This window comes from Streptomyces sp. NPDC018693 (genome assembly GCF_044391385.1).
Lineage (GTDB): Bacteria > Actinomycetota > Actinomycetes > Streptomycetales > Streptomycetaceae > Streptomyces.
On record NZ_JBIRZZ010000015.1, the window covers coordinates 1 to 166,694 of the forward strand.

Genomic DNA, 166,694 nt, shown 5'->3' on the forward strand with positions numbered 1-166,694 from the left:
CTCCAGGGTGGACTGCTGGCGGTTCAGCTCGGCGTCGACCGCCGCGGCGACCTCCGGGTCGAGCTCGTGCAGGGGCGTGTTCAGGACGGACATACCTCTCCTCAGCCGGCGTTGGACACGTACGCGTGACGGTGCTTCAGCGGAACACCACGGTGTGGTGGCCGTTGAGCAGGATGCGGCTCTCGCTGTGCCACTGCACGGCCCGCGCGAGGACCCGAGCCTCGACGTCCCGGCCCATGGTGACCAGCTCGTCAGGGTCGTGGGAGTGGTCCACGCGCAGGACGTCCTGCTCGATGATGGGCCCCTCGTCCAGGTCAGGGGTGACGTAGTGGGCCGTGGCCCCGACCAGCTTGACTCCCCGCTGATGGGCCTGGAGGTAGGGGCGGGCCCCCTTGAAGCTGGGCAGGAAGGAGTGGTGGATGTTGATGGCCCTGCCCTCCAGCCGCTTGCACAGGTCGTCCGAGAGGATCTGCATGTAGCGGGCGAGGACCACGAGGTCGATCTCGTACTGCTCCACCAGCTCCAGCAGTCGCGCCTCCGCCTCCGCCTTGGTCTGCGGGGTCACGGGGATGTGGTGGAAGGCGATGCCGTGGCTGTGTGCGAGCGGCTCGAAGTCCCGGTGGTTGGAGACGATCAGCGGGACCTCGACGTTGAGGGCGCCGGTGCTCTTGCGGAACAGCAGGTCGTTCAGGCAGTGGCCGTACTTGGAGACCATGATCAGCGTGCGGGTGGGCACGGCCGCGTCGTACAGCCTCCAGTCGATCCGATAGGTCCCGGCCAGCGGGGCGAAGTCGGCTCGCAGACGGGCGAGTGACGTCTCAGGGTCGGAGACGTCGAAGTGCACGCGCATGAAGAAGCGGCCTTGCAGGCGGTCGTCGAACTGCTGGCTCTCCAGGATGTTGCCCGAGTGCCCGACGAGGAAGCCGCTGACGGCGTGGACCAGTCCGGCCTGATCGGGACAGGAGAGCGTGAGGACGAACTCGCGGCCGGGGCGCGGGCGAGGGGGCACGGCATCCTCCAGTGGTGCGTATTGAGCAACAGAGCGAGCAATACGCAACATGGTCCAAGGGGGAGGGGGTCCGGTCAAGGGTGTGTCCCGACGGAAATCCGGCCGGCGGACTTCCAGGATCATGTTGTGTAATGAGAAATGCGCAGCGTAATGAGCAACTGCGACGGGCATCCGTACGACGCGGAGCGCCGTGGATGACCCACAAAGTCCGTGTGCTCCCCGGCTTCGAGGACTTCAACGCCCGGTGCGGCAGCCGCGCGGCTTCGCCCTGCCCCACCCGCCCCGCGACGAGCGCCGCTTCATCGGACTATCGGGGCTGGGTCGCGATCTGGATCAGGTTGCCGCAGGTGTCGTCGAAGACGGCGGCGGTGACGGAGCCCATCTCCAGTGGCTCCTGGGTGAAGCGGACTCCCAGGCCGCGCAGGCGGTCGTACTCCGCCTGTACGTCGTCGACGGCGAACTGGGCGAGCGGGATGCCGTCCTCGACGAGCGCGTCGCGGTAGGTCCGGGCGGCCGGGTGGCCGACGGGCTCCAGGAGGAGTTCCGGGCCGCCGGGCTCGTCCGGCGAGACGACGGTCAGCCACCGGTCCTTCTCGCCCAACGGGACGTCGTGCTTCTTCACGAAGCCGAGGACCTCCGTGTAGAAGCGCTCGGCCTTGGCCTGGTCGTCGACGAAGACGCTGGTCAGATGGATCTTCACGAGGTGCTCTCTTCCGGTCCGGATGCCTCGGGGAACCTGGTGCTTCATGCTCGGCGCGTGTGCTCAGCGCCGGCCGGAGACGAGGGCCGAGCCGGTCGGCACGGTGACGTACGCGGACAGCCCGCCCTCCAGCCGGACCGCGTTCCAGCCCCGGGCGTACGCCGGCGGGCGGACGGTGTCACCGGTGAGGAACACGACCGGCACCTGCCGCGAGGTCCGCACGAGCGCGCCCGCGGTGGTGTTGGTGTCGTGGCCGCGGGTGTGGGCCGAGGCGCAGCCGGCGTAGAAGGCGACCGGCACGGTCGGTGCCTTGGTGGCGTGGCCGGTGAGCACGCACGGCGGCCGCACGCCGTGCCGGTTCAGGTCCGCCGCCACCCGCGCCCAGTGGTCGTGCTGTGCGGTCGTGCGCTGCGCGGTGCGCCACAGCACCGCGGCCTGCACCGCGAGATGCCCCGCCAGCCCGACCACCACCGCGGTCACCACGAGCGGCCGCCGGGCCGGGCGCGCGGCGCCCAGGAGATGGGCGAGGGCGTCGGCGACGGGGATGGCGAGCAGCGCGTAGGCCGGGAGCAGGAAGCGCGGGGCGGCGTAGCCGATGAGGAACAGGTACGGCACGGCCGCCGTCGTGGCGCACGCCAGGGGCAGCAGGGTGGGCGCCGGCCGCCGCTCCCGCAGGGCGGGGACCAGGGCGAGCAGGGTGAGCAGTGGCAGGGCGAACCACCACATCATGATCGGGGCGTCCGGCAGCGGTCCCTCGCACGGGCGGCACAGGCTCCGTCCGACGAGGCTGCGCAGCTGGTCGTCGACGGCGAAGTTCCAGCCGAGTCCGCCCTGGATGCGGGAGGCGTCGGACAGTCGCTGGGCCAGACCGCCATAGGCGGTGTACGCCTCGACCACCCAGGGCGCCGCACCGGCCGCGAGCCCGCCGAGCAGTGCGATCAGCAGCCGAACAGACCGCCACCGTGGCACGGCGATCAGCGCCACCACCAGCGGAACGCCCACATAGAGCGCGTCACCCGGCCGCATCAGCGCCATCAGCGCCGTGCTGGCGGCGAGCCCCCACACGGGGCCGCGCCGGCCGGGGTCGCGCTGCGCGCGCAGGAGGCAGCCGACGCCGGCGAGCGCGCCGACGGCCACCCAGAGGTTGGGCATGGCCTGCGGGCCGTAGTACACCGTCACCCACAGCGAGGCGAACAGCGCGCCGCCCGCCGCCACCACCCGCGCCGGGAACAGACCGCGCCAGGCGCGCAGCGCGAGGAACAACGCGACTGAGGACAGCAGGGCCAGGTACACCCGCAGCAGCGGTGTGGAGGACGACCAGGAGGCGATCGGCGCCACCAGTACCGGTACGCCGCGGGCGCGCGGTGCGCTGAAGAACGCGGCCGGGGCCTGTTCGCCGACCTGGCTGACGTAGACCGACTCGTCCCAGCCGAGCCCCATGTCCGGCGGTACCAGGAGCAGTTGGGCGAGGGCGAACGCGCCCGCCACCGCCCCCGTCCAGGCGTCACCGCCACGGCCCCACGGGAAGGCGCGGGCGAAGCCCGGCCGCACGGTCTCCGGCATCGGCAGGTGTCCCCCGGGTGGGTTGGTCGGTCTCCCCGCGCCGCAGATGACGGCGCCTGCACCGAGGGTGCGCGCCAGGGCGCACGCGCCAGGGCGCATTCTGGGACGGGCACGCCCAAGCTAACGCTCACCCGGGGCGCACGCAGCGCGGCACGCGCCGGTCGCGGTCGATCCCCGGCGCTCGGCGCAGCGACACTCACCCGTGCGGGCGCGGTCCGGTGCTCGCGGCCTGCTCGGCGATCCGGCGCTTGGCGTCCGACCAGTCGATCGGCAACTCGGACGCCGGGGCCTGCCAGAAGGTGAAGACGGAGTCCTTCATCGTCGGCCGCAGGCCGATCATGATCGACCTGTGCGGCTCCGTGCGCGCGTACGCGTGGAGCGCCTCCTGGTCCTGCCAGGCCGACAGGGTCCAGAAGGTGCGCTTGAGCGGCTGGGCGATCAGCGAGGCGCCGTACGCGCCCGGCGCGCCGGAGACCTGCTTCCAGGCGGCGAGCGACTTGAGGAAGAAACGCGGTACGTCGGTGAGGGAGCGCACCTCGAAACGGGACGCCATGACGAACGCCTCGGCATCCGGGGCGGGGGTGTTGATCCTGGTCCAGGGCAGGGTGGGCATGTGTGGCCCTTCGTCGTCGTAATTGGATACCTTCACTATCTATGTTAGACAGTAGAGGTATCCATTTGCCAGGGGTTTGGGAGCGAGGCAGAACCGATGCGCATCTCCGAACTGAGCCGCCGCAGCGGTGTGTCGGTCACGACGATCAAGTACTACCTGCGGGAGGGCCTCCTTCCGCCCGGCCGCCAGACCGCCGCCACCCAGGCCGAGTACGACGACCAGCACCTGCGCGGACTCCGGCTGATCCGCGCCCTCACCGGTGTGCGCGGCCTGTCCGTGAGCACCACCCGCGAGGTACTGCACGCCCTGAACGAGCACGGCGACGACACCCACTCCGTCCTCGGCCTCGCCCTCGGCGCCATCCGGGTCGGCGGCGACACCGCCGCACAGGACGCGGACACCGGCGAAGTCGACGCCCTGGTCAAGGAGCTGGGATGGCAGGTGCACCAGGACGCCCCGGCCCGCGCCGTGCTCGCCGAGGCCCTCGCCTCCCTGCGCTCCCTCGACGTCCCCGTCGACGCACACACCCTGCTGCCCTACGCCCGCCTCACCGAACGCGTCGCCGCCCTCGACCTCGACCAGCTGGACGGCCTCGACGACCCCCTGGAGGCCGCCGAACGGGCCCTCCTGCTGACCGTCCTCCTGGAACCCGCCCTCATGGCACTGCGCCGCATGGCCCAGGAGAACGAGTCGGCCCGCCGTCACCGCGACTGAGGGCAGTCAGGGTCTGTGAGAAGCAGGTCTACGACGACGAGGACGCCCCGTGACCACCCGGTGCCGTGAATGATCCGCCGCCCGCCGGGTACGCGGCCCCCGACCAGCCTCGGACGGACGCTCAGGGTCCGGCCCGCAGCACCGCACACCAGGGAAGCCGCCATGGACACACCCGCCCACGACCACACCACCCCCGCCCGGCGGGCGCTGGACGCGCTGGCCCGGGACGCCGAGGACACGGCCGCACTGGACACCCTCGCCCACAGCGAGGTGCTCGTGCCGGTGCCCGACGACACCTCCGACGAGGAGGCGTCCGACCCGACCGCGGTCGCGCTGCCCGTGCTGGAGCAGCCCGGGGGCACACCGGTGGTGCCCGTGTTCACCTCCGAGCTGGAGATGTCCGAGCTGCTGCCCTACATATCCCGCTACCGCCTGGTCCCGCTGGGCGCGCTCGCCGAGCAGTGGCCCACCGCCGACCTGTCACTGACCATCGACGCGGCCGGCGACCACGGTCTGACCCTCACCTCCGAGGGGGTACGCACCCTCCTCGTCCGGTGACGCGCCGCCTCACTCGGCGCGGCCGTCCAGCATCCGCTCCAGCACCCCGCGCTGGAGCGGCAGCACCTCGGCGTGCAGGTCGCGGCCCCTGCGGGTGAGGGTGACCCAGACGCCACGCCGGTCGTCCGCGCACACCGAGCGCTCGACCAGGCCCTCCTTCTCCAGGCGGCCGATGAGCCGGGACAACGCGCTCTGGCTGAGATGCACCCGTCCGACGAGGTTCTGGACACGGCAGTGCTCGCCCTCGCCGGGCGTCTCGGAGGCGAGGATGTCGAGCACCTCGAAGTCGCTCGCCCCCAGGCCGTGCGGGTGCAGCACACGGTCGATCTCGCACGTCGTGCGCGCGTGCACCGACAGGATGTCCCGCCACCGCTGCTCCAGGCCCGCCCCGGCCGTCCTCGCTGCCATACCCCCGAAGGTAACACCGTTCCGGTCACTCGTTGACTGTGCAACTAGTGCGGGCGCATCGAGAGCGGCGTGGGCGTCAGGCGGCCGGATCCTGCAGCAGCCCCACCAGATTGCCGTCCGCGTCCTTCACCGACGCGATCAGCCGGCCGCCCCCCACGTCCTTCGCGTCCTGCAGCAACTCGGCACCCGCCTCCAGCAGGGCCGCGAGCCGCGTCCGCAGATCGGTGACATGCCAGTAGGGCACCGGCCCGGTCATCCCCTTGGCGTGCCCGTTCGGGTCCAGCCCGACGTCCTGCCCGGCCGCCTTGAACCCGACGTAGTACGGCTCGTCCGCGTAGGGCTCCACATCCAGCAACGTACGGAACAGCACCTTGGCGCCGTCGAGGTCCTTCACGGGGTAGATGATCGTCTGCAGTCCGGCGGCCATGGCGTACTCCTGAGCGAAGCGGATCGGTCGGTCGTGTCCGCCTCCCACGCTAGGCAGACCGTCCCCACCGCGCTTCTCCTGCTCTGACCGCTTGCTCCATCCGCTCGACCTCACGTCGAGTCGCGCTTCACCAGTTCCGTCGGCAGGATCACCGCGGCCGGGTCCTCGCCGCCTATCTGGGCGAGGAGGACGCGGACCATCTCGGAGCTGATCCGGTCCCAGGGCTGGCGGATGGTGGTGAGGGCCGGGGTGGCCGCCGTGGCCGCGGGGGAGTCGTCGAAGCCGCCGACCGCGACGTCCTGCGGGACTCGCCGGCCCGCGCGCTGCAGCGCGGCCAGCACCCCCTGGGCCATCAGGTCGGACGCGACGAACACCGCGTCCAGGTCCGGCACCCGCGCCAGCAGCCGCTCGGCCCCCGCCTCACCGCTCGCCCGGCTGTAGTCACCGGAGACGACGAGCCGCTCGTCGAAGTCGATCCCGGCCTCGGCGAGCACCTCCTTGTAGCCTGCGAGCCGCTCCACACCACCCGGCGTGTCCAGCGGCCCGCTCACGACCCCCACCCGCCGCCGCCCCAGCGACAGCAGATGCCGCACCATGTCCCGCGCGCCGTCACGGTCGTCGGCTGCCACATAGCTCACCTTCGACCCGATGCCGATCGGCTTGCCGCACGCGACCAGGGGCACGCCCGCCTCACGCAGCTCCTGGGCGATCGGGTCGCCGGAGTGGCTGGAGACCAGCAGCACCCCGTCGACGTGCCCGGCGGTGATGTACCGCGTGATGCGCCGCCGTTCGTCCTCGGTCCCGGCGAGCATCAGCAGCAGCGGGACGTCGTGCGCGGCCAGCGCCTGGGTGCAACCACGCAGCAGGACATTGAAGTTGGGGTCCTCGAAGAACCGCTCCTGAGGCTCCGTCAGCAGAAATCCCACCGAGTCGGAACGGCCGGTGATCAGCGAGCGGGCGTGCCGGTTGACGACGTAACCCGTCTTGCGGATCGCCGCGTTGACCGCTTCCTGGGCGGCGGGACTGACGTAGTGACCGCCGTTGAGGACACGCGAGACGGTGCCGCGGGAGACCCCCGCCTCCCGCGCCACATCGTGAATCGTCGGCGGTCTGCGCCGGCCCCCCGAAGTGCTCATGGTCATGACTTTACGGCCCCGGACAGGAGATCCAGGCTCCAGAATCGCTGAATGACAAGGAACAGCGCCACCAGCGGAATCACCGCCAGGAAGGCCCCGGTGATCACCAGCGTGTACAGCGCCGGGGTGTTGGCGCCCTGCTCCAGGAGCGTGTGCAGACCGAGCGTGATCGGGAACTTCTCGTCGTCGCTGAGCATGATGTACGGCAGCAGGAAGTTGTTCCACACCGCCACGAACTGGAAGAGGAACACCGTGACCAGTCCGGGGACCATCATCGGCAGCGCGATCCTGGTGAAGATCCGCCACTCGCTCGCCCCGTCCATCCGCCCGGCCTCCACCACGTCCGCGGGGACGGCGGCGGCCGCGTAGATCCGGGACAGGTACACGCCGTACGGGGAGAGGATCTGCGGCAGCAGCACGGACCAGTAGGAGTCCGTGATGTTCGCCTCCGCCATCAGCAGGTACTGCGGGATCGCGAGGATGATCGGCGGCATCAGCACGCCCGCGAGCAGGATGTTGAACAGCGTCTCGCGGCCGCGGAAGCGGTATATCGCCAGCGCGTAGCCGCTGAACGCGGACACGCACGTCGACAGCAGGGCGCCGACCCCGGCGTAGAGCGCCGAGTTGCCCATCCACGTCCAGTAGACGCCGTCCCGGTAGGCGTTGAGGTCCTTGATGTTGTCGGCGAAGCCCGATCCGGGGAGGAAGGTGAAGGTCGAGAACAGCTCCCGGCCGGACTTGGTGGACGCGATCACCACCCAGGCCACCGGCAGCAGACAGTAGACCGCGCCGAGCAGCAGCGTCACCGTCGGGACCAGGGCGACCCGGCGGCGCAGCGGGGGGCGGCCCTGGGCGGTGCCGGCGGCGCCGGTCGCGGAGGGGGCCTTCTGGACGGCAAGAGAGCTCATCGGGATGCCTCCTGCTTGTTGCGGCGGTTCGCGGCGCGCAGGAACCCGAAGGACAGCACCAGCGTGACGACGGCGATGATCACGGCCTCGGCGGCCGCCGCGTGGATGTCACCCGAGCCGAACGCGTCCCGGTACACCTTCATCAGCGGACTCCAGGTCGTGGACACGGAGTTGGTGAGCGGCTTCAGCGTGGTCGGCTCGCTGAACACCTGGAGCGTGGCGATGATCGAGAAGAAGAAGGTCAGCACCAGCGAGGGCGCCACCATCGGGATCTTGATCTTCAGGGCGATCTGCAGCGGGGTGGCGCCGTCCAGCTTCGCCGCCTCGTACACCTCGGCCGGGATGGACTGCAGCGAGGTGTAGATGACGATCATGTTGAAGCCGGTGCCGCCCCAGATCGCGATGTTCGACAGGGCGAGGTAGAGCGGACCGCCGTCCAGCAGGTCCGGCTGCGGCAGGCCCAGCTTGTCGAGCACGAAGTAGAAGGGGCTGACGTCGGGCAGGTACAGAAAGCCCCACAGCAGCGCGGCCACCACGCCCGGGATGGCGTACGGCAGGAAGATCGCCAGCCGCGTGAAGGGGGCGAGCCGCACCTTGTCGGAGTCGAGCATCAGCGCGAACAACAGGGCGAGGCCCAGCATCACCGGGACGACGATGCAGCCGTAGCCCAGCACCCGCAGCGCGCCGTCGATCAGCTCGCTGTCGGTGAGGGCGTCGGTGTAGTTCTCCAGGCCGGCCCAGACCTCCTTACGGGCGCCGGAGCCCAGGCCGAGGCCCGAGACCTGCACCTTGTGGAAGCTGAGCCAGAGCGCGTAGCCGATGGGCAGCGCGAAGAACAGTGCGAAGAGGATGGTGCCGGGGATGAGGAAGGCGTACGGGGCCCCCTTGACCCCGTACGCCTTCCGGCGTGCGGTTTTCACTCGGAGACCTCGAAGCCCTGCTTCTTCATGTCGGCGACCGTGTCGGCCTGCATCTTGTCCAGGGCGGCACCGAAGTCCGACTTGTCCTTCGCGGCGGCGCCGAACGCGTCCTTGAAGGAGGTGTAGGCGACGTTGACGTTCGGGCCCCAGGCCGACGGCGCCGTGGTCTTCGCGATCTTGGCGGCGGTGGTGTAGAAGTCCGCCTGGTTGGAGAAGAAGTCCGGCGGCGTGGTGAAGGCGCCGCTGAGCTGGGCGGAGGTGGAGGCCGGGTAGATGCCGCCCTCCTTGGCCAGCGCGTTGAGGGCGTCACCGTCGGTGTTCAGCCAGGCGGCGAACTTGGCGGCGGCCTCCTTGTGCTTGGAGTCCGTCGTCACGGCCGTGGAGGAACCGCCCCAGCTGCCGGTGACGTTGTCGGTGTTGGACCACTGGGGGAGCGGGGCCATGGCCCACTTGCCCTTGGTGGACGGCGCGGCCGTGGTCAGGGTGCCCGGCGCCCACACGGCGGAGACCCAGGCGATCTGCTTGCCGGTGTCGAGCGCCTTGTTCCAGGCCGGGGTGTACATCGGCTGGTTGTCGATGGCGCCCTCCTTGACGAGGCCGCCCCAGAAGTCGGCGACCTTCTGGGTCGCCGCGTCATTGATGCCGACCTTCCACTTGGTGCCCTGGGTGGTCCACCACTGGGCGCCGGCCTGCTGGGCGAGGCCCGCGAAGAGACCGGAGTCGTTGGCGGAGAACGTGGTCAGGTCGATGTCCGGCGCCTTCTTCTTCAGCGCGCGGGCGGTCTCGGCGAACTCGTCCCAGGTCGTCGGGACCGTCAGGCCGTACTGCTCGAACAGGTCCTCGCGGTAGTAGAACATCATCGGGCCGATGTCCTGCGGCACCGCGTAGACCGCGTCCGTGCCCAGCGTGGTCTGCTGCCACACACCGTCGGCGAACTTGCTCTTCGCGTCGCCCACGTTCTTGGCGATGTCCGCCAGCGCGTCATTGCTGACCAGCGTCGGCAGCGCCTGGTACTCGGCCTGGACCAGGTCGGGCGCCTTGCCGGCCTTGTGCGCGGTGAGGATCTTGGTGACCAGCGTGTCGCCGGACGCCTGCTTCTTCACCGTGACGGTGATCTGCTGCTCCTTGCCGGGACCCTTGTTCCACAGGTCGACGACCTTGTCCATGCCCGGCGTCCACGTCCAGTACGTGAGCGAGACGGGACCGGAGTCGGCCGAGCTGTCCTCGTCGGACGAGCCGCACGCGGCGAGGGCGGTGGCGCCGAGCGCGGCGGCGACGGTGGTGGCAGCGACCTTGAACAGTCCCCGGCGCTTGGTGTTGGGCATGGATCTCTCCCCTGACCTGGGTCCCCGCCTGCTGCGAGGACCTGCCATGCTTCTGTGAGCGTTCACAGTAGAGAAACATCCCGGACACTTGTCAATGGTTGTTGCTGTGCGGTTATGTTGGGCTCGCAGCCAAGCCGCTGTGTGTGCACGTTCCCAAATGATCGACCAAACGGGAGAGATCCATGCCGGAGACCACCCCCAGGGGCCTCACCAGGCTCGCCTTCGGTGGGGACTACAACCCCGAGCAATGGCCGGAAAGCGTCTGGTGCGAGGACGTCCGGCTGATGCGGGAGGCCGGCGTCACCATGGTGAGTGTCGGCATCTTCTCCTGGGCGCTCCTGGAGCCCGCGCGCGGGGTGTACGACTTCGGCTGGCTCGACCGGATCATCGACCTGCTCCACGAGAACGGCATCCGGGTCGACCTGGGCACCCCCACCGTGGCCCCGCCGGTCTGGTTCTACCGCGAGCACCCGGAGGCGATGCCCGTCACCGCGGACGGCGTGCGCTACGAGTTCGGCTCCCGCGCCGCGATCTGCCACAGCAACGCCGACTACCGCGCCGCCGCCGAGAACATCACCACCCGGCTCGCCGAGCGCTACGGCCAGCACCCGGCGCTCGCCATGTGGCATGTGCACAATGAGTACGGCGTCCCCGTCTCGGCCTGCTACTGCGACTCCTGCGCCGCCCACTTCCGCCGCTGGCTGGAGACGACCTACGGCACGGTCGACGCGGTCAACGCGGCCTGGGGCACCGCCTTCTGGGGACAGCGATACACCGACTTCGCGCAGATCAACCCGCCCCGTCAGACCCCGACGGTCGGCAACCCGGGCCAGGCGCTGGACTACAAGCGGTTCGCCGACGCCACCATGCGCGAGAACTTCGTGATGGAGCGGGACATCCTGCACCGCCTCTCGCCCGGCGTCCCGGTCACGACGAACTTCATGACCGCCCTCAGCCAGTGCGACTCGGTCGACTACTGGGCCTGGGGCCGCGAGGTCGACATCGTCACCAACGACCACTACCTGATCACCGACGGCCGCCGCACCCACGTCAACCTCGCCATGGCCGCCGACCTCACCCGCTCGGTCGCCGGGGGAGCCCCCTGGATCCTCCTGGAGCACTCCACCTCGGGCATCAACTGGCAGCCGCGCAACCCCGCCAAGGCCCCCGGCCAGATGGCCCGCAACTCCCTCGGGCACGTCGCCCGCGGCTCCGAGGGCGCCATGTTCTTCCAGTGGCGGCAGTCCCGGCGCGGCGCCGAGAAGTTCCACTCGGCGATGGTCCCGCACGGCGGCACCGACACGCGCGTGTGGCGTGAGGTCGTCGAGCTCGGCGCCGCCCTCGACTCGCTCGGCACGGTCCGCGGCACCCGCACCGAGGCCGACGTCGCGGTCCTGTGGGACTGGCACTCCTGGTGGGCGCAGAACCTCGCCTGGCGCCCCAGCGAGGACGCCGACCCGCGCGAGCGCGCCGACGCGTTCTACGAGGCCCTCTACGACCGCCACCTCACCGTCGACTTCGCCCACCCGGAGGCGGACCTCTCCCGGTACCCGCTGGTCGTGGTCCCCGCCCTGTACCTGATGACGGAGGCGGCCGGGCGCAACCTCAAGGAGTACGTCGAGAACGGCGGCACCCTGGTCGTGTCCTACTTCTCCGGCATCGTCGACGAGCACGACGCCGTCCACGAGGGCGCCTACCCGGGCCCGCTGCGCGACGTCCTGGGCCTGACCGTCGAGGAGTTCTCGCCGCTGCTGCCGGGGCAGAGCGTGCGTGTCGCAGGCCCGGAGGGCTCCGAGCTGAGCGGCGACGTGTGGACCGAGTTCGTCGTGCCGCGCGGCGCCGAGACCGTCTGGAGGTACGCCGACGGACTGACCGCCGGCCACCCGGCGATCACCCGGCACCGCCTCGGCGAGGGCACCGCCTGGTACGTCTCCACCCGCCTCGGCCACGAGGGCCTCGACGCGCTGCTCGGCCGGGCCGCCGAGGACGCGCGCCTCGCCCCGCGCGCGGAGCTGCCGTACGACGTGGAGGTCGTGCGCCGCAGCGGCGACACCGGCAGCTACCTCTTCGCCCTCAACCACAGCGGCACCGACGCGAAGGTGCCGCTCGACACGCCCGGCACCGAGCTGCTGACGGGCGAACGCGCCGCCGGCCGCCTCGCGGTCCCGGCGGGAGCCGTCCGGGTCGTCCGACTCGACGGCTGAGCCGACTCCCCTCCGCCCGTGGAGCCGCGAGCCGCGGGCGGAGGGGATCCCTCCCCCCGAGGGAAACCACCCGGCTTCCTCACCTCGAAGGAAACCCACCCGGGCTTCCGTCACTCCGAGGAAGACCGACGAGGCTCCTTCTGCCCGATGGAGACCGACCGGGCTTCCTCGGTCCGAGGGGGAGGCCGACCCGGCTTCCTCTGTCCGACGGAGACCGACTGGCTCCCTCGGTCCGAGGGGAGGCCGGCCAGGCTCCCTCACTCCGAGGGAGGCCACCCGGGCCCCTCATCCCCCGAAGGGCCCCTCACCCGGGCTTTCTCACTCCGAGAAAGACGCCCCGGACCCCCACCCCCGAGGGGACCCCATCCCCTCACGTCGAAGGGACGACGGACGACGATGTTCCATCCCAGACGCACTCTCAAGGCCCTGCTGCTGCCGCTCGCCGCGGGCCTCGCCCTCACCGCCCTGCCGGCGCAGACCGCCGTGGCCGCGTCCACGCTCACCAACGGCGGCTTCGAGTCCGACGGCACCGGCACCGCCACCCCGTCCGGCTGGTCGACCTACTCGGCCGCCGGCCAGAACTCCGCCTCGTTCACGGAGGCCGGCGGGCGCAGTGGCGGCTACCGCCTGAGCCACTGGTCGTCCTCCGCGTACAAGGTGGAGACGTACCAGTACCTGTCCGGGCTGACCAACGGCAACTACAGGCTGACGGCCTGGGTCCGCTCCGGCGGCGGCCAGAACGCCGCCTACATAGCGCTGAAGAACTGCGGCGGCACCGAGCAGCGCACCAACCTCCCCGTCTCGACGAGCGGATGGATCCGTATCGTCGTGCCGGTCAATGTGACCAACAACCAGTGCACCATCAGCATCAACAGTGACGCGAACGCCGGCAACTGGATCAATGTCGACGACCTGACCTTCGGGTCCGGCACCTCCGGCACGTCGATCCACGGCGCCGACATCTCCTCCCTCGCCAAGAGCGAGGCCAAGGGCGGCGTCTACCGGACCGGCTCCGGCACCATCGGCGACCCGGTCGCCATCCTCAGGTCCGCCGGCATGAACTACGCGCGCCTGAAGGTCTGGGTGAACCCCGCCGACGGCTACAACACCAAGACCCAGGTCCTGGCCATGGCCAAGCGCATCAAGGCGCAGGGCATGAAGCTGCTGGTCGACTTCCACTACTCCGACTACTGGTGCGACCCGGGCCAGCAGAACAAGCCGTCCGCCTGGGCCGGGCACTCGTACACCCAGCTCAGGACCGACGTCTACAACCACACCTACGACGTGCTCAACGCCCTGAAGGCGCAGGGCACCACCGCCGACATGGTCCAGGTCGGCAACGAGATCAACGGCGGCATGCTGTGGAACGAGGGCTCCACCGCCAACTGGTCACAGCTCGCCGGGCTGCTCAACAGTGGATACGACGCGGTCAAGGCGGTCAACTCCTCCACCACCGTGGCGCTGCACCTCGCAGAGGGCGGTGACCTGGCGGGCACCCGCTCGTGGTTCGACCGCGCGGTGGCCAACGGTGTGAAGTTCGACGCCATCGGCCTGTCCTTCTACGGCTACTGGCACGGCTCCCTCCACGACTTCCAGACCACCCTGGACGACGCGGCCTCCCGGTACGGCAAGCCCGTCTTCGTCGCGGAGACGGCCTACCCGTTCCGACTGGGCAGCGAGGACTCGCACGAGGACGTCATCGACCTCGCCGGTGAACTCGTCTCCGGCTACCCGGCGACCGTCTCCGGCCAGACCCGGTGGATGAACGACATCGCGAGCATCGTGGAGGCCGTCCCCAACGGCCGCGGCCTCGGCGTCTTCTACTGGGAGGCCACCTGGACCGCCGTCAACGGCAACGGCTGGGACCCCACCAACGCCTCGTCCGGCAACGCCTGGGAGAACCAGGCGCTGTTCGGCTACGACGACCGGGCGCTCGCGTCCATGTCGTGGTTCACCCACCGCTGACCCGACGACCGACCTGAACCGAAGGGGCCCGGCCGCACCGCGCGGCCGGGCCCTGCCACTTCTCCAGCGACGCCCCCGGGAGGCGGTGCTGAACCGTTTCCGGAAAAATCCTGCAAAGGCGTGGAAGACGACGCACACCGGAAACAACCGGCTGCGACGATGGCCGCCTGCCGACAGGAAGGCCAGACGCCGATGGACCGTCCGCTCCCGCTCGTCCCGATCCGGTACGTCACTCTTCCCGACCGCGGCCCCGAAGACGTCGTCGCCGATCCCAGAGGACGTGTCCTGACGGGGGTGTCGGACGGACGGATCCTGCGCGTCGACGGCCTGGACGACCCGCCCTCGGCCCGCGTCGAGTGCGTCGGCGAGATCGGCGGCCGCCCGCTCGGCCTCGCACTCCTGCCCGACGGCGACCTGCTGGTCTGCGACGGCCACGGCGGACTGCTGCGCCTCGACCCCGGCAGCGGCCGGGTCCGGGTGCTCGCCGAGGAGGCGGCGGGGGAGCCGCTCGGCCTCTGCAGCAACGCGGTCGCCCTGCCCGACGGCACCGTCTACTTCACCGTCTCCAGCCGCCGCGTCCACTCCTTGCCCGACCGGACGGGCGACCCCGTCGAGCACACCGGCACCGGCCGCCTGCTGCGCCTCGGCCCCGACGACAGGGAACCCGAAGTCGTCCTGGAGGGGCTGCGGTTCGCAGGCGGCCTGGCACCGAGCGCCGACGGCTCGTTCCTGATCGTCGCCGAGACCGGCGCCCGCCGCCTCACCCGCTGCTGGCTCACCGGCCCCCGGGAGGGACACGGCGAACCCCTCGTCGAGAACCTCCCCGGCCACCCGGACAACCTGTGGCGCGGCACACCGGACGGCCCCGTCTGGGTCGCCCTGGCGGGCCCGCGGATCCCCCCGCTCGACCTCCTCCACCGCACGCACCCCGCCGTACGCCGGGCCGCCGCCCGCCTCGCCGCGCGCACCCCGTACCGCCCGTCCGGCACCATCGGCGTGCTCGCGGTCGACGACGAGGGCCGGACCGTCCACCACCTGGCCCGCCGCCACTCCGGCTACCGCATGGTCACCGGCGTCTGCGCGACCGGCGGCCGACTGGTCCTGGGCAGCCTGCGGGAGCGGGGCATCGCGGTCTGCGAGGCGCCGCCGCTCTTATGAGGCGGCGTTACGCTGGTGCCCGGCCGTGATCACCCCGCCGAGGGACGGGGCGGGACGGCGGGGCAGGAGACGTACGCACTCATGACAGCGCAGGAAGCGGAGAGCCCGGTCACCGGCGCCCGGCGGCGCCCGGCCCGGCGGGAACAGCTCCCCGTGGTCGCCGCGGTCGCCCTCGGCGGCGGCCTCGGCGCCACCGCCCGCTACGCGGCCGCCCAGTGGTGGCCCACACCCCCCGACGCCTTCCCCTGGACCACGCTCTGGGTGAACGTCGCCGGCTGCGCGGTGATCGGTGTGTTCCTGGTGCTGATCACCGAGGTGATCTCCGCCCACCGCCTGCTGCGCCCCTTCTTCGGCACCGGTGTGCTCGGCGGTTTCACCACCTTCTCCACGTACGCCGTCGACGCCCAGCGCCTGTTCGACGAGGGCCATCCGGGCACGGCACTGGCCTACCTCGCCGCGACCCTGCTCGCGGCGCTCACGGCGGTGTGGCTCGCGGCCACGGCGACCCGCCGCGTTCTGATCCGGAGGCAGCGATGACCAGGCTGACCGGCCGCGCCCTGCGTGTGACCGTCTTCGTCGGCGAGAACGACACCGTCCACCACCGCCCGCTGTACGCCGAGATCGTGCACCGCGCCCACACGGCCGGCCTGGCGGGCGCCAGCGTCTTCCGCGGCATCGAGGGCTTCGGCGCCTCCTCCCTGGTGCACACCTCCCGGCTGCTCTCCCTCAGCGAGGACCTGCCGGTGGCGATCGTCATCGTCGACACCGAGGACCGCGTCCGCGCCTTCCTGCCCCAGTTGGACGAGCTGGTCACGGAGGGCCTCGTCATCCTCGACGACTGCGAGGTCATCAGGTACGTCGGCCGGGGTGACGAATCCGGCGAACAGGACACGAAGGGTAAGAAGTAGTGGTGAACTGGCTGGTGGTCGTCGCCGGCGGCATGATCGGCGCCCCGCTCCGCTACCTCACCGACCGTGCGGTGCAGACCCGCCACGACTCGGTCTTCCCCTGGGGCACCTTCACCGTCAACGTGGTGGGCTGCCTGGTCCTCGGCCTGCTCGCCGGTGCCGCGCCCGCCAGTGCCGACCTGCGGCTCTTCCTCGGCACCGGGCTGTGCGGGGCGCTGACCACGTACTCGACGTTCTCCTACGAGACCCTGCGCCTGGCGGAGACCGGGGCGGGGCTGCAGGCCGCCGTCAACGCCGTGGCGAGTGTGCTGGCGGGACTCGCGGCCGCCTTCGCGGGTGTGTGGCTGGGTCGGGCGGTGTGGGGTTAGGCCCCGAGCTTGACACCACCCGGGGCTCACCCGGAACATCTCTCCCGTGAACCTGTCAGACAGCCAGACAGGTGGGGGGAGCCCGCGGCGCGTCAGCGCGATGGAAGCGGTCCTCACCCACCTCCGCGGCGCCATCGAGCGCGGTGAGTACGCCGTGGGCGACAAGCTGCCCTCCGAGGCGGAGCTCTGCCGCACCCTCGAGGTCTCCCGCCCCGTCCTGCGCGAGGCCCTGCGCGCCCTGCAGACCATGGGCCTGACGGTCGCCAAGACCGGCAAGGGCACCTTCGTGATAGCGAACGCCGTCGAGGACCCCACCTTCGGCGACTACGCGGCCAGTGACCTGCTGGAGGTCCGCCGCCACATCGAGATCCCGGTCGCGGGCTACGCGGCCCTGCGGCGCACGCAGGAGGACCTCGACCACATCAAGTACCTGCTGGACCGCATGGAGCAGGAGTCCGACACCACCGCGTGGGTGGCCATGGACACCCTGTTCCACCTCGCCGTCGCCGAAGCGTCCCAGAACCCGGTCTTCCGCAAGGTCATCGAGGAGATCCGGGACGCGCTGGCCCGCCAGTCCGCCTTCCTCAACGAGGTGGGCGGCCGCCGTGACCGGGGCCACCGCGAGCACGTGGCGATCTACGAGGCGCTGCTCGACGGCAGCGAGCGGGACGCGGTGGAGGCCATGGCCTTCCACCTCGACGGGGTCGCCACGACCCTCACCACGATCGTGCGCTCCGCGCACAACGAAACCCCCACGGAAGGCGGACCCGAGGCGTGAGCGAGCAGTCCCTGCACAACGGCGTGCAGAAACGTTCCGGCCATGTGGATGCCGGAGACGAGGGCTACAGCAAGTCCCTGAAGTCCCGGCACGTCAACATGATCGCCATCGGCGGTGCCATCGGCACCGGCCTGTTCCTCGGTGCCGGCGGCCGGCTCGCAGACGCCGGCCCCTCCCTCTTCATCGCCTACGCCGTGTGCGGCGCCTTCGCGTTCCTGGTGGTGCGCGCACTCGGCGAACTCGTCCTGTACCGCCCGTCCTCCGGCGCCTTCGTGTCGTACGCCCGGGAGTTCATGGGCGAGAAGGGCGCGTACACGGCCGGCTGGATGTACTTCCTGAACTGGGCCACCACCGGCATCGCCGACATCACCGCGGTCGCCACCTACACCCACTACTGGGGGATGTTCTCCGACGTCCCCCAATGGTTGATCGCATTGATCGCCCTGGCCGTCGTCCTGACGGTCAATCTGATCTCCGTCAAGATCTTCGGTGAACTCGAGTTCTGGTTCGCCATCGTCAAGGTCAGCGCGCTCGTCGTCTTCATGTGCATCGGCATCTTCCTGCTGGTCACCCAGCACCCCGTCGACGGCGCGACCCCCGGCCCCTCCCTGATCACCGACCACGGCGGCCTCTTCCCCAACGGCCTGCTGCCCATGCTGCTGATCATCCAGGGCGTCGTCTTCGCCTACGCCTCCGTCGAACTGGTCGGCGTCGCCGCCGGCGAGACCGAGAACCCCGAGAAGATCATGCCGAAGGCGATCAACTCGATCATGTGGCGCGTCGGTCTCTTCTACGTCGGCTCGGTCGTCCTGCTGTCGATGCTGCTGCCGTGGAACAAGTACACCTCCGGCGAGAGCCCCTTCGTGACGGTGCTGTCCAACATCGGCGTCCCGGCCGCCGGAGGTGTGATGAACCTGGTCGTGCTCACCGCGGCGATGTCCTCGCTCAACTCCGGCCTGTACTCCACCGGCCGCATCCTGCGCTCCATGGCCGTCAACGGCTCCGCCCCGCAGTTCACCGCACGCATGAGCCGCAGCCAGGTCCCCTACGGCGGCATCCTCCTCACCAGCGGTATCTGCGTCCTCGGCGTCGGCCTCAACTTCGTCGTCCCCAAGGACGCCTTCGAGATCGTCCTGAACTTCGCGGCCCTCGGCATCCTCGCGACCTGGGGCATGATCATGATCTGTCACCTGCTCTTCTGGCAGAAGACCCAGAAGGGCGAGCTGACCCGCCCCGGCTACCGACTGCCGGGCTCCCCCTGGACCGAAGCAGTGACGCTGGCCTTCCTCGCCACCGTCCTGGTCCTCATGTACGCCGACGGCGGCGCCGGACGCACCACCGTGCTGTGTCTGCCGCTGATCGTCGCAGCGCTGGTCGCCGGCTGGTACACCATCCGCGGCCGCTTCGCGCGCACCTCCCCCAAGGCCGACGCGTGAACCCCGCGCCGCGCCCCGACAACCCACCAGTGATCCAGGCAGTCATGCACAGCAGCCTCCTCGCGGACGCTCCCGCGATCCGCGAACCCCTCCACGCCCCCGTCGCCCACCTCATACGCGGCGAGGTGATCGAGGGCATCCACTACGGCTCCGTCGTCGTCCTCGGCGCCGACGGCCGGGTCGAGTTCCAGCTCGGCGACATCGAGGCGGCCTTCTACCCGCGCTCGGCCCTCAAGCCCGTGCAGGCCGTCGCCATGGTGCGCGCGGGGCTGCCCCTCGACGGCGAGCTGCTCTCGCTCACCGCCGCGAGCCACTCCGGCGAGGAACGCCACCTCGCCGGGACCCGGCGCATCCTCGAACTGGCCGGCGTCACCGAGGACGAGCTGCGCAATGTGACCGACCTGCCGTTCGACCCCGTCGTGCGCGACGCCTGGGTGCGCGAGGGCCGGCTGCCGAACCGGCTCGCCCAGAACTGCTCCGGCAAGCACGCTGCCATGCTGTACACCTGCCGGCTCAACGACTGGCCCCTCGACGGCTACCTCGACCCCGAGCACCCGCTGCAGAAGGCGATCGCCGAGATCGTCGAGGACCTCACCGGCCAGCGCATCGCCCGGGTCACCGTCGACGGCTGCGGCGCTCCCCTCTTCTCCGTCTCCCTGCACGGCCTCGCCCGCGCGGTCGCCCGCATCACGACCGCGGCGCCCGGCACACCGGAGGCCCGGGTCGCCGACGCCATGCGTGAGCACGCGGAGATGGCCTCCGGCTCCGGCCGTGACGTCGCCGCGCTGATGCGGGCCGTGCCGGGGCTGCTCGCGAAGGACGGCTTCGAGGGGGTCCAGGTCGCGGCGCTGCCCGATGGGCGGGCCGTTGCCGTGAAGATCTCCGACGGGTCGAATCGGGCTCGGGTGCCGGTCGCCGCGGCGGCGCTGGTCCGGGCCGGGGCTGATCCCGCGCTGCTTGCGGAGTTCGCGGGTGAGCCCCTTCTTGGCGGGGGTGAGCCGGTGGGTTCTGTGCGGCCGGTGCGGGCGCTTGACCCCCTTCCGCTGACCGCTTGCGCGTAGCGCTCCGCCGTCCCTGTTGTTCGGCGTCTGCGGGCCGGTTGTGGCTGGTCGCGCCCGCGCGGCGGTAGCCGCATGTCGAAACAGCCCCGCGCCCCTTGGGCGCTGCCACCTCCGTACCTCAGAAAGAGGATCCGTACGTCATGACCGCCGTCACCCGCCGCGAACACGATCTGCTCGGGGAGCGGGACATTCCCGCCGACGCCTACTGGGGTGTGCACACCCTGCGTGCCACCGAGAACTTTCCCATCACGGGCATGCCGATCTCCGCCTACCCGCACCTGATCGAGGCCCTCGCCGCGGTCAAGGAGGCGGCCGCGCTCGCCAACGAGGAGCTCGGGCTGCTGGCGGAGGAGAAGGCCGCCGCGATTGTCGCGGCGTGCCGGGAGATACGGGAGGGGAAGCTGCACGACCAGTTCGTCGTCGACGTCATCCAGGGCGGTGCCGGCACGTCGACGAACATGAACGCCAACGAGGTCGTCGCGAACCGGGCGCTGGAGCTGCTCGGCCACGAGAAGGGGCAGTACCAGTTCCTGCACCCCAATGAGGACGTCAACCTCGGCCAGTCGACCAATGACGTCTACCCGACGGCCGTCAAGACAGCGACGGTCTTCGCGGTGCGTGGACTGCTCAGGGCGATGGCTGTACTGCAGGACGCGTTCGCCCGTAAGGCCGTCGAGTTCCGTGACGTGCTCAAGATGGGCCGTACACAGTTGCAGGACGCGGTCCCCATGACGCTGGGTCAGGAGTTCTCCGCGTTCGCCGTCATGATTGACGAGGACCGCAGCCGTCTTGACGAGGCCGTCGAGCTGATCCATGAGATCAACCTCGGCGCCACGGCCATCGGCACCGGCCTCAACGCCCCCGCCGGCTACGCCGAGGCGGCCCGCCGCCACCTCGCCGACATCACCGGCCTGCCCCTGGTCACGGCCGCCAACCTGGTCGAGGCCACCCAGGACTGCGGCGCGTTCGTCCAGATGTCCGGCGTGCTCAAGCGGATCGCGGTCAAGCTGTCCAAGAGCTGCAACGACCTGCGCCTGCTGTCGTCCGGTCCGCGCGCCGGCCTCGGCGAGATCAACCTGCCGCCCGTGCAGGCCGGTTCGTCGATCATGCCTGGCAAGGTCAACCCGGTCATCCCGGAGGTCGTCAACCAGGTCGCCTTCGAGGTGATCGGCAACGACGTGACGATCACCATGGCCGCCGAGGCGGGCCAGCTCCAGCTGAACGCCTTCGAGCCGGTCATCCTGCACTCCCTGTCGGAGTCGATCACGCATCTGCGGGCCGCTTGCCTGACCCTCGCCGAGCGCTGCGTGGACGGCATCACCGCCAACACCGAGGTGCTGCGCGCGAGCGTCGAGAACTCCATCGGCCTGGTCACCGCGCTCAACCCGCACATCGGCTACGAGGCCGCCACCGGCATCGCCAAGGAGGCCCTCGTCACCGGCCGCGGAGTGGCCGAACTCGTCCTGGAGAAGGGCCTGCTGCCCGCCGACAAGCTCGCCGGCCTGCTCCGCCCCGAGGTCGTCGCCGGCAGCGGCGCACCCCTCGTCTGACCAGCGGTTACGCACCAGGACCGGCCGGAGGCACAATGGTGATCATGGCAACGACGTCGTCCCTGACCTTCCAGCCGGTCCTGGAACGCATCGCCGAGGAGATGGAGCGGACCCCCGGACGGGGCCGCCCCGCCGACTACATCCCGGCACTCGCCGCCCGCGACCCGCGCCGCTTCGGCATGGCGGTCGCGGAACTGGACGGCACGGTCTACGGCGTGGGGGACTGGCGGGAGCCCTTCTCCACGCAGTCCATCACCAAGGTCTTCACGCTCGCCCTCGACCTGGCGCGTGAGGGCGACGTCCTCTGGGAGCACGTGGGCCGGGAGCCCTCCGGCAACCCCTTCAACTCCCTCGTCCAGCTGGAGTACGAGAACGGCATCCCGCGGAATCCCTTCATCAACGCGGGCGCCCTCGTCGTCACCGACCGCCTGCACACCCGTAGCGGCGACGCGGCCGGCGAACTCCTCGCCTTCCTGCGCACCGAGAGCGGCAATCCCTCTCTCGACTTCGACCAGGAGGTCGCCGCCTCGGAGACCGCGCACGGCGACCGCAACGCCGCCCTCGCCCATTTCATGGCGTCCTACGGCAACATCGACAACGACGTGCCGGCCCTGCTGGACCAGTACTTCCGCCAGTGCTCCCTCACGGCCTCCTGCGCCGACCTCGCCCTCGCCACCACCTTCCTCGCCCGGCACGGCATCCGCGCCGACGGCTCCCGGCTGCTCACCCGCAGCCAGGCCAAGCAGATCAACGCGATCATGCTGACCTGCGGCACCTACGACGCGGCCGGCGACTTCGCCTACCGGGTCGGCCTCCCCGGCAAGAGCGGCGTGGGCGGCGGCATCATCGCCGTCGTGCCCGGCCGCTGCACCCTGTGCGTATGGAGCCCGGGCCTGGACGAACGAGGCAACTCGGTGGCGGGAGTGGCGGCACTCGACAGATTCACCACCCTGACCGGCCTGTCGGTCTTCTGACGGCAACAGCAGCCGCAGCCCCGACTGCTACGGCGTGGACGGCCTCCTCGGCTCCCACGCCTGCACGTGGGTCACCTTCGGGCTGCTGCCGTGGCCGCCGGTCGCTCACCGGCCGGCTGAGCGACGGTCCCGCAACCACAGCCCCAGCGCCATGACCGCGGCACCCGCTCCGGCCGTCCCCCCGATCAGCAGGGCCGCCGGCAGCCCCGAGCCCTCGTCGGCCGGGACCCGCGCGGCCGGCGGTACCGCCTCGGGACCGGACCTGGGCTTCGGCCGCAGCGCGTCCAGCGAGCCCACCGGATCCACCCGCCCGGCCGCCGTGAACCCCCAGTCGAGCAGCTCACGCGCCTCCTCGTAGACCGCGAAACCGTCGCCCGCCTGGGGATTCATCACCGTCACCACCAGGGTGCGCCCGTCGCGCCGGGCGGCCGCCACCAGTGTGTTGCCCGCCTCGCTGGTGTAGCCGTTCTTGATACCGATCAGTCCCGGATAGCGGGCGACACCGCTGTCGCCGGTCAGCAGCCGGTTGGTGTTGGCGATCGGATACGACGACCCGCCGTCTCCGGGGAACTCCGCCTCGACGGTGGAGCAGTACCGTGCGAACTCGGGGTTGCGCAGCCCCGCCCGGCCGAACACCGCCAGGTCGTACGCCGACGACACCTGCCCGGGCGCGTCGTACCCGTCGGGCGACAGCACCCGGGTGTCCCGCGCGCCCAGGGCCCGCGCCTTGGCCTCCATGCGCGTGGCCGTCGTACGCCAGTCGCCGCCGCCCAGCGCGGCCAGGACCCGCACGGCGTCGTTGCCGGAGTTGAGGAACACCCCGCGCCACAGGTCGGCGACCGTGTAGGTGTGCCCCGCGGCGACCCCGACGAGGCTGCTGCCCGGGCCGATGTCCGCGAGCTCCTTCTCGGTCACCCGGTGCCGGATGCCGCCGGGCAGGACGGGCAGCACGGTCAGCGCGAACAGGGTCTTGAGGGTGCTCGCCGGCGGCAGCTTGCGGTGCGCGTTCTCTGCGGCGAGCACCTCGCCGGAGTTGGCGTCCGCCACCAGCCACGACAGCGCGGAGACGTCCGGCACGCGCGGTGCTCCGGGGCGGGGGCGGACCTGGGTGCCGGAGCGGTGGAGCAGCGCCGGCGCGGGCATGGTCGCCCGCGGCCCGCCCGGCGCATCCGGGTCCGCACCGGTCGGGGCGGCGACCGCGGCGGGCCCGAGGATCAGAACGCCCGCCACGCAGCACACACGGGCCGACACGGCGGCCCGCGAGGAGAAGACCCGGGAAGAGAATCCGATCGTCATACGAGCAACGTAGAAACGATCAAGCGGTTCCCCGCGCTGACCGTGCCGAGCGGCGCGCCCGTGAGGGCCAACCGTCAGCCGAACAGCGGATGGTCGGGTGCCGGGGCGGCCGCGATGCGCGACGAGTGCCCGTACGGACCCGAGGTGGAACTGCCGAGCATACGCAGGGTGATCTCGTCGCCGTGCGGCAGCCAGGGTGGCAGGGCGAGGAGCGCGGCGGCGCACTCGGGTTCCCCCGAACGGCCCGTCGAGGCGACAGGCGGCGAGGCGGGGCCTTCCATGGAAGACATGTTGCGCCCAGACACCCGGCCTCTTCTCGCCCTGACGGCACTCGCACTGCTGACGGCCCTCGCCGTCGGCTGTACGGGATCCGACGGCGACACCACGGCCGCCGCCGGCCGTGCGATCGCCCAGACGTCGCCGCTGCCCACCGTCCCGCCCGCCCAGCCACCGCCGCAGCTCACCCGGGAGGGGATCGACCGCGCGGTGGACCAGCTGGACGGCGTCGTCGAGGACGCGATGCGCCGGACCGGGGTACCCGGTGTCGCCGTGGGCGTGGTGTATGAGGACGACGTGCTGTATCTGAAGGGCTTCGGCGTGCGGAAGGCGGGCACGAAGGACCGCGTCGGAGCCGACACCGTCTTCCAGCTGGCCTCGGTCTCCAAGCCGCTCGCGTCCACCGTGGTCGCCGCCGCCGTGGGCGAGGAGACCGTCGGCTGGGACGACCCGGTCGTCGAATACAGCCCCGGCTTCGCCCTGAAGGACCCGTGGGTCACGCGCCATGTCACGCTGGCCGACCTGTTCGCGCACCGCAGCGGGCTGCCCGACCACGCCGGAGATCTGCTGGAGGACCTCGGCTATGACCGCTCGTACATCCTGGAGCACCTCCGCTACGAGCCGTTGGAGCCCTTCCGCGCCCACTACGCGTACACCAACTTCGGGCTGACCGAGGCCGCCGTCTCCGTGGCCCGGGCGGAAAACACCAGCTGGGAGAAGCTGTCCGCCGAGAAGCTGTACCGGCCGCTCGGCATGGACTCCACCAGCTCGTCCTTCGCCGACTACGAGAAGGCGAAGAACAAGGCCGCCCCGCATGTGAAGAGCGGTGACACCTGGCGTGCCGAACAGGTGCGCGACGCGGACGCCCAGAGTCCGGCGGGCGGGGCCAGCTCCACGGTCCGGGACATGACGAAGTGGATGCGGCTGCAAATGGACAACGGCAAGTTCGGGGGCCGCCAACTCATCGACGCCGACGCGCTGGAGCAGACCCACCTGCCGCACATCCTCTCCAGCCCACCGCCCGCGCCGGCCGGCCGGGCCGGGTTCTACGGGCTCGGCTGGAACGTGAGCTACGACGACCAGGGCCGGCTCAGGCTCGGCCACTCCGGCGCCTTCAACCTGGGGGCGGCCACCAACGTCACCCTGCTGCCCTCGGAGCGGCTCGGCATCGTCGTCCTCACCAACGGCCGGCCGGTCGGTGTGCCCGAGGCGATCGCCAACACGTTCCTCGACACCGCGCAGACGGGCGGGCCGACCGTGGACTGGCTGACGTTCCTCGGCCCGATCATCCAGAAGTCGACGGAAGGCGATCGCTCACCGGTGGACTACGACAAGCCCCCGCCCTCACCCGCACCCGCCAAGGCCAACAGCTCCTACACCGGAACGTACGCCAACGACTACTACGGTCCGCTGACCGTCAGCGCCCAGGGCGACGACCTCACCATGGAACTCGGGCCGAAGAAGCAACGGTTCCCCCTGCGCCACTACGACGGTGACACCTTCAGCTTCCGCACCACGGGAGAGAACGCCGTCGGACTGTCCGGCGTCACCTTCACCGTCGGGTCCGACGGGCGCGCCGAGAAGGTCCGGGTCGAGAGCCTCGACACGACCGGGCTCGGCACCTTCACGCGGAAGGACTAGGCCGCCGGCAGGGTCGGCTGGACCCGGCGCAGGAAGGTCGCGTTGTCGGGCGTCGCCCGCATCCGCTCCAGCAGGGTCTCCAGACCGCCGTGGCCGTCCCGGTTCCCCAGCGCCCGGCGCAGTCCGCGTACGGCGGTCAACTCGGCGGGGGAGAGCAGGAGTTCCTCGCGTCGCGTGCCGGAGGCGGGCAGGGCGACGGCGGGGAAGACGCGCCGGGAGGCGGGTTCGCGGTCCAGGCGCAGTTCCATGTTGCCGGTGGACTTCAGCTCCTCGAAGAAGAACTCGTCGGCGCGGGAGCCGGTCTCGACGAGGGCGGTGGCGAGGATCGTCAGCGAGCCGCCCTCCTCGGCGGCCCGCGCGGCGCCGAAGAACCGCTTGGGTCCGATCAGCGCGGTCGCGTCGACGCCGCCGCTGAGGGTACGGCCCCCGGCGGCGGCCGCGTGGTTGTGCGCCCGGCACAGCCGGGTCAGGGAGTCCAGCAGGATCACCACGTCCTCGCCCGCCTCGACGAGCCGCTTGGCCCGCTCGACGACGAGTTCGGCGAGGGCGATGTGCTGCCGGGGCGACCGGTCGAAGGTCGAGGCGTACACCTCGCCGCACACCGAGCGGCGCATGTCGGTGACTTCCTCGGGGCGTTCGTCGAGCAGGACGACCATCAGGCGGCACTCGGGGTGGTTGCCCGCGACGGCCGCGGCGATCTGCTGGAGCAGCACCGTCTTGCCGGTCCTGGGCGGGGCGACGACCAGCCCGCGCTGCCCCTTGCCGACGGGCGCGAACAGGTCGGTGACGCGCCCGGCGAGCCCGGCCGCCGGGTGTTCGAGGCGCAGCCGCTCGCTGGGGTGCAGCGGGGTCAGGTCCCGGAAGTGCCGGCGGGCGCCGGGCGTACGGCCCTCGACCGGCGTGACGTCGGTCAGGGCGTTCGTGTTGCCGCGCACGCCTGCCACGAGGTCGCCCTTGCGCAGACCGTGACGGCGGATCAGCGCCGGGGCGACGGACGGGTCGGCGGGGGAGGGCAGCAGGTCGGGGCCGCGCAGCCGGCCCTTTCCGCTGTCGTCGACGTCGAGGACGCCGGTGGCGAGCCGGGTGGACGGCCGCTGGATCGGGGCGTGTTCGAGTGCGGTGGTCATGGGAGGCGGTCCTTTCGAGGACGGCGGAGACGAGGCATGCGGAAGGGAAAGGGAAGACGCCGCGAGGGAGAGCCATGGAGAACCGTGGACAGGGAGGTCCCACGGATGTGCCTGTGAGCGGCGGAAGACGGCCTGCGCGCTTGCCGATTCGGCGAGGCGGAAGGCGAACAGAGATGAGGAATCGCACCGGCGCCCACGACGGGGCGTACACAGATGCGGACGGCACCATACCATATCGAATATGGCTGTGTCCTGATCAGCGGCTATGGATTACTGTCACGGCATGTCCACGCCGCCTCAGCCTCCGCAGCCGCCCGGCCCGCAGCAGCCTCCCGGCCAACCGTCCGGAACCCCGCCCCAGCCGAGCGCCTATCCGTACCCCAACCCGCAGTCGCCGGCGGGCTATCCACCGCCCACCGCCCCGCCGGGCGGGCAGAACTTCTACGCCCAGCCCACCATGGTCGGCCAGCCGGGGCAGCCCCCGGTCGCCCACCCCTACGCCCAGCCGGGGCCGTATCCGGAGGTGCTCGCCTCGCCGGCCGGTGGCGGTGGCAGTGGCGGGAGCGGCGGCGCCGGGCGGGCCGTGCTGTGGGCCGTGCTCGGCGCGGTGGTCGCGTCCGCCGCCTGGGCGGGCGGTGTGTTCCTGCTCGGTGGCGGTGTCACCGGGAGCGCGGACCTGCGCGGTTACTCGGCGCCCGAGAACCTGTGCACCACCATGGACTACTCGTCCTTCAAGGAGGACTACCCCGAGGAGGACGACGATCCGACGGCCCGCGCCGTCAAGGACCCCGCCCTCGACACCAGCCGCTGCAGCCTCAGCCTGACGGCGGACGGTTCGGACTCCAGCGACGGATACCTCTACGCCGACGTGGCCCTGCACAAGGAGACCGATCCCGGACCCGAGTTCACGGCGACGTGGAAGAAGTACGGCGAGATGTACGAGGACTACAAGGTCACCGAGGTCGACGGCATCGGTGACGAGGCGTACCTGGTCTCCGACAGCTCCAGCGAGACCTCCCGGTACTCCACCCTCGCGGTGCGGGACGGCTGGATGACGTACTCGATGAGCTTCAGCAGCTACTCGTACGGCGACGACGACCCGGAGCCGCCGACGCAGGACGAGATAGCCGAGTGGCTGAAGAAGGACACCAAGGCCACGCTGGAGAAACTGAAGTAGTCCTGGTCAGACTGTTCCCATGTCCCTCAAATACGCCGTCCTGGCCGCCCTCCTGGAGGGAGAGGCGTCGGGCTACGAGTTGTCCAAGGTCTTCGACGTCTCGCTGGCGAACTTCTGGCCCGCGACCCCGCAGCAGCTCTACCGCGAGCTGGAGCGGCTGGCGCGGGAGGGTCTGATCGAGGCGCGGATGGTGGAGCAGGAACGGCGGCCGAACAAGCGGATGTTCAGCCTCACCGAGGCCGGCCGCGAGGACCTCCGGGCCTTCGCGGCCGCCCCGCCCCGCAGGCCGACCGCGATCCGCGACGAACTCATGATCAAGATCCAGGCGGGTGACGGAGTCGACCCGGACACGACCCGGGCGCTGATCGAGGAGCGCATGACCTGGGCGCGCGGCAAGCTCGCCCGCTACCAGCGGGTCCGCGAGCGGCTCCTGGAGGGGCGCACGGAGGACGAGTACCTGCGTGAGGCCGAGCGCATCGGCCCGTATCTGACCCTGATGGCGGGCATCGCGTTCGAGGAGGAGAACCTCCGCTGGTGCGCACGCGTTCTGGACGTCGTCACACGGCGTGTTGCCCTAGGCTGAGCCGGATGTTCAGCCCTGAAGGCCCGAGCCTGCGCGAACTCGCCGTCCAGGCCCTGTCGTCCGTCCAGCGCGGCTACGACCTGCTCGCCCCGAAGTTCGACCACACCCCCTTCCGCACGCCGGACTCGGTGCTCGACGCCGTCGCCGCCGCGCTGGCGCGTACGGGGTCGTACGAGGACGGACTGGACCTGTGCTGCGGCACCGGCGCCGGGATGGGGGTGCTCGCCGAGGTGTGCCGGCACAGCGTCACCGGCGTCGACTTCAGCGCCGGGATGCTCGCCGAGGCCACCCGGCGCACCGAGATCTCCGGGCCGCGCGTGTCCTGGGTGCGGGCGGACGCGCGTGCCCTGCCCTTCACGTCCGCCTTCGACCTCGTCGTCAGCTTCGGCGCGTTCGGCCACTTCCTGCCCCGGGAGCTGCCGGGCCTGTTCGCCCAGGTGCACTCCGCGCTGCGACCGGGCGGCACTTTCGCCTTCCCGGTGCTCGCCCCGCCCCGCCCGACCACCCCGGCGTTCTGGATGCTCCTCGGCTTCGACGCCGTGATGCGGGTGCGCAACGCCCTGTGGCGGCCGCCGTTCGTCATGTACTACCGGGCCTTCCGGCTCGGTGACGTACGGCGGGAGCTGGAGCGGGCCGGGTTCCGCGTGGACCTGCAGGCCCTGCCCGAGTTCGGGCGGCGGCGGGACGGCAGCCCACGGGTCCGGATGGTCGAGGCCCGGCGGATCCACTGACCCGGGGGGAGGCTGAGGGTGGTGCGGGCCACGCCGCGCGTGAGCGGCCGAGACCCCGCACCGCCCGGTCACGCGTGCGCGCTCATCCAGCGCAGCTTGGCGGCCTCCTGGTAGGGACCGCCGCCCTCGTGGTCGTTGAAGTCGTACACCTCGATCGTCTTGTCGTCGTGGCCCCAGGCGTTGAAGGCGGCGAACACCGTCGACGGCGGGCAGGTCTGGTCCTCCAGGGCCACCGAGAACAGCGCCGGCGCCGAGCCACGGGCCGCGAAGTGCACACCGTCGAAGTAGGAGAGGGTGCGCAGGGCGTCCTCGGTGCGGCCGCGGTGCGTCTTGAGGAACAGGCCGATCTCCCGGTACGGATCGCGGTCCGTCATGGTCGTCGCGCGCGGGAAGTCGCACAGGAAGGGCACGTCCGGGGCGATCCCCGCCAGGTCGGGCACCAGACCGCCGACGGCGAGGGTGATGCCACCGCCCTGGCTCCCGCCCACGGCCACCGTGCGCGCCGCGTCGGTCAGCGGATGTGAACGGGCCGCCTCCACCGCGCGCACCGCGTCGGTGAACACCCGCCGGTAGTAGTAGTTCTCGGGCGCGTCGAGGCCACGGGTCATGAAACCGGGGTACGCCGGGGCGCCGCCCACCGGGTCCGCCGTACCGCCGCCACCGCCCCAGGCGCTGCCCTGGCCGCGGGTGTCCATGACGAAGTGCGCACGGCCCGAGGAGGCCCACAGCAGGTGCTCGTGCGGGAGCCCGCGTCCGCCGCCGTATCCGACGAACTCCACGACCAGCGGCACCGGCTCGGTGGCCGCCGCGGGCAGCGTCAGCCAGCCCTTGACGGGGTGGCCGCCGAACCCGGCGAACGTCACATCGAACACCTGGACGGTGGTCAGCCCCGTGTCGACCGGCTCGAACCGGGCGTCGAGGTCGTACTCACGCGCCTCCTGAAGGGTCTTGGACCAGAACGCGTCGAAATCCTCCGGCTCGGTCGACTTGCTGCGGTAGTCGCGGAGTTCGTCGAGGGGCAGATCGAACAGGGCCATGCGGGACCGCCTTTTGTTAAGTGCCTGTACGAATGATCACCACCGTACGGGCGAGAGGCGGTGCTTTCCAGACCCCGGGCTGTTTGTCCGTCACGCCTCACGCCGGGTCCACTGCGGCTCGGTGCGCGCCCACTCCCGTTCCCACTCGGCGAGCCGGTGCCGCAGGGACACGTGGCGCACCACCGCGTGCCCGGCCAGCACCAGCGTGCCCGCGCCGATCGCCGCGCAGACGCCGACGGTCAGCGTGTGCTGCCAGATCGTCGTGTCGCTCTGCGGCGCGGCGACACCGCGGCCGCGCCCGTCGACCCAGACGGTCACCCGGTCCCCGGTGCTCGTGCCGGACGGCACCCGCGCCGTCGTCGTCCGCGGCTCCTGGCCCGGGTCGGTCCAGCGGACGGTCACCCGGTACGACTGCTCCCGGTCGCCGTACCCCGTGGGCGGCGAGCCGGGCACCGCGCCGACCACCTCCGCCTGGACCGGGCGCCGCTCGGCCCGCTGCTCCGCCGCGACCGCCCGGGCCTCCCCGTACGCCCAGCCGCCGACCAGCGCCCCCGCCAGCGGCACACCCACCAGCAGCAGGACGGCCACGACCAGCGCCGTCCACGCCTCCACCACGTCCGACCGGCGCCGCAGCGGGTTGCTCCGCCACCGCCAGCCACGCACCCGGGTACGCATGTCGACCTCCTCGCCGCACACGGACGAGTGCCCACGGAGAGGAATTACCCCCTTTCGGGGGCGCTGTGCGCGGCGGAGGGTGCCGCCGGGTCAGCCGAAGCGTTCGACGCGGACGCGGTCCACCGGCTGGCCGGCCGCCACCAGCAGGCGCGACGCGTGTTCGGCGAAGGCGTTCGAACCGCAGACGTACGCCTCCCAGCCGCCGGGCGGCACGTCGGCGAAGAGCGGTGCCAGGTGCGCGGCGGCCAGGCGACCCACCGGCAGGCCCGCCGGTGCGCGCCGTGTGAACACGGGCGTGGTCTCCTCGCCGTACTCCCGCGCGTAGATCAGCTCCTCGGGCCCGCGCGCGGAGACCAGCAGCCGCAGCGGCACGTCCAGGGCGCGCGCCCGGTGGTGGCGGACCATCGACATCAGCGGTACGACGCCGGAGCCCGCGCCGACCAGCAGCGCGGGCCGGTCCCCGGGCCAGGCGAAGAAGCCGCTCACCGGACCGCGCACCTCCACCCGGTCGCCGGGCCGGGCGACGGTGTGGAACCAGCCGGAGACCTCGCCGCCCTCGACGTGGTCCAGGGTCAGCTCGATGTGCCCCGAGTCGTCGGGGGCGGAGGCGATCGAGTAGTGCCGCTGGGCGGTGTAGCCGTCCTCGGCGGTCAGCCGCAGCATCAGGTGCTGCCCCGGCACATGCCCCGGCCAGCCGGGCACCGCCAGCCGGAAGCTGGCCGCGCGTGGCGTCTCACGCCGGATCCCGGCGACCGTCGCGGTCCGCCACACGGCGGCCTCCTGGGCGCCCACGGCGATCCGGCCGGGCACGGCGAACCGGGTCGGGGGAGTGAAGGTCTCAGTCACCGGAGTACCTCTGCTCCTCCCACGGGTTGCCCCGCTCGTGATAGCCGTTGCGCTCCCAGAAGCCGGGCTCGTCGTGGTCGAGGATGCGGATGCCCGCGATCCACTTGGCGCTCTTCCAGAAGTAGAGGTGCGGCACCAGCAGCCGCGCCGGCCCGCCGTGCTCGGGCGCCAGCGGCCGGCCGTCGTACTCGAACGCGATCCACGCCCGCCCGCCGGTGAGGTCCGCCAGCGGCAGGTTCGCGGTGTACCCGGTGTGCGAGTACGCCACGGCGTGTGTCGCGGACGGCTCGGGACCGGCTTCGTCCAGGAACGTGTCCAGGGACACGCCCCCGAACCGCACCCCGAACTTCGACCAGCTGGTCACACAGTGGATGTCCCCCTCGTACACCGACCCCGGCAGCGCCCGCGCCTCGTCCCAGGTCCAGATGCGCGGCCGCGTCACCAGTCCGTCGATCCGGAACGTCCACTCGGCGGCCGTGAGGTCCGGGGTGACCTCGGCGGACAGCACGGGCCAGTCGTCGCCCGCGTCGTACTGACCGGGCGGGAGTCCCGGCCGGTGCACTCGGGGGCGGCCGGTGAAGCCTCGGGTGACCTGCCGTGAGGGTGGTGTCATACGGGGTGCTGCCATACCGGGTGGTGCCTGCCTCGGACGCGGACGAAAAGATTGCGTGGTCAACGGTACGTGCCCGTCGGCCACCGCCCATCCCCCGGTCGTCCGGAACCTCGGCCGCCCCGGGAATATCGTCCGCAGCACGCCTCTTGGCCTGAAGGAGGCCACAGCGGCGTGAACACCAGGGAAGGGAATCGGGCGGATGGGCATGACGACGGCCGGCGGCGAGGACAGCGGGCTCGGACACGGGCACGTACTGGACAATCCGGTCCTGGCCGCCCTCACCGGCCCGCACGCGCGTTTCGCCGAGCGCCGGGGCCGTGCCCTGCGCTACCCCCTCGACGTCACCCCCTGGGTGGCCCTGCCCGACGCGCCGGACGCCGACGACTGGGCCGACCTCGCGGCACTGGCCGGCCCCGGCGCGGAGACACCGCTGCCGTCCTTCGGGTGCGAGGCGCCCGACGACTGGGAGATCACGTTCCGGATGGCCGGAGTGCAGCTCGTCGACGCGGGCGTGGCCGCCGCCCCGGACCCGGAGGCGGTGCGCCTCGGCCCGGCCGACGTCCCCGAGATGCTCGACCTGGTCGACCGCACCCGCCCCGGGCCCTTCCTGCCCCGCAGCATCGAACTGGGCACCTACCTGGGCATACGCCGGGAAGGACGCCTGGTCGCCATGGCGGGCGAACGGCTCCGACCGCCCGGCTGGACGGAGATCAGCGCGGTGTGCACCGACCCGGCGGTCCGCGGCGAGGGGCTGGCCACCCGGCTGATCCTCGCCGTCGCCCACGGCATCCGCGCCCGTGGCGAGACCCCCTTCCTCCACGCCTCCGCCGACAACACCCACGCCCTGCGCCTCTACGAGTCCCTCGGCTTCCGCCTCCGCCGCACCGCGACCTTCCTGGCGGCCCGGGTACCGGAGCGGCAGGAGGCGGGGCGGGAAGCGGCCGAAGTGACCATGGGTGTCCGAGGCGTGGGGTAGGGTGACCAACCGACCGCGGACATGCCGCCGTCGTGTGAGGCCGGGGAGGTGGGACCCATTACCGCAGTGTCAGGTCGGGTGCTCTCACCTTCGGACGGCGTGGACCGTCGGCCGTAGGCCACCACGGGAGCGCCCTTCGCCCTCCGAAAGGCCCTCGGCTGTCATGTCCTCCTCCTCGTCTCCCTTCGCTTCGTCGTTCCCTTCGCCGGGCACCGTTGCGGCCGCGCTGCGCGCCGCCGGGTGTGTCTTCGCCGAGGAGGAGGCGGAGTTGATACTGGCCACGGCGCGTACGGCCGGTGACGTCACCGCCATGGTGGAGCGCCGCGCCGGCGGTCTGCCCCTCGAACAGGTCCTGGGCTGGGCCGAGTTCCACGGGCAGCGCGTCGCCGTCGAGCCGGGTGTCTTCGTGCCTCGCCGCCGTACCGAGTTCCTCGTCGACCAGGCGCTCGCCCACGCCCCGCACGCGCGCGTGGTGGTGGACCTGTGCTGCGGCTCCGGTGCGGTCGGTGCCGCCCTCGCGGCCGCGCTCGGTCCCGCCGAACTCCACGCCGCCGACCTCGACCCGGCCGCCGTGAACTGCGCCCGCCGCAACCTCGCGGCCCACGGTGGGCACGTCCACACCGGCGACCTGTTCGCCGCGCTCCCGGAGCGGCTGCGGGGCCGGATCGACATCCTCGCCGCCAATGTGCCGTACGTCCCCACCGACGAGGTCGCCCTGCTGCCGCCCGAGGCCCGTGACCACGAACCGCGCACCGCCCTCGACGGCGGTGCGGACGGCCTGGACCTGCTGCGCCGGGTCGCCGCCGGTGCGCCGGGGTGGCTGGCGCCCGGCGGCTGCCTGCTGGTCGAGACGAGCGAGGGTCAGGCCCCGCACGCCGTCGAGGTGGTCACCCGCGGCGGCCTGGCGGCGGGACTGGCCGTCGACGACGACCTGTACGCCCATGTCGTGATCGGCACCAGGGTCTGAGGGACGCCCGGTGACGGCACGTCAGGCGCCGGCGCGCGTGGCGTCCTTCTCGCTCCTCCCGCCCTTGTCGCCCTTCTCCGAGGGATCCGGGGAGGCCGTGTCGCCGTTCCCCCAGCGGTGACCGTGCCCGAAGCCGGGGAGGCCGCCGCCACGCCGCTCGCCCCGGGACTTCCCCTCGAAGGTGCCGGAGGCGACCCGGTCGGCGGTCCGGGTGTCCCCCGAGCGGATGCCGGTGACGACGACCGTGTCGTCCTTCTTCAGCGCGTCGGCCCCGGAATCCGAGTCGCCGTCGCGCAGGACGGTGGTGTCGGAGTCCACCGTCCACGTCCACGAGGTGCCGTCCTCGCTCTTGACGGTGACCCGGTCGCCGTCGACCTTCTCGACGGTGCCGCGCTGCCAGACCCGCACGACCCAGTCGTCGGAGTCGGGGTCCCGCACGGTCGCCTCCCCGTGGACGGCGCCGCCCCCGAGGCCGAACCACATGCCGCGGCCGTGCCGGGAGTCGGACGTGCCGTCGGAGGAGGACGGTGACGGCGACGGCGTGCCGCCGCCGGAGTCCTCGGACGTGGCGGCGAAGGCGACGGTGCCGCCCAGCGCCAGCACGCCCACGGTGGCCGCCGCGACGACCGCGCGGCCACGGGCGGAGCGGTGCTGCCACAGTCGGCGCAGCGGGCTCCGCGTGGGTTCCGGACCGCCGGGTCCGGTCAGCAGCTCGGGCTCGGACGTAACTCCGGCCCTGGTCTCCCTGTTGTCGGGGTGGTGCGGTTCCTGCGTCACAGCTCACTCTCCTAGCCCCGGCGGCATGGGCGCACGCCTTGCTGTGATTGTGGGAAAACAGCGGTAAGGCGCCGGTAATAAATCCCTGTGAACCAGGCGGAGTCGGACAGCGGACGCACAGGTTGGGCGGCGCGGCTCAGGCGCGGGCCCGCGCCACCAGCAGCGCCACGTCGTCGTGGTTGTCGGGGTGATGGAGGGTGCGCAGCAGGTAGTCGCACAGGTCCTCCAGCTCCTGCCCGGGCCCGTCGAGCAGCGAGAGCAGGGCGTCCAGCCGCTCGTCCAGGGAGTGGCGGCGGGTCTCGACCAGGCCGTCGGTGTAGAGCACCAGCCGGTCGCCGGGGGCGAAGCCGACGGTCGTGGTGGAGAAGGGCACCCCGCCCACGCCCAGCGGCGCCCCGGTGGGCAGGTCGAGCAGCTCGGGCAGCTGTCCCGCCCGTAGCCGCACCGGCGGCAGATGCCCGGCGTTGGCGATCCGGCACTGCCCCGCCTCCGGGTCGTGGACGACGTACAGGCAGGTCGCGATGGAGTGGTCGAGGCCGTCGGTGATCCGGTCCAGATGCTCCAGGAGCACGGCGGGGTCGAGGCCGAGCGAGGCCAGGGTGGTCGTCGCGGTGCGCAGCCGGCCCATCGTGGCGGCCGCGTCGATGCCGCTGCCCATCACGTCGCCGACGACCAGCGCGGTCCGCCGGCCCTCCAGCGGGATCACGTCGAACCAGTCGCCGCCCACCTCGGTGGTGGCGCCGGCCGGCTGGTAGCGGGAGGCCACCTCCAGGCCGCCGGTCACCGGCGGATGGCTGGGCAGCAGGCTGCGCTGGAGGGTGAGCGCGGTGGTGCGGGCGTTCTGGTACCAGCGGGCGTTGTCTATCTGGATCGCCGCGCGCGCCGCCAGCTCCCGGGCCAGCAGCAGGTCGTCCCGGCCGAACGCCCGCGGATTGCGGGTCCGCTTGAGGTCGAGGGCGCCGAGCACCTCACCGCGCGCGATGAGCGGCACCGCCAGATACGAGTGGACGCCCGCGCGGCCCAGCAGCACCGCCGCCTCGGGGGAGCGGGCGATGCGCCCGAGGTCGTCGTCCCTGACCTCGGTCACCAGGATGGGCCGCCCCGCCCGTACGCACTCGGTGACCAGCCGGTCGGGCCCGTACCGGGCGACCTGTCCCGGCGGGTCGGCCGCCGCCAGCGCGTCCGGCGCGGCGTACGCGCGTACGGCCAGCGCCCGGATCACGGCCGGATCGGCGGGGCTGAGGCTCGCCGGCCGGCCCGCCACCACCGCGTCCAGCAGATCCACGGCGGCGATGTCGGCCAGCTCCGGGACGGCGACATCGGCCAGCTCACGCGCGGTGCGTTCCAGGTCGAGCGTGGTGCCGATCCGGGCCGACGCGTCGGCGATCAGCGCCAGCCGGCGGCGCGCCGCCTCGGCCTCGACGCCCGCCCGGTACTCGTCCGTGACGTCCACCACCGACACCGCGACGCCGAGCACGGTGCCCCGGGCGTCCTCCAGCCGGTACAGCGACACGTCCCAGGCGTGGTCCTCGTCCGGATCGGCCGATGTCCGCCCGACCGTGGACCGGTCGACCAGCGGCACCCCCGTGCGCAGCACGCGGCGCGCCGCCTTCTCCAGCGCCTCCGCGTCCAGCAGGGGCACCACCTCGCGCAGCGTCCGCCCGAGGTGCTCCTCGGCGGGCACGCCGTCGATCCGCTCCAGCGCGGGGTTCACGGACACGTACCGCAGATCGGTGTCCAGCACGGCCAGCCCGACCGGCGACTGGGAGACCAGCCGGGTGGACAGCGCCACGTCCTGCTCCACCCGGCGCAGGGTCGGCCGGTCGGCGCAGAGCCCGAGGGCATAGGTGTCGCCCCGGTCGTCCAGCAGCCGCATGTTGCGGAACTCCACCAGACGGGTCGCCCCGTCCTTGCAGCGGATCGGAAACGCCCCCGCCCAGCTCAGGCCGGTCTCCATGACGTCCGCGAACAGTTTGACCACCAGATCGACGTGCCGTTCGTGCACCATCACCTGCGCCGCGTACCGGCCCAGCGCCTCACGCGCCGAGTAGCCGAAGAGCTCCTCGGCCTGCGGGCTCCACAGCACGATGCGTCCCTCGGCGTCCAGGACCACAGAGGCCACGTTCAGGACGTCGAGCAGGCCACCGGGCCGTATCGGGCCGCCGCCCTCGGCCACCACCGCTTCGGCTGGACTCATGCTGCGCATCGCCTCCGCACCTTGCCGCACGGCACGACGTCCCCCGTGCCGACTCCCCCCGTTCTACCGCGCCCAACCCTCTTCTCCCATGCCTTGCGCGCCTTCGCCTCCGCTTCGTCGGGGCCGTCACCGGTGTGGCGGAGCCGTCCGTTCCCCGGCTGCTCCCCGGCCGCCCATCAAGTTGGTCTGTACATGACTACGGAAGCGGTCCAGACTGTGCGCCGAGCGCGTTCCCCACCCCCCGTCGAGGAGCCTGTCCATGCCCTTGCGCCCTGCCCGCCGCCGTCGTCACACAGTCCGTGCCGCCCTCGTCGCCCTGGCCACCGCCACGGCCGCCGCGCTGGTCGCGGCCCCGCCCGCCGCGGCCGCCGACACCTGGACCGAGGCCGGCTCCGACCGCGCCGACCCGCTGACCGAGAGCCAGGGCCTGACCTCCGTCGAGGTCCCGGCGGGCAGCCCCAACCGCTACACCGGCATCGGCACCATCCCGCTCGGCGCGGCGATGCGGGGCTGGAACCACGTCGGCGACCCCGACGCCTCCTACGACGGCCACTACGTCGAGCCGTACCAGTCGGACTCCAACGGCGCGAAGATGTTCCGCGTGCAGGCACCCGGCGGCGTCTGGTCCGAGTACGTCCACGCGCTCGTCCCCGGCGAGGCCCTCAACAACTCCTGGGTGGCGATCTCCCCGGACGGTCAGTGGATGCTGGCCGGCGAGTGGGGCACCATGACCCGGCTGCTCGTCTTCCCGACCCCCGGCGCCAACCCCGCCACCTCGCCCTCGGCGAACCTGCCGTGGGTCTCCACCGTCCGCCTCGACCGGGCCGTGCGCGACGTCCAGGGCTGCGACTTCTCCGGCCCGACGACCCTGCTGTGCTCCTCCGACGACCCGGCCGGCACCCTGTTCGGCATCACCAAGCCGCTCCTGCAGATCGACCTGTCCGCCCCGCCGAACGGCACCGCCGACGTCTCCGGCCGGGTCACCGCCCTGCGCCAGCTGCCGCTGCGCAGCGGATGCTCGGGCTCCTTCGAGACGGAGGGCGTCGACTACGACCGCCGCACCGGCACCCTGCGCGTGATCGTGCTCTCGCCGGGCTTCTGCGTCCTGACGGACAGCAAGACCTACCGCTTCACCCGCGGCTGAGTGTCTCCCTCGGCCGGGCACCGGTCGTTTCGCTGGTGCCCGGCGGGGAAAGTGGTGCTTTTCTTGGGATTGACACGGTTCGCGGGGCACATCCGCGCCGCCGTGTCACCGCCACGAGAGGAGCGTTCACGATGGACCGCGAGCGACCGCACGAGGAGTCCGTCTCCGTCGAGATCAGCGGATGCAGCAAGGAGGACGCCCGGATCGTCTTCGACGCGCTGTGCGCGTGCTTCGAGTCCGACCGGGCCGCCGACGACGTGCCGCAGCAGCTGCACGAGACGCGCCCGATGGTCTGGCTCGGCACCTTCGAGGTCACCGAGACCCACACGTGCCCGCCGCCCGCGCGACTGTCGTCCACCGTCGAGGCCGACGCGCAGGGCGGCTACTGGGCGATCGACCGCCTCCGTACGACCCTCGACTCCCTGTTCTCCGTGCGCGACATCACCACCGCCTCCGGCGACCAGGAACGCGAGCTGCACGTCCTGCTCGCGAGCCGCTGACGGCCGGCGGGGTGAACGGGCGGCCCGCTCCGGTCGGGCCGCCCCCGAACGCCGTGCGCCCCCGGTGACGATGGCCCCATGACGGAGGGCGGCGCGCCGCTGGGGGCGCGGGAGACGGACGGGCTGCGGACGGCCGCGAAGGGATGGCACGGCGTGCAGCTCGCCGTGCTCGGCTTCGTGGGGCTCTGCGGCATCCTCAAGGGCTCCGGCCCCGACCAGGTGCCGCGCGGCATCCAGATCGCAGCCGCCGTGCTGGCGCTGTCCGCCCTCGCCCTGGCCTGTCTGGCGGTCGTGCTGGTGGGCACGGTCGCCTGGCCGCTGTACGGCGGCCACGCCGCCGGCGCGAGCCGTACTCTCCGGGCCGGCATCGTCCTGACCTTCCTCTCCGTCGTCCTGCTGGCTCTGTCCGCCGCCGCGTCCTGGTGGCCGGTGCCCGAGCGCGGCACCTCCGAGAGCCTGGTCCAGGTCTCCACCGGCACCGTCACCGTCTGCGGGGCACTGCGCCAGGGCGGCGACGGGTTCGTCACCCTGCGCGCCGACGGTCGTACGGCCGCCGTCCCGCTCGACCGGGTCACGGCACTGCGGCCGGTGCGCGGCTGCGGCTGACCAGGACCGACGGTGTGACCGACGTCAAGCCCGAGCCATTGTGCAACTAGTTGCACAATCGGGTGCGGTGCCTTTACAACTACAGGGACGACACCGCGCACGGAGGGCCCGATGAGCCGTTACCCCCACCTGCTGAGCCCGCTCGACCTGGGCTTCACCACACTGCCCAACCGCGTCCTGATGGGCTCGATGCACGTCGGCCTGGAGGAGGCCGAGCGAGGCTTCGAGCGGATGGCGGCCTTCTACGCCGAGCGGGCCCGCGGCGGCGTCGGCCTCATCGTCACCGGCGGCATCGCCCCCAACGACGAGGGGCGGCCCTACGAGGGCGGCGCCAAGCTCACCACCGAGGAGGAGGCGGAGCGGCACACGGTCGTCACCGACGCCGTCCACCGCGAGGGCGGCCGGATCGCCCTCCAGATCCTCCACTTCGGCCGGTACGCCTACCACCGCGACCTCGTCGCCCCCAGCCCCCTCCAGGCGCCGATCAGCCCCTTCCCGCCCCGCGAGCTGACCGACGCCGACGTCGAGCGGACCATCGACGACTACGCCCGCACCGCCCGCCTGGCCCGGCGGGCCGGCTACGACGGCGTGGAGATCATGGGCTCCGAGGGCTACCTCATCAACGAGTTCATCGCCGCGCCGACCAACCACCGCACCGACCGCTGGGGCGGCTCGTACGAGAACCGCATGCGCTTCCCCGTGGAGATCGTGCGCCGGGTGCGTGAGGCGGTCGGCGAGGACTTCATCGTCATCTACCGGCTGTCGATGCTCGACCTGGTCCCCGGCGGCTCCACGCTCGACGAGGTGATCACCCTCGCCAAGGCCGTCGAGCAGGCCGGCGCGACCCTCATCAACACCGGCATCGGCTGGCACGAGGCCCGCATCCCCACCATCGCCACCTCCGTGCCGCGCGGCGCGTACACCTTCGTCACCAAGAAGCTCATGGGCGAGGTGTCGGTCCCGCTGGTCACCACCAACCGCATCAACACCCCGGAAGTCGCCGAGGAACTGCTTGCCGACGGCTGCGCGGACATGGTGTCCATGGCCCGTCCGATGCTCGCCGACCCCGACTTCGTCAACAAGGCCGCGGCCGGCACGCCCGAGGCCATCAACACCTGCATCGGCTGCAACCAGGCGTGCCTCGACCACACCTTCAGCGGGAAGATCACCTCCTGCCTGGTCAACCCGCGCGCCTGCCACGAGACCGAACTGGTCCTCGCCCCCACCCGGCTGAAGAAGCGCGTCGCCGTGGTCGGCGCGGGACCGGCGGGCCTCGCGTGCGCGGTGAGTGCCGCCGAACGCGGGCACCAGGTCACCCTCTTCGACGCCGCGAGCGAGATCGGCGGTCAGCTCAACGTCGCCCGCAAGGTCCCCGGCAAGCAGGAGTTCGACGAGACGCTGCGCTACTTCCGCCACCAGCTCGCCGCGCGGGCGATCGACGTACGCCTCAACACCCGTGTCGAGGCGGGGGACCTGGCCGACTACGACGAGGTCGTCGTCGCCACCGGCGTCACCCCGCGCACCCCCGACATCCCCGGCGTCGACCACCCCAGCGTCCTCGGCTACCTCGACGTCCTGCGCGACGGCGCCCCCGTCGGCGACCGCGTCGCGATCCTCGGCGCCGGCGGCATCGGCTTCGACGTCGCCGAGTACCTCACCGACGGTGGCGACAAGGCGAGCGAGGACCCGGCGACGTACTTCCGCCACTGGGGCGTCGACATGGACTACAAGGCACCCGGCGGCCTCGCCGCCCCCGAGCGGCCGACCCCGCCGCGCACCGTCCACCTGCTCCAGCGCAAGACCACCAAGGTCGGCGCCGGCCTCGGCAAGACCACCGGCTGGATCCACCGCACCGAGCTCAAGCACCGCGGAGTCACCATGGTCCCCGGCGTGCGCTACGACCGGATCGACGACGCCGGGCTGCACATCACCGTCGGTGAGGAGAGCACGGTCCTGGAGGTCGACACCGTCGTGCTGTGCACCGGCCAGGAGCCGCGCCGCGACCTGTACGAGCAGCTGCTCGCCGCCGGGCGCAGCGCCCACCTCGTCGGCGGCGCCGACGTGGCCGCCGAACTGGACGCCAAGCGCGCGATCAAGCAGGGCACCGAGGTCGCGGCCGCCCTCTAGAGGCCGTCCCCAGGACGATCCCGGTCCCTAGGATGACCCCATGTCACTCCCGCACGCGATCCTCACCGCCCTGCTGGAAAAGCCGTCCTCCGGCCTGGAGCTGACCCGCCGGTTCGACCGGTCGATCGGCTACTTCTGGTCGGCGACGCACCAGCAGATCTATCGTGAGCTGGGAAAACTGGAGGCCGACGGCCACATTCGGGCCCTGCCCGGCGAGCAGCCGGCCCGTGGGCAGAAGAAGAGCTACGAGGTCCTGCCCGCGGGCCGCGCCGAACTGGAGCGCTGGACCGCCGCGGCGCAGGACCCCAAGCCGCACCGCGACGCGCTGCTGCTGCGGCTGCGCGCCGCGGCCGTGGTCGGTACGGCCGGCCTGGAGGCCGATCTGCGCCGCCATCTCGATCTGCACCGGCGGCAGCTGGCCGAGTACCAGGAGATCGAGCGGCGCGACTTCCCGCCCGGCCGGGACGCCCCCGAGGACCGGCTGCGCCATCTGGTGCTGCGCGCCGGCATCGACCTCGAGACCTTCTGGACCGGGTGGCTCACGCACGCGCTCGCGGAGTTCGCGGAGTTCGCCGAAGTGGAGGACTGACCCGGATCAGAGCCGGTACGGCTTCGAGCGTCGGCGCAGGAACCAGGCCGCCGCGATGATCCCGATGCCGACCAGCGCGCCGCCCGCCGCCAGGGTCACCGTGCCGAAGTCCTCGATCGAACCGCCCTGGCCGCCCATCACCCCCCGTGAGGGCGAGGCCGTCGGGGAGGGGGTCCGCGTGGCGGGCGCGGACACGATCACGGACTGGCTGCCGGCCGTGGTCGCATTGGAGCACATGACGACCACCGTGTAGGTGCCGGGGCTGACGTTCGACCAGGCGGCGGACTGGCTGACGGTGGTCCCCGACAGCGCCACCTGGCGCCCCTCGGAGAAGTTCGCCTGGCTGCTGGTGAGCAGCGCCGCGGTGCCCCAGCTGCCGTTGATCAGGGTGCAGGCGCTGGTCACCACCGACACCGTGGAGCCGGTCGTGCTCACCGAGATCCCCGATCCCTGGGCGGCTGCCGGTCCGGAGGCCAGGGCGAGGGGAAGCGCGGCGGCGGCTGCCGCGGTCAGTCCCGGACGCAGGAAGGGACGTAGGAACGTACGAGCTTTGGGCATGGGAGCACCTCCGGCGGCACGGTTGGCGGTACATCCCTTGCGCCGCCGAGGGTCGGGTGCGCCCGTGCTGCCTCAGGGGCAGCCAACGCGCCCCGGCCCCGCCCCGCATCCGCGGCGCCGCCGGGCAGGTGACGGATTCCTCCGGACGGCCCATGGCCGGCCCGGTCGGCGGACCCCCGTGGTCACCGTACGTTCCGCCGACAAGGCGCCTTGGGCGGCGTCCGGCAGCCGGGCCCGCAGCCGCACCCGGTACGTGCCCCCGTCCTGCCGCCCGACATGGAAGCTGTACGACGCCCGGTCGAGCGGCGGGCCCCCAGGTGAAGACGTGTGTCGTGGCTCGGCAGCGCAATCGCGCAGCACAACGCCTCGGCGCTTTGCTCCGCCTGGACGTTGGTGATCGCCCCGGTGGGTTACGTATGCTGAAGTTCCTCACGGCCGAACTCCCCGAGAGGGCTGGGGAGTTCGTGCCATGGGCGCGGACCGCTGTCGTCGCTGATCCCGCGCCTGCGGGGCGGCCGGGCGGCCGGTGCCGACACGGACACCGGCCGCCCGGTGCCTGCCAGATCGTCAGAGGCCGTGCACCGTACGGCCCCCTCAGGGTGGCTCCCGCGCGCGACCGGACCCAGATTGGGCTGAGTGCCCGTCAGTCCTCCCCACGAGAGGGTCCCGCTATCGTGTGTGCCCCGTCGCTGACCCTGGCCGCGGCCGGCCTCGCCCTGCTGGCCGCGACCTCGCCGCCCGCACCCCAGGTCTCGCCTGCGGCGCACGAACCGGTGCCGCCGCAGGAGGGCTCCGTGAGCGCCGCCGACCTGCTGGCCCGGGTGCGGGACTGTGTCCCCGTCTCACGCGGCCGCTATCGCACCGACGCGGGCACACCCGCGACCGTGCCGGTCTGCGGCACCCGGGACGCCGTCTTCTGGAAGGCCGACCTGGACATCGACTGCGACGGCCGCCCGACCAAGCGCTGCAACGGCCGCACCGACCCGTACTTCTCCTCCAGCACGGCGTTCGAGCAGTCCGACGGCCGCTACCTGAGCGCCGAGCAGCTCCCCTATATCGTCGTTCCGGCCGCGAGCCGCCTCTGGGACCACCACGAGCACAGGGTGCGGGGCGGCTCGGTCGCCGCGCTGATCTACCGCGACCGGGTCCGCTACGCGGTCGTCGGCGACACCGGTCCCCGCGACGTGATCGGCGAGGCGTCCTACGCCGCCGCCAAGTCCCTCGGCATCCGCCCCGACCCGCACGGCGGCGGCGCCCCGTCCGGCGTCACCTACATCGTCTTCCGAAACACCCAGGTCAAACCGATCGAGGACCACGAGGCGGCGGTGGCGACGGGGGAGCGGCTGGCACGCCTGTTCGTACGGACGGAGGACATTGCGCCATCCACCCCGACGGCGGCTCCGACCGCACGACGCGCATGGACGGGGGCGGCCGGGCGGCCGGGGAACCGGGATGCGCCCGCGGGGTTCGTGGGGCGGGCGGATGCGGGGGACAAACGGACGGGGGCGGTGGGGCGGAAGGAGACGGTGGGGCGGCTGAAGGTGTTGGAGGGGCAGGGGGAGATGGTCGGGCGGTCAAAGGTGCGGGAGCGGCGGGTGGTGGAAACGGGGCAGTCGAAGGGACCGGTGGGGCAGGGGGAGACGGTGGGGCGGCTGAAGGTCCCGGTGGGGCAGGGGGAGATGGTGGGGCGGCTGAAGGTGTTGGAGGGGCAGGGGGAGATGGTCGGGCGGTCCAAGGTGCGGGAGCGGCGGGTGGTGGAAACGGGGCCGTCGAAGGGGCGGGAGGGGCGATCAGATGTGCGGTAGTGCCGTCCGGCGCCACGGCGCCAGGGCGGGGTGGCGGGGTGACGGCGCGCGCCTCCGACGCCGGGTGGGCGCCGGCCCGCGTGCGGCCTGGCTCCGGTCCTGCGACGAGGCAGAACCGGCGCTCGCCTGAGCCCTCGCCGAAGGCGCCGCCCACCCCCCGATCCAGGCCGCGGTGCCGACCGCGGACTCGCGTGTCGCCGCCGAGCACTCCGCCCGGCTCACACCTTCCGGTAGTCGTACGCCTCCCTGGCCGCCGCCTCCACCGCGTCGAGGTCGGCCCCGGCCGCCGCCGTGACCACCGCGGCCACCGCGCCCTCCACGAACGGGGCGTCCACCAGACGGGTGCCGTCCGGCAGTTCGTCGCCCTCGGCGAGCAGTGCCTTGACGGTGAGGACAGCACTGCCCAGATCGGTGAGGACGGCGACCCCGGCGCCACGGTCCACCGAGGCGGCCGCGGCGGCGATCAGCTCGGAACTGGTGCCGAGCCCGCCGCCCTCCGTGCCCCCGGCCGGGGCGACCGGCACCGCCGCGCCGCCGCCCGCGAGGCCGCGCGCCAGCTCGGCCACGGAGGCGGCCACCTCGGCGCTGTGCGAGACCAGCACGATCCCGACCGTCTTGTCGTCACTCATGGGCGCCTCACTCCCCGTTCGCCTCGGCGAGCCCGGCGATCAGCAGCGCCGACGACGTGGCGCCGGGATCCTGGTGCCCGATGCTGCGCTCGCCGAGATAGCTGGCCCGGCCCTTGCGTGCCTGCAACGGAACCGTCGCCTCGGCCCCCCGCTCGGCGGCGGCCCGCGCCGCACCGAACCCGTCGGTCAGCGCGTCGACGGCCGGCACCAGCGCGTCCACCATCGTCTTGTCGCCCGGGGCGGCCCCACCGAGCTGCATCACGGCGTCCACACCCGCGCGCAGCGCCTCCGCCAGCTGCTCCTCGCTCACTTCGGCGGCGTCGCCGAGCGCCTTGCCGGTACGCCGCAGCAGAGTGCCGTAGAGCGGCCCCGAGGCCCCGCCGACGGTGGAGATGAGCTGCCGGCCGGCCAGCACGAGGACCGCGCCGGGGGTCGTGGGCACCTCCTTCTCCAGTACGGCCCTCACCGCGGCGAAGCCGCGCTGGAGGTTGCTGCCGTGGTCGGCGTCCCCGATGGGGGAGTCGAGAGCGGTGAGCCGTTCCGCCTCACGGTCGACGGACGCGGCGGTGACCGTCATCCAGCGGCGGAAGAAGTCGGCGTCGAGCACGGGATCTCCTTGCGTGACAGGTGGGTCGATCACCGGCGTACGCCGTCTCACATGCCCCAGCGCAGGGCCGGCGTACTCACCGGCGCGTCCCACAGCCGCAGCAGCTCCTCGTCGATCTGGCAGACGGTGACCGAGGCGCCGGCCATGTCGAGGGAGGTGACGTAGTTGCCGACGAGCGTGCGGGCGACGGCCACACCGCGCTCGGCCAGCACCCGCTGCACCTCCGCGTTGAAGCCGTACAGCTCCAGCAGCGGCGTCGCACCCATGCCGTTGACGAGCACGAGCACCGGATTGCGCGGGGTCATGTCCTCCAGGATCGCGTGGACGGCGAAGTCGGCGATCTCCCCGGAGGTCATCATCGGCCGCCGCTCACGCCCCGGCTCACCGTGGATACCGATGCCGAGCTCCAGCTCGCCGTCCGGCAGTTCGAAGGTCGGGCTGCCCTTGGCGGGCGTGGTGCAGGCGCTCAGGGCGACACCGAAACTGCGGGCGTTCTCGTTCACCTGCCGGGCGATCGCCTCGACCCGCTCCAGCGGCTGCCCCTCGTCCGCCGCCGCGCCCGCGATCTTCTCGACGAACAGCGTGGCACCGGTGCCGCGCCGTCCGGCGGTGTAGAGGCTGTCGGTCACGGCGACGTCGTCATTGACGGCCACCTTGGCGACCTGGATGCCCTCGTCCTCGGCCAGCTCGGCCGCCATGTCGAAGTTCAGCACGTCACCGGTGTAGTTCTTCACGACGAACAACACCCCGGCCCCGCTGTCCACGGCCGCCGCCGCCCGCACCATCTGATCGGGCACCGGTGAGGTGAACACCTCACCGGGACAGGCCGCCGACAACATCCCCGGCCCCACGAAACCACCGTGCAGCGGCTCATGCCCCGACCCCCCGCCGGAGACCAGCCCCACCTTCCCGGCGACGGGCGCGTCCCGCCGTACGATCACCCGGTTCTCCACATCGACCGTCAACTCGGGGTGCGCGGCCGAGATGCCCCGCAACGCGTCGGCGACCACGGTCTCGGGGACGTTGATGAGCATCCTCATGGATACCTCCTAGTGGGATGTTCGGAGCCCCTTCTGCGGGCAGTATCGACCTTGCGGCAGCGAAGGTCACCTGCCACGGGACGATGGTCGGCAAACGCCGCGCCAAGGCGGTCGTCCCGGAGAGCACCGCGTGGCGGCGGCCGCGCGGCGACACCTCACCGATCCTGGACGCCTTGCACCACCCCTTCCCCGTCGTCTTCGTCGACAGGGCCCGCGTGAGGAGGAAGTGCCGGGCTTTTCCCGGAGCCGGCGGGGTAGGGCCTCCGACAGCACCGTCGTCCACGCCGAACTGCCCGGCGCGCGGAAGCGGTCGTGGACGGCGTCGAAGCCTTCGCCGCCTGGGTCCTGAAAGGAGCGTCCCTCCTGTGACGCATGCTCATGAGGATGAGGAAGAGGTACTGGCGCGGATCGCCAAGGGGCTGGTCTACACCGAGTCGGAAGCCGCCTTCCAGGGGCCCCGGCATCGCACCGAGCAGATCTTCGAGTTCAACCACACACCACCGGGCGACACGAGAAGCGTCGAGCGCTGCTCGTCGCGATCTTCGGCTCGGTCGGGGAACCCCACGGTGCTGCTGCCGCCGTTCCACGCCGCTTTCGGCAGCAACGTGCACATCGGCGACGACTTCTTCGGGAACGTGAACCTCACGTTCGTCGACGACGTGGACATCCGCATAGGCAACGGTGTCATGATCGCGCCCAGCGTCACACTGACCACGACGGGACACCCGGTGCACCCCTCACGGCGCGCCGACTTCGGACGGTTCTCCGAGCCGATCGTGATCGAGGACAACGTGTGGATCGGCAGCAACGCGGTGGTCCTGCCCGGCGTGCGCATCGGATACGGGTCGGTCATCGGCGCCGGCAGCGTCGTCAGCCGCAGCATCCCCCCGATGACCGTCGCGGTCGGAACCCCCTGCCGGGTGCTCCGCCCCATCACGGACGAGGACCTCACCACACGTACCCGGTAGGACAATGGGAAGAAGGGGGTGAGGGCATGTACGACCACACCCTGGCGGCGGAACACGCCGCGGCCGCCGTGGACGCGCGGGGCGTCATAGCCGGGTGGAGCCGGGACGCCCGGCTGCTGCTCGGGTACGAGCCCGGCGAGGCGGTCGGACGTCCGGCGGCCGAGCTTCTCGCCGCCCGCCTTCCGGAGTCGGCGTGGCGGAGCCTGTCACAGCAGGAGCCGTGGTCCGGGCGGGTCGCGCTGCGCGACCGGGACGGCCACACCATCGAGGCCGACGTACGGGCCTACCCGCTGGTAGGTGCCGATGACCATGTCGGCTGGTTCATCCACGCCGCCCCGCAGAAGGCCGACGGCGCGGACCTGGCCCTGCAGCGCCGCCTGCTCCTGTACCACCGGCCCGCCCAGCCCGCGGCGGAGACGGCGATGCGCTACCTGCCCGCCGATCCGCAGGCCGGTGTGGGCGGCGACTGGTTCGACGTCATCCCCCTCTCCGGCGCCCGGGTGGCCCTGGTGGTCGGCGATGTCGTCGGCCACGGCATCAACGCGTCCGCCACCATGGGGCAGCTGCGCAGCGAGATCCGTACGCTGGCCGATGTCGATCTTCCGCCCGACGAGCTGCTGACCCACCTCGACGACCTGATCCTCGAAGAGATCGAAGAGGGCATCGAAGCCGCCGGGGAGGTCGGCGCGACCTGCCTGTACGCGGTCTACGACCCGGTCTCCCGCAACTGCACCCTGGCCAGCGCCGGTCACCCCGCCCCCGCCGTCGTCATGCCGGACGGCTCCGTGGACTTCCTCCGCCTGGCCCCGGGCCCCCCGCTCGGGGTCGGCGGCCTCCCCTTCGAAGCCATCGACGTCCGGCTGCCCGAAGGCAGCCTCCTCGTCCTGTACACGGACGGGCTGGTCGAGACCCACGACCGCGACATCGACACCGGAATGCGGGAACTCGCCCACGCGCTGGCCGAACCCACCCCGTCCCTGGACGCCACCTGCGACCACCTCATCTCGGCACTCCTGCCCGAGCACCCGGACGACGACGTCGCCCTGCTCGTGGCCCGCACCAAGGCCCTGGGCCCCGCGCAGGTGGCCACCTGGGAGCTGCCCTCGGCGCCCGTCGTCGTCGCCGACGCGCGCCGACGGGCCACCGACCAGCTCATGACCTGGGGTCTGCAGGAAGCCGTCCCGACCACCGAGCTGATCGTCAGCGAGCTGGTCACCAACGCCATCCGGTACGCCGAGGCCCCCATCCAGCTGCGGCTCATCCACGACACCGCCCTGATCTGCGAGGTCTCCGACGCCAGCAGCACCGCGCCCCACGCACGCCGCGCCCGCGCCCTGGACGAGGGCGGCCGCGGCCTGTTCCTCGTCGGTCAGCTCGCCGACCGCTGGGGCACCCGCCACACGCCGAACGGCAAGACCATCTGGGCGGAACAGCCCCGCCCGGTCCGCCACGGGCCGTGACCGGGGCGCCGCCGGCGGGTGTGGCGGTGCCGACCACGGGAACCCGGTGACGTACCTGCGGACGTGGGGAGTGCGTCGTGCCCGAGAGCGATGAGGCCCGTATCCGGAGCCAGGCCCTGCCTCTGAACGGTCAGGCGTCGCTGGACCCGCTGATGGAGCGGATCGCAGACGCGCGCCACGTGCTGCTGGGCGAGGCGTCCCACGGCACCGCCGAGTACTACCGGATGCGGGACGTGCTGACGCGTCGGCTCATCGAGGAGAAGGGCTTCTCCTTCGTCGCCGTGGAGGGCGACTGGCCCGACTGCCAGGCGGTGCACTCCTCGGTGACCGCCGCGCCGGGCGCACCCGAGGATCCCCGTGACGTGCTGGCGGGGCTGCGGCGCTGGCCGACGTGGATGTGGGGCAACACGGACGTGGCCGCCTTCACCCGGTGGCTGCGCCGGCACAACGAGGGGCTGCCTCCCGAGCGGCGCGTCGGCTTCTTCGGGCTGGACGTCTACAGCCTGTGGGAGTCGCTGCACGCGGTGCTGGACCACCTGCGCGACCACGACCCCGACCGGGTGGAGCACGCCCTGGAGACGTACCGCTGCTTCGAGCCGTACGCCGAGGACCCGCAGTCGTACGCGGTGGCCACCCGTTACCTGCCCGAGGGCTGTGAGCCGCAGGTGCTCTCCCTGCTCACGGAGTTGCGGCGACGGGCCGCGCGGACGACCGCCCCGGACGGCTCGCTCGCGGAGTTCGCCGCCCGGCAGAACGCCGAGGTGCTCTCCGGCGCCGAGCGCTACTACCGGGCCATGCTGGACAGCGGCCCGGAGTCCTGGAACATCCGCGACCATCACATGGCCGACACCCTGGACCGGCTGATGGAACACCACGGCCCCGACGCCAAAGCGGTGGTCTGGGCGCACAACACGCATATCGGGGACGCCCGCGCCACAGACATGGCCGACGTGGGCATGGTCAACGTCGGCCAGCTGGTGCGTGAGCGCCATATCGGCAAGGGTGTCGTGCTGGTCGGGTTCGGCTCGTACTCCGGCACCGTGATCGCCGCGGACGCGTGGGGCGACGTACCGAAGGTCATGGAGATGCCGCCCGCCCGCACCGGCAGCCTGGAGGACCTGCTGCACAGGGCGCTGCCCGGTCAGCGTGCCCTGTTCGTCTTCCCCCATGTGCAGCTCCAGCGACCGCCCACCTCCGGCCGGGGGGAGTGGTTCCACGAGGAGCACGGCCACCGGGCGGTCGGCGTCGTCTACCGGCCGCGGTACGAACGCGTCGGCAACTACGTCCCCACCGCCCTCGCCCAGCGCTACGACGCCTTCTGCTACCTCGACCACACCCACGCGCTCACACCGCTGCGCCCCCTGGCCGCGGAGAGCCGGGAGGAACAGACCTGGCCGGTGGGTGTGTGACGCCCGCCGCGTGCGGGGTACCCGCCGGTTCCCACAGGTACCGCCGGGGCTCGTCCCGGTCCGCACACACTCGGAGGAGGCCATGGCTCATCAGCATGTGCAGGAGGTCATGACGCGGGATCCGGTGACGGTGACCGAGCGGACGCCGCTCACCGAGGTGGCGCAGCTGATGCGGGAGCGGAACATCGGCGATGTGATCGTCGCCGAGGCGGACGAGGTCCGCGGCCTGGTGACGGATCGCGATCTGGTGGTGCGGGCCATCGCCGACCAGCGGGATCCCGCGTCCACGACCGTCGGTGAGGTGTGCAGCCACGACCTGGTCACCTGTTCCTCGCAGGACGACATCGACGTGGCCGTGCGGCTGATGCGCGAGCACGCCCTGCGGCGGCTGCCGGTCATCGACGACGGACGGCTCGTCGGCGCGCTCAGCCTCGGCGATCTTGCCGTCGAACGCGATCCCCGGTCCGCCCTCGCCGACATCAGCACCGCGGAGCCGAACACGTAGGGCGCTCCCTGCCGCCTTCCCCGCCGGGCGGCGCGCCGCGACAATGAGGGCCGGTGCCCGTGGAAGCGGGCCCGGCAGGGGGTTCGTATGACGTCGCAGCCTGTGCCCCGGCGAGGAGCGGCCGGGGGGTCCGCTCCGGTGGAGCGCCGGTCCGGACCGCTTCCCGTCCCGGGCCGGGCGAGCCGGGTACGCATGCCCTCGTGCACGACGCGGCGGCGCTCGGCTTCGTCGAGCGCGCGGTACGCGGCAAGTACGGCGTCACCGTCGTCGGGATCGAGCGGCCGGGCGAGGACTTCACCCACGCCACCGGGGAGACCGTCATGGAGAAGGGCCACGTCATCATCGTCACCGACAAGATCCAGGCTGTGGAGAGCTTCGCCGAACCGGGCTGACCGAGGACCGGTGGAGGCCGCCGCGCCATCGCGCCGCTCACAGTCGGCCCACACCCCGGGCTATCGCACCTACCAGGGCGAACACCCCGACGGCGGCGAGGACGAAAGCCACATCGGACATCGCGAGCTCCTGCGGGAAGAGGCTGATGAGCGGACTCCTCACTCATAACCCGCCACACCGTGGATCAACCCATTGCTGACACCTTCCTGACGCGGGCATGCCCGCCGGTGGAAGTCGGTGCCTCCTGGGTACTCAGGGGCCATGCGCGAGAGGCTCGTCGACGGGGCGTGCCCGGGGCCGCTCTCCGTGGCGGTGCTGGTGGAACTGTTCAGGACCGGTTCGGCGGGCGGCCACGTCAAGTGCTGGGAGCGTTTCGCCGAGGCGGCGGCCGACGCCGGTGCCGTCGTCGATCTGACCGTGTACGTCCTCGGCGACCGCGAACGCGTCGAGCCGCTCTCGCCCCACGTCCGGTTCGTCAGCCTGCGGCCGGTGCTCAGCACCGCCCCGCTGATGCCGGCGGTCGGCGGCGTCGACGTCGCCGACGTCGCTCCCTGGCATCCCTGGCTGTCCCGGCTGCTGCCGCTCCACGACGTCTGGCACCTCACCCACACCTTCGCCTTCGCCTCGACGGCCGGCCGTCTCGCCCGCCGCGCGGCCCGGTCCGGGGCGCAGCGACCCGGCCTGGTCGGCTCCGTGCACACGGACGTGCCGGCGCTGGCCTCCCTGTATGTGCGGCAGCTGGCCCGCCGGGTGCCCGTTCCGGTGGGCGGGGCGGCGGAGCTGGCCGGTGCGGCCGTACGACGGCGGCGCGACAGGCTGCTGCGGATGTGCGACCGGGTGCTGGTCGGGTCCGGCCAGGACCGGACGGAGATCGACTCGGTGGTGGGCCCCGACCGGGTGTCGCTGCTGCGCCGCGGCCTCGACCACGAGCGGTTCCACCCCGACCCCGCCGCCCGCACCGCGCTCACCCGGGCCCACGGCGTGCCCGCCGACCGGACCCTGGTCCTGTTCGTGGGCCGGGTGGACGAGACCAAGCGGGCCCTGCTGCTCGCCGACGCGGTACGCAGGGCCAGGGCGCGGCAGCCGGTGCATCTGGTGGTGGCGGGCAGCGGCGCCGACCAGGGCCGGATCGCGCGCCTGCTGGGCCCCGATGTGACGCTGCTCGGACATGTGCCCCAGGACCGGCTGGCGGGCGTGTACGCCGGGTGCGACGTGTTCGCCCTGCCGTCCTGGACCGAGACGGTGGGCAACGTGGTCGCCGAGGCGATGGCGTCCGGGCTGCCCGTCGTGCTCCCCGCGGGCGCCCGTACCACCCAGTGGCTCGCCGCGCCGGGCCGGGACGGCCTGGTGGTGCGGGACGACGACGCGGCCGGCTGGGCGGAGGCGCTGTGCCTGCTGGCGGCGCGGCCGGAGCCGCGCCGCTCGATGGGTCGGCGGGCGGCCGCCACCGCCCGGGACCGGCACCCCACCTGGGCACGGGTGCTCGCCGACGACCTGCTGCCGGTCTGGCAGGAGGCGGCGAAGCGCGCGCAGGAGTCGCGGCGCGCCTGAGGTCTCACCGCTGAGTGTCAGGCCCGGCCCGACGTCCGCGTGTCTCCTGCCGGTGCAGCGCGACGACCACCGGCGACGAGTCCAGACGTACGATCCCGAAGAGCGCCAGGGCCACGCCCAGCGCCGTGAACACCGACGTCGGCCAGCCGTGGTGCAGCGTCTCGCCGAACAGGGCCGTGCCGGCGGCGATCGCCACCGCCGGTTCCGTGGTGTCGAACACCGTCATCGACGCGGCCAGCGGCCCCTCCTGGAACGAGCTCTGGATGAGCAGCAGCCCCCAGACGCTCACGAGGACCAGCAGATACGTCTGCCACGCGGTGACGACGGACAGCGGCTCCCGCTCCAGCCGCGACACGGTGACGCCGAGCAGCACCGACTGGAAACCCATGACCACCCCGGCGGCCAGGGCCGTCGACGACGCCCTCCAGGTCCCGCCGGCCCAGCGGCGCACGGCCAGCGCGGCGAGCACGACCACGCCGACCGCGGCCACCGTCCACAGCCACGGGCCGAGCCCCACGGCCGGCCGGACACCGCCGTGCGGCCGCGCCGTGGCCAGGGCGAGCGCCAGACCGCCGGTCACCGCGAGGATGCCGCCCCACTCCCGGGCACCCAGTCGCGTCCGCGCCAGCCGGGCGGACAGCGGGATCGCGAAGACCAGCTCGCTGACGATCAGCGGCTGCACCAGGCTGAGCGGTCCGAAGGCCAGCGCCAGTGACTGGAACCCGTAGGCCAGGACGGCCAGGCCGATGCCGGTCAGCCACAGCGGCTGCCGGGCCAGCTGCCGCAGCAGTCTCCAGGAGAGCGTCTCGCTGTCCGGCCGTCTGCTGGCCGCCCGCTGCTGCAGCACACCGGCCACTGCGAAGCAGGCGCCGGCGGCCAGCGCGGCGAGGACGGCGATCGGCATGGCGGGCCGTGGCTCGGGACCGTGCGGAGCCGGTCAGGCCGACGAGCCGGGGGGCCTGGTGCGTGTGGCGGGCCGGGTGTGCACGTACAGCTCGCGGCGGTCGTCGACGGGGAGGTGCGGCGGCAGCGGGAGTTCGTGGCGGACCGGGCGGAAGTGGTCCGCGTACTGCCGGCGCGGGTTGTAGACCTGGTTGAACTTCCACAGCATGCGGGCGAAGTTGGTCTGGCCGTGCAGGAGGTTGCGGCCCAGGACACGGGCGGCGCCCAGGGCGGTGCTCAGGCCGAGGTGCTTGCGGTTGATGACGGCCTGGGTGCGGACCAGTTCCCGGTAGAACTCGTCCAGGGGCAGCGTGGTGGGGACGACGGCGTGCTGGATGTCGAACAGGCGGTAGTCGCGGGTGGTCAGCCGGCGCGCCTCGGTGTGCCAGATCTCCGTGCCCGGGTAGGGCGTCATCACGGTGAGGTGCACGATCTCCGGCACGGACAGGGCGAACTCGCGGACCACCCGGAACCGCGCGGCGTCCCAGGACGGGTCGACGATCAGGTTGATGGCGACGGCGATGCCGAGCCTGCGGGCCACCTCCAGGGCGCGGAAGTTGTCGTCGGGGTCGACGCGCTTGCGGAACCGGTCGAGTCCCTCGGCGTCCAGGGCCTCCATGCCGAGGAACATGTAGCGCAGGCCGAGCCGGGACCAGCGGGCGAAGACGTCGGTGTTGCGCAGCAGGACGTCGGCGCGGGTCTCCAGGTAGTAGCGCTTGGCGATCTTCCGGCGCTCGATCTGCGCCGCGATGGCGTCGCCGTGCTCCGGGCGGATGAAGGCGACGTCGTCGACGACGAAGACGTTCGGCTCCCGCACGGAGGCCAGCTCGTCGGCGGCGGCCTCCGGCGACGCCTTGCGGTAGCTGCGGCCGTAGAAGGTCCACGCGGAGCAGAAGGAGCAGTCCCAGGGGCAGCCGCGGGTGAACTCGATGGAGGCGCAGGGGTCGAGTTCCCCGATGAAGTACTTGCGGCGCCTGCGCATCAGGTCCCTGGCGGGGCGTGGACCGTCGATGCTGTGGAGCATCCGGGGGGCGGGGCCCCGCCCCGAGGTGGTGATCGCTCCCGGCACGGCGTCCACGCCCCCGTCGCGGACCGCCTCCAGCAGCGGGGCGATCGCGGGTTCGCCCTCGCCGCGGATCACGGCGTCGACGCTGCCCTCGGCCTGCTCCAGGACGTCCTCGGCGACGAAGGAGACGCTGTGGCCGCCGAAGAACACGAAGCATCCGGGTACGGCCGCCTTGGCCCGGTGGGCGATACGGATCGCCTCGGGGATGTTGGCCAGGTAGTTGAGCGAGACACCGACCGCCTGCGGGCGGAAGGACCGGAACTCCTCGTCCAGGTGCCGGTGGGTGAGGACCTGCAGGTCCACCACCCGGACCTCATGACCTGCCTGACGCGCGGCGCCGGCCACCCGTTCGAGGCCGAGGGGCTCCAGACGGAGGAAGATCTCCGAGTACAGCAGGGCGCTGGGGTGGACGAGCAGCAGTCTCATGGATCACCTCGAAGCGATGGCCGCTGTCGCTGGGTATCCGGATCGACGCGCGCCGAAACCGGGCCGGCGGTGGACCCACCCGGACGGTCGAGACACCGCCTCTCAGCCGAACCGGGCGGCGAGTCCGCGGTAGAGCGCCGGGGCGGTGCCGTGCACCCGGGCCGGCAGGCGCAGCCAGCCGGGCACGTACACCTCGTCGCGGCCGCGGTGGACGGCCCGCAGCACGGCGTCCACCACGCGCTCGGGGGACACCGGCCTCGGTCGTCTGCGCAGGTAGGGCGTGCCGCGGTGCTCGAAGAACGGGGTGTCCACCGGACCGGGGACGACCAGCGTCACGCCCACGCCGGTGCCTTTGAGCTCGTAGCGCACGGCCTCGGCGAAGGCGGCGAGTGCCGCCTTGGCGGCGGAGTAGACGGCCTCGCCGCGCACCCCGACGGAACCCGCCACCGATCCGATCAGCACGACCCGGCCCGTGCGGGCCTCGACCATGTGCGGCAGCAGCTGCCGCACCAGCCGCATGGTGGCGAGCAGATCGACGTTGATCACCTCCTCGATGGCGGACTCGGGCATGGCCGTGAAGTCCCCTGCCCAGCCGATCCCGGCGCCCGCCACCACCAGGTCCACCCGGCCGCTGTGGTGGAGCGCGAAGTCGGCCAGCCGCCGGTCCGCCCCGGGATGGGCGAGATCCACAGGGAAGGGCGTGGCGCACGCCTCGGCGGCGACCCGGTTGAGCCGCGTGGTGTCCCGGCCGTTCAGGACGAGCCGCCAGTCCCCCTTGGCCAGCCGGCGGGCCAGGGCCGCCCCGATGCCGGACGAGGCGCCGGTCACCAGGGCGGCCTTCTGCCGTACGGCCCCGTCACCGGGGTGCTGGGTCCGACAGGGTGAGGGTGGTTCGGTGGTCAGCGGGATCGCGGGGACGGGGCGGGGTCCGGGGGCGGCGTGCGACATGGCGGTGACCTCGGTCAGGACGGTGGGCGTCGGGAGGACGGCAGGGGGCTGCCGCTGTCCACGGCTCCGGGCGGACGGGTGAGAGAGGTATCCCGGCCCTCACCGTCCGAAACACGAAGGTCACCGCATGGCCGCTCAGCCGCGCGGCGGCGTCTCGTCGGTCACGGCCCAGCGCTGGTTGGCCCCCGAGGTGGGTGTCCAGGTCGTCACCCGTGAGCCGTCCGCCGTGGCGTGCCCGGAGACGTCGAGGAGCCGGCCGGTGGCGGCGTTGACGAACGTCCAGGTGCCGTCGCCGGTCGTGGACATGATCCACTGGGCCGCCCGGTCGGCCGGCCCGCTGCCCGGCTCCTCCAGCACGGCACTTCCCTCCCGCACCGCGAGCCGCTGGCCCGTGGCGTGGTTGACCAGCGTGTAGCGCTCGCGGTTGGTCTTCCCGGGGGTCACCTTGCACACGGACCACAGCTGGGCCCCGGAGGCGGTGTCGTCGGTGCGGATGACGAGCCCGGTGCCCTCGTCGTTCGGGGCCAGGGACCTGCCGCTCTGCACGCCCTGCAGCCGGTACACATGGCCCGGCTGGACCAGCGCGGCGTCCCGGGCGACCCCGCCGACACCCAGGACGCGGAAGGTGGTCACCGACTTGGCGGGCACGGTGAGCGTGGCGGACCGCCCGGTCACCCGCACCGGCGCGCCCTGCACGAGCGCTCCCTCGGCGCTGGTCACCACCGGTGTGACGGACGCCCACGGGGCGACGTACCCGAAGCGGGACAGGTCCAGGGTCACCGTGCGCGCCGTGGTGCCCTCGTTGACGTGCACCACCGTGGCGCCGGTGCCGGACTTCCGTACGGCGGCGACACTGGACGCGTCGTCGGTCTTGACGAAGCGGTCGCCGGGGCGGATGTGGTGGGTGAAGTTCCGGATGGTGTGGAACTTGCTGTTGGCCCTGATCGGGCAGGTCTCCAGGGTGTCCTCGGCCGTGCAGGTGAACGGGACGTGGATGCTGCCCCAGTTCTTGCCGGCGGCGGCCTGCGGGATCGAGTCCTCGATCGGCTGCCAGAACACCCAGGCGGACGGCTCCAGTTCCCGCAGGTCACCGACCATCCGGGAGGCGATGCCGAGGCCGGGCTCCATGCTGGTGAAGTCGGTGCCGCTGCCCCAGGTGCCCTCGACCTCGCTCATCCACAGCTTCTTGGCCGCGCCCTTGGCGCCGTCACGGGCGCTGGTGCGCATGCCCGTGCCGTACGTGTGCACGTTGAGCTGGTCCACGGCGGCCCGTGCCGTCGCGTCGTACGCGTTCCAGTTGGTGGTGAAGACGGACGGGTTGGTCTCGTCCATCGCGGACACCGTGGCGTGCGTGTCGGCTCCGGCGAGGGCGCGTCGCAGGGCGAGGATCACCTTCTGCTGGAGCGCGGGTCCGGCGTGCGCGCCCTCCTGGCGTCCGCCCGTGGGCCGGCCGTCGGCTCCCAGCTGGGTGCCCCAGTAGGGCGTGTTGGGCTCGTTGAGCGGCGCGATGGTGTCGAACTCGATCCCGTGTTCCTTCTCCAGACGGTCGGTCACCTCCACCAGGTAGGTGGCGAAGTCGTCGACCCGGTCCGCGCGGATCTGGTCGGCGCTCGCGTCGAAGCCGCCGGAGACATAGCCGCTGACGGTCTGGAACCAGGGCGGTGAGTTGCTGAACGCCTCCCAGCGGGTCACCTTGTCCTTGATCTGGTCGATCCACCACCGCTGGCCCGCGTCGGCGGACCAGTTCCAGTGGTCCGGGTTCTGCGGATCCCACCAGTCCATGTCCTCCCGGGTGGTGCCCTCGGGGGCCTTCCAGAAGCCCTCCATGGTGGCGCCGGTCTTCATGTAGTCCTTGCGCACGTCCGGGGCGTTGCCGCCGCCGATGTTGTAGCGTGCGATGTTCAGCCGCAGACCGTCAGGGCCGAACAGCATGTCGACGAGCTGTCTGCGGATGGGCTCCGGGTAGCCGCCGGTGGCGTTGGCGAACCAGACCAGGCTCGTGCCCCACCCCTCGAACTCCTGCTGCTGGTACGACGGATCGATGCGCACCGTGACCGTGCTCGCCACCTCCGCGCCGGCGCCGGGTGCGGTGGCCAGCCCCGCTCCGAGGGCCAGGGGGAGGGCGAGCGCTACGGCTCGGACTGCGCGACGTCTGCTGGGCATGAACATCCCTTCAACGAGACCGAACAAAAACAAGCAGAACCGGTCGAGCTGAAGGGATGCTTGACCACAAGAATGAACACGTCAAGACATGCGGCGGAGTTCGGCGCGATCACGCCGAACTCCGCCGACGGAGGGAGGACGGATCATGAGGCTCCGGCGCCACCGGACGCCAGGTGGTGATCCACCTGCGCGGCCAGTTCCTCCACCGTCCGGGCCGTGAAGACCTCACGCAGGCCGATCGTGATCCGGAACCGGTCACGGATGCCCGCGATCAGACGGGTCGCGGCCAGCGAGTGACCGCCCAGTTCGAAGAAGTCGTCCCGCACACCCACTCGGGACAGGCCCAGCACCTCGCACCACAGCGCGGCGAGCTGTTCCTCCGTGGGGGTGCGCGGCGCCACCTGGGCGGTGTCCGCCACGGGCTGCCGCGGCGCCGGCAGCCGCCGCCGGTCGATCTTGCCGTTGGGGCTGAGCGGCCAGGCGTCCAGCACAACCACCTCGCCGGGCACCATGTGCGCCGGCAGCCGGTCCCGCAGCCAGGCCCGCAGCCCTTCCGCCGACGGCGCCGGCCCGACCGGCGGCCGTGCCGGCGCCGTACGGTCCACCCGCCCGCCGACCAGCGAGTGCACCGGCACATGCCGGTCACCGAGCGCCAGCAGTTCCCGCACCGGCGCGAAGTCCAGCTCCCCGATCGGGCACAGCCCCAGCTCGGTGCCTGCCGCCGCCTCCGTCAGCAACTGGCCCATGCAGCCCGCCTCCAGCAGACACAGATCGCGCGCCAGCGTGCCGTACAGCGGCTCGATCGCGTCGAGGTCGGCCACCAGGAACAGCGTGATGCCCGCCGCCTCCGCCATCGCACGGTTGTGGCCGGCGTGGATCTCCGGGCCCAGCCGCGCGCCCTCCGCCAGCGTCACCAGCTCACCGCCCTGCGGGTCGTAGTAGTACGTGCCCTCCGGCAGCCCGGTCACCGCGCCCGCCCTGACATGCAGATACGCCTGCACCGGATAGAGTCCGCCCGCCGACGGGTACCGGCACCGGGGCAGTCCGTCCTCCTCCCGCTGCCGCAGCCGGGCCAGACACACGGCCAGCGCGGTGAGCGGAACGGGCCCGGGCAGATACGCGCGGTCGCTGCGGCGCGCCCACGGCTCCGGCGGCACGGCGGGCAGCGCCACCCGCGGCCGGCCGGGCTCCCGGCGCAGCCCGTGCCGGGCCAGCTTGAACTCGGCGCGGGCCAGCGGATCGAGCACGGCGATGCCGGCCCTGCGTTCCCGCTCGAACGCGGCGGGCTCCGGCACCCCGCCCGACGGCCGGGCGACGACATAGCCGACCAGGCTGTCGTAACCGGGGCGACCGGCCCGGGAGGTGGCCGTCACCAGCGCCGACGCCACGGCCGGATGGGCGGTCAGCGCCGCCTCGACCTCACCCGGCTCGATGCGCTGACCGCGGATCTTCACCTGGAAGTCGGCCCGGCCCATGAACTCGATGACGCCCTCGGGCCGCCACCGGCCCAGGTCCCCCGTGCGGTACATCCGCTCACCGGTCCCGGGATGACGGACGAAGACCGCGTCGGTGCGCTCCGGGTCGCGCCAGTAACCGTCGGCCAGGCACACCCCGGAGACGTACAGGGTGCCGGTCACCCAGTCCGGGCACTCCCGCAGCCGCTCGTCGAGGATGTGGTAGCGGACATTGGCGAGGGGCGCGCCGTAGGGGATGCTGCGCCAGGACGGGTCGATCTCCCCGACGCGGTACCAGATGTTCCACAGAGTGGTCTCGGTGGGACCGCCGACCGAGACGATCTCCACGCCCGGTGCCGCCGCCTCGGCGAGGCGACGCGGCAGGGGCAGGGGGATCCAGTCGCCGCCGAGGAAGGCCAGCCGCAGCGTGGCCGCCCCCTGGGGGACCGTCTCCAGCAGCATCTCCATCATCGCGGGCACCGAGTTCCACACCGTGACCCGGTGCTCGGACATCAGCGCCGCCCAGTGCGCCGGGTCCCGCCGCCCGTCAGCGGTCGGGAACACCAGGGTGCCGCCCGCGCCGAGGACGCCGAACAGATCGAACGCGGACATGTCGTGGTGAAGCGCCGTCACCGCCAGACAGCGGTCGTCCGGGCCGATCCCGAACGTCTCGATCGTCTCCGTCAGGCAGTTCACCAGGGCCCGGTGAGGGACCATCACCCCCTTGGGCTCGCCGGTCGAGCCGGACGTGAACATCGTGTACACGAGGTCGCCGGGGCTGCCCTCCGCCGGCAGCGGACCGCTCTCCTCGGGCAGCGGCAGGTCCAGGCACAGCCGCCGGGTGCCGGGCGGCCAGTCCCGCGCGCGGTCGAGACGCGACTGGGTGAGCACCAGGTCCGCCTCGCCGCGCTCCAGCAGGTGGCGCAGCCGGGCGTCCGGCAGGTCCGGGTCGACCGGCAGGTACGCGGCGCCGGAGAACAGCACCCCGTAGGCGGCGACGGCCTGTTCCCAGCCCTTGTCCATGACGATCGCGACCAGCCGGCCCGGCCCCGCCCCGCGTGCGCCGAGCCAGCGGGCGGTCCGCCGGGCGGCGTCGGCCAGTTCGGCGTACGTCAGGGTCCGGCCCGGGGCGATGACGGCGGGCGCGTCGGGCCGCAGCGCGACCTGCCGCTCGAAGAGCCGCTGCACCTGGTGCTCGGGCACGGCCCGCACCCGGCCGGCGCTCGCCTCCCGCCGCTCGGCCTGCGCCGCGGGCAGCGCGATCGGCGCGGACTCCGTCCAGGCCCCGTCGTCGGCGGCGAGACGGTGCAGCAGACCGGTGTGGGCGGCGAACATGTCGTCGACGAGGCCGGTGGGGAAGAGGGCGTCGACCGCGTCCCAGTTCAGCAGCAGCGTGCCCTCCTCCTCCCGCACCTGCTCGTCGAGCGACACCTGAGGGGTCTGGGAGACGCTGAACACCGGAGTGAGCAGCCGCTCCAGGGAGTTGTCGGACGCGGCGCTGAAGGTCAGGTTGCTGGTCATGACCACCGGCATCAGCGCCCGGTCGACCCCGCCGCTCAGCCGCATCAGTTCGCGCAGCACCTCGACCCCGCCGACCGCCTGGTGCCGCAGGTCGGCGCGCAGCCGCTCCTGGACCGTCCGGGCCCGCTCCAGGAACGTCCCGGCGTCCCGGTGGTCCACCTCCAGCAGGGTGAACGACGCGAACTGGCCGAACACCTCGCTGTACGCGGGGTCGCCCACCGGCCGGTCGAGGCGCGGCACGTTCAGCGTGAAGTGCCGGCTGCCGCTCCACACGGCCAGCACCTCGGCGTAGGCCGCGAGGAGCAGCCCGGTCGGGGTGAGGCCGGCCCGGGCCGCCCGCTCCTTCAGCGTCCGCCAGGCCCCGGCGGACAACCGGGTCTCACGCCGGGTGAAGTGCGGCCGGTCCACCGCCCTTGCCTGCACGGCCGTCGGCAGCGGGGGCGCCGGAGGCAGCTCGGGCAGCCGCTCCCACCAGTAGGCGCGGGCCCGCCGGTACGCCGGCTCGTGCCTGCGCTCGGCCAGGGCACGGACATGGTCCTGGAAGGACCGGGCGGGCGCGGGCGGCGCCGCCCGCGGGTCGTCGTAGAACCGGGCCAGGTCGTCGAAGAGCAGCCGGCCGGAGGAGAAGTCCGCGATCAGCGAGTCGACGCTGAGGTGGATGCGCAGCCCGTCGTCGAAGCGGGTCGCGGCGACCTCGAAGAGCGGCCAGCGGTCGGCGGGCCGCACCTCGTGCGACAGCCGCTCCCGCACCGCCGCCAGCTCCGCGTCCACCTCCGCCCGCGGGCGGCCGCGCAGATCGGTCACCCGGATCTCGTACGGCGGCACTTCGGGCAGGATCCGCTGCGCGTTGCTCTCCGGCAGCATGACGGCCCGCAGCATCCCGTGCCGGTCGATGACCCGCCGCCAGGCGTGCTCGAACCGGGGCAGATCGAGGTCGGGGGCGTCGAACTCGGCGTACATGTGGGTGGAGACGTTGCCGAGTTCGAAGGAGCCGGTGCGGCCGAGGCTGTACGCCTGCTGGAGATCGGTCTGCGGGAAGGGCGCGTCCGGGTCGTAGGGGCCCGTGGGCGCCGGGGTGCGGTCGTCGGCGCGTGGGGCGAGCGCGAGGACGGCCGCGGCGAGGGAGTCGAGGGTGGCGTCGCCGTCGAGCGCGGCGTCGGAGGCGTCCACGCCCAGCTCGCGTTCGATCAGACCGAGCAGCCGCAGCATGCCCAGCGAGTCCAGGCCGAGGTCGAGCAGCGGACGGTCCCGGTCGACGGGCCGGGCACTCTCGGGTACGACGCTCTCGACGAGGCGGGTCAGCCGCGCCGCCACGTCCTGTGTGCCACCGCGCTCGTCCGGCCAGCTCGCCACCACGGCGAGCGTGCCGTCCAGGAGCGCCTGCCGGGTCGCCCGTCGCCGGATCTTGCCGCTGGACGTCTTCGGCACGGTGGTGGCCCGCACCAGCACCAGACCGTGCAGCCGGACGTCGAGCTCCGCGGCGACCGCCCGGTCCAGGACCCGCGCCACCTCCTCCACCGGGGGCACCTCGGCGCCGCGCCGCACCTCGGCGACGAGCACGATCCGCTCCGTGCCCGCGTCGTCGACGGTGACGGCCGCGGAGGCGTTCGCCCGGAGCGCGGGATGGGCGCGCTCGGCACACCGCTCGATGTCCTGCGGGTACAGGTTCCGGCCGCGCACGATGATCAGGTCCTTGCTGCGACCGGTCACGAACAGCTCGCCGTCACGCAGGAACCCCAGGTCGCCGGTGCGCAGGAAGGGACCCTCACCGGTCGCCGTGGCCGCCGCGAAGGCCGCCGCGCTCTCCTTCGGGCGCCCCCAGTAGCCACGGGCGGTGTTCGGGCCCGACACCCAGATCTCCCCGATCCGGTCCGGCCCGCACTCGGCACCGGTGGCCGGGTCGACGACCAGCAGCCGCTGTCCGTCGACGGACGAGCCGCAGCCGACCAGGGTGCGGGACGGCCCGGACCCGCCCTGCCGCACACGGTGGTGCTCCAGGGCCGCCGCGTCGACCGTGACCGTGGTGGAGCGGGTCAGCTCGTCCCCGCAGGACACCATCAGTGTGGCCTCGGCCAGGCCGAACGCGGGTCGCAGAGCCTCCCTGCGCAATCCCCAGCACGCGAAGTGCGCGGCGAACCGGTCCAGGGTTGCGGCCGGTACCGGCTCGGCGCCGACGACCACGGTCCGCAGGGTGCCGAGGTCCAGCGGTTCGTGCGCGGCGGGGTCGACGCGCTCGACGCACAGGTCCAGGGCGAACGGGGGCGTCGCGGACACCGTGGCGCCGTACCGGGAGACGGCGCGCAGCCACAGCAGCGGGTCGGCGACGAAGGTGCCCGGCGCCATCAGAATGCCCGGGAACCCGCCTACCAGTGGCTGCAGAATGCCCCCGATGAGCCCCATGTCGTGGAACGGCGGCAGCCAGCTGACGAGGACGGACTCGGCCGTGAGCCGGGTCCGGCGGTGCATCTGGGCCGAGTTGTGCAGCAGATTGCCGTGCGAGACCATCACGCCCTTCGGCGTGGCGGTGCTGCCCGAGGTGTACTGCAGGAAGGCGAGGTCGCCGGGCCCGGTGCCGGGGTCGTCCCACGGGCCGGGGTCGGCGGCCAGCGCGCTGCCGGGCAGCCAGACCGGTGCGGCCGGCTCGGGCGAGTCCTTGAGGTGCCGGCGCGCCGACGTCATCGCCCGGTCGCTGGTGAGGACGGCGCTCGGGGCCGCGTCCGCGACGATCGCGCGCAGCCGGTCCAGGGCGCGGGCGTGCGGCGGGTACGACGGCACGGCGACCGTCCCGGCGTACAGGCAGCCGAAGAACGCGCTCAGGTAGTCCAGGCCCGGCGGGTGCAGGATCAGCACCCGGTCACCGGGCCGGCAGACCGGGCGCAGGGTCGCGGCCACCCGTCGGGCGTGGTGGTCCAGCTGGGCGTAGGTGTACTCGGCCTCGGGCTCGCCGTGGCTGTTGAGGAAGACGTACGCCCGCCGGCCGGGGCTCTCCTCGGCCCGGGTGCGCAGGACGTCGACGAGGCTGTGCGACGGCGGGGCGTCCAGGACTGTCGGGAATGGGTTCACGATGCCTTCCTGTCGGTTCGGTCGAGGCCGTGGGTGGGAACCGGCTTGCGCGCGCCGAGCGCCCGGGTGGGGATCCAGGGCCCGCTCCACCACATCCGGGGTCCCACGTCGGTGCGGGTGACGTCGACGGCGCCCGCGGCGAGCAGGGTCCTGCGGTAGTCGGCGGTGTGGAAGAGATCGAGGACGAGGAGCCGGCCGCCCGGCTTGAGGACCCGGTACGCCTCGCGGACGGCCTGCCGGCGTCCCTCCCGGTCGGGGATGTTGTGGATGGCGAGCCCGGACACCACCACGTCGTAGTGCTCGTCGTCGAGCGGGAGCCGGCGCATGTCGGCGGTGACCAGGTCGATCCGGTCGGCGACGCCGGTCCGGCGGGCGTTGTCGAGGGCGGCCCCGGGCCCGTTGCCGGACTGGTCGACCCTGCGCCACAGGTCGACGCCGGTGACCCGGCCCCGGGGAAGGCGGCGGGCCACCGCGGTCAGCAGGGCGCCGCGCCCGCAGCCCAGGTCCAGCGCGCGTTCGTCACCGCGCAGACCGAGGGCGTCCAACTGCTCCTCCCAGACGCGGAACTTGCCCCGCGCGGTGGCGTGCAGGAACAGGCCCGCCGCCACCGCCGGCACGGGCGTGCACCGCAGCAGCCGGCGCGGCCCGCCCGCGGCCACGGCCGCCAGCGGCGCCAGGGCCGCGGCGGTCAGGCCGAGCAGCCAGCCGGGGCCGTCGACGCCGTAGCGGGCGACGTGCCGGGCGTCGTTCCGGGCGCCGCCGTCGGTGCGCGCGCCGCTGCCCGTCGGATCGTTCAGCCTTGGATCGTTCAGCCTCGGATCGTTCATGGGCGGATCGCTCCTTCGGGGGTGCGGACCGGCCGCCTGGCCAGGCCCATGACCGTGGCCAGGACCTGGTCGGCCGCGCTGAACGGGAAGAAGTGGTCGCCGTCGAAGACACGCGTGCTGACGTCGTGGCCCCGGGCCCGCCAGCCCTCGATCTCCGCGGGCGTCGCCGCCGGGTCGTCCCGGCCGCCCAGCGCGATCAGCCGGACGCCGGCTCCCAGGGTGCCGTCGCTGACGTACGTCTCGGCGGCCTCGAAGTCGGCGCGCAGCTGCGGCAGGAAGAGCTCCAGCCATTCGCGGTCGGCGAGCAGCTCGGGCGGGATGCCGCCGAGCACCCGCAGCCCGTCCAGGAACTCCCGGTCCGGCAGCAGATGCATGGCGGGGGTGCGGCGGGACAGATGTGGCGCCACGCTGCCGGAGACCACCACCGCGGCCGGCGGGTGTGCGGAGGTCTGCAGCCGGAGCCCGAGCTCGAAGGCGACCAGGGCTCCCATGCTGTGGCCGAACAGGATGTACGGCAGCCCCTCGGCGCGGCGGGCCACCGGGCCGGCGAGGCGGGCGGCGAGCCGCGGCACGGACCGCTCCGCGGGTTCCGCCAACCGGCTCTCCCGGCCTGGTAGTTGGACGGGTACGACCTCGGTGGCGGGGCCGAGCCGGTGCGGCCAGGACCGGAACACCGAGGTGCCGGCCCCGCCGTGCGGGACGCAGAACAGACGGAGGTCGGGGCGGCGGACGTCCGTGTCCGTCCGGGCGCTCGGGAACCACAGGTGCAGTGCGGTGACACTCATGGGCAGGCTCGTGCTTTCGGTTCGGCGACGGTGAACTTCCGTGCTCGGGCGGCGGGTCGGGTGGCACGGCGGGGCGCACGGCCGGCAGGCCGTGCGGTGGTTCAGGGGGAGGTGCCTGCGCGGTGGCGGCGGTCCAGCAGCAGTGCCGTCAGGGCGGCCAGGGCCAGGGCGCCGTACGGGCCCGGGCCGGACCTGCCGCTGGAGACGACCTCGTTGGACTGGAAGCGCAGGGTGCGGTTGGCGATGTCGGTGGACAGGGCGCGCAGTTGTTCGGCGGCGCCCGCCTGAGCGAGGGTCGTCTCCAGGACGCGCCGGGCGGTCTGGCGTGGTGACGCGGTCTCGCGGATCATGTGCAGGACGATGCGGGGGACCTCGCGCTCGAAGATGTCGACCAGGGTCAGCTCGGGTGCGAGGCAGCGCACCGATCCTTCGAGGTTGGCGAAGGACTTGCCCAGCAGGGAGACCGCGGGGCAGGAGGCGATGCCCCGGCGGGTGGCCTTCTCCAGCACGCTGGTCAGGGCGACCCCGAAGTTCAGCTCCTCCAGGGATGCGGTGGCGATCTTCGGGACCAGGGCGGCCATGTCCTGGGAGAAACCGGGGATGTCGGACCAGGGGGTGGTGCGGCCCATCTCCACCCACGCCTTGGCGAGCCCGTCGCCGTCGTTCTGCGCGACCGCCATCAGCACGAGCAGCAGCCGCATGCTGGAGCGCTGGTCGATCCGGCCGATCATGCCCCAGTCGATGAGGGTGGCCCGGCCGTCGGGGGAGACGAACACGTTCCCGGCGTGCGGGTCGGCGTGGTAGATGCGCTCGATGAAGTAGCTGCGGTACATGAACGCGATCAGCTCTCGGCCGACGGCGAGCCGGTCGTGGTCGGGCAGGGCCATGCGTTCCGCGCGGCGCACCGAGACGCCCGGGGCCATGGACTGCACCAGCACTCCCGGGGTGGCCGCGACGACCTGCGGGACGTCCAGCCGCGAGAAGCCGCGCAGCGCCGCACGCGCCCGGTCCATGTTGGCGGCCTCCTTGGTGAAGTCCAGCTCCGGTTCCATCGCGTCGAAGACGCCGCCCAGCATCGACTCCACGTCGACGACCGTGCTGAACCGCGGTGCCACCCGGGTGGTCAGCCGGGCGGCCCTGCGCAGCAGGGCCATGTCGGCCAGGACGGTGTCCCGGATCCCGGGCCGCTGCACCTTGATCACGCCGGGGCGGCCGCCGAACAGGGTGACCCGGTGCACCTGGGCGAGCGAGGCGGCGCCGAGCGGGCGGGTGACATCGATGTCGTCGAAGTGGCGCTTCCAGTCCGGGCCCAGGTTCTGCGCCAGCACGGGTTCCAGCTCGCTGAAGGGCTGGATGTCCACCTCGTCGTGCAGGTTCTGCAACTCGTCGATCAGGACGGGGGAGACCATGTCGGGACGGGTGGAGAGGATCTGACCGACCTTCACGTAGAACGGCCCGAGTCTCTCCAGCGCGTTCCGCACGGCCCGGGCCCGCCGGCGCTCCCGGTCGCCGTCGGCCGGTCCGTCGCCGCCGACGCTCTCGCCGACCATCCGTCCCAGCACCTTGGCCACCGTCCGAATCCGGCTGCCGGCGCGCAGAGTCATGGGCCGAGGTTCCTTTCGGGGTGTGTCCGGGGCCGAGCCGATGGGTCAGGGCGGGCGGCAGGGCTGGACCGGGCCCCGGTGGCCTCCGCCTGCGCGAAGGTGCCGGGGCGCCGGCCGGCTATTTCTTGGTCGCCCGGGCCGCGGCACCGCCGAGCGCGCCGAGCGTGCCCGCCGCGCCGAGCAGCGGCTCGACGGCCTTCATCAGCGCGTTGACCAGCTCGGTGAGCTGCTCGACCTGCCGGGGCAGCGCGGCCAGCCGCTCGGTGAGCTCGCCCGCCGCGCCGAGCGCCGCCGTGGGGGCGGCGACGGCGGCGCCGAGGGCGCCGGTCGCGGTCCCCGCGAGGCCGGCCGGGCCGGCGCCGCTCAACAGGGTGAGGGCGGCGAGGTTGCGGTTCTTCTTGTTCTTCTTCCTGCTGCTGTCGTCGTCGTCCAGCAGCGACATGGCCGTGAGGGTGCGCAGCGCGTCGCCGGGCAGCGCGGCCAGGGCCGGCGCCGGCAGCCCGAACGGCAGGTCGTCGTCATCGTCCCGGTCCAGCAGTTCGTCGAAGGCTTTCTTCCAGTCGTCGGCGATGTCGCCGTAGAAGTCCTTGAGAGTGTCGATGGTGCCCACAGGTTTCCTTCCTCGCACGGACAGGATCGGCGGAACGGGGCATGAATGCGCCACCCGCGGAATCCCTTTTCGGGTGCGGCACGCGGAAGAAGCTAGCAATGGCGGAGAGGCCGCAAGAATGCCGCGCCGCGGGGTGGGAAACCTGGACCAGGGGTTCACGGGTTGTCGGGGTAAAACGTTCCGAGCAGTGCATGTGGCCCCGGGATGCTCGGCGTTACTGCCACTGAAATCACCGGGGTCACAGCTGATCCACCCATGTGGGTGACGCATTTCGCGGGGGCGATTCACATCTAACCGACGGGCTGACCCGTATTCCGCTGTCCGGGCACGGCCCGGGTCGGATCCGGTGCGAGTTCGTCCAGGAGGGCCGGGGAGAAGTTGGCCCCGGTGAGGACGGTGCCGAGGGAGCCGGCGGGGAGGTCGTGGCGCAGGGCCGCGGCGATGCCGACCGCGGCTGACGGCTCCAGGATCAGGCCGAGGGTGTCGCGTACCGTGCGCAGGGCGCGCAGGATGTCCTCCTCGTCGACGAGGAGGACATCGTCGACGACCTCGCGCATCCAGGTGACCGCGGCCGGGACGGGCACGCGTACGGCGATGCCGTCGGCCATCGTCCGCACCGCGCCGGTGGCCTCCGGGATCCCGGTGCGCCAGCTGGTGGCCATGGCGGGGGCGCCCGCCGCGCAGACGCCGATGATCCGGGTGCGGGGCGAACGCGCCCTGGTCCAGGTACCGATGCCGCTGATCAGGGCGCCGTTGCCGACCGGCACGAGGAGCGCGTCGAGGTCGAGCGGCGCCAGTTCGACGGCGATGGTGCCGGCGCCCTCCGCGATGCGCGGCTCGTCGCCGTCCTCCACGAACAGGCACTCGGGGCGCTCGCCGGCGTGGGCGCGGGCCGCCTCCTTGGCGGCGTCGAAGTCCGCGCCCTCCAGGACGACTTCGGCGCCGAGCGCGCGCATCCGCGCCACCTTGTTCGGGTTGGCGTCCCGCGCGGCGAACACGGTGACCCGGATGCCCCTGGCCCGGGCCGCGTACGCGATCGCCTGGCCGAAGTTGCCCGCCGAGGCGCACACGACATGCGCACCGCCCGGGAGTTGACGCAGGCAGTAGTCGGCGCCCCGCCCCTTGAAGGAGCGCAGCGGATTCAGCGTCTCCACCTTGACCACGGTGTCCCGCCCGAGCGCACGGGAGAGCGTGGCATCGCGGAACTGGGGGGTGTGGCGGAACGCGGGGTCGACGACACGTGCGGCCTCGTCGATGCTGTCAGGAGACAAACGCTTGATGGTCATGACGGATCATAGACGGATCACGCGCCGTCCAGACAGACCGGTGGCAGCGGGAACCAGCGCATGCGCTCGAAGTCGGCGGCCAGGCCGGTCGGGCCGTCGTCGAGGCGGCCGGGGCGGGCGAAGAACAGGGCGCGGGCGGCGGCGAGCTGCTCCGCCAGCGCCTCCTCGCCCAGTCGGCGGTGCCGGGGCGCGGGCACGGTGAGCCCCGCGTCGGCCGTCCACCGGACGTCCGTCAGCCGCAGTGGCGGGTCGGTGGGACCGCGGTGGTGACGCCACTGCCCGGTGTGCGGGTCGAAGCGGTAGTCGGGCAGCAGCCGGTGGCCGTACCGGGCGATCAGGTCGACGGCGTCGACCAGGTAGTCGCGGACGGTGTCGCTGATGAAGTAGTTGAAGTTGACGCGGACCCAGCCGGGTTTGATGCCGTCGCAGCCCTGGACGACCTCGTCGAACAGCGCGTGCGAGGTGTCGGCGTCGATGGCCAGCAGCCGGTGGCCGTACGGCCCCGCGCAGGAACAGCCGCCGCGCGCCTGCACCCCGAACAGGTCGTTCAGCAGGGCCACCACATAGTTGTGGTGCAGGTAGGCGCGGTCGCCGTGGCGGACGCGGAAGGAGACGATGGACAGCCGCCGGGCGTCGTGGCTGCCGAGGATCTGCAGGGCCGGATTGCGGTCCCAGTGGTCGAGGGCGTACCGCCAGTGGCGCTCCTCGGCGGCCTGGATGGTGTCCGTGCCGACCGCCTGCTTCAGGGCGAAGACCAGCCCGGCCCGCACGGACTCCACGATCGCCGGGGTGCCGCCCTCCTCGCGGGCCACCGGGTCGTCGAGGTAGCGGTGGCCGAGCGGGTCGACGAAGGCGACCGTGCCGCCGCCGGGCGCGGTCGGCACCCGGTGCCGGACCAGCTCCCGCCGCACGACGAGGACACCCGGTGTCTGCGGACCGCCCACGAACTTGTGCGGGGAGAGGAAGACGGCGTCCTTGTGGTCGCCCGCGCCCGGGGCGCTCTCGGCCACCCGGATCGGCACGTACGGCGCGGCGGCCGCGTAGTCCCAGAAGGACAGCGCGCCGTGGGCGTGCAGCAGACGGGCGATGCGGTCGGTGTCGGTGAGGATGCCGGTGACGTTGGAGGCGGCGGAGAAGCTGCCGATGCGCAGCGGCCGGTCCGCGTACCGGCGCAGCGCCGCCTCCAGCCGGGCCAGGTCGACATGGCCGTCCGGGTCCTCGCCGATGACCTCCACGTCGGCGATCGACTCCCGCCAGGGCAGTTCGTTGGAGTGGTGCTCGTACGGGCCGACGAGCACCACCGGCCGCAGCGCCGCCGGCGGTCGGTCCGGGCCGAGCAGCCGCAGGATGCCGACCAGTTTGTTGACCGCGGCGGTGGCGCCCGAGCCGCAGAAGATCACCAGGTCCTCCTCGGTGCCGCCGACCGCGTCACGGATGATCCGGCGGGCGTCCTCACGCAGTCGGGTGGTCTGCAGGCCGGTGCTGGAGCTCTCGGTGTGCGTGTTGCCGTAGCGGGGGAGGACCTCGGCGCGCAGGAAGTCCTCGATCAGGTCCAGGGAACGCCCGGAGGCGGTGTAGTCGGCGTACACGATCCGCTTTGAACCGTACGGGCCGTCGAGGACCTCGTCGTCGCCGATGAGGCCGCGGCGGATGCGGGCCAGAAGGGGTGAGACGGGCGGGGCCGCCGGTGTGACGGTCATGGCGGGGCCTCCCTCGACGGCGTTCGCGGTGCTGGTCACCGGCCGAACGCGGGCGGCTTGTGTCCGCATTCTCCCGGAGTCCCGCGGTTCGCACCAGCCGGGAGGGGCGATCCGTCGACACGCCAAGGTTTAACTGTTCCTTTTCTTGAACCATTCGTGTTTAGGGGATAGGTTGTCTGCCATGACCGCAGACCGGACTCCGTCCACCGCCGAGGAGCTGCGTGGTGCCGGCCTGAGGGTGACGGCCGCCCGCGTGGCGCTGCTCGAGGCCGTCCGGCACGGTGATCACCTCGGTGTCGAGGCGATCGCCTCCGGGGTTCGCGAGCGCGTGGGCCACATCTCCCTGCAGGCCGTCTACGAGGGCCTGCACGCCCTCACCGCGGCCGGACTCGTCCGCCGTATCGAACCGGCCGGCAGCCCGGCCCGGTTCGAGGGACGTGTCGGCGACAACCACCACCACGTCCTGTGCCGGTCCTGTGGCGCCGTCGCCGACGTCGACTGCGCGGTCGGCGAGGCCCCCTGTCTGACCGCCGCCGACGACCACGGCTTCGCGATCGACGAGGCCGAGGTCATCTACTGGGGCCTGTGCCCCGACTGTTCCACCGCCCGCAGTTCCTGAGCGTTCCCCGCAGTACCTGAGCGTTTCCCGCAGTTCCTGAGCATTTTGTGATCCGACTAGTCCGGAGGGACATCCATGGCTGAGAACCCCGATGCCATCGTCACCGACCCCAAGACGGAGGGCACGGGTGGCTGCCCGGTCGCGCACGGCCGCGCGCCGCACCCCACGCAGGGTGGCGGCAACCGCCAGTGGTGGCCCGAGCGCCTCAATGTGAAGATCCTCGCCAAGAACCCCGACGTGGCGAACCCGCTCGGTGAGGACTTCGACTACGCCGAGGCGTTCAAGGCGCTCGACCTCGCGGCCGTGAAGCAGGACATCGCCGAGATCCTGACCACCTCGCAGGACTGGTGGCCCGCCGACTTCGGCAACTACGGCCCGCTCATGATCCGTATGGCCTGGCACAGCGCCGGCACCTACCGCATCAGCGACGGCCGCGGCGGCGCCGGCGCCGGCCAGCAGCGCTTCGCGCCGCTGAACAGCTGGCCGGACAACGGCAACCTCGACAAGGCCCGCCGTCTGCTGTGGCCGGTCAAGAAGAAGTACGGCCAGTCCATCTCCTGGGCCGACCTGATGATCCTCACCGGCAATGTGGCGCTGGAGCAGATGGGCTTCGAGACCTTCGGCTTCGGCGGCGGCCGCGAGGACGTCTGGGAGCCGGAGGAGGACGTCTACTGGGGTCCCGAGACCACCTGGCTCGGCGACGAGCGCTACTCCGGAAACCGCGAGCTGGAGAACCCGCTCGGCGCGGTCCAGATGGGCCTCATCTACGTCAACCCGGAGGGCCCCAACGGCAACCCGGACCCGATCGCCGCGGCCCGCGACATCCGCGAGACCTTCCGCCGGATGGCGATGAACGACGAGGAGACCGTCGCCCTCATCGCCGGCGGCCACACCTTCGGCAAGACCCACGGCGCCGGCCCGGCCGACCACGTGGGCAACGACCCCGAGGCCGCCTCCATCGAGGAGCAGGGCCTCGGCTGGAAGAGCACGTACGGCACCGGCAAGGGCGCCGACACCATCACCTCCGGCCTGGAGGTCACCTGGACCACCACGCCCACCCGGTGGAGCAACGGCTTCTTCAAGAACCTCTTCGAGTACGAGTGGGAGCTGACCGAGTCCCCGGCCGGCGCCAAGCAGTGGGTCGCCAAGAACGCCGAGGCGATCATCCCCGACGCGTACGACCCGTCGAAGAAGCACGCCCCGACGATGCTCACCACCGACCTGTCGCTGCGCTTCGACCCGATCTACGAGCAGATCTCCCGCCGGTTCTACGAGAACCCGGCGGAATTCGCCGACGCCTTCGCCCGCGCCTGGTACAAGCTGACCCACCGTGACATGGGCCCGAAGTCGCTCTACCTCGGCCCGGAGGTCCCGGAGGAGACCCTGCTGTGGCAGGACCCGCTGCCCCAGGCCGAGGGCGAGCCCGTCGACTCCGCCGACATCGCCGCCCTCAAGGCGAAGATCCTCGACTCGGGTCTGACCGTCGCGCAGCTGGTCTCCACCGCGTGGGCGTCGGCCTCGACCTTCCGCGGCAGCGACAAGCGCGGCGGCGCCAACGGCGCCCGTATCCGCCTGGAGCCGCAGCGCGGCTGGGAGGCCAACGACCCCGACCAGCTCGCGCTGGTGCTGCGCACCCTCGAGGGCATCCAGCAGGAGTTCAACTCCGGCGCCAAGAAGGTGTCCCTGGCCGACCTGATCGTGCTCGCCGGCTCCGCGGCCGTGGAGAAGGCCGCCCAGGACGCCGGGTACGACATCGAGGTGCCGTTCACTCCGGGCCGTGTCGACGCGACCGACGAGCACACCGACGCCGAGTCGTTCGCCGCGCTGGAGCCGACCGCCGACGGTTTCCGCAACTACCTGGGCAAGGGCAACCGGCTGCCGGCCGAGTACCTGCTGCTCGACCGCGCCAACCTGCTCACGCTGAGCGCCCCCGAGATGACCGTCCTCGTCGGCGGCCTGCGCGTCCTGGGCGCCACCCACCAGGGCACCAGGCACGGCGTCCTCACCGAGACGCCGGGCCGGCTGACCAACGACTTCTTCGCCAACCTGCTCGACCTGGGCACCACGTGGAAGTCGACCTCCGAGGACCAGACCACCTTCGAGGGCGTCGACGCCGCCACCGGCGAGGTCAAGTGGACCGGCACCCGTGCCGACCTCGTCTTCGGCTCCAACTCCGAGCTGCGGGCGCTCGCCGAGGTCTACGCCAGCGACGACGCGAGGGAGAAGTTCGTGACGGACTTCGTCGATGCGTGGGTCAAGGTCATGAACCTCGACCGGTTCGACCTCGTCTGATCCCTGCCCTGCCATGACGCCGAGGGGCGGCCCCACCGGGCCGTCCCTCGCCGCGCGCCGCCCGGCGGTAGGCTCCGGGGCATGCGGATCTCCGTCTCCTCGGACATGGCCGAACCCGTCACCCGCCTCCTCGTCGAGGAGCTGCGCGACCGTGGGCACGAGGTGCTCACCCACGGCGCGCTGCGGGCCGGCGACGACCTGCGGTGGGCGGTGTGCTCGGCGGCCGCCGCCCGGGACGTCGCCGACGGCCGGGCCGACCAGGCGGTGGTGTGCTGCTGGACCGGCACCGGGGCGTCCATCGCCGCCAACAAGGTGCCCGGCGTACGCGCCGCGCTGTGCACCGACGCGTACACCGCCGACGGCGCCCGGCGCTGGAACGACGCCAACGTCCTGGCACTCAGCCTGCGCCTGACCTCCGGCCCGCTGCTGAAGGAGATCCTCGACGCCTGGTTCGCGGGCGAGCCCGGACAGGACGCCGAGGACCGGGAGAACGTGGCGCACATCGAGCGGATGGACGGCACCGACCGGACGGACGGGGCACGGCCGGGATCCCGGCCCTGACCCCCGGGATCCCCGACCGCGCGGTCACGTCGGCCACCCGGCCTCAGCCGGTCTTGTTGTGCCCCCAGCGCGGGCCGACCAGGGCCCACTCCCTGCCCCAGGCGTCGATACGGCGCCGGTCCAGCCGCCGGCGCAGCAGCGCTCCGGCGCCCACGACCAGCCCCGCGGTGGCCGCGGCCGCGGCCACCCCCAGGACGGCCGACTCGACGGCCGCCTCCGTGGCACCCGGCGGTTCGGTGCTGAGCCTGCCCTGACCGTCCAGCCAGACCTCGACCTCGGTGCCGGCCTTCAGACCGCTGTCGACCAGTGTCGTGTCCGTGCGGGCGACGCCGTCGGCGGTCGTCCAGCCGACCTTCCCCACGACCCGGGTGCGCGCCCCGTCGACCGTCGCGTCCAGGGCCGGCGCGTCGGCGACGAGCACGGCCTGGGCGGCGTAGCGCTCCACGCGCTGCCGGGCGAACACACCGTCGGCGGCCCGGGCCGTGGCCAGTCCGGCGAGCGCGCCACCCACGACCACGAGCGTCCACACCGCCAGCACGATCCATGCCTCCACCACGTCGTCGCGGCGCCGCAGCGGATTGTCCCGCCAGCGCCACAGACGCCGCCGCTTCCCACCGCTTTCGCCGCCGCTCGCGCTGTCGCTCCCGCCCCTGCTGTCGCCGCCCATCGGTCCGCACCTCCTCCTCGCGGTCATGCTGTCGACGGTGGCAGCCGGGCGGCCGTGCCGACATGGGCCGCTCAGGTGCGCAACGGGGCCGATGGGTCCCGAATCGAGGGCTGGGACGGGCCTTTCAGCCCTGCCCGCAGCGGGGCCGCCCGCTCCCGGGGCGTCCCCAGCAGGGCCCGCCAGGACCGCGGCGAGGACCAACGGCCCCTCAACGCCCCGTCCCCCCGGGGCCCACCATCGGAGGACGGCACCCGTCCACGCACCGTGCGAGGAGGGCATCATGCAGCGCACAACCCTGGACGCGACGATCCTGCAGACCTGCGTGTCAGCAGCGGTCGCCGCGCCGTCGATCTTCAACTCCCAGCCCTGGCGGTTCCGGCTGGACCCCGACGCGGTCGCCTTCGAGGTGTGGGCCGCACCGGAACACGGCCTGCCGCACACGGACCCCGTCGGACGCGCCCTGCACCTGTCCGTCGGCGCCTGCGTGCTGAACCTGCGCGTGGCGATGGCGCACCACGGGTGGGCCCCCGTCACCCGGCTGCTGCCCCGCCCCGAGGATCCCGACCTGCTGGCCACGGTCCACCCCACCGAACCGGCCCCCGGCGCACCGGTGCGGCCCGAGGCCGACCTGTACGAGGCGATCTGGCGCCGCCACAGCAGCCGTTTCCCGTACGCCGACCTCCCGCTGCCCGAGCAGGTACGGGCCGACCTGAGCGCCGCCGCCCGCGCGGAGGGCGCCCTGCTGGACTTCCCCGGGCAGGCGGACACGGCCTGGCTGCTGGAGCTGACGGCGCGCGGCGAACAGCGCACCCTGCGCGACGCCGACCGGGCCACGGAGAGCCGCCGCTGGGTCCAACGGGACCCCTACCTGTCCGCCGACACCGGCCTGCCGCCGGCGGCACTCGGGCCGCAGGACGCCCACGAACACCTCCCCATGCGCGACTTCACCGCCCAGCGGCACCCCGAGCGACTGTCCGCCCTGCCGTTCGAGCGCCGTCCCGTCGTCGCCCTCCTCACCACCGAGCACGACCGCCGCGCCGACTGGCTGCGCGCCGGACAGGCCCTCGAACACGTGCTGCTCGTCGCCACGGCCCACGACCTGCGCGCCTCCCTCCTCCACCAGGCCCTCGAATGGCCGGACCTACGCGCCCGCATGCACCCCACCACCCACCCTCAGATGCTCCTCCGCCTCGGCTACGGCCCACCCGGGCCCGCCACCCCCCGACGCCCGGCCCACAAGGTCACCGAGCACCCACCGACGAACGGCGGACCGGCGGACCCAGGGCGGTGAGGCGGACGGTCGGCCGGGGTCGGTGGGGCAGCCGGTCCGCCGGCGGTGGACAGCCGCGGGGTTGGCCGCTGAGAACGGTGAGGCGGATGGTCTGCGCCGTGATGCAGGAGGCGGTGGGCGGTCCGTTGGGCCGTGGGGGCTGGTGAAGCGATTGGTCGGTTGGGGTGGTGAGCGGGTGGCCTGCTGTGCTGGTCGCGTGGCCGTGAGCGGAGGTCTGCCGGGGTGGTGAGGTGGACGCATGGCCGCGCCATGTGGGCCGGTGGGCGGGCCTTTGGGGGACGGGAGGTGTCGGGCAGCCCTGGGCGGATGGTGGTCAGCCTGCTGTGGCAGCTGTGGGTGCCGGGGCGGCGGTGAGGGCGTCCGGGAGGTGGGGTTGGGTTTCGAAGGCGGAGGTCAGGTGGACGGTGCGCAGGAGTCTGAGGAAGCCCGGGTCGTCACTGACCAGGCGTAGGCGGCCGGCGCGGGCGGTGACTCGGTTGCGGGCTCGGCACAGCACGCTCAGGCCCGCACAGTCGATGAAGGCCATGTGGCTCAGGTCGAGGACGAGGTCGGGGCACGGGCCCGCGGTCAGCGCGTCGAGGCGTTCGGTCAGGGCCTGGGCCACCAGCAGGTCGATCTCGCCGCGCAGTGTGACGACGGTCGTGCCCGCGACGAGGCGCTCCGAGAGGTCCGGCACGGACCCGGTGTGCATGTCGGCCATGGGCCCCAGCCAACTAGCCCCGCGGAGCCCGGCGGAAGGGCCGACCGGACCCCCCTTCGGCGGCCGGAGCCGCGCGCCCACCGCGACCCCGTACGGCCGTGCCACGGGGGCCGACCGGCCCAAGCGTCCCGCACATCGGCCGCACAAGCTGGATGTGCCGGGCAATCCCGGCACACGGCGCCCGTGCACGGCACCACGGCACCACGGCACACGGCACACGGCACCACGGCACCACGGCGACGCGGAAGAAGGTGACGGTCATGGCCGAGCAGATCCTGCCTCAGGCGCCGGGCAAGCACGCGCCGGGCGATCTCGGACGGCGCCTCGTCCGGCGCCGCGCCGAGCTGGGTCTCACCCTGGGTGAGGCGGCGGCCCGGGCCGGCGTGGCCCCCGGCTACCTGCGCTACCTGGAGGAGCGCCCCGGCGCCGCCCCGGGCACGGGCGTGCTGCTGCGGCTCGCGGAAGCCCTGGAGACCACGGTCGCCGACCTCACCGGCGGCCACGCCGACCTGCCGCCCGGAACCGGCATGGCGCTCCCGCACCCCGTGTTCACGGTGCTCACCGAGCCCGAGTGCCGGGCCCTGCTCGCGACGCACGGGATCGGCCGGGTGGCGCTGAGCCTGGCGTACGGTCCGGTCGTCGTCCCCGTCAACTACGGCGTCGTGGACGGCGCGATCGTCTACCGCACCGCACCCGGAGCCACCCCCGCCCGGGCCGCCGGCCGACGCGTGGCCTTCGAGGTGGACCGTGTCGACGACGCGTTCAGCGGAGGCTGGAGCGTGCTCGTGCGCGGCGACGCCCTGCACGTCACGGACCCCGCCACGCTGCGCCGCCTGACCGGGCTGCCGTACCCCTCGCCCTGGGCGGGCGGCCCGCGTGAGCTGTGGATCCGGATCGAACCCCTGAAGATCACCGGGCGTCGCGTCACGGCGTGAACGAAGGACGTGGACAAGGGCCGTGAACAAAGGGCTGTTGTCCACCGTCCCCGGGACCGATGGCCCTTCGGGAACCACCCCCGCCTCGCGAACCATGGACACCTACCGCACCCCGAGCCGTACCCGGCGGAAGACGGACGAGCCGATGTACCCCAATGACGGATTCCGAGAGCTGCGACCGCAGGAATGCCTGCGGCTGCTGGAACGCGCGCCCATCGGCCGTATCGTGCACACCCGCCACGCCCTGCCCGCGGTGCTGCCGGTCAACTTCCGCCTCGACGACGACGGCGCCGTCGTGCTGTGCACCTCGGCCGCCTCGGAGCTGGTGCGGGCGGTCGACGGCGCGGTCGTCGCCTTCGAGGCCGACGAGGTCGACGCGGCCACCCAGTCCGGGTGGAGCGTCGTCGTCACCGGACCGGCCACCGTCGTCACCGACCCCGTCGAGCACGCCCGCCTCGTGCGCACCGGCCCCCGCTCCTGGGTCCCCTCGCCGCACGAGGTCTTCGTACGCATCGAACCTGAACTGGTGACCGGCCGCGAGCTGGTCGGCGGCCGCAGCCTGTACGGCGTCGACCTCACGTCGTACTCCCCGGGCCCAGAGTCCGAACGGCCCGAACCCCGGGGCCGTACGGCCGCCCGGTGAGTTCCTGCGGCCCCTGCCCATGGCACCGGCCCGAAGAGAGCATCGTCGTGCCGGCCGCTCAAGGACGAGCGGGCGGAAGAAGGGAAGCGGACCATGACCCTGCACTACGTCGTCGTAGGAGTGGACGGTTCACTGGTCGCCGTCCGCGCCCTGGACTGGGCCGCGGACGAGGCCGTACGGCGCGGCGCCGAACTGCGCGTGGTCTACGCCGTGCCCGACGGCGACGAGGCCGGACCGGTGCTGACCGCCGCCCTCCAGCGGGTCCGCGAGCGCCATCCGGACCTGGAGGTCGCGCTGAAGGCGGTGCCCGGCTCGGCCGTGCAGGCGCTGGCCCGCGCGGGAGAGGGCGCCGACCTCACCGTCGTCGGAACCCGCGGGTACGGCAACGTCGCCTCGCTGGTCGCCCGCTCGGTGAGCGCGCGCCTGGCCGCCCGGGCGCCCGGCCCGCTGCTGGTGGTGCGCGGCGACCACCCGTGCGACGAGGGACGCGAGGTCGTCCTCGGCCTGGAGAACGACGACGAGGACGCCGACGCCACCGCCTTCGCGTTCCGGGAGGCGTCCCGGCGCGGGGTCGGACTGCGCGTGCTGCACGCGCACACCCATCGCCACTCCACCCCCGAACTGCCCTCGCTGCTGCCCGCCACCAGCCCCGGACAACGCGCGCAGGCCCGCCAGGACCTCGCCGAGGAGGCCGTGCCCCGGTTCGGCATCGCCCGGCTCCGCGAGCTGCACCCCGACGTCGGCGTCGACGCCCGTACCGTGCGCACCGGGCCCGCCCGGGCCCTGGTGGACGCCACCCGGGACGCCGCCGTCGTCATCATCGGCACCCACCGCCGCACCGGGCCGCTCGGCCCCCACCTCGGCACCGTGGCGCACACACTGCTGCACCGCTCGCACTGCCCGGTGGTACTGGTGCCGGCCGCGTCGCACCACTGAGACCGCCGGACCGCCCACGACCGGCCCGTCCCCCTGGACGGGCCGGTCGGCGCTGTCGAGCACCCGGCGGTGGGAGAAGGTGGTCGGGTACGGACGGCCTGCTTGTCGGCCCGCCAGTGGTCGCGCACCAGGTCGGGGAACCCCTGGCGCAGACCGCGTCGCCGGACACGCCGTGCGCGACGGCGCCGTACGCCGGCGGACGCGGGACGCGCGACCGCGCCACCCCTACTGGATCCGCGCCCACGGCACCGACCTGCCGGACGCGCCGCGGGGAACCGGGGCGGCTGACGGCGGCGCGGGTTTCGGACAGGGCGCACGCGCGGGGGCGCAGGGCGCGCGGACGGGGGCGGGCGTGCGCCCTGTCAGGGCCGCCCGCCGCACGCTTACAGTGTGGCGCCCAAGCCCTGCGGCGCGGATCCGGCGGGGCGCGCACCACCCACCCCCCAGGTCACCGTCCGTCCCGCACGGCCCCCGCACGGCCCCCGCGCGACAGGCGCCGGCGACCACCCGCGCGACAGGCACCATCCGTGACACCGCTCGGGCCGTACGGCCGGGTGCCCACGGCACGAGCGTGCGTCGAGAGCCACTGGAGGCCGCTGTGTCCCGACCGTGCATCGCCCTGATCGCCGACCCCACGTCGCCCGAAGGCTGCCGGGATTACCTGGCGGAGGCGGCGCGACAGCTCACCGGCACCCCGCCGGTACGGATCGACTCCCGGCACTTCGCGACCGGCGGCACCGGCCGCGCGGTCCGCGACGGCGACCGGTTACGGCTCCTTGTTCCCGAGGAGCGGCTGGACTGCGTCCCCGATGTGGTGGTCCTCTACGAGATCCCGCCGCACCGACGGGAGTCGCTGGCCGACTTCCAGCGACTCCTCGAAGCACACGGCGCGGTGACCCTCGGCACCGGTCCGGACGCCTGGCGCACGGCCACCGAGAAGAACCTCACCGTGGAGCGGTTCGCCCGCGACGGCATCCCCCAGATGGAGACGGCCGTGCTGTCCCGGCCCAGCCCGCGCGAAGCGGTGGACACCTTCGAGCGGCTCGGCCGCGACACCTGGGCCCGGCCCGTCGTCGGCACCGGCGGCAACGACACCTTCCACGTCACCACCCCGGCCCAACTGGCGCACGCCGCCGCCTACTACGCCGAGCAGGGCACCGACTGGCTGCTCTCCCGCGACGCGGGCAATGTCACCGCCGACGGGCAGCGGCACCAGTTCCGGGTCTTCGTCCTCGGTGGCCGGGTCATCCACGCCCGCGAGCACCTCCAGCCCGCGGTCGACACGCCCTGCAACACCTGCCAGGGCGCCACCCCGGTGTTCATCGACCCGGCCGAACTGTCGCCCCGTCTCGCCGAACTCGCCGTCGCCGCCACCGCGTCGGTGGGTCTGCCGTTCGCCGGCGTCGACCTGGCCGTGGAGAACGGCGGGGTGGTCTTCGAGGTCAACGTCCAGCCCGCCTTCGTGGACGGCGAACTGCCCATCGTCGCCATGCCGTACGTCCAGGCGCACCTGGACGCGCTCGCCCTGGCCGGGCCGGTGCGCACGCCCCTCGGCCGGGACGGCTGGCTGTCCCCCCGCTGACCCCGACGGGCGGAGCGCACGGGAGGGTGTGCTCCGCCCCGGCGGCTTCCCTCCCCGGCTTCCCTCCCCGGCTTCCCTCCCCGGCTTCCCTCCCCGGCTTCCCTCCTCGGCCTTCCCCTGCGGGTCGAACGGGTGTCACAGCGGGACCTGTGGACCCTCTTGCACCAGGCGGCGGGCGGCGAGAGTGGGGCCAGGTTCCCAAGGAGGCCCCTCATGTCCCGTACCGTCACCGTCGCCCTGGACGGTTCGCCCGAGAGCATCGCCGCCGCAGGCTGGGGTGCGCGCGAGGCCCTGCTGCACGCGGTGCCGCTGAGGCTCGTGCACGTCGGGGAGCAACCGCCGCACCACTACGTGCCGTTCGCGGGCGAGACGGTGCCGCCGCCCGGCGCCGACCGGACGGCCCGCCTGCTGACCGAGGTCGCGGCCACGCTGGCCCGCCGCCACCCGGGTCTGGACATCGCCGCCGAGCACGTCTCCGGACGCCCCGCGCAGGCCCTGTCGGCCCTCGCCCGGCGGACACCGGTGCTGGTGCTGGGCTCCCGGGGCCTGGGCCGGGCCGCCGGCTATCTGCTCGGCTCCGTCGCGGCGGCCGTCGTGGCCCGCGCCGAACATCCGGTGGTCCTGGTGCGGGCCGACGCGGACGCGGCCGGCGAACACCTCCCCGACGCCGAGGGGCGCGCCGCCGGGACCGGGCCCTACCGGGACGTCGTCCTCGGTCTGCAACTGCGGGAGCGGCCCAGCGAAGCGCTCCTGGCCTACGCCTTCGACGCGGCCTCACGCCGGGGCGCCGCCCTGCGCGTCGTGCACGGCTCGGCTCCGGACCCGGCCGGGGCCGCGGACGAGCTCGCGGCCGGCGGCGACGGCAGCTGCGCGGCGGCCCTGCGCCCCTGGCGGGAGAAGTACCCCGACGTCGAGGTCGTCGAGGAGACCGTCATCGGCTCCGCGGGCCCCCACCTCGCCGACGCCTCCCAGGAAGCCTCCCTCGTCGTGGTCGGCCGCCGCACCCGCCACGCAGCCGTCGGCCCCCACATCGGCCCCGTCCTCGACACCCTCCTCCGCCACGCCGACGCCCCGGTGGCCGTGGTCCCCCACGACTGACCCACCACCCACGACAGCGGGCCTCCACCGGCGCACGGCGACCGGAGGAAGGCCCGCTGTTGAGGGGGGACGTCGTACGGGCCCGGATGCTCCGAGCCCGGGGCGGGCCTGCTCAGTCGGGCGGTTCGCCGAGGTCGGGGCCTGCCGTGCCCGTCGGAACCGGTCGCCGACAGCCGGACAGCGGGCTGCCTCGAACCGGGTCCTGGGCATGCCGAGCCGAAACGCACCCGCCCGCCGGGCGGGGCGGCCGCAGCGGTGTGCCTCACCTCCGAACCTCCCCACTCGTCGCCGAGGAGCCGCGGCGCCTCGACGCGGAGGAGGGGTACGCGTCGCCCTGCGGGACGAGTCCTTGCTCAGCCGGCGGTCCGGCCGTCCACCACCCCGTTCGGGCTCGGAGAACCCGCGGCGTCGGCCGAGCCGTCGCCGCCCTTCGCCCCCGTCCCGTCGGCCGAGCCGGTGGCGTCGGCCGCGCCCCTGCCGACGGCGGAGCCGTTCGCGCCCCCCGGTGCCTCGCTCGGGGCCAGCCGGATGCCCGTGATCAGGTCCGGGCGGATGCGGACCGCGTAGTCCATGGTGCGCTCCACCCAGGGGCGCAGCAGTGACTGGTAGCGGGCCAGTTCGTCGGGGTCGTGGACGAGGTGGGCGTAGCCGGTGACGACGACGCTCCAGCCGAGGTGGGTGTCCGGGTCGATGCAGTCGGCCTCGTAGGCGACCACCACGCCGAGGTCGCCGGCCTGCCGGGTGCGGGCGGTCAGGGCCGCGCCCTCGTGGGTGCGGATGACGATGTCCCCGTCGACCAGGACATGGTTGACGGGCCGCACGGTCGGCAGCGCGTGCCGGGTGAAGACGATCCTCCCGAAGGAGACGCTGCCCAGCAGCCGCAGGGCCTCGACGCTGTCGAGGTCGATGCTCCGGCGCGGGCCGACCGGGGCCGGCCGGACGGGGTCGAGGGGCATGTGGCGTTCCGTAGGTGGTCGGGGATACGTCGTCGCGGATCGGATTGACCCGATCAGATCATTCGAACCGTTTCCGCCCGGGGCCCGCTAGGGCCGTTCGGCCCCGCCGCGCGACCGACCGACCCTTTCCGCCCCGGGACCGCCGGGTTCAGGCGCGGGGCGCCTCGTCGGCGGCGTACCTCAGCGCGTTGACCACACCGACCACCCCGTCCACCCGCCAGGCCCCCCACACGGCCGACGCCGCGTCGTCCCGGTGCGTGACCCGTCCGGCGAGCGTGACCATGCCCTCCCGCACGGACACGTCGACGGCCTCGGCCGGCAGCTCCGGCGCACCCGCCCGGAGGGTGTCCAGCACGTCCCGCCGTATCGCCTCGTCGGTGCGCAGGAAGACCCGCAGCAGATCACGCCGCGTGGCGATGCCGATGAGCCGGTCCTCCTCGTCGACCACCGGCAGCCGCTCCACGTTGTGCCGCTCCATCACGCGCGCCGCGTCCGGCACGGGCTGTTCCGGGTGCACGGTGATCGCGGGCGTCGACATCAGCTGCTCGGCGGTGACCGGACGACCCTCCTCGCCCTCGCCCCCGCCGCGGGCCGCCTGGGCCCGCACCAGGTCGGTGCCCGAAACCACGCCGAGCACCTTGTCGTCGTGGTCGACCACCGGCAGCCCACTGATGCCGTGGCGGTGCAGCAGACGCACCAGCTCCTTGAACGGCGTCGCCCGACGGGCGTGGACGACCTCACGGGTCATCACCTCGCCTACGGTGCGCGGTGTCACGGCACTCCTCCTTCATCTCGTCGCCGGGCGACCGGGCCCCGGCGCCTCAGCCCCGCCCGCCGCGCCACGGCGGCGGCGTGGTCGCCCGGCGGGCCGCCTCACCGCGGTGCAGCACGCGGTCCACCTGGCCGCGCAGCCGGGCCTGGAGCCGATCGGCCAGCTCATGGGCGCTCGCCTCACGGGCGTGCACCAGGACGAGGTCGCAGCCGACGCGGACCTCGCCGCCCGCCGACCACGGCTGCCCGGCGTGCCGCGCCGGGGCGTGCGTGACGCGCACCTCGCCGGAGACGGCGGGCAGGCCCGGCCGGTCCAGGGCCGCGTGCACCTTGGCCCGCACGTAGGCGAGGTCGTCCTCGCGGACGTCGCCCTCCGCCCGCACCAGCACCCGGGCGGTGGCGGTGGCGTCCTGGGCCGCGATGTCCCTGGGAGTCATGCGCTCCCCTCCTTCGATTCCTTCGAGCGTCCGTCGGCGACGGTCCCAGCGTCGCTCCCGCGCCCCGCGCGCCCCAGGGGCCGCCCGGCCCCGGAACCGGGCCGTGGGTCCTGCGACCGGGCCGCGGAAGCGGGAACATGGGGAATCAGGGCCGTCCGGCCCTGGTCCATGGGCCCGCGCCGGGCGAACATCGAGTACGGGCCCGATCCCGTGCCCCACCGACGACGACCGAGCGCGACAAGACGAGGAGCGAACCGATGGCGGACAGCCGGCGGCCGGACCCCGACACACCGATCAGGGTCTTCCTGCTGGACGACCACGAAGTGGTACGACGCGGGGTGCACGACCTGCTGAACGACGAGCCGGACATCACCGTGGTCGGCGAGGCCGCCACCGTCGAGCAGGCACTCGTGCGCGTCCCGGCGCTCCGCCCCGACGTGGCCGTCCTGGACGTCCGCCTGCCCGACGGCGACGGCGTGACCGTCTGCCGGGACCTGCGCTCCCGCATGCCGGATCTGGCCTGTCTGATGCTGACCTCCTTCGACGACGAGGAGGCCCTGCTGGACTCGATCATGGCCGGTGCCAGCGGGTACGTACTGAAGCAGATCCAGGGCTCCGACCTGGTCTCGGCCGTCCGCACGGTCGCCGCCGGCCAGTCCCTGCTCGACCCCAGCGCCACCGCCCGGCTGATGGCCCGGCTCCGCCACGACCAGCGGCAGGAGGAGGAACCGGACGCACTGCCCGGCCTGACGGCCCGCGAGCGGGAGATCCTCGCCCTGATCGGTGAGGGCCTGACCAACCGGCAGATCGGCCAGCGGCTCTACCTGGCCGAGAAGACCGTCAAGAACCACATCTCCCGGCTGCTCGCCAAACTGGGCGTGGAGCGCCGCATCCAGGCCGCGGTCATCGCCACCCAGGCCCAGGACCGGCTGCGCCGCCCCGAGTGAGCCCCGAGGACCGCGGCCGGCCCGGCAGGCGGACCTGAGGCGGAAACCCCCGGTGGACCCCGGGATGGGCCTGCGACAGGCCCATCCCGTATCGTCGCTTGCCCCGGACCGTTACCGTTGCTGATGACCACGGACGGTCGGGTGGGGAACACGGTGCCGGGATCGGGAGGACCACGGGTGACCAGCGCGGAGGAGGGCAACAGCGAGGCCAGGGTACGGCTGCCGCAGCTCAGGCTGGACGAACTGCTGGAGGAGCTGCAGGCGCGCCTCGACGCGGCCCGCGGCACCCGGGACCGGGTGCACAGCCTGCTGGAGGCGGTCCTGTCGGTGGGCCGTGAGCTGGACCTGGAGCAGGCCCTGCACAGCATCGTGGAGGCCGCGGCCGTCCTCGTCGACGCCGAGTACGCCGCCCTGGGCGTGATCGGGGCGGACGGCAAGCGGCTGTCGGACTTCCACACCGTCGGCGTCGGCGAGGAGCAGATCCGAAAGATCGGCCCCTATCCCGAGGGCCACGGCATCCTCGGCGAGCTGATCCGCCACCCGGAGCCGCTGCGCCTGTCGAAGATCTCCCAGCACCCCGCGTCGTACGGCTTCCCGCCCCACCACCCGCCGATGAACACCTTCCTCGGCGTCCCCATCCGGGTGCGCGACCAGGTCTTCGGCAACCTGTACCTCACCGAGAAGCGGGGCGGGGCGCAGTTCGACGAGGAGGACGAGTCGGTGCTGGCGACCCTGGCCGTCGCGGCCGGTGTCGCCATCGACAACGCGCGCCTGTACGAGGAGTCCCGGCTGCGTGAGCGCTGGCTTCGGGCGACCGGGGAGATCACCCACAGCCTGATGTCGGGCGGCGAACGCGTCGAGGTGCTCGGGCTGATCGCCGACCGGGCCCGGGAGATCACCGGCGCCGCCCTGGCCGTGGTGGCGACGCCCATGGAGGACACCGACTCCCTCACCGTCGAGCTGGCGCTCGGCGCTCAGGCGGAGAGGCACCGGGGGCTGGTGCTGCCCGTGACGGGCACCCTGATCGGTGAGGCGTTCGCCGCCGCGGCCCCGGTGACCAGCGTCGACGCATCCAGCGACGCGCGGATCACGGCCGGTCCGCCGCGGTTCGCCGGCCTCGGCCCGGCCGTCGCGGTGCCGATCGGGTCGGACGACAGCGTGAGCGGTGTGCTGCTGCTGGTCCGGGAGGCCGGCAAGAGCCGCGTGCCCTTCACCGAGAAGGAGATCGAGCCCCTGCAGGGCTTCGCCGCGCAGGCGGCGGTCGCCATGGAGCTGGCCGAGCACCGCCAGGACGCGGAGCAGATCGCGGTGCTCAAGGACCGCGACCGTATCGCCCGGGACCTGCACGACCTCGCCATCCAGCGGCTCTTCGCGACCGGTATGACCCTGCAGAGCGCCGGGCGCTTCATCGAGCACCCCGAGGCGGCGGAGCGTGTCGTGCGGGCGGTGGACGACCTCGACGAGACCATCAAGATCATCCGGTCGACGATCTTCGGTCTGCGGTCCCGCGAGGCATCCGGTGGCTCCGGGCTGCGCTCGCGGGTCGTGCGGGTGGCGGGCGAGGCGGCGCCGGTGCTCGGCTTCGCCCCCAGCGTCCGCATGGAGGGCCTGGTCGACACCGATGTGCCCCGTGAGATCGCCGACCATGTGATCGCGGTGCTCTCCGAGGCGCTGACCAACGTCGCCCGCCACGCACAGGCCGACCGGGCCGACGTCGCGCTGGAGACCGACGGGCGTGAGGTGCGGCTGACCGTGTCCGACAACGGCGTGGGCATCCCCGCGAAGGGGCGGCGCAGTGGGCTGCGGAACATGGCGGAGCGCGCGGAGCAGTTCGGCGGGGAGCTGACGGTGGACTGTCCGGGTGGCGGTGGCAGCACGCTGGTGTGGCGTGTGCCGTTGCGCTCCGCCGGGTAGCGCCGGGTTCGTCTGCGGGCGAGTGGGGGCTGTCGCGCCCACGCGGCGGTAGCCGCACGGTGATACAGCCCCGCGCCCCTGGACGGGGGTCCTTCGGGCCCCGTCAGCGGGGCGTTTGGCCTCTCCGTGGGTGTTCGTTCTTCCGTGAGGCTGGGTGTACCCGACCTGCACCGCGGCCGACGCCTGGTCAGGGTCGCGTAACCGGCGGACAATGCTGGCATCGATGTGCCGATCTTCGGCACCGTGCTGGGCGGGATCCGAGGCCCGGGCGATCCCCGGGCCACAGGGGAGGCTGCAGATCATGGGAACCGTCACCGTGGGCGCCGTCCGGGAGCGGGCGCCCGGCGAACGCCGGGTCGCCCTCGTCCCCGAGGCCGTCACCCTCCTGCGCCGGGCCGGGATCGACGTGCTCGTCGAGACCGGGGCCGGCTCCGGCGCCTGGTTCACCGACGCCGACTACACCGACGCCGGCGCGACCGTGGTTCCGCCGGACGAGCTGTACACCCGCGCCGACGCCGTCCTGTGCGTCGGGCCGCCGGACGCCGAGAGCGCCGCGGCCCTGCGCGCCGGACAGACCCTGATCGGGCTGCTCGAACCACTGCGCCACCCCGAGCTCGTCCAGGAACTCACCGGGCGCGGGGTCCGCACGGTCAGCCTCGACCTGCTGCCCCGCACCCTCAGCCGCGCCCAGTCCATGGACGCCCTGACCTCACAGGCCAACCTCGCCGGCTACAAGGCGGCCGTGCTCGCCGCCGACTCCTACGACCGCTTCTTCCCGATGCTCACCACCGCGGCCGGCACCATGCGCCCCGCGCAGGTCCTGGTCCTCGGCGCCGGAGTGGCCGGCCTCCAGGCCATCGCCACCGCCCGCCGTCTCGGCGCCGTCGTCACCGCGTACGACGTACGCCCCGAGTCGCGCGGGGAGGTGGAGTCGCTGGGCGCCCGGTTCCTGGACGTACGCAGCCCGCAGGAGCGGGAACCGGGCCCCGCGCGCGGGGGCTACGCGCGCGAGCTGACCGACGAGGAGCAGCGGGCCCAGCGCGCGGCGCTCGACGCCCACATCGCCCGCTCCGACGTCGTCATCACCACCGCCCAGGTGCCGGGCCGCCGGCCGCCGCTGCTGGTCACCGCGGCCGTGCTGGAGCGGATGAACCCCGGCTCGGTCGTCGTCGATCTCGCCGCGAGCGACCTCGGCGGCAACGTGGAGGGCTCCGAACCTGACAAGACCGATGTCCTGGACAACGGGGTCACCCTGATCGGCGCGGGACGCCTGCCGTCCGCGATGGCCACCGCCGCGTCGACGGCGTACGCCCGCAACCTCGTCGCGCTGCTGCGCCACCTCGTGCGCGACGGTGAACTCGTCCTCGACCCCGCCGACGAGATCACGGGCGCACTGATGGGAGGCGCGTCGTCATGAGCCAACTCGATCTCCTCACCGCGATCACCGTGTTCGTGCTGAGCGTCCTGGTCGGCGTCGAGGTCATCAGCAAGGTCCCCGCGACCCTGCACACCCCGCTGATGTCCGGCTCCAACGCGGTGCACGGCATCGTCGTCATCGGCGCGATGCTGATCGCCGCCCACGCGCACAACTGGATCGGCTACACCCTCGCCTTCCTGGCCATGGTGTTCGGCGCGATGAACGTGGTCGGCGGATACGTCGTCACCGACCGGATGCTGGAGATGTTCAAGCCGAGGCCGACCACCGAGAAGCCCGGCGACTCGCAAGAGAAGACGGAGGTGTGACGGGCGTGGACACCGTCGAGAACGCCATCCACTACGTCTTCCTCGGTGCGGCCGCCTGCTTCGTGCTCGGCCTGCACCTGATGAACCACCCGCGCACCGCCCGCCGCGGCAACACCGTCTCCGCCGCCGCCATGGCCGTCGCGATCGCCGCCACCGTCTGGCTGGTCGCCCACCAGGGCCTGATCAGCCGCACCGGCTGGATCGTGCTGATCACCGGCGGGCTGGTCGGCGCGGCCCTCGGCATGTGGGGCGCCCGGGCCGTGCAGATGACGGCCATGCCGCAGCTGGTCAGCGTCTTCAACGCGGTCGGCGGCGGCGCCGCCGCGCTGATCGCGGTCACCGATGTGCTCCAGGCGGACGACGCGGCGCTGCTGGGCGCCCGGGTCTCCCTGCCGGGCGCCCTCGACATCGTCATCGGCGCGGTCACCTTCTCCGGCTCCCTGATCGCGGCCGGCAAACTCCAGGGCATCGTCTCCGGCGCGCCGGTCGTCTTCCCCGGGGCGCGGCTGCTCAACGTACTGCTGCCGCTGTCCTTCGTCGCGGGAACCGTGTGGCTGGTGCTGGCACCCGACTCCCGTGTCGCCCTGTTCGGCCTGGTGGCCGTGGCACTGCTGTTCGGCGTGACCATGGTGCTGCCCATCGGCGGCGCCGACATGCCGGTCGTCATCGCCCTGCTGAACGCCTTCACCGGCTCGGCCGTCGCGATGGCCGGCTTCGTCCTGAACGAGACCGCGCTGATCATCGCGGGCATGCTCGTCAGCTCCTCCGGCGGCATCCTCACCAAGCTGATGGCCGACGCCATGAACCGCTCCGTCGCCGGCATCCTCGTCGGCGGCTTCGGCACCGGCGACAGCGACCCCGCCGCGACCGGCGACGGCGCCCCGGCCCAGGTCCGACCGGTCACCGTGGACGACGTGGCGATCCAGCTGGCCTACGCGAGCAGGGTCGTCTTCGTCCCCGGCTACGGTCTGGCCGCCGCCCAGGCCCAGCACGAACTCGGCGACCTGGCCAAGCTCCTCACCGACCACGGCATCGACGTCAGCTACGCCGTGCACCCGGTCGCGGGCCGTATGCCGGGCCATATGAATGTCCTGCTGGCCGAGGCGAACGTGCCGTACACCCAGCTGAAGGAGATGGACGACGTCAACCCCGAGTTCCCGCAGGCCGACGTCGCCCTCGTCATCGGCGCCAACGACGTCACCAACCCGGCCGCCCGCAAGCCCGGCAACGCGATCTCCGGCATGCCGATCCTCGACGTCGACAAGGCCAGGAGCGTCGTCGTCATCAAACGGTCGATGGGCCACGGCTACGCGGGCATCGACAACGAGCTGTACACCGACCCGAAGACGGGGATGTTCTTCACCGACGCCAAGCAGGGTCTGAGCGAACTGAAGTCGGCGGTGGGGGAGTTCGTCACCTGAGGCCGTACACCGATGCGGACCGGTGCCGCGCCCCCCCCCCCGGGGGGGCGGCCCCCGCCCGGCCGGGCGGGCGGCCCGTCGGCACGGACCCCGCCCCCCCCCCCCCGTGCGGCGGCCCCCCCGCCCCGCGCGCCCCCCCCCATCGCGGGGTGGCCCCCCAGTTCGGGGGGGGGGGCCGCCGCCGCCCCCCCCCCCCCCCCCCCGGGGGGCGGGGGGGGGGGCCCCCCCCCCGGGGGGGGGCCCCCCCCGGCCGGTCCGGGCGGCCGTCACGTCGGCAGGAACCGCTCCCGCACGACGCGTTCCTGCGGCACCCCGGCCGCGAGCGCCGCCGCCGTCACCGCGTCCACCAGCGGCGGCGGCCCGCACACATACACATCCGGCAGCTCCACCGCCGTACGCAGCGCCTCGGCGACCCGGTCGGCGGGGGTTCCGGCGACACCGGACCAGGACGCTCCCGGCCGCCAGACGCAGATCTCGTAGGCGCCGTCCGTCAACTCCGCCGTCACCGCCCTCAGTTCGGCCTCGCCGAAGACGTCCCCCTCCTCGTTCCCCCCGAGGAAGAAGCGCACCGGCTGCGGGTCCCGCCACTCCGCCATCTGCCGTGCCATCGACAGCAGCGGCGCCAGGCCCGTACCGCCGGCCACGAACCAGCGGGGCCGCGGCCCCGTCTCCCGCAGCGCGAAGGCGCCCTGCGGGCCGTGCACGGCGATCCGGTCGCCCACCCGCGCCCGGTCTCGCAGATACGAGGAGAACAGCCCGCCGGGGCGCAGCCGCACGAACAGCTCGACGCGCCCCTCCCAGTTCCCCGTGTTGGCGAGGGAGTACGCCCGCCGCTCCGCCCCACCCGGCACCTGGAGCTCCACGAACTGCCCGGCGTCGAACTGGAATCCGGCGCCCTGCTCCTCGTCCTCGGCCAGCATCAGCTCCAGGCGTACGGTGTCCCGGGCGACCGTCTCCAGCACGGTCAGCGTGCCCGCGCGGACCGGGATCCCGCCGTACAGGATCCGCGAGTCGGCATAGGGCAGGCCGGCCGTCAGCGGCTCCCGCGGGCGGGTGCGGCACAGCAGCACACCCCCGGCCTCGCGTTCCTCGGCGGGCAGCGCCTGCTCGCTGTGCGGGCCGAGATCGTACGTGCCCTCCGTGACGGTGGCCCGGCAGGAGCCGCAGGTGCCCTGGCGGCAGGCCGCGGGCAGGGCGGCGCCCGCCTCGGCCGCCGCCTCCAGGACGCTCTGCCCGGGCGCGCACCCGAACTCCAGCCGCTTCCCGTCCGAGGTGCTCAGCGTGACCGGTGTCGTCATGCGCCCGTCCTCGCCGGCGCCGCCGCGACATCGGCCTGCGCGTCGCCGACCGGGCGCAGGCCGAAGCGGTCCACGAGGGCCGCCACCAGGTTCGGGGTGAGGTAGGCCGGCAGCGTCGGGCCCAGATGGATGTTCCGGATGCCCAGCGACAGCAGGCTCAGCAGCACCGCCACCGCCTTCTGCTCGGTCCAGGACAGGACGAGCGTCAGCGGCAGCTCGTTCAGCCCGCAGCCGAAGGCGTCGGCCAGCGCCTGGGCGATCTTCAGGGCGGAGTGGGTGTCGTTGCACTGCCCGACGTCCAGCAGCCTCGGGATGCCGTCGATGTCGCCGAAGTCGTGCTGGTGGAAGCGGTACTTGGCGCAGCCGAGGGTGAGCACCACCGCGTCGCGCGGCGCGCCCAGCGCCACGTCCGTGTAGTAGTCCCGGCCGACCGTGGGCCCGTCGCAGCCGCCGACCAGGAAGAAGTGCCGGATGGCGCCCTTCCGGACGGCCCCGACGACCTTGTCGGCGACCGCGAGCACCGCGTCGCTGCCGAAGCCGACGGTGATGAACTTCTCCGGCCCGTCCTCCCGGTAGCCCGGCATGGCCTTCGCGGCCTGGATCACGGGGGAGAAGTCGCCGTGCGCCAGATGCCGCACGCCCGGCCAGCCGACGGGGCCGGTGGTGAAGATGCGGCGGCGGTAGGCGGGGAAGGGCTCGATGATGCAGTTCGACGTCATCAGGATCGGGCCGGGGAACCGGGCGAACTCACGCTGCTGGTCCTGCCAGGCGCCGCCGTGGTTGCCGACCAGGTGCGGGTACGCCTTGAGCAGCGGGTAGGCGTGCGCGGGCAGCAGCTCGCCGTGCGTGTAGACGTTGATGCCGGTGTCCTTCGTCTGCTCCAGGAGCGCCGCGAGGTCCCGCAGATCGTGCCCGCTGACCAGGATCGCCTTGCCCGCGACGGGCGTCGTGCGCACGGCGGTCGGCCGCTGGGCGCCGTACGTGCCGGTGTTCGCGGCGTCCAGCAGCTGCAGCACCGCCAGGTTGAGGCGACCGAGGTCCAGCGCCCGTTCCAGCAGCCGGGCCAGGTTCACCGGCTCACCGGCGAGGTAGTCCAGGGCGTCCTCGATGCCGCCGTACACCTCGGCGCTGTGCCGGCCGAGGACATCGGCGTGATGGGCGTACGCGCAGATGCCCTTCAGCGCGTACAGGTGCAGTGAGCGCAGCCCGACCACATCCGGGCCCACCACGTTCACCCCGGCGTCGACCCGGAAGTGCGGCGCCTGGGCCAGCAGCCCCTCCAGGTCCGGCGCGGGCCGCCACAGCGCGGGCCCGGTCAGCCGCTCCGGCTCCTCGCCGCGCTCGCGCGCCGCCGCCTCGTAGCGGGCCCGGAGCCGGTCCCGTACGGTCTCGGCCTCGTGGATCAGCGCGACGAAGCGGGTCGGGTTGAAGTTCACGTTGGTCAGCGTGGTGAACACCGCGTACAGGACGAACCGGGCCGCCTCGTCGTCCGGGACGCCCAGGGCGCGGGCCCGGCTCGCGTACTGGGCGATGCCCTTGACCGAGTGGATCAGCAGGTCCTGCACATCCGCGGTGGCCGGGTCCTTCCCGCAGTTGCCGACCGGCCCCGCGCAGCCGTGCACCGCGCCCGTACGGTCGGCCTGCTCGCACTGGTAACAGAACATGTATCTCCTCCTGGGAAGTGTCAGTCCTCGGCCACCATCTCGATGGCCACGCACGGGCATCCGGCCACGCACAGCCCGCAGCCCTTGCAGTGGTCCAGGCCGATCGCGAAGCCCTGGCCGGGGCCCAGCTCGGTGATCGCGTCGTCGGAGCAGACGCCGTGGAGCCGCTCGCAGTCGGCCTGCGTGTGCTGGGCGCCCGGATCGTACGAAGTCCCCCGCAGGGAGGCGTCGATGTGCCGGGCCGCCTTCTTGCCGTGCCCGACGGCAACGGTCACGGTGCGCTCGTCGGGCACCCTGTCACCCCCGGCGAAGACACCGAGGGCGAGGACGTGGTCGCAGGCATCCCGTGCTCCTCGGCGGGAAAGGGCGAGTTGACCAGTGCGGAGCCACCCGGCCGCAGTCCGTGGAAGACGTCGACCTGGTGCAGCGGTGTCGGGTCCTGGAGCACCAGCGGGTCCGGCCGCATGACCGGCACCCGGACCCGGATCGGCCGGGCGTCGATCCGGCAGAACGCCGTCACCGGTGCTCCCGTGCGCTCCGAGCCGAAGCGCGGGAACGCCTGGGCGTGCCGGCCCTCCACAAAGGCCGCCACCGACAAGACCTCCGCGGTCGTGACGGCGCTCTGACCTCCCCGGCCGTGGATGCGTACCTGGAACACGGCGCCCTCCTCCCAGACGGGCCATGTCCCAGTCGTACCGCCCCGGCCGGCGGGTTCCGCAGGGGCCGAACGTCCTGAGGGAGGGGCCGGGCGGGGCGGACGCGCGGTCAGCGGTGCGGGACGATCGCGACCGGGCAGCGGGCGTGGTGGATCACCGCGTGGGCGACCGGGCCGGTGTGGGGGAGCAGCCGCGCGCCGCGCATCGTGCGGCCCACGACCAGGAGGGCCGCGTCCACCGAGGCGAGCAGCAGCTCCTGGGCCGGGTGGCCCCGCGTGACCAGGAGCCGGACCTCCACCGCCGGGCACCTCTCCCGCCACGGGTCGAGCATCCGGGCCACCGTCCGTTCGGCGTCCTCCTGCCCCGCCGCCGTCACCGCCTGCGGTGCCGGGCGCACGGCGAGCGGCAACTGCCAGGTGTGCACCACCCGCAGCGGCATCCCGCGCAGCGCCGCGCAGTCGAAGGCGAACGCCAGCACCTCCTCGCAGGGGCGGGTCGCGTCCACGCCCACCACGACGGCGCGGTCCGGTCCGGGCTCCGGGACCCGGCCCGGGACGGCCCGCACGAGCACCACGGGCCGTGTCGCCCGCGCGATCGTCGCAAGCGCCACCGAGCCCGCCAGGAACCCACCCATCCCGCTGAACGCCCTGCTGCCCAGCACCAGCAGCTCCGCCGTGCTCCCCGCCGCGACCAGCGCCTCGGCGGCCGGGCGGGCGACCAGTTCGCTGCTCAGCGGGAGCTGCGGCAGCCGCTCCTCGATCCGGTCCGCGGCACCGCGCAGCACTTTCTCCGCCCAGTACCGCTGCCCTTCCTCCGCGTGCAGCAGCCGCAGCGGCAGCCCGCGCCGCAGGGCCTCCCGGGCCGCCCAGTCGACGGCGGCGAGACTCTCACGGGAACCGTCCAGTCCTACGACAATCGGGTGAGACACGACAGCCACCTTCGGTCAGGGCCAGACGACAAGGAGACGATCGCCCTCGTCGACGACACCGGTGCCCAACTCCCCACACGCGCGAATCAGCCGTTCCGCGACCCATTCGTACTCCCCCCGGTTCGCCAGTCGCGTATGGCAGTAGTCCAGGGCCAGCGGCACCGCCTCCGTCCGCAGCGCCCCCGACGCATCGAGGGTGACGCGCCACAGCAGCCCGAGATCGTTGCGCAGGGCCGGGTGGACGGCGTAGTCGTCGATGAAGTCACCCAGGTCGAAGAGCACATCGCGGGTGAAGCCGTGGAAGACATGCGCGGAGTGCCCGACCACCAGGTCCGCACCGGCCGCGGTGAGCGTGAGCGCGGCCCGCCGGACGTGGGGGACGGGCCGGGCGGTCATGTTCGGCCCCCAGTGGACGGTGACGACGACCAGGTCGGCGGTGTCGGCGAGCGTACGCAGCGCCTCGACCGCCCAGACGGGCACGTCCTCGTCCCAGAGGTTCGCGTAGGCCACGCCGGGCCGGTCGGGTCCGGCCGCGTACTCGGCGGGGTGGTCGGTGAGGGCGAGGATCCCGAGGCGCAGACCGCCGGCCGTGACGACGAGCGGGGCCCGGGCCTGGCCGGTGTCCGCGCCGGCGCCCACGCACCGTATGCCCGCCCGGGCGAGGTGGGCCCGGGTGTCGAGCAGGGCGTCGGGGCCGAAGTCGAGGGCGTGGTTGTTGGCCAGCGACACCGCGTCCACGCCCAGGTCGGCCAGGGCGTCGGCGGCGCGCGGCGGAGCGCGGAAGAAGAACGGCTTTCCGGGCAGGTCGATGGGGGTGCCCCGGTCGGAGACACAGCACTCCAGGTTGAGCAGGAACAGGTCCGCGTCCTGCACGGCCGAGTGGACCGCCGGCGAGAAGAGCGGATGCGGGCGGCTGTGCTCCAGGACCTCGGCGACGCCGCGGCCCAGCATGGTGTCACCGGCCAGCGCGAGTGTGACGGCCATGACCCCTGGCACCTCCCTCACTCCCATTGTCGGGCGGCCGCCGGGAAACCTCCCAGGCGGGCCACGACCGGAGTGCCGGGCCCGTGGGCGGCCGACGGTGTCCGCTGACGTCCCTGATGACGTCGGCCGGCCCGCCACGGGCCCGGCGGGGGCGGGTGACCTGATCCACCCCCTTCCGAGGGGCCGCCTGGGCGGCCGGTGCCGGTCCCCACACCGGCACCGGCCCGTGAGACCCACGGCCCTCGTATCGGGCATCCGCCTGCCAGACCCGAGGCGAGAGCCGTGTGCGGGGGCAGGGCGCAGGTGAGGGAAGCGTCCTGGCACCGCCGGTCTCACGGGCTCGCTCACCACTGTGCCGCCACGGACCGGTGCCCGGCATGGGCCCAACGGCTCACCCGCGGGGGCCGACCCGCCCCGACTTCCGCCCGCCACAGGGCCGTTGGGCACCCGTACGGCGATCACGACCGTCCCGTCCCGCACGACACGTCCCAACGGCCCTACCGCAGGGACCCGCAGCGGCCTGTGATGGGGGCAGGAAGACCGGAAGGGACACGGACGGATGACTGAAACGGCGGAACACCCGGCGATCGGCGGATCTCACCCGCCGGCCGACCACGCGGCCCACTACCTCGTCCGCGCGGCCGTCACCGCGCCCTCGGCCTGCAACACCCAGCCCTGGCGGTTCGTCGCCCGGGACGGCGAACTGCATCTGCACGCCGACCCGTCGCGCGGCCTGCCGGCCTCCGACCCCGACGGCCGGGAGATGCTCATCAGCTGCGGCGCCGCCCTGTTCAACGTACGGCTGGCGATGCGCCACCTCGGCTTCCTGCCCAGGGTCGCGCTGTTCCCGGACCCCGCCCGGCCCTGGCACCTGGCCACCGTCCACTGGGGACCGTACGCGCCGCCCACCTCCGACGAGGAGCGGCTCTTCGCCGCGCTGCCGCACCGGCACACCCACCGCGGCCCGTTCCGCCCCGAACCGCTCTCCGCCCGTCTCGTCGAGCAACTGCGCCGGCACGCGGGCGCGGAGGGCGCCGGGCTGTACACCGTGTCCGGCCGGGAGGACCTGCGCCACCTCGCCCTGCTGATCCGTGACGCCGAGCGGACCCGGCGGACCCACCCCGGCTGTGCCAGGGAACTCGCCCAGTGGACGCCCCGCAGCGGCAGCGGCCGCGCCGACGGCCTCCCCGCCCACGCCTACCCGCGCAACCCCGACACCACCGCCTTCTCGGGCCGCGACTACGCCGCCCGCACCCGCCGCGGCCACACCGACGAGCCCGCCCAGCGCACCCTGCGTCCCTCCCTGGGCCTGGTCGTGCTGCTCGACACCCGGCACGACCAGCGCACCGACTGGCTGCGCACCGGCCAGGGCCTGCAACGGATGCTGCTGCACGCCGCCGCCCACGACATCGCCGCGGCCTTCCACACCCAGCCCCTCGAGCTGCCCGACCTGCGCCGCCGGGTCCGCCGCTCCGTCTTCGGCGGCGGCCATCCCCAGGTCATCCTGCGGCTCGGCTACGTCAACACGGTCCGCCGCACGCCCAGACGCCCCGTCCGGGACGTCCTCACCGTCCCGTCGGGCGCGCACCTCCCGCTCGCCGTGTGACCGCACCGAGACGGCCGACCGGACTCCCCGCAAGGGACCGGTCGGCCCATGTGCCGCGCGCCCGCACGACCGACGCTGGGAGCAGGAGGCGTCCGGCAGCGACGCTCCCCACGTCCGCTTCATGTCGCTGCACGTCCCCTGTCCGCTTTACGTGCGCTCCACGTCCGCTTACGTCCGAGGCATCGAGGAGGCCGCCATGACCACCGCGACCACGCCCCGCCCGGCCGGGACACTCCCCGCCGAGTACCGGGGCAGGCTGATGAGCCTCGCACACGAGGTGCGCTACCCGGGCGGCATCCGGCTCTTCGACGAGGGCGGCCGTGCCGACCACCTGTGGATCATCGAGTCCGGCAGCGTCGCCCTCGACATGCGCGTGCCCGGCCGCCGGCCCGCCGTGATCGACACCCTGGGCAGCGGTGAACTCCTCGGCTGGTCCTGGCAGTTCCCGCCGTACCGGCGGCGGTTCGGCGCCCGGACCGTCGGCCCGGTGCGCGCCCTCGAGTTCGACGCCGCGGCCGTACGCGGGCTGTGCGAGGACGACCCCGCGCTCGGACGGGCCGTCGCCCGATGGGCCGGCGAGGCCGTGGTCCGCCGCCTCCAGGCGGCCCGCACCCGGCTCCTCGACCTGTACGCCCCCTACGGCAGCGGGGCCCGGGGGTGACCCTCGATACCCGCACACCCTCGGATCGGGAGGGCGCCATGCAGGACACACCGCTTCTCGTCCGCGACGTGATGACCGGCACCGTCGTCGCCGTCGAGACCGGCACCCCCTTCAAGGACGTCGCCCGGGCGCTGCGGCTCTGGCACGTCAGCGCGCTGCCCGTGGTCGACTCCGCCCACCACGTCCTCGGCATCGTCTCCGAGGCCGACCTGCTGCCCAAGGAGGAGTTCCGCGCCACCGCCCCGGACGACCACACCCTCAGGCGGCGGGGCGCCGACCTCGCCAGGGCCGGGGCGCGCACCGCCGAAGAGCTGATGACCGCGCCCGCCGTCACCGCCGGGGAGAACGACACCCTCGCTCAGGCCGCCCGCACGATGGCCCGCTGCGGGGTGAAACGGCTGCCGGTGGTCGACCCCGAGGGCGTGCTCACCGGGATCGTCAGCCGCAGCGATCTGCTGAAGGTGTTCCTCCGGGCCGACGAGGACATCGCCCGGGAGGTCCGCCGCGAGATCGTCGCCGTGCTGTTCCCCGAGTCGCCCGAACCCGTACGGGTTCGGGTGCGCGACGGCGTCGTGACGCTCACCGGCGCCGTGCGCGACACCGCGCTCGTCCCGGTCGCCGCACGCCTGGCGCGGGCGGTGCCCGGCGTGGTGGACGTGGAGTGCGCGCTGGCCGGCCCGCGCCGCAGGCCCGACCTCGATCCGGACCTGCCGGACGGGTGAGCCGAGCCGGCGGGGACCCTTGTACGAAGGGCCCGGACGTCCCCCCGGCGTGCCCGCGAGGGCCCTCCCGGGGCGTCCGCCGCCCCATGAGACGGTGGTGGTGCGGGCGGGGCCCGCATCCCGCGCTGGGAGGTGTCGGCGATGGCGAGGACACGTCGTGAGCGCGCGACGAGGCTGTGGTTCTGGCGCTGGCGGGACAACCCGCTGCGGCGCCGCAGCGACCGCGTGGAGGCATGGATCGTCCTGGTCGCCTGGTTCCTCGCGCTGGCCGGCGGACTGCTCACCGGCGTGGCGGCGGGAACCGCGGCGCGGGACTCCCTCGACGCGCGCCGCGCGGTCGCGCACCCGGTGACCGCCGTCCTCACCGAGAACGCCCCGAAGTCCCCGCCCGCGACCGGCGTGGGCGACGGCCTGGTGTGGGCCCAGGTGAGTTGGACCGACAGCGACGGCGTCACCCACACCGGGCGGGCCAAGGTCGAGCCCGGTGTCGAGACCGGTGACAGGGCCACCGTGTGGACCGACGGCTCCGGTCGGCTCGTCGCCGAACCGGTCACCGCCCTGGCCGCCGAACTCCAGTTGGCCCTCATGGGCACGTTCACCGCGCTGGCCACCGGCACCGGCGTACTGCTCACCGCCCAACTGGCCCGACGCCGCCTGGACCGGCACCGGATGCGGGCGTGGGAGGCGGAGTGGGCCCAGGTCGGGCCGCGCTGGCGCAGGAAGATGTTCGGCTGACACGGCCGGTGAGTCGACGGCACGAGAAACGGCAAGGAAACGCGCCGGAAAAACGGCAAGAAAGCCGCAAGGAAGAGCCGCAAGGAAAGCCGCAAAGAAAAACGGGAAGGACCACCCGCTTCTCGCGGATCCCGATTGCGCGGTGCGCGACCTTCGAGGGCCGCTTCCCCGCGTCTTCCGATCGGTCCTTCCCGTCACATCCAGCACACCACACGGGTCCCGCGCCCGCCAGGGCCGACCGGCCCTCCATCGGCCGGTGCGGTCGATCATCGGGCGGTGCGGTCGATCGAGGAGTCCGTCGTCCGCAACGGGACTCACGGGACCAGTGGCGGGCCGGTCGGCTCATGTGCCCCCCGGCGGGCGGGAGTTGGATGGAGGTGGGAAGCATCGCGCCTACCGGAGAGGAGCGAGGACCGTGGGTACGAGCCTCACACCCGAGTTCTGGGAGCGCTTCACCGCGCTGCTGTTCGCCGCCATGGGCGTCACCTTCGTCCTCACCGCGGCGCTGGACGCCCTCGCCCTGCGAGCGGCCCGGCGCCGTGCCGCCGCCCCGAGCCCGCCGCCGTCGCCACCGGCCCCGCCCCGGCCGCCGGCACCCCGACCGCACCTGCCGACGCCGTCGGACCGGCGCCCGTCGGTGCCCTGCTGAACCTCTGGGGGATCAGCGCGGCGCCGCGCCTGCCAGCTCCTCGGCGATCCCGTCGGCCCAGCGGTACAGGGCGTCCCAGTCCCGGTGGTCGCCGTACCGGCCGCCGAACAGGCGGAAGACGAGCCGTCCGGACAGCGGCAGATGGGTGGCGCGGACGACACCCGAGAACAGACGGTGGTCCCGGTACGGCGGCGGCCCGGGCAGGCTCTCCACGATCACCGGGGCCTCCCTGGGGCCCATCCGCCGCGCAGGGCCGCGCAGCGCGTCCGGCATGCCGACGCTGAAGAGCCACACGGGCCGCTCACGCAGGACGTCCGCGTTGCCTCGCAGGAACTCCTTGGCCGGGTCGAGCCACGTCTGTCCGTGCACGGCGCTGCCCAGCACGAACGCGGTGTAGGCGTCGGCGTCGTCCACGCTCTCCAGCGGCCTGGCCTCAGCCGTCAGCCCCGCCGCACCGAGCCGGGCGGCCAGTCGGCGGGCGATCTCACCCGTGGAACCATGAGCGGTCGCATATCCGACCAGTACGTCCATGACACACCTCGCCTACGTCTCCGGCGCCGCCGGGCGGACGGCGCCCGACGGCACACCTACGGCGCCCGGGGCTCGGCGGCAACACGCGGCCCACGCCCCTGCGCCGCGTCGACGCCACCTCCGCCTTGCAGCCCGCCGCACCGGCGGGCCTGCCTGTCGCGGTCGGGCTGCACTGCTGGGCCTTTCGGGGTTCCCCGCTTGGACAGGCTGCACTGCTGGCCTTTCGAGGTTGCCCGCTTTGGTGGGGTCGTGCGGCTGGGCTCGGCGCTGGTCGGCCCCGGTCGGGTCGCGCGGCTGGGCTTCGGGCTCGTCGGCTCTGGTGGGGCCGCTCCGCTGGGCTCCGCGCCGGTCGGCCCCGGTCGGGCCGCGCGGCTCGGCCCCGGGCCCGCCCGCCCTGGTCGGGCCGCGCCGCTCGGCACCCGGCCTGCCCGCCTTCCTCACGCCACCCCGCTCGCCACCCGACCCGCCGTCCCCACGGCCCTCAGACGCGGTTCGGCCGAGTGCGGGGCCGGGACGGTGACCACGGGGACCGTCGCGTGCCGCAGGCACTCGCGGCTCACCGGGCCGAGGGCGGGGAGGTCGCCCCGATCGTGCGTGCCGCGGCCGAGAGCCAGCAGCAGGGCGCCGTGGGTGTGCCGCAGGAGCACGCGCGCGGGCGGGCCCTCCGCCAGGACGGCGTGCACAGCCGGGTCCACCCGCGGGCCGAAGACCTCGTGGACCGAGTCGGCGAGCAGTTCGGCGGCTCGTTCGCGCTGCTGTGCGAGCGTCGGGCGGCCGGTCACGGGGGCGTACGGCGCTGCGTGGGCCGGGGCCGGCTCCCAGGCGCACACGGCGAGGACATCCGTGCCGAGGGCGCGGGCCTGCCGTGCGGCCCAGCGCAGCGCGGCGCGCGACGCGTCCGAGCCGTCGACGCCCACCACGATGCCGGTGCCGTCGGTGCGCTGGGTCATGGCTGCCTCCTCCGCCGGTCCGTACGTCCACCGTGCCGCGCGCGGGCCCGCAGCGGCGTGGGCCGCCCGGCACCTCAGTGGTGCCGGGCGGCCCCTGCGACCTTCGCCGGCCGTGTGCTCACACCTACGGTTCTCCGCCGCCCTGGTCCAGCCGGAACGGCGGGTACACGTCCGTCATCAGGGCCGCGTACGCGGCGACCCGCAGCACCCAGCGGTTGAGCCCGACGACCAGGTCGAAGATGCCGCGCGGGTAGCGCCCGGTGCAGGCGAGCGCGACCCCGGCGAACAGCGTCAGCAGGGCGATCAGCCCGAAGCTCGCCCAGGGCAGGCGCAGCCCGCCGAGGAAGACGGCCAGGACCAGGTAGTGCGGGATGGCCAGCAGCCACCACTTCACCAGGACCAGTCCCCGGGACAGCTCCCCGGGGTACGCCAGCTCCAGGCGCGCCGGGTAGTCGGGCACGTCGGCCAGGGTGAAGGGCGGATAGCGGTCGGTGCCCAGAGCGCCGTACGCGTAGTAGTTCACGCGCCAACTCCAGCGCAGCACCCCGGTGTTGAACTCGAACAGCGCCCGGGGGTAGCGGCCGGTGAAGAGGATCGCGAAGAAGGCCACCACGCTCACCGCCACGAACGCCACCCACAGGAAGAACAGGACGACGTAGTGGGGGAGGGCGAGCAGCCACTTCACCAGCCACAGCCAGCGCGACAGCGGTCGGTCGAGCTCCGCGGTCACCCGCGCCGGCGTGCGCGGTGGTGCGGTGTCCGTGTCCACGAAGATGTTCACGACTCCTCCCTTGCCCGTCAGTGGCGGTAGCGGCGGTGATCGTCGTCGCTGTGGCCGATGTAGTGGCGTTCCTCGATGACGGTCTCGTTCTCGCCGGGACGCTGGTGACTGCCGACCGTGCCCATGAACATCAGCAGGCCGAGCAGACCGGCGCCCATCAGGACGAGTCCGAGGACGACGGTGTTCTCGAACACCAGCCAGGTCCCGACCCCCAACGCGGCCAGGAGCAGGAACGGAGCGGTCATGACCGGTCCCCCCTTTCGCCTCACCCCCAGCGTCCAGCCGACGAGAACCCCGCCCCCAGGGGCCGACCGGCCCACCCCGGGGCCGAACCACCCCTGCCGGGGAGCCGACGTCCGGTGGAAGGGTGACTATGAAGCAGGAAGGCGGTGAGAAGAATGGACCTGCCCCTGGTCGTAGGTGTCGACGGATCGACGCCCGCGCTCACGGCCGTCGACTGGGCGGTCGACGAGGCCGCCCGTCACGCCCTGCCCCTGCGCCTGCTCTACGCCTCCCTCTGGGAACGCTACGAGGACACCCCACCGACCGACGATGACGACGTCCTCACGACCGCCGCGGCCCGCGCCCACCGCCGCGACCCCGACGTGCCGGTCACCACGGACACCGTCCCGGACGAGGCCGTGGACGCCCTTCTGAGGGCCGGCCACAACGCCTCCCTCCTGGTCACCGGCTCACGCGGCCGCGGCGAACTGCAGGGCCTGCTGCTCGGCTCCGTCGGCCTGGCCGTCGCGGCCCGCGCGCACTGCCCCGTGATCGTGGTCCGCGGTGACATGGCCGGCCTGGCGGGCACGCACGAGCGGATCCTGCTCGGCGCGGGCGACCCGGAGAGCTGCGCGGACGCCGTCGCCTTCGCGTTCCGCGAGGCCCGGGCGCGCCGCTGCGTCCTCGACGTGGTCCGCGCCTGGCGCCGCCCCCTGCACGAGCCGGTCGACCATCCGCTGCTCGTCGGCGACCCGCAGCAGGCGCACGAGCAGGAGGCGTCCGAACTGCTGGACACGCTGCTGCGGGACGCGACGGAGGACCACCCGGAGGTCAGGGTGCGGCGCGCCACCGTCGAGGGCCCGGCCCGCCGGGTGCTGCTCGACCGGTCGGCCGCCGCGGACCTGGTGATCGTCGGCGCCCGGCGCCGCACCGGTCACCTCGGCCTTCAGCTGGGCCGCGTGGCCCACACCCTGCTGCATCACGCCGCCTGCCCGGTGGCGGTCGTGCCGCAGCGGGCATGAGGTGCCCGTAGGCACCGGCGTAGGGCAGTGGCGTCGGGGAACCCGGACCGATCGCCGACGGGAGGGAGTGCCGCAGTGACCGGCTGGACCTGGGAGTACGAGGGCTACGAGCCCGCGGACGAGCGTCTGCGGGAGTCCCTGTGCACGCTGGGCAACGGCTGCTTCGCCACCCGGGGAGCGCTCCCGGAGTGCGCCGCCGACGAGATCCACTATCCCGGCACGTATGTCGCCGGCTGCTACAACCGGCTCACCTCGGACGTCGCCGGCCGCCGCGTCGAGAACGAGGACATGGTCAACGTGCCGAACTGGCTGCCGCTGCGCTTCCGGCTGCCCGGCGGCGAATGGCTCACCCCCGACACCGCCCCGGTCCTCGACCACCGCCAGCGACTGCAGCTGGCCTCCGGCCTACTGGAACGCCACACCCGCTACGGGCTGGGCGGCGGACAGGAGCTGACGGTGCGGCAGGAACGGTGGGTGCACATGGCGGACCCCCATCTGGCCGCCCTGCGCACCGAGTTCACCGCCACCGGCTTCTCCGGCACCCTGGAGGTGGAGGCCGCCCTCGACGGCGGGGTCGCCAACGCCGGCGTGGCCCGCTACCGCCAGCTGGACGGCCTGCACCTCACCCACGTCCACACCGGTGACGCCGGCCCGGACACCGTCTGGCTGCGCTGCCGCACCCGCACCTCCGACATCCGCATCGGCATGGCCGCCCGGCTCACCGCCGACGCGCCCGCCACCGTGCGGCACGAGAGCCCGCGCGCGGTCCAGCGGCTGCACCTGGAGCTGACGGAGGGCCGCCCGGCCGTCGTCGACAAGACCGTCGCCCTGCACACCTCCCGCGACCCGGCCATCAGCGACCCGCTGCACGCCGCCGTCCACCGCGTCGGCCGCGTCCCCGCCTACGACGACCTGCTGGAGTCCCACCTCACGGCCTGGGACCAGCTGTGGCGCCGCGCCGACCTCGTCGTGCCCGGCGAGTCGGGCCGCATCCTGCGGCTGCACCTCTTCCACGTCCTGCAGACCCTCTCGCCGCACACCGCCGACCTCGACGTCGGCGTCCCCGCCCGCGGGCTGCACGGCGAGGCGTACCGCGGCCATGTCTTCTGGGACGAGCTGTTCGTCCTGCCCTACCTCAACCTGCACTTCCCCGAGGTGTCCCGAGCCCTGCTGCGCTACCGCCACCGACGCCTCGAACAGGCGTGCATCGCCGCGCGGGAGGCCGGCCGGCGGGGCGCGATGTATCCGTGGCAGAGCGGCAGCGACGGCCGCGAGGAGACCCAGCAGCTCCATCTCAACCCCAACTCAGGGCGCTGGCTGCCGGACCACTCCCACCTGCAGTACCACGTCGGCTCGGCCATCGCCTACAACATCTGGCAGTACTGCGAGGCCAGCGGCGACAGCGAGTTCCTGCACACCAAGGGCGCCGAGATGCTGCTGCAGATCGCCCGCTTCTGGGCCGACTCGGCGGTCTACGACGACGATCTGGGCCGGCACCGCATCCGGGGCGTGGTCGGACCCGACGAGTACCACGACGCCTACCCCGACGCCTCCGCCCCCGGCCTGGACGACAACGCGTACACCAACGTCACCGCCGCCTGGGTGCTCGCCCGCACCCTGGACCTGCTGCGCTCGCTGCCCGAGCCGCGCCGCCGCGAACTCGTCGAGCGCACCGGCCTCGACGGCGGCGAACTCGAACAGTGGGAGGACGTCTCCCGCACCCTGCACGTACCCTTCCACGACGGCGTCGTCAGCCAGTTCGAGGGCTACGGCGATCTCGCCGAGCTCGACTGGGAGGGCTACCGGGAGCGGTACGGCGACATCCGGCGGCTGGACCGGATCCTGGAGGCCGAGGGCGACACCGCCAACCGCTACCGGGCGTCCAAACAGGCCGACGTCCTCATGCTCGGGTACCTCTTCTCCCCGGCCGAGCTGGCCGGTCTCTTCCGCCGCCTGGGCATGCGCCTCGACGACGACACCTGGCACCGCACCGTCGACTACTACCTGCACCGCACCAGCCACGGCTCCACCCTCAGCGGCCTGGTGCACGGCTGGGTGCTGGCCCGGGCCCGCCGCGCCGAGGCGTGGAAGTTCTGCCAGGAGGCCCTCCAGGGCGACATCGCAGACGTCCAGGGCGGCACCACCGGTGAGGGCATCCACCTGGGCGCCATGGCCGGCACCCTGGACCTGGTCCAGCGCGGACTCACCGGCCTGGAGACCCGGGACGGCGCCCTCTGGCTGGACCCGGTCCCGCTGCCCGAGCTGTCCTCCTACGGCTTCTGCCTGCGCTACCAGGGCCACTGGGGTGTCCGCCTGCGCCTGGAACACGGCCTGCTGGAGATCGCCGTACCCTCCTCCGACGAGTCCCCGATCGACGTACGCCTCCCCGACCGCGATGTGTGCCTCCAGCCGGGGGAGACGGGGGAACTGGCACTGCCGGAGTGAGTACGGTCACGGAGAGCGGGCCGTACGGCCCCCGGCGCGGTCCTGGCGGCCCATGGCGCGCGGCACCGCCCGGAGGGAGGCTGGTCCTGAGGAACCCCGTCGTCGACTCGGCACGGAGTGAGGTGACCCGACGTGTACTGGGACTCCGACCATGGCATGAACGGGTGGGGCTGGTTCGCCATGTCGATCAGCAGCGTCCTGTTCCTGGCCCTGCTCGTCGCCGTCGGCATGCTGCTGTACCGCGCGCTGAGCCGTGACTCCGCGCCCCCGCGCCCGCCCGTCGACGCGCCGCCCCACGCCACGGCGGAGGCGGAACGGCTGCTCGGCGAGCGGTTCGCGCGCGGCGAGATCGACGAGGAGGAGTACCGGCGCCGCCTCGCGGTACTGCGAGGTGGCGGCGCGGGGCTCGCCAAGACCTGACCGCACCCGGTCCCCCCGTCCGCTCTCCGAGGGGAGGTACGCCATGCCGGCGCGACCACTCGACCCGATGACCCCGCGGGCCCTGGTGGCGGCCGCCACCGCCGCTCCCTCGCTGCACAACGCGCAGCCCTGGCGGTTCCGGTACCGCACCGGCGACCGCGTCCTGGAGCTGTACGCCGACTTCTCCCGGGGCATGCCGCGCACCGACCCGGACCACCGCGCCCTGCACATCGGCTGCGGCGCGGCCCTGTTCAACCTCCGGGTCGCCGCGGCCCACCACGGTCTGCTCGCCGACGTCGGGCTGCTGCCCGACCCCGCCGAACCCGGTCTGCTCGCCGCCGTGCGCCTCGCCGACACCGAGCAGCCGGACCACGATCTCGCCGTGCTGTTCCCGGCGATCGCCCGCCGGCACACCAGCCGCCACCCCTTCCGCGACGAGCCGGTGCCCTTCGACATCCGGGCCGCGCTGTCCGACGCCGCCCGCGCGGAGGACGCCCAGCTCTTCTTCCCCGACGCCTGGCACGTGGCCGCCCTGCTGGACCAGATCCACGACGCCGAGGGCCGCGACCTGATGGAACCCGAGCGCATCGAGGAGGTACGGCGGTGGACCCGGGTCGGACCCGACGACACCGGTGAGGCCGTCGACGGCATCCCGGAGCACGCCTTCGGCCCGTCCAAGTACAACGGCGGCGCCCCCGTCCGGGACTTCGCCGGCCGGCGGCACCTGCCCCACCGCCCCTCGGCGACCTTCGAACCCGCCCCGAACCTCGTCCTCCTCGGCACCCGCCACGACCGTCCGGCCGACTGGCTGCGGGCCGGCCAGGCACTGGAACGGGTCCTGCTCCTCGCCACCGTGCACGGCCTGGCCACGGCCCTGTCCTCACACGCCCTGGAACGCAAGGACCTGCGCGAACTCGCCCGCGACCCCGAGTCCGACATGGGCCACGTCCACATGGTCCTGCGCCTCGGCCACGGCCCGACAGGCACGACCACCCCCCGCAGGCCGGTGTCGGACGTCCTGCAGATCGTCTGAATCCCGCCACGGCTCAGTGCGCCTCAGACCGAGGCGGCCACGAGGGCACGGCTCATCGCCGCCATCGCCTCGGGCCGCCCCGCGTCGACGCCGGCACCGGGCAGAGCCGGTGTTCCCCGCAATGGCCGGGCGCAACATCGCGATGCTGCCCGAGCCGCACCGAACCGCAGCCGATCCCGGACGCACTGACCGCGCCGACCCACAGCCACGCCGTCGCCCGCCGCTGTGCTGCTGTCTCCGTGGTGCGGCTGGTGTTCGGCGAGCCGGTTGGTCCGGGCGTTGGCGTGGCTGACCGTCGCCGTCGCCTCGGGGCGCCCGGCGCTGGCGCGAGCGCCGGGTAGCGCGCGCCTTGGCCCGTCCGTCCACGGGCACGGCCTCGCTCCACGTGGCAGCGTGTGCACGGCCGCCCGCCCACAGGCGCACGGCGCACGCTCCGGCAGTGCCGTCAGATGCCGTGCTGACGCGTCCAGGGTGTCGCGGGTGGTCGGGATCAGTGCGATCAGTGCCCCGATGCGAGGTACTCGCCGACGACCAGGGTTCCGCCCGGCACCAGTGCGCGGATCGGGTCCACGCCCGCCTGCCCGCCCGCAGGCGCGGTGCACGTTCCGGCAGTGCCGGCGGATGCCGTGCTGACGCGTCCAGAGTGTTGCCGTTGGTCGGGATCAGCGCGCCGTCAGGTACTCGCCGACGACCAGGGTTCTGTCCGGCACCAGTGCGGGGCGCCGTAGCGCGTCCAGTTGGCCGCGGCCGTTCACGGGACCGGAAGCAGGTCCGTGAGTGGGGCCGCGCCCGTCGTCGGCGGAGCCGTCGGGACGGTCAGTCGTGCGGGACGACGGCGACCGGGCACGGTACGTGGTGGAGGGCCGCGTGGGCGACCGGTCCGAGCTTCCACATCAGCGGCGAGGGATGCAGACGCCGGCCCACCACGGTCAACCGGGCGTGGGCCGCGGCGGCCAGCAGCACCTGGGAGGCCGAGCCGTGCGCGGTGTGCTCCACGACGTCGACGGCCGGGAACTTCTCCCGCCACGGCGTGAGCAGCGCGGCGAGCCGCTCCCGCTCCTCGGCCGGCACACCGTCGCCCTCCGGACGAGGCTGTGTCACCAGCGCCGACAGCGGCAGCGCCCGCACCGCGCGCAGCGGGACGCCCCGTACGTCGGCGGTGGTGAAGGCGAACTCCAGCAACGGGTCGGAGGCCGGAGCGGCCTCCTGCACCCCGACCAGGATCTCGTCCCGGCCGGCGGCCGCCGGATGCCCGTAGCCGCTCTCCACGGCCGGGTCGCCGGCCCGCACGGTGACGGCGGGGCAGTGGCTCAGGCCCAGCACGTGCAGGCTGATGGAGCCGAGCAGGAAGCTCGACACCGCGCCGTGCCCCCGCGAGCCCAGCACCAGCATGGTCGCGGTCTCGCTGAGGTCCACGAGCGCGTTGGTGGCCGGCGCCGAGACCAGTTCCGAGGTCACGGACAGCGTGCCGTAGCGGTGCAGCAGCTCGGCCTCCGTCCGGCGCAGCACCTGCTCGCCGTACCGCTGCTTGCTGTGCGCCGCCTGGGCGATGGGCACGTTCAGCGGCTGCGTGGTCCACGAGTGCAGCAACAACAGGGGCAGACGCCGGTCCACCGCCTCGCGGGCGGCCCACCACGCGGCCGTCACGCTGGCGGGGGAGCCGTCGAGCCCGACGACGACGGGTCCGGTCATGACGCACCTCCGGGGTCGGCACGGCGACGGGGCGGGCCACCCCGCCGCACGTCTTTTCCTCCGGTTTCCAGACTGGACCCGGTACATGCCCCCGGGGAGGGCCGGACGGTGTGGCCTTGAGGTCCGGACGGCCCAGTGCGACGGACGGGGGCCGGCCGGAGGCTGAGAGACAGGGAAGCGGGAGGACCGGCCGCCTGCCGACGCGCGCCGGGATCCTTGTGCGGCACGCACGCCCGACCACCGGAGGGCCGGACACACCGGACACCGGAAAGGGGAGAGTGCCATGACGGGACCGAGGGCGGGGACCGCCGCCCAGGAGGTTCCCCCGGAAGCCGCCACCCCGGCCGCCCACCGGCTCAGCCCCGAAGAGGTCGCCGCCCGGCTCGGCGTCGACCCGCGCACGGGCCTCACCTCCCAGGACGCCGCCGAACGCGCCGCCGCGCATGGCCCCAACCGGCTCGCGGAACCGGCCCGACGCCCCGAATGGCTGAAGTTCCTCGACCAGTTCCGCAACTGGCTCATCGGCATCCTGCTGATCGCCGCCGTCGTCGCCGCCGCGATCGGCGAGGTGAAGGACGCCGCGGTGATCACGGTCGTGCTGCAGATCAACGCCGTCCTCGGCTACGTCCAGGAGCGGCGCGCCGAGCGCAGCCTGGAGGCCCTGCGCCGGATGCTCGTCGCCACCGCCCGGGTCCGCCGCGACGGCACCGAACGCGAGGTCGAGGCGGACACCCTGGTCCCCGGCGACGTGGTGCTGCTGGAGGCCGGCGACCGGGTCCCCGCCGACGGGCGGCTACTGGTGGCCGAGTCGGTGGAGGTCGCCGAGGCGGCCCTGACCGGGGAGTCCCAGCCGGTGGCCAAGAGCACCGCCGTGATCGGCCCGGCCGAGGTCCCCGTCGCCGAGCGCACCGGCGAGCTGTTCATGAACACCGCCCTCACCCGCGGCCGCGCGGAGATGGTCGTCACCGCCACCGGCATGGACACCGAGCTCGGCACGATCGCCGAGGCCCTGCGCACCGGCGCCGAACCGCCCAGCCCGCTCCAGGTCCAGCTGGACAGCCTCGGCCGGCGCCTGGCGGTGCTCAGCGGCGCCGCGGTCGCCCTCTACGCGGTCCTCGCCCTGGTGCGCGGCGAGGCACCCTCGGACATCGCCCTGCGGGCGGTGGCCCTGGCCGTCGCCGCCATCCCCGAGGGACTGCCCGCCGTCCTCGCCCTGAACCTGGCCCTCGGCGTGTACCGCATGGCCCGCCGCGGCGCCGTCGTCAAACGCCTCGCCGCCGTCGAGGCCCTCGGCTCGGCGACCGTCGTGTGCAGCGACAAGACCGGCACCCTCACCCTGAACGAGATGACCGTACGGTCCCTGTGGACCGCCGGCCGGCTCCACTCCGTCACCGGCGAGGGCTACGGCACCCAGGGCGCCGTCCGCTCCCACGACGGCACCCCCGCCCCGGAGGCACGACTCCGCGCCGCCGCACTGTCGTTCGCGCTGTGCAACGACGCGCGCCTCACCGACGAGGGCTTCGTCGGCGACCCGACGGAGGCCGCCCTGGTGGTCCTCGCCGCGAAGGCGGGCACGGAGGCCGACCGGCTGCGCGCCGAGCGGCCCCGCACCGGCGAACTCCCCTTCGACGCGGCCACCAAGTACATGGCGACCTTCCACGCCGAGCCCGACGGCCGCACCCGCGCGCACGTCAAGGGAGCCGTCGACGTCCTGCTCGACCGCTGCACGGCCGTACGCACCGAGGACGGCGTCCACCCCCTCGACGAGGCCCGCCGCGCCCAGGTCCGCGCCGTGGCCGCCGAACTCGGCCGCTCCGGACTGCGCGTACTCGGCGCCGCCACCGCCCTCCTCGACGGCCCCGTGGACCACGACGGCCTCACCGGGCTGACCCTGGTGGCCGTCGCCGGCCTCGCCGACCCGCCCCGCCCGCAGGCCCGCGAGGCGATGGCCCTGTGCCGCACCGCCGGCGTCGCCGTCAAGATGATCACCGGTGACCACGCGGACACCGCGGCCGCCGTCGCCCGTGAGCTGGGCATCACCGGCGAGGTGGTGACCGGCGCCGACCTCGACCGGATGCCGCAGGAGGAACTCGCCCGCCGCGTCGACGGCATCGGCGTCTTCGCCCGGGTCGCCCCCGAGCACAAGGTCGTGATCGTCCGGGCGCTCACCGCCCGCGGCCACACCGTGGCGATGACCGGCGACGGCGTGAACGACGCGGCCGCGCTGCGCGCCGCCCACATCGGCGTCGCGATGGGCCGCACCGGCACGGACGTCGCCAAGGAAGCCGCCGACATGGTCCTCACCGACGACGACTTCTCCACCATCGTCCGGGCGGTCCGCGAGGGCCGGGCGATCTACGCGAACATCGTGAAGTTCGTCCGCTTCCAGCTGGCCACCAACATCGGCGCCATCCTGACCCTGCTCGGCTCCTCCGCGGCCGGACTGCCCTCACCGCTGACCGCGGCCCAGCTGCTGTGGATCAACATCATCATGGACGGCCCGCCCGCCATGGCCCTGGCCGTCGACCCGGCCCGCGACGACACCATGCGCCGCCCGCCCCGCGACCCCGCCGAACGGATCCTTGACGCCCGCCGGCTGCTCGCCGTCGGCCGGGCCGGCGCGGTCATGGCCGTCGGCACCGTCGCCCTGTTCGCCGTCGCCCGCCCGCGGGTCGGCTCGGACACCGCCGCGACGATGGCGTTCACCACGTTCGTCCTCTTCCAGCTGGTCAACTCGCTCAACGCCCGCGCGGACGACGGCCCGGTCCTGGGCCGCCATCAGCTGACCAACCGCACCCTGTGGCTGTGCCTGGCCGGGGTGCTGACCGTGCAGGCCGGTGCGGTCCACCTGCCGTGGGCGCGGTCCGTCTTCGGCACGGTCCCGCTGAGCGCCGCCCAGTGGGCGCTGTGCGCGGCCGTCGCCTCGACGGTGCTGCTCGCCGAACTGGTCTCCCGCGCGGTGTCAGCGCCGCGGCAGCAGCGGATCCCGCGCCGGCAGCCGCCAGACGGTACGGCGCGGTGACGCGGCGCCCTCCGGCCCGTAGCCCAGCCGCAGCACCATCTGCGCGTGGGCACGGCCGTGGGCGGGCGCGGACGCGAGGTCCGCACGCAGGTCGGGCCACTCCAGGGCCTGATGCAGCAGCGAGGCCCGCACACCGTGCGCGGTCGCCACCAGCAGCACGCGCTCCAGGGCCTGCCCGGCACGCAGCCAGTCCGCCCGGCGGTCGTGCGGGGTGGACAGCACCGCGAGCCGGGGACGTGCCTCGAAGGGCCGGGCGGGCAGCGCCGCGGGACGGCGATGGGCGCCGAAGTCACGCATCGGGAGCCGCTCGCGATAGTCCTGCGGCCCCACGGCCGCCGACGGGACGCCGAGCGCCGAGACGTACGGGGCCCGCAGCCACCGCCGGCTCTCCGCCGCACGGTCGGCGTCGGCGCGGTTGCGCTGCTCGCCCTCCCACGTCAGCCGCAGCAGCCGCTCGGTGCCCTCGGCATCGGGCAGCACCAGCCGGGCACCCTCCGCCCGAGCCGCCTCGACGAGCTCGGCCGTCAGCCCGTCGGGCAGCGGCCGGTCCGCGTACGGCAGCCGGCTGCTGCGCCGGCGCCACAACGCCTCGTACAGCCCCGCCGGCACCGGCAGATGCGGCGGCCCACCGAACCGCACCCGCGCCAGCAGCCCCGGCTCACCGGGCCGCGGCAGCAGCCGCACCACCGGCTCCCAGCCGCTGTGCGCGGCCGCGACCCGCAGATTGAACAACGCGCACCCCACCGACAGATGCAGCGCCCGCCCCGCCGGATCGATGAACCGAAGCCCCCGCTCGACCGCCGCCCGCACCTCCAGCCCCGGCGCCTGCGCATCGAACCGGAACCGCCAGGGCTGGGTGTTGTGAATGGAGGGCGCGGCAGCGGCCGCCGTCAACAGCGTCCGCACCGTCGTGACATCGACATTCATGGGTCTCCTCTTCACGGGGCCGACCGCAGCGCCGCCAAAAGGGACGCGGGGCTGCAGTCGATATGCGGCTCCGCCCCCCGCGCGCGACCAGCCACGACGAGACCCGCAGACAAGAACGGCGCCTACGACACCGTCGGCTCCATCTGCGACGCAAGCACCGCCGCCTGCACCCTCCGCTGCACCCCCAGCTTCGCCAGCAGTCGCGAAATGTGATTCTTGACCGTCTTCTCCGACAGATACAGCCGCTGACCGATCTCCCGATTGGTCAGCCCGTCCCCGATCAGCGTCAGAATCTCCCGCTCACGAGGCGAAAGACTCGCCAGCTCCGGCGACTCCTCCGGCGCCGGCGCCGGCTCGGTCCGCAGCGTCCGCATCAGCCGCGCCGTGGTCGCCGGATCGAGCATCGACTGCCCCGACGCCACCGTCCGCACCGCCGACACCAGATCCGACCCACGGATCTGCTTCAGCACATACCCCGACGCCCCCGCCATGATCGCGTCCAGCAGCGCGTCCTCGTCGTCGAACGACGTCAGCATGAGCACGGCCAGCTCCGGCATACGGCTGCGCAGCTCACGGCAGACGGTGATGCCGTCCCCGTCGGGCAGACGGACGTCCAGGACGGCCACATGCGGCCGTACCGCGGGAGCGCGCACCATGGCGTGCTCCACGTTCTCCGCGTCGCCGACGACGGTGATGTCCGCCTCGGCGTCCAGCAGGTCCGCCAGTCCGCGCCGGACGACCTCGTGGTCGTCGAGCAGGAAGACGCGGATCGGGTCCTGCGGTGTGTAGGTGCGTGCCTCGGGCATGTCGACCCCTTGTGGTTCCCCGGTGGTGGCGGACTGCGGGCCGCCCCTGCCGACGATCCTCACCCCCAGGCGCCGCGCGCACTAGGGCCTTCCGGCCCCTTCAAGTTCGAACCGCACGTCCACCACCCCTTCGACCGCCCGGACCAGCCGCGCGGCCACCGGAACCAGGGACCGGTCCCGCACCCGCCCGGCGAGCACCACGACCCCCTCGTCCACCGCCACCCGTACCGACGACGCCGGCATCGGGAAGAGATAGGCCACGACCTCCCGCCGTACCTCCTCCGCGATGTCCTCGTCGTCCCGCAGGAACACCTTCAGCAGGTCGGTCCGGCTGACCACGCCCACGAGCAGGCCCGCCTCGTCGACGACGGGCAGCCGCTTGACCCGGGCCCGCGCCATGGTCCGCGCGGCCTGGGCGAGCGTCGCGTCGGCGGTGACGGTGAGCGCGGGGGAGGTCATCAGCTCGCCCGCCGTGAGCGAACCCGCCTTCGCGAGGTCGGACAGCCGGCGCAGCTGCGTGTACCGGTCGGGGTCGCTGTCGCGGAACTCCTCCTTGGGCAGCAGATCGGCCTCGGAGACCACCCCGACGACCCGGCCCGCCGCGTCCACCACGGGCAGGGCACTCACCTTGCGGCCGTGCAGGACACGCACGATCTCCTTGAAGACGGCACTGCGGCCGACCCGGGCGACGGAGCGCGTCATCACGTCGCCGACGATGTGCGGGGCCGCCCGCCGGCCGACGGCACCGGTCTCCTGGACGTCGGTCATCGCTCGCCCCCGCTCCCGTACGGGCCGTACAGGTCGAGCAGCCGGGCGCGGGCCGAGTGCAGCCGGTGCGCCACGACCCCGCCGACCCACTCGGCGACGGCCCGCCCGAACGCGGTGTCGCCCGCGCACATCGCGCGGACCTCGACCGCGTCGAACTCGTACGCCCGGACCGGGCTCGCCGCCTCGGCACCCAGATGCCAGGTGTGCGGCGGGAACAGCCAGGACCAGCCGACGAGTTCGTTGTGGCCGAGGGACTCGATGACGGCCGCGCGGCGGCCGGGGACCCGCATGTCCAGGTCGACGGTGCCGGTGCGCACGATCCAGAACCGGTCGGCGCGACCGCCTTCCTCGAAGAGGCGGGTGCCCTGGGGGAACGCCACCTCCTGGGCGATCCCCATCAGCCGCTGCCGGTGTTCGGCGGACAGCGCCCGCGGCATGCTCATCGTGACGGGAGCGTTCATGGCGTGCCTCCAGGAAGGCGCGTACGGAAGGACCACCTCCAGCCTGCGCGGACACCGCTCCCCGGACCATGGGCCACCCGGCCCCCGGACCGGGCCGGCCGGCCGGTGAGTCCCCCCGGGCCTGTGAACGGCGATACCGAGCGGGCGGGCAGGCGCCGGTGCCCTGCGGCCCGACCGGTCCCGCGGAAGGGGCCGTTCAGCCCCCTGGACGCCGACTTTCGGCATCCGGCGGGAGACGTCGGACGAGGCCAGATTGGGCGGTGCAAGAACCGAAGGAACGAGCCGCAGACAACGACTCCCGAAGGGATCACCACCATGGCCGTTCACCACCACCCGCACCGTCACATGGGCTTCCGCCTCCCGTCTCTGCGCGGGGCGGGGACGGCCGAGACCGTCACCGACACGGCCGCCACGACGGTGAGCGCGTATGTCTTCGCCGGCCTGCGACTGCTGACCGGGTTCGTCTTCCTGTGGGCGTTCCTGGACAAGACCTTCGGTCTTGGCTACGCCACCCAGTCCGGCAAGGGCTGGATCGACGGCGGATCGCCCACCAAGGGCTTCCTGAGCAACGTCGCGGTCGGACCCATGGAGTCCACCTTCCAGGCGTGGGCCGGGGACGCCTGGGCGGACTGGCTGTTCATGCTGGGCCTGCTCGGCATCGGCGTCGCCGTGATGAGCGGCGTCGCGCTGCGCCTGGCCGCCGTCGCCGGCACCGCCATGATGGCGCTGATGTGGATCGCCGAGTGGCCGCCCGCGAAGCACCTGTCCGACGGTTCGCTCAGCATGTCGACGAACCCGTTCGCCGACTACCACGTGATCTACGCCGTCGTCCTGATCGCCCTCGCGGCCGTCGGCGCCGGCGCCACCTGGGGACTGGGCCGCCAGTGGGCGCGGCTTCCCTTCGTCAGCCGCCACTCCTGGCTGAGGTGAACCCTCCCCGGCACGGCGGGTCCCGCCGCAGGGGCCCACCGCGCCGGGACCGCGCCGAGCCGCCCCGTCCCGAAGCTCCCCACCTGACATCCGATCCGGAGGCAGACACCATGGTCCGCACAGTTGTCGCAGGTCTCGACGGCTCCCCCGAAAGCAGGGCCGCCGTCGAATGGGCGGCCCGGGAGGCGTTGTCACGCGGCCTGCCGCTGACCGTTCTGCACGTGTGGCAGCCCGTCCCCGAGCCGATGGCCCAGGAGCCGCCGCTCGGCGCGGAGACCCAACGGCACTGGACCGAGCGCATCCCGCGCGAGACCGCCGCGGGCCTCAGACTGCGCCACCCCGGCCTGGAGGTCACCCCCGAGCAGCGCCACGGAAGCCCCTTCGCCATCCTCACCGAGGTGGCGAAGGACGCCGAGCTGCTGGTGCTCGGATCGCGCGGACTGAGCGGACTCGGCGGGTTCGTCGTCGGCTCCGTCGGCCTGTACGTGGTGGCTCACGCCCAGCGGCCGGTCGTCCTGGTCCGCGCCGGGGAACGGGCCGCCGACGAGCACGAGCCCGACCCGGCGGGCGCCCCGTCCGCCGTCACCCCGTTCCGGCCCGTGGTGCTCGGCCTCGACCCGGCCGGCCCCGACGACTCGGTCGTCGGGTTCGCGTTCGAGTCGGCGGCCCGCCGCGACACCGCGCTGCGCGTCGTCCACGGCTGGAGCCTGCCGCCCTACTTCACCTACGGTCCGAGCGCCGACGCCGCCCTGCACGGCGAGGTCGCCCGGCAGCAGGCCGCCGCGCTCAGCGAGGTCCTCGCCCCCTGGCGGGCGAAGTACCCGGCGGTGGAGGTCGTCGAGGACTCCCGCTCCGGCAGCGCCGCCAACCACCTGATCGACGCCTCCCACGAGGCGTCCCTGGTGGTCGTCGGCCGACGCGTCCGCCGCAGCCCGCTCGGCGCCCACACCGGCCCCGTCGCCCACGCCGTCCTGCACCACGCCACCGCCCCCGTCGCCGTCGTCTCGCACGGCTGACCCACCCACCCGACCCACGTAACAACCCGAGGAGTTGACGACCCCATGAAGGCAGCGGTCGTACGAGCATTCGGCGAGCCCCTGGTCATCGAGGAGCGCCCCGACCCCGTGCCCGGCCCCGGCCAGGTCCGCATCCGCGTCGAGGCGTCCGGGCTGTGCCACACCGACATCCACGCCGCGCACGGCGACTGGCCGGTCAAGCCGAACCCGCCGTTCGTGCCCGGCCACGAAGGCGTCGGCCTCGTCGAGGAACTCGGCGACGGCGTCACCCACCTGAGCGTGGGGCAGCGGGTCGCCGTGCCCTGGCTCGGCAAGGCGTGCGGACACTGCGAGCACTGCCTGTCCGGCTGGGAGACGCTGTGCGAGCAGCAGATCAACACCGGCTACGGCTGCGACGGCGGCTACGCCGAGAAGATGCTCGCCTGGGCCGACTACGCCCAGCCGGTCCCCGACGGCGTCACTCCCTTCGACGCCGCACCGCTGACCTGCGCCGGCGTCACCACCTACAAGGCGCTGAAGGTCGCCGACGTCCGGCCCACCCAGCTCGTCGCGATCTCCGGCGTCGGCGGACTCGGCCATCTCGCCGTCCAGTACGCGAAGATCGCCGGCGCGAACGTCGCCGCCATCGACGTCACCGACGAGAAGCTGGAACTGGCCCGCGACCTCGGCGCCGACCTCGTCATCGACGCCCGCAAGGAGGACGTCGGCGCGACCCTCAAGAAGTACGGCGGCGCCCACGCGGCCATCGCCCTCGCCGTCAACGAGTCCGCCTTCGCCGCCGTCAACGCCGGGCTGCGGCGCGGCGGCAAGCTGGTCATGGTCGCCCTCCCCGCGCAGGGCACGGTCCAGGTGCCGATCTTCGACACCGTCCTGAACGGCACCTCCGTGATCGGCTCGATCGTCGGCACCCGCCAGGACCTCGCCGAGGTCTTCCAGCTGCACGCGGCCGGCCGCACGAAGGTCATCCACGAGACCCGCCCGCTGGACTCCGTCAACGACTCCATCGAGGCGGTGCTGCGCGGCGAGGTCAAGGCCCGCATCGTCTTCGACCTGGGCGCGGGACGGTGACCACCATGCAACTGCCCCTGGTCGTCGGCGTGGACGGCTCCGAGCCGAGCCTGCGCGCCGTCGACTGGGCGGCCGACGAGGCCGCCCTGCGCGGGGCGCGGCTGCGGGTGGTGTACGCCTCCCTGTGGGAGCGCTACGAGGGCAAGGCCGTCGCCCGGGACTTCAACCGGCCGGCCGACGAGCTGCGCGCGGACGACATCCTCGACACCGCCGCCCGTCGCGCCCGCACCCGGCAGCCCGACCTGAAGGTCACCGCCGAGGCGCTGCCCGAGGAACCCGAGTACGCCCTCGTCCACGAGGGACGGCAGGCCGCGCTGCTGGTCATGGGCACCCGCGGCCGCAGTGGCATCGTCAACCTGCTGCTCGGCTCGGTCAGCCTGACCGTGGCCGCGCACGCTCCCTGCCCGGTGGTCGTGCTGCGCGGCAGCCACGACAACCAGACCGCGGCCCCGGTCCACGGCCGCGTCGTCGTGGGCGTCGGCGAGGACCCCGACGACGGCACCGTGCTGCGCTTCGCCTACGAGGAGGCGCGGCGGCGCGGCGCGATCCTGGAGGCCGTACGGGTCTGGCGGTGCCCGGCGCACGAGACGAGCGACCACCCGCGGCTCGCCGGGGAGTCCGCCCTGCTGCACGAGAAACGGGCCGCCGAGGCCCTGGACGCGGCCCTGAAGGACGCCCCGCCGGACATCGAACTGCACCGCCGCACCGTCGAGGGACACGCCCGGCGGGTCCTGGTGGACGTCTCCCACCGCGCCGACCTGCTGATCGTCGGCGCCCAGCGGCGCGAGGGACACCTCGGGCTGCAACTGGGCCGGGTCGCGCACGCGGCACTGCACCACTCCGCGTGCCCGGTGGCCGTCGTACCGCACCCGGCGTGAGAACCGCCGGTCGGGTCACAGGCTCGCCGCGTGGTCGGGCACATACCTCTGCAGATCGCGCGGCGGGCGCACATACCCGGTGGACTCCGGCCGCTCGGGCAGCTCCAGCACCGGCGGCGGCACATCGTGGTAGGGCAGCGTGTCCAGCAGATGGGCGATCATGTTCAGCCGCGCCCGCCGCTTGTCGTCGCTCTCCACCACGTACCAGGGCGCCTCCCGGATGTCGGTGTGCACCATCATGTCGTCCTTGGCCCGCGAGTACGCCTCCCAGCGGGTCAGCGACTCCAGGTCCATCGGCGACAGCTTCCACCGCCGCAGCGGATCCTCCAGCCGGCGCTGGAAACGCTCCTGCTGCTCGGCGTCGCTCACCGAGAACCAGTACTTGCGCAGCAGGATCCCGTCCTCCACCAGCATCCGCTCGAAGATCGGGCAATGGCGCAGGAACAGCTGGTGCTCCTCCTTCGTGCAGAAGCCCATCACATGCTCCACCCCGGCCCGGTTGTACCAGGACCGGTCGAACAGCACGATCTCGCCGGCCGCCGGCAGATGCTCGACGTACCGCTGGAAGTACCACTGGGTGCGCTGCCGCTCGGTCGGCTTCGGCAGCGCCGCGATCCGGGCCACACGGGGGTTGAGGTGCTCGGTGACCCGCTTGATGGTCCCGCCCTTGCCGGCCGCGTCCCGCCCCTCGAAGATCACGACCAGCCGGGCCCCCTCGGCCCGCACCCACTCCTGGACCTTGACCAACTCGGTCTGCAGCCGCAGCAGTTCGCGCTCGTAGACCTTCCGCGACAGCTTCCCCGTGTCGTTGCCGGACATGGCGCCCTGACTCCCCTCGCCGAGGTCGCGGAGCCGAGGGCCGACCGGCCCCCCGGCCACCGCCGGACAGCCCATGGGATCCCGCGGCGTTCCGCTGGACGCTCGAAGTGTAGAAAGCCTGGAGGAGATCCGCGATGTCGGTCGACCCGCTCACCCGCCCGCCGGTCCACGCGCTGCTCGCGGACGGCACCACCGTGTGCATCCGCGCGGTCCGCCCCGGCGACCACGAACAGCTGCGCGGCTTCTACGAGGAGATGTCCCCGGAGAACCTGCGCCTGCGGTTCTTCTCCGCGAGCCGCCGCTCCGCCGACCTGGCCGCCGACCGGGCCTGCGCGCCCACCCACCCGGGCTACCGGGCACTGGTCGCCGAGACCCAGGGACGGATCATCGGTCTCGCCGAGTACGACACCGGCGGCCGGGACGGCGACGGCGGGCGGACCGCGGAGATCTCCATCGCCGTCGCCGACGGACTCCACCACCGTGGCGTCGGCACCCTCCTCGTCGAGCACCTGGTCTCCGCCGCCCGCGCCGCGGGCGTCACCCACTTCACCGCCGACGCGCTCAGCGAGAACCACGAGGTGCTGCGCCTCTTCGCCGACCTCGGGCTGCGCACCGCCCGCCGGTTCGAGGGGCCCGAGGTGCGCTGCCGTATCGAGCTGGACCAGGACGACACGTATCTGACGGCCGTCGAGGAGCGCGGCCGCGGCGCCGACGTCGCCAGTCTGCGGCCGCTGCTGCGGCCAGAGGCGGTCGCCGTGGTCGGCGCCGGACGCCGGGCCGGCTCCATCGGGCGGGCCGTGCTGCACCACCTCAAGGACGGCGGCTTCACCGGCCGCCTGTTCGCCGTCAACCCCGGCGCGGTCAACATCCTCGGCGTGCCCTGCCACCCGTCCGTGGCCGCCCTGCCCGTCACCCCCGACCTCGCGGTGATCGCCGTCCCGGCCGCCGCCGTCCCGCAGACCGCCGAGGAGTGCGGCAAGGCGGGCGTGCGCGCCCTGCTCGTCGTCACCGCGGGACTCGGCGCCGACGAGGCCCGCGACCTGCTGGGGATCTGCCGCACCCACGGCATGCGCCTGGTCGGCCCCAACTGCCTCGGCCTGTCCAACACCGACCCCGAGCTGTGTCTGGACGCCACCTTCGCCGCCGGCCATCCGCTGCCCGGCAGCGCGGGCGTCGCCGTCCAGTCCGGCGGCGTCGGCATCGCCCTGCTCGACGGCCTGTCCCGGCTCGGCGTCGGCGTGTCCTCCTTCGCCTCCCTCGGCGACAAGTACGACGTCAGCGGCAACGACATGCTCCAGTGGTGGGAGAGCGACGGCCGCACCCGCCTCGCCCTGCTCCACCTGGAGTCCTTCGGCAGCCCCCGCGCCTTCTCCCGCACCGCCCGCCGCGTCACCCGCCGGATGCCCGTGCTCACCGTCGACGCCGGCCGCACCGAGGCCGGCCGCCGCGCCGCCGCCTCGCACACCGCGGCCGCCGCCACCCGCACCATGACCCGCGGCGCCCTGTTCACCCAGGCCGGCATCACCGCCACCCGCTCCTGCGGCGAACTCCTGGAGGCCGCCGCCCTGCTGCACTCCCAGCCGCTGCCCACCGGCCCGCGCGTCGCGATCGTCACCAACGCCGGCGGCGCCGGTGTCCTCGCCGCCGACGCCTGCGCCGAGGCCGGGCTCAGCCTGCCCACGCCCGGCACCGAACTCGTCGCCGACCTCATCGACGTCCTGCCCGAGGGCGCCGCCGTCGGCAACCCCGTCGACGCCTCCGCCGCCGTCTCCGAGGAACAGCTCGCCGGCTGTGTGGAGCGGATCGCCCGCCACGAGGGCTTCGACGCCGTCCTGGTGGCGCTGGTGCCCACCGCGGTCGCCGCCGCCACCGGCGACGACCTCGTCCGCGCGGTCACCGAGACCGCCGCCCGCCGGGTGAAGCCGGTCGTCGTGGTCCGCCTCGAACAGGCCCTGCCCGTCGAACTGCTGCCCGCCGCCGAGAGCGGCACCATCCCCTCCTACGCAGAACCCCAGGCAGCCGCCCGCGCGCTCGCCCACGCCGCGCGCCGCGCCGCCTGGCTGGACCGGCCCGCCGGGACCGTCCCCGACCTCGACGGCGTCGACACCGAGCGCGCCCAGCGCGTCGTCGAGACCTACCTCGACGCGCACCCCGACGGCGGCTGGCTCGACCCGCGCATGTGCGCCGAACTCCTCGACTGCTACGGCATCCCCCAACTGCCCTGGGCCTGGGCCGACAGCGAGGACCGGGCGGTGCTGGCCGCCGAGCGGCTGCGCGGCGCCGACGGCCGGGTGGTGATGAAGGGCCACTGGCCCGGCCTGCTGCACAAGAGCGCCGAGCACGCCGTCCATCTCGACCTGCGCGGCGACGCCCAGGTCCGCGCCGCCTACCGCGACCTGGACACCCGGTTCGCCGGACTGCTCACGGGCGTACTGCTCCAGCCGCTCGCCGACCGCGGCACCGAACTGTTCGCCGGGGTCGTCCAGGACGAGGTGTTCGGACCGCTCGTGCTGTTCGGCCTCGGCGGCACCGCCACCGAGGTGCTCGCCGACCACGCCGCCCGGCTCGCACCCCTCACCGACCACGACGTCCACGACCTGATCACGTCCCCGCGCTGCGCGCCGCTGCTGTTCGGCCCGCAGGGCGGCGGACCCGTCGACCTGGCCGGTCTGGAGCAGGTCCTGCACCGGCTGTCCCGCATGGCGAGCGATCTGCCCCAGCTCGCCGAGGCCGACTTCAACCCGGTCCTCGCCACACCGGGCGGAGTGACCGTGCTCGACGCGCGCGTGCGCCTGCTGCCGCGCGGCCCCCAGGACCCCTATCTGCGCCGGCTCCGCTGAGGATCCGCGCCCGCTCCGCCGAGGAGGGAACACCATGAAGCACAACAAGGTCGGCTCCGTGATGACCACGGACGTCGTCCGCGCCGAGTACGGCACCCCGTTCAAGGAGGTCGCCCGGCAGCTCGGTGAACACCGCATCAGCGGACTGCCCGTGGTCGACGAGGACGAGCGGGTCATCGGCGTCGTCTCGGAGACGGACCTGATGGTCCACCAGGCGGGGCTGCCCGACCCGTACGAGCCGAAGAGGCGCCTGCGTCTCGCCGCGCTCACGCCCGCCGCCCGCCGGCAGGCCGTCAAGGCGAAGGCGCGCACCGCGGGGCAGCTGATGACCGCGCCGGCCATCACGGTCCACGTCGACGACACCATCGTCGAGGCCGCCCGGACCATGGCTCAGCACCGTGTGGAGCGGCTGCCCGTCCTCGACGAGGAGAACCGGCTCGTCGGCATCGTCACCCGCCGCGACCTGCTGACGGTGTTCCTGCGCCCCGACGGGGAGATCCGCGCCGAGGTGATCGACGAGGTGCTGGTGCGGGCGCTGTGGCTCACCCCGCGCAGCGTCGACGTGTCCGTCACCGACGGCGTGGTCACGCTCACCGGGCAGCTGGAGCGCAAGAGCGAGACGGAGATCGCCGTCTCCATGACCCGGCAGATCGACGGGGTCGTCGCGGTCGTCGACAAACTGACGTACCGCCTCGACGACGCCCGGATCCAGCCGGCCGAACAGACCCTGCAGGGTGTCGCCGACGACTGGCTGCGGCGACTCTGACCGGCCGAGGAGGCGGACCACCATGACCACGAACCCGTCGAACGCACCTCATGTACTGGTCGCGTACGGCTCCACCAACGGCTCGACCGCGCAGATCGCCGAAGCCGTGGCCGGGGTGCTGCGCAAGGAGGGCTGCACGGCGGAGTCGGCATCCGGGGGGCTCGTCGAGGACGTCACGCCGTACGACGCCGTCGTGGTCGGCGGCGCCCTGTACGCGGGACGCTGGCACAAGGACGCCCGCCGCTTCGTGCGCCGGCACCGCCGCGCGCTCGCAGAGCGCCCGCTGTGGCTGTTCAGCAGCGGCCCCCTGGACACCTCGGCCGCCGAACGGGACATTCCGCCCGCCCCCGGCGTCCGCCGCGTCATGGACCGCCTCGACGCCCGCGGCCACATCACCTTCGGCGGCCGCCTGGAGGAGGGCGCCAAGGGCCGCATCGCCCGCATGCTCCTCCGTAACGGCAAGGGCGGTGACTTCCGCGACTTCCCGACGATCGAGGACTGGGCCTCCCGGGTCGCCACGGAACTGACGAACCCACAGCTCGGCCTCTGACCCGCACCGCGCACACGCCGACGGCCCCGCGCCACACAGCTGCTGTCGGCGTGTCCGGGGTCCTGCGCACCCTTCGCCCCGTTGACCGTCTGGTCGGCGGGGCGAAGTCGTACGAAGTGGGCGATGCGGGTGCGGGCTCGGGTGTGCCGGTGAGCCGGCGCTGGAGGCTGGTCCTGGCGAGGCCCTGGTAGCGGGATCCGCGCAGAACGCAGCGCCCCGCGGCCGCCTCCGCCGCCTTTCCGACAGTGGTGCTGATTTCCCTCATTGCATCCCTGACTTCGTCGCCAGCGGCTGGACTTGGAAACCACCGGTCGCGAAACCGGTCGCGAACAGGGAAAGCCGCACACGCGGAATGAAAGCCACCTTGCGCACCATTGGCGCGCCTCCGCGACGCGCTGTTCGAACTCCGGTGATCACCATCGACCCCGGCATCCCGACACGGCGACGCACCCTCCTCCAACGCCATGAACGGCTCATACCTGGACATTGAAAGCAAGTTTTCCGTGGCCTGCGTCACGCCGAGGGAAGGTTGTACGGGCCGGCGTCATGATTTCGTGAAGGAGATGCGCCGATCCATCAAATATCCACGATTCGCTGGGCCATTGGGGCCTCGGCAAGTCCAACTTGCCTAGAGTTCCTGTGGCTTTGATGCCGTCCACGGTGTGAAATCCGGCGCGTCACCCCATTACTCGTAGAAGGGCAAGTCCCGTATGCAGACTGCTTTTTGGAGCAGACGCCGCGTCCTCGGCGCTCTCGCGGCCGCGACCGCCGTCGCCGCCACGCCCTCGGTCCTGCGGCCGGCCACCGCCGCGGCCGCCGAGACAGGGGCCGCCGACCCGGTGCCGCTGCCGGACACCGAGCGTGCCAAGGCCGTCCGCGCGTGGCTGACCGGCGGCAAGGGCGTCAAGGCCGCCGCCGCCACGGCCCTCTACGGGACCGACACCGAGATCCAGACCTTCCTCGCCGAGACGCTGCCGCAGCAGACCGTGCAGGACAACCGGGTCGCGATCATCCGCAGCCTGGACCGCGCGGGCAAGGGCCTGCGCCGCGAGGCCGTCGCCGCCCTGGACAACGGTGACGAAGCGATAGCCGGCTTCCTCTCGGAGGGCTTCGCCCCCGCCATCCGGGAGGACCTCCAGGTCGCCACCAGCATCGTCGCGTCCACCGGCGACAAGGCCGTGGTGCGCGAGGCCACCGCCGCCCTCGACGCCGGCACCGAGCAGGCCCTCATCGCCTTCCTCGCCGACAAGCAGTACGACGCGCGGCTGGAGGACACCCGGGTCCAGGTCAGCGCCATGCTGATGACCGGCGGCCCGGAGGTGCAGAAGTACGCGGACCGCGCGCTCAGCGGCACCGCGAAGGACATCGAGTGGTTCATCGAGACCGGCCAGCACATCGCGCGCGCCCGCGACCAGGAGTCGGCGACCATCGAGGAACTGGTGGCCGTCGTCGAGCGCGAGGGCAAGCGCGCCGAGCGTGAGACGAACCTGGCCGTGGAGGCCGGGGCCCGCGCCGAGACCGCCGCCACGAAAGCCAAGGAGGCCGCCGAGAAGGCCGCCGCCGAGGCCGCCGCCGCGCAGAGCGACGTGCAGAAGTCGGGGGCCGCGGCCCGCAAGGCGGCGAGCGCGGCGAAGGGCGCGGCCGACGCCGCCCGCAACGCGGTCAACGCCTCCAACGCCGCCGTGAAGGCATCCCGCCGCGCCTCCTGGGCCGCCGCCGGCGCCGCCCAGGCCGCCGCGAAGGCCGGCAACGCCGCCGCCCGCGCCTACAACGCCGCGATCGCCGCGTCCAAGGACGCCGGCAAGGCGGAGGCCGCCAAGAACGCCGCGGTCGCCGCCCGCAACGCCGCCGCCAAGGCCCGCAGCGCCGCCGCGGCCGCCGACAAGGCGGCCCTCGCCGGCGACGCGTCCGCGTCCGCCGGGCTGGCCGCCGCCTCCGCCGCCCGCAACTCGGCCGCTGCCGCGACTGCCGCCGCCCAGGCCGCCGTCTCGGCCGGTGCCGCCCAGGCGGAGGCCGCCGAGGCCAAGCGCCAGGCGGCCATCGCCACCAGCGCCGCCAACCGCGCCACCAACGCCGCGTCCGCCGCCCAGGCCCTGGCGACCGCCGCCGCCAAGGCGGCCCGCACCGCCCGGGACGCCGCCAATTCCGCCGCCGCCCACGCCGACAAGTCGGCTGCCGCCGCCGAGGAGGCCGTGAAGTACGCGGGTCAGGCCGTCGACTACGCCAACAAGTCGACCGCCCACGCCACGGAGGCCGTGAAGGCCGCCAACATCGCCACCCAGGCCGTCACCGACGCCATCGAGGTGGAGAAGAACGCCCGCGCCGCCGAGGCCCAGACCCTGGAGCAGGACAAGCAGCAGGCCATCGAGGAGGCCCGGCAGCTCGCCGCCATCGAGCAGGCCGAGCTGGCGGACGTCCGCGAGAAGCGGCTCATGGCGGAGCGCACCACCCAGGCCACCAAGGACCTGATCACCAGGGCGGAAGAGGCCCTGTACTCCGGCGACATGTCGGTCGCCGCGACCCTGGGCCGGCAGGCCGCGGTCGCCCTGATCGACGCCCGCGGCGCCAACACCCGGCAGGCCGCCCAGCACGCCCTCGCCGGCTCCGACGACGACGTCTACGCCTGGATCGACCTCGATCGGGCCCTCGCCCAGGCGCAGGACGACCGCGAGACCACCCTCCACGTGGCGACGATCGCCGGACCGAAGGTCGCTGCGGCCGCCGCGGCCGCCCTGGAGAGCACCGACTCCAAGGCCGTCGGGGACTTCCTCACCATCGGCATGAAGCGCGCCTCGGACGAGGACCTGCGGGTCGCGATCCACAAGATCATCGCGGACGGCGCGGGCAGGGCAGTGACCGCCGCCGCCAACAAGGCGCTCGACGGCAACACCACCGAATCCCTCAACTACTTCTTCGACCACGACTACCCGCGGGCCGTCCAGGAGGACGACCGGGTCCGGGCCAGCGAGCTGATCAACACCGCGGGCGCCTTCACCAAGGCATACGCGGAGGTCGCGCTCGAAGGACCGGCGTGGATGCTGCGCAACTTCATCACCGTGATCCAGTACCGCACGGCCCAGCTCGACTTCGACACCGCCACCCACGTCGCCGCCGTCCGCGGGGCCATCGCCGCCGCCGCGAAGATCGCGGAGAAGGCGCAGGAGGACGCGGCCCTCGCCTCGAAGGCAGCCGCCGACGCCCGCAACGCAGCCGCCGAGGCCCAGCAGTGGGCGCAGAAGGCGCTCGACTCCGCCGCCAAGGCCGAGAACTACGCCCAGCAGGCGCGGGACAACGCCGACGCCGCCGACAAGTCGGCCGCCGCCGCCCAGGCATCCGCCACCACGGCGAAGAACGCCGCAGCCACCGCTCGCGACGCCGCCCGCTCCGCCAACTACTCCGCCAACAAGGCCGTCGACTCGGCGCGCGCCGCCCTCGCCTCCTCCGCCGCGGCCCAGCGCTCCGCCGCCGCGGCCCGCGCCGCCGAACTCGCCGCCTCCGCCGACGCGACGGCCGCCGCCGCCGCGTACGCCCAGGCCAAGCAGATCGCCGCCGACAAGAAGCGGGCCGAGGAGATCGCGAAGGCCAAGGCGGCCGCGCTCAAGGCCCAGGAGGAGCGCGACGCCAAGCAGGACCCGGCCAACAACGACAAGAACAACCAGGTCAACCCGAACGGCACCGCGGACGGCGACGCCGACGAATGGTGGAACGACGCCCAGTTCTACGCGGACGCCGCCAACGTGGTCAGCATCGGCGCCGGGTTCCTGGCGGCCGGCTGCGCCCTCGCCGCCTTCGTCTTCCCGCCGGCCCTCGCCGCGGCCGGCTTCTTCGCCGGCGTCTCCGCGGGCGCGGGCGCCCTCGGCACCCTCTTCACGGGCATCGAGCACGGCTTCACCAGCGGTGCCTTCTGGGAGTCCGCCGTCGGCACCGGCCTGAGCCTGGTCTCCTTCGGCGCCTACAAGTGGGTCGGCGCCGCCGACAAGGCGCTCGGCGGCGGCCTCGTCAAGCCCGTCGTCAGCAAGATCACCGACACCGGCGAGGACCTGGTCTCCGGCATCACGAAGGGCCTCAGCGACCTCTGGGACCTGGCGGCCTGACCCCGCCCGCCCTTCTCTCTCCCGGGGGCGCCGCGATGAGGCGGCGCCCCCTGCCCCCCTTCGCAGAAAGGTTCCTGCCCGCATGCATGAAATACCCGGCGGGCGCGCTCCCAGGAGACGCGCCCGCTCGACGGTCCTGACCGTCCTCACCTCCCTGACCCTCGTCCTCACGACAGCCGCCACGAGCCAGGCGGCCGACTCGCCCACGACGGCGAAGGCCCCGTCCACCACAAAGACAGCCGAGCCCGGCGCGGAAACCACCGAGACCAGCAGGCTCGCGGACAAGTCCGGCGAGAAGTGCATGGCCACCGCGCGCGGCTCCAAGGAGCGGCGCGCGGGCGCCGTCGAGTCCTGTGTGACCGTCGCCCCCGCCCCCACGAAGGCGAGGACCCGCGCCGGTGTCGCGGCCGCCACGGCCACCACCGCCGCTTCCACCGCTGCCGCCGGAAGCTGCGATGTCACCAACCCCGGCAGCTACAGCTACGAGCGCTTCTCGTACTGCGTGACCGGCATCAACGTCACCTACATCCTCCGCGACTCCAACGGCGTGGAGCGGGGCCGCGGCGTCCTGGAGGTCTCCACCGGCGCCGACCTCTCCGCGACGGCCACGACCTGGAGCGAGCAGGTCTCCGTCACCATGATCAGCGCCACCGGGGAAGTCGCCGCGCTGAACGCCAAGTTCCGCGCCTCCTGCGACGCCGGCTGCAGGGCCACCAAGACCGCCCCCTGGTACGGCGGCGACATCACCCTCGGCCAGACCCTCACCGGCACCGTCACCTACTCCTCGTCCCAGACGACGGGCTCCTCCGCCTCCTTCCACACGGCGTACGCGATGTACGTGACGTCCCCGGGCGCGACGGCGGTCGACCCGAACGCGTCGTGGAGGAACGCGCGTCAGATCAGGTGCGACGACGCGGTCGGCGGGTCGTCGGTGGCGGGCTGTGCCGTCCCGTCGGTCATGGCCGAGATGTCGATGAGCACGCAGGGATCCGACCAGGGCGGCGCGGTGGCGGCCTATCTGTGGGCGCAGAAGAACCTCACCGACCGCTGGGGGCTCAACACCCCGCTGACCCGATCGACGAGCGGCGTGGACAGCCGCGTGAACAGCACATGCGGAAGCGGCTCGTCGGAGCCGTTCGCGGACGCGAGCGACCTCATACCGACCGACACCTGCGCCCAGTTCCCCTTCGCGGAGACGAAGGAGGGCGGAAGGGACGGTGCTGAGTGCGCCGAGCTCATTCCTTACCACGGCAACGGCGGATGGGTCATCCACGAGGTCAACGGCGGTTCGAGCCTCGACACCTCCCAGCGATGTGTGCGCGCCCATGTCGCCGCCGCCGACAAGCAGTTCGCGGACAACCAGCTCGCCGATGGCTTCGCGGGCCAGCGGGTCATCGACGCCGACCAGTTCAAGCTGGGGTTCACGGCGTCGCTCGACGGCACGCACGCCGAGTGCCTGGGGATCTCGCCGGAGGGCGCGCGCCCCGCCGGCAACGGCTGGATCCTGAACACCACCGAACCGGTGCCACACGTCAACAAGAACGACCCGACGAGCGCGGCCGGCCACCGGGCGACCAAGGCCACCGCCTGCCTGGGCAAGCAGCTCGGACCCGGCAGTGAGGCCGGCGGAGACATCACCGGCTGGCAGGACGCGGCCGACTACGCCTCCACGCACCATCTCACCGAGCAGCTCTCCCGCTGCCACCTGATCGCCAACATTCTCGGCGGGCGGATCTCGAAGAACCTCGTGCCCTGCTGGCAGGTCGGGATGAACACCGGTGCAGGCAGCATGTGGGAGTACGAGGAGCAGGCCCGGGACGAGGTGCGGCTGGCCTCGTTCAGCGAGGACGACGCGATCCTCTACGAGGTGACTCCCACCTACCTGAGCGCCGACAGCACGATTCCGGTGGGCGTTACGATGAGCGCCAAGATCGAGCGCGAGGACGGCTCGGTGGAACAGCTGTTCCCCGATGTCTACATCCCCAACACCCAGACCGGCGGAGCGCACAACCTCGGCAACTGATCCCTCTCCACACCTTGTTCGTGCCCTCGGGAGCCAGCATGAGTTTCACCACCCCGCCGCGGCCGCTCGACGTGACCGCGCTCTTCCCTCAACTGGCCCCGCTGGCACGCACGGCGACCCGGCTGCACCCGCGGCCCGGGTCGCCGACCGTGCACGACAGCTCCGTCGGCGGGCCGCTGCTGTGGCCCGCCGACGAGCCGTGGCCGCACTGCGAAGGACCGCACGAGAGGGGTGCGACGCGCAGGGTCCTGTCCCCGGACGACATCCGGATCCTCCGCCGTGACCAAGCGGCGATGGCAAGCCGGCGACACCTCGGCAGCCCGGCCTCCCGGCCCACGCCCGAGGAACTGGCCACCGAGAAGCGGATCCTCCAGGGCCGCCCCTGGCCCGAGGACCCGGTCCCCCTGCTCCCTGTCGCCCAGCTGTACGCCCGTGACGTCCCTCTCCCGGTCAGCCCGCCCGGGGCCGACCTCCTCCAGATCCTGTGGTGCCCCTTCGACCACCCGACCCACCCCCGTACCGCGGTCTTCTGGCGCTCCGCCACCACTGTCACCGACGTCCTCGACGCGCCGCCCGAACCGTCCGCGATCAAGTCGCAGGGCTATCTCCCGGAGCCGTCCCTGCTGGCACCGGAGCAGGTCACGGAGTACCCCGCCTTCATGGAGCTGGACAAGGAGCTGCGGCAGGAGCTGGGCGACCCGAGCCGGTGGGACGGCTCCTGCCCCGCCACCCCGCGGGAGTTCTACGAGAACGAGCTGTCCACCTCGCCCGGCTGGAAGACCGGCGGCTGGTCCCGCTGGGGCCTCTCCGACCCCATGCCCCGCCGTTGCCCGGAGTGCGTCACCGAGGCGCTCCCGCTCCTCACCATCGCCACCCTCGAATGGGACGCCGGCAGCGACAGCTGGGCCCCCGAGGAGGAACGGACGAACCCGACGCCACTCCTCCGTGGCACCCCGCCCGCGAACTTCACCATGATCACGATCGCCCGCGGCTACGGCCTCCAGCTCCACGCCTGCCCGGCGGACCCGACCCACCCCCACATCGAACTGGTCCAGTGAAGCGAGCGGTCGGCGCCCTCGGCCTTCGTGGCCGTGTATCGGGCCGTCGCGGGCTTTGTCGTCCCGTGTGCGGCTCGCGTTCCACGGCCGGTTGCCGTTCGGGTCCGTCCTTGTGCTTCGGCACGTGTTCGTCACCCGTCCGCCGCGCGTCCCCGTCCTCGTGCTCCCGCAAGCGTCGGTCCTCCGGGTGCCGCATGCGTTCCTCCTCCGGCCGCCGCGCACGCTCGCCGCGCGCGGGGGCTAGTGGTCGGGGCGCCTGAGATCTGCCGTAGGCCCGGGGCATGTCGTGGGTTCAGCCGCCGGGCGGAAACGGCGCCGGGTCGGCGCGGGCCCCGGGCGGGTCGGTCCGGCCGTCTGCGGACGCGGCAGACACAGCAGGCGGCCGGACAGTGACCGAGGCGAGCGGCGGACCGTCCGCCGCGTCGGCCAGGCCCGGGACGGGGGAGTAGGGGCCGGGCCGACGCGCGGCGCGGTCGTCCATCAGCTGCCGTCGCTTTCGGTCACCGCAAGCGTGCACCACCCGATGCGCCCTTCTCGCCGTCCGACCGGCCCTGCCACCGGGACCAATGGTCCCTGTCCCGGTGACGGACGTCCGGGCCGAAGAGTCGCCTGGTGAGGCCCGGTGGACCCAGGTTCCGGACGGCGCGCGCCCTTTACGTTCGGCGCATGGAGAACGACAAGACCGCGCGCCGCCCCGCAAACCGGCGCGCAGCCGAGGGCTGGCCGCTGGCCGCGCGCCGCCTGCTGACGCGCAGTGAGGTGTCCGCCGACGGCCGGGCGGTGTACGGGCAGGGCGACCCGGCGTGGGAGGGCTTCTACCGCGACCGCTGGGCACACGACAAGGTGGTGCGCTCCACGCACGGCGTGAACTGCACCGGATCCTGCTCGTGGATGGTGTACGTCAAGGACGGGATCATCACCTGGGAGCACCAGGCCACCGACTACCCGTCCATCGGCACCGACTGCCCGGAGTACGAGCCGCGCGGCTGCCCGCGCGGGGCCTCCTTCTCCTGGTACACCTACTCGCCCAGCCGGGTCCGCTACCCGTACGTACGCGGCACCCTGCTGAAGCTGTGGCGTGAGGCCCGCCGCCGGCTGGGCGACCCGGTGGCGGCCTGGGCCGAGATCACCGGCGACCCGGCGAAGGCCGGCGCGTACAAGCGGGCCCGCGGCAAGGGCGGCCTGGTGCGCGCCGACTGGGACGAGGTGACCGAGCTGATCGCCGCCGCCCAGGTGCACACCGTCAAGACGTACGGCCCCGACCGGGTCGCGGGCTTCTCGCCCATCCCGGCGATGTCGATGGCGTCGTTCGCGGCCGGCGCGCGGTTCCACTCCCTGATCGGCGGCACCCTGCTGTCCTTCTACGACTGGTACGCCGACCTTCCCGTCGCCTCCCCGCAGGTCTTCGGCGACCAGACCGACGTCCCGGAGGCCGCCGACTGGTGGAACGCCGGCTACCTGATCATGTGGGGATCCAACATCCCGGTCACCCGCACCCCGGACGCCCACTTCCTCACCGAGACCCGCTACAACGGCACCAAGGTCGTCGCCGTCAGCCCCGACTACGCGGACAACGTCAAGCACGCCGACGAGTGGCTCGCCCCGCACCCCGGCACGGACGGCGCGCTGGCGATGGCCATGGGCCACGTCATCCTGCGGGAGTTCCTCGTCGACCGGGAAGTGCCGTACTTCCACGAGTACATGAAGAGCTTCACCGACGCCCCCTTCCTGGTGGCGCTGCGCGAGGGCGAGCACGGACTGGTCCCCGACCGCTTCCTCACCGCCGCCGACCTCGGCCACGACGAGGAGACCGAGGAGAACGCGGACTCCAAGACGGTCGTCCTCGACGGCGTCAGCGGCGAACCCGTCGTCCCCAACGGCTCCCTCGGCTTCCGCTGGAGCAAGACCGAACAGGGCCGCTGGAACCTCGACCTCGGCGCCACCGAGCCGCGGCTCAGCCTGCTGGAGTCCGCCGAGGACACCGTGGCCGTCGCCCTGCCCCGGTTCGACGAGGGCGCCACCGAGGGCGGCTCGGTGATGGTGCGCGGCGTCCCGGTCTCCCGGGTCGGCGGCCGCCTGGTCACCACCGTCTTCGACCTGATGCTCGCCCAGTACGGCGTCCACCGCCCGGGCCTGCCCGGTGACTGGCCCGCCTCCTACGAGGACGCCTCCCAGCCCTACACCCCGGCCTGGCAGGAGACGGTCACCTCCGTCCCGGCCGAGCAGGCGGCCCGGATCGCCCGCGAGTTCGCCCGCAACGCCGAGCGGACACAAGGCCGCTCGATGATCGCGCTGGGTGCGGGGACCAACCACTGGTTCCACTCCGACACCATCTACCGCGCCTTCCTCGCCCTGACCACGATGACCGGCTGCCAGGGCGTGAACGGCGGCGGCTGGGCGCACTACGTCGGCCAGGAGAAGGTCCGCCCCGTCACCGGGCAGCAGCACCTGTCGTTCGCCTTCGACTGGCAGCGGCCCACCCGGCACATGGCGGGCACCTCCTACTGGTACCTGAACTCCGACCAGTGGCGCTACGAGGCGTTCGGCCCCGACGAACTGGCCTCCCCGCTGGGCGAGGGCCGGTTCAAGGGCAAGGGCTTCGCCGACTGTCTCGCCCAGGCCGTCCGCCTCGGCTGGACCCCCGGCCACCCCGGCTTCAACCGCAACCCGCTCGACCTCACCGACGAGGCCGCGGCGGCCGGTCGCCCCGTCGCGGAGCACATCGTCGAGGAACTGAAGTCCGAACGGCTCCGGTTCGCCGCCGAGGACCCCGACGACCCGGCCAACTTCCCGCGTGTCCTGACCGTGTGGCGGGCCAACCTGCTGGGCTCCTCCGGCAAGGGCAACGAGTACTTCCTGCGCCACCTGCTGGGCACGGACGCGGCGGTCCGCTCCGAGGAGACCCCGCCGGAGCACCGGCCGCAGGAGGTGGTGTGGCGGGAGGAGGCCCCCGAGGGCAAGCTCGACCTGCTGGTCACCATGGACTTCCGGATGACGTCGACCGGACTGCTCGCCGACGTCGTCCTGCCGGCCGCGACCTGGTACGAGAAGGACGACCTGTCCAGCACGGACATGCACCCCTTCGTGCACGCCTTCACCCCGGCCATCGCCCCGCCCTGGCAGGCCCGTACCGACTACGACACGTTCCTCACGATCGCCGACCGGTTCAGCGAGCTGTCCCGCGACCACCTCGGCACCCGCACCGACGTCCTCGCCGTGCCCCTGCTGCACGACACCCCCGACGAACTCGCCCAGCCCGGCGGCGTCGTGAAGGACTGGAAGACGGGGGAGTGCGAGCCGATCCCCGGCAGGACCATGCCCAAGCTGGTCACCATCGAGCGCGACTACACCGCCGTCGCCCAGAAGATGCGCGCCGTCGGCCCGCTCCTGGACACCCTCGGCACCACCACCAAGGGCGTCACCGTCCACCCGGACCGCGAGATCGACGACCTGCGCCACCGCAACGGCACGGTCCGCGACGGTGTGGCCGCCGGCCGTCCCTCCCTGGCCACCGCCTCCGACATGTGCGAGGCGATCCTCGCCCTGTCCGGCACCACCAACGGCCGCCTCGCCGCCGAGGGCTTCCGCGCCCTGGAGCGGCAGACCGGCAGCGAGGGCCTCGTCGAACTCGCCGCCGAGCGGGAGGCCGAGCGCATCACCTTCGCCGACACCCGCAGCCAGCCCCGCTCGGTGATGACGTCGTACGAGTGGTCGGGCAGCGAGACCGGCGGCCGCCGCTACTCGCCGTTCGTCATCAACACCGAGCACAAGAAGCCCTGGCACACCCTCACCGGCCGCCAGCACTTCTTCGTCCAGCACGACTGGATCACCGAACTCGGCGAGCAACTGCCCGTCTACCGGCCCCCGTTGAACACACCCCGGCACTACGGCGACGAGCAGCTGCGCGACGGCCGGGCGGAGGTCACGGTCCGCTATCTGACCCCGCACTCCAAGTGGTCCATCCACTCGAACTACCAGGACAACAAGTACATGCTCGACCTGTCCCGCGGCGGACCCACCATCTGGATGTCCACCGCCGACGCCGAGAAGATCGGGGTCAGGGACAACGAGTGGATCGAGGCGTACAACCGCAACGGCGTGGTCGCCGCCCGGGCCGTGGTCACGCACCGCATGCCCGAGGGCACGGTGTACATGTACCACGCCCAGGACCGCAACGTGAACGTCCCCAAGACCGAGGTCAGCGGCAAGCGCGGCGGCATCCACAACTCCCTGACCAGGCTGCTGCTCAAGCCCACCCATCTCGCGGGCGGCTACGCGCAGATGACGTACGCCTTCAACTACTACGGACCGACCGGAAACCAGCGCGACGAGATCACCGTCATCCGCCGTCGCGCGCAGGACGTGGAGTACTGACATGAGGGTCATGGCCCAGATCGCGATGGTGATGAACCTCGACAAGTGCATCGGCTGCCACACCTGCTCGGTCACCTGCAAGCAGACGTGGACCAACCGGACCGGAGTCGAGTACGCCTGGTTCAACAACGTCGAGACCAAGCCCGGCGTCGGCTACCCCCGCCGCTACGAGGACCAGGAGCAGTGGAAGGGCGGCTGGATGCTGGACAAGCGGGGCCGTCTGGTCCTGCGCTCCGGCGGCCGCGTCAAGCGCCTGCTCTCCCTGTTCTCCAACCCGGACCTCCCGGCCATCGAGGACTACTACGAGCCGGTCACCTACGACTACGACAACCTGGTCAGCGCCCCCGCCGGCCAGGACATCCCGGTCGCCCGCCCCCGCTCCGTCCTCACCGGCAAGCCCACCGCCATCACCTGGGGCGCCAACTGGGAGGACGGCCTCGGCGGCGCGCCCGAGCACGCCGGCGCCGACCCCAACCTGACCGGCGAGTGGGCCGAGAAGGTGAAGTTCGAGTTCGAGCAGACCTTCCTCTTCCACCTGCCCCGCCTGTGCGAGCACTGCCTCAACCCGGCCTGTGTCTCCGCCTGCCCGTCGGGCGCGATGTACAAGCGGGTAGAGGACGGCATCGTCCTCGTCGACCAGGACAGGTGCCGGGGCTGGCGGATGTGCGTGACGGCGTGCCCGTACAAGAAGGTGTACGTCAACCACGCCACCGGCAAGGCCGAGAAGTGCACCTTCTGCTTCCCGCGCATCGAGGCCGGACAGCCCACCGTCTGCTCCGAGACCTGCGTCGGCCGACTGCGCTACCTCGGCCTGCTCCTCTACGACGCCGACCGCGTCGGCGAGGCCGCCGCCACCCCCGACGAGAAGGACCTGCTGGACGCCCAGCGCGGCGTCTTCCTCGACCCGCACGACCCCGAGGTCGCCGCGGCGGCACGGGAGTCGGGCATCCCCGAGGACTGGCTGGCGGCCGCCCGCCGCTCCCCGGTGTACGACCTGGTCTCCCGCTACAAGGTGGCCCTGCCGCTGCACCCGGAGTACCGCACGCTGCCCATGGTCTGGTACGTGCCCCCGCTCTCGCCCGTCCTGGACGCGGTCGGCGCGGCGGGCGGCAACCAGGACGACCCGGACCATGTCTTCGCCGCCGTCACCCGGCTGCGCATCCCGCTGGAGTACCTGGCGGAGCTGTTCACCGCCGGTGACACCGACGTCGTCGCCGGGGTCCTGATGAAGCTCACCGCCCTGCGCTCCTTCATGCGGCAGCGCACCCTCGGCGAGAGCGGCGACGAGAGCGCGCTGAAGGCCGTCGGGCTCACCGTCCGGGAGACGGAGGACCTGCACCGGCTGCTCGCCGTCGCCAAGTACGAGGACCGGTACGTCGTCCCGGCCGCGCACAAGGAGGACGCCGCCGCCCTCACCGCGATGGAGAACCGCTGCCCGGTGGAGTCCGTCGACGCCCCCTCGGAGCGCCGCGTGATGCTCGGCATCCCCACCCTGCGCCGCACCTCGACAGGAGACCCCACATGAGCCCCCTGCCCACCACCGTGCCGGCGATCGTCCGCACCCGCATCCGCGCGGCCGTCCGCCGCAACCGCGCCACCGAGGCGGCGGCGGACCCCGCCCGGGGCGAACACCGCAGCCTGCTGCTGCGTCTGATGTCCCTGACGCTGCAGTACCCCGACGACGAACTCGTCGTCGCCCGGCCGACCGTCGCCGCCTCCGTGGCGGCCCTGCCGGAGTCGCCCGCCGCCGCCGAACTGACCGCGTTCGCCGACTGGTTCACCGGCGAGGAGCCCGACGCGCTCGCCCAGCACTACGTCGACATGTTCGACCTGCGCCGCAAGAGCAGCCTCTACCTCACCTACTACCTGCACGGCGACACCCGCCGCCGGGGCATGGCCCTGCTGGCGCTGGCCCAGCGCTACCGCGCCGCCGGCTGGGACACCGACGGCGGGGAACTCCCCGACCACCTCCCCGTCGTCCTGGAGTTCGCCGCGCTGTGCGGGCCGGGCGCGGGCGAGGCCCCGCTGCGCCAGCACCGGCGCGGGCTCCAGCTGATCCACCGGGCGCTGACCGACGCCGACTCGCCCTACCGGCACGTCCTGGCCGCGCTGCTCGCCCTGCTGCCGCCGCCCACCGACGCGGACCGGGACGCGGTCGCCGAACTGGCCGCCCAGGGACCGCCGAACGAGGACGTCGGCCTCGACCCGTACGCGGGCGACCTGTTCGCCCCGCCCGACACCTTCGTACCGCCCCTCCAGGCTCCGCCGACGACCGCGGAAGGTCACCGATGAACGTCTCCGGCACCGATCTGCTCCTGTGGGTCGCCTTCCCCTACATCTGCCTGGCCGTGTTCGCCGTCGGCCACGTCTGGCGCTACCGGCACGACCAGTTCGGCTGGACCACCCACACCAGCCAGCTCCTGGAACACCGCTGGCTGCGCTTCGGCAGCCCGCTGTTCCACCTCGGCGCCTTCATGGTGATCGCCGGCCATGTGGTGGGCCTGGCGATCCCCGCCTCCTGGACCGAGGCGGTCGGCATATCCGAGCACGCCTACCACACCACCGCGGTCTGGGCCGGCTCGGTCGCCGGCGTCGCCATGGTCACCGGCCTCGGCATGCTGTGCGCCCGCCGGCTGCTGACCCGGCGGATCAGGATCACCACCGACCGCAGCGACAAGGTCCTCTTCCCGCTCCTCGCGGCCACCGTGCTGCTGGGCATCGCCGCCACCGGCGCCCACAACGTGTTCGGCGACGGCTACGACTACCGGGGGACCATCTCCGTCTGGTTCCGGGGCGTCTTCACCCTCCAGCCGGAGCCGGAGGCCATCACCGGCGCCCCGCTGCTCTTCCAACTGCACGCCCTGACCGCCTGCCTGCTCTTCGCGGCCTGGCCGTTCACCCGCCTGGTGCACGTGTGGAGCGTGCCGGTGGGCTACCTGGTCCGCCCGTACCTCGTCTACCGGCGGCGCGCCACGACCACCTCACCGGCCCGGGAGCACGCCACCCGGTGAGCCCCGTCACTGCGAGTACGCCGGAACCAGCCTGATCCCTGTGATCAGTTCCGGCCGGATCCGCACCACCTGGTCCATCTGCTGGTCCGACCAGGGCTGCAACAGGGCCGAGTAACGCGCGATCTGCGCGGGGTCCGTCACGAGACGGCAGTAGCCGGTGGCGACCACGCTCCACCCGAGATGGCGGACGGGATCGATCTCGTCCGCCTCGAAGGCGACCACCCCGGCGCCGTTCTGCCGGGCGCGCGCGACCAGGGCGGCGTCCTCGTGGGTGCGGATGATGATGTCGCCGTCGTCGACGATGTGATTGACGGGACGTACGGCGGGCAGCGCGCCCCGCGTGAAGACGATACGGCCCACCGGAACGCTGCCGAGCAGCCGCAGCGCCTCTCCGGGATCCAGGTCGACGCTGTGGCGGTCCCCGTTGTCGGACTCGTCGCTCATCGTGTCGGGTGCCCTTCGTCCACAGGTCTGTCGATCTCCATGGAAGGCCGATGGACCGGGGCGTACCAGGGCCGTTGGGCCCTGTTCCCGGGTCCCACGGCCCTACGGCGCCGCGGAACCCTCCCACGATCATGAGGCGGCGGCCCTGAAGGGCCGGGTTCGCATGATCGGGAGGGACACCGTCCGGTGGACGAGGTACAGAGACACAACACACAGACAGCCGCAGGGACGCAGCGGGCGTCCTGGGTCGACTGGCTGACCACCACGGACCACAAGAAGATCGGGACGATGTACCTGGTCTCCGCGTTCGTGTTCTTCGTCGTCGGCGGGGTGATGGCGCTCGTGATGCGCGCCGAACTCGCCCGGCCCGGACTGCAGATCATGTCCAACGAGCAGTTCAACCAGGCGTTCACCATGCATGGCTCGATCATGCTGCTGCTGTTCGCGATGCCCCTGTTCACCGGCTTCGCGAACTGGCTCATGCCGCTGCAGATCGGCGCCCCGGACGTGGCCTTCCCGCGGCTGAACATGCTGGCCTACTGGCTGTTCCTGTTCGGCTCCCTGATCGCCGCAGGCGGCTTCCTCACCCCCGACGGCGCCGCCGACTTCGGGTGGTTCCTGTACGCGCCGCTGTCCAACGCCGAGTTCTCGCCGGGCGTCGGCGCCGACATGTGGATCATGGGCGTGGCGCTCTCCGGCTTCGGCAGCATCCTCGGCGCGGTCAACTTCATCACCACGATCATCTGCATGCGCGCCCCCGGCATGACCATGTTCCGCATGCCGATCTTCACCTGGAACGTGCTGCTGACCGGCGTCCTGATCCTGCTCGTCTTCCCGGTGCTGGCCGCGGCCCTGTTCGCCCTGGAGAGCGACCGCAGGTTCGGCTCGCACGTCTTCGACCCGGCCAACGGCGGGGCGCTGCTGTGGCAGCACCTGTTCTGGTTCTTCGGCCATCCCGAGGTGTACATCCTCGCCCTGCCGTTCTTCGGCATCGTCTCCGAGGTGATCCCGGTCTTCTCCCGCAAGCCGATGTTCGGCTACATGGGTCTGATCGGCGCCACCATCGCCATCGCCGGCCTGTCGGTGTCCGTCTGGGCGCACCACATGTACGTCACCGGCGGTGTGCTGCTGCCGTTCTTCTCCTTCATGACGTTCCTGATCGCCGTCCCGACCGGTGTGAAGTTCTTCAACTGGATCGGCACGATGTGGAAGGGCTCGCTGTCCTTCGAGGCGCCGATGCTGTGGGCGACCGGCTTCCTGATCACCTTCACCTTCGGCGGTCTGACCGGTGTCATCCTGGCCTCGCCGCCGATGGACTTCCATGTCTCCGACACGTACTTCGTCGTCGCGCACTTCCACTACACGCTCTTCGGCACGGTCGTGTACGCGATGTTCGCCGGATTCCACTTCTGGTGGCCGAAGTTCACCGGCAAGATGCTCGACGAACGCCTCGGCAAGATCACCTTCTGGACGCTGACGGCCGGTTTCCACGGCACGTTCCTGGTGCAGCACTGGCTGGGCACGGAGGGCATGCCGCGCCGGTACGCCGACTATCTGGCCGCCGACGGCTTCACCGCCCTCAACACCCTGTCCACCATCGGGTCGTTCGTGCTCGGCCTGTCGCTCCTGCCGTTCTTCTACAACGTCTGGAAGACCGCCAAGTACGGCGAGAAGGTCGAGGTCGACGACCCGTGGGGTTACGGCCGCTCCCTGGAGTGGGCGACCTCCTGCCCGCCCCCGCGGCACAACTTCGTCAAGCTGCCCCGGATCCGCTCCGAGTCCCCGGCGTTCGACCTGCACCACCCGGAGATAGCCGAGCTGGAGGCGGCGGCCAAGGCCGAGCTAGAGGCGGCGGCGAGGTAGACCATGGCCCACGCCGTTCTCGCCCTCGGGGCCACGACGCTGACCGCCTCCGGCTGCGTCTGGTACGTACCGGCGCTGGCCGACCTGCGCGCGGGAGCCGACCGTCCGGCCTCCCGCCGTACGGCCGCCGCGTCCTGTGTGACCGGCTGGGGCACGACGGCCGCCCTGGCCGTGCTGCTGCTCGTGGCCGACGCCTGGTGGATACACGGCACGTGGAGCGCCGTCGGGGCCGCCGCCGCGCTGGCCCTGCGGATCCGCGCCGCCGTGCAGCGGCGCCACGAGCAGCGGGAGGCGGAACGCCAGTGGCGGCACCTGCGGCCCGGACCGGCCCCGGTCGACCCCACCCGCTCCCGCCACGTGGTCGCCGCCCTCGTCGCCATGGGCCTGGTCGGGGCCGTGGTCACGGCGACCGTGAAACTGGCCACGGGCCCCGAGACCGCGACGGACTGGCTGACCGCGGCCGCCGCCCCGGCCGCGGTCCTCACCGTGTTCCTCGCCGTCGCACTGGCCCACGCGTCCCGCCACCGCACGGCGCCGGACCGCTCCCGGCCGCACGGCCGCACGTGAGACGAAGGCGGGTCAGTGGTGGTGGCCGTGCCGGCCGAGGGTCTGCACGGGGTCGCGCCGGGGCGGGTCCACTGCGGCACGCGAGCGCCAGGTGCAGCACGCCTCGCCGCGGCCGTACGGCGTCATGTCGAGCAGGCCGAGGGACCCTTGACCCGCTCGTTGGCACGGCCCGGGTAGACGGCGTCCTTCAGATGCCAGGCCGCGGTCGTACAGCCCTCGCACTGCCCCTGGTGCGGCGCGCCGTCGTGCCACATGTGCTGGCAGACCACGAGTTCGTCGCGCCCTGCAACAGGTCCAGGAACGGGACCGGGCCGTGGGGCCCGACGACCTCGACGGCTCCGTCGAACTCGACCATCGGCAGCCGGCGGCGGGCCGCGGCGATGGCGTCGCCCTCCGGCGTGCTCGTCATGGTGTCCTTCGTGGTGTCCGCGCCCTACAGGCGACGTTCACCCGTACAGACCGGCGACCCGGCCGGAACTCATCGCAGGCGCACGGACGTGTTCTCGGTAGGCACCGCCACGCCACCAGCGGCATCGGCAGGAACCCGGGGAGCCGGCCCGCGTCTCAGCAGATCCGCGGCAGCTGCTCACCCAGCGGCATGTCCACGATGCGCCGCGCCCCGACCAGCGTCCGCAGTGTCACCCGCCCCGGCGCCTCCTCCGCCGGCACCTCCCCGACCCGTACGGCCTCGGCGCCCTCCGGCAGCGACCGCAGCGCCGCCAGCGCCTGCTCGGCACGGTCGGCGGCGACGAAGGCGACCAGACAGCCCTCGTTGGCCACGACCAGCGGATCCAGGCCGAGCAGATCGCAGGCCGAGGCGACCGCCCCGGGCACCGGCACCGCGCCCTCCTCGATCTCGACGGCGACCCGCGAGTCCCGGGCGATCTCGTTGAGCGCGGCGGCCAGTCCGCCCCGCGTCGGATCACGCAGCACGTGCACGGCCTCGCCGAGCGGCGCCAGGGCCCGCACCAGCCGGTGCAGCGGCCGGCTGTCCGAGGCGATGTCGGCCTCGAAGCCCAGGCCCTCACGGGTGGAGAGCACGGTGGTGCCGTGCAGCCCGATCGGCCCGGACAGCAGCACCACGTCGCCCGGGCGGGCCAGCGCGGCGGACGGGCACAGCGTCTCGTGCCGCCGGCCGATGCCCGTGGTGGTGACGAACAGCCGGTCCGCCGCCCCCCGGCCCACGACCTTGGTGTCCCCGGTGACCACCGGCACCCCCACGTCCTGCGCCGCCTTGCCCAGCGCGGCCATCACGGCCCGCAGCTCGGCCAGCGGCAGCCCCTCCTCCACGATCAGGGACACGGACAGCGCCAGCGGCCACGCGCCCCGCATCGCCAGGTCGTTGACCGTGCCGTGCACGGCGAGGGACCCGATGTCCCCGCCGGGGAAGAACAACGGGCTGACGACGAAACCGTCGGTGCTGATCACCAGATCCGGATGGCCGGGCAGCAGCGCCGCGTCCTCCAGCGGACCCGTGTCCCCGGCGACGGCCGGCAGGATCAGCCGGTCGAGCAGCTCCGCGGTGAGCCGGCCACCGGCGCCGTGGCCCAGCAGCACGACCTCGTCCTCGTGGTTCGGGATGGGGCAGTCGATGGTCATGGTGTGCTCCTCGCAGGAGTCCGTCCGGCCGCGTGGAAGGCGGCACAGGTGCCCTCCGACGACACCATGGGCGCGCCGAGGGGGTGACGGGGTGTGCACCGGGTGCCGTACGCGGCACAGTCGGTGGGCAGTCTCGCCCCGGTGAGCACGGCGCCGGCGATGCACTCGGCGTCCTCGACGGGACACAGCCCGCCCACGTCGAACCGCAGGGCCGCGTCGAACCGCTCGTACTCCGGCGTGAGTTCGAGCCCGCTGTCGGGCAGCGCACCGATGCCCCGCCAGGACCGGTCGGCGACCCGGAACACCGTGCGGACCGCGTCCTGCGCCGCCGTGTTGCCCGAGCGGCGCACGGCCCGCACGTACTGGTTCTCCACCTCGTGCCGGCCCGACTCCAGCTGCCGTACCGCCATGAGGATCCCCTCCAGCAGGTCCAGCGGCTCGAACCCGGTCACCACGATCGGCACCCGGTAGCGGCCGGCGATCGGCTCGTACTCCCGCCACCCCATCACCGCGCACACATGCCCGGCCGCCAGGAACGCCTGCACCTCGCAGTCCGGATCCTCCAGCAGCGCCGTCATCGCGGGCGGCACCAGGACATGGCTGACCAGCATCGAGAAGTTCGCAAGGCCCAGCCGGGCCGCGTGCAGCACCGCCGTGGCGTTCGCCGGCGCCGTCGTCTCGAAGCCGACCGCCAGGAACACCACCTCCCGGTCCGGACACCGCGCGGCCAGCCGTACGGCGTCCATCGGGGCGTACACCACCCGCACGTCCGCGCCGCGCGCCCGCAGTGACAGCAGGTCGGTGTCCGAGCCGGGCACCCGCAGCATGTCGCCGAAGCTGGTCAGGATCACCCCGGGCCGGGCGGCGATCGCCATGGCCCGGTCCAGGGTCTCCAGCGGGGTCACACAGACCGGGCAGCCCGGTCCGTGGATCATCCGTATACCGGCCGGCAGCAGCTCGTCGATGCCCTGCCGGACCAGGGTGTGGGTCTGCCCGCCGCACACCTCCATGATCCGCCACGGGCGCGTGGCGGTGTGCCGCAGCTCGTCCAGCAGCCGCCGGGCCAGCACGGGATCGCGGTACTCGTCGAGGTACTTCATCGGTGCGTCTTCACCTGTGCGGTCTTCATCGGTGCGTCAGATCCAGTCGGATGTCCACGACTCCCTCCACGGCCCGCACGGCCCGCGCCACCACCGGCACGAGGGTGCGCTCGGGCATGGTCCCGCCCAGGGTGACCACGCCCTCGGCCACCGACACCGTCAGCGCGGACGTCAGGGGCAACCGGGTCAGCACGCTCCGCCGGATCTCCTCCGCGATCTCCTCGTCGGACCGCAGGAACACCTTCAGCAGATCACCACGACTGACCACACCCTGGAGCAGACCCACTCCGTCCACGACCGGCAGCCGCTTGACGTGCCGACGGGCCATGATCCGGGCGGCCTCGGCGAGCGAGGCGTCCGCGTGCACGGTCACCGCCGGCGTGCTCATCAGATCGCCGGCCGTGGTGCCGCCCGCCTTGGCCCGCTCCGCCAGCTCCGAGGGATCGCCGAGCGCGCCGTCGTCGACGCCCCGGAACTCCTCCTTGGGCAGCAGATCCGCCTCGGACACCACCCCGATGACCCGGCCCTCGCCCTCCAGCACCGGCAGCGCGCTGACCTTCCACTGGTCGAACAGCTCGACGATCTCCTTGAAGGGGGCGTCACGCCCCACGGCGACGACGGTGTGCGTCATCACATCGCTCACGCGGTACGGGGATTCAGGCATCGCGTCCTCCCGAGGTGTGCCCTGAGGTGCGGACGACCGTCAGGTCGAGGAAATGGGTGGAACAGGAGATGCACGGATCGTGGTTGCGGATCGCCCGCTCGCACAGGTCCGTCAGCTCGTCGTCGGCCGGTCCTCCATCGGCGTGCGCGTCGAGGGCCCGCTGCGCCAGCCGCCGCAGGTCGTCCTCGATCGCCGCCTGGTTCTGTGCGGTCGGCGGCACCAGCAGCGCGTCGGTCACCACACCGTCGGCGTCCAGCCCGTACCGGTGGTACAGCACCCCGCGCGGCGCCTCCGTCGCCCCGTGCCCGACGCCCGCGACCGGCGGCACCTCGGCGTACGGGCGCTCGGGCGGCTCGTAGCCCGCGATGATCCGCAGCGCCTCGTCGACGGCGTACACCGTCTCCACCGCCCGTACCAGGATCGACCGGTACGGGTTGCGGCACCCCACCCCCTCGTACGGATCACCCAGCCCGGCCTCCAGAGCCGCCTCCCTGGCCACCGGCGACAGCCGCCGCCCGTTGATCGAGTACCGCGCCAGCGAGCCGGTCAGATGCAGCCGTCCGTCCAGCCGCGAGTGCAGCGCGGTCGAGTGCGCCACCTGCGTCTCGGCGACATGACCGGTGAAGTCCCGCACGTCGAAGGAGAAACGGCTGCCGTCCGCGCGCAGCACGGTCGGCGTGCCGCCCTCGATGGCGTACGTGTCCGGCGCGGCCAGCGCCAGCAGATCGGCGTCGGTGTCCGCGTCCGCGTCCGGGAACCCGAACCCGGCCACCCAGCGCACCGCACCCCACGCGTCGTCCAGCGCCCGCTTCAACTCCTCCCGCACCGGCCGCAGTTCGTCGCGCGTCGGCGCCCGGTGGAAGCCGCCGAGGCGTACGTTGACCGGGTGCACGGCCCGTCCGCCGAGCAGCTCCATCAGCGAGTTGCCCGCCTTCTTCAGCCGCAGCCCCCGCTCCACCTCCGCCCGATGGGTGCGCGCCAGGTCGATGGCGCTCGGCCGGCCCAGGAAGTCCGGGGCGTGCAGCAGATGGATGTGCAGCGCCTGGCTCTCGATCCACTCCCCGCAGTACAGCAGCCGGCGCAGCTCCCGGATCACCGGATCCACCTCGACACCGCACGCGTCCTCGATCGCCGCGCACGCGCTCATCTGGTACGCCACCGGGCAGATGCCGCACACCCGGGCCGTGATGTCCGGCGGCTCCGTGTAGGAGCGGCCCCGCAGGAACGCCTCGAAGAACCGCGGCGGTTCGTAGATCTCCAGGCGCGCCCCGGTGACCGTGCCGCCCTGCACGTCCAGCCGCAGCGCGCCCTCGCCCTCCACCCGGGAGAGCGATCCGACGTGCAGAACACGGGATCCGCGATGCGTCACCGGTCCGCCTCCTTCGCGAAAGCAGGAGCGTTGAAGGTCCGCAGGAACCGCTCCACGGCGTCGTCGTCGAGCCCGTCCGCGCGCAGGCGCGGGATCATCGCCGGCAGGTTCACCGACCCGGACGGGCCGAAGCAGCCGAAGCAGCCGCGCCCGTAGGCCGGGCACAGCGCCCCGCACCCGGCATGTGTGACCGGGCCCAGACAGGGCGTGCCGTGGGCGACGGTGACGCAGACCGTGCCGCGCCGCTTGCACTCGAAGCACACGCTGTGGTTCGGCACGTCCGGCCTGCGGCCGGCCAGGAACGCGGTGAGCACCTCGATGAGCTGCCCCTTGTCGACCGGGCAGCCCCGCAGCTCGAAGTCGACGTCCACATGGGCCGAGACGGGGGTGGAGGTCGCCAGGGTGTCGATGTACTCGGGGTGCGCGTAGACCACCCGCCGGTACTCCTCGACGTCCGCGAAGTTGCGCAGCGCCTGGATACCGCCGGCCGTGGCGCACGCGCCGATCGTCACCAGGCGGCGGGAGGCCGCCCGGATCTCGCGGACCCGCTCGGCGTCACGGGCCGTGGTGACGGACCCCTCGACCAGCGAGAGGTCGTACGGCCCGGACGTCACCGCGCTGGACGCCTCCAGGAAGTGCGCGATGTCCACCGCGCCCGCCAGGGCGAGCAGTTCGTCCTCGCAGTCCAGCAGGGTGAGCTGACAGCCGTCGCAGGAGGCCAGCTTGAAGACGGCGAGCTTGGGTGTGCCGTCGGTTGCGTTGCGCGTGTTCATCTCACAACTCCCTTACCGACAGCAGCGGTTCGGCCCGGTCCCAGCCGACCACCGGCCCGTCCCGGCAGACCAGCAGCCCGCCGAGCTGACAGTGCCCGCAGTGCCCGGTCGCGCACCGCATGTTGCGCTCCAGCGACACCCGGATCCGCTCCGGGGCCACTCCCAGATGGGCCAGCTCCCGCGCACCGGCCCGGATCATCGGCTCGGGCCCGCAGACGAACGCCCAGGTGTCGGCCGGTTCGAAGGGCGCCCGGCCCAGCAACTGGGTGACGACACCGACATCGCCGCGCCAGCCCGGGTCCGGCCAGTCGACCGTCACGCCGGTGTACGCGGTCGGCCAGCTCGCCAACTCCGTACGGGAGATCAGATCCCTCGGGGTACGCGCCCCGGCGAGCACGCTCACCCGGCGGTACGCCCCCGGCGCGGCCAGGGCGCGCAGGACCAGCGGCCGCAGCGGGGCGAGCCCGATACCGCCCGCCACCACCAGCACATCCCGGCCGCGCGCCCGCTCCAGCTCCCAGCTGGTGCCGAACGGCCCGCGCAGCCCCACCACATCACCGACCCGGGCCGCGCACAGCCCCTCGGACACCGCGCCCACCGCCCGCACGGTGTGGGCGAGACCGCCCGTCGACTGCACCGAACTCACCGACAGCGGGATCTCCCCGCGCCCGAAGCAGTGCACCATCGCGAACTGCCCCGGCGCGAAGTCCGCAAGCGCCTCCGCGAACGGCTCCAGCCGCAGCGTGACCGTCTCCGCGGTCTCCCGCACACGGTCGGCCACCAGGTAGGGGACGGGCACGGCGGTCATCGCAGGTCCCCCGTCACATGCGCGCCGTACAGGTCCACCAGCCGGGCCCGCGCCGCGTTCAGCCGATGCGACAGCACCCGGCCGACCCAGTGGCCGACCGCACGCCCGAACGCCGCGTCCTCGTCGCACATCAGCCGCACGGCGACCGCGTCGAACTCCCAGGCCCGCACCCGGGTGACGGCCTGCGCGCCCAGCTGCCACACGAACGGCTCGTACAGCCACGACCAGCCCACCAGATCACCCTCGCCGAGCGTCTCGACGACCGGCGTGGGATGACCCGGCACATGCATGTCCAGGGCGACGGTGCCCTCGCGCACGATCCAGAAGCGGTCGGCCGCACCGCCCTCGTCGAAGAGCCGCGTCCCCGCCGGCAGGTCGACCTCACGGGCCGTGCGCAGCAGCCGGTCCCGGTGCTCGGGCGGCAGCGCGTGCGCCAGCCGCAGGGCGATCGAGGGAGTCATCGTTCGGCCTCCGTCCTCGTCTCGAGCTCGGCTTGCAGCGCGGCGACCTCCTCGGTGATGTCGATGCCGACCGGGCACCAGGTGATGCAGCGCCCGCAGCCCACGCATCCCGACGAGCCGAACTGGTCGTACCAGGTGGACAGCTTGTGGGTGAGCCACTGCCGGTAGCGGGCGCGCGGCGAGGAACGCACCGGTCCCTCGTGCAGATAGGAGAAGTCCAGGTCGAAGCAGGAGTCCCAGCGCTGCCAGCGCTCGGTGTGGTCCCCGGTGAGATCCGTGACCTCCTCCGTCGTCACACAGAAGCAGGTCGGACAGACCATCGTGCAGTTCCCGCAGGTCAGACAGCGGGCGGCGACATCGTCCCAGCGCTCGGCCTCGACACTCGCCCCCATCAGCGCCCGCAGACCGACCGGCGGCATCGTCCGCCCCATCCGCTCCCGGGCCCCCTCCACCGCCGTCCGGGCGGCATCCTCCGTACCGGCGCCGGCCCGCTCGTGCGGCACCTCGTCGATCAGCTCCGCCCCCTCGGCGCTCCCGACCCGCACCCAGAACCGGTGCCCGTCTGCGTCCACCACCTCGGTCAACGCCAGATCGAACCCGGCATCGGCGGCCGGCCCACCGCCCATGGACAGACAGAAGCAGGTCGCACCGGGCTCGGTGCACTCGACGGCGATCAGCAGCGCGCCCCGCCGCCGCGCCCCGTACCCGTCGTCCGGGAACCGCCCCCCGGTCAGCACCCGGTCCTGGATCGCGATGGCCCGCAGATCACAGGGCCGTACCCCGAGAAAGGCGTACGACGGCGCCGAGGGCTCCTCGGCCCGGAACCCGACGCCACCGTCCGCCGTCCGGTCGGCGCTCCACAGCCGCTCCCGCGCCGGATGCAGAAAGGACTTCCAGGACTGCGGCCCCGCACTGTGCGCGAACGCGGCCCCGTCCTCCCGCCGCACCAGCCGGTACCGCCCGGCCTCCAGCTCGACCCCCCACCCGTACGGCAACTCCTCGGCCGACGCCAGCTCCGCCAGCACCACGGCCCCGTCCCGAACTGTCGGCCCGACGACCGTCCGCCCCCGCGCGACCAGGGCCTTGACCAGCGCGTCCAGCCCCGCCCGATCGATGACGAACCCATCCCGGCTGACGCTCATGACGCTCCTCCAGGTCCCAGGGGACTACGCGTGCGTCCACCGTCAGAGTCATCCCGAGTGCCCCCCGATGGGCAGGGGCTGACCGGCCCTGTCAGGGGGCCGAGCGGTTCCTCTGCGGCAACGCCTCTCCCAGCTCCCCCTCCACCGCTCCGGCCATGGCCCGCAGAACCTCAAGGGTCCGCTCGGCCTCCCCCTCGTCCACCTCACTGATCGCGAACCCCACATGCACGATCACATACGCCCCCACCCCCGCCCCCGGCGTGCAACTCAGACACACCTCACGCCGTACGCCCCCGAAATCCACCGTGGCCATCCGCAGCCCGGCGTCGTCGTACATGGACAGAATCCGTCCCGGAATCCCCAGACACACCGCTCTCACCCTTCCCGCGCCAGCCGCGCCGCGGCAACCGCCGCCTGCCCGTAGCTGATACCGCCGTCACCCACCGGCACCTGGCCCCCGACCAGCACGCGCAGCCCCAACGCGTGCAGCCGCCGGCGCACATCGGTCAACAACCGCCGGTTGACGAAACACCCCCCGCCCAGACACACGGTCCGCGGGCCACCCTCGGCCACGACATGGCCGACCAGCTTGCTGGTCACCACCGCGAGGGTCTGGTGGAAGGCCGCCGCCAGCGTCCCCACCGGCTCCCCGTCCTGCCGCCGCCGCAGCAGATCCGCGAGGGTCGGCATCGGGTCGTACACCCACAGCCCGCCCACCCGCACCACCCGGTGCGCCAGCGGCACGGCCCGCTCCTCGCCGGCCGCCGCCTCCAGCCGTACGGCGGCCTCGCCCTCGTACGACACCTGCCCGCAGGACAGCCCGAGCAGCGCGGCCACCGTGTCGAAGAGGCGACCGGCGCTGGAGGCGCGCGGGCAGTTGACGCCGCGTGCGATCATCGCGCGGACGGCGGTGGCCTCCGCGGGGTCCAGCCGGTCGGTGAAGGGCCGGACCAGCCGGGCGTCGGGGCGAGGGAAGCCGAGGGACTCGCCGCCGAGCAGCCGGCCGAGGGCGGTCCGCGCGGGATGCCGCACCGCCGACTCGCCGCCGGGCAGCGGCGCGGTCGCGAAGCGGCCCACCCGCCGGTAGCCGGCCAGATCGGCGACGAGGATCTCCCCGCCCCACAGCGTGCCGTCGTCACCGAGGCCGAGCCCGTCGTAGGCGACGCCGAGGAACGGGCCGCGCACCCCGTGCTCGGCGGCGCAGGCCGCCACATGCGCGTGGTGGTGCTGCACGGCGATCCGCCGCAGCGGCTGCGCCGCGGCCCACTGGGTCGACAGATAGCCGGGGTGCAGATCGTGCGCGACGACGGCCGGTTCGATGCCGGTGAGCCGCCGCAGATGGTCGTACGACCCCAGGAACGCCTCGTGGGCCGCCAGGTCGGACAGATCACCGGTGTGCGGCCCGAGGTGGGCCCGGCCGTCGGCGGCCAGAGTGAACGTGTGCTTCAGCTGGGCCCCGGCCGCCGCCAGCGGCACCGGCGTGTCCAGCGGCAGCGGCGCCGGGGCGAGGCCCCGGGCCCTGCGGACGGTGATCCGGACCTGCCCGGCGAACTGCAGCACCGAGTCGTCGTAACGGGAGCGGATGGGCCGGTCATGGGTGAGGAACCCGTCCGCCACACCGGCCAGGGAGCGCCGGGCGGCACGGTCGTCGACGGCGATGGGCTCGTCGGAGAGATTGCCGCTGGTGACCACGAGCGGCCGGGCCAGCTCGTCCAGCAGGAGGTGGTGCAGCCCGGTCGTGGGCAGGAACAGGCCCACCCGGGACAGCCCCGGGTTCACCCCGGCGGCGAGCGGCGGCCGCCTGCGGGACGGGCAGGGACGGCGGGCGAGGAGCACGACGGGCCGCTCCGGCGCGGTCAGCGCGCGCTCCTCCGACGTGCTGATCCGTGCCAGCCGGGCCGCCGCCCGCAGGTCCGCGACCATCACCGCGAACGGCTTCACCGGCCGCCCCTTGCGGCGCCGCAGCTCCGCCACCGCCCGCTCGTCGGTCGCGTCGCACACCAGCTGGTAGCCGCCGAGACCCTTCAGCGCGACGATCCGCCCGTCCGCGACGGCCGCCACCGCCGCCTGGAGCGCCCGCTCGCCGCGCAGGCCCTCCCACGCCAGGGCCGGACCGCAGACCGGGCAGGCCACCGGCTCGGCGTGGAAGCGGCGGTCGCCCGGGTCGGCGTACTCGGCCGCGCACCGCTTGCACAGCGGGAAGCGCCGCATGGTGGTGCGGACCCGGTCGTACGGCAGATCCTCGATGATCGTGGCGCGCGGGCCGCAGTCGGTGCAGTTGATGAAGGGGTAGCGGTGGCGCCGGTCGGCGGGGTCGCGCAGTTCGCGCAGACAGGCGTCGCACAGCGCGGCGTCCGGCGGCACCTCGCGTGCCGTCGTCTCCATCGGCGCCGGGGTGCTGCGGCGCACCTGGAAGCCACGCTCGGACGGCGGCTGCCGCGCGCCCGGGCTCAGCCGTACCCGGCGCACCCGGGCGAGGGCGGGCGCGTCGGCCCGTAGCCGGGCGGCGAACTCCTCGACGGCGGCGGGCGGTCCGGCGACCTCGCCCTCCACATGGCCGTTGATGTTGGCGACCCAGCCGGCCAGACCGAGGCCCGCGGCCGTGCGGTACACGAACGGCCGGAAGCCGACACCCTGCACGGTGCCGTACACCTCGAAGTGCCGTACGGTCATGCCGGCCTCCCGGCCGTCGCCCTGCGATGGCGGGCGATCTCCTCCTCGACGGCGTCCACGAGCGGCTCCACGGCCGCCGCGACCGCCGGGGTCAGACCGGTCCCGAAGTCCGTCTGCGCGCCCTCCACCGCGTACACCACCAGCCGCTCGGGCAACAGGCCCAGCACCCGGGCCAGTTCCACGGCCTCGCCCAGGCCGAGCCCGTGCGAGCTGGTCGCCGACGGGCGGTCCAGACGCCCGCCGTCCACCTCCAGCCGGTGCACCCGGCCGGGGTGGCCCGGATGGGCGTGCGCGGCGTCCACCACCACGGCGAGCGCGGCGCCCTCCCACAGCCCGATCAGCCGCCCCGGGTCCCCGTCGCACGTGGCGAACTCCGGCCCTGGCCCCGGCCCCGCACCGGCGCCGGCCCGCTCCCGCAGCCGCGCGACCACGGCCCAGCCCACACCGTCGTCATGCCGGAAGTCGTTCCCGACGCCGACGACGACGATCGATTCCCGCGCCCTCATACCGACACCCTGCGCCACCGACCCCACGCTCCACAGGGGCCGAAGGACCCGGACACGGGGGCTGAACCGCCCGACGGCTCAGGAGCCGGAGCCGGGCGAGGGCCGGGGCGGGGCGGGGGTGGTGTCCGTGGGTTCGGGGGACGGGCGTGGGGTGGTGTCCGGGGCCGGGGGCCGGGCAGTGTTCGGGGGCCGTGTGTGGTGGGCCAGTAGGGGTGTGTGCTGGTGGTCTTGGGCCTGTTGCAGGGGCGGGTGGGTTCGGGGGACGGGCGTGGGGTGGTGTCCGGGGCCGGGGGCCGGGCAGTGTCCGGGGGCCGTGTGTGGTGGGCCGGCAGAGGCGTCCCCCGGTGGTCCTGGGGCTGCCGGGGCGGGTGAGTCGAGGAGTTCCCCGGTGGGCTTCCTCCTGCTGAGGTCCTTCTCGTCGGCCTGCCCGCGACGCCGGGGCCGATGGTCGGGTGCCCCGGTCGACGTACGCTGGTCACCGTGCAGCGAGCTCAACCAGCTTCCCAGGACGGCGCCTTGGCCGCCGCGGCCCACTTCACCGACACCCCTGCCCTGCGCCTGCGCCCGCTGGCCGGCGCGCTCGTCGAGGTCGTCCTCGACGACGGCCGCACCGTGATCGTCAAACGCGCGGACGCCCCCCGCGCGGCGCGGGCCGAGGCGGCCGGGCTGCGCTGGCTGGCCGACACCGGCACCGTGCCCGTACCCGTCGTGCACGGCCACGACGAGCGCTGGCTGGTCTCCGACCGGGTACCCGACGGCCGCCCCAGCCCCGAGGGAGCCTTCCGGTTCGGCCGCGAACTGGCCGCACTGCACGCCACCGGCGCTCCCGCGTTCGGCGCACCGCCCCCGGACGGCCCCCGGGAGGCGTACATCGGCCTCGCCCCGATGCGCAACGTCACCGGCGACGACTGGCCCGCCTGGTACGCGCAGCACCGGGTCCTGCCCTATCTGCGCACCGCCGTCGACGCCGGCACGATCCGCCCCGCCGAGGCCGTCGTCCTTGAACGGGCGTGCGAGCGCATCCCCGACCTCGCCGGCCCGGCGGAACCGCCCGCCCGCCTCCACGGCGACCTCTGGAACGGCAACGTCCTCTGGGACGGCGACGGCCGCGCCTGGCTCATCGACCCGGCCGCCCACGGCGGCCACCGCGAAACCGACCTCGCGATGCTGCACCTGTTCGGCTGCCCGCAGCTGGACCGCATTCTGGACGGCTACCAGTCGGTCACCCCGCTGGCCGACGGCTGGCCCGACCGCATCCCCCTCCACCAGCTCTTCCCCCTCCTGGTCCACGCGGTCCTCTTCGGCCGCCAGTACGCGGAACAGGCGCTGACGGCGGCCGACCGTATCGGCTGACCGACCAGCACGGACCCGGCACCTCCTCCGCCCCACGGCACCTCCCTCAGGGGCCGAACGGACCCGCGCAGAGCCCTGGCGGCCCCTACCTGCCCCCGTCGCCCGGGGCAACGCTGGGCACCGAGAGCAGACCGAAGCGCAGACTGAAGCGCAGGAGGTGCGCACATGCTGCCCCCCGTCATCGCCGGAGTCGACGGATCCCCCGAAAGCCTTGCCGCCGCCGAGTGGGCCGCCCGCGAGGCCGTACGCCGGGGCAGGCCACTGCGCCTGCTCCACGCCTGGAACCGGCCCTCACACCGCGGCGGCACCCCCGCCGACCCTGCCCTGAGGCACCTGGCCCGGCGCGCCCTGCGCCAGGCCGAGGACCGGATCCGCCGCACCTGCCCGGGCGTGGTCGCCCTCCAGGACCGGCAGGTCGAAGGGCCGCCGACGGCCGCCCTGCTGACCGCCGCCCAGGGCGCCGACCTGCTCGTGCTGGGCTCGCGGGGACTGAGCGGCTTCACCGGCTTCCTCGTCGGCTCCGTCGCGCTGGGCGTCGTCGCCCGCGCCGAGCTGCCCGTCGTACTGGTCCGGGCGGGGGAGGAGGCCGCCGACGAACACCTCCCGGCGGCCGACGGAAGCGCCTCCACCCGCACGCCCTACCGGGACGTCGTCATGGGCCTGGACCTCGACGACCCCTGCGACGAGGTCATCGAGTACGGCTTCGAGGCAGCCCGGACCCGTGGCGCGCGCCTGCGCGTGGTGCACGCGTGCCGGCCGCCCGCCGCGTTCGGCGGCCTCGGCCCCGCCACGCTCGGCACCACCATGATCGGCCCCGCCACGCTCGGCCCCACCGCCCTCGGCCCCGGCGAGCTCGGCCTGCTCGACGGACCGGAGCGGCTGGAGGAGTGGCACGGCTTCCTGACCGCCGTGCTCCAGCCCTGGCGCGACAAGTACCCCGGCGTCGAGGTCACCGAGACCGTCACCGAGGGCCGCGCCCCGTCCCCCCTGATCCGCGCCGCGTCCTCGGCCGGGCTGCTGGTCGTCGGCCGCCGCGTCACCGACCGCCCGGCGAGGCCGCGCACCGGACCCGTCACCCACGCCGTCATCCACCACGCCGGCTGTCCCGTCGCCGTCGTCCCGCACACCTGAGAGGTCGAGCCCCGATGACCACGCCCACGCAGTACGTGTACACGTTCGCCCAGGGCAGCCGGGAGATGGCCGCCCTGCTCGGCGGCAAGGGAGCCGGACTGGCCGAGATGACCCGGCTCGGGCTGCCCGTGCCGCCCGGGTTCACCGTCACCACCGAGGCATGCCGGGCCTACCTCGCGACCGGCGAGGAACCGCCGGAACTCGGCGCCGAGGTGGCCCGCGCCCTGGCCGGCCTGGAGCACGCCATGGGCCGCTCCCTGGGCGCCGCCGGCGACCCCCTGCTGGTGTCCGTCCGCTCCGGCGCCCGCTTCTCCATGCCCGGCATGATGGAGACCATCCTCGACATCGGCCTCAACGACGACTCCGTGCACGGCCTGGCCAAGGCGTCCGGCGACGAACGCTTCGCCTGGGACTCCTACCGCCGTCTCGTACAGATGTTCGGCCGTACGGTGCTGGGGGTGGACGGCGACCTCTTCGAGCACGCCCTCGCCGCCCACAAGGCCAACCGCCACGTCAAGGCCGACGACGAACTCGACACCGAGGAACTCGTCCTGATCACCGAGGAGTTCAAGGAGATCGTCCGCCGGGAGACCGGCGAGGACTTCCCGCAGGACCCCGCCGAGCAGCTGAGCCGTGCCATCCGCTCCGTCTTCCGGTCCTGGAACGTGGAACGCGCGCGGGTCTACCGCCGCCGCGAGCACATCCCCGACGACCTCGGCACCGCCGTCAACGTCCAGGCCATGGTCTTCGGCAATCTCGGCCACGACTCCGGCACCGGCGTCGCCTTCACCCGCGACCCCGCCACCGGCGAACGCGGCGTGTACGGCGACTACCTGCCCGACGCCCAGGGCGAGGACGTCGTCTCGGGTGTCCGCGACGCGCTGCCCCTGCACGCCCTGAAGGAACTCGACCCGCGCGCCTACGTCGAGCTCGGCGACCACATGCGCACCCTGGAGAACCACTACCGGGACCTGTGCGACATCGAGTTCACCATCGAGCGCGGCAAGCTGTGGATCCTGCAGACCCGCGTCGGCAAGCGCACCGCCGAGGCCGCCTTCCGCATCGCCCACGACCTGCGCGAGGAGACCGCCATCAGCGCCGACGAGGCCCTGATGCGCGTCGACGGCACCGCGCTGACCCGGCTGATGTTCCCCCGCTTCGACACCACCTCCGCCGAGGAGCCCCTCGCCCACGGTGTGCCCGCCTCGCCCGGAGCGGCGGTCGGCGCCGTCGTCTTCGACTCCGCCGAGGCGGTACGGCGGGCCGCGGCCGGCGAGCCCACCGTGCTGGTGCGCCGCGAGACCACCCCCGACGACCTGCCCGGCATGATCGCCGCGCAGGCGGTGCTCACCAGCCGGGGCGGCAAGACCAGCCACGCGGCCGTGGTCGCCCGCGGCATGGGCAAGGTGTGCGTGTGCGGTGCCGAGGAACTCGCCGTCGACACCGAGGCCCGGCGGTTCACGACCGCCTCCGGGACCGTGGTCCGCGAGGGCGACACGGTGTCCGTCGACGGCACCGCCGGCACCGTCCACCTCGGCGCCCTCCCGCTCACCGCCTCGGCCGTGGCCGGCGCCCTGGAGACGGGGACGGCGACCGGACCGCTCACCACGGCCGTCCTGGAGTCCCTCGGCCACGCCGACTCGGTACGCCGCCTGGAGGTGCGCGCCAACGCCGACACCCCCGAGGACGCCGTCCGCGCCCGCGCGCTGGGCGCCCAGGGCATCGGGCTGTGCCGCACCGAGCACATGTTCCTCGGGGAGCGGCGGGAACTCGTCGAGGCGATGATCCTGGCCCGCGACGACACCGCCCGCGAGCGGGCGCTGGCCGCGCTGCTGCCGCTGCAGCGCTCCGACTTCACCGGCATCCTGGAGGCGATGGACGGCCTGCCGGTCACCATCCGCCTCATCGACCCGCCGCTGCACGAGTTCCTGCCCGACCGCACCGAACTCGCCGTCCGCATCGCCAAGGCCGAGGAGCCCGACCCGTACGACCGGGCCCTGCTCGAAGCCGTCGAGCGCGTCCACGAACAGAACCCCATGCTGGGCCTGCGCGGGGTGCGGCTGGGCCTGGCCGTGCCCGGGCTGATGGCCATGCAGGTGCGGGCGATCGCCGAGGCGGTGGTCCGGCGCCTCGCCGACGGGGGCCGGCCGCGCGCCGAGATCATGATCCCGCTGGTCGGGACCGTCGAGGAGCTGCGGCTGGCGCGCGCGGAGGCCGAACGCGTCCTCGCGGAGGTCGCCGCCGAGACCGGCACCGCCCTCGACTGCCCCATCGGCACCATGATCGAACTGCCGCGCGCCGCGCTCACCGCCGGCCGCATCGCCCGGTCCGCCGACTTCTTCTCCTTCGGCACCAACGACCTCACCCAGACCACCTGGGGTCTGTCCCGCGACGACGCCGAGGCGTCCTTCTTCCCGCTCTACATGGAGAAGGGCGTGTTCGAGGTGTCGCCGTTCGAGACGCTCGACCAGGAGGGCGTGGGCCGGCTGGTCGAGCTGGCCGTCGACGCGGGACGCGCCGTCAACCCGGATCTGGAGACCGGGGTGTGCGGCGAACACGGCGGCGACCCCGACTCGATCCACTTCTTCCACCACGCGGGCCTGGACTACGTCTCCTGCTCGCCCTTCCGGATCCCGGCCGCCCGACTGGAGGCCGGCCGGGCGGCCCTCGCGGAGACGACGGGGACCAGCGACACCCGGTGACCCGGTCATGACGCCGGGGGCGGTGCCCGACGGCACCGCCCCCGGTCGGGGAACGGATCAGGTGGTGCGATCACCCTTCGGCTTGCCCCGCTGGTCGGGGGTGCCGTGCGGCGGTGGGCTGAAGGGCTGCGGCGAGGTCGCCGGCGACACCGGGGAACCGGTCTGCCGCTCGGACTGCTCCGGACGCAGGGCACCCGGATCGCCGGACGTCGGCTCGGCGCCCGCCTCCAGCTGCTCCAGCCGGGACGTCAGCACCTCGGTGATCGGCAGCCGGTCGGCGTGGGTCCGCTCATAGGCGAGGAGCTCCTCCACCTCCCCGGCGGTCAGAGAACGCACCCGGCTCTCCAGACCTCCGATCGGCAGATGGTCGTAGTCGGGCAGTGGCAGGCTGCTGCGGCCGGGGTCGGCCATGGATCTCACTTCCGTTCCTACGGTGGTCCGACGCCGGCCGCAGGCGGGTGCGCCTCAGTGCGCGCCCAGGCCGCCGCCGCCGAACGAGCCGCTGCTGCCCTTGCTCCAGCGCGGCCGCTTCGTCGACGTGCTCGGCCGGGTCTGCATGTTGGTCAGTTCGTACGGGGTCAGAGGACGACCGCCCTCGGGGGTCCGGGGCACCTCGTCGGGTTCCCGGTTCTCCCGGATCTCGTGCACCGGACCGCCCGGCGGCACATGCGGTTGCTCCTCGGGGCGCGGCCGGGGCGGCTCGCGCAGCTTGATTCGGTTGCCCAGCCAGAAGGCGCCGCCCAGCATGGCCACCACGGCCAGTGCGACCGCGAACAGCGCCAGGCTGAGCAGGCCGCTGGTGGCGGCCAACTGCACGGATGCACTACTCATACCAGCCGAATACCCCTCCAACCGGGCGTGAACCGCGTCCGGACCCCGTCCCGGGTTCCCCTCACACACCGTCGCCAAACCGGCGCACGCCGTGCGGCGGGGGCAGGTTTGGCCCGTGCGCTCGGGGCTACTCGCGCGGTGTGACTTCGTCGCCCACCCAGCAGGAGCTCTACCGGTTCCTGGAGGAGCGTTTCGCGTGCGCGCAGGCGTGTACCGAGTGTGCGCGCCTCTGCGCGATGCGTGCGAGCCTCGTGGACCCGACCGGCTCCGGACAGCACGAACCCGCCCGCCGGAAGGGGATCATGTGCGCCGAGGCGTGCGACGCGACCTGCCGGGTCCTGTCCGAACAGAACCGCCTCGACGAGACCGGCCTCCGCGTCCAGCTGGAATGGTGCCGGGCCGTATGCCTGGAAAGCGCCGACACCTTCGACACGGAACCAGACGCCGAGGCGGCGTCCCGAGCCTGCCGCTCCTGCGCCCAGGCATGCACGGACTTCCTGAGCACGCTGACGTAGGCACGCCCAAGCTCCGGGCAGTCCTGCCGCTGGGGCGCAGCGGCACCCCGCCGGCGCGGGCCAGCGCACCCCCAGCTACGCCCCGCCGTCCAGAGTCCGCCCCATCCGTACGTTCCACCGCCCCGACCGACCGGTGAGCTCCACCACCGTCAGCGGGGGCACATCGGTGCGCCAGAACGCCGACTCCGGCGCCCCCAGAGCCCGTACCGCCGTCGCCCGAACCAGCTCCGGCTCGACCACCGCGACCACCCGCCCCGCCAGTCCGGACACCGACGCGAGCCAGGCCCCCACCCGGTCGCACACCGCCCGCACCGACTCCCCACCGTGCGGCGCGGCCCCCGCATCGGCCAGCCACGCCGCCAGCGCCTCCGGCTCCCGCGCCGCCACTTCCGTGAGCGTCTCACCGCGCCAGCGCCCCGCGTCCATCGCCGCCAGCTCCGGCGCCTCCGCCGCGTGCAGCCCCAACGCCGCCGCCGTCTCCCGGCAGCGCACGGTGGGCGAGACCCAGGCCCGCTCCACCACGCCCAGCGCCCCCGCCGACCCCCGCGCCTGCCGCAGCCCCACCGCGTCCAGCGAGCCCCCGTCCTCGAAGCGCGCCTCACGCAACCCCGCGCTCAGCGCGGGGGAGACCAGCATCAGCCGGACCGTCACAGGACACCTTCCTCACAGTGATCTTCGTCTCGTCGGCGCGGGGCGCCGCATCCGGCACCGCCGTCCCCACCCTCGCCCATGTCCGGGCCGCCGGACCACGTCCAGCCGTGCGCCCCACAGCCAGGATCGCGGCCCAGGAGCAGACCCGGCCCCAGGCGGGGACACGGCGCCCGACCGCCAACAAGCCTCCATCCATGGCTACTTGAGCGCACCGGCTGCCGCGCACGCCCCCCGCGCGGACGGCGGGGAGCCGGAACGGCGGCACCACGTCGGCCCCGCCACGGCGCCCGCGACTCCAGCCCCACCCGCCCCAAACGCCCCGCCAGTTCGTCCACCGCCCCCCTCATGCCCGCCCATCCTGCCGCAGCGACCGACCCGCCCCACCCGGGGGCGCCCGCCACCGCGGCACGCGCCCTTGGCCCGAGCTGCGGTTTCGCGGTACGGTCTCGGGCGAAATCGACGACGGCACGCGGAAGCCGGTGCAACTCCGGCACGGTCGCGCCACTGTGAGTCCGCCGACGCACCTCGGTGCGGGAGGGGATGAGTCAGACCCGCGCCGTCGTCCTGTGCACCACCGAGCCGGGACGCGAGTTCCCCAGGAGGTCCTGCCATGGCGCAGTCCGCCGTCCAGCCCAGCGCTACACCCACCGCCGTACCGACCAAGCTGCCGCTCTCGGCGATCGCCCCCTGGGCGGTCTTCTTCGGCATCCTGATGCTGGTGCTGCTCTACTTCGTCGGCGCCGAACAGGGCGCCACCGCACTGACGTCCGGCGACGGCGTCCACGAGTGGGTGCACGACGCCCGCCACCTGCTCGGCTTCCCCTGCCACTGACGGCGGTGAGGAAACCGACAGCCCCATGAACTCGGCAACCGTCCGTACCCTCCTGGTGCGCGGCATGCTCGCGGGTCTCGCCGCGGGCCTGATCGCCCTGGTCGTCGCCTACTTCCTGGGCGAGCCGCACGTCGACGCGGCCATCGCCTTCGAGGAGGCGCACGCGCACGAACACGGCGGCGCGGAACCCGTGAGCCGTACGATGCAGTCCACCGCGGGCCTGTCCACCGGTGTGCTCGTCTACGGCGTCGCGTTCGGCGGCATCGCCGCCCTCGCGTACTGCTTCGCACTCGGCCGCATCGGCCGCTTCGGGCCGCGCGCGAGCGCGCTGCTCCTGGCGGTCGCCGGCCTGCTCGCCGTCTACGTCGTCCCGTTCCTGAAGTACCCGGCCAACCCGCCGGCCGTCGGCGACCCCGACACCATCGGCCGGCGGACCACCCTGTACTTCCTGATGGTGGTGCTGAGCGTGCTGCTCGCCGTCGCCACCGTGATCCTGGGCAAACGCCTCGCCCCGCGCCTGGGCAACTGGAACGCGACCGTCGCCGCCGGCGCGTTCTTCGTCCTCGTCGTCGGCCTGGCGTACGCCTTCCTGCCGTCCTTCAACGAGGTCCCGGACCATTTCCCGGCCCTGCTGATGTGGAAGTTCCGCCTGGCGGCCCTGGCCGTCCAGGCCACCCTGTGGACCGCCTTCGGGCTGATCTTCGGGGAACTGGCGGAGCGGGCACTGGCCCCCAAGGCCGTACGGCCGGAGTCGCTCACCCGGGCGACTCCCGTACCGCACTGACCCGTTCGGGCACCGTCCAGGCCCCCGTCGCCTCCGGGCACGGGGGTCTTCCCGTCCCGTACTCCTCCCCGCACCAGCATTCCCAATTACTGAAACACGTTCTACGGTGTGCGCCGTCAGGAGACCGGCCCTGTGCAGCCAGGAGGCGACGCCGTGCACCTCGACCACACCCCCGAGCAGCTCCGACTGCGTGCCGAACTACGCGCTTACTTCGCCGATTTGGTGCCCGACAACGCCTACGCCCGGCACGCCGACCCGGTCGCCGCGAAACGCTTCTACCGGACGACCATCCGCCGCCTCGGCACCGACGGCTGGCTCGGCGTCGGCTGGCCGAAGGAGTACGGCGGGCGCGGCCTGACCCCCGTCGAGCAGTTCGTCTTCTTCGACGAGGCCGCCCGGGCCGGCGTACCGCTGCCACTGATGGCGCTCAACACCGTCGGCCCGACGATCATGCGGTACGGCACCGAGGAGCAGAAGGCGTACTTCCTGCCCCGCATCCTCTCCGGCGAGATCGACTTCGCCATCGGCTACAGCGAGCCGGACGCGGGCACGGACCTGGCGTCCCTGCGGACGCGGGCGGTCCGTGAAGGCGACGACTACCTCGTCAACGGCCAGAAGATCTGGACGACCAACGGCGACACCGCGGACTGGGTGTGGCTGGCCGTGCGCACCGACCCCGACGCCCCGCCCCACAAGGGCATCACCATGCTGCTCGTCCCCACCACCGACCCCGGATACTCCTGCACCCTCATCCACACCCTCGCCTCGCACGACACCACCGCCAGCTACTACGAGAACGTCCGCGTCCCCGTCTCCCACCGTGTCGGCGCCGAGAACCATGGCTGGCGGCTGATCACCAACCAGCTCAACCACGAGCGCGTCACCCTCGCCGCACACGGCACCATGGCCATCCGCGCCCTGCACGACGTCCAGCGCTGGGCCACCGGGACCAAACTCGCCGACGGCCGCCGCGTCGTCGACCTCCCCTGGGTGCGCCGCCGCCTCGCCCAGACCCACGTCCGCCTCGACGCCCTGAAGCTGCTCAACTGGCGCATGGTGGGCGCACTCCAGAACGGCACGCTCACCCCCCAGGAGGCATCCGCCGTCAAGGTCTACGGCTCCGAGGCCCGCCGGGACGCCTACGCCTGGCTCCTCGAGATCGTCGCCGCCCCGGGCGCCCTCCAGGAGGGCTCGGCCGGCGCCGTCCTCCACGGCGAACTCGAACGCGGCTACCGCTCCGCCGTCATCTTCACCTTCGGCGGCGGCAACAACGAGATCCAGCGCGAGATCATCTCGTGGATCGGCCTGGGGATGCCCCGGGTGCGCCGCTGACACTCGTGTGACCATTGAGAATCTGTGCGCCGGCTTCCGCGCGCGCCCTGGCCACGAGAGGTGCGTAGGGGCCCGCGACAGGCGTGCCTCGACCTGAAGCCGCGCCTGAACCGTTCTTTGGGCACTGCGCGGCACTCGCGGCACTGGCCGATCGCACCGACGACCTGACGGCCGTCGCCCTCCTGAACGACGTGCTCCGTATCCAGCCGAGACCGTGCACGCCGTGCAGATCGAGCTCGGCCCCGTCCCCCTCGCCTGCACACCCTGCCGGGTCTTCACAGGCTGCACGCCTGGCGGGCGGTTGCGAGGTGTCGAAGCGCTTCACCTGACGACTCAAGATAATGAGAATTTTCTGGCGAAACAAGAGGAATGAGGGCAACGCAGCCTTGATTCCCCACAGGCATTGACACCGCATCCAGGGTAATGGAACCGTCGAAGCGCTTCACCAGCCGTTTGCCGCTTCCTCCGCTTGAGGTGTGCTCCCTACGCCCTGGACCACAGCAACCACCGTGCCCGCCACTCCGGTTCGGCAGCAGACCGGGAGCATCGCCCGCGCCGCGCCGGATTCCAGAAAGGACAGCGTCATGTCCCGGAAGTCCAAGAAGAGACGCGTCAGAGACGTACTGGTAGCCCTGCTGATGGGGGTCTCGCCGCTGATCGCGGCGCTCGTACTGACCGGCACCTCGGCCACCACCGCGTCGGCCGCGTCACTCACCGAGGTGACCAACTTCGGCAACAACCCCGGAAACCTGCGCATGTACGTCTACAGGCCGGACAACGCTCCGGCACGCCCGGCAGTGGTGGTGGCAGTGCACTACTGCACCGGCACGGCGCCCACTTTCTACTCCAACACGGAGTTCGCCCGCCTGGCCGACCAGCACGGGTTCATCGTCGTCTACCCGGACGCGAACGTCAGCGGGCAGTGCTTCGACGTCTCCTCGCCCCAGGCGCTCAAGCACGACGGGGGCAGTGACCCCACGAGCATCGCCTCGATGGTCCGATACACCGTGCAGAACATGAACGCCGACGCCGACCGGGTCTACGTCACCGGCGCCTCGTCCGGCGCGATGACGACCAATGTCCTGCTCGGCGACTACCCCGACCTGTTCAAGGCCGGTGCGGCATTCATGGGCGTGCCGTTCGGCTGCTTCGCCACCACCGACGGCTCCGGCTGGAACAGCGCCTGCGCCACCGGCCAGATCACCAAGACCCCGCAGGAGTGGGGCGACCTCGTCCGGAACGCCTACCCGGGGTACACCGGCCCCCGGCCGCGGATGCAGCTGTGGCACGGCACCGAGGACGACGCGCTGCGCTACCCGAACTTCGGTGAAGAGATCAAGCAGTGGACCAATGTGCTCGGGGTGAGCCAGACCCCGGTCTTCACCGACTCCCCGCAGGCCGACTGGACCCGCACCCGCTACGGCTCCACCGGCGCGCAGGCCCCGGTCGAGGCGATCAGCATCCAGGGCGCCGGGCACAGCCTGCCCGCCAGCGGTATGGCGGCCCGGGCCATCGCCTTCTTCGGACTCGACGGCTCCGGCGGGACCACCGCAGGTCCGATCCGCGCCACCGGTTCCGGCAAGTGCCTGGACGTGCCCGGCTTTTCTCAGACCAATGGCACCCAGACACAGATCTGGGACTGCAACGGCGGCACGAACCAGACCTGGACCAGAACGTCGACCAAGCAGCTCACCGTCTACGGCGGTGCGAAGTGCCTCGACGCGGCCGGCACCGCGGCCGGCGCCAAAGTCGTGCTGTGGGACTGCAACGGCGGCACCAACCAGCAGTGGAACCTCAACTCCAACGGCACCATCACCGGCGTCCAGTCGGGCCTGTGCCTGGATGTGACCGGTGTGTCCACCGCCAGCGGCACACTGGTCGGACTGTGGGACTGCAACGGCGGCAGCAACCAGCAGTGGCGCCTCGGCTGACAACGACCCGCTGCCCCTCTGCTGGACGTGGCTCGTGATCGCGCCCACACGTAGCTCAGGCACACCCGCGAAGCGGCGGCGGACCTCCGCGGCTCCTGAGCGTCAACTCCCCTTGTTCTGCACCCAAAGAGGTATGTCATGAGAAAGTCTTGGATTCTTTCCCTGAGCACGGTTGTCGCCACCGCGCTCGGGGGGACAGCGGCAGGTGTGGCCCCTGCCTCCGCCGCTTCCGACACGCCTTTGCGGGTCATGCCGTTGGGCGATTCCATAACGTGGGGTGTGGGAAGCAGTACGGGCAACGGCTATCGGGGGCCGCTGTGGAACAGGCTCGCGGCGGACGGCCATCCGCTGGACTTCGTGGGGACGGTGCGGGGCGGTTCGATGTCCGACCCCGACAACGAAGGCCACTCCGGATACCAGATCAACAAGATCGCCGCACTCGCCGACGCCTCGCTGACCCGCTACCGGCCCAACGTGGTGACGCTGCACATCGGCACCAACGACCTCATAGGGGCCTCCGGGCCCGACGCCGCCATCGCCGAACTCAGGGCGCTGGTCGACCAGATCACCGCCGACGTCCCCGACGCGACCGTCCTCGTGGCCTCCCTGGTCGTGTCCACCAACAGCTCGGAGGAGCAGTGGCGGGGCACGTACAACCAGGCCATCCCCCAGATCGTGAGGGACGCCCAGGCCGCGGGCAAGCGTGTCGCGTTCGTCGACATGAGCAGTCTGACCACGGCGGACCTGGCCGACCCCTTGCATCCCAACGACGCGGGCTACCAGAAGATGGCCGACGCCTTCCACCGCGGCGTCCGGGCCGCGGACAGCGCGGGGTGGCTGAGGAACCCCGCC

The 166,694-nt window shown here is 73.1% G+C and carries 149 protein-coding genes, 2 pseudogenes and 1 riboswitch; of the genes and pseudogenes, 80 read left to right on the forward strand and 71 right to left on the reverse strand.

Translation table 11 applies throughout. The features are described 5' to 3' along the window. Nucleotides 1-136: 136 nt before the first annotated feature. From purU to ACH5AC_RS30330, 4 genes are all read right to left on the reverse strand, one after another. Nucleotides 137-1,009: a formyltetrahydrofolate deformylase gene (gene purU, locus ACH5AC_RS30315; protein ID WP_398865412.1), complete on the reverse strand. Its 873-nt coding sequence runs from the start codon at nt 1,007-1,009 to the stop codon at nt 137-139. Between the two features lie 307 nt (nt 1,010-1,316). Further along, the gene (locus ACH5AC_RS30320; protein WP_398865413.1) at nt 1,317-1,709 is read right to left on the reverse strand and encodes a VOC family protein; all 393 of its coding nucleotides are present in this window, start codon (nt 1,707-1,709) and stop codon (nt 1,317-1,319) included. Between the two features lie 63 nt (nt 1,710-1,772). Beyond that, nucleotides 1,773-3,272 (reverse strand): hypothetical protein, encoded by a 1,500-nt coding sequence (locus ACH5AC_RS30325; RefSeq protein ID WP_398865414.1) that lies wholly within the window; start codon nt 3,270-3,272, stop codon nt 1,773-1,775. Nucleotides 3,273-3,468: 196 nt separating this feature from the next. Further along, the gene (locus ACH5AC_RS30330; RefSeq protein ID WP_398865415.1) at nt 3,469-3,885 is read right to left on the reverse strand and encodes a DUF3291 domain-containing protein; all 417 of its coding nucleotides are present in this window, start codon (nt 3,883-3,885) and stop codon (nt 3,469-3,471) included. A 96-nt stretch (nt 3,886-3,981) separates the two neighbouring features. Between ACH5AC_RS30330 and ACH5AC_RS30335 the strand changes: the two genes are divergently transcribed. Further along, on the forward strand, nt 3,982-4,599 hold the full coding sequence (locus ACH5AC_RS30335; RefSeq protein WP_398865416.1) for a MerR family transcriptional regulator: 618 nt from the start codon (nt 3,982-3,984) through the stop codon (nt 4,597-4,599). Nucleotides 4,600-4,761: 162 nt separating this feature from the next. After that, complete coding sequence (locus ACH5AC_RS30340) at nt 4,762-5,157, forward strand: SseB family protein (RefSeq protein ID WP_398865417.1); 396 nt, start codon at nt 4,762-4,764, stop codon at nt 5,155-5,157. Between the two features lie 9 nt (nt 5,158-5,166). Here the strand turns inward: ACH5AC_RS30340 and ACH5AC_RS30345 are convergent, their stop codons facing one another. From ACH5AC_RS30345 to ACH5AC_RS30370, 6 genes are all read right to left on the reverse strand, one after another. Beyond that, nucleotides 5,167-5,565 (reverse strand): MarR family winged helix-turn-helix transcriptional regulator, encoded by a 399-nt coding sequence (locus ACH5AC_RS30345; RefSeq protein WP_398865418.1) that lies wholly within the window; start codon nt 5,563-5,565, stop codon nt 5,167-5,169. Nucleotides 5,566-5,641: 76 nt separating this feature from the next. Next, nucleotides 5,642-5,992 (reverse strand): VOC family protein, encoded by a 351-nt coding sequence (locus tag ACH5AC_RS30350; protein WP_398865419.1) that lies wholly within the window; start codon nt 5,990-5,992, stop codon nt 5,642-5,644. 110 nt (nt 5,993-6,102) lie between these two features. After that, nucleotides 6,103-7,134, reverse strand: coding sequence for a LacI family DNA-binding transcriptional regulator (locus ACH5AC_RS30355; RefSeq protein ID WP_398865421.1), 1,032 nt, complete (start codon nt 7,132-7,134; stop codon nt 6,103-6,105). Further along, on the reverse strand, nt 7,131-8,036 hold the full coding sequence (locus ACH5AC_RS30360) for a carbohydrate ABC transporter permease (protein ID WP_398865422.1): 906 nt from the start codon (nt 8,034-8,036) through the stop codon (nt 7,131-7,133). The genes ACH5AC_RS30355 and ACH5AC_RS30360 overlap by 4 nt, the downstream gene beginning before the upstream one ends. Next, on the reverse strand, nt 8,033-8,956 hold the full coding sequence (locus tag ACH5AC_RS30365; RefSeq protein WP_398865423.1) for a carbohydrate ABC transporter permease: 924 nt from the start codon (nt 8,954-8,956) through the stop codon (nt 8,033-8,035). Before ACH5AC_RS30365 ends, ACH5AC_RS30360 begins: the two co-directional genes overlap by 4 nt. After that, entirely contained in the window at nt 8,953-10,281 is a 1,329-nt protein-coding gene (locus ACH5AC_RS30370) for an extracellular solute-binding protein (RefSeq protein ID WP_398865424.1), read from the reverse strand. The genes ACH5AC_RS30365 and ACH5AC_RS30370 overlap by 4 nt, the downstream gene beginning before the upstream one ends. 182 nt (nt 10,282-10,463) lie before the next feature. Here ACH5AC_RS30370 and ACH5AC_RS30375 point away from each other — a divergent pair, with 182 nt between their 5' ends. From ACH5AC_RS30375 to ACH5AC_RS30425, 11 genes are all read left to right on the forward strand, one after another. Further along, complete coding sequence (locus ACH5AC_RS30375; protein ID WP_398865425.1) at nt 10,464-12,485, forward strand: beta-galactosidase; 2,022 nt, start codon at nt 10,464-10,466, stop codon at nt 12,483-12,485. 396 nt (nt 12,486-12,881) lie between these two features. Beyond that, on the forward strand, nt 12,882-14,450 hold the full coding sequence (locus ACH5AC_RS30380) for an arabinogalactan endo-beta-1,4-galactanase (RefSeq protein ID WP_398865427.1): 1,569 nt from the start codon (nt 12,882-12,884) through the stop codon (nt 14,448-14,450). Between the two features lie 192 nt (nt 14,451-14,642). Beyond that, nucleotides 14,643-15,608 carry an SMP-30/gluconolactonase/LRE family protein gene (locus ACH5AC_RS30385; protein WP_398865428.1) on the forward strand — a complete coding sequence of 322 codons (966 nt, stop codon included), beginning with the start codon at nt 14,643-14,645 and terminating at the stop codon, nt 15,606-15,608. 81 nt (nt 15,609-15,689) lie between these two features. Then, nucleotides 15,690-16,145, forward strand: coding sequence for a fluoride efflux transporter CrcB (crcB, locus tag ACH5AC_RS30390; RefSeq protein ID WP_398865429.1), 456 nt, complete (start codon nt 15,690-15,692; stop codon nt 16,143-16,145). Next, a complete protein-coding gene (locus ACH5AC_RS30395) occupies nt 16,142-16,516 on the forward strand; it encodes a DUF190 domain-containing protein (protein ID WP_398865430.1) in 375 nt (124 codons plus the stop codon). The genes crcB (ACH5AC_RS30390) and ACH5AC_RS30395 overlap by 4 nt, the downstream gene beginning before the upstream one ends. Nucleotides 16,517-16,518: 2 nt before the next feature. Further along, a complete protein-coding gene (gene crcB, locus ACH5AC_RS30400) occupies nt 16,519-16,884 on the forward strand; it encodes a fluoride efflux transporter CrcB (RefSeq protein WP_398865431.1) in 366 nt (121 codons plus the stop codon). A gap of 100 nt (nt 16,885-16,984) precedes the next feature. Beyond that, nucleotides 16,985-17,662, forward strand: coding sequence for a FadR/GntR family transcriptional regulator (locus ACH5AC_RS30405; protein WP_398865568.1), 678 nt, complete (start codon nt 16,985-16,987; stop codon nt 17,660-17,662). Next, entirely contained in the window at nt 17,659-19,098 is a 1,440-nt protein-coding gene (locus ACH5AC_RS30410; protein WP_398865432.1) for an amino acid permease, read from the forward strand. The genes ACH5AC_RS30405 and ACH5AC_RS30410 overlap by 4 nt, the downstream gene beginning before the upstream one ends. A gap of 44 nt (nt 19,099-19,142) precedes the next feature. After that, nucleotides 19,143-20,159 carry an asparaginase gene (locus ACH5AC_RS30415; protein ID WP_398865433.1) on the forward strand — a complete coding sequence of 339 codons (1,017 nt, stop codon included), beginning with the start codon at nt 19,143-19,145 and terminating at the stop codon, nt 20,157-20,159. A gap of 140 nt (nt 20,160-20,299) precedes the next feature. After that, the gene (gene aspA / locus ACH5AC_RS30420; protein WP_398865434.1) at nt 20,300-21,709 is read left to right on the forward strand and encodes an aspartate ammonia-lyase; all 1,410 of its coding nucleotides are present in this window, start codon (nt 20,300-20,302) and stop codon (nt 21,707-21,709) included. A 35-nt stretch (nt 21,710-21,744) separates the two neighbouring features. Continuing rightward, nucleotides 21,745-22,683 (forward strand): glutaminase, encoded by a 939-nt coding sequence (locus ACH5AC_RS30425; RefSeq protein ID WP_398865435.1) that lies wholly within the window; start codon nt 21,745-21,747, stop codon nt 22,681-22,683. Nucleotides 22,684-22,788: 105 nt separating this feature from the next. Here ACH5AC_RS30425 and ACH5AC_RS30430 read toward each other — a convergent pair whose 3' ends face one another. Continuing rightward, the gene (locus ACH5AC_RS30430; protein WP_398865436.1) at nt 22,789-23,979 is read right to left on the reverse strand and encodes a D-alanyl-D-alanine carboxypeptidase family protein; all 1,191 of its coding nucleotides are present in this window, start codon (nt 23,977-23,979) and stop codon (nt 22,789-22,791) included. Between the two features lie 74 nt (nt 23,980-24,053). Beyond that, complete coding sequence (locus tag ACH5AC_RS30435) at nt 24,054-24,260, reverse strand: hypothetical protein (RefSeq protein ID WP_398865437.1); 207 nt, start codon at nt 24,258-24,260, stop codon at nt 24,054-24,056. On the opposite strand from ACH5AC_RS30435, the gene ACH5AC_RS30440 reads away from it, so the two are divergent. After that, nucleotides 24,259-25,896, forward strand: a complete 1,638-nt coding sequence (locus ACH5AC_RS30440) for a serine hydrolase (RefSeq protein WP_398865438.1) — start codon at nt 24,259-24,261, stop codon at nt 25,894-25,896. The two genes, ACH5AC_RS30435 and ACH5AC_RS30440, sit on opposite strands and share 2 nt — an antisense overlap. Here ACH5AC_RS30440 and rho read toward each other — a convergent pair. Beyond that, nucleotides 25,893-27,023 (reverse strand): transcription termination factor Rho, encoded by a 1,131-nt coding sequence (rho, locus tag ACH5AC_RS30445; protein WP_398865439.1) that lies wholly within the window; start codon nt 27,021-27,023, stop codon nt 25,893-25,895. The two genes, ACH5AC_RS30440 and rho, sit on opposite strands and share 4 nt — an antisense overlap. Before the next feature lie 283 nt (nt 27,024-27,306). On the opposite strand from rho, the gene ACH5AC_RS30450 reads away from it, so the two are divergent. Genes ACH5AC_RS30450 through ACH5AC_RS30460 form a run of 3 tightly spaced genes read left to right on the forward strand, consistent with a single transcriptional unit; the run spans nt 27,307 to nt 29,514 of the window. Next, nucleotides 27,307-28,200, forward strand: coding sequence for a hypothetical protein (locus ACH5AC_RS30450; RefSeq protein ID WP_398865441.1), 894 nt, complete (start codon nt 27,307-27,309; stop codon nt 28,198-28,200). Nucleotides 28,201-28,219: 19 nt separating this feature from the next. After that, the gene (locus ACH5AC_RS30455) at nt 28,220-28,783 is read left to right on the forward strand and encodes a PadR family transcriptional regulator (RefSeq protein WP_398865442.1); all 564 of its coding nucleotides are present in this window, start codon (nt 28,220-28,222) and stop codon (nt 28,781-28,783) included. A 5-nt stretch (nt 28,784-28,788) separates the two neighbouring features. Further along, on the forward strand, nt 28,789-29,514 hold the full coding sequence (locus ACH5AC_RS30460) for a class I SAM-dependent methyltransferase (RefSeq protein ID WP_398865443.1): 726 nt from the start codon (nt 28,789-28,791) through the stop codon (nt 29,512-29,514). A gap of 68 nt (nt 29,515-29,582) precedes the next feature. Here ACH5AC_RS30460 and ACH5AC_RS30465 read toward each other — a convergent pair whose 3' ends face one another. The 4 genes from ACH5AC_RS30465 to ACH5AC_RS30480 form a co-directional block, all read right to left on the reverse strand. Beyond that, the gene (locus ACH5AC_RS30465) at nt 29,583-30,551 is read right to left on the reverse strand and encodes an acetylxylan esterase (RefSeq protein ID WP_398865445.1); all 969 of its coding nucleotides are present in this window, start codon (nt 30,549-30,551) and stop codon (nt 29,583-29,585) included. Between the two features lie 90 nt (nt 30,552-30,641). After that, nucleotides 30,642-31,226 (reverse strand): DUF3592 domain-containing protein, encoded by a 585-nt coding sequence (locus ACH5AC_RS30470; protein WP_398865446.1) that lies wholly within the window; start codon nt 31,224-31,226, stop codon nt 30,642-30,644. A gap of 90 nt (nt 31,227-31,316) precedes the next feature. After that, nucleotides 31,317-32,072 carry a ferredoxin reductase gene (locus ACH5AC_RS30475; protein WP_398865447.1) on the reverse strand — a complete coding sequence of 252 codons (756 nt, stop codon included), beginning with the start codon at nt 32,070-32,072 and terminating at the stop codon, nt 31,317-31,319. Beyond that, nucleotides 32,065-32,685, reverse strand: a complete 621-nt coding sequence (locus tag ACH5AC_RS30480; RefSeq protein ID WP_398865448.1) for a sulfite oxidase-like oxidoreductase — start codon at nt 32,683-32,685, stop codon at nt 32,065-32,067. The genes ACH5AC_RS30475 and ACH5AC_RS30480 overlap by 8 nt, the downstream gene beginning before the upstream one ends. 199 nt (nt 32,686-32,884) lie before the next feature. On the opposite strand from ACH5AC_RS30480, the gene ACH5AC_RS30485 reads away from it, so the two are divergent. Together ACH5AC_RS30485 and ACH5AC_RS30490 are read left to right on the forward strand one after the other, a co-directional pair. Beyond that, on the forward strand, nt 32,885-33,661 hold the full coding sequence (locus tag ACH5AC_RS30485; RefSeq protein WP_398865449.1) for a GNAT family N-acetyltransferase: 777 nt from the start codon (nt 32,885-32,887) through the stop codon (nt 33,659-33,661). Nucleotides 33,662-33,824: 163 nt separating this feature from the next. Next, entirely contained in the window at nt 33,825-34,628 is an 804-nt protein-coding gene (locus ACH5AC_RS30490) for a putative protein N(5)-glutamine methyltransferase (protein WP_398865451.1), read from the forward strand. Nucleotides 34,629-34,649: 21 nt separating this feature from the next. On the opposite strand, the gene ACH5AC_RS30495 is transcribed toward ACH5AC_RS30490, so the two are convergent. Beyond that, nucleotides 34,650-35,405 carry a hypothetical protein gene (locus ACH5AC_RS30495; protein ID WP_398865452.1) on the reverse strand — a complete coding sequence of 252 codons (756 nt, stop codon included), beginning with the start codon at nt 35,403-35,405 and terminating at the stop codon, nt 34,650-34,652. A gap of 136 nt (nt 35,406-35,541) precedes the next feature. Beyond that, complete coding sequence (locus tag ACH5AC_RS30500) at nt 35,542-37,602, reverse strand: SpoIIE family protein phosphatase (protein WP_398865453.1); 2,061 nt, start codon at nt 37,600-37,602, stop codon at nt 35,542-35,544. Between the two features lie 259 nt (nt 37,603-37,861). Between ACH5AC_RS30500 and ACH5AC_RS30505 the strand changes: the two genes are divergently transcribed. The 5 genes from ACH5AC_RS30505 (at nt 37,862) to ACH5AC_RS30525 (ending at nt 42,568) form a co-directional block, all read left to right on the forward strand. Further along, on the forward strand, nt 37,862-38,746 hold the full coding sequence (locus tag ACH5AC_RS30505; RefSeq protein ID WP_398865454.1) for a hypothetical protein: 885 nt from the start codon (nt 37,862-37,864) through the stop codon (nt 38,744-38,746). A 131-nt stretch (nt 38,747-38,877) separates the two neighbouring features. After that, nucleotides 38,878-39,246 (forward strand): hypothetical protein, encoded by a 369-nt coding sequence (locus tag ACH5AC_RS30510; RefSeq protein WP_398865455.1) that lies wholly within the window; start codon nt 38,878-38,880, stop codon nt 39,244-39,246. Nucleotides 39,247-39,324: 78 nt separating this feature from the next. Next, nucleotides 39,325-39,852, forward strand: a complete 528-nt coding sequence (locus tag ACH5AC_RS30515) for a hypothetical protein (protein WP_398865456.1) — start codon at nt 39,325-39,327, stop codon at nt 39,850-39,852. A 111-nt stretch (nt 39,853-39,963) separates the two neighbouring features. Further along, the gene (locus ACH5AC_RS30520; protein WP_398865457.1) at nt 39,964-41,979 is read left to right on the forward strand and encodes an FAD-dependent oxidoreductase; all 2,016 of its coding nucleotides are present in this window, start codon (nt 39,964-39,966) and stop codon (nt 41,977-41,979) included. 40 nt (nt 41,980-42,019) lie between these two features. Further along, nucleotides 42,020-42,568 carry a PadR family transcriptional regulator gene (locus ACH5AC_RS30525; protein WP_398865458.1) on the forward strand — a complete coding sequence of 183 codons (549 nt, stop codon included), beginning with the start codon at nt 42,020-42,022 and terminating at the stop codon, nt 42,566-42,568. A gap of 6 nt (nt 42,569-42,574) precedes the next feature. Here ACH5AC_RS30525 and ACH5AC_RS30530 read toward each other — a convergent pair whose 3' ends face one another. After that, a complete protein-coding gene (locus tag ACH5AC_RS30530; protein WP_398865459.1) occupies nt 42,575-43,126 on the reverse strand; it encodes a hypothetical protein in 552 nt (183 codons plus the stop codon). Between the two features lie 674 nt (nt 43,127-43,800). Here ACH5AC_RS30530 and ACH5AC_RS30535 point away from each other — a divergent pair. Further along, on the forward strand, nt 43,801-44,931 hold the full coding sequence (locus ACH5AC_RS30535; RefSeq protein ID WP_398865460.1) for a glycoside hydrolase family 75 protein: 1,131 nt from the start codon (nt 43,801-43,803) through the stop codon (nt 44,929-44,931). 218 nt (nt 44,932-45,149) lie between these two features. Here the strand turns inward: ACH5AC_RS30535 and ACH5AC_RS30540 are convergent, their stop codons facing one another. The 3 genes from ACH5AC_RS30540 to dhaK are packed head-to-tail and all read right to left on the reverse strand — an operon-like array spanning nt 45,150 to nt 47,207. Next, nucleotides 45,150-45,560 carry a PTS-dependent dihydroxyacetone kinase phosphotransferase subunit DhaM gene (locus tag ACH5AC_RS30540; RefSeq protein WP_398865461.1) on the reverse strand — a complete coding sequence of 137 codons (411 nt, stop codon included), beginning with the start codon at nt 45,558-45,560 and terminating at the stop codon, nt 45,150-45,152. 7 nt (nt 45,561-45,567) lie between these two features. Beyond that, nucleotides 45,568-46,167, reverse strand: coding sequence for a dihydroxyacetone kinase subunit DhaL (gene dhaL, locus ACH5AC_RS30545; protein WP_398865462.1), 600 nt, complete (start codon nt 46,165-46,167; stop codon nt 45,568-45,570). 47 nt (nt 46,168-46,214) lie between these two features. Next, a complete protein-coding gene (gene dhaK / locus ACH5AC_RS30550; protein WP_398865463.1) occupies nt 46,215-47,207 on the reverse strand; it encodes a dihydroxyacetone kinase subunit DhaK in 993 nt (330 codons plus the stop codon). Nucleotides 47,208-47,572: 365 nt separating this feature from the next. On the opposite strand from dhaK, the gene ACH5AC_RS30555 reads away from it, so the two are divergent. The 6 genes from ACH5AC_RS30555 (at nt 47,573) to ACH5AC_RS30580 (ending at nt 53,493) form a co-directional block, all read left to right on the forward strand. Next, nucleotides 47,573-48,175: a sugar O-acetyltransferase gene (locus tag ACH5AC_RS30555; protein ID WP_398865464.1), complete on the forward strand. Its 603-nt coding sequence runs from the start codon at nt 47,573-47,575 to the stop codon at nt 48,173-48,175. A gap of 26 nt (nt 48,176-48,201) precedes the next feature. After that, nucleotides 48,202-49,635, forward strand: coding sequence for a SpoIIE family protein phosphatase (locus ACH5AC_RS30560; protein WP_398865465.1), 1,434 nt, complete (start codon nt 48,202-48,204; stop codon nt 49,633-49,635). Nucleotides 49,636-49,712: 77 nt separating this feature from the next. Continuing rightward, nucleotides 49,713-51,044, forward strand: a complete 1,332-nt coding sequence (locus ACH5AC_RS30565) for an erythromycin esterase family protein (RefSeq protein ID WP_398865466.1) — start codon at nt 49,713-49,715, stop codon at nt 51,042-51,044. Nucleotides 51,045-51,126: 82 nt separating this feature from the next. Then, entirely contained in the window at nt 51,127-51,549 is a 423-nt protein-coding gene (locus ACH5AC_RS30570) for a CBS domain-containing protein (protein ID WP_398865467.1), read from the forward strand. Nucleotides 51,550-51,749: 200 nt separating this feature from the next. Beyond that, nucleotides 51,750-51,941, forward strand: coding sequence for a TrkA C-terminal domain-containing protein (locus tag ACH5AC_RS30575; protein ID WP_398865468.1), 192 nt, complete (start codon nt 51,750-51,752; stop codon nt 51,939-51,941). A gap of 262 nt (nt 51,942-52,203) precedes the next feature. Next, the gene (locus ACH5AC_RS30580) at nt 52,204-53,493 is read left to right on the forward strand and encodes a glycosyltransferase (protein ID WP_398865469.1); all 1,290 of its coding nucleotides are present in this window, start codon (nt 52,204-52,206) and stop codon (nt 53,491-53,493) included. A gap of 4 nt (nt 53,494-53,497) precedes the next feature. Here the strand turns inward: ACH5AC_RS30580 and ACH5AC_RS30585 are convergent, their stop codons facing one another. The 11 genes from ACH5AC_RS30585 to ACH5AC_RS30635 form a co-directional block, all read right to left on the reverse strand. Continuing rightward, nucleotides 53,498-54,397: a DMT family transporter gene (locus ACH5AC_RS30585; protein WP_398865470.1), complete on the reverse strand. Its 900-nt coding sequence runs from the start codon at nt 54,395-54,397 to the stop codon at nt 53,498-53,500. 33 nt (nt 54,398-54,430) lie between these two features. Next, on the reverse strand, nt 54,431-55,927 hold the full coding sequence (hpnR, locus tag ACH5AC_RS30590; protein ID WP_398865472.1) for a hopanoid C-3 methylase HpnR: 1,497 nt from the start codon (nt 55,925-55,927) through the stop codon (nt 54,431-54,433). Nucleotides 55,928-56,029: 102 nt separating this feature from the next. After that, nucleotides 56,030-56,875, reverse strand: a complete 846-nt coding sequence (locus ACH5AC_RS30595) for an SDR family NAD(P)-dependent oxidoreductase (RefSeq protein WP_398865473.1) — start codon at nt 56,873-56,875, stop codon at nt 56,030-56,032. 135 nt (nt 56,876-57,010) lie between these two features. Beyond that, nucleotides 57,011-59,038, reverse strand: coding sequence for a glycoside hydrolase (locus ACH5AC_RS30600; RefSeq protein ID WP_398865474.1), 2,028 nt, complete (start codon nt 59,036-59,038; stop codon nt 57,011-57,013). Between the two features lie 143 nt (nt 59,039-59,181). Continuing rightward, nucleotides 59,182-65,076 carry an amino acid adenylation domain-containing protein gene (locus ACH5AC_RS30605; RefSeq protein ID WP_398865475.1) on the reverse strand — a complete coding sequence of 1,965 codons (5,895 nt, stop codon included), beginning with the start codon at nt 65,074-65,076 and terminating at the stop codon, nt 59,182-59,184. Further along, the gene (locus ACH5AC_RS30610; RefSeq protein WP_398865476.1) at nt 65,073-65,903 is read right to left on the reverse strand and encodes a class I SAM-dependent methyltransferase; all 831 of its coding nucleotides are present in this window, start codon (nt 65,901-65,903) and stop codon (nt 65,073-65,075) included. Before ACH5AC_RS30610 ends, ACH5AC_RS30605 begins: the two co-directional genes overlap by 4 nt. Then, nucleotides 65,900-66,688 (reverse strand): thioesterase II family protein, encoded by a 789-nt coding sequence (locus ACH5AC_RS30615; protein ID WP_398865477.1) that lies wholly within the window; start codon nt 66,686-66,688, stop codon nt 65,900-65,902. The genes ACH5AC_RS30610 and ACH5AC_RS30615 overlap by 4 nt, the downstream gene beginning before the upstream one ends. A gap of 101 nt (nt 66,689-66,789) precedes the next feature. After that, nucleotides 66,790-68,292, reverse strand: coding sequence for an ABC1 kinase family protein (locus ACH5AC_RS30620; RefSeq protein WP_398865478.1), 1,503 nt, complete (start codon nt 68,290-68,292; stop codon nt 66,790-66,792). Nucleotides 68,293-68,410: 118 nt separating this feature from the next. Beyond that, complete coding sequence (locus ACH5AC_RS30625) at nt 68,411-68,902, reverse strand: hypothetical protein (RefSeq protein ID WP_398865479.1); 492 nt, start codon at nt 68,900-68,902, stop codon at nt 68,411-68,413. Nucleotides 68,903-69,192: 290 nt separating this feature from the next. Beyond that, nucleotides 69,193-70,188, reverse strand: coding sequence for a threonine/serine dehydratase (locus ACH5AC_RS30630; RefSeq protein WP_398865480.1), 996 nt, complete (start codon nt 70,186-70,188; stop codon nt 69,193-69,195). A gap of 17 nt (nt 70,189-70,205) precedes the next feature. Further along, nucleotides 70,206-71,888 carry an aminotransferase class V-fold PLP-dependent enzyme gene (locus ACH5AC_RS30635; protein WP_398865481.1) on the reverse strand — a complete coding sequence of 561 codons (1,683 nt, stop codon included), beginning with the start codon at nt 71,886-71,888 and terminating at the stop codon, nt 70,206-70,208. 181 nt (nt 71,889-72,069) lie between these two features. Between ACH5AC_RS30635 and ACH5AC_RS30640 the strand changes: the two genes are divergently transcribed. The 3 genes from ACH5AC_RS30640 to ACH5AC_RS30650 all read left to right on the forward strand — a co-directional run bounded on the left by ACH5AC_RS30640 (nt 72,070) and on the right by ACH5AC_RS30650 (nt 75,360). Next, nucleotides 72,070-72,507 carry a Fur family transcriptional regulator gene (locus ACH5AC_RS30640; protein WP_398865482.1) on the forward strand — a complete coding sequence of 146 codons (438 nt, stop codon included), beginning with the start codon at nt 72,070-72,072 and terminating at the stop codon, nt 72,505-72,507. A gap of 75 nt (nt 72,508-72,582) precedes the next feature. Next, nucleotides 72,583-74,799 (forward strand): catalase/peroxidase HPI, encoded by a 2,217-nt coding sequence (katG, locus tag ACH5AC_RS30645; protein ID WP_398865483.1) that lies wholly within the window; start codon nt 72,583-72,585, stop codon nt 74,797-74,799. Between the two features lie 81 nt (nt 74,800-74,880). Beyond that, on the forward strand, nt 74,881-75,360 hold the full coding sequence (locus ACH5AC_RS30650; protein WP_398865484.1) for an RpiB/LacA/LacB family sugar-phosphate isomerase: 480 nt from the start codon (nt 74,881-74,883) through the stop codon (nt 75,358-75,360). Nucleotides 75,361-75,403: 43 nt separating this feature from the next. On the opposite strand, the gene ACH5AC_RS30655 is transcribed toward ACH5AC_RS30650, so the two are convergent. Further along, the gene (locus ACH5AC_RS30655; protein WP_398865485.1) at nt 75,404-76,027 is read right to left on the reverse strand and encodes a hypothetical protein; all 624 of its coding nucleotides are present in this window, start codon (nt 76,025-76,027) and stop codon (nt 75,404-75,406) included. A 280-nt stretch (nt 76,028-76,307) separates the two neighbouring features. Here ACH5AC_RS30655 and ACH5AC_RS30660 point away from each other — a divergent pair, with 280 nt between their 5' ends. Further along, a complete protein-coding gene (locus ACH5AC_RS30660; protein ID WP_398865486.1) occupies nt 76,308-77,318 on the forward strand; it encodes an Acg family FMN-binding oxidoreductase in 1,011 nt (336 codons plus the stop codon). 313 nt (nt 77,319-77,631) lie between these two features. Here the strand turns inward: ACH5AC_RS30660 and ACH5AC_RS30665 are convergent, their stop codons facing one another. Then, a complete protein-coding gene (locus ACH5AC_RS30665; protein ID WP_398865487.1) occupies nt 77,632-78,018 on the reverse strand; it encodes an STAS domain-containing protein in 387 nt (128 codons plus the stop codon). A 260-nt stretch (nt 78,019-78,278) separates the two neighbouring features. Between ACH5AC_RS30665 and ACH5AC_RS30670 the strand changes: the two genes are divergently transcribed. From ACH5AC_RS30670 to ACH5AC_RS30690, 5 genes are all read left to right on the forward strand, one after another. After that, complete coding sequence (locus ACH5AC_RS30670; protein WP_398865488.1) at nt 78,279-78,953, forward strand: helix-turn-helix domain-containing protein; 675 nt, start codon at nt 78,279-78,281, stop codon at nt 78,951-78,953. Between the two features lie 145 nt (nt 78,954-79,098). Next, entirely contained in the window at nt 79,099-79,596 is a 498-nt protein-coding gene (locus ACH5AC_RS30675) for a pyridoxamine 5'-phosphate oxidase family protein (protein WP_398865569.1), read from the forward strand. 93 nt (nt 79,597-79,689) lie between these two features. Beyond that, complete coding sequence (locus ACH5AC_RS30680) at nt 79,690-80,532, forward strand: universal stress protein (RefSeq protein WP_398865489.1); 843 nt, start codon at nt 79,690-79,692, stop codon at nt 80,530-80,532. Nucleotides 80,533-81,130: 598 nt separating this feature from the next. Next, on the forward strand, nt 81,131-82,114 hold the full coding sequence (locus ACH5AC_RS30685) for a RimK family alpha-L-glutamate ligase (protein ID WP_398865490.1): 984 nt from the start codon (nt 81,131-81,133) through the stop codon (nt 82,112-82,114). 213 nt (nt 82,115-82,327) lie between these two features. Beyond that, complete coding sequence (locus ACH5AC_RS30690) at nt 82,328-83,212, forward strand: universal stress protein (RefSeq protein ID WP_398865491.1); 885 nt, start codon at nt 82,328-82,330, stop codon at nt 83,210-83,212. A gap of 503 nt (nt 83,213-83,715) precedes the next feature. Here ACH5AC_RS30690 and ACH5AC_RS30695 read toward each other — a convergent pair. From ACH5AC_RS30695 to ACH5AC_RS30705, 3 genes and pseudogenes are all read right to left on the reverse strand, one after another. Then, nucleotides 83,716-84,168 (reverse strand): annotated as a pseudogene (locus ACH5AC_RS30695) (pyridoxamine 5'-phosphate oxidase family protein); the annotation flags it as partial. Between the two features lie 148 nt (nt 84,169-84,316). Further along, a complete protein-coding gene (locus ACH5AC_RS30700; RefSeq protein ID WP_398865492.1) occupies nt 84,317-84,943 on the reverse strand; it encodes a CBS domain-containing protein in 627 nt (208 codons plus the stop codon). A 46-nt stretch (nt 84,944-84,989) separates the two neighbouring features. Further along, the gene (locus tag ACH5AC_RS30705) at nt 84,990-85,376 is read right to left on the reverse strand and encodes a hypothetical protein (RefSeq protein ID WP_398865493.1); all 387 of its coding nucleotides are present in this window, start codon (nt 85,374-85,376) and stop codon (nt 84,990-84,992) included. Nucleotides 85,377-85,633: 257 nt separating this feature from the next. On the opposite strand from ACH5AC_RS30705, the gene ACH5AC_RS30710 reads away from it, so the two are divergent. The 5 genes from ACH5AC_RS30710 (at nt 85,634) to ACH5AC_RS30730 (ending at nt 91,401) form a co-directional block, all read left to right on the forward strand. Then, nucleotides 85,634-86,323, forward strand: a complete 690-nt coding sequence (locus tag ACH5AC_RS30710) for a response regulator (protein WP_398865494.1) — start codon at nt 85,634-85,636, stop codon at nt 86,321-86,323. Nucleotides 86,324-86,500: 177 nt separating this feature from the next. After that, the gene (locus ACH5AC_RS30715; RefSeq protein ID WP_398865495.1) at nt 86,501-88,237 is read left to right on the forward strand and encodes a GAF domain-containing protein; all 1,737 of its coding nucleotides are present in this window, start codon (nt 86,501-86,503) and stop codon (nt 88,235-88,237) included. Between the two features lie 301 nt (nt 88,238-88,538). Next, entirely contained in the window at nt 88,539-89,654 is a 1,116-nt protein-coding gene (locus ACH5AC_RS30720) for an NAD(P) transhydrogenase subunit alpha (RefSeq protein ID WP_398865496.1), read from the forward strand. Then, nucleotides 89,651-89,980, forward strand: a complete 330-nt coding sequence (locus tag ACH5AC_RS30725; protein ID WP_398865497.1) for an NAD(P) transhydrogenase subunit alpha — start codon at nt 89,651-89,653, stop codon at nt 89,978-89,980. The genes ACH5AC_RS30720 and ACH5AC_RS30725 overlap by 4 nt, the downstream gene beginning before the upstream one ends. Nucleotides 89,981-89,985: 5 nt before the next feature. Continuing rightward, nucleotides 89,986-91,401: an NAD(P)(+) transhydrogenase (Re/Si-specific) subunit beta gene (locus ACH5AC_RS30730; protein WP_398865498.1), complete on the forward strand. Its 1,416-nt coding sequence runs from the start codon at nt 89,986-89,988 to the stop codon at nt 91,399-91,401. Nucleotides 91,402-91,667: 266 nt separating this feature from the next. Here the strand turns inward: ACH5AC_RS30730 and ACH5AC_RS30735 are convergent, their stop codons facing one another. The 6 genes from ACH5AC_RS30735 to ACH5AC_RS30760 all read right to left on the reverse strand — a co-directional run bounded on the left by ACH5AC_RS30735 (nt 91,668) and on the right by ACH5AC_RS30760 (nt 96,931). Further along, on the reverse strand, nt 91,668-92,699 hold the full coding sequence (locus ACH5AC_RS30735; RefSeq protein ID WP_398865499.1) for a 2Fe-2S iron-sulfur cluster-binding protein: 1,032 nt from the start codon (nt 92,697-92,699) through the stop codon (nt 91,668-91,670). Continuing rightward, the gene (gene hcp / locus ACH5AC_RS30740; protein WP_398865500.1) at nt 92,696-94,363 is read right to left on the reverse strand and encodes a hydroxylamine reductase; all 1,668 of its coding nucleotides are present in this window, start codon (nt 94,361-94,363) and stop codon (nt 92,696-92,698) included. Before hcp ends, ACH5AC_RS30735 begins: the two co-directional genes overlap by 4 nt. A gap of 20 nt (nt 94,364-94,383) precedes the next feature. Next, complete coding sequence (locus ACH5AC_RS30745; protein ID WP_398865501.1) at nt 94,384-94,638, reverse strand: hypothetical protein; 255 nt, start codon at nt 94,636-94,638, stop codon at nt 94,384-94,386. Next, nucleotides 94,635-95,021: a 2-oxoacid:acceptor oxidoreductase family protein gene (locus tag ACH5AC_RS30750; protein ID WP_398865502.1), complete on the reverse strand. Its 387-nt coding sequence runs from the start codon at nt 95,019-95,021 to the stop codon at nt 94,635-94,637. Before ACH5AC_RS30750 ends, ACH5AC_RS30745 begins: the two co-directional genes overlap by 4 nt. Before the next feature lie 107 nt (nt 95,022-95,128). Next, nucleotides 95,129-95,947: a universal stress protein gene (locus ACH5AC_RS30755; protein WP_398865503.1), complete on the reverse strand. Its 819-nt coding sequence runs from the start codon at nt 95,945-95,947 to the stop codon at nt 95,129-95,131. 15 nt (nt 95,948-95,962) lie between these two features. Next, nucleotides 95,963-96,931: a CapA family protein gene (locus ACH5AC_RS30760; RefSeq protein WP_398865504.1), complete on the reverse strand. Its 969-nt coding sequence runs from the start codon at nt 96,929-96,931 to the stop codon at nt 95,963-95,965. A 559-nt stretch (nt 96,932-97,490) separates the two neighbouring features. On the opposite strand from ACH5AC_RS30760, the gene ACH5AC_RS30765 reads away from it, so the two are divergent. From ACH5AC_RS30765 to ACH5AC_RS30785, 5 genes are all read left to right on the forward strand, one after another. Beyond that, nucleotides 97,491-98,537: an Acg family FMN-binding oxidoreductase gene (locus ACH5AC_RS30765; protein ID WP_398865505.1), complete on the forward strand. Its 1,047-nt coding sequence runs from the start codon at nt 97,491-97,493 to the stop codon at nt 98,535-98,537. Between the two features lie 196 nt (nt 98,538-98,733). Continuing rightward, nucleotides 98,734-99,198 (forward strand): cyclic nucleotide-binding domain-containing protein, encoded by a 465-nt coding sequence (locus tag ACH5AC_RS30770; RefSeq protein ID WP_398865506.1) that lies wholly within the window; start codon nt 98,734-98,736, stop codon nt 99,196-99,198. 38 nt (nt 99,199-99,236) lie between these two features. After that, nucleotides 99,237-99,920, forward strand: a complete 684-nt coding sequence (locus tag ACH5AC_RS30775) for a CBS domain-containing protein (RefSeq protein ID WP_398865507.1) — start codon at nt 99,237-99,239, stop codon at nt 99,918-99,920. Nucleotides 99,921-100,061: 141 nt separating this feature from the next. Beyond that, on the forward strand, nt 100,062-100,655 hold the full coding sequence (locus ACH5AC_RS30780; RefSeq protein WP_398865508.1) for a hypothetical protein: 594 nt from the start codon (nt 100,062-100,064) through the stop codon (nt 100,653-100,655). A gap of 415 nt (nt 100,656-101,070) precedes the next feature. Then, on the forward strand, nt 101,071-101,304 hold the full coding sequence (locus tag ACH5AC_RS30785; RefSeq protein WP_398865509.1) for a hypothetical protein: 234 nt from the start codon (nt 101,071-101,073) through the stop codon (nt 101,302-101,304). A 12-nt stretch (nt 101,305-101,316) separates the two neighbouring features. On the opposite strand, the gene ACH5AC_RS30790 is transcribed toward ACH5AC_RS30785, so the two are convergent. The 4 genes from ACH5AC_RS30790 to ACH5AC_RS30805 form a co-directional block, all read right to left on the reverse strand. Beyond that, on the reverse strand, nt 101,317-101,835 hold the full coding sequence (locus ACH5AC_RS30790; RefSeq protein WP_398865510.1) for a flavodoxin domain-containing protein: 519 nt from the start codon (nt 101,833-101,835) through the stop codon (nt 101,317-101,319). A gap of 437 nt (nt 101,836-102,272) precedes the next feature. Continuing rightward, entirely contained in the window at nt 102,273-102,785 is a 513-nt protein-coding gene (locus ACH5AC_RS30795; RefSeq protein WP_398865511.1) for a universal stress protein, read from the reverse strand. A gap of 124 nt (nt 102,786-102,909) precedes the next feature. Next, on the reverse strand, nt 102,910-103,566 hold the full coding sequence (locus ACH5AC_RS30800; protein ID WP_398865512.1) for a DUF4389 domain-containing protein: 657 nt from the start codon (nt 103,564-103,566) through the stop codon (nt 102,910-102,912). A gap of 17 nt (nt 103,567-103,583) precedes the next feature. Then, on the reverse strand, nt 103,584-103,811 hold the full coding sequence (locus ACH5AC_RS30805; RefSeq protein WP_398865513.1) for a hypothetical protein: 228 nt from the start codon (nt 103,809-103,811) through the stop codon (nt 103,584-103,586). Between the two features lie 153 nt (nt 103,812-103,964). Here ACH5AC_RS30805 and ACH5AC_RS30810 point away from each other — a divergent pair, with 153 nt between their 5' ends. From ACH5AC_RS30810 to ACH5AC_RS30825, 4 genes are all read left to right on the forward strand, one after another. After that, nucleotides 103,965-104,810 carry a universal stress protein gene (locus ACH5AC_RS30810; RefSeq protein ID WP_398865570.1) on the forward strand — a complete coding sequence of 282 codons (846 nt, stop codon included), beginning with the start codon at nt 103,965-103,967 and terminating at the stop codon, nt 104,808-104,810. A 75-nt stretch (nt 104,811-104,885) separates the two neighbouring features. Then, nucleotides 104,886-107,255: a glycoside hydrolase family 65 protein gene (locus tag ACH5AC_RS30815; RefSeq protein ID WP_398865514.1), complete on the forward strand. Its 2,370-nt coding sequence runs from the start codon at nt 104,886-104,888 to the stop codon at nt 107,253-107,255. Between the two features lie 132 nt (nt 107,256-107,387). Continuing rightward, nucleotides 107,388-107,675 carry an SHOCT domain-containing protein gene (locus ACH5AC_RS30820; protein ID WP_398865515.1) on the forward strand — a complete coding sequence of 96 codons (288 nt, stop codon included), beginning with the start codon at nt 107,388-107,390 and terminating at the stop codon, nt 107,673-107,675. 43 nt (nt 107,676-107,718) lie between these two features. Continuing rightward, nucleotides 107,719-108,708: an Acg family FMN-binding oxidoreductase gene (locus ACH5AC_RS30825; protein WP_398865516.1), complete on the forward strand. Its 990-nt coding sequence runs from the start codon at nt 107,719-107,721 to the stop codon at nt 108,706-108,708. A gap of 816 nt (nt 108,709-109,524) precedes the next feature. Here the strand turns inward: ACH5AC_RS30825 and ACH5AC_RS30830 are convergent. Continuing rightward, on the reverse strand, nt 109,525-110,400 hold the full coding sequence (locus ACH5AC_RS30830; RefSeq protein WP_398865518.1) for a universal stress protein: 876 nt from the start codon (nt 110,398-110,400) through the stop codon (nt 109,525-109,527). Nucleotides 110,401-110,683: 283 nt separating this feature from the next. Here ACH5AC_RS30830 and ACH5AC_RS30835 point away from each other — a divergent pair, with 283 nt between their 5' ends. Then, a complete protein-coding gene (locus tag ACH5AC_RS30835; RefSeq protein ID WP_398865519.1) occupies nt 110,684-113,422 on the forward strand; it encodes a cation-translocating P-type ATPase in 2,739 nt (912 codons plus the stop codon). Here ACH5AC_RS30835 and ACH5AC_RS30840 read toward each other — a convergent pair. From ACH5AC_RS30840 to ACH5AC_RS30855, 4 genes are all read right to left on the reverse strand, one after another. Beyond that, a complete protein-coding gene (locus ACH5AC_RS30840) occupies nt 113,363-114,349 on the reverse strand; it encodes an Acg family FMN-binding oxidoreductase (protein WP_398865521.1) in 987 nt (328 codons plus the stop codon). The two genes, ACH5AC_RS30835 and ACH5AC_RS30840, sit on opposite strands and share 60 nt — an antisense overlap. A gap of 122 nt (nt 114,350-114,471) precedes the next feature. After that, nucleotides 114,472-115,155 (reverse strand): response regulator, encoded by a 684-nt coding sequence (locus ACH5AC_RS30845; RefSeq protein ID WP_398865523.1) that lies wholly within the window; start codon nt 115,153-115,155, stop codon nt 114,472-114,474. Between the two features lie 81 nt (nt 115,156-115,236). After that, a complete protein-coding gene (locus ACH5AC_RS30850) occupies nt 115,237-115,923 on the reverse strand; it encodes a CBS domain-containing protein (RefSeq protein ID WP_398865525.1) in 687 nt (228 codons plus the stop codon). After that, complete coding sequence (locus ACH5AC_RS30855) at nt 115,920-116,384, reverse strand: cyclic nucleotide-binding domain-containing protein (RefSeq protein ID WP_398865526.1); 465 nt, start codon at nt 116,382-116,384, stop codon at nt 115,920-115,922. The genes ACH5AC_RS30850 and ACH5AC_RS30855 overlap by 4 nt, the downstream gene beginning before the upstream one ends. Nucleotides 116,385-116,699: 315 nt before the next feature. Between ACH5AC_RS30855 and ACH5AC_RS30860 the strand changes: the two genes are divergently transcribed. The 4 genes from ACH5AC_RS30860 to ACH5AC_RS30875 all read left to right on the forward strand — a co-directional run bounded on the left by ACH5AC_RS30860 (nt 116,700) and on the right by ACH5AC_RS30875 (nt 120,276). Continuing rightward, entirely contained in the window at nt 116,700-117,314 is a 615-nt protein-coding gene (locus ACH5AC_RS30860; protein ID WP_398865528.1) for a hypothetical protein, read from the forward strand. 110 nt (nt 117,315-117,424) lie between these two features. Next, the gene (locus tag ACH5AC_RS30865) at nt 117,425-118,330 is read left to right on the forward strand and encodes a universal stress protein (RefSeq protein ID WP_398865529.1); all 906 of its coding nucleotides are present in this window, start codon (nt 117,425-117,427) and stop codon (nt 118,328-118,330) included. Between the two features lie 45 nt (nt 118,331-118,375). Continuing rightward, nucleotides 118,376-119,398, forward strand: coding sequence for an alcohol dehydrogenase AdhP (gene adhP / locus ACH5AC_RS30870; protein WP_398865530.1), 1,023 nt, complete (start codon nt 118,376-118,378; stop codon nt 119,396-119,398). Nucleotides 119,399-119,403: 5 nt separating this feature from the next. Further along, nucleotides 119,404-120,276, forward strand: coding sequence for a universal stress protein (locus ACH5AC_RS30875; protein WP_398865531.1), 873 nt, complete (start codon nt 119,404-119,406; stop codon nt 120,274-120,276). Nucleotides 120,277-120,291: 15 nt separating this feature from the next. On the opposite strand, the gene ppk2 is transcribed toward ACH5AC_RS30875, so the two are convergent. After that, a complete protein-coding gene (gene ppk2, locus ACH5AC_RS30880; RefSeq protein ID WP_398865532.1) occupies nt 120,292-121,095 on the reverse strand; it encodes a polyphosphate kinase 2 in 804 nt (267 codons plus the stop codon). A 134-nt stretch (nt 121,096-121,229) separates the two neighbouring features. Between ppk2 and ACH5AC_RS30885 the strand changes: the two genes are divergently transcribed. The 10 genes from ACH5AC_RS30885 (at nt 121,230) to narI (ending at nt 139,811) form a co-directional block, all read left to right on the forward strand. After that, the gene (locus tag ACH5AC_RS30885) at nt 121,230-123,935 is read left to right on the forward strand and encodes a GNAT family N-acetyltransferase (RefSeq protein ID WP_398865533.1); all 2,706 of its coding nucleotides are present in this window, start codon (nt 121,230-121,232) and stop codon (nt 123,933-123,935) included. A gap of 34 nt (nt 123,936-123,969) precedes the next feature. After that, entirely contained in the window at nt 123,970-124,701 is a 732-nt protein-coding gene (locus ACH5AC_RS30890) for a CBS domain-containing protein (RefSeq protein WP_398865534.1), read from the forward strand. Between the two features lie 22 nt (nt 124,702-124,723). After that, nucleotides 124,724-125,251: a flavodoxin domain-containing protein gene (locus ACH5AC_RS30895; protein WP_398865535.1), complete on the forward strand. Its 528-nt coding sequence runs from the start codon at nt 124,724-124,726 to the stop codon at nt 125,249-125,251. A 710-nt stretch (nt 125,252-125,961) separates the two neighbouring features. Then, nucleotides 125,962-129,345, forward strand: a complete 3,384-nt coding sequence (locus ACH5AC_RS30900) for an ALF repeat-containing protein (RefSeq protein ID WP_398865536.1) — start codon at nt 125,962-125,964, stop codon at nt 129,343-129,345. A gap of 82 nt (nt 129,346-129,427) precedes the next feature. Next, the gene (locus ACH5AC_RS30905) at nt 129,428-131,368 is read left to right on the forward strand and encodes a DNA/RNA non-specific endonuclease (protein WP_398865537.1); all 1,941 of its coding nucleotides are present in this window, start codon (nt 129,428-129,430) and stop codon (nt 131,366-131,368) included. A gap of 38 nt (nt 131,369-131,406) precedes the next feature. Beyond that, nucleotides 131,407-132,426: a hypothetical protein gene (locus ACH5AC_RS30910; protein WP_398865538.1), complete on the forward strand. Its 1,020-nt coding sequence runs from the start codon at nt 131,407-131,409 to the stop codon at nt 132,424-132,426. Nucleotides 132,427-133,092: 666 nt separating this feature from the next. Beyond that, a complete protein-coding gene (locus ACH5AC_RS30915) occupies nt 133,093-136,800 on the forward strand; it encodes a nitrate reductase subunit alpha (protein WP_398865539.1) in 3,708 nt (1,235 codons plus the stop codon). Between the two features lies 1 nt (nt 136,801). Further along, nucleotides 136,802-138,325, forward strand: a complete 1,524-nt coding sequence (gene narH / locus ACH5AC_RS30920) for a nitrate reductase subunit beta (protein ID WP_398865540.1) — start codon at nt 136,802-136,804, stop codon at nt 138,323-138,325. Then, on the forward strand, nt 138,322-139,092 hold the full coding sequence (gene narJ, locus ACH5AC_RS30925; RefSeq protein ID WP_398865541.1) for a nitrate reductase molybdenum cofactor assembly chaperone: 771 nt from the start codon (nt 138,322-138,324) through the stop codon (nt 139,090-139,092). Before narH ends, narJ begins: the two co-directional genes overlap by 4 nt. Continuing rightward, complete coding sequence (gene narI / locus ACH5AC_RS30930) at nt 139,089-139,811, forward strand: respiratory nitrate reductase subunit gamma (RefSeq protein ID WP_398865542.1); 723 nt, start codon at nt 139,089-139,091, stop codon at nt 139,809-139,811. The genes narJ and narI overlap by 4 nt, the downstream gene beginning before the upstream one ends. A gap of 6 nt (nt 139,812-139,817) precedes the next feature. Here the strand turns inward: narI and ACH5AC_RS30935 are convergent, their stop codons facing one another. Continuing rightward, nucleotides 139,818-140,255 (reverse strand): pyridoxamine 5'-phosphate oxidase family protein, encoded by a 438-nt coding sequence (locus ACH5AC_RS30935; protein ID WP_398865543.1) that lies wholly within the window; start codon nt 140,253-140,255, stop codon nt 139,818-139,820. Nucleotides 140,256-140,441: 186 nt separating this feature from the next. Between ACH5AC_RS30935 and ctaD the strand changes: the two genes are divergently transcribed. Both ctaD and ACH5AC_RS30945 read left to right on the forward strand, forming a co-directional pair. Next, on the forward strand, nt 140,442-142,118 hold the full coding sequence (gene ctaD, locus ACH5AC_RS30940; RefSeq protein WP_398865544.1) for a cytochrome c oxidase subunit I: 1,677 nt from the start codon (nt 140,442-140,444) through the stop codon (nt 142,116-142,118). Between the two features lie 3 nt (nt 142,119-142,121). Then, entirely contained in the window at nt 142,122-142,685 is a 564-nt protein-coding gene (locus ACH5AC_RS30945; RefSeq protein WP_398865545.1) for a hypothetical protein, read from the forward strand. A 12-nt stretch (nt 142,686-142,697) separates the two neighbouring features. Here the strand turns inward: ACH5AC_RS30945 and ACH5AC_RS30950 are convergent. From ACH5AC_RS30950 to ACH5AC_RS31005, 12 genes and pseudogenes are all read right to left on the reverse strand, one after another. After that, nucleotides 142,698-143,085: pseudogene (locus ACH5AC_RS30950) on the reverse strand (DUF899 family protein); the annotation flags it as partial. Between the two features lie 164 nt (nt 143,086-143,249). Then, complete coding sequence (gene hypE / locus ACH5AC_RS30955; RefSeq protein WP_398865546.1) at nt 143,250-144,284, reverse strand: hydrogenase expression/formation protein HypE; 1,035 nt, start codon at nt 144,282-144,284, stop codon at nt 143,250-143,252. Further along, nucleotides 144,281-145,384 carry a hydrogenase formation protein HypD gene (gene hypD / locus ACH5AC_RS30960; protein WP_398865547.1) on the reverse strand — a complete coding sequence of 368 codons (1,104 nt, stop codon included), beginning with the start codon at nt 145,382-145,384 and terminating at the stop codon, nt 144,281-144,283. The genes hypE and hypD overlap by 4 nt, the downstream gene beginning before the upstream one ends. Before the next feature lie 25 nt (nt 145,385-145,409). After that, complete coding sequence (locus tag ACH5AC_RS30965) at nt 145,410-146,048, reverse strand: CBS domain-containing protein (RefSeq protein ID WP_398865548.1); 639 nt, start codon at nt 146,046-146,048, stop codon at nt 145,410-145,412. After that, nucleotides 146,041-147,417, reverse strand: coding sequence for a Ni/Fe hydrogenase subunit alpha (locus tag ACH5AC_RS30970; protein WP_398865549.1), 1,377 nt, complete (start codon nt 147,415-147,417; stop codon nt 146,041-146,043). Before ACH5AC_RS30970 ends, ACH5AC_RS30965 begins: the two co-directional genes overlap by 8 nt. After that, nucleotides 147,414-148,190: an oxidoreductase gene (locus tag ACH5AC_RS30975; RefSeq protein WP_398865550.1), complete on the reverse strand. Its 777-nt coding sequence runs from the start codon at nt 148,188-148,190 to the stop codon at nt 147,414-147,416. The genes ACH5AC_RS30970 and ACH5AC_RS30975 overlap by 4 nt, the downstream gene beginning before the upstream one ends. 1 nt (nt 148,191) lies before the next feature. Next, nucleotides 148,192-148,998: an FAD/NAD(P)-binding protein gene (locus ACH5AC_RS30980; RefSeq protein ID WP_398865551.1), complete on the reverse strand. Its 807-nt coding sequence runs from the start codon at nt 148,996-148,998 to the stop codon at nt 148,192-148,194. Continuing rightward, nucleotides 148,995-149,459 carry a Crp/Fnr family transcriptional regulator gene (locus ACH5AC_RS30985; protein ID WP_398865552.1) on the reverse strand — a complete coding sequence of 155 codons (465 nt, stop codon included), beginning with the start codon at nt 149,457-149,459 and terminating at the stop codon, nt 148,995-148,997. The genes ACH5AC_RS30980 and ACH5AC_RS30985 overlap by 4 nt, the downstream gene beginning before the upstream one ends. Then, on the reverse strand, nt 149,456-150,601 hold the full coding sequence (locus tag ACH5AC_RS30990; protein ID WP_398865553.1) for a 4Fe-4S dicluster domain-containing protein: 1,146 nt from the start codon (nt 150,599-150,601) through the stop codon (nt 149,456-149,458). The genes ACH5AC_RS30985 and ACH5AC_RS30990 overlap by 4 nt, the downstream gene beginning before the upstream one ends. 91 nt (nt 150,602-150,692) lie before the next feature. Continuing rightward, nucleotides 150,693-150,971 (reverse strand): HypC/HybG/HupF family hydrogenase formation chaperone, encoded by a 279-nt coding sequence (locus tag ACH5AC_RS30995; RefSeq protein WP_398865554.1) that lies wholly within the window; start codon nt 150,969-150,971, stop codon nt 150,693-150,695. 5 nt (nt 150,972-150,976) lie between these two features. Further along, nucleotides 150,977-153,274 (reverse strand): carbamoyltransferase HypF, encoded by a 2,298-nt coding sequence (hypF, locus tag ACH5AC_RS31000; RefSeq protein ID WP_398865555.1) that lies wholly within the window; start codon nt 153,272-153,274, stop codon nt 150,977-150,979. Further along, entirely contained in the window at nt 153,271-153,780 is a 510-nt protein-coding gene (locus ACH5AC_RS31005; protein WP_398865556.1) for a hydrogenase maturation protease, read from the reverse strand. Before ACH5AC_RS31005 ends, hypF begins: the two co-directional genes overlap by 4 nt. 480 nt (nt 153,781-154,260) lie before the next feature. Between ACH5AC_RS31005 and ACH5AC_RS31010 the strand changes: the two genes are divergently transcribed. The 3 genes from ACH5AC_RS31010 to ppdK all read left to right on the forward strand — a co-directional run bounded on the left by ACH5AC_RS31010 (nt 154,261) and on the right by ppdK (nt 158,966). Continuing rightward, nucleotides 154,261-155,133, forward strand: coding sequence for a fructosamine kinase family protein (locus tag ACH5AC_RS31010; RefSeq protein WP_398865557.1), 873 nt, complete (start codon nt 154,261-154,263; stop codon nt 155,131-155,133). Nucleotides 155,134-155,298: 165 nt separating this feature from the next. Continuing rightward, the gene (locus ACH5AC_RS31015; RefSeq protein ID WP_398865558.1) at nt 155,299-156,264 is read left to right on the forward strand and encodes a universal stress protein; all 966 of its coding nucleotides are present in this window, start codon (nt 155,299-155,301) and stop codon (nt 156,262-156,264) included. A 14-nt stretch (nt 156,265-156,278) separates the two neighbouring features. Continuing rightward, a complete protein-coding gene (ppdK, locus tag ACH5AC_RS31020; protein ID WP_398865559.1) occupies nt 156,279-158,966 on the forward strand; it encodes a pyruvate, phosphate dikinase in 2,688 nt (895 codons plus the stop codon). 57 nt (nt 158,967-159,023) lie between these two features. Here the strand turns inward: ppdK and ACH5AC_RS31025 are convergent, their stop codons facing one another. Beyond that, entirely contained in the window at nt 159,024-159,377 is a 354-nt protein-coding gene (locus ACH5AC_RS31025; protein WP_398865560.1) for a hypothetical protein, read from the reverse strand. Nucleotides 159,378-159,431: 54 nt separating this feature from the next. Next, complete coding sequence (locus ACH5AC_RS31030) at nt 159,432-159,797, reverse strand: DUF6479 family protein (protein ID WP_398865561.1); 366 nt, start codon at nt 159,795-159,797, stop codon at nt 159,432-159,434. Nucleotides 159,798-159,937: 140 nt separating this feature from the next. On the opposite strand from ACH5AC_RS31030, the gene ACH5AC_RS31035 reads away from it, so the two are divergent. Further along, nucleotides 159,938-160,312: a ferredoxin gene (locus ACH5AC_RS31035; protein ID WP_398865562.1), complete on the forward strand. Its 375-nt coding sequence runs from the start codon at nt 159,938-159,940 to the stop codon at nt 160,310-160,312. 75 nt (nt 160,313-160,387) lie between these two features. Here the strand turns inward: ACH5AC_RS31035 and ACH5AC_RS31040 are convergent, their stop codons facing one another. After that, nucleotides 160,388-160,963, reverse strand: coding sequence for a histidine phosphatase family protein (locus ACH5AC_RS31040; protein WP_398865563.1), 576 nt, complete (start codon nt 160,961-160,963; stop codon nt 160,388-160,390). Between the two features lie 424 nt (nt 160,964-161,387). Then, a riboswitch (cobalamin riboswitch) is annotated at nt 161,388-161,539 on the forward strand. Nucleotides 161,540-161,573: 34 nt separating this feature from the next. On the opposite strand from ACH5AC_RS31040, the gene ACH5AC_RS31045 reads away from it, so the two are divergent. The 5 genes from ACH5AC_RS31045 to ACH5AC_RS31065 form a co-directional block, all read left to right on the forward strand. After that, on the forward strand, nt 161,574-161,795 hold the full coding sequence (locus tag ACH5AC_RS31045) for a CbtB-domain containing protein (RefSeq protein ID WP_398865564.1): 222 nt from the start codon (nt 161,574-161,576) through the stop codon (nt 161,793-161,795). A gap of 25 nt (nt 161,796-161,820) precedes the next feature. Then, complete coding sequence (locus ACH5AC_RS31050; protein ID WP_398865565.1) at nt 161,821-162,579, forward strand: CbtA family protein; 759 nt, start codon at nt 161,821-161,823, stop codon at nt 162,577-162,579. A gap of 153 nt (nt 162,580-162,732) precedes the next feature. Next, entirely contained in the window at nt 162,733-163,911 is a 1,179-nt protein-coding gene (locus ACH5AC_RS31055; protein ID WP_398865571.1) for an acyl-CoA dehydrogenase family protein, read from the forward strand. A gap of 584 nt (nt 163,912-164,495) precedes the next feature. Beyond that, a complete protein-coding gene (locus ACH5AC_RS31060) occupies nt 164,496-165,842 on the forward strand; it encodes a PHB depolymerase family esterase (protein WP_398865566.1) in 1,347 nt (448 codons plus the stop codon). Nucleotides 165,843-165,980: 138 nt separating this feature from the next. Continuing rightward, a partial coding sequence (locus ACH5AC_RS31065; protein WP_398865567.1) for an SGNH/GDSL hydrolase family protein occupies nt 165,981-166,694 on the forward strand: 714 nt, incomplete at its 3' end.

Bases quoted from the DNA above. Each gene is read 5' to 3' on its own strand.
- hypF (WP_398865555.1), bottom strand. From the start codon at position 153,274: ATGACCGTACGGCACTTCGAGGTGTACGGCACCGTGCAGGGTGTCGGC.
- ACH5AC_RS30370 (WP_398865424.1), bottom strand. From the start codon at position 10,281: ATGCCCAACACCAAGCGCCGGGGACTGTTCAAGGTCGCTGCCACCACC.
- ACH5AC_RS30480 (WP_398865448.1), bottom strand. From the start codon at position 32,685: ATGACACCACCCTCACGGCAGGTCACCCGAGGCTTCACCGGCCGCCCC.
- ACH5AC_RS30765 (WP_398865505.1), top strand. From the start codon at position 97,491: ATGACTGAAACGGCGGAACACCCGGCGATCGGCGGATCTCACCCGCCG.
- ACH5AC_RS30540 (WP_398865461.1), bottom strand. From the start codon at position 45,560: ATGAGTGACGACAAGACGGTCGGGATCGTGCTGGTCTCGCACAGCGCC.
- ACH5AC_RS30835 (WP_398865519.1), top strand. From the start codon at position 110,684: ATGACGGGACCGAGGGCGGGGACCGCCGCCCAGGAGGTTCCCCCGGAA.
- ACH5AC_RS30485 (WP_398865449.1), top strand. From the start codon at position 32,885: ATGGGCATGACGACGGCCGGCGGCGAGGACAGCGGGCTCGGACACGGG.
- hypE (WP_398865546.1), bottom strand. From the start codon at position 144,284: ATGACCATCGACTGCCCCATCCCGAACCACGAGGACGAGGTCGTGCTG.
- ACH5AC_RS31060 (WP_398865566.1), top strand. From the start codon at position 164,496: ATGTCCCGGAAGTCCAAGAAGAGACGCGTCAGAGACGTACTGGTAGCC.
- ACH5AC_RS30985 (WP_398865552.1), bottom strand. From the start codon at position 149,459: ATGACTCCCTCGATCGCCCTGCGGCTGGCGCACGCGCTGCCGCCCGAG.
- ACH5AC_RS30385 (WP_398865428.1), top strand. From the start codon at position 14,643: ATGGACCGTCCGCTCCCGCTCGTCCCGATCCGGTACGTCACTCTTCCC.
- ACH5AC_RS30885 (WP_398865533.1), top strand. From the start codon at position 121,230: ATGTCGGTCGACCCGCTCACCCGCCCGCCGGTCCACGCGCTGCTCGCG.
- ACH5AC_RS30900 (WP_398865536.1), top strand. From the start codon at position 125,962: ATGCAGACTGCTTTTTGGAGCAGACGCCGCGTCCTCGGCGCTCTCGCG.
- ACH5AC_RS30600 (WP_398865474.1), bottom strand. From the start codon at position 59,038: ATGCCCAGCAGACGTCGCGCAGTCCGAGCCGTAGCGCTCGCCCTCCCC.
- ACH5AC_RS30405 (WP_398865568.1), top strand. From the start codon at position 16,985: ATGGAAGCGGTCCTCACCCACCTCCGCGGCGCCATCGAGCGCGGTGAG.
- ACH5AC_RS30520 (WP_398865457.1), top strand. From the start codon at position 39,964: ATGAGCCGTTACCCCCACCTGCTGAGCCCGCTCGACCTGGGCTTCACC.
- ACH5AC_RS30845 (WP_398865523.1), bottom strand. From the start codon at position 115,155: ATGCCCGAGGCACGCACCTACACACCGCAGGACCCGATCCGCGTCTTC.
- dhaK (WP_398865463.1), bottom strand. From the start codon at position 47,207: ATGAGGATGCTCATCAACGTCCCCGAGACCGTGGTCGCCGACGCGTTG.
- ACH5AC_RS31030 (WP_398865561.1), bottom strand. From the start codon at position 159,797: ATGAGTAGTGCATCCGTGCAGTTGGCCGCCACCAGCGGCCTGCTCAGC.
- ACH5AC_RS30705 (WP_398865493.1), bottom strand. From the start codon at position 85,376: ATGACTCCCAGGGACATCGCGGCCCAGGACGCCACCGCCACCGCCCGG.
- ACH5AC_RS30775 (WP_398865507.1), top strand. From the start codon at position 99,237: ATGCAGGACACACCGCTTCTCGTCCGCGACGTGATGACCGGCACCGTC.
- ACH5AC_RS30500 (WP_398865453.1), bottom strand. From the start codon at position 37,602: ATGAGTCCAGCCGAAGCGGTGGTGGCCGAGGGCGGCGGCCCGATACGG.
- narJ (WP_398865541.1), top strand. From the start codon at position 138,322: ATGAGCCCCCTGCCCACCACCGTGCCGGCGATCGTCCGCACCCGCATC.
- ACH5AC_RS30610 (WP_398865476.1), bottom strand. From the start codon at position 65,903: ATGAACGATCCGAGGCTGAACGATCCAAGGCTGAACGATCCGACGGGC.
- ACH5AC_RS30525 (WP_398865458.1), top strand. From the start codon at position 42,020: ATGTCACTCCCGCACGCGATCCTCACCGCCCTGCTGGAAAAGCCGTCC.
- hcp (WP_398865500.1), bottom strand. From the start codon at position 94,363: ATGTTCTGTTACCAGTGCGAGCAGGCCGACCGTACGGGCGCGGTGCAC.
- narH (WP_398865540.1), top strand. From the start codon at position 136,802: ATGAGGGTCATGGCCCAGATCGCGATGGTGATGAACCTCGACAAGTGC.
- ACH5AC_RS30780 (WP_398865508.1), top strand. From the start codon at position 100,062: ATGGCGAGGACACGTCGTGAGCGCGCGACGAGGCTGTGGTTCTGGCGC.
- ACH5AC_RS30660 (WP_398865486.1), top strand. From the start codon at position 76,308: ATGCAGCGCACAACCCTGGACGCGACGATCCTGCAGACCTGCGTGTCA.
- ACH5AC_RS30915 (WP_398865539.1), top strand. From the start codon at position 133,093: ATGGAGAACGACAAGACCGCGCGCCGCCCCGCAAACCGGCGCGCAGCC.
- ACH5AC_RS30615 (WP_398865477.1), bottom strand. From the start codon at position 66,688: ATGAGTGTCACCGCACTGCACCTGTGGTTCCCGAGCGCCCGGACGGAC.
- ACH5AC_RS30580 (WP_398865469.1), top strand. From the start codon at position 52,204: ATGCGCGAGAGGCTCGTCGACGGGGCGTGCCCGGGGCCGCTCTCCGTG.
- ACH5AC_RS30635 (WP_398865481.1), bottom strand. From the start codon at position 71,888: ATGACCGTCACACCGGCGGCCCCGCCCGTCTCACCCCTTCTGGCCCGC.
- ppdK (WP_398865559.1), top strand. From the start codon at position 156,279: ATGACCACGCCCACGCAGTACGTGTACACGTTCGCCCAGGGCAGCCGG.
- ACH5AC_RS30350 (WP_398865419.1), bottom strand. From the start codon at position 5,992: ATGGCCGCCGGACTGCAGACGATCATCTACCCCGTGAAGGACCTCGAC.
- ACH5AC_RS30860 (WP_398865528.1), top strand. From the start codon at position 116,700: ATGGCCGTTCACCACCACCCGCACCGTCACATGGGCTTCCGCCTCCCG.
- ACH5AC_RS30855 (WP_398865526.1), bottom strand. From the start codon at position 116,384: ATGAACGCTCCCGTCACGATGAGCATGCCGCGGGCGCTGTCCGCCGAA.
- ACH5AC_RS30840 (WP_398865521.1), bottom strand. From the start codon at position 114,349: ATGAATGTCGATGTCACGACGGTGCGGACGCTGTTGACGGCGGCCGCT.
- ACH5AC_RS30455 (WP_398865442.1), top strand. From the start codon at position 28,220: ATGTCCCTCAAATACGCCGTCCTGGCCGCCCTCCTGGAGGGAGAGGCG.
- hypD (WP_398865547.1), bottom strand. From the start codon at position 145,384: ATGAAGTACCTCGACGAGTACCGCGATCCCGTGCTGGCCCGGCGGCTG.
- ACH5AC_RS31015 (WP_398865558.1), top strand. From the start codon at position 155,299: ATGCTGCCCCCCGTCATCGCCGGAGTCGACGGATCCCCCGAAAGCCTT.
- ACH5AC_RS30530 (WP_398865459.1), bottom strand. From the start codon at position 43,126: ATGCCCAAAGCTCGTACGTTCCTACGTCCCTTCCTGCGTCCGGGACTG.
- ACH5AC_RS30680 (WP_398865489.1), top strand. From the start codon at position 79,690: ATGACCCTGCACTACGTCGTCGTAGGAGTGGACGGTTCACTGGTCGCC.
- ACH5AC_RS30515 (WP_398865456.1), top strand. From the start codon at position 39,325: ATGACGGAGGGCGGCGCGCCGCTGGGGGCGCGGGAGACGGACGGGCTG.
- ACH5AC_RS30440 (WP_398865438.1), top strand. From the start codon at position 24,259: ATGGAAGACATGTTGCGCCCAGACACCCGGCCTCTTCTCGCCCTGACG.
- ACH5AC_RS30430 (WP_398865436.1), bottom strand. From the start codon at position 23,979: ATGACGATCGGATTCTCTTCCCGGGTCTTCTCCTCGCGGGCCGCCGTG.
- hpnR (WP_398865472.1), bottom strand. From the start codon at position 55,927: ATGAGACTGCTGCTCGTCCACCCCAGCGCCCTGCTGTACTCGGAGATC.
- ACH5AC_RS30375 (WP_398865425.1), top strand. From the start codon at position 10,464: ATGCCGGAGACCACCCCCAGGGGCCTCACCAGGCTCGCCTTCGGTGGG.
- ACH5AC_RS30710 (WP_398865494.1), top strand. From the start codon at position 85,634: ATGGCGGACAGCCGGCGGCCGGACCCCGACACACCGATCAGGGTCTTC.
- ACH5AC_RS30570 (WP_398865467.1), top strand. From the start codon at position 51,127: ATGGCTCATCAGCATGTGCAGGAGGTCATGACGCGGGATCCGGTGACG.
- ACH5AC_RS30655 (WP_398865485.1), bottom strand. From the start codon at position 76,027: ATGGGCGGCGACAGCAGGGGCGGGAGCGACAGCGCGAGCGGCGGCGAA.
- ACH5AC_RS31050 (WP_398865565.1), top strand. From the start codon at position 161,821: ATGAACTCGGCAACCGTCCGTACCCTCCTGGTGCGCGGCATGCTCGCG.
- ppk2 (WP_398865532.1), bottom strand. From the start codon at position 121,095: ATGTCCGGCAACGACACGGGGAAGCTGTCGCGGAAGGTCTACGAGCGC.
- aspA (WP_398865434.1), top strand. From the start codon at position 20,300: ATGACCGCCGTCACCCGCCGCGAACACGATCTGCTCGGGGAGCGGGAC.
- katG (WP_398865483.1), top strand. From the start codon at position 72,583: ATGGCTGAGAACCCCGATGCCATCGTCACCGACCCCAAGACGGAGGGC.
- ACH5AC_RS30360 (WP_398865422.1), bottom strand. From the start codon at position 8,036: ATGAGCTCTCTTGCCGTCCAGAAGGCCCCCTCCGCGACCGGCGCCGCC.
- ACH5AC_RS30335 (WP_398865416.1), top strand. From the start codon at position 3,982: ATGCGCATCTCCGAACTGAGCCGCCGCAGCGGTGTGTCGGTCACGACG.
- ACH5AC_RS30725 (WP_398865497.1), top strand. From the start codon at position 89,651: ATGAGCCAACTCGATCTCCTCACCGCGATCACCGTGTTCGTGCTGAGC.
- ACH5AC_RS30795 (WP_398865511.1), bottom strand. From the start codon at position 102,785: ATGACCCAGCGCACCGACGGCACCGGCATCGTGGTGGGCGTCGACGGC.
- ACH5AC_RS30395 (WP_398865430.1), top strand. From the start codon at position 16,142: ATGACCAGGCTGACCGGCCGCGCCCTGCGTGTGACCGTCTTCGTCGGC.
- crcB (WP_398865429.1), top strand. From the start codon at position 15,690: ATGACAGCGCAGGAAGCGGAGAGCCCGGTCACCGGCGCCCGGCGGCGC.
- ACH5AC_RS30895 (WP_398865535.1), top strand. From the start codon at position 124,724: ATGACCACGAACCCGTCGAACGCACCTCATGTACTGGTCGCGTACGGC.
- adhP (WP_398865530.1), top strand. From the start codon at position 118,376: ATGAAGGCAGCGGTCGTACGAGCATTCGGCGAGCCCCTGGTCATCGAG.
- ACH5AC_RS30490 (WP_398865451.1), top strand. From the start codon at position 33,825: ATGTCCTCCTCCTCGTCTCCCTTCGCTTCGTCGTTCCCTTCGCCGGGC.
- ACH5AC_RS30450 (WP_398865441.1), top strand. From the start codon at position 27,307: ATGTCCACGCCGCCTCAGCCTCCGCAGCCGCCCGGCCCGCAGCAGCCT.
- ACH5AC_RS31005 (WP_398865556.1), bottom strand. From the start codon at position 153,780: ATGAGGGCGCGGGAATCGATCGTCGTCGTCGGCGTCGGGAACGACTTC.
- ACH5AC_RS30910 (WP_398865538.1), top strand. From the start codon at position 131,407: ATGAGTTTCACCACCCCGCCGCGGCCGCTCGACGTGACCGCGCTCTTC.
- ACH5AC_RS30810 (WP_398865570.1), top strand. From the start codon at position 103,965: ATGGACCTGCCCCTGGTCGTAGGTGTCGACGGATCGACGCCCGCGCTC.
- narI (WP_398865542.1), top strand. From the start codon at position 139,089: ATGAACGTCTCCGGCACCGATCTGCTCCTGTGGGTCGCCTTCCCCTAC.
- ACH5AC_RS30805 (WP_398865513.1), bottom strand. From the start codon at position 103,811: ATGACCGCTCCGTTCCTGCTCCTGGCCGCGTTGGGGGTCGGGACCTGG.
- ACH5AC_RS30380 (WP_398865427.1), top strand. From the start codon at position 12,882: ATGTTCCATCCCAGACGCACTCTCAAGGCCCTGCTGCTGCCGCTCGCC.
- ACH5AC_RS31045 (WP_398865564.1), top strand. From the start codon at position 161,574: ATGGCGCAGTCCGCCGTCCAGCCCAGCGCTACACCCACCGCCGTACCG.
- ACH5AC_RS30735 (WP_398865499.1), bottom strand. From the start codon at position 92,699: ATGACGACACCGGTCACGCTGAGCACCTCGGACGGGAAGCGGCTGGAG.
- ACH5AC_RS30560 (WP_398865465.1), top strand. From the start codon at position 48,202: ATGTACGACCACACCCTGGCGGCGGAACACGCCGCGGCCGCCGTGGAC.
- ACH5AC_RS30425 (WP_398865435.1), top strand. From the start codon at position 21,745: ATGGTGATCATGGCAACGACGTCGTCCCTGACCTTCCAGCCGGTCCTG.
- ACH5AC_RS30435 (WP_398865437.1), bottom strand. From the start codon at position 24,260: ATGGAAGGCCCCGCCTCGCCGCCTGTCGCCTCGACGGGCCGTTCGGGG.
- ACH5AC_RS30825 (WP_398865516.1), top strand. From the start codon at position 107,719: ATGCCGGCGCGACCACTCGACCCGATGACCCCGCGGGCCCTGGTGGCG.
- ACH5AC_RS30965 (WP_398865548.1), bottom strand. From the start codon at position 146,048: ATGCCTGAATCCCCGTACCGCGTGAGCGATGTGATGACGCACACCGTC.
- ACH5AC_RS30675 (WP_398865569.1), top strand. From the start codon at position 79,099: ATGTACCCCAATGACGGATTCCGAGAGCTGCGACCGCAGGAATGCCTG.
- ACH5AC_RS30980 (WP_398865551.1), bottom strand. From the start codon at position 148,998: ATGACCGCCGTGCCCGTCCCCTACCTGGTGGCCGACCGTGTGCGGGAG.
- ACH5AC_RS30850 (WP_398865525.1), bottom strand. From the start codon at position 115,923: ATGACCGACGTCCAGGAGACCGGTGCCGTCGGCCGGCGGGCGGCCCCG.
- ACH5AC_RS30760 (WP_398865504.1), bottom strand. From the start codon at position 96,931: ATGGCCGTCACACTCGCGCTGGCCGGTGACACCATGCTGGGCCGCGGC.
- ACH5AC_RS30345 (WP_398865418.1), bottom strand. From the start codon at position 5,565: ATGGCAGCGAGGACGGCCGGGGCGGGCCTGGAGCAGCGGTGGCGGGAC.
- ACH5AC_RS30470 (WP_398865446.1), bottom strand. From the start codon at position 31,226: ATGCGTACCCGGGTGCGTGGCTGGCGGTGGCGGAGCAACCCGCTGCGG.
- ACH5AC_RS30630 (WP_398865480.1), bottom strand. From the start codon at position 70,188: ATGACCATCAAGCGTTTGTCTCCTGACAGCATCGACGAGGCCGCACGT.
- ACH5AC_RS30770 (WP_398865506.1), top strand. From the start codon at position 98,734: ATGACCACCGCGACCACGCCCCGCCCGGCCGGGACACTCCCCGCCGAG.
- ACH5AC_RS30690 (WP_398865491.1), top strand. From the start codon at position 82,328: ATGTCCCGTACCGTCACCGTCGCCCTGGACGGTTCGCCCGAGAGCATC.
- ACH5AC_RS30790 (WP_398865510.1), bottom strand. From the start codon at position 101,835: ATGGACGTACTGGTCGGATATGCGACCGCTCATGGTTCCACGGGTGAG.
- ACH5AC_RS30905 (WP_398865537.1), top strand. From the start codon at position 129,428: ATGCATGAAATACCCGGCGGGCGCGCTCCCAGGAGACGCGCCCGCTCG.
- ACH5AC_RS30585 (WP_398865470.1), bottom strand. From the start codon at position 54,397: ATGCCGATCGCCGTCCTCGCCGCGCTGGCCGCCGGCGCCTGCTTCGCA.
- ACH5AC_RS30330 (WP_398865415.1), bottom strand. From the start codon at position 3,885: ATGCCCACCCTGCCCTGGACCAGGATCAACACCCCCGCCCCGGATGCC.
- ACH5AC_RS30945 (WP_398865545.1), top strand. From the start codon at position 142,122: ATGGCCCACGCCGTTCTCGCCCTCGGGGCCACGACGCTGACCGCCTCC.
- ACH5AC_RS30505 (WP_398865454.1), top strand. From the start codon at position 37,862: ATGCCCTTGCGCCCTGCCCGCCGCCGTCGTCACACAGTCCGTGCCGCC.
- ACH5AC_RS30460 (WP_398865443.1), top strand. From the start codon at position 28,789: ATGTTCAGCCCTGAAGGCCCGAGCCTGCGCGAACTCGCCGTCCAGGCC.
- rho (WP_398865439.1), bottom strand. From the start codon at position 27,023: ATGACCACCGCACTCGAACACGCCCCGATCCAGCGGCCGTCCACCCGG.
- ACH5AC_RS30865 (WP_398865529.1), top strand. From the start codon at position 117,425: ATGGTCCGCACAGTTGTCGCAGGTCTCGACGGCTCCCCCGAAAGCAGG.
- ACH5AC_RS31025 (WP_398865560.1), bottom strand. From the start codon at position 159,377: ATGGCCGACCCCGGCCGCAGCAGCCTGCCACTGCCCGACTACGACCAT.
- ACH5AC_RS30620 (WP_398865478.1), bottom strand. From the start codon at position 68,292: ATGACTCTGCGCGCCGGCAGCCGGATTCGGACGGTGGCCAAGGTGCTG.
- ACH5AC_RS30875 (WP_398865531.1), top strand. From the start codon at position 119,404: ATGCAACTGCCCCTGGTCGTCGGCGTGGACGGCTCCGAGCCGAGCCTG.
- ACH5AC_RS30975 (WP_398865550.1), bottom strand. From the start codon at position 148,190: ATGAACACGCGCAACGCAACCGACGGCACACCCAAGCTCGCCGTCTTC.
- ACH5AC_RS30510 (WP_398865455.1), top strand. From the start codon at position 38,878: ATGGACCGCGAGCGACCGCACGAGGAGTCCGTCTCCGTCGAGATCAGC.
- ACH5AC_RS30830 (WP_398865518.1), bottom strand. From the start codon at position 110,400: ATGACCGGACCCGTCGTCGTCGGGCTCGACGGCTCCCCCGCCAGCGTG.
- ACH5AC_RS30465 (WP_398865445.1), bottom strand. From the start codon at position 30,551: ATGGCCCTGTTCGATCTGCCCCTCGACGAACTCCGCGACTACCGCAGC.
- ACH5AC_RS30890 (WP_398865534.1), top strand. From the start codon at position 123,970: ATGAAGCACAACAAGGTCGGCTCCGTGATGACCACGGACGTCGTCCGC.
- ACH5AC_RS30595 (WP_398865473.1), bottom strand. From the start codon at position 56,875: ATGTCGCACGCCGCCCCCGGACCCCGCCCCGTCCCCGCGATCCCGCTG.
- ACH5AC_RS30935 (WP_398865543.1), bottom strand. From the start codon at position 140,255: ATGAGCGACGAGTCCGACAACGGGGACCGCCACAGCGTCGACCTGGAT.
- ACH5AC_RS30650 (WP_398865484.1), top strand. From the start codon at position 74,881: ATGCGGATCTCCGTCTCCTCGGACATGGCCGAACCCGTCACCCGCCTC.
- ACH5AC_RS30340 (WP_398865417.1), top strand. From the start codon at position 4,762: ATGGACACACCCGCCCACGACCACACCACCCCCGCCCGGCGGGCGCTG.
- ACH5AC_RS30355 (WP_398865421.1), bottom strand. From the start codon at position 7,134: ATGACCATGAGCACTTCGGGGGGCCGGCGCAGACCGCCGACGATTCAC.
- ACH5AC_RS30665 (WP_398865487.1), bottom strand. From the start codon at position 78,018: ATGGCCGACATGCACACCGGGTCCGTGCCGGACCTCTCGGAGCGCCTC.
- ACH5AC_RS30990 (WP_398865553.1), bottom strand. From the start codon at position 150,601: ATGAGCGTCAGCCGGGATGGGTTCGTCATCGATCGGGCGGGGCTGGAC.
- ACH5AC_RS30720 (WP_398865496.1), top strand. From the start codon at position 88,539: ATGGGAACCGTCACCGTGGGCGCCGTCCGGGAGCGGGCGCCCGGCGAA.
- ACH5AC_RS30325 (WP_398865414.1), bottom strand. From the start codon at position 3,272: ATGCCGGAGACCGTGCGGCCGGGCTTCGCCCGCGCCTTCCCGTGGGGC.
- ACH5AC_RS30640 (WP_398865482.1), top strand. From the start codon at position 72,070: ATGACCGCAGACCGGACTCCGTCCACCGCCGAGGAGCTGCGTGGTGCC.
- ACH5AC_RS30415 (WP_398865433.1), top strand. From the start codon at position 19,143: ATGCACAGCAGCCTCCTCGCGGACGCTCCCGCGATCCGCGAACCCCTC.
- ACH5AC_RS30670 (WP_398865488.1), top strand. From the start codon at position 78,279: ATGGCCGAGCAGATCCTGCCTCAGGCGCCGGGCAAGCACGCGCCGGGC.